Annotated in this window: 221 protein-coding genes, 3 tRNA genes and 1 pseudogene (2 of these 225 cut by a window edge); 122 read left to right on the top strand and 103 right to left on the bottom strand. The window is 66.3% G+C overall.

Annotation, left to right across the window (positions count from 1 at the left end):
• Together K3F48_RS01380 and K3F48_RS01375 are read left to right on the top strand one after the other, a co-directional pair.
• Positions 1-714: the 3' portion of a WYL domain-containing protein gene (locus tag K3F48_RS01380; protein ID WP_222573607.1), read on the top strand. 48 nt of this gene lie to the left of the window's left edge; only the last 714 of its 762 coding nucleotides appear in the window; its start codon lies beyond the left edge, outside the window; its stop codon occupies positions 712-714.
• Positions 711-1,037, top strand: a complete 327-nt coding sequence (locus tag K3F48_RS01375) for a hypothetical protein (protein WP_222573606.1) — start codon at positions 711-713, stop codon at positions 1,035-1,037. The genes K3F48_RS01380 and K3F48_RS01375 overlap by 4 nt, the downstream gene beginning before the upstream one ends.
• A gap of 3 nt (positions 1,038-1,040) precedes the next feature.
• Here K3F48_RS01375 and K3F48_RS01370 read toward each other — a convergent pair whose 3' ends face one another.
• Positions 1,041-1,646, bottom strand: a complete 606-nt coding sequence (locus tag K3F48_RS01370) for an XRE family transcriptional regulator (protein ID WP_222573605.1) — start codon at positions 1,644-1,646, stop codon at positions 1,041-1,043.
• 71 nt (positions 1,647-1,717) lie between these two features.
• Here K3F48_RS01370 and K3F48_RS01365 point away from each other — a divergent pair, with 71 nt between their 5' ends.
• The 3 genes from K3F48_RS01365 (at position 1,718) to K3F48_RS01355 (ending at position 2,780) form a co-directional block, all read left to right on the top strand.
• Complete coding sequence (locus tag K3F48_RS01365) at positions 1,718-1,987, top strand: DNA-binding transcriptional regulator (RefSeq protein WP_222573604.1); 270 nt, start codon at positions 1,718-1,720, stop codon at positions 1,985-1,987.
• Positions 1,988-2,109: 122 nt separating this feature from the next.
• Positions 2,110-2,337: a hypothetical protein gene (locus K3F48_RS01360; protein WP_222573603.1), complete on the top strand. Its 228-nt coding sequence runs from the start codon at positions 2,110-2,112 to the stop codon at positions 2,335-2,337.
• Complete coding sequence (locus K3F48_RS01355; RefSeq protein WP_222573602.1) at positions 2,334-2,780, top strand: hypothetical protein; 447 nt, start codon at positions 2,334-2,336, stop codon at positions 2,778-2,780. The genes K3F48_RS01360 and K3F48_RS01355 overlap by 4 nt, the downstream gene beginning before the upstream one ends.
• Before the next feature lie 14 nt (positions 2,781-2,794).
• On the opposite strand, the gene K3F48_RS01350 is transcribed toward K3F48_RS01355, so the two are convergent.
• Positions 2,795-3,067: a hypothetical protein gene (locus K3F48_RS01350; RefSeq protein WP_222573601.1), complete on the bottom strand. Its 273-nt coding sequence runs from the start codon at positions 3,065-3,067 to the stop codon at positions 2,795-2,797.
• A gap of 248 nt (positions 3,068-3,315) precedes the next feature.
• Between K3F48_RS01350 and K3F48_RS01345 the strand changes: the two genes are divergently transcribed.
• The 9 genes from K3F48_RS01345 to K3F48_RS01305 are packed head-to-tail and all read left to right on the top strand — an operon-like array spanning position 3,316 to position 11,912.
• Positions 3,316-3,660, top strand: a complete 345-nt coding sequence (locus K3F48_RS01345) for a hypothetical protein (RefSeq protein ID WP_222573600.1) — start codon at positions 3,316-3,318, stop codon at positions 3,658-3,660.
• 3 nt (positions 3,661-3,663) lie between these two features.
• Entirely contained in the window at positions 3,664-4,377 is a 714-nt protein-coding gene (locus K3F48_RS01340) for a GcrA family cell cycle regulator (protein WP_222573599.1), read from the top strand.
• Between the two features lie 17 nt (positions 4,378-4,394).
• A complete protein-coding gene (locus K3F48_RS01335; protein WP_222573598.1) occupies positions 4,395-4,580 on the top strand; it encodes a hypothetical protein in 186 nt (61 codons plus the stop codon).
• On the top strand, positions 4,580-5,734 hold the full coding sequence (locus tag K3F48_RS01330) for a CHC2 zinc finger domain-containing protein (protein WP_222573597.1): 1,155 nt from the start codon (positions 4,580-4,582) through the stop codon (positions 5,732-5,734). Before K3F48_RS01335 ends, K3F48_RS01330 begins: the two co-directional genes overlap by 1 nt.
• Position 5,735: 1 nt before the next feature.
• Positions 5,736-5,945 carry a hypothetical protein gene (locus tag K3F48_RS01325; RefSeq protein WP_222573596.1) on the top strand — a complete coding sequence of 70 codons (210 nt, stop codon included), beginning with the start codon at positions 5,736-5,738 and terminating at the stop codon, positions 5,943-5,945.
• A 33-nt stretch (positions 5,946-5,978) separates the two neighbouring features.
• Complete coding sequence (locus K3F48_RS01320) at positions 5,979-6,302, top strand: hypothetical protein (RefSeq protein ID WP_222573595.1); 324 nt, start codon at positions 5,979-5,981, stop codon at positions 6,300-6,302.
• A complete protein-coding gene (locus K3F48_RS01315; protein ID WP_222573594.1) occupies positions 6,299-8,815 on the top strand; it encodes a DNA methyltransferase in 2,517 nt (838 codons plus the stop codon). The genes K3F48_RS01320 and K3F48_RS01315 overlap by 4 nt, the downstream gene beginning before the upstream one ends.
• Positions 8,812-10,539 (top strand): DNA primase family protein, encoded by a 1,728-nt coding sequence (locus tag K3F48_RS01310; protein WP_222573593.1) that lies wholly within the window; start codon positions 8,812-8,814, stop codon positions 10,537-10,539. Before K3F48_RS01315 ends, K3F48_RS01310 begins: the two co-directional genes overlap by 4 nt.
• Entirely contained in the window at positions 10,536-11,912 is a 1,377-nt protein-coding gene (locus K3F48_RS01305) for a DNA translocase FtsK (RefSeq protein ID WP_222573592.1), read from the top strand. Before K3F48_RS01310 ends, K3F48_RS01305 begins: the two co-directional genes overlap by 4 nt.
• Positions 11,913-11,998: 86 nt before the next feature.
• On the opposite strand, the gene K3F48_RS01300 is transcribed toward K3F48_RS01305, so the two are convergent.
• Positions 11,999-12,400 (bottom strand): type II toxin-antitoxin system HicB family antitoxin, encoded by a 402-nt coding sequence (locus tag K3F48_RS01300; protein WP_222573591.1) that lies wholly within the window; start codon positions 12,398-12,400, stop codon positions 11,999-12,001.
• A gap of 30 nt (positions 12,401-12,430) precedes the next feature.
• Positions 12,431-12,640, bottom strand: a complete 210-nt coding sequence (locus tag K3F48_RS01295; protein WP_222573590.1) for a type II toxin-antitoxin system HicA family toxin — start codon at positions 12,638-12,640, stop codon at positions 12,431-12,433.
• 104 nt (positions 12,641-12,744) lie between these two features.
• On the opposite strand from K3F48_RS01295, the gene K3F48_RS01290 reads away from it, so the two are divergent.
• The 34 genes from K3F48_RS01290 to K3F48_RS01125 all read left to right on the top strand — a co-directional run bounded on the left by K3F48_RS01290 (position 12,745) and on the right by K3F48_RS01125 (position 45,591).
• Positions 12,745-14,343 (top strand): DNA cytosine methyltransferase, encoded by a 1,599-nt coding sequence (locus K3F48_RS01290; RefSeq protein ID WP_222573589.1) that lies wholly within the window; start codon positions 12,745-12,747, stop codon positions 14,341-14,343.
• Positions 14,344-14,779: 436 nt separating this feature from the next.
• Positions 14,780-15,727 carry a hypothetical protein gene (locus tag K3F48_RS01285; protein ID WP_222573588.1) on the top strand — a complete coding sequence of 316 codons (948 nt, stop codon included), beginning with the start codon at positions 14,780-14,782 and terminating at the stop codon, positions 15,725-15,727.
• Between the two features lie 74 nt (positions 15,728-15,801).
• The gene (locus K3F48_RS01280; protein WP_222573587.1) at positions 15,802-16,374 is read left to right on the top strand and encodes a hypothetical protein; all 573 of its coding nucleotides are present in this window, start codon (positions 15,802-15,804) and stop codon (positions 16,372-16,374) included.
• Positions 16,375-16,509: 135 nt separating this feature from the next.
• Entirely contained in the window at positions 16,510-17,064 is a 555-nt protein-coding gene (locus K3F48_RS01275) for a hypothetical protein (RefSeq protein ID WP_222573586.1), read from the top strand.
• Positions 17,061-19,103: a terminase gpA endonuclease subunit gene (locus K3F48_RS01270; RefSeq protein WP_222573585.1), complete on the top strand. Its 2,043-nt coding sequence runs from the start codon at positions 17,061-17,063 to the stop codon at positions 19,101-19,103. Before K3F48_RS01275 ends, K3F48_RS01270 begins: the two co-directional genes overlap by 4 nt.
• Before the next feature lie 4 nt (positions 19,104-19,107).
• Positions 19,108-19,338 carry a gpW family protein gene (locus K3F48_RS01265; protein WP_222573584.1) on the top strand — a complete coding sequence of 77 codons (231 nt, stop codon included), beginning with the start codon at positions 19,108-19,110 and terminating at the stop codon, positions 19,336-19,338.
• Between the two features lies 1 nt (position 19,339).
• Positions 19,340-21,013: a phage portal protein gene (locus K3F48_RS01260; protein ID WP_222573583.1), complete on the top strand. Its 1,674-nt coding sequence runs from the start codon at positions 19,340-19,342 to the stop codon at positions 21,011-21,013.
• On the top strand, positions 21,010-22,383 hold the full coding sequence (locus K3F48_RS01255) for a S49 family peptidase (protein WP_222573582.1): 1,374 nt from the start codon (positions 21,010-21,012) through the stop codon (positions 22,381-22,383). Before K3F48_RS01260 ends, K3F48_RS01255 begins: the two co-directional genes overlap by 4 nt.
• A gap of 27 nt (positions 22,384-22,410) precedes the next feature.
• Positions 22,411-23,088, top strand: coding sequence for a head decoration protein (locus tag K3F48_RS01250; protein ID WP_222573581.1), 678 nt, complete (start codon positions 22,411-22,413; stop codon positions 23,086-23,088).
• 73 nt (positions 23,089-23,161) lie between these two features.
• Complete coding sequence (locus tag K3F48_RS01245; protein ID WP_003611077.1) at positions 23,162-24,187, top strand: major capsid protein; 1,026 nt, start codon at positions 23,162-23,164, stop codon at positions 24,185-24,187.
• A gap of 13 nt (positions 24,188-24,200) precedes the next feature.
• Positions 24,201-24,587 (top strand): hypothetical protein, encoded by a 387-nt coding sequence (locus K3F48_RS01240; RefSeq protein ID WP_222573580.1) that lies wholly within the window; start codon positions 24,201-24,203, stop codon positions 24,585-24,587.
• Between the two features lie 10 nt (positions 24,588-24,597).
• Positions 24,598-25,356 carry a hypothetical protein gene (locus K3F48_RS01235; protein WP_222573579.1) on the top strand — a complete coding sequence of 253 codons (759 nt, stop codon included), beginning with the start codon at positions 24,598-24,600 and terminating at the stop codon, positions 25,354-25,356.
• Positions 25,357-25,359: 3 nt separating this feature from the next.
• The gene (locus K3F48_RS01230) at positions 25,360-26,229 is read left to right on the top strand and encodes a phage baseplate assembly protein V (RefSeq protein WP_222573578.1); all 870 of its coding nucleotides are present in this window, start codon (positions 25,360-25,362) and stop codon (positions 26,227-26,229) included.
• Between the two features lie 11 nt (positions 26,230-26,240).
• Positions 26,241-26,477, top strand: a complete 237-nt coding sequence (locus K3F48_RS01225; protein ID WP_222573577.1) for a hypothetical protein — start codon at positions 26,241-26,243, stop codon at positions 26,475-26,477.
• Positions 26,477-26,854 (top strand): GPW/gp25 family protein, encoded by a 378-nt coding sequence (locus tag K3F48_RS01220; protein ID WP_222573576.1) that lies wholly within the window; start codon positions 26,477-26,479, stop codon positions 26,852-26,854. The genes K3F48_RS01225 and K3F48_RS01220 overlap by 1 nt, the downstream gene beginning before the upstream one ends.
• On the top strand, positions 26,851-27,768 hold the full coding sequence (locus K3F48_RS01215; protein ID WP_222573575.1) for a baseplate J/gp47 family protein: 918 nt from the start codon (positions 26,851-26,853) through the stop codon (positions 27,766-27,768). The genes K3F48_RS01220 and K3F48_RS01215 overlap by 4 nt, the downstream gene beginning before the upstream one ends.
• Positions 27,761-28,936, top strand: a complete 1,176-nt coding sequence (locus K3F48_RS01210) for a phage tail protein I (RefSeq protein WP_222573574.1) — start codon at positions 27,761-27,763, stop codon at positions 28,934-28,936. The genes K3F48_RS01215 and K3F48_RS01210 overlap by 8 nt, the downstream gene beginning before the upstream one ends.
• A 1-nt stretch (position 28,937) precedes the next feature.
• The gene (locus K3F48_RS01205; RefSeq protein WP_222573573.1) at positions 28,938-31,214 is read left to right on the top strand and encodes a hypothetical protein; all 2,277 of its coding nucleotides are present in this window, start codon (positions 28,938-28,940) and stop codon (positions 31,212-31,214) included.
• Positions 31,215-31,245: 31 nt separating this feature from the next.
• Entirely contained in the window at positions 31,246-31,452 is a 207-nt protein-coding gene (locus tag K3F48_RS01200; RefSeq protein WP_222573572.1) for a hypothetical protein, read from the top strand.
• Between the two features lie 4 nt (positions 31,453-31,456).
• On the top strand, positions 31,457-33,442 hold the full coding sequence (locus tag K3F48_RS01195; protein ID WP_222573571.1) for a hypothetical protein: 1,986 nt from the start codon (positions 31,457-31,459) through the stop codon (positions 33,440-33,442).
• 4 nt (positions 33,443-33,446) lie between these two features.
• Entirely contained in the window at positions 33,447-33,878 is a 432-nt protein-coding gene (locus K3F48_RS01190; RefSeq protein WP_222573570.1) for a hypothetical protein, read from the top strand.
• On the top strand, positions 33,878-34,069 hold the full coding sequence (locus K3F48_RS01185) for a hypothetical protein (RefSeq protein ID WP_222573569.1): 192 nt from the start codon (positions 33,878-33,880) through the stop codon (positions 34,067-34,069). The genes K3F48_RS01190 and K3F48_RS01185 overlap by 1 nt, the downstream gene beginning before the upstream one ends.
• Positions 34,070-34,166: 97 nt before the next feature.
• Positions 34,167-34,991, top strand: coding sequence for a putative peptidoglycan-binding domain-containing protein (locus K3F48_RS01180; RefSeq protein WP_222573568.1), 825 nt, complete (start codon positions 34,167-34,169; stop codon positions 34,989-34,991).
• A gap of 75 nt (positions 34,992-35,066) precedes the next feature.
• Positions 35,067-35,561, top strand: coding sequence for a hypothetical protein (locus K3F48_RS01175; protein ID WP_222573567.1), 495 nt, complete (start codon positions 35,067-35,069; stop codon positions 35,559-35,561).
• A 50-nt stretch (positions 35,562-35,611) separates the two neighbouring features.
• Complete coding sequence (locus K3F48_RS01170) at positions 35,612-36,217, top strand: hypothetical protein (RefSeq protein ID WP_222573566.1); 606 nt, start codon at positions 35,612-35,614, stop codon at positions 36,215-36,217.
• A gap of 9 nt (positions 36,218-36,226) precedes the next feature.
• Complete coding sequence (locus K3F48_RS01165; RefSeq protein ID WP_222573565.1) at positions 36,227-36,484, top strand: hypothetical protein; 258 nt, start codon at positions 36,227-36,229, stop codon at positions 36,482-36,484.
• 74 nt (positions 36,485-36,558) lie between these two features.
• On the top strand, positions 36,559-38,421 hold the full coding sequence (locus tag K3F48_RS01160) for a hypothetical protein (RefSeq protein ID WP_222573564.1): 1,863 nt from the start codon (positions 36,559-36,561) through the stop codon (positions 38,419-38,421).
• 59 nt (positions 38,422-38,480) lie between these two features.
• The gene (locus tag K3F48_RS01155) at positions 38,481-39,011 is read left to right on the top strand and encodes a phage major tail tube protein (RefSeq protein WP_222573563.1); all 531 of its coding nucleotides are present in this window, start codon (positions 38,481-38,483) and stop codon (positions 39,009-39,011) included.
• 69 nt (positions 39,012-39,080) lie between these two features.
• Positions 39,081-39,452: a hypothetical protein gene (locus K3F48_RS01150; protein WP_222573562.1), complete on the top strand. Its 372-nt coding sequence runs from the start codon at positions 39,081-39,083 to the stop codon at positions 39,450-39,452.
• Positions 39,453-39,553: 101 nt separating this feature from the next.
• Positions 39,554-43,630 (top strand): hypothetical protein, encoded by a 4,077-nt coding sequence (locus K3F48_RS01145; protein ID WP_222573561.1) that lies wholly within the window; start codon positions 39,554-39,556, stop codon positions 43,628-43,630.
• Positions 43,630-44,055, top strand: coding sequence for a phage tail protein (locus tag K3F48_RS01140; RefSeq protein WP_222573560.1), 426 nt, complete (start codon positions 43,630-43,632; stop codon positions 44,053-44,055). Before K3F48_RS01145 ends, K3F48_RS01140 begins: the two co-directional genes overlap by 1 nt.
• Positions 44,052-44,270 (top strand): tail protein X, encoded by a 219-nt coding sequence (locus K3F48_RS01135; RefSeq protein WP_222573559.1) that lies wholly within the window; start codon positions 44,052-44,054, stop codon positions 44,268-44,270. Before K3F48_RS01140 ends, K3F48_RS01135 begins: the two co-directional genes overlap by 4 nt.
• The gene (locus K3F48_RS01130; protein WP_222573558.1) at positions 44,263-45,291 is read left to right on the top strand and encodes a phage late control D family protein; all 1,029 of its coding nucleotides are present in this window, start codon (positions 44,263-44,265) and stop codon (positions 45,289-45,291) included. Before K3F48_RS01135 ends, K3F48_RS01130 begins: the two co-directional genes overlap by 8 nt.
• 90 nt (positions 45,292-45,381) lie before the next feature.
• A complete protein-coding gene (locus K3F48_RS01125) occupies positions 45,382-45,591 on the top strand; it encodes a hypothetical protein (protein ID WP_222573557.1) in 210 nt (69 codons plus the stop codon).
• Positions 45,592-45,983: 392 nt separating this feature from the next.
• Here K3F48_RS01125 and K3F48_RS01120 read toward each other — a convergent pair whose 3' ends face one another.
• The 4 genes from K3F48_RS01120 to K3F48_RS01105 form a co-directional block, all read right to left on the bottom strand.
• Positions 45,984-46,211 carry a hypothetical protein gene (locus tag K3F48_RS01120; RefSeq protein WP_222573556.1) on the bottom strand — a complete coding sequence of 76 codons (228 nt, stop codon included), beginning with the start codon at positions 46,209-46,211 and terminating at the stop codon, positions 45,984-45,986.
• A gap of 655 nt (positions 46,212-46,866) precedes the next feature.
• Positions 46,867-46,956, bottom strand: a tRNA-Ser gene (locus K3F48_RS01115).
• A 96-nt stretch (positions 46,957-47,052) separates the two neighbouring features.
• A complete protein-coding gene (locus tag K3F48_RS01110; RefSeq protein WP_222573555.1) occupies positions 47,053-47,454 on the bottom strand; it encodes a hypothetical protein in 402 nt (133 codons plus the stop codon).
• A gap of 7 nt (positions 47,455-47,461) precedes the next feature.
• On the bottom strand, positions 47,462-47,812 hold the full coding sequence (locus K3F48_RS01105) for a hypothetical protein (RefSeq protein WP_222573554.1): 351 nt from the start codon (positions 47,810-47,812) through the stop codon (positions 47,462-47,464).
• A gap of 343 nt (positions 47,813-48,155) precedes the next feature.
• Between K3F48_RS01105 and K3F48_RS01100 the strand changes: the two genes are divergently transcribed.
• Positions 48,156-49,454 carry an OmpP1/FadL family transporter gene (locus K3F48_RS01100; RefSeq protein WP_370631328.1) on the top strand — a complete coding sequence of 433 codons (1,299 nt, stop codon included), beginning with the start codon at positions 48,156-48,158 and terminating at the stop codon, positions 49,452-49,454.
• 45 nt (positions 49,455-49,499) lie between these two features.
• On the opposite strand, the gene K3F48_RS01095 is transcribed toward K3F48_RS01100, so the two are convergent.
• From K3F48_RS01095 to gltB, 3 genes are all read right to left on the bottom strand, one after another.
• Complete coding sequence (locus tag K3F48_RS01095) at positions 49,500-50,600, bottom strand: Mrp/NBP35 family ATP-binding protein (protein ID WP_222573552.1); 1,101 nt, start codon at positions 50,598-50,600, stop codon at positions 49,500-49,502.
• Between the two features lie 119 nt (positions 50,601-50,719).
• Positions 50,720-51,031 carry a hypothetical protein gene (locus K3F48_RS01090; RefSeq protein ID WP_222573551.1) on the bottom strand — a complete coding sequence of 104 codons (312 nt, stop codon included), beginning with the start codon at positions 51,029-51,031 and terminating at the stop codon, positions 50,720-50,722.
• Positions 51,032-51,287: 256 nt separating this feature from the next.
• Entirely contained in the window at positions 51,288-55,946 is a 4,659-nt protein-coding gene (gene gltB, locus K3F48_RS01085) for a glutamate synthase large subunit (protein ID WP_222573550.1), read from the bottom strand.
• Positions 55,947-56,271: 325 nt separating this feature from the next.
• On the opposite strand from gltB, the gene K3F48_RS01080 reads away from it, so the two are divergent.
• Together K3F48_RS01080 and K3F48_RS01075 are read left to right on the top strand one after the other, a co-directional pair.
• Positions 56,272-56,553 (top strand): type II toxin-antitoxin system RelB/DinJ family antitoxin, encoded by a 282-nt coding sequence (locus tag K3F48_RS01080; protein ID WP_222573549.1) that lies wholly within the window; start codon positions 56,272-56,274, stop codon positions 56,551-56,553.
• Positions 56,531-56,857 carry a type II toxin-antitoxin system YafQ family toxin gene (locus K3F48_RS01075; RefSeq protein WP_255607906.1) on the top strand — a complete coding sequence of 109 codons (327 nt, stop codon included), beginning with the start codon at positions 56,531-56,533 and terminating at the stop codon, positions 56,855-56,857. The genes K3F48_RS01080 and K3F48_RS01075 overlap by 23 nt, the downstream gene beginning before the upstream one ends.
• A gap of 57 nt (positions 56,858-56,914) precedes the next feature.
• On the opposite strand, the gene K3F48_RS01070 is transcribed toward K3F48_RS01075, so the two are convergent.
• Positions 56,915-57,325, bottom strand: a complete 411-nt coding sequence (locus K3F48_RS01070; protein WP_222573548.1) for an NUDIX domain-containing protein — start codon at positions 57,323-57,325, stop codon at positions 56,915-56,917.
• A 97-nt stretch (positions 57,326-57,422) separates the two neighbouring features.
• Between K3F48_RS01070 and K3F48_RS01065 the strand changes: the two genes are divergently transcribed.
• Positions 57,423-57,857, top strand: coding sequence for an HIT family protein (locus tag K3F48_RS01065; RefSeq protein WP_222573547.1), 435 nt, complete (start codon positions 57,423-57,425; stop codon positions 57,855-57,857).
• An 83-nt stretch (positions 57,858-57,940) separates the two neighbouring features.
• On the opposite strand, the gene K3F48_RS01060 is transcribed toward K3F48_RS01065, so the two are convergent.
• The 4 genes from K3F48_RS01060 to K3F48_RS01045 form a co-directional block, all read right to left on the bottom strand.
• Entirely contained in the window at positions 57,941-59,092 is a 1,152-nt protein-coding gene (locus tag K3F48_RS01060; protein WP_222573546.1) for an acyltransferase, read from the bottom strand.
• 219 nt (positions 59,093-59,311) lie between these two features.
• On the bottom strand, positions 59,312-60,364 hold the full coding sequence (locus K3F48_RS01055; protein ID WP_222573545.1) for a MaoC family dehydratase: 1,053 nt from the start codon (positions 60,362-60,364) through the stop codon (positions 59,312-59,314).
• 3 nt (positions 60,365-60,367) lie between these two features.
• Positions 60,368-60,697: a DUF167 family protein gene (locus K3F48_RS01050; RefSeq protein WP_222573544.1), complete on the bottom strand. Its 330-nt coding sequence runs from the start codon at positions 60,695-60,697 to the stop codon at positions 60,368-60,370.
• 1 nt (position 60,698) lies between these two features.
• The gene (locus K3F48_RS01045) at positions 60,699-60,986 is read right to left on the bottom strand and encodes a YggT family protein (protein WP_222573699.1); all 288 of its coding nucleotides are present in this window, start codon (positions 60,984-60,986) and stop codon (positions 60,699-60,701) included.
• A gap of 186 nt (positions 60,987-61,172) precedes the next feature.
• Here K3F48_RS01045 and K3F48_RS01040 point away from each other — a divergent pair, with 186 nt between their 5' ends.
• Genes K3F48_RS01040 through K3F48_RS01030 form a run of 3 tightly spaced genes read left to right on the top strand, consistent with a single transcriptional unit; the run spans position 61,173 to position 63,886 of the window.
• Positions 61,173-61,925 carry a molybdopterin-binding protein gene (locus K3F48_RS01040; protein ID WP_222573543.1) on the top strand — a complete coding sequence of 251 codons (753 nt, stop codon included), beginning with the start codon at positions 61,173-61,175 and terminating at the stop codon, positions 61,923-61,925.
• A 6-nt stretch (positions 61,926-61,931) separates the two neighbouring features.
• The gene (gpt, locus tag K3F48_RS01035) at positions 61,932-62,426 is read left to right on the top strand and encodes a xanthine phosphoribosyltransferase (RefSeq protein ID WP_222573542.1); all 495 of its coding nucleotides are present in this window, start codon (positions 61,932-61,934) and stop codon (positions 62,424-62,426) included.
• Between the two features lie 26 nt (positions 62,427-62,452).
• Entirely contained in the window at positions 62,453-63,886 is a 1,434-nt protein-coding gene (locus tag K3F48_RS01030; RefSeq protein WP_222573541.1) for a hypothetical protein, read from the top strand.
• 42 nt (positions 63,887-63,928) lie between these two features.
• Here the strand turns inward: K3F48_RS01030 and K3F48_RS01025 are convergent, their stop codons facing one another.
• Positions 63,929-65,971: a YgiQ family radical SAM protein gene (locus tag K3F48_RS01025; RefSeq protein WP_222573540.1), complete on the bottom strand. Its 2,043-nt coding sequence runs from the start codon at positions 65,969-65,971 to the stop codon at positions 63,929-63,931.
• A gap of 128 nt (positions 65,972-66,099) precedes the next feature.
• A complete protein-coding gene (locus tag K3F48_RS01020; RefSeq protein WP_222573539.1) occupies positions 66,100-66,693 on the bottom strand; it encodes a DUF2335 domain-containing protein in 594 nt (197 codons plus the stop codon).
• Between the two features lie 587 nt (positions 66,694-67,280).
• On the opposite strand from K3F48_RS01020, the gene K3F48_RS01015 reads away from it, so the two are divergent.
• Both K3F48_RS01015 and K3F48_RS01010 read left to right on the top strand, forming a co-directional pair.
• A tRNA-Leu gene (locus tag K3F48_RS01015) sits at positions 67,281-67,366 on the top strand.
• An 87-nt stretch (positions 67,367-67,453) separates the two neighbouring features.
• A complete protein-coding gene (locus tag K3F48_RS01010) occupies positions 67,454-68,320 on the top strand; it encodes a pirin family protein (RefSeq protein ID WP_222573538.1) in 867 nt (288 codons plus the stop codon).
• Between the two features lie 15 nt (positions 68,321-68,335).
• On the opposite strand, the gene K3F48_RS01005 is transcribed toward K3F48_RS01010, so the two are convergent.
• The 33 genes and pseudogenes from K3F48_RS01005 to K3F48_RS00850 all read right to left on the bottom strand — a co-directional run bounded on the left by K3F48_RS01005 (position 68,336) and on the right by K3F48_RS00850 (position 95,233).
• Positions 68,336-68,734, bottom strand: coding sequence for a hypothetical protein (locus K3F48_RS01005; protein ID WP_222573537.1), 399 nt, complete (start codon positions 68,732-68,734; stop codon positions 68,336-68,338).
• A 60-nt stretch (positions 68,735-68,794) separates the two neighbouring features.
• Positions 68,795-70,177: a sensor histidine kinase gene (locus K3F48_RS01000; protein WP_222573536.1), complete on the bottom strand. Its 1,383-nt coding sequence runs from the start codon at positions 70,175-70,177 to the stop codon at positions 68,795-68,797.
• 9 nt (positions 70,178-70,186) lie between these two features.
• Positions 70,187-70,861, bottom strand: a complete 675-nt coding sequence (locus K3F48_RS00995; protein WP_222573535.1) for a response regulator transcription factor — start codon at positions 70,859-70,861, stop codon at positions 70,187-70,189.
• Positions 70,862-70,892: 31 nt separating this feature from the next.
• On the bottom strand, positions 70,893-71,237 hold the full coding sequence (locus tag K3F48_RS00990; protein WP_370631327.1) for a PepSY domain-containing protein: 345 nt from the start codon (positions 71,235-71,237) through the stop codon (positions 70,893-70,895).
• 79 nt (positions 71,238-71,316) lie between these two features.
• Positions 71,317-71,511, bottom strand: a complete 195-nt coding sequence (locus K3F48_RS00985; RefSeq protein ID WP_222573533.1) for a hypothetical protein — start codon at positions 71,509-71,511, stop codon at positions 71,317-71,319.
• A gap of 73 nt (positions 71,512-71,584) precedes the next feature.
• Complete coding sequence (locus K3F48_RS00980) at positions 71,585-72,409, bottom strand: glycoside hydrolase family 19 protein (protein ID WP_222573532.1); 825 nt, start codon at positions 72,407-72,409, stop codon at positions 71,585-71,587.
• Between the two features lie 18 nt (positions 72,410-72,427).
• On the bottom strand, positions 72,428-74,170 hold the full coding sequence (locus K3F48_RS24760; RefSeq protein WP_222573531.1) for a right-handed parallel beta-helix repeat-containing protein: 1,743 nt from the start codon (positions 74,168-74,170) through the stop codon (positions 72,428-72,430).
• A gap of 323 nt (positions 74,171-74,493) precedes the next feature.
• Positions 74,494-74,682, bottom strand: a complete 189-nt coding sequence (locus K3F48_RS00970) for a hypothetical protein (RefSeq protein ID WP_222573530.1) — start codon at positions 74,680-74,682, stop codon at positions 74,494-74,496.
• Positions 74,683-74,685: 3 nt separating this feature from the next.
• Positions 74,686-76,827 (bottom strand): DUF2793 domain-containing protein, encoded by a 2,142-nt coding sequence (locus tag K3F48_RS00965; protein ID WP_222573529.1) that lies wholly within the window; start codon positions 76,825-76,827, stop codon positions 74,686-74,688.
• Positions 76,828-76,833: 6 nt separating this feature from the next.
• Positions 76,834-80,694 (bottom strand): glycoside hydrolase/phage tail family protein, encoded by a 3,861-nt coding sequence (locus K3F48_RS00960; protein WP_222573528.1) that lies wholly within the window; start codon positions 80,692-80,694, stop codon positions 76,834-76,836.
• 13 nt (positions 80,695-80,707) lie between these two features.
• Entirely contained in the window at positions 80,708-81,139 is a 432-nt protein-coding gene (locus K3F48_RS00955; RefSeq protein ID WP_222573698.1) for an NlpC/P60 family protein, read from the bottom strand.
• An 8-nt stretch (positions 81,140-81,147) separates the two neighbouring features.
• On the bottom strand, positions 81,148-82,038 hold the full coding sequence (locus K3F48_RS00950; RefSeq protein ID WP_222573527.1) for a DUF2163 domain-containing protein: 891 nt from the start codon (positions 82,036-82,038) through the stop codon (positions 81,148-81,150).
• A 16-nt stretch (positions 82,039-82,054) separates the two neighbouring features.
• Entirely contained in the window at positions 82,055-82,696 is a 642-nt protein-coding gene (locus K3F48_RS00945; protein ID WP_222573526.1) for a DUF2460 domain-containing protein, read from the bottom strand.
• A gap of 12 nt (positions 82,697-82,708) precedes the next feature.
• Positions 82,709-83,278: a phage tail tape measure protein gene (locus K3F48_RS00940; protein ID WP_222573525.1), complete on the bottom strand. Its 570-nt coding sequence runs from the start codon at positions 83,276-83,278 to the stop codon at positions 82,709-82,711.
• Positions 83,275-83,478, bottom strand: coding sequence for a rcc01693 family protein (locus K3F48_RS00935; protein WP_255607890.1), 204 nt, complete (start codon positions 83,476-83,478; stop codon positions 83,275-83,277). The genes K3F48_RS00940 and K3F48_RS00935 overlap by 4 nt, the downstream gene beginning before the upstream one ends.
• Positions 83,475-83,825, bottom strand: a complete 351-nt coding sequence (locus tag K3F48_RS00930) for a gene transfer agent family protein (RefSeq protein WP_222573523.1) — start codon at positions 83,823-83,825, stop codon at positions 83,475-83,477. Before K3F48_RS00930 ends, K3F48_RS00935 begins: the two co-directional genes overlap by 4 nt.
• Positions 83,826-83,833: 8 nt before the next feature.
• The gene (locus K3F48_RS00925; RefSeq protein WP_222573522.1) at positions 83,834-84,244 is read right to left on the bottom strand and encodes a phage major tail protein, TP901-1 family; all 411 of its coding nucleotides are present in this window, start codon (positions 84,242-84,244) and stop codon (positions 83,834-83,836) included.
• Between the two features lie 33 nt (positions 84,245-84,277).
• Entirely contained in the window at positions 84,278-84,688 is a 411-nt protein-coding gene (locus K3F48_RS00920) for a DUF3168 domain-containing protein (RefSeq protein WP_222573521.1), read from the bottom strand.
• Between the two features lie 9 nt (positions 84,689-84,697).
• Positions 84,698-85,027, bottom strand: a complete 330-nt coding sequence (locus tag K3F48_RS00915) for a phage head closure protein (RefSeq protein WP_222573520.1) — start codon at positions 85,025-85,027, stop codon at positions 84,698-84,700.
• Positions 85,024-85,605 (bottom strand): head-tail connector protein, encoded by a 582-nt coding sequence (locus tag K3F48_RS00910; RefSeq protein WP_222573519.1) that lies wholly within the window; start codon positions 85,603-85,605, stop codon positions 85,024-85,026. The genes K3F48_RS00915 and K3F48_RS00910 overlap by 4 nt, the downstream gene beginning before the upstream one ends.
• 57 nt (positions 85,606-85,662) lie before the next feature.
• The gene (locus K3F48_RS00905) at positions 85,663-86,892 is read right to left on the bottom strand and encodes a phage major capsid protein (protein ID WP_222573518.1); all 1,230 of its coding nucleotides are present in this window, start codon (positions 86,890-86,892) and stop codon (positions 85,663-85,665) included.
• A 139-nt stretch (positions 86,893-87,031) separates the two neighbouring features.
• Complete coding sequence (locus K3F48_RS00900) at positions 87,032-87,667, bottom strand: HK97 family phage prohead protease (protein ID WP_255607884.1); 636 nt, start codon at positions 87,665-87,667, stop codon at positions 87,032-87,034.
• The gene (locus tag K3F48_RS00895; protein WP_222573517.1) at positions 87,667-87,828 is read right to left on the bottom strand and encodes a hypothetical protein; all 162 of its coding nucleotides are present in this window, start codon (positions 87,826-87,828) and stop codon (positions 87,667-87,669) included. Before K3F48_RS00895 ends, K3F48_RS00900 begins: the two co-directional genes overlap by 1 nt.
• On the bottom strand, positions 87,825-88,013 hold the full coding sequence (locus K3F48_RS00890; RefSeq protein ID WP_222573516.1) for a hypothetical protein: 189 nt from the start codon (positions 88,011-88,013) through the stop codon (positions 87,825-87,827). The genes K3F48_RS00895 and K3F48_RS00890 overlap by 4 nt, the downstream gene beginning before the upstream one ends.
• A 136-nt stretch (positions 88,014-88,149) precedes the next feature.
• Positions 88,150-88,458, bottom strand: a complete 309-nt coding sequence (locus tag K3F48_RS00885) for a hypothetical protein (RefSeq protein WP_222573515.1) — start codon at positions 88,456-88,458, stop codon at positions 88,150-88,152.
• A 123-nt stretch (positions 88,459-88,581) separates the two neighbouring features.
• The gene (locus K3F48_RS00880; RefSeq protein ID WP_222573514.1) at positions 88,582-89,022 is read right to left on the bottom strand and encodes a hypothetical protein; all 441 of its coding nucleotides are present in this window, start codon (positions 89,020-89,022) and stop codon (positions 88,582-88,584) included.
• Positions 88,982-89,590, bottom strand: coding sequence for an RNase A-like domain-containing protein (locus K3F48_RS24085; RefSeq protein ID WP_255607987.1), 609 nt, complete (start codon positions 89,588-89,590; stop codon positions 88,982-88,984). The genes K3F48_RS00880 and K3F48_RS24085 overlap by 41 nt, the downstream gene beginning before the upstream one ends.
• Positions 89,582-90,739 (bottom strand): annotated as a pseudogene (locus tag K3F48_RS00875) (phage portal protein); the annotation flags it as partial. The gene K3F48_RS24085 and the pseudogene K3F48_RS00875, both read right to left, overlap by 9 nt.
• Positions 90,740-91,015: 276 nt before the next feature.
• Complete coding sequence (locus K3F48_RS00870) at positions 91,016-92,344, bottom strand: DNA-packaging protein (RefSeq protein ID WP_255607878.1); 1,329 nt, start codon at positions 92,342-92,344, stop codon at positions 91,016-91,018.
• A complete protein-coding gene (locus K3F48_RS00865) occupies positions 92,298-92,819 on the bottom strand; it encodes a hypothetical protein (RefSeq protein WP_222573512.1) in 522 nt (173 codons plus the stop codon). Before K3F48_RS00865 ends, K3F48_RS00870 begins: the two co-directional genes overlap by 47 nt.
• A 208-nt stretch (positions 92,820-93,027) precedes the next feature.
• On the bottom strand, positions 93,028-93,738 hold the full coding sequence (locus tag K3F48_RS00860) for a GNAT family N-acetyltransferase (RefSeq protein ID WP_222573511.1): 711 nt from the start codon (positions 93,736-93,738) through the stop codon (positions 93,028-93,030).
• 202 nt (positions 93,739-93,940) lie between these two features.
• Complete coding sequence (locus K3F48_RS00855) at positions 93,941-94,318, bottom strand: DUF2335 domain-containing protein (protein ID WP_222573510.1); 378 nt, start codon at positions 94,316-94,318, stop codon at positions 93,941-93,943.
• 417 nt (positions 94,319-94,735) lie between these two features.
• A complete protein-coding gene (locus K3F48_RS00850; RefSeq protein WP_222573509.1) occupies positions 94,736-95,233 on the bottom strand; it encodes a YcgN family cysteine cluster protein in 498 nt (165 codons plus the stop codon).
• A gap of 144 nt (positions 95,234-95,377) precedes the next feature.
• Here K3F48_RS00850 and K3F48_RS00845 point away from each other — a divergent pair, with 144 nt between their 5' ends.
• From K3F48_RS00845 to K3F48_RS00835, 3 genes are read left to right on the top strand one after another with little or no spacing between them, the layout of a single operon-like run.
• The gene (locus K3F48_RS00845; protein ID WP_222573508.1) at positions 95,378-97,600 is read left to right on the top strand and encodes a transglycosylase domain-containing protein; all 2,223 of its coding nucleotides are present in this window, start codon (positions 95,378-95,380) and stop codon (positions 97,598-97,600) included.
• Between the two features lie 16 nt (positions 97,601-97,616).
• The gene (locus tag K3F48_RS00840; RefSeq protein ID WP_222573507.1) at positions 97,617-98,189 is read left to right on the top strand and encodes a DUF1214 domain-containing protein; all 573 of its coding nucleotides are present in this window, start codon (positions 97,617-97,619) and stop codon (positions 98,187-98,189) included.
• Positions 98,186-98,779: a hypothetical protein gene (locus tag K3F48_RS00835; RefSeq protein WP_222573506.1), complete on the top strand. Its 594-nt coding sequence runs from the start codon at positions 98,186-98,188 to the stop codon at positions 98,777-98,779. The genes K3F48_RS00840 and K3F48_RS00835 overlap by 4 nt, the downstream gene beginning before the upstream one ends.
• Positions 98,780-99,007: 228 nt before the next feature.
• Here K3F48_RS00835 and carA read toward each other — a convergent pair whose 3' ends face one another.
• The gene (gene carA / locus K3F48_RS00830; protein ID WP_222573505.1) at positions 99,008-100,210 is read right to left on the bottom strand and encodes a glutamine-hydrolyzing carbamoyl-phosphate synthase small subunit; all 1,203 of its coding nucleotides are present in this window, start codon (positions 100,208-100,210) and stop codon (positions 99,008-99,010) included.
• A gap of 91 nt (positions 100,211-100,301) precedes the next feature.
• Here carA and K3F48_RS00825 point away from each other — a divergent pair, with 91 nt between their 5' ends.
• Positions 100,302-100,751, top strand: coding sequence for a GatB/YqeY domain-containing protein (locus tag K3F48_RS00825; RefSeq protein WP_222573504.1), 450 nt, complete (start codon positions 100,302-100,304; stop codon positions 100,749-100,751).
• Between the two features lie 134 nt (positions 100,752-100,885).
• On the opposite strand, the gene K3F48_RS00820 is transcribed toward K3F48_RS00825, so the two are convergent.
• The 3 genes from K3F48_RS00820 to K3F48_RS00810 all read right to left on the bottom strand — a co-directional run bounded on the left by K3F48_RS00820 (position 100,886) and on the right by K3F48_RS00810 (position 103,725).
• Complete coding sequence (locus K3F48_RS00820) at positions 100,886-101,554, bottom strand: aminotransferase class IV (protein WP_222573503.1); 669 nt, start codon at positions 101,552-101,554, stop codon at positions 100,886-100,888.
• Positions 101,503-102,705, bottom strand: a complete 1,203-nt coding sequence (locus K3F48_RS00815; RefSeq protein WP_222573502.1) for an aminodeoxychorismate synthase component I — start codon at positions 102,703-102,705, stop codon at positions 101,503-101,505. The genes K3F48_RS00820 and K3F48_RS00815 overlap by 52 nt, the downstream gene beginning before the upstream one ends.
• Positions 102,706-102,999: 294 nt before the next feature.
• Positions 103,000-103,725, bottom strand: coding sequence for an imm11 family protein (locus tag K3F48_RS00810; protein ID WP_222573501.1), 726 nt, complete (start codon positions 103,723-103,725; stop codon positions 103,000-103,002).
• A 273-nt stretch (positions 103,726-103,998) separates the two neighbouring features.
• Between K3F48_RS00810 and K3F48_RS00805 the strand changes: the two genes are divergently transcribed.
• From K3F48_RS00805 to K3F48_RS00790, 4 genes are all read left to right on the top strand, one after another.
• Positions 103,999-104,286, top strand: coding sequence for a DUF4160 domain-containing protein (locus K3F48_RS00805; RefSeq protein ID WP_222573500.1), 288 nt, complete (start codon positions 103,999-104,001; stop codon positions 104,284-104,286).
• Complete coding sequence (locus K3F48_RS00800) at positions 104,229-104,660, top strand: DUF2442 domain-containing protein (RefSeq protein ID WP_222573499.1); 432 nt, start codon at positions 104,229-104,231, stop codon at positions 104,658-104,660. The genes K3F48_RS00805 and K3F48_RS00800 overlap by 58 nt, the downstream gene beginning before the upstream one ends.
• A gap of 77 nt (positions 104,661-104,737) precedes the next feature.
• The gene (locus K3F48_RS00795) at positions 104,738-105,643 is read left to right on the top strand and encodes a TIGR00282 family metallophosphoesterase (protein ID WP_222573498.1); all 906 of its coding nucleotides are present in this window, start codon (positions 104,738-104,740) and stop codon (positions 105,641-105,643) included.
• Entirely contained in the window at positions 105,640-106,557 is a 918-nt protein-coding gene (locus K3F48_RS00790) for a neutral zinc metallopeptidase (protein ID WP_222573497.1), read from the top strand. The genes K3F48_RS00795 and K3F48_RS00790 overlap by 4 nt, the downstream gene beginning before the upstream one ends.
• Before the next feature lie 1,053 nt (positions 106,558-107,610).
• On the opposite strand, the gene K3F48_RS00785 is transcribed toward K3F48_RS00790, so the two are convergent.
• Entirely contained in the window at positions 107,611-108,138 is a 528-nt protein-coding gene (locus tag K3F48_RS00785) for a transposase (RefSeq protein WP_222573496.1), read from the bottom strand.
• Between the two features lie 123 nt (positions 108,139-108,261).
• Between K3F48_RS00785 and K3F48_RS00780 the strand changes: the two genes are divergently transcribed.
• A complete protein-coding gene (locus K3F48_RS00780) occupies positions 108,262-109,812 on the top strand; it encodes an NAD(P)H-hydrate dehydratase (protein ID WP_222573495.1) in 1,551 nt (516 codons plus the stop codon).
• 130 nt (positions 109,813-109,942) lie between these two features.
• Complete coding sequence (locus K3F48_RS00775; protein WP_222573494.1) at positions 109,943-110,470, top strand: DUF1269 domain-containing protein; 528 nt, start codon at positions 109,943-109,945, stop codon at positions 110,468-110,470.
• 23 nt (positions 110,471-110,493) lie between these two features.
• Here the strand turns inward: K3F48_RS00775 and K3F48_RS00770 are convergent, their stop codons facing one another.
• Together K3F48_RS00770 and K3F48_RS00765 are read right to left on the bottom strand one after the other, a co-directional pair.
• The gene (locus K3F48_RS00770) at positions 110,494-111,261 is read right to left on the bottom strand and encodes a glycerophosphodiester phosphodiesterase family protein (RefSeq protein ID WP_222573493.1); all 768 of its coding nucleotides are present in this window, start codon (positions 111,259-111,261) and stop codon (positions 110,494-110,496) included.
• Positions 111,262-111,455: 194 nt separating this feature from the next.
• On the bottom strand, positions 111,456-111,944 hold the full coding sequence (locus tag K3F48_RS00765; RefSeq protein ID WP_222573492.1) for a RidA family protein: 489 nt from the start codon (positions 111,942-111,944) through the stop codon (positions 111,456-111,458).
• A 383-nt stretch (positions 111,945-112,327) separates the two neighbouring features.
• On the opposite strand from K3F48_RS00765, the gene K3F48_RS00760 reads away from it, so the two are divergent.
• The 4 genes from K3F48_RS00760 (at position 112,328) to K3F48_RS00745 (ending at position 115,191) form a co-directional block, all read left to right on the top strand.
• Positions 112,328-113,182 (top strand): cell envelope integrity EipB family protein, encoded by an 855-nt coding sequence (locus tag K3F48_RS00760; protein WP_222573491.1) that lies wholly within the window; start codon positions 112,328-112,330, stop codon positions 113,180-113,182.
• A gap of 297 nt (positions 113,183-113,479) precedes the next feature.
• Entirely contained in the window at positions 113,480-114,454 is a 975-nt protein-coding gene (sppA, locus tag K3F48_RS00755; protein ID WP_222573490.1) for a signal peptide peptidase SppA, read from the top strand.
• Positions 114,455-114,461: 7 nt separating this feature from the next.
• Complete coding sequence (ihfB, locus tag K3F48_RS00750; RefSeq protein WP_222573489.1) at positions 114,462-114,782, top strand: integration host factor subunit beta; 321 nt, start codon at positions 114,462-114,464, stop codon at positions 114,780-114,782.
• Positions 114,783-114,831: 49 nt separating this feature from the next.
• Positions 114,832-115,191: a lipopolysaccharide assembly protein LapA domain-containing protein gene (locus K3F48_RS00745; protein ID WP_222573488.1), complete on the top strand. Its 360-nt coding sequence runs from the start codon at positions 114,832-114,834 to the stop codon at positions 115,189-115,191.
• 32 nt (positions 115,192-115,223) lie between these two features.
• Here the strand turns inward: K3F48_RS00745 and cutA are convergent, their stop codons facing one another.
• The 3 genes from cutA to K3F48_RS00730 all read right to left on the bottom strand — a co-directional run bounded on the left by cutA (position 115,224) and on the right by K3F48_RS00730 (position 117,362).
• Complete coding sequence (gene cutA / locus K3F48_RS00740; protein WP_222573487.1) at positions 115,224-115,562, bottom strand: divalent-cation tolerance protein CutA; 339 nt, start codon at positions 115,560-115,562, stop codon at positions 115,224-115,226.
• A gap of 4 nt (positions 115,563-115,566) precedes the next feature.
• A complete protein-coding gene (locus K3F48_RS00735; protein WP_222573486.1) occupies positions 115,567-116,202 on the bottom strand; it encodes a hypothetical protein in 636 nt (211 codons plus the stop codon).
• 131 nt (positions 116,203-116,333) lie between these two features.
• Positions 116,334-117,362, bottom strand: a complete 1,029-nt coding sequence (locus K3F48_RS00730) for a polysaccharide pyruvyl transferase family protein (RefSeq protein WP_222573485.1) — start codon at positions 117,360-117,362, stop codon at positions 116,334-116,336.
• 170 nt (positions 117,363-117,532) lie between these two features.
• On the opposite strand from K3F48_RS00730, the gene K3F48_RS00725 reads away from it, so the two are divergent.
• The 5 genes from K3F48_RS00725 (at position 117,533) to K3F48_RS00705 (ending at position 121,185) form a co-directional block, all read left to right on the top strand.
• Positions 117,533-117,865 carry a Rieske 2Fe-2S domain-containing protein gene (locus K3F48_RS00725; RefSeq protein ID WP_222573484.1) on the top strand — a complete coding sequence of 111 codons (333 nt, stop codon included), beginning with the start codon at positions 117,533-117,535 and terminating at the stop codon, positions 117,863-117,865.
• 90 nt (positions 117,866-117,955) lie between these two features.
• Positions 117,956-118,636: a hypothetical protein gene (locus K3F48_RS00720; RefSeq protein ID WP_222573483.1), complete on the top strand. Its 681-nt coding sequence runs from the start codon at positions 117,956-117,958 to the stop codon at positions 118,634-118,636.
• A gap of 159 nt (positions 118,637-118,795) precedes the next feature.
• On the top strand, positions 118,796-120,601 hold the full coding sequence (gene lepA, locus K3F48_RS00715) for a translation elongation factor 4 (protein ID WP_222573482.1): 1,806 nt from the start codon (positions 118,796-118,798) through the stop codon (positions 120,599-120,601).
• Positions 120,602-120,679: 78 nt separating this feature from the next.
• Positions 120,680-120,934, top strand: coding sequence for a type II toxin-antitoxin system Phd/YefM family antitoxin (locus K3F48_RS00710; RefSeq protein WP_222573481.1), 255 nt, complete (start codon positions 120,680-120,682; stop codon positions 120,932-120,934).
• Positions 120,931-121,185, top strand: coding sequence for a Txe/YoeB family addiction module toxin (locus K3F48_RS00705; RefSeq protein ID WP_222573480.1), 255 nt, complete (start codon positions 120,931-120,933; stop codon positions 121,183-121,185). Before K3F48_RS00710 ends, K3F48_RS00705 begins: the two co-directional genes overlap by 4 nt.
• A 200-nt stretch (positions 121,186-121,385) precedes the next feature.
• Here the strand turns inward: K3F48_RS00705 and K3F48_RS00700 are convergent, their stop codons facing one another.
• From K3F48_RS00700 to K3F48_RS00685, 4 genes are all read right to left on the bottom strand, one after another.
• Complete coding sequence (locus K3F48_RS00700; RefSeq protein ID WP_222573479.1) at positions 121,386-123,683, bottom strand: Tex family protein; 2,298 nt, start codon at positions 123,681-123,683, stop codon at positions 121,386-121,388.
• Between the two features lie 86 nt (positions 123,684-123,769).
• A complete protein-coding gene (locus K3F48_RS00695) occupies positions 123,770-125,368 on the bottom strand; it encodes a hypothetical protein (RefSeq protein WP_222573478.1) in 1,599 nt (532 codons plus the stop codon).
• A gap of 83 nt (positions 125,369-125,451) precedes the next feature.
• Positions 125,452-126,027, bottom strand: coding sequence for a hypothetical protein (locus K3F48_RS00690; RefSeq protein ID WP_255607858.1), 576 nt, complete (start codon positions 126,025-126,027; stop codon positions 125,452-125,454).
• Position 126,028: 1 nt separating this feature from the next.
• A complete protein-coding gene (locus K3F48_RS00685) occupies positions 126,029-128,047 on the bottom strand; it encodes a hypothetical protein (protein ID WP_222573476.1) in 2,019 nt (672 codons plus the stop codon).
• Between the two features lie 706 nt (positions 128,048-128,753).
• Between K3F48_RS00685 and K3F48_RS00680 the strand changes: the two genes are divergently transcribed.
• The 7 genes from K3F48_RS00680 to K3F48_RS00650 all read left to right on the top strand — a co-directional run bounded on the left by K3F48_RS00680 (position 128,754) and on the right by K3F48_RS00650 (position 141,058).
• Entirely contained in the window at positions 128,754-132,035 is a 3,282-nt protein-coding gene (locus K3F48_RS00680) for a helicase-related protein (RefSeq protein ID WP_222573475.1), read from the top strand.
• Positions 132,036-132,358: 323 nt separating this feature from the next.
• Complete coding sequence (locus tag K3F48_RS00675) at positions 132,359-133,765, top strand: mannose-1-phosphate guanylyltransferase/mannose-6-phosphate isomerase (RefSeq protein WP_222573474.1); 1,407 nt, start codon at positions 132,359-132,361, stop codon at positions 133,763-133,765.
• A gap of 362 nt (positions 133,766-134,127) precedes the next feature.
• A complete protein-coding gene (locus tag K3F48_RS00670; protein WP_370631331.1) occupies positions 134,128-134,328 on the top strand; it encodes a hypothetical protein in 201 nt (66 codons plus the stop codon).
• Positions 134,329-135,067: 739 nt separating this feature from the next.
• Entirely contained in the window at positions 135,068-136,708 is a 1,641-nt protein-coding gene (locus K3F48_RS00665; RefSeq protein ID WP_222573472.1) for a DUF563 domain-containing protein, read from the top strand.
• 133 nt (positions 136,709-136,841) lie between these two features.
• Entirely contained in the window at positions 136,842-137,435 is a 594-nt protein-coding gene (locus K3F48_RS00660) for a phosphatase PAP2 family protein (protein WP_222573471.1), read from the top strand.
• 231 nt (positions 137,436-137,666) lie between these two features.
• Positions 137,667-139,943, top strand: a complete 2,277-nt coding sequence (locus K3F48_RS00655; RefSeq protein WP_222573470.1) for a hypothetical protein — start codon at positions 137,667-137,669, stop codon at positions 139,941-139,943.
• Between the two features lie 146 nt (positions 139,944-140,089).
• Positions 140,090-141,058, top strand: coding sequence for an outer-membrane lipoprotein carrier protein LolA (locus K3F48_RS00650; protein ID WP_222573469.1), 969 nt, complete (start codon positions 140,090-140,092; stop codon positions 141,056-141,058).
• A 31-nt stretch (positions 141,059-141,089) separates the two neighbouring features.
• On the opposite strand, the gene K3F48_RS00645 is transcribed toward K3F48_RS00650, so the two are convergent.
• From K3F48_RS00645 to K3F48_RS00635, 3 genes are all read right to left on the bottom strand, one after another.
• Positions 141,090-141,461, bottom strand: coding sequence for a tRNA-binding protein (locus K3F48_RS00645; protein WP_222573468.1), 372 nt, complete (start codon positions 141,459-141,461; stop codon positions 141,090-141,092).
• A 34-nt stretch (positions 141,462-141,495) separates the two neighbouring features.
• The gene (locus K3F48_RS00640; protein WP_222573467.1) at positions 141,496-142,551 is read right to left on the bottom strand and encodes an NAD(P)-dependent alcohol dehydrogenase; all 1,056 of its coding nucleotides are present in this window, start codon (positions 142,549-142,551) and stop codon (positions 141,496-141,498) included.
• Between the two features lie 134 nt (positions 142,552-142,685).
• Positions 142,686-143,603: an AEC family transporter gene (locus K3F48_RS00635; RefSeq protein WP_222573466.1), complete on the bottom strand. Its 918-nt coding sequence runs from the start codon at positions 143,601-143,603 to the stop codon at positions 142,686-142,688.
• Positions 143,604-143,827: 224 nt separating this feature from the next.
• On the opposite strand from K3F48_RS00635, the gene K3F48_RS00630 reads away from it, so the two are divergent.
• Both K3F48_RS00630 and K3F48_RS00625 read left to right on the top strand, forming a co-directional pair.
• On the top strand, positions 143,828-144,769 hold the full coding sequence (locus K3F48_RS00630; protein WP_222573465.1) for an alpha/beta fold hydrolase: 942 nt from the start codon (positions 143,828-143,830) through the stop codon (positions 144,767-144,769).
• Positions 144,769-145,080, top strand: a complete 312-nt coding sequence (locus tag K3F48_RS00625; RefSeq protein WP_222573464.1) for a hypothetical protein — start codon at positions 144,769-144,771, stop codon at positions 145,078-145,080. The genes K3F48_RS00630 and K3F48_RS00625 overlap by 1 nt, the downstream gene beginning before the upstream one ends.
• Before the next feature lie 108 nt (positions 145,081-145,188).
• On the opposite strand, the gene K3F48_RS00620 is transcribed toward K3F48_RS00625, so the two are convergent.
• From K3F48_RS00620 to K3F48_RS00610, 3 genes are read right to left on the bottom strand one after another with little or no spacing between them, the layout of a single operon-like run.
• Positions 145,189-145,926 (bottom strand): energy transducer TonB, encoded by a 738-nt coding sequence (locus K3F48_RS00620; RefSeq protein WP_222573463.1) that lies wholly within the window; start codon positions 145,924-145,926, stop codon positions 145,189-145,191.
• 37 nt (positions 145,927-145,963) lie between these two features.
• Positions 145,964-146,359: a biopolymer transporter ExbD gene (locus K3F48_RS00615; protein WP_222573462.1), complete on the bottom strand. Its 396-nt coding sequence runs from the start codon at positions 146,357-146,359 to the stop codon at positions 145,964-145,966.
• Position 146,360: 1 nt separating this feature from the next.
• A complete protein-coding gene (locus K3F48_RS00610; protein ID WP_222573461.1) occupies positions 146,361-147,035 on the bottom strand; it encodes a MotA/TolQ/ExbB proton channel family protein in 675 nt (224 codons plus the stop codon).
• A gap of 458 nt (positions 147,036-147,493) precedes the next feature.
• On the opposite strand from K3F48_RS00610, the gene rpsO reads away from it, so the two are divergent.
• Together rpsO and pnp are read left to right on the top strand one after the other, a co-directional pair.
• Entirely contained in the window at positions 147,494-147,763 is a 270-nt protein-coding gene (gene rpsO, locus K3F48_RS00605) for a 30S ribosomal protein S15 (protein ID WP_222573460.1), read from the top strand.
• Positions 147,764-148,095: 332 nt separating this feature from the next.
• Positions 148,096-150,240: a polyribonucleotide nucleotidyltransferase gene (gene pnp / locus K3F48_RS00600; RefSeq protein ID WP_222573459.1), complete on the top strand. Its 2,145-nt coding sequence runs from the start codon at positions 148,096-148,098 to the stop codon at positions 150,238-150,240.
• A 313-nt stretch (positions 150,241-150,553) separates the two neighbouring features.
• Here the strand turns inward: pnp and K3F48_RS00595 are convergent, their stop codons facing one another.
• Together K3F48_RS00595 and K3F48_RS00590 are read right to left on the bottom strand one after the other, a co-directional pair.
• Positions 150,554-151,753, bottom strand: a complete 1,200-nt coding sequence (locus tag K3F48_RS00595) for a DUF2325 domain-containing protein (protein WP_222573458.1) — start codon at positions 151,751-151,753, stop codon at positions 150,554-150,556.
• Positions 151,750-152,082 carry an antibiotic biosynthesis monooxygenase gene (locus K3F48_RS00590; protein ID WP_222573457.1) on the bottom strand — a complete coding sequence of 111 codons (333 nt, stop codon included), beginning with the start codon at positions 152,080-152,082 and terminating at the stop codon, positions 151,750-151,752. Before K3F48_RS00590 ends, K3F48_RS00595 begins: the two co-directional genes overlap by 4 nt.
• A 257-nt stretch (positions 152,083-152,339) precedes the next feature.
• Between K3F48_RS00590 and K3F48_RS00585 the strand changes: the two genes are divergently transcribed.
• Positions 152,340-152,603: a hypothetical protein gene (locus tag K3F48_RS00585; protein WP_222573456.1), complete on the top strand. Its 264-nt coding sequence runs from the start codon at positions 152,340-152,342 to the stop codon at positions 152,601-152,603.
• Positions 152,604-152,605: 2 nt separating this feature from the next.
• Here the strand turns inward: K3F48_RS00585 and K3F48_RS00580 are convergent, their stop codons facing one another.
• Together K3F48_RS00580 and K3F48_RS00575 are read right to left on the bottom strand one after the other, a co-directional pair.
• Complete coding sequence (locus tag K3F48_RS00580; RefSeq protein WP_222573455.1) at positions 152,606-153,883, bottom strand: cystathionine gamma-synthase family protein; 1,278 nt, start codon at positions 153,881-153,883, stop codon at positions 152,606-152,608.
• A gap of 86 nt (positions 153,884-153,969) precedes the next feature.
• Positions 153,970-154,557 (bottom strand): TMEM175 family protein, encoded by a 588-nt coding sequence (locus tag K3F48_RS00575; RefSeq protein WP_222573454.1) that lies wholly within the window; start codon positions 154,555-154,557, stop codon positions 153,970-153,972.
• Between the two features lie 220 nt (positions 154,558-154,777).
• Here K3F48_RS00575 and K3F48_RS00570 point away from each other — a divergent pair, with 220 nt between their 5' ends.
• Positions 154,778-155,467 (top strand): alpha/beta hydrolase, encoded by a 690-nt coding sequence (locus K3F48_RS00570; RefSeq protein ID WP_222573453.1) that lies wholly within the window; start codon positions 154,778-154,780, stop codon positions 155,465-155,467.
• Between the two features lie 8 nt (positions 155,468-155,475).
• On the opposite strand, the gene K3F48_RS00565 is transcribed toward K3F48_RS00570, so the two are convergent.
• Positions 155,476-156,210, bottom strand: a complete 735-nt coding sequence (locus tag K3F48_RS00565) for a class I SAM-dependent methyltransferase (RefSeq protein ID WP_222573452.1) — start codon at positions 156,208-156,210, stop codon at positions 155,476-155,478.
• A 71-nt stretch (positions 156,211-156,281) separates the two neighbouring features.
• Between K3F48_RS00565 and gloB the strand changes: the two genes are divergently transcribed.
• The 3 genes from gloB (at position 156,282) to K3F48_RS00550 (ending at position 159,404) form a co-directional block, all read left to right on the top strand.
• Positions 156,282-157,055 (top strand): hydroxyacylglutathione hydrolase, encoded by a 774-nt coding sequence (gloB, locus tag K3F48_RS00560; RefSeq protein ID WP_222573451.1) that lies wholly within the window; start codon positions 156,282-156,284, stop codon positions 157,053-157,055.
• The gene (locus K3F48_RS00555; protein ID WP_222573450.1) at positions 157,052-157,498 is read left to right on the top strand and encodes a cupin domain-containing protein; all 447 of its coding nucleotides are present in this window, start codon (positions 157,052-157,054) and stop codon (positions 157,496-157,498) included. Before gloB ends, K3F48_RS00555 begins: the two co-directional genes overlap by 4 nt.
• A 118-nt stretch (positions 157,499-157,616) precedes the next feature.
• Positions 157,617-159,404 carry a bifunctional diguanylate cyclase/phosphodiesterase gene (locus K3F48_RS00550; RefSeq protein WP_222573449.1) on the top strand — a complete coding sequence of 596 codons (1,788 nt, stop codon included), beginning with the start codon at positions 157,617-157,619 and terminating at the stop codon, positions 159,402-159,404.
• Between the two features lie 64 nt (positions 159,405-159,468).
• Here K3F48_RS00550 and phaR read toward each other — a convergent pair whose 3' ends face one another.
• On the bottom strand, positions 159,469-160,092 hold the full coding sequence (gene phaR / locus K3F48_RS00545; protein WP_222573448.1) for a polyhydroxyalkanoate synthesis repressor PhaR: 624 nt from the start codon (positions 160,090-160,092) through the stop codon (positions 159,469-159,471).
• Positions 160,093-160,381: 289 nt separating this feature from the next.
• Between phaR and K3F48_RS00540 the strand changes: the two genes are divergently transcribed.
• From K3F48_RS00540 to K3F48_RS00530, 3 genes are all read left to right on the top strand, one after another.
• A complete protein-coding gene (locus K3F48_RS00540) occupies positions 160,382-160,636 on the top strand; it encodes a hypothetical protein (protein WP_222573447.1) in 255 nt (84 codons plus the stop codon).
• 286 nt (positions 160,637-160,922) lie between these two features.
• Positions 160,923-161,957, top strand: a complete 1,035-nt coding sequence (locus tag K3F48_RS00535) for a hypothetical protein (protein ID WP_222573446.1) — start codon at positions 160,923-160,925, stop codon at positions 161,955-161,957.
• A complete protein-coding gene (locus tag K3F48_RS00530; RefSeq protein WP_222573445.1) occupies positions 161,954-163,291 on the top strand; it encodes a capsule biosynthesis protein in 1,338 nt (445 codons plus the stop codon). Before K3F48_RS00535 ends, K3F48_RS00530 begins: the two co-directional genes overlap by 4 nt.
• Positions 163,292-163,382: 91 nt before the next feature.
• On the opposite strand, the gene K3F48_RS00525 is transcribed toward K3F48_RS00530, so the two are convergent.
• Positions 163,383-163,613, bottom strand: a complete 231-nt coding sequence (locus tag K3F48_RS00525; protein WP_222573444.1) for a hypothetical protein — start codon at positions 163,611-163,613, stop codon at positions 163,383-163,385.
• Positions 163,614-164,012: 399 nt separating this feature from the next.
• Here K3F48_RS00525 and K3F48_RS00520 point away from each other — a divergent pair, with 399 nt between their 5' ends.
• A complete protein-coding gene (locus tag K3F48_RS00520; RefSeq protein ID WP_222573443.1) occupies positions 164,013-164,570 on the top strand; it encodes a gamma-glutamylcyclotransferase in 558 nt (185 codons plus the stop codon).
• Between the two features lie 9 nt (positions 164,571-164,579).
• Here K3F48_RS00520 and K3F48_RS00515 read toward each other — a convergent pair whose 3' ends face one another.
• From K3F48_RS00515 to purE, 7 genes are all read right to left on the bottom strand, one after another.
• Positions 164,580-164,972: a hypothetical protein gene (locus K3F48_RS00515; RefSeq protein ID WP_222573442.1), complete on the bottom strand. Its 393-nt coding sequence runs from the start codon at positions 164,970-164,972 to the stop codon at positions 164,580-164,582.
• A gap of 292 nt (positions 164,973-165,264) precedes the next feature.
• Positions 165,265-165,855 (bottom strand): peroxiredoxin, encoded by a 591-nt coding sequence (locus K3F48_RS00510; RefSeq protein ID WP_222573441.1) that lies wholly within the window; start codon positions 165,853-165,855, stop codon positions 165,265-165,267.
• Positions 165,856-165,894: 39 nt separating this feature from the next.
• A complete protein-coding gene (locus tag K3F48_RS00505) occupies positions 165,895-166,818 on the bottom strand; it encodes a glycine--tRNA ligase subunit alpha (protein WP_222573440.1) in 924 nt (307 codons plus the stop codon).
• A gap of 128 nt (positions 166,819-166,946) precedes the next feature.
• Entirely contained in the window at positions 166,947-171,263 is a 4,317-nt protein-coding gene (locus tag K3F48_RS00500; RefSeq protein ID WP_222573439.1) for a translocation/assembly module TamB domain-containing protein, read from the bottom strand.
• A 313-nt stretch (positions 171,264-171,576) separates the two neighbouring features.
• Positions 171,577-173,535 carry an autotransporter assembly complex family protein gene (locus tag K3F48_RS00495; RefSeq protein WP_222573438.1) on the bottom strand — a complete coding sequence of 653 codons (1,959 nt, stop codon included), beginning with the start codon at positions 173,533-173,535 and terminating at the stop codon, positions 171,577-171,579.
• A gap of 462 nt (positions 173,536-173,997) precedes the next feature.
• Positions 173,998-175,071: a 5-(carboxyamino)imidazole ribonucleotide synthase gene (locus K3F48_RS00490; protein ID WP_222573437.1), complete on the bottom strand. Its 1,074-nt coding sequence runs from the start codon at positions 175,069-175,071 to the stop codon at positions 173,998-174,000.
• A gap of 8 nt (positions 175,072-175,079) precedes the next feature.
• Positions 175,080-175,544 (bottom strand): 5-(carboxyamino)imidazole ribonucleotide mutase, encoded by a 465-nt coding sequence (gene purE / locus K3F48_RS00485; protein ID WP_222573695.1) that lies wholly within the window; start codon positions 175,542-175,544, stop codon positions 175,080-175,082.
• Between the two features lie 187 nt (positions 175,545-175,731).
• On the opposite strand from purE, the gene K3F48_RS00480 reads away from it, so the two are divergent.
• The 3 genes from K3F48_RS00480 to K3F48_RS00470 all read left to right on the top strand — a co-directional run bounded on the left by K3F48_RS00480 (position 175,732) and on the right by K3F48_RS00470 (position 178,572).
• Positions 175,732-176,985, top strand: a complete 1,254-nt coding sequence (locus K3F48_RS00480; protein WP_222573436.1) for a hypothetical protein — start codon at positions 175,732-175,734, stop codon at positions 176,983-176,985.
• Positions 176,986-177,124: 139 nt separating this feature from the next.
• Positions 177,125-177,901: a hypothetical protein gene (locus K3F48_RS00475; protein ID WP_222573435.1), complete on the top strand. Its 777-nt coding sequence runs from the start codon at positions 177,125-177,127 to the stop codon at positions 177,899-177,901.
• A 209-nt stretch (positions 177,902-178,110) separates the two neighbouring features.
• Entirely contained in the window at positions 178,111-178,572 is a 462-nt protein-coding gene (locus K3F48_RS00470) for an SRPBCC domain-containing protein (RefSeq protein ID WP_222573434.1), read from the top strand.
• Positions 178,573-178,632: 60 nt separating this feature from the next.
• Here K3F48_RS00470 and K3F48_RS00465 read toward each other — a convergent pair whose 3' ends face one another.
• From K3F48_RS00465 to K3F48_RS00450, 4 genes are read right to left on the bottom strand one after another with little or no spacing between them, the layout of a single operon-like run.
• Positions 178,633-180,714, bottom strand: coding sequence for a hypothetical protein (locus K3F48_RS00465; protein WP_222573433.1), 2,082 nt, complete (start codon positions 180,712-180,714; stop codon positions 178,633-178,635).
• Positions 180,711-183,500, bottom strand: a complete 2,790-nt coding sequence (locus K3F48_RS00460; protein WP_222573432.1) for a DUF4159 domain-containing protein — start codon at positions 183,498-183,500, stop codon at positions 180,711-180,713. The genes K3F48_RS00465 and K3F48_RS00460 overlap by 4 nt, the downstream gene beginning before the upstream one ends.
• A complete protein-coding gene (locus tag K3F48_RS00455; RefSeq protein ID WP_222573431.1) occupies positions 183,500-184,423 on the bottom strand; it encodes a DUF58 domain-containing protein in 924 nt (307 codons plus the stop codon). The genes K3F48_RS00460 and K3F48_RS00455 overlap by 1 nt, the downstream gene beginning before the upstream one ends.
• Position 184,424: 1 nt before the next feature.
• On the bottom strand, positions 184,425-185,420 hold the full coding sequence (locus K3F48_RS00450) for a MoxR family ATPase (RefSeq protein ID WP_222573430.1): 996 nt from the start codon (positions 185,418-185,420) through the stop codon (positions 184,425-184,427).
• 192 nt (positions 185,421-185,612) lie between these two features.
• Here K3F48_RS00450 and K3F48_RS00445 point away from each other — a divergent pair, with 192 nt between their 5' ends.
• The 5 genes from K3F48_RS00445 to K3F48_RS00425 all read left to right on the top strand — a co-directional run bounded on the left by K3F48_RS00445 (position 185,613) and on the right by K3F48_RS00425 (position 189,306).
• Positions 185,613-186,137 carry a hypothetical protein gene (locus K3F48_RS00445; protein ID WP_222573429.1) on the top strand — a complete coding sequence of 175 codons (525 nt, stop codon included), beginning with the start codon at positions 185,613-185,615 and terminating at the stop codon, positions 186,135-186,137.
• A 162-nt stretch (positions 186,138-186,299) separates the two neighbouring features.
• Positions 186,300-186,560, top strand: coding sequence for a DUF6111 family protein (locus tag K3F48_RS00440; protein WP_222573428.1), 261 nt, complete (start codon positions 186,300-186,302; stop codon positions 186,558-186,560).
• Between the two features lie 2 nt (positions 186,561-186,562).
• On the top strand, positions 186,563-187,804 hold the full coding sequence (locus tag K3F48_RS00435) for a CCA tRNA nucleotidyltransferase (RefSeq protein WP_222573427.1): 1,242 nt from the start codon (positions 186,563-186,565) through the stop codon (positions 187,802-187,804).
• Between the two features lie 61 nt (positions 187,805-187,865).
• A complete protein-coding gene (locus K3F48_RS00430) occupies positions 187,866-188,123 on the top strand; it encodes a hypothetical protein (RefSeq protein ID WP_222573426.1) in 258 nt (85 codons plus the stop codon).
• Between the two features lie 85 nt (positions 188,124-188,208).
• Positions 188,209-189,306 carry a hypothetical protein gene (locus K3F48_RS00425; RefSeq protein ID WP_222573425.1) on the top strand — a complete coding sequence of 366 codons (1,098 nt, stop codon included), beginning with the start codon at positions 188,209-188,211 and terminating at the stop codon, positions 189,304-189,306.
• A 36-nt stretch (positions 189,307-189,342) separates the two neighbouring features.
• On the opposite strand, the gene K3F48_RS00420 is transcribed toward K3F48_RS00425, so the two are convergent.
• On the bottom strand, positions 189,343-190,137 hold the full coding sequence (locus tag K3F48_RS00420) for an SDR family oxidoreductase (RefSeq protein WP_222573424.1): 795 nt from the start codon (positions 190,135-190,137) through the stop codon (positions 189,343-189,345).
• A gap of 224 nt (positions 190,138-190,361) precedes the next feature.
• On the opposite strand from K3F48_RS00420, the gene K3F48_RS00415 reads away from it, so the two are divergent.
• Both K3F48_RS00415 and K3F48_RS00410 read left to right on the top strand, forming a co-directional pair.
• Entirely contained in the window at positions 190,362-191,666 is a 1,305-nt protein-coding gene (locus K3F48_RS00415; RefSeq protein WP_255607826.1) for a lipoprotein-releasing ABC transporter permease subunit, read from the top strand.
• A gap of 5 nt (positions 191,667-191,671) precedes the next feature.
• Positions 191,672-192,355 carry an ABC transporter ATP-binding protein gene (locus K3F48_RS00410; protein WP_222573422.1) on the top strand — a complete coding sequence of 228 codons (684 nt, stop codon included), beginning with the start codon at positions 191,672-191,674 and terminating at the stop codon, positions 192,353-192,355.
• Positions 192,356-192,437: 82 nt separating this feature from the next.
• Here the strand turns inward: K3F48_RS00410 and K3F48_RS00405 are convergent, their stop codons facing one another.
• Positions 192,438-193,013, bottom strand: a complete 576-nt coding sequence (locus K3F48_RS00405) for a hypothetical protein (RefSeq protein WP_222573421.1) — start codon at positions 193,011-193,013, stop codon at positions 192,438-192,440.
• Between the two features lie 525 nt (positions 193,014-193,538).
• Between K3F48_RS00405 and K3F48_RS00400 the strand changes: the two genes are divergently transcribed.
• The gene (locus K3F48_RS00400) at positions 193,539-194,291 is read left to right on the top strand and encodes an enoyl-CoA hydratase-related protein (RefSeq protein ID WP_222573420.1); all 753 of its coding nucleotides are present in this window, start codon (positions 193,539-193,541) and stop codon (positions 194,289-194,291) included.
• 18 nt (positions 194,292-194,309) lie between these two features.
• On the opposite strand, the gene K3F48_RS00395 is transcribed toward K3F48_RS00400, so the two are convergent.
• The 3 genes from K3F48_RS00395 to K3F48_RS00385 form a co-directional block, all read right to left on the bottom strand.
• Complete coding sequence (locus K3F48_RS00395; protein WP_255607823.1) at positions 194,310-196,604, bottom strand: bifunctional diguanylate cyclase/phosphodiesterase; 2,295 nt, start codon at positions 196,602-196,604, stop codon at positions 194,310-194,312.
• 3 nt (positions 196,605-196,607) lie between these two features.
• Positions 196,608-197,543, bottom strand: coding sequence for a crotonase/enoyl-CoA hydratase family protein (locus tag K3F48_RS00390; protein WP_370631326.1), 936 nt, complete (start codon positions 197,541-197,543; stop codon positions 196,608-196,610).
• A gap of 257 nt (positions 197,544-197,800) precedes the next feature.
• Positions 197,801-199,150, bottom strand: coding sequence for a multicopper oxidase family protein (locus tag K3F48_RS00385; protein ID WP_222573418.1), 1,350 nt, complete (start codon positions 199,148-199,150; stop codon positions 197,801-197,803).
• Positions 199,151-199,422: 272 nt separating this feature from the next.
• Here K3F48_RS00385 and K3F48_RS00380 point away from each other — a divergent pair.
• From K3F48_RS00380 to K3F48_RS00360, 5 genes are all read left to right on the top strand, one after another.
• Positions 199,423-199,507 (top strand) — tRNA-Leu (locus K3F48_RS00380).
• A gap of 63 nt (positions 199,508-199,570) precedes the next feature.
• Positions 199,571-200,962: a trigger factor gene (gene tig / locus K3F48_RS00375; RefSeq protein ID WP_222573417.1), complete on the top strand. Its 1,392-nt coding sequence runs from the start codon at positions 199,571-199,573 to the stop codon at positions 200,960-200,962.
• A 388-nt stretch (positions 200,963-201,350) separates the two neighbouring features.
• Positions 201,351-201,986 carry an ATP-dependent Clp protease proteolytic subunit gene (locus K3F48_RS00370; protein ID WP_222573416.1) on the top strand — a complete coding sequence of 212 codons (636 nt, stop codon included), beginning with the start codon at positions 201,351-201,353 and terminating at the stop codon, positions 201,984-201,986.
• 65 nt (positions 201,987-202,051) lie between these two features.
• Positions 202,052-204,064, top strand: a complete 2,013-nt coding sequence (locus tag K3F48_RS00365; RefSeq protein ID WP_222573415.1) for an acetyl/propionyl/methylcrotonyl-CoA carboxylase subunit alpha — start codon at positions 202,052-202,054, stop codon at positions 204,062-204,064.
• Positions 204,065-204,259: 195 nt separating this feature from the next.
• A complete protein-coding gene (locus K3F48_RS00360) occupies positions 204,260-204,946 on the top strand; it encodes an arylesterase (RefSeq protein WP_255607817.1) in 687 nt (228 codons plus the stop codon).
• A 2-nt stretch (positions 204,947-204,948) separates the two neighbouring features.
• On the opposite strand, the gene K3F48_RS00355 is transcribed toward K3F48_RS00360, so the two are convergent.
• The 5 genes from K3F48_RS00355 to K3F48_RS00335 all read right to left on the bottom strand — a co-directional run bounded on the left by K3F48_RS00355 (position 204,949) and on the right by K3F48_RS00335 (position 209,834).
• A complete protein-coding gene (locus K3F48_RS00355) occupies positions 204,949-205,263 on the bottom strand; it encodes a type II toxin-antitoxin system RelE/ParE family toxin (protein WP_222573414.1) in 315 nt (104 codons plus the stop codon).
• On the bottom strand, positions 205,253-205,525 hold the full coding sequence (locus K3F48_RS00350; protein WP_222573413.1) for a type II toxin-antitoxin system ParD family antitoxin: 273 nt from the start codon (positions 205,523-205,525) through the stop codon (positions 205,253-205,255). The genes K3F48_RS00355 and K3F48_RS00350 overlap by 11 nt, the downstream gene beginning before the upstream one ends.
• Positions 205,526-205,571: 46 nt before the next feature.
• Entirely contained in the window at positions 205,572-206,936 is a 1,365-nt protein-coding gene (locus tag K3F48_RS00345; RefSeq protein WP_222573412.1) for a peptide MFS transporter, read from the bottom strand.
• Positions 206,933-207,682: an acetoacetate decarboxylase gene (locus K3F48_RS00340; protein WP_222573411.1), complete on the bottom strand. Its 750-nt coding sequence runs from the start codon at positions 207,680-207,682 to the stop codon at positions 206,933-206,935. Before K3F48_RS00340 ends, K3F48_RS00345 begins: the two co-directional genes overlap by 4 nt.
• Positions 207,683-207,881: 199 nt before the next feature.
• Positions 207,882-209,834, bottom strand: coding sequence for an acetoacetate--CoA ligase (locus tag K3F48_RS00335; RefSeq protein WP_222573410.1), 1,953 nt, complete (start codon positions 209,832-209,834; stop codon positions 207,882-207,884).
• Positions 209,835-210,157: 323 nt separating this feature from the next.
• Between K3F48_RS00335 and K3F48_RS00330 the strand changes: the two genes are divergently transcribed.
• From K3F48_RS00330 to K3F48_RS00310, 5 genes are all read left to right on the top strand, one after another.
• Positions 210,158-210,307, top strand: a complete 150-nt coding sequence (locus tag K3F48_RS00330; RefSeq protein WP_222573409.1) for a hypothetical protein — start codon at positions 210,158-210,160, stop codon at positions 210,305-210,307.
• Between the two features lie 731 nt (positions 210,308-211,038).
• A complete protein-coding gene (locus K3F48_RS00325) occupies positions 211,039-213,408 on the top strand; it encodes a TonB-dependent receptor domain-containing protein (protein WP_222573408.1) in 2,370 nt (789 codons plus the stop codon).
• Positions 213,409-213,418: 10 nt separating this feature from the next.
• The gene (locus K3F48_RS00320) at positions 213,419-214,426 is read left to right on the top strand and encodes an ABC transporter substrate-binding protein (RefSeq protein ID WP_222573407.1); all 1,008 of its coding nucleotides are present in this window, start codon (positions 213,419-213,421) and stop codon (positions 214,424-214,426) included.
• A complete protein-coding gene (locus tag K3F48_RS00315) occupies positions 214,395-215,429 on the top strand; it encodes an iron ABC transporter permease (RefSeq protein WP_222573406.1) in 1,035 nt (344 codons plus the stop codon). The genes K3F48_RS00320 and K3F48_RS00315 overlap by 32 nt, the downstream gene beginning before the upstream one ends.
• Entirely contained in the window at positions 215,426-216,208 is a 783-nt protein-coding gene (locus K3F48_RS00310; RefSeq protein ID WP_222573405.1) for an ABC transporter ATP-binding protein, read from the top strand. Before K3F48_RS00315 ends, K3F48_RS00310 begins: the two co-directional genes overlap by 4 nt.
• Here the strand turns inward: K3F48_RS00310 and K3F48_RS00305 are convergent.
• The 3 genes from K3F48_RS00305 to K3F48_RS00295 all read right to left on the bottom strand — a co-directional run bounded on the left by K3F48_RS00305 (position 216,133) and on the right by K3F48_RS00295 (position 219,010).
• The gene (locus tag K3F48_RS00305) at positions 216,133-217,272 is read right to left on the bottom strand and encodes an LLM class flavin-dependent oxidoreductase (protein ID WP_255607798.1); all 1,140 of its coding nucleotides are present in this window, start codon (positions 217,270-217,272) and stop codon (positions 216,133-216,135) included. The genes K3F48_RS00310 and K3F48_RS00305 overlap by 76 nt on opposite strands.
• Positions 217,273-217,438: 166 nt before the next feature.
• Positions 217,439-218,161, bottom strand: a complete 723-nt coding sequence (locus tag K3F48_RS00300; protein WP_222573404.1) for an SDR family oxidoreductase — start codon at positions 218,159-218,161, stop codon at positions 217,439-217,441.
• 12 nt (positions 218,162-218,173) lie between these two features.
• A complete protein-coding gene (locus K3F48_RS00295; protein WP_222573403.1) occupies positions 218,174-219,010 on the bottom strand; it encodes an SDR family NAD(P)-dependent oxidoreductase in 837 nt (278 codons plus the stop codon).
• Between the two features lie 98 nt (positions 219,011-219,108).
• On the opposite strand from K3F48_RS00295, the gene K3F48_RS00290 reads away from it, so the two are divergent.
• Positions 219,109-219,963 carry a helix-turn-helix transcriptional regulator gene (locus tag K3F48_RS00290; RefSeq protein ID WP_222573402.1) on the top strand — a complete coding sequence of 285 codons (855 nt, stop codon included), beginning with the start codon at positions 219,109-219,111 and terminating at the stop codon, positions 219,961-219,963.
• A 6-nt stretch (positions 219,964-219,969) separates the two neighbouring features.
• Here the strand turns inward: K3F48_RS00290 and K3F48_RS00285 are convergent, their stop codons facing one another.
• Positions 219,970-220,875 (bottom strand): LysR family transcriptional regulator, encoded by a 906-nt coding sequence (locus K3F48_RS00285; protein ID WP_222573401.1) that lies wholly within the window; start codon positions 220,873-220,875, stop codon positions 219,970-219,972.
• A gap of 100 nt (positions 220,876-220,975) precedes the next feature.
• Here K3F48_RS00285 and K3F48_RS00280 point away from each other — a divergent pair, with 100 nt between their 5' ends.
• The 4 genes from K3F48_RS00280 to K3F48_RS00265 all read left to right on the top strand — a co-directional run.
• Positions 220,976-222,142: an MFS transporter gene (locus tag K3F48_RS00280; protein ID WP_222573400.1), complete on the top strand. Its 1,167-nt coding sequence runs from the start codon at positions 220,976-220,978 to the stop codon at positions 222,140-222,142.
• Between the two features lie 31 nt (positions 222,143-222,173).
• Positions 222,174-223,211, top strand: coding sequence for an aldo/keto reductase (locus K3F48_RS00275; RefSeq protein ID WP_222573399.1), 1,038 nt, complete (start codon positions 222,174-222,176; stop codon positions 223,209-223,211).
• 71 nt (positions 223,212-223,282) lie between these two features.
• Complete coding sequence (locus K3F48_RS00270) at positions 223,283-223,711, top strand: MerR family transcriptional regulator (protein WP_222573398.1); 429 nt, start codon at positions 223,283-223,285, stop codon at positions 223,709-223,711.
• Positions 223,647-224,010: the 5' portion of a carboxymuconolactone decarboxylase family protein gene (locus K3F48_RS00265; protein WP_222573397.1), read on the top strand. 65 nt of this gene lie beyond the right edge of the window; only the first 364 of its 429 coding nucleotides appear in the window; the start codon lies at positions 223,647-223,649; the stop codon falls past the right edge of the window. Before K3F48_RS00270 ends, K3F48_RS00265 begins: the two co-directional genes overlap by 65 nt.

Here is a 224,010-nt window from a genome sequence, read left to right as displayed (position 1 = left end):
ATCGAGAACGGGGAGTTTCTGCGAATCCGTTACCATGGGGGCACTCAGCCTGGCACGGTGAGAGAGATTCGGCCGGCTGCAGTCGACGCCAACTCGTGTCGCGCCTACGATCTGACCGCGTCTTCTGCGCGCATGTTTTTGCTGAAGTATGTCGAGATTGTAGGTTGTGATGAACCAGTAACATATCGCAAAGATAAAATTAAAAGGCGTAGGGTCAGTGACATATTTTCGAATAAGCGCGACGCAAGAAACGTATTTGTAAAGCACACTGACGATTGGGCATTTAATGTAACTACAGTATTTGCCGCTTCACTCGACATAGAACTATCAATTGGCATGTCAAAAGACAAAATGACAAAAAAGAAGCACACATTTCATTTTGTTACCGTTGGAGTGCCACCGGAATATGCGTTCATTCCTGGTGATATTTTCTATTATCCACGCGATGCGGCTAATAAAAACTGGGGCGCTGTTCCATTTATTTGGTCTTTGCAAGTATCAGAGTCCAATACGACATCCGATGATGTCGAATTCACGGCTACCCGCTATCGAAAGGCATCAGTGGACCGGCAACAGATTGGGTTGATACTCGGAGGAGCTGCGTTCGCTCGACTGCTGCAATTCGGACCGACAACAGATGAATGGCCGAATGTTTTTGGAGAATTGCCATCTGAGTTGATCGTCTCTCCGCCAACTCTAGAGGATGCAGAATGAAAAAACTATTGTTAGCGATGATTTTGGCCTTGCTCTTCGCTACTCGTGGTGTAGCAGAAGAGCGAACCCCCGAGATCGGCATGCCGTTCTGCTTTGAAAGGGACACGCTGCAGGAATTCATGATGGCCATGCTGAAGAAAGACACGGCTTGGCTGAACCGATTGAAGGGCTGCGTGGTGCTGAACGGCGGGGTGAGAATCGGCGTCATAGAGGACTTCGAGAGTTCCTCCGAGCTCGGGCATGTCGTCAAGGTGCGCGTTCTCGAGAAGAACGCGGACCTCGTCGGTTATGGTATTTGGTTGAATATGAAAAAGCCGCGCTGATGATCATGATGCGGCGATTGTGCCGAGGTATCGCCATGCGCCAATCAACTCGGTCTCCTCTGGCGGCGCATTGTGGGAATCGAGGCGCCAGGTGCGCTCGGTCTTGCCGCGGCGGAGGATCTTGATCAGTCGCCGACCGTCCGTCGACTGCACGATCGCATATCTGCCGATCAGCGATTGCGGGAGAACAGGCCGTGGATCGTAGAGGATCGTCTCCCCTTCCTGCCAGCGAGGCCATTGCGAGTCGCCGCGCACGATGAGTCCGGCGATCTCGCCGTCGCCCGGCATTTCGATCGTATCGGGCGGCGTGATCTCGGTGGTGTCGCCGATCATCTCGACCGCGGCGCCTGCCCCGACGAGCCCATGGATCGGGATCGAATATTTGCTCGGCTTATGGTGGGCCATCTCGCCCTTGCCGTGAAGCAACCAGTCTAGCGACACGCGGAAAAAACGGGAATAGCGCTTGGCGGAGCGGGCCAGCCCGGCGTTGCCGTTCTCGTGATTGATATAGGTCGAGACGCCGACACCCATAGCCCGGGCGGCGTCGCTGGCGGTTCTGTAGCCCACCGCCAGCCTAGCTTCGCGCAGTCGATCGCTCTCGGTTGTCATGAGATTCTTATATCGCCGCTTGTCACAAGATTTTTGTTGACGCCAATAACAAGATACTTATTATCGACAACATGAATGAGAACGAGCCGCCCAGGATCAAACGCCTTCGCCTCGCCCTGCGCTGGTCGCAGACACGCATGGCCGAATGGCTCGGACTGACGCAGGCGGCTGTTTCGCTGATGGAAAAGGGGCAGGCCGAGTCCGGCCCCGTGTCGAAGCTTTTGGACCTGCTCGCCGCGCACATCGATGCCGATGGCGCCGCTGTCGCGGCGAAGGCGGTCGCCGACCCTTTTTCGAACGAGGCTGCGGAATGGTCCGCGCCGGGACGCTGCGGAAATTGAAGGCCTCCGTGGCCTGGAGTTCGGCGCCGATCATGGACAGCAAATCTTGCAACGCTGATGGGGTGGTCATGACAGTCTCCGTTACGAGCGAGAGCTTTTCGTCTCGCAATGTTCGACAAATCGTGGACGCGCTGAAAAAAACCGGCGTCACCGGGGCGCTCTTTGGGCAAGAGACGGGCGAGCCCTGGATGTTCTACCTCCCCTGCGGGCGGCCGGTCTTCGAGCTCGCCTTAGTGGCGCTCGCCGAGATGGCGGATCGTCTCGAGGCCGCCGGCGGACTCGTGACGGTCGATTGGTCCGATGGCCGGGTCGTCCGCGCGCCAACCCCGACATCGGAGTTCGCAGAATGAGCGAGAGCAAGACACCCCGATGGGACGCGCTCATGGCGCGGATTTATGCGCGCACCTTCGGCCGCGCCGAGCCGGAGGGCATTCTCCCCGGCCACCGCTTCATGCCGCGTGGACCCTATACCGACGCGCAGCGCGAGACGTGGATCGCCGAGATGATGAGCTTTGCTCGTTGCCACACGGTGACGGTGCGGGACGCGGTCGCCTGTTTCGAAGTGCCGGTGCCGGTGTTTCTCGATCATGTGACGAATGAGGAGATTCTCGACCTGCGTTACGACTGCGGCTGTCTGATCGGCGCCGTCATCGAGCGCGCCGGCCGGACCGACAGTGAGGCGTTCGTCGCGCTGCGGCGCGAGCTCGACGAGTTCAGAAAGCGCCTTGCGAGGCTGCCGTCGCGATCCCGCGATGTCGATCCGCCGGCGGACGAAGACGGCGGCGCGGCATGAGGGGCTCGCATCCTTCATCGCGGCGGCTTCGGCTGGGGCGGATTGCGCCAATGATCGATCACCTCGCGGTCGCCGCGCTCGATCTTGTCGAAAAACGCCTTCATGCGCGCCATGCCGCCGGCGTAGCGCATCGGCTTCGCGGCGTCTTCGATGTCTCCGAGAAACGCCTGCCGGCAGGCGGCGAGGTCCTTGTCGCGGCCGGCCTGGGCGAGGCGGGCGGCGAGCATCAGCGACAATTCGGCCAGGCGCGTGATCAGCTTCTCGTTCGGGTCTTCGCTTCTCTTCATGGTTTCCCCCTCTTCGCCGCGTGCTCTTCTCCGCGGCCGAAGGCGCCGATCTCCCAGCGGCGCTCTCTCCCCCTCCCCGGCTCTTGCGCGCCGGGGTCCTTTCTTTTCTCGGAAGCGGCGGCGCGCCGATCCGCCAAGATATGCCGCGCCGCCTTCCGTTCCATGGTGCTTTCCACTCGATCCATGCTCACAGCATGGCACGAAGGGGAAAGCGCGTGTGTCCCAAATTTAGGGATATTTCGTCCCAAATGAGCGCGACGATGGACAGGGCCTATCTGCTCGCCGACCGCTATGTGCGCGAGGAAATGAGCGCCCAGCGCGTCAACAAGCCCGACGCGATCGAGACCGTGGCCGACGCCTGCGGTCTCGCGCCGGGAACGCTGCATAACGTGTTCAAGAGGCGTCTCAAAAATGTCGAGAAGGTCGTTCTCGCGCTCGAGGGATTCTCCGTGCGCCGGCTCGAGCAGCGCGCCGCGCAGCTACGCCGCGATATTGGCGAGATGCGTGAAAGCCGCTTGCTGGTCGATCCGGCTCGGCTGGCTGAGCTGGAGGCTGCGCTCGACGATGTCGAGCGCTGGCTCAAAAAGGGGTGAGCGATGAGCGAAGGGTCTTTGTGGAGACAGGTCCTGGCGCTCGTCGCCGCCGGCCGCAGCAATGCGGAGATACGGGCGGCGCTCGGCGAGCGGGCGGTCGACAAGACGCTGACCTGTTATCTCAGCTCGGCGCGGGCGCAGCGCGGCGAGCGGGCGACGCCGGAATGGCCGGCGGCGCGCGTCGCGGCGGTCGCAAAGCTGTGGGCGGAGGGCTGCACGGCGGCGCAGATCGCCGCCGAGATCGGCGGCGGGCTGACGCGCTCGGCTGTGATCGGAAAGGTGCATCGGCTCGGCTTGCCGGCGCGCACGCGTGGCGCGCGGTCGAGTGCGTGCCCGGCGAAAGTCATCGCGCCGGCGCCGGCGGGCGCGGCGAAGCGGCCGGCGGCAAAGGCGGCGGCGCTCGCCGAGGCGAAGCTCGCGCCGGTTGCGGCGCCGCTGGTCGCGGCGCCTGCGCGAACGATCATCCCGGCGGCTCCGGTCGACGACGGCGAGACGGCGCTGGCCGCGTCGATCCTCGATCTGGTCGAAGGGCAATGCAAATGGCCGCTCGCAAGCGGGTTTTGCGGGCGGCCGAGCGCCGGCGGCAAATCCTATTGCGCGCGGCATGCGGCGCGATCGGTCGCGGCGCGCGGGCCCATGCGTCCGCCGCGTGCGGTCAGAGAGGGACGCAAGAGCGAACGGCGCGGGCGCGTCGAAATGTTCGGGGCGGCGCGGTGAGATTTGGCGCGGTGTTCATGCGTGTGGAGCGGCGCGAATGCCGGTTCGCCGCGTCGATCGCGCGCAACATGCGCGGCGCCGGCTGGGGCTGGCGTCGCATCGGCCGGGCGCTGCGGGTGTCGCCCGCGCGGGCGGAGAGATTGGCGACGAGCGAGATGGCGTTCGCGCGGAGGTGGCGCGACGAGATGCGAGAGGCGGCGTGATGAGGCTCTCCGATGCGCAGATCGCCGATGTGAAGGCCCGGGTCGATCTCGGCGCGCTGGCGCGCGAGCTCGGCGCCGGATTGCGGAAGAGCGGCCGCAAGCTCGTCGGCTCCTGTCCGGTCTGCGGCGGCGGGCGTTCGGCGCAGCGCTTCGAGGTGGCGGGCGAGAGCTGGGTGTGCGCCGTCTGCCAGGATGGCGGCGACGCCATTCGCCTGCTGCAGCGCGCCACCGGCTGCGATTTCCGCGCGGCGGTGGAGCGGCTCGGCGGCGCGCGCGAGATGAGCGACGCCGAGCGCGCGGAGCTCGAGCAGCGCGCGCGGGAGCGGTCGGAAAAGCGCGAGCGCGAGGCGCAGCGCTATCGCGCGCGCGAGATCGCCGCCGTGCGGCGCTTGTGGGAGGGCGCGGCGCGCGCGCCTTTCGAGGTCGTCGCCGCCTATCTGCAATGGAGGCGCTGTCTCGCGCCGGCCTCGGCGATGCTGCGCTTTGCGCCGGAGCTGTGTTTTTTCCACGGCCAGGCGCCAGACGAGCGCGGACCCATGGCGCCGCGCGTCGTGCATCGCGGCCCGGCCATGCTGGCGGCGATCGTCGACAATGCGGGCGATTTCTGCGGGCTGCATATGACCTTTCTGGCGCCCGGCGGCGCCGGCAAGGCGGAGATTTTCGACCCCGAGACCGGCGAGGCGCTCATTGCCAAGAAATGCCGGGGCGCGGTGAAGGGCGGCCATATCGTGCTGCGCGCCGTGGCGGCGCCGCGGCGGCTGTTCATCGGCGAGGGAATCGAGACGGTGCTGTCGGTGGCGACGGCGCTGAAGGCGACGCGGCGGCTGCGCGGCGATGACGCATTCTGGTCGAGCGTCGATCTCGGCAATCTCGGCGGCGCGGCGGCCGAGGCGATCGATCATCCGTTTTTGAAGCATGCGAATGGCCATCGCCAGCGCCTGCCCGGGCCGGAGCCGGATCGCAGCGCGCGGGCGATCGAGCTGCCGGACAGCGTCGAGGAGCTGGTGCTGCTCGGCGACGGCGACAGCGAGCGCGTGCTGACCGAGACGACATTGGAGCGCGCGCGGCGCCGCTATGAGCGGCCGGGGCGCGTGATCCGCATAGCCTGCGCGCCCGAGGGGCGGGATTTCAACAATGTGCTGACGGAGGGGTGACATGGCCGAGGCGCCGGGCTTTCGGCGGGCGGATGGGATTCGCTCGCGCGTCTATCACAAGGTGCTCGAGGGCGGCGAGTGGAAGCTCCTCGAGCGGACGGAGCGGCTGGTGGCGACGCTGCCGCGACAGGACGACGCCGAGACGATGCTCGACCTGTTCGCCAAGCGCTCCGGCGTGGCGGCGGCGGACGGCGCCGATACGGTGGATTGAGTGTGCTCCTCTCCTGTGGATCGGGACATTGCCATGGAAAATGACGATGCGGCGCGGTGCGCGCTGCCGCGGCGGCGGGCGGGCGAAAGCTTCGACTTCGAGTTCCAGGGGACATGCTTCACGGCGACGATCGGACTTTATTCGGATGGGCGCGTCGGCGAGCTGTTCTTGAACGGGCTGAAGCTCGACACGGCGCAGGATGTCTACGCCTGCGATCTCGGCAAGGCGATCTCGATCGCCCTGCAATATGGCGCTCCGCTGGAGGCGCTGGCCCGCACCATGACGCGCGACGGCGCCGGCCGCCCGCGCGGCCTCGCCGGGCATGTGCTGGATTTGATGCGGGAGATGCGGGGATGAGCGGGAGCGACCCCTATCTCGACTTCCTGCGGCGGAAGATACGGCTCGCGCCCAAAACCGGGTTCGAAGTCGACGACGGCGAATTGTCGCCCCTGCTGCTCGGCCATCAGCGCGCGATCGTGCGCTGGGCGGCGCGCGGAGGGCGGCGAGCGATCTTCGCGCGCTTCGGGCTCGGCAAGAGCGTGATGCAGATCGAGCTGCTGCGGCTCGTCACCATGCGCTTCGGCGGGCGCGGATTAATCGTTGCTCCCTATGGCGTCCACGGCGACATCATCCGCGATGCGGAAATGCTCGGCGTCACGATCCGGGCAATCCGGCGCATCGAGGATTGCGAGGACACTGGGCTCTATCTCACCAATTATGAGCCGGTGCGCGACGGCAAGATCGATCCAAACAAGTTCCTCGCAGTCAGCCTCGATGAGGCGAGCGTGCTGCGCTCCTATGGCTCGAAGACGTTTCAGACGTTTCTCGCGCTGTTCTCGTCCGTGCGCTTTCGTTTCGTCGCAACGGCGACGCCCTCGCCCAATCGCTATAAGGAGCTTATCCATTACGCCGGCTTCCTCGGCGTGATGGATACGGGGCAGGCGCTGACGCGCTTCTTCCAGCGCGATTCCACAAAGGCCAATAATCTCACGCTTTATCCGCACAAGGAACGCGAATTCTGGCTGTGGGTCGGCTCCTGGGCCGTGTTTCTCGAGAAGCCGTCCGATCTCGGCTATTCCGACGCTGGCTATGATCTGCCGCCGCTCGATCTCGTCGTGCACGAAGTTTCGACCACGGTCGACGGCTATCGCTTCGAACGCGACGGCCAGGGCCAGCTGCTGGACGAGGCGGGCGGCGATCTCGGCCAGACGGCGCGGGCGCGGCGCGCGAGCCTTCCCGCGCGCATCGCCAAGGTAGCTGAGATCGTCGCCGCTTCGCCGGACGATCATTTTCTGATCTGGCACGATCTCGAAGACGAGCGTCGCGCGATCGAAAAGGCCGTCCCCGGCGTCGTCTCCGTCTATGGGACGCAGGACCTCGACGAGCGACGCGACATCATGCGCGACTTCGCCGACGGCCGTCGCAAGAGGCTCTCCACAAAGCCGATCATCGCCGGCTCGGGGCCGAACTTCCAACGGCACTGCCATCGCGAGATCTTCTGTGGCGTCAGTCACAAATTCAACGACTTTATCCAGGCGCTACATCGCGTCCAGCGCTTCCAGCAGCTGCGGCGTGTGCGCGTCGACGTCATCTTCGCGGACACTGAGCGCCATGTATGGCGCGACCTTCAAGCCAAATGGAACCGTGACACGGAGCTGCGGGAGACCATGACCGAGATCGTCCGGACGTATGGATTGAACGATGTCGAGATGAGCGAGACGCTGGCGCGCACGATCGGCGTCGAGCGTGTCGAAGCCTCCGGAGAAAGCTGGCAGGTCGCCAATAATGACACGGTCGACGAGGCGCGGCGGCTCGAGGATGATAGTCTCGATCTGATCGTCACCTCGATCCCGTTCGCCAATCATTATGAATATACGCCGAGCTACAATGATTTCGGGCATACCGAGGACAATCGACATTTTTGGGAGCAGATGGATTTCTTGACGCCGCAGCTGCGGCGAGCGTTGAAGCCGGGGCGCGTCGCGGCTATTCACGTCAAGGATCGCGTGCTGTTCGGATCGGTCACGGGGGAAGGCGTGCCGACGCTCTCGCCCTTTCATTGCGAGACGATCGAGCATTACCGCCGCCACGGCTTTCAGTATATGGCGCTCATCACCATCGTCACCGATGTGGTGCGCGAGAATAATCAGACCTATCGGCTCGGCTATTCGGAAATGCTGAAGGACGCCACCAAAATGGGCGTCGGCTGTCCGGAATATGTCGTGGTGATGCGCAAGCCGCAGAGCGATCGCGGACGCGGCTATGCCGACGCGCCGGTGACGCGCGGGCGCGAGGATTACAGCCTCGCGCGCTGGCAGGTCGATGCGCATGCGTTCTGGCGGTCATCCGGCGAGCGGCTGGCGACGCCCGAGGAGCTGGCGCGCGTCGAGCCGGGCGCGCTTACGAAGCTGTTCACGCGATGGACGCTCGACGGGCTCTATGATTATGAGGCGCATGTGCGGATCGGCGAGGCGCTGGAGGGTCGCGGCGCCTTGCCCTCGACCTTCATGGCGCTGGCGCCGGGGTCGCGTCATCCGAATGTCTGGCATGATGTGAATCGCATGCGCACGCTGAACGGCGCGCAGAGCGCGAGCGGGCGCGAGCGGCATGTCTGCCCTTTGCAGTTCGACATCGTCGATCGGCTGATCCGACGATATTCGGACGAGGGCGAGCTGGTCTATGACCCGTTTGGAGGGCTGTTCACCGTGCCTTATCGCGCGCTGCATTTGAAGCGGCGCGGGCGCGCTGTCGAATTGTCGTCGACCTATTTTCTCGACGGCGTGAAATATCTGCAGGCGGCGGAGCGGCAGATCGGCGCACCGAGCCTGTTCGATTTGCTGCATGAAATCGAGCCGAGGAGCGCAGCGTGACCGATCCCTACAAACGCATCGCCGATGCGGTCGAGGGCGCGGGCCCGCAGCTCGTGCGCGCCACTCCGCCGGAGCCGGATGACGCGGGCGATGGCGACGCCTGTGACGCGCTGGGGCCGTCCGACCAGGAGGTCGATGGCGTCGATCTGCGTGTCGTCGAGCGCTGCGCGAAGCTCGATCAGAGCGACACCGATAACGGCAAAAGACTGATCGAGCATTTCGGCGCCGATCTCGTCGTGATCGCGCGGGGCGAGGTCGAGGGCGGCGTGTGGCTCGGTTGGGAGGGCCGGCATTGGGACATCTACGGCGGCGTCGCGCGCGCGAACATGATGGCGCAGATGATCGGCGGGCGCATCGGCTTGGAGACGCGCTATCTGCAGCAGACGCCGGCCGAGGCGCGCGTCATCGAGGAAGCCGACAATCTCTCCGCCGACGATGAGAGCGATGGCGCCAAGGCCGTGCGCAGGGCCGCCACGGCGGCGGAGAAGGCGCTGGAGAAGCGGCGGCTGGCGCGCTGGCGCTTCGCCGTGAGCTCGAAAAATTCCGCGCGGCTCGTCTCCATGCTGAAGACGGCGGCGCCGCATCTGCGGCGCGAGCCCGGCGGATTCAACGCCGAGACGATGCTGATCGTGACACAGAATGCGACGCTGCGCGTGATCGTCGAGGATATAGGCGGGAAGAAAGAGGCGCGGCTCGACGTGCGGCGCGGCTTTGCGCGCGAGGATTATGCGACCGGGCTCGTGCCCTGCGATTTCGATCTCGGCGCGACGGCGCCGAAGTGGGACGGCTTTCTGCTGCGCTGCCTGCCGAGCGCCGACATGCGGCGCACGGTGCGGCAATATGCGGGGTTCGGCCTCGTTGGCTTGATGCTGCAAAAGCTGATGTTTCATCATGGCTTCGGCTCCAATGGCAAGAGCGTGTTTCTCGCGGTGATTTCCGGCGTCGTCGGCAAATCCTATGGCGTCTCGCTGCCCAAGGAGACGATTCTCGGACAGGGCGAGCGCGGCGCCGGGCAGGCTTCGCCGGATATCGTGCGGCTGTTCGGCAAGCGCTTCGTGCGGATCGACGAGCTGAAGGAAGATGAATCGCTGCGCGAGGACCTCGTGAAGCGGCTCACCGGCGGCGACGAGATGGCGGTGCGCAATCTCTATGATGGCTATTTCGACTTCGTGAACAGGGCGACGCCGCATATGAGCGGCAATGGCTTCCCCAAGATCGACGGGACCGACAATGGCATCTGGCGGCGCATGCTCGTCGTGCATTGGTCGGTGACGATTCCGCCGGAGGAGGAGAGGGAGTTCGACGGCTTCGTCGCCGAGCTGCTGGAGGAGCGCAGCGGCATTCTGAACTGGCTGCTCGACGGCGTGCTCGATTATCTCGATCATGGGCTGTTCATCGCGCCGGAGATCGCCGCGGCGACCTCGAAATATCAGGAGGAGATGAATCCGATCGGGGAATTCGTCAAGGACTGTGTGGAGGCGCATGAGGGCGAGCGCGTGGCGGCGAGCACGGCGTATCAGGCCTATGTGAGCTGGTCCGCCGCCAACGCCAAGCGGGCGAAGACGCAGACGGCGTTCGGCCGCGAGATGGCGAAGCTGTTTCGTCGCGACAATGACCGGGCGCGCTCCTATCTCGACTGCCGCCTGCATGACGTGCCGGACCGGCCGGAGGAGCCGGCGAAGGCGCGCGCGGCGACGGATTATCCGGAGGGGTATGGGGGATGACATCGTTCGACAAGAATATAGATAGCAATGAAATACTCGTGAAAAAACAAGCTCACGAACTCGAGATGCGCTTAGCTGATTTCGGTATTGTAGCAGAGGTTAGTGATATTTGCGATGGGCCGAGTGTTCAAATATTTTACATTATGTTGGCAAAAGGAGAGAGAGTTTCAAAGGTTATCGCTTTGTCAGATGACATCGCGCTCGTTATGGGGGTGCGAAGTTGCCGTGTGTTCATCGAGCGCGGAAAGGGCATGGTCGCGATTGAGTTATCAAAACTTGAACGCAGATTTTTCGACATCGAGAGTGTAGAGCAGAACATCAAAACTGCTGTAAAGTCGCAAACTTTGCCAATCGCCCTTGGTATGAAAGCCAGCGGCGAAATGGTTGTGGCTGACCTCGCTGGCATGCCTCACTTACTCATTGCCGGGACCACTGGTTCCGGTAAATCAATAGCTCTTCACGCAATAATTGTGTCGTTGATAACTTACAAAGAGCTTGAAAGCCTACGTCTAATGATTATTGACCCGAAGATTGTTGAATTTTCTTCGTATGGTTTGCTACCGCATTTGCTTTGCCCGATAATCACAAGCGTCGAATCCGCCATCAGCAGCCTTCGATGGGCTGTGTCGGAGATGATGAATAGATATCAGAAACTGAATGAGGCTGGTGTTAGGAATATCAACTCGTTCAATATAACAAACTGCAACAAAATGCACCGTATAGTTATAATTATAGACGAATTAGCGGACCTTATGGTTGTTTCTGGAGCCGACGTTGATGATAGTCTAATGAGACTTGCGCAGATGGGTCGCGCTGCTGGAATTCATTTGGTGATTGCAACTCAGAGACCGTCTGTAGATGTAATAACAGGAACTATCAAGGCAAATTTTCCAACTCGTATTTCGTTCCATTTAGCATCAAGCGTCGACAGCCGCACAATCATAGGCCGCAAGGGGGCGGAATGCCTTCTTGGGGCCGGAGATATGTTGTTTTCTGAGCAGGGAAGAGACTATGTGCGAATGCAAGCCCCATTTGTTTCCGAGGGCTATATATTTTCTATTACATCAAAGTTCGAGAGTGTTAAGCACGACGAATTGATGGTTTCACAAAACGTAATTGATATGGATAAAAACACTTGCAGTATAACGACCGCGTTACAATCAATCGTAGACAGCGGTGAAACGTGGTCCGGAACCGCAACTAAACTCTGCGATGAGATAAACAAGCGCGATGGTGTTTTTGTTAATGCTCAACAGATCGGTTTGTTTATCAAAAGGAACCATCGTGCGTTGTTAAACAAAGGGATAGATGTGCGCAGAAGGCATTCAGGTCAACGACATATCCTGATTACGCCAGCTAGGAGCGCAAGGTGAGTAGCTTGCCTCGCGCGCCCACCGTCATCGATCTGTTCTGCGGCGGCGCCGGCGGCTGGTCGCTCGGGCTGCATCGCGCCGGCGCTTCACGCGCCCGCGATTCTGCGCTTGGCCGCTTCGGCCAGAAAAGACGAGCGCGATTGACCGGAGGAAGCGGCCGCCCGATCGATGCGCTCGAGCAGCCCCTCGTCGATCGAGATGTTCACGCGCACGGCGCGCTTCGGCAGCTCCACCTCGATCGCCGCGACAGTGGCCTCCGCGAACCAATCGGCGAGCTCCGGATCGGCGCGCAGCTCTGCGACGCTGCGCAATTGCGGGAGCGGCTCGCCGTCTTCGACCATGCCAGAGACATGCAGGGCCAGCGCCTGGGCGCCCTTGGCCATGGCCTCGTCGATCGAGCGGCCCGTGCTGACGCAGCCGGGGAAATCGGGAAAGGACACGCCGAAGGCGCCGTTTTCCTCGTGAATGAGGGCGATCGCATAGCTCATTTTACACTCCTTTCGGGAGGGCTCGCGCCCTCACCATGTCCAGCCGGCTTGCTTGTAAATCGAGCGGAGCGTTCCGGTCGGAATGTCGCTCGGCCCGGTGTCGACGGTGACGCGGCCGGGACGATCGGGGTGCGTGTATTGCACATGATCGCCGGGACCCTTGCGGGTGATGCGCCAGCCGTCGGCGCGCAGGCGCTTCTCGACATCCTTGCGCTTGTTGCTGTGCTCGCTGCGGCCCATGGTCTCGTCTCCGTTCGATGTGTGTATATTTACACAACGACGGTTTGGCGTCAAGTGGAATTGTGTAGTCGTGTGTATTTTTCTGGCGGTAGGAGGCGGATGTGATGTTCCGCTATTTCTCCGTCTGCTCCGGGATAGAGGCGGCGTCGCTGGCATTCGGCCCGCTCGGCTGGACGGCCGCCGGCTTCGCCGAGATCGCGCCGTTTCCCTCCGCCGTGCTGGCGGCGCGCTTCGGCTCCAATCTGCCGGGCGAGGCGCTGTCGCGCAATGCGCCGCCGAATTTCGGCGACTTCACGACGATCGATCCGCGCGCCGTTGGCCGCGTCGATGTGCTCTGCGGCGGTACGCCGTGCCAAAGTTTCTCCATTGCCGGCCGGCGCGGCTCTCTCGCGGATGCGCGCGGCAATCTCACTCTCGCCTTTGCGGTGCTCGCCCATGAACTCGTCACCCATGCTGGACTTCGAAACGCCATCTGGGAGAACGTCCCCGGCGTCCTCTCCCTCGACGACAACGCATTCGGCTGTTTCCTGGGCGCGCTTGTCGGCGCAGATGATCCCCTGCTACCGGGCGAGCGCCCGCGACGCGGAAAAAGCTCCGCCACATGGCGATGGCGCGAGGCTGGACGAAAGCAGATCCTCGATGACGATGGAGGCGAAAGTGGAGAATGGATGGTTTGGGCCGACGCGCATCTGCCACGATGGCCACGCGCGGGTATGGTTGCCGGGCCTCTCGGCCGGGCGGCATGGCGGGTTCTCGACGCTCAACATTTCGGCGTGCCCCAACGACGCGAGCGCATCGTCCTTATCGGAGATTTTGGAAGCGGGGCCGATCCCGCCGAGGTATTATTTGAGCCCAAAGGCCTGTGCGGGGATATTGCGAAGGGCCGAGGCGCGGGGGAAGGAATTGCCCGCCCTCTTGGCGCGGGCTCTCCGGGCAGTGGCGGATGGCGGGGAGACGCAGACACCGCCGAGAATTTGATTCCGGTTGCGAAGCCGATTTTGAGCGGCGGCCACTCGAATAATCCGATCGACGAAAATCTTATCATCATCGCGCCGGAGATCGCGGACACTCTGACCGCCTATTGGGAGCGCTCCAAGGGCGCGAAAGGCGGCAACGCCGCGGGCCTCATCAACCCGATCATCGAGGCGCCGATCTGCTTCGACACGACGCAGATCACCAGTCCAGATAATCGCTGCAACCCGCAGCCGGGCGGGCCGTCGCATCCGCTCTCGGCGAGCGCGCATCCGCCGGCGGTCGCTTTTGGCATTTCGTCGGATTGTCTTGACCGATCCGGCGAGGGTTCCGGCGGCTCCGCCGGCGAACGCGCCGGGCTCGGCGTCGTCGAGGGCGCTTCGCCGACGCTTCGCGGACGCAGCCGGCCGAACGCCGTCGCCTATGATCTTCGCGGGCGCGAGGGCGGCGCGCAATTCGAAGGCCCGCACGACACCGCCAATCTGCGCGCCGCGAGCGGCGGCTCGTCGCGCTCCTATGTCGCCGAGCATTGGGCTGTGCGGCGATTGACGCCGCGCGAATGCGAGCGGCTGCAGGGCGTGCCGGACGGCTGGACAGCGATCGAGCGCGGCGGCAAGCCGGCGGCGGACGGCCCGCGCTACGCGTCGATCGGCAATAGCTGGCCGGTCCCCGTCTTCGCATGGATCGGCGCACGGCTCGATGCGGCCTTGCGCGCGAGACCTCCATCGTGACGCGCGCGCGCGGGCCGCCGGCGCGGCCGAACCTCGCAGCTCCCTCTCTGCCTGCCTCGCGCCGCCACTCGTGGCGCGAACGCCTTGCTGCGCGCCAGCGAGCCCGTAGCCCGAAGGGTTGGCCGGCGGGAAATCTGCAAGGGTTGCAAGAGTTGCGCAAGAGTTCGGAATAAACCGTCGCAGGTGTTTTTGTGTGATGCAGCAATCAGTTACGAGAGGCTTGCAACAGTTGCAAGAGTTTTCCTCGCGTAATGTATGAAACAATGGGGTGCGGGGAGCATTCGAAAAATGTTTTTCATACGTTATGTGCGTAAAAAACTCATGCAACTCTTGCAATAGATGAAAAATAACAATGAATATATAGGCTTATAATCTGCAATGGTTTTTAACAAACCATTGCACAACACGTGCAACCCTTGCAAAACAGGAACAAAGCATGAGCGGGACAAAGGATCGGCGCGCGGCGGTGGTCGCTCTGGCGCTCGGGTGGGGCGGACAGCAGGGCGTGGCGGCGCGGCCAAAGGCGCGGACGCGGCGCGGGATCGAGGACATGCTCGCCTGGGCCTATCTGCGCGAGCTGCCGAAGCAGCGCGGGCTGGACGCGGGCGCTCCGGCGCCGGCGCGGTCGGGATGGCTGAAGGTCGAGCGCTGGCTCGACGAATTGTCGCTCGCCGGACCCGACGACAATCGCTTCGGCGTGGTGCCGGATCGATGCGGAGGAGCGCCGCACGAGGATGCGCTGCGCGTGCATGAGGCCGTGTGCCGGCTGGACGGGCTCGACATCGGCGTGCCGGAGGATTGGTCGCCCTGCGCCGAGCTCGGCGATCTCGGCGGCCATGGCGCGGCGCTGCCGGGGCTGGCGCTGGCGCGGCTCTGCGTGACCGGAGCGGATGGCGTGCGGCGGCTGCGTCGCTCGGCGCGGGCGCTGGTGTTTCGCCACGCTATCCTCGGCGGCTGTCCGGATTGGGTGATCGATCCGCCGGAGGTGCGGGTGGTGAGCGAATACGGCAAGCCGAAATGGTTCTTGCGCGAGGTGATGTGGTTCGACGGGGTGGATGGGCCGGTCGCGCATGAGGTGGAGGTGGATGGTTGCGACAAATGGGGGCATGCGCGGCCCGGCGCTTATCAGAAGCGCTATCTCGATCCGGACCCGCTGGATGGCGTCGTCGGGCGCGGCGAATACGAGATTTGGCGGGCGGCGCTCGATGTTCTGGTCGAGGATTTGCGGGGGACGCTGATCGATTTCGAGCCTGTGGAGAGCGCGAGGGCGCGGCGGCCATGGATCGAGGCGGAGCCTGCGGCGGCGCGTGTGCTTCGCGATCTGCGCGGCCGCGATTCTGGCGGCATGAGGCGGCGCTTGACACACCGAAGGTGTTTGGTGTAGGTCTTGTCACGGTTCAAAAGAATGAAAAACCCCGCTCTCGCAAGAGGGCGGGGTTTTCCGTTGTGGGGGCGCGCATGCGGCTGCTGGTGACCTTCGACGCTGCGGGGCTGCAGCGGGAGATCGCGGGGCTGGAGGCGGCCGAGGCCGGGCGTCTGCGCACGCGGCTCGCCGGGGCGCTCAACGAGGTGGGCGCGGAAATCCACAAGGCGCTGCTGCCGCCGCTGCGGGCGCAGACGGGCTTGAAGGGCGCGACGGTCGCGCGTGCGGTGCATGACATCGGCGCGGCCGGCGATCGGCTCGCTTTTTCGCTGACGACGCGCGGCGGCGATATCTCGCTGAAATATTTCTCGCCGCGAGAGGCGCAGGGCGGCGTGATCGCGCGGCCGCGGGGCGTGCGGACCTATGTCCAGGGCGCGGTCCTCAAGAGCGGGCGTTCGCCGAACCGCGCCTATGCCGAACGCCTGCATGGGCAGGTGTTCCGCAATGTCGCGGGCGGGAAGTGGCGCGGCCGCATCCGGAAGGTCAAGAGCGGCGTGTTCATCCCGCGCGAGCTGGTGCAGGGCGCTGCGTGCGCGACCTTCGAGCGGATGGTCGCGAGCGACCTCCCCCCCGCGGTCGGCCGGGCGCTGACCCTGGTGACCGCCTGACGGGTCCTTCCCCTCCCCCGCCCCGCCCCACGACCGGGAAAGGCGCGGGGGGTTTCCAGTAATGCTTGTCAAAAATCAGGGCTAACGATGCTAACAGAGGCCCCTAACGGCGCTAACGGCTCGCCGCGGGCGGTCATGTGGACCGTCGCCGAGGTGGCGGCGCGGGACGGCGTGTCGAAGCCGACCGTCTCTGTGCGCGTCAAGCGCTTCGTCGAGCAGCACGGGCTCACGGTCGAGCGCGATGCTCTCGGGCGCGTCGCGCGGCTCAATGTCGCCGAATACGACGCTCTGCGCAGCCGCTACGACGATCCGTCCAAGGCGCAGGCGTCCGCCCGCACGGCGCCGCCGGTCGAGGACAGGGAGACCTATGACGAAGCCCTGCGCCAGAAGACCTGGCACGAGGCCGAGAAGCGTCGCATCGAGCTGGCGCAGATCAAGGGCCAGCTCATCGAGACGGCGGCGGTCGCCGATGGCTATGATCGTGCCGCGCAGAAGATCCTCGATGCTATCGGTCGCCTCGACGAGCATTGCGACGACCTCGCCGCTGTGGTCGGGCGCGAGGGCTCCCGCGGCCTGCAGACGGCGATGAAGAAGCTCGTCGTCGAGCTGCAGCGCGATATCTCCGCCGCCCTGCGCTCCGAGGCGGACACGCTGCGCGCGATGATCACCGAGAACGTCCAGCAGCAATGATGGACCTCGGCGCCGTCGCGGCGACCCTCGACGCCATCGCCCTGCGGGTAGAGCCGATCGATCCGCAGCCGCTCTCGCAATGGATGTCCGAGAACATCGTCCTGGTCGACGGCCCGTCCGCTGGCCGCATGTGGAGTCTCGACGGCGCGCCCTATCTGGCGGAGATCGCCGATTGCCTCGGCGACGACCATCCGTGCAACCTCGTCACGGTGCGCAAATCGCAGCAGACGGGCGCGTCTATTCTCGCGCTCGGCTGGTGCCTCTACATCGCCGACCGCGAGCCGGCGAACACGCTCTACGGCGTGCCGGGCATTGACGCCCTGCGCGATCTCAACAGCGGCAAGCTGCAGCCGCTCATCGATGCCTGGCAGAAGCACACGGGGCGCATCGTGTTCGAGCCGCAGACATCGCGCTCGGGCGCCGGCTCCACGACCTATGAGAAGGTTTTCTCTCGTGGCCGCCTCTGGCTCGGGAACGCCAATTCGGTGATGGACCTCTCGTCGAAGACGGTGAAGAAGGGCGTGAAGGACGAGGTGTCCAAATGGGAGGACATCCCCGGCAAGGGCGATCCGGAAACGCTGTTCTTCGGCCGCTTCACCTCGTTCCGCCGTCGCCGCAATTGGAAGATCCTCGAAATCTCGACGCCGGAGGTGGACAGCGGCGACGAGCTCGGCGAAGCGCATGGCCATTGCCGCATCGATCGATCGTTCAAAAAGTCCGATCAGCGCTTCTGGTTCGTCCCCTGCCCCGATTGCGGCGCTCATTTCGCGCATGAGTGGGGCGGATTCGTCGTCGACGAGGCGCATCCGCACAAGAGCTACTATGTCTGCTCCCATTGCGGCGCGCGGATCGACGATCTCGCCCGCGTGCCGATGATCCGCTCCGGCTGCTGGCGCCCGACGGCCGCCGGCGGTGCGCGCCATCCCGGATTTCACATTGACGCCTTCGTTTCGTTGATGATGTCTTACGAGGCGATCGCCGAGGATCACATCGCCTCGCGCAAGGGAGGCGAGATCGGTCGGAAGGACTTCGCCAATCTGGTTCTCGGCCTGCCGCATCAGTTCAAGGGCGACGCGCCGGACCACAAGCGGCTGATGGAGCGGCGCGAGGATGGCCTCGCCCGCGGCCATGTGCCGCCGCAAGGCCTGCTACGGGTCGCTTCCGCCGACGTGCAGATGCGCGGCATATGGGTGGAGGTGCTCTCCGTAGCGCCGAATCGGCAGAGCTGGGTGGTCGATGCGCTCTATCTCGACGGCTCGACCGAGTCGCCGGAGGGAGAGGCCTTCGATAAGCTCGAGCGGCTGGTGCTAAACCGAGAATTTACAGACGCTTTCGGGCGTGGATGCAAGATCGACGCGCTCGCCGTCGACTCCGGCTATCGCACCCATGTGGTCTACGCCTGGGTGCGCTCCAAGCAGCGCCTGCATCCGGACACGGGACAGGACATGGTGCTCGCCGTGGACGGGCGAGACGGCTGGAGCAAGCCGGCGATCGGCATGCCGACGCCGGTCGACATCGATCTCGCCGGCACGAAGATACGGCAGGGCGTGAAGCTCTGGCCCGTCGGCACATGGCCGCTGAAGGGCGCCTTCTACGCCGATCTGCACAAGCTCGGCGTGAAATCCGGCGCGGCGGCCGACCCGGACGGCTACTGCCACTTCGGAACATGGCTCGACGAGACCTATTTCAAGCAGATCACCGCGGAATATCTCGCCACCGAGTCGTTCCGTGGGCGCACGCGGCGCGTGTGGAAGCCGATCGCCGCCGGCGCCGACAACCATCTGCTCGACTGCCGCATCTACAATCTGGCGCTCGCCGAATATCTCGGCCTGTCGTCGACGACGGCCGATGAATGGGCCGAGCTCGCCCGCCGCCGCGGCCTGCCGCAGGAGGCCATCGCCGAAGGCCTGTTCGCCCCGCGCCGTGACGCCGCGCCGCCGGCGGCTGGCGCGCCGATCATCGTCCCGGCGCCCGCCGCGGAGCCCGAGCCGGAGCCGCGCGACCCCTTCGCGCGCCTCGCGGCACTCAACGATTCGTGAGGCTATGACCGATCTGTCATCCGTCGACAGCGCCACGCTCACGCGATGGCTCGATGAGGCGCGCGCCGCCTATCACCAGCTCTCCATCGGCCGCAGCGTCGTCGAGCTGCGCCACAAGGACAAGACCATCGCCTATCGCCACGCCGACGCCGAGCGCCTCATCGCCTATATCGCGCGCCTCGAGGCGGCCCTCGCCGGCGGCGGCCGGCCGAGCGGAATCGGAGTGATCTTCTGACATGCCCATCGGCTCGGCGATGATCGACTCCGTCGTGAGCGGCGCGCATCAATTCGGCGCGCACGATTCCGGCCCGGGACCGTCGCCTTCGGCCGTCGGCTCGCGGGCATATCGTGCAGCCTCCGGCATGAGCCAGGAGATGGCCGGCTATTGGCCCGCATGGTCATCCGGCGATTCGGCGACGCTGCCGAATATTCGCGTCTCGCTCGATCGCACGCGCGACATCATCCGCAACGACCCGCATGCGGCTGCGGGCGTCATGCGGCTTGTCGACATGCTCGTCGGGTCCGGCTGGCAATGCATGCCGACTCCAGACGCGGCGGCGCTGGGGATTTCTCCGAAGGAAGCGAGAGCGCTCGGCCGTAGCATTCGGTCGGAATGGAAGCTGTTTTCACGTGATCCGCGCAAGTTCTGCGATGCGCGGCGCCGCTTGACGCTCAACGGCCTGCTGCGCCTCGCCGCGCGCACCTTCGTGACCGCGAACGAAGCTTGCGCCGTGCTGAAATATGATCGCAAGCGCGTCGAGCGGAAGGGCGCGCGCTATGCGACATGCCTCGCCCAGGTCGATCCGGATCGGTTGAGCAATCCGAACAATCGGCCAAACACGTTGAGATTGCGCGGCGGCGTCGAGTTCGATGACGATAGCGTGCCGGCGGCCTATCACATCCGCAATGCGCATTATGCGGATTGGTGGGCCGGAACCGAATCGCAGACATGGACCCGCATCGAGCGCGAGACGCCGCACGGGCGCCCCGTCTTCATCCACGCCTTCGAGCCGGAGCGCGAGGATCAGACGCGCGCCATCACGCCATTCGCCTCGCTGATTTCCAGGCTGCGCATGATCGGCAAGCACGCTGATCTCGAGATCGCCAACGCCACGGCGAATGCGCTGTTCGCCGCCTTCGTCGAATCGGACCTTCCAGCCGAGGAGGTGGCGCAGCGGCTCGCGGCCGGAAGCCAGCAGACGTCGCTGCGCGCGTCCTACATCGACAAGATGGTCGATCATTATACGAAGCACCCGGCGACGCTGGGCGGCGTTCGTATTCCCGTGCTCATGCCGGGCAGCAAGGTGAGCATGAACGGCACGTCGCGCGCGACGACGGCCTTTCCCGCTTTCCAGGCGGCATTCCTGCAATCCATCGCCTCGGCGCTCGGCGTCTCTTACGAGCAGCTGGCGATGGATTGGAGCCGCACCAATTATTCCAGCGCGCGTGCGGCCCTCAACGAAGTATGGCGCACCATCAAGCGGCTGCAGGCGGTTTTCGCCGAGCAATATGTGCAGCCGATCTATTTCGCCTTTCTCGAAGAGGCCTTCGACAAGGGCTATGTCGTCGCCCCCGCCGGCGCGCCGGATTTCTGGGACATGCCGGAGGCCTATGTCGCCGCCCGCTGGATCGGCCCGGGCCGCGGCTATGTCGATCCGGTGAAGGAGGCCGAGGCGGCGGCCCTGCGCATGGAAGGCCTCACCTCGAACCTCGAGATCGAGAACGCCGAGCAAGGCCTCGATTGGGAGGAGAACATCGAGCAGATCGCTTTCGAGAACGATGTGCTCGCCGAGCAGGGCCTCACGCGCCTGTCGATGGTCGCCGCCGTGCAGGCCAACAAAGGCGCGAAGCCCGATAGCGAGGAAGCGACGGGACCGGCTGGGCCCAGCGGAGGAGCGGGCGCTGCATGAGACGCAATTTCGCGCAAATCGCGCTCGCAGCCTTCGAGACGCCGCTCCTGCTGCATCCGCGCAAGGCGGAGGTGATCGCCTCAGTGCTCGCCGAGCATATGGACAATGTGACGCCGATGCTAGACGTCACCTTCGCCAAGGCGGAAGCGGAAGCAACGCGGGCCGGCCGAACGCAGATGCTCGACCGCTTCGACGGCGAGCAGCGCGGTCCGCTCGTCAAGAACGCTTATGGCGAGACCTATGTGCAGACGCGCTACCTCTTCAAGGACGGCCTCGCGCTGGTGACCGTCGAAGGATCGCTGGTCAATCGCGGCGCTTGGATCGGCGCGTCGAGCGGGCTCGTGTCCTACGAGGGCGTGATGGCGCAGCTCGCTTCAGCCGCCGCGGATCGAGAAGTCGAGCGCATCATTCTCGATCTCGAGAGCCCCGGCGGTGAGGCGATCGGCGCTTTCGAGATGGCCGATTTCGTCCGTTCCATTTCTGCCGAAAAGCCGATCACCGCGCTGGTGAACGGCATGGCGGCGAGCGCGGCCTATGCAATGGCTTCCAGCGGCACGACCATCATCACGACGCCATCGGGTATTTCCGGATCGATCGGCGTCGTGATGCTGCATCTCGATCAATCGCGAAAACTGGACAAGATGGGCGTCACGCCGACGCTCATTTATGCCGGTGGCCACAAGGTCGACGGCAATCCGTTCGAGCCCCTGCCGGATAATGTGCGCGCCGATCTGCAGGCCGAGGTCGATCAGCTTTATTCGATGTTCGTCGCGACGGTCGCGCTCGGACGTCGCAGCCTCTCCGAGGAGTCCATACGCGCCACAGAGGCGCGCACCTTCATCGGCAAGGACGCTGTCGATGTCGGTCTTGCCGACGACGTCGGCACATTGGGTGATCTTGTTTCCACTCTCGTAGCCGCTGGCCGGGCCGGCCGCACGATCTCGAAAGGACCGACTATGTCGACACCGACGCAGCCCGCCGCGGAAGCGGGAATTTCTCAGGCCGAGCACGAAGCCGCGCTCGCCGCCGCACGGTCCGCTGCGCGCGCGGAAGGCGTGCAGGCCGAGCGCGCGCGCATCGGTGCCATTCTCGGCCATGCGAACGCGCAGGGCCGCGAGAGCCTCGCCCAGCATTTCGCCTTCAAGACCGCTATGCCGGCCGACTCCGCCATCGAGGCCCTTGCGGCCGCGGCGCCGGCCGCCGCGGCCGCGGCGAAAACACATCGTCTCGACAATCTGGCGCCGAATCCGAAGGTCGACGCCGATCTGGAGCCGATCTCTCCGGCGCAGGCCGCCGCCGAAGGGTGGGAATCTGTCGTCAAGCAGCTGAACGCCGAGCAGTCCCGCGGCGCTTCGCGCGGCCGCCACTGATCGCGCAGGAACCTGAGGAACGCCATCATGGGAACGCCGCAGGGAATCACGCTCAACGAGACCGCGCATCCTTTCACCTTCGTCGTTTCGGAGGATTCGGACGGCGCCGGCTATCTCTCGCGCGACGAGGTGATCATCGGCAACAGCCAGACGATCGTCGTCGGCCAGGTGCTGGCGCGCCAGGCCGTGCCGGCCGACGTCACCATCTCCGCGGCCGCCGACGCCGGCAATACCGGCAATGGCGTGCTTACCCTCGCCTCGCCGGGCTGCGACGCCAATGTGATCGGCGGCGATTACCGCGTCGTGTTCCTCGAGGCTGCGACCAATTCCGGCCGCTTCGAAGTGTTCGATCCGCGCGGCGTCGCCATCGGCCAGGGCGCCGTAGGAAGCGCCTTCGCCAAGCAGGTGAAGTTCACCATCGCCGACGGCGCGACGGATTTCGTGGCCGGCGACAGTTTCACCCTCCATGTCGACGAGGGCGACGAGACGAACGAGGTGCATATCGCCTGGGCGCCGGGTCTACGCGCATCCGCCATCGCCGGCTATCCGGCGACGACGGGCGCGTCCACGACGAAGAAGATCACCGTCATCAATGCGCATGCGACCGTGCGGCTCGCCGATCTCACCTTCGGCGGCTCGCCGTCCACCGCGCAGATCGACCAGGCGAAGCGCGAACTCGGCGCCGGCCTCGTCAAGTTCCGCTGACCCTTCCCATCCGCGCCCCGGCGACGCCGGGCCTGCTCTCGGCTGGTCGCCCAGCCCCTGAAAGGACTTTGAAATGCCCATCATGGACGTCTTCCTGGGCGACGCCTTCACCGCTCGCTCGCTGACCACCGCCATCGACCGCTATTCCTATGTGCCCGGCTTCCTCGAGACCATTCCCGGCCTCTTCGAGGACAGGGCAGTGCGCACACCGGAAATCTTCATCGAGGAGCGCGATTTCGCGCCGGCGCTGATCCAGACGAGCCCGCGCGGCGCGCCGCCGCATCAGGAGAGCGGCGACAAGCGCAAGGTGCGCGCCTTCAGCAGCACGCGCATCGCCGATTCGTCGCGCGTCTGGGCGCATGAAATTCAGGGAATCCGGCCCTTCGGCCAGGAAGTCGGCTTGAAGGATCTTCAGATGGAGATCGGCCGCCGACAGATGAAGATCAAGAACAACTTCGCCCTGACCAAGGAGAACATGCGCTTCGGCTGCGTCACCGGCGTCGTCGTCGATGCGGACGGCTCGACCATCTATTCCTGGTTCGACGAGTTCGGCGTGTCGGCGCCGACCGAGACCGTCTTCGATTTCAGCTCTGCGGCGACCGAGGGTGACATCATCAAGGCCTGCAATGCGAAGCGCCGCAGCATGGTGCGTTCGCTGAAGGGTCTCGGCGGCGCCAATGTGACGATCCATGCGCTCTGCGGCGACGACTTCTGGGACGCCTTCGTGACCTCGGCCGAGGTCCGCAAGACCTATCAATATGCGATGGCGGCGAAGGATCTGCAGAACGACGTCGGCGGCGCATGGGAATCTTTCCGCTTCGGCAAGATCATGTGGCACAACTACCGCGGCACGGATGATCAGACGACGCTCGCAGTCGGCGCGAAGAAAGCGAAATTCTTTCCGGCCGGAGCCGGGATTTTCCAGGTCGCGAAGGCTCCGGCGGAGCGTTTCGAATTCGTCAATACGCCCGGCCTGGACGAATATTCCTGGGTGGTGCCGGACAAGGATCGCGACTCCTGGGCGGATGTCGAGGTCTACAGCTATCCGCTGCATGTCTGCACCATGCCGCAGGCGCTCGACGCCGCGAAAATCAACTGACCTCCGGCGCGGGATGTCCCTCTTCCGCGACGCCTTCGCAGCGGCGGACGCCGATTTCGACGACAATTTCGGCGAGCCGCTGCAAATCATTCCGGTCGTCGTGGGCGAATTCCTGCGCAATGCGACGCCGGCGACTCCTCCCCTCGATGTGGTCGGCATTCTCGATCTGCCGACCGACATCCTCGCCGTCGGCCGCGAACGCGACGGCGCTCGCTCGGAAGTGATCGTGCAGACGCCGTTCGCGGAGTTCGCTCTGCAGCACTTCGGCCCCGGCGCGCCGCTTCCGAAGGAAGGCGACGAGATCGTCGCGCCGTCGCGTCCCGGCGCGCCGCGCTATCGAGTCCTATCGGTCAAGCCGGACGGCGTGTCCCGGATCATCTGTCAGCTCGCCGCCCTATGAGGTTCGTTCCATGGTTGGATTGACGTCCTTCGCCGTCGGCCTCGCGGCGACGCGCGCGCTGCGCGGTCGGACCATGGCTGAGAACCGGGTGCACCTCGAGCCCAATGTCGCGATCGCCGTCACCGCGCCGACGCTCTGCGTTTATGTGGCGGGCGGCGAAACGGAGGTCGAGGGCCGCGCGCTGTTGGACGCGAGCGGGAACCGGGTTCGTTTCGAGCTGCTGCTGCCGCCCGTCGTCGTGCTGGCGACGGGCCAGCAAGAAGCGCAACTGGACATGAACGCCTCGGCGGCGCTGGCTTTCGCATTGTTCTGGCGTCAGTGCATGATCGCGCTGCAAGCCGATCAGAACGTCTGGTCCGGGCTCTGGCGCAGCTTCGTCCCGCGCATTCACTCGCTGGTCTCCGGCGCCGACCTGATCGAGCTGGAGAAAGGACAGAAAATCCCGGCGCGCATCGTCGAGCTCGTCATCGAGCCGTTGAGCGAGCCGAGCATCGGCGCCGAGCCGGCGGGCGTATGGGCCGAATTGCTCGCCGCGATGCGCGCCGAAGGCGGCGAGCTATCCGTCCTCGCCGATCTGCTGCAGACAGCGATAACCGGCACGGTCGTGCTCGACGATTGGCGCGCCGATTTCGCGCGTCTCGGTCTGAGCTTCTCTCTCGGCGAGGCGCTCGGCGTTGGGCTGGCGGAACACGGCGCCGGCGCTTTATTGGACGGTCCGGCGATCGTCGAAGAACTCGCCGACCCCACGCTGACCGAACCGCAGAGCTGACGCATGGACCCCGTTCGGGCGATTCGCGAGCTGCAGCAGGCGCTGGCGGGCGCCGTGCAGGAGATCGCGGAGCTGCGCGCCGCGCATGAGCGCACGATCATGCACGGCGTCGTCACCGCGCGCGACAAGGACAAGGGAGTCCGTTTGCAGATCGGCATGGATGCGGACGGCCGGCCGGTGGAAACGGGTTGGCTTCCGGTCTCGCAGACGGCCGGCGCGCGCAAGACATGGTCGCTGCCGAGCGTCGGGCAGCAGCTCACCGCCTTCTGCCCGAGCGGCGACGCTCAGCGCGCCGTGCTCATGCCCTTCACCTGGTCCGACAATAATCCGGCGCCATCGGACGATGTCGACGCCGATGTCGACGTGCGCGGCAAGACGCGCGTGACGCAGAAGGACGGCAGCATCAAGCGCGAGGTCGACGGCGTCACCGAGACGATCTCGAAGCAGAGCCATTCGATGACCGTCCATAAGGACGAACAGAACGCGCCGACGGTCGACGGCAAGCATCCTTGGGGCGGCAACACCGGCGACGCGCTGCACGGCTGGACGATCACGAAGGACGGCGGCCTCGAGGCGAAGGTGAATATGGGCGGCGCGATGCATTTGCTTCACATCCATCCGACCGGCGGGATCAACGTGAGCGCATTCGGCGGCGATCATCAGATGACCATCGGCGAGAGCGGGATCAGGCACAAATCCACATCGCGCGTGACCGTCGAAGCGCCGCAGATCGAGCACAATGGCGCGCTGAAGGTCGCTGGCTCGATCCTCGCCGGCGGCGTCGTGCAGAGCGCGGGGTTCCTGGGCAATTTGCAGGGCTGGTCATTCGGTGGCGGCTTCACTGGCGGCCTGCCAGAAGCGACAAACTGGTGAGTGGCGAGAAAATGGGCACAAACGTCAACCGTCTACTCAGGATGTGCGGCGTCGATAATGTCGATGACGTTTTGTCGTCAGACCCGCTTCCGATATGCGCCAAGGCTGCAGTGGTCGCTGCAAAAAAGGGGGGCGACTATAAGGATATACTGGCGACTATAGAGAAACTCATCCCGGATGGGATCGGGACGCCATGGATGCGCGGGTTTGCGCTCGGAATGGCCTTGGTGATAGCTGGTGACAGCTGATGACCAGCATCGGCATCGACCGTCACACCGGCCAGCCTCTGACCGGCTGGGCGCATGTCGTCCAGTGCCTGCAGGTGATCTTCTCGACGGGCGTCGGCGCGCGCGTCATGCGCCGCACATTCGGCTCCGCCGTTCCCGCGCTGCTCGGCCAGAACTTGGTTCCGGCGACCGTGCTGCGCTTCATGACCGCCTACGCCATCGCGATCGATTTGTGGGAGCCGCGCTTCCGCGTGCGCAGCTTCTCGCTGCCGAGCGATAAGAACAACGCCGAAACCGCTGGGCAAGGCCGGCTCACGATCCAGATCCACGGCGATTACATGCCGAACGCTCTGGAAGGTGATTTCACTGTGGTCGTTCCGAAGACGGTGGACCTGTGAGCCGCTTCCTCGCCTCCTCGCTGGATCTGTCGCTGCTGCCGGCGCCCCAGGTTGTCGAGACGATCGATTACGAAACGATCCGCGACGCGCGGATCGCCGATCTCAGAGCGAAATTCGTCGCGGCGGGCCTCGCCTATAACGTCGGCGCGCTCGAAACCGACCCCGGCGTCGTGCTGGAGGAGGCGGACGCCTATCGCGAGCTGTTGCTGCGCGCGCGCATCAATGACGCGGCGAAGGCGACGATGCTGGCCTTCGCGACCGGCGCCGATCTCGAGCAGCTTGCGGCGCTCTATGGCGTCACCCGCCGCCTCATCGCGGCGGCGACGGCTGACGCGGCCGCGGTCTATGAGACCGACGGCGAGCTGCGACGTCGCGTGCAGATCGCGCCGGAGGCCTTCAGCACATGCGGTTCGGCCGGCTCCTATATCCATCATGCGCTGGAGGCCGCCCCGGAGCTGATCGACGCGCGGCCGATCCTATCGCTGTCATCATCCGGGCAGGCGGGAGTGCGCGTCGTGTGCTTGGCGCGCGACGGCGACGGCGTTCCGAGCGACGCCGCGCTCGCGGCCGTGCGGGCGCGGCTCAATTGCACGGACGTCAAGCCGATGACTGTCCCCGTGGCCATCGCGGGCGCGGCGCCGGTCGCCTATTCGGTCGCTGCGGTTCTGCAAATTCACGCCGGGACCACCGCGGCCCCAATTCGAGTGGCGGCGACCGCCGCGGCGCAGGCGATGATCGCCGCGCGGCGCGGGCTCGGCGTCGACGTGCTTCGCCAGGCATTCGAAGCGGCGCTACGCGTCGCGGGCGTCGAACGCGTCGTTCTGACCGCGCCGCAGGCCGATATCGACATCGCCGACGACCAATGCGCGTTTTGTGTCAGTCTCGACGTTTTGGTCCCGTCCGACGATGACTGATTCGCTGCTGCCCGACCCGACGCCATGGGAACGCGCCGTCGAAGCGACCAGCGCCGCGCGATGGGATCTGCCGGCCGAGACGATCGCGGCGCTGGCGCGCGCGGCGGATTGCCCGCCCGCGCTGATCGGCTATCTCGCCTTTGCGAGATCGGTCGATCTATGGCGCGACGACTGGCCGATCGAGCGCAAGCGCGCCGTCACGCAGCGCGCGCTGCTCGACCAGGGGCTGAAGGGCACGCTGGCGCTGCATGAGCGCTATCTCGGATATGTCGACGCCGAGCTGCTCCACGCCGTCACGCCGCCGGCGCGTTTCGCGCTGGGGCGGCGCCTCACGCCGGCCGAGACGGATGCGATGCTCGCGGGCATGCCGGAAATCCGGATCAAGGTCTACGCCGATGCGCGAGCGCCAGGTCGGCGGATGTTTTTTGGGCAGCACTATTTTTCGTCGGGCGGCGGATGGTCGGCGGCGGGCGGCGACGCTGTGCACGAGAGCAGGGCCACGCTCCTGCGCGATGGCGTCGAGACGCTGTTGCGGATCGCGGATGTGACGCCGGAAGGCGCCGACGCCAGCCTCGGCGCTTTCTCGCGCCTCTATCTACCGCATGCATGGTCGGCCGCACGTGTGCTCGGGCGCGGTCAGCTCCGCCGTCAGCGCTATTGGGGGCGGAGTCGCGCCACGCAATGGGTTGTGTCGTTCGTCGCGACGGGCGACGCGCTGTCGCGCAGCGTCTCGCCTGGGCTGTATCCCGCCGCCGTGTCCCCGCGGCGCGTCATGGCGCCTCATGCGGCGTCGCGTGGCAAGGCGTGGTGGTCGTATCGCTCGACATGGCGGCGCTGGTTCAGGCCGAGCGACGGGCAGGAGCACGTCTATGACAGCCTGCGCCTCTGGGATGAGTCCGTCTCTGTCGCGCGGCGGCGCAAGCGCTCCTTTTGGAGCTTGTCCTGGCGAGGCATGCCGACGCATTCGGCGGTTTTGTCGATCGACGCCTCGCGCCCGGCGAAAAAACGCAAGCGATGGCGCGGCGGCGGTTTCAGCGGATTCTATCGCGCGCATGACGCCCGCGCGCTCGTCGACGCGCTGGAGGCCGTGCGGGCGGCCTCGCTGCCGCACGAAACAATTCTCGTCGATCTGGAAACCGCATTTCAGCGGCGTTTCTACGGAGCATGACATGCGCAAACAGATCAAGTTCGCCGCCAACATGGAGGCGCTGGCCGAGGACGAAAACACGCTGCAGGACTATGTGCAGGAGTATGGCGACAATCTCGTCGCCGACTTTCTGCAGCCGCCGGGCGCGCGTGGATTCGCCGGCCTCGGCGTGACGCGCAAGACGTCGACCGTCGTCAACGTGGCGCCGGGCCGCTACTACGACGGCGCTGGACGCATGTATGGGCTCGATCAGGCGAGCGAGATCGATCTCGCCCCTTATCTCCCATCGGTGAGCGCGCGCATCGTCGCGATAGTTTGCTATGGGCAAGTCAACGACGCTCACTCTGTCGTGCGTGACTTCATCAACCCGGCGACAGAGGAAGCGACCCCGAGGCAGGTCTATCTCGAGAAACAGCGTCAGGTGATGCTGACGGTCGTGGCCGGGACGGAGGCCGCCTCCCCCGTCAATCCGGTCATCGGCTCGACCTATCTCGGCGTCGCCTATGTGCGGCTCACCCCGGCGGGCCTCGCCGCGCAATCCTATATCACCATGATCGCGGCGAACGAGATCGGCAGCCTCGACGACGCTTTCGATCGGGTCGAAACGCTGGAAAGCTGGAAAAAGGCTGTCAATTCTTCGGTCGAGGCGTTGAGGACGGAGATTGCGCGCATCTCTAGCTCCCTCAAAGGGCTGGCCGGCGCCGACGCCATTTTGACAGTGGCGAGGGAAGTGGCGCGGCTGCGCGAGGAAATCGGACTCCCCGACGTCTACACTGCGTCGCACGCCGATGTCTACATGACGGCATCGCAAAGCGACACGGCCAATGTAGCGTGGCTGGCGAAGGTCGAGGAGGGCGTGCGCTTCGCCGACGCCCACAGAAACGAGCAGCAAATCGCGCTGCTGTCCTCGATCGATTCCGCCGTCACCGTCACGCCGGGCGGCTTGATGCTGCCAAAATATTCCGAGGTCGTCTCGCTATCGATCGGCGATCAGGCGCGCGAGCGCGATCTGGATTTGCCGATCGCCCAATATCAGATGACGACGATCACGGGCGATGTGCTCAAGCTGTCCCGCCTGCGCCAGCGTTATGGCGAGGAATTCCTGATCTGCACCAACAACCGCTACTGGCAGACGGGTGAATTCGACCCGGTCAGCGGCGTTTTCCAGAAGGGCGGCGAGACGTTCACGGTGGCGAACGTAAAAGAGGCCGCGCTCAATCACCGCATCATCCGCCTCGAGAGATTTTTCCAGGACGATTGGGGCGAGGAATATTGGGAATTCGGCGCGACGCAAAAAAGCGTCACCGGCAAACTTCTCGCACAGACATGTCTGGCGACAGCGAAGCGTTGGGTGACGGGCTATGATCTCTGGATTACCGATGCGGCGGCGACCGGTGACGTCACGCTGCTCGTGTGCGACGTGCTCGACGGCAAGCCGGATTTGGGCCGCGTCTATTCCTGGGTGACGGTCGCGGCGGCCGATCTCGTCGACAATGGCTGGACGCATTTCCCGCTCGAGCCATTCGTCGTCTTGTCGAAATCGCGTTACGCCATCGTCGTCGTCACGGCCGGCGCTCACACGTTCAAAATCTCGAACAACAATGATTACACCCAGGGGACCCTCTACACTTTTGTCGACGACGCCTTTGCCATCGCGATGCCAGATCGTGATCTCTGCTTCCAGGAGCATGTCGCGAAATTCACGTCGACGAGCACGGTCGTCAATCTGCAGCCGTGGAGCCTCGACGGCGGCATCACGGGCATAGACGTTCTCGCGCCATGTGTGCATGGTGGTGGCGGCGTCGGGCTCGCGTGGCAGTTCAAGGTCAACAACACGTGGTATACGCTCGGCAAGATCAATGGCACGACGCCTTTTATCGGGCTGCCGGCGCTTGTGCAGGCGCGGCTGGCGTTGACGCACACGCATGACTTCGCGCCGGGTATAAAACTCGCGGAGTCGCGCGTCGCGCTCACGCGTCCGCGCACCAATGGCGTGGCGATCTCGCAGGCATGGACGCCGCCTGCGGCGATTACGACAGTGCAGATTACTGTCCTGCTCTCGTCCTATAGCACGACCTATCACACTATTGCGGTGACATTGCTGCATGGCGCCGGATACGCCACCGAGGCCGCGGCGGCGTCGACGTCGATTCGGACGCGTTCCGATGGGCTCAAAGTGCTCACGGTCAATTTTACCGGGCTTCCGAATCTGACGTCCTACAAATGGAAATTTACCTTCTCGACGAGCAACGCGCTGAAGCCGTTCGTCATCGAGGAAGCCGCCGACGTGGCGGTCTGATCGAAATTCGCTCGAGCATGGAGAGGCGAGAATGAAGGATTCAGCGCAGCGCGCCATCGACCCCGCGGCGATTTACAACATCGACATGCGACGGCCGGTCAAGGTCGGCCTGGCGGTCTATCGGCCGGGGGAGGAGCATTTCGTCAGGGGAGACGAGGTGCTCGCCATCATCGCCGCCGCCGGCGCGACGCCGGATTCATCGGAGGGCGTGCTGGTCGCCACGCGCCGCCAAGACTGATCCGATGGCGATCCTCTTCGACAAATCCTATCGACTGCGCGCCAGCGACGCGGCGACGGCGTCCATCTTGAGCGAGCGCCTCAACGCGATCCTGCGCGACATCGATCTGCGGCTCGGCGGCGTCGAGGACACATCGGCGTCGATCGCCGAGCTCGAGGACCAGCTGAAAGGCTATGGGACGGATCGCATCAACGCGGTCCTCACTCCCGTGCTGTCGGCCATTCGCGCGGCGGCCGATCTCGGCGGCATTCTGACGACCGTCTCCTACACCGCGATGGAGTCGGCGGTCGGGCCGAAGGAGATCGTCATCCCGCCGCTGGCGCGGGACGCATTTGCGCCGACGGCCTTCGTCTCGATCGTCTCTGCCGCTGATCCGATGGTCGCCATGCTTGCGCGGCGGCAGGCCTGGGACCGGGCGACTGGCATCCTCGCGGTCGATGTGATCGAGGCGGTCGGCGCAGGCGCGTTCTCCGAATGGATCGTCTCGGCGGCGGCGGCGACGCAGAGCGCTGGACAGATCAGGACGGCGCCTGTCGGCGCGCTGACCGGCGACACCCTCGCCCAGCAGCTCGCGCAGACCGCCGGCGCGCTCGCGGCGCGCCAACCGAGCGCCGCCAATCTGTCGGAGCTGGCCGAATTGGAGCTGCTGGGCGACAGGATCTTGATGACCAGCGACGCCGCCGTGCTCGCTCTGGCGCCGCTCGGCGCGTTCGGTAAAGCTCTGCTTGGCGCTGCAAACGTCACGGCGGCGCGATCGAGCCTCGAGCTCGCGGCTGTGGCCGTATCCGGATCGGCCTCGGACCTGACCAAGGGGACGTTGCCGGCGGCGCGATTGCCGGCGTTGCAAAATCTCTCGCTGCTCGGCGGAGCTGGAGGCGCCGACCTCGGCGTGGCGGGTGACGGTGATTATCGCGTCAAAGTCATCGCAGATGGCTCGACGTGGATCGAGTCGATCCGTGTTCATCGCAAGACCGGCGTGGTGGATTTTCCGCAATCGTTCACTGCGCCCGTGCGGCCCAATATCGTCCAACGCAATTGGGTGACGAGCCAAGCGTGGATCTCCTCATCGAGCGCGGCGGATAACGCATGGCGCAACATGTGCTGGGTCCGAGAGCTGGGCCTTTTCGTTGCAATAGCGTCTTCCGGGACCGGCAACCGGGTCATGACGTCCCCGGACGGCGTCAATTGGACGGCGCGAACGAGCGCCGAAGACAATACATGGCTCGGGCTCTGCTGGTCGCCGGAGGTTAGACTCCTCGTGGCCGTCGCCAGCGACGGAACCAACCGTGTCATGACGTCTCCCGACGGCGTCAATTGGACGGCGCGCGCCGCTCCCGCGGAGAACCAATGGCGCAGCGTCTGTTGGGCGCGAGAGCTGGGCGTGTTCGTCGCCATTTCCATCGACACGACGAGCAATCGCGTGATGACGTCTCCGGACGGCGTCAATTGGACCACTCACAGCGCGCCCAACGGCGCCTGGCGTGAAGTCTGCTGGGCGCCGGAGATTGGTCTGCTCGTCGCGGTCGCGGGGGCCGGCGCCGGCAACCGTGTGATGACCTCGCTCGACGGCATCGTTTGGACCGTGCGGCCAGACACCGGATTGGGAAACAAATGGACCTCGGTTTGTTGGGCGAGAGAGCTCGGACTGCTCGTCGCCGTCGCGGAATGGTACGGCGCCGGCGATGGTGTCATGACCTCGCCCGATGGGGCGCACTGGACCCGTCGCGCGAGCGCCGAAGACAACGCCTGGAGTAGAGTCTGCTGGGCGCCTGAAATCGGCCTGCTCGTGGCCGTGGCCATCGACGGGACCAACCGCGTCATGACGTCTCCCGACGGCGTCATATGGACAGCGCGGCCGGCCGCAGCGGCCAATCAGTGGTATGGCGGCTGCTGGTCGCCGGAGCTCGGGCTCTTCGCGAGCGTGGCGGCGTCGGGCGTCGGCAACCGCGTCATGACGTCTAAATCTGCTTACAGCTACTCATATAGGTGATCCAATGACAGAGGAAATCGCAGTAAACCTGAGACTCCCGGATGTCTATCATCCAGAGCAGGCCGACCATTTGCCGCCGGACCTGATCGGCGCGACGATCCTGGCGATCGGCGCCGCGCCCAGCAGGTGGGGAATCGAGGGCGGCGGACTCGTCATCGAGTATAGACCGAGCGGACGAATGTTTTCGAGGCGAACAATCGTCCTCGGCAACACGGAATTAGGCATGTGGATCGACGCAGCTCACTCTAGTCCACCGGAGAGCGACGACGACGCCGAGGAGTCGGTGGAATTTGATGTCGAGCTATCGAAAGAGGCGCTGGAGCGCGGCGTAAGCGCGCTCGTGGCCGGATTGGGCGGCGGCGCCACGCACGGCCCGTGGGATCATGACCGCATGGTCATGGAAATCTTTGCGGCCATTGTGCGAACGGCCGCGTGATGGCCATCGCAATCGGCAACGCCGTCTATCGCGCCGACTCCGGCGACAACGCCGCGACTGTCCTCGCCATCGAAGAGATCGACGGCGAGACGGTGTATCGCCTCGCTTATGCCGAAGGCGGCGAAGGCTATTGGCCTTCTTCCGCCATCTTCGCCACGCTCGCGGAGCGCGACGCCGCGCTCGGCGGCTGAACGTCCCAAGCCAATCCACATTCGAGATCGACATTTGGCGTTCGCCGACCCGGCGTGCGCTTCCGCGCGCGTGCGCGCATTTTGGGGGAGGTGACCTATGGCCGTCGCGTCGATCGATGCGCGCGCAATCCAGCGCGCGCTCAGAATGCATGGACAGGATATCGCCGTCGACGGCGACATCGGTCCGAAAACGCGCGCGGCGATCTATGCCGCCGTGCAGCGCGAGGTCGGCGCCGCCGCGCATTGGAGCGCCGATCGGCTGATGATCGCGTTCGAGCAGATGATCCTGCGCGACGCGGGGCTCTATGCGGGCTCGATCGACGGAATCGACGGGCCGAAGACGCTCGCGGCGTTGGCGGCGTTGGCGAGCAAGCAGGCGGGCGCGCCGGCGCCGCCGAGCGATTGGGCCGGCGTCATGCGCGCGCTCTGCCCGCATGGCCGCGCCGAGATCGTTGCCGGCGCCGCCGAGGCAATGCCCCGCATAATCGAGATCGCCTCGCTCACGACGCCGCGCCGACAAGCGCATTTCCTCGCGCAGATCGCGCACGAGAGCGCGGGAATGCGGACGACGGTCGAATATGCGAGCGGAGCCGCCTATGAGGGGCGCAAGGACCTCGGCAACACGCAGAGCGGCGATGGCGCGCGCTTCAAAGGGCGCGGGCTGATCCAACTGACGGGCCGCGCGAATTACATGGCCTATGGTTTCGAGCTCGGGCTCGATCTCGTCGGCAAGCCTGAGCTCGCGGCGCGGTTCCCGGCGGCGGCTCTCACGGCCGCGCTCTACTGGCGCAAGCGTGGGATCAATGTCCCGGCCGATCGCGAGGACCTCGAGGCGGTGACGCGCAAGATCAATGGCGGCGTCAACGGACTCGCCGATCGCAGAGTCTATCTCGCCGTCGCCAAACGCGTGATCGGCGCGTGATCTGCTTGCCGCCGTCGGCAAGCCGATCGAACTTCCGCGCCGGGCGGAACCCGGCAATTCCTGAAAGGCTCAGAAATGCGAAACGTTCTCGCTCTCGCGGGCGCGGCGATCTTCGTCGCGTTCATCGCTTACCTGCCCGTCGTCGCCGCGATCAATGTCGCGCTCTTCGCGGCGATGCTCGTCAAGGCTTTCATTCCCGAGCTCGGCGCCGGTTGGCTCGCTGTGCGCGATGCTTTCCGTGCGCCGGCGGCTCGATCTATCGCCCGCATCGCCGCCGTGGCGGTGGCCGTCACTGCCGCTCTGCTCTGCGTCGCCGGCCCGTCCTACGCTCTCGATGTGCCGCTCGACTGCATCCCACTCGGCGGCGATGCGCTGATCCCCGCTCCCGCATGGCTGCCGCCGCCGCTGCAGCCGTTTTGGACGGCGATCGTCACCGTGCCGCTCGCCGGCTGGGTAATGGCGCATGTGCGCGCGTGGCTGCCGAATGATCCGCGCCTCGCCATCGCGCTCGGCGTTCTCGACAAGCTCGTCGGCAATTACGGCTGGGCGCGCAACGCCGCCGGCCGCTGATTTCCCGCGCCGGGGCGGTTCCCCGGCAATCTCTCAAAAATAGGTGCTTTATGAACATTCTCGCCCTCGCGGGCGTGGCGCTCTTTGCCGCGCTCTTTTTGTCCCGTCCAGCGTCGTCCTATTTCGTCGCTGGCGGCGCTGCAGTCGTGTTCGGCCCGGTTGTCGCCGAGCGCCTGGCGCGCGGCGCGATCTCGCTCTTCGGCCATGCATTCCTGCTCGCGACCTCGCAGCCGGCGAAGCCCGTCGCCACGATCGCTCTCGCGGCCAGCATCGCCACGGCCGCCATCACCGGCGCCGTCTCGGCCGGCTATGCGGCCCAGACGCTACCGCGCCAGCCCGGCGACGTCCTCTATCTCCCCACGCTCGCCGTCCGCGCCGATGGCCGCCTGGCGCTCGCCGACGGCGTGACGATCGCCGAGGCTGCGCGCGCCTATGCCGGCCCCGGCGATTATTGGAGCTCCACGTGTCGTGCCGCGCTCCCCGGCTGGCGCTCGCCGGTCGACTGGGAGGGAGTCGACGCGACCGGTCGCCCTCTCTGGCGCGCGACGATCTCCGACCACGCCGTCGTGACGGTCGATGGGCTCGGGCCGGCCGAGGCCGATCCGCTGCGCGCGCTGCTCGCGGCGCTGGCGCCGATCGTCGCCTGCGGAGAGTGAGGGCTGGGCATGCCGATCGACTTCAGCCTTCGGCTCGGCGACCTGCTGCAGGTCGCCGCTATCGCCGCCGGCGGACTCATGGTCTTTGCGACCATGCGCGCCGACCTGAGAATCATCAATGTCCGCCTCGACAAGGCGGACGATGAACTCAAGAAGCAGACGGCGATCCTCGCGCAGCTCTCGGCCGGAGAAGCGCGCATGGACGGCATCGACCGCCGTCTGACTCTCATCGAGGAGTCGCGCGGTCGCGCACAGCTATCGCCCTAGCGTTCGCGTCATCGGCGACTCGCAGCGAAACCGAACCCCGCCAATGGCGGGCTTTTTTTTGGAGACAACTCGCAATGACCTCTCCCGCCTATGGCATTTCGATCACCCGGAACAGCGCGGCGTCGCGTGCAGCGCAGCCTTCCGATCTATCGATCATCGGGCTCGTGCTCCCGTCCGACGATGCGGACGGAAACTTCCTGCCGCTCAACGAGCCGGTCCTTTTCGACTCCGGCGATCAATCCGCTCTCACCAAGCTCGGGACGGGCGATCTCTACAAGGCCGTGGCCGCGATCGACGATCAGCTCGCCGAGCTGCAGACCAGCGCGCGCATCGTCGCCGTGCGCGTGACGAAAGGAGGCATGGATGCGCAGACGATCGCGAATATCGTCGGCGCTCGCAACGGCGGCGGCGCGCGCGGCGGCGTCGGAACCGGCATTTATGCGCTGCTGCGCGCCGGCGCCGAGCTCGGCGTCATCCCGCGGCTGATCGGCGCGCCGGGCTATACCTGGCAGCGCGAGCTGGGCGGCTCGGCAATCATCACCTCCGCCGAAAAATCCGGCGGCAACACCGGCAGTGGCGAGCTGGTGTTGGGAACGCCGCCCTATCGCTATGGCATTACGAGCGGCGTCTATCAAATCCGCTGCACGGGCGGCGCGCGCTCGGCGGCGAGCGCCGCCAAGCTCGGAAATGCCGGCAGCGGACTCATGAGCGCGCTCTCGGTGGACGCGAAGGCGCTGGCGGGGGTCTGGCGCGTCAGTTGCAAAAAGGCGGTGGCCAATGGCGGAGAGTTCAAGGTCGTCGATCCGGCCGGCGTCATCGTCGGCGCCGCCGTCGTCGGAACGCCCTTCCACGGGGCGGTCAATTTCACGATTTCCGACGGCGCGACCGATTTCATCGTCGGCGACGAATTCACCATTACCGTCGACATCGCTGTGCCGGCCAATGGCGGGAAATTTTCCGTCAAGGCGCCGGACGGCTCGCTGCTGCCGGTCGCTTACGTCGGCGTGCCCTACAAAAAGCAGATCGCTTTTACGATCGCCGATGGCGCGACAGATTATGTCGTCGGCGACGGCTTCGATGTGACAGTCTCGGGCGACTTGACCGAACTCAGCAATCCTGTGTGCAGCGCTCTGCCGTCTGTTCTCGATACGCTGCTCGCCCACGCTATTGTCGGCGGTCCCGGAACAGGCGTGAACGACGCGAACGACTGGTTCGAGATGCTCGGTTCCGGGCGCCTGATCCCGATCGACGCATGGACGATCGTGGCCGACGGGAGCGCCACGCGTTACGAGGACGGCGTCGCGCGCGCCCTCGGTCTCGCCGCGCGGGTCGATTTTCAGCGTGGCGGCTATCCATTCTGGTCTTTCTCGGGCCAGCAGGTTCGCGGCATTCTCGGGCTCAAGAACTATTACTCGTTCTCGCTCGTCGACGGCGCGACGCAGGCCCAGGAGCTGCTCGCCAATCACATCGGCGTCATCGTGCGCGGCGAGGTCGGCGTCGAGACGGCGATCGCCAGCAATGGGTTCGTCTTCGCCGGCGTCTGGACAGCGAACGATGACCCGAGCTGGTGGTTTTACAACAAGTCGCGGACTCGCGACTGGATCGATCTGGCGCTGCTCAAATCGATTCGGCTGCGTCTCGGCGTCGACAATGTGACGGCGCACGCTGTGCAGGCCGTGCTCAACGACATGGCGGCGGTCAATATGGAGGCGCTGCGGAACGGCGGCTCGATCGGGTTCAAGGTGGAATTCGCGGCGGGCTCCAACAGCGCCGAAAATCTGGCCCAGGGGCGATTCCGCGTCGCCTATTACGCCGAGACGCCGGCGCCGATCACGCGCGTGGACATCGACGCCTATCCGTTCGCCGAGGCGCTCACAGCCGAACTGTCGACGCTCGTCGCGCAGGCCGCGACCATCCAGGCGCAATACGCGTCCTGATCCAAAGCGCCGAGCGCGGCGCGCGTTCGGCGCTCCACCCCTCACATCGGAGACTCACTATGTCCGGTAGCTTGCTGATCTGGCAGGAGGCCAATCTCTATGCGGGCGACAATGGCCCGAATAACTCGAAGCATCTCAGCTTGACGAACATCAAGATCGTCGCGGCGAAGGAGGTCACGCACACGCATTCGCCTGGCGGCGGCGCTGGGCAGATCAAGCTCGGCATGGGAATTCTCGAGGCGCCCGAGGTTTCCTTCAAGTTGATCGGCATCGATCCGCAGACGATGGGGCTGTTCCGCTTCGGCGACAGCGGCCTGCAATATTACACGCTCTACGGCGTCGTGCGCGACAAGCTCACCGGCGCGGCGATCGAGCGCAAGCTGGTGGTGCGCGGGCGCATCACATCGGTCGAAGAGAGCGAGTTCACGCGCGAGCGGCCGAGCGAGCAGGATCATATGATCAGCGAGATCATGTCATTCTCTCTGATCCACGATCGCCGGGAAATCTGGGGCTATGAGTTCAGCCCGCCGCGTTGGCGCGTCAATGGCGTCGACACGCGCAGCGCCGAAAACGCCATCCTGCGCATCTGACCTGATCTCGGCGCGCCATATGGCGCGCCGTTTCTTTTGCGAGGACATGAGATGACGAGCGAAACAACTATGAGGGAAACAGCGGCCGAGCCGCCGAGCGCACCGCAGTTCGTCGACGCCGCGGCCCGGCGCAAGACGATCGAACTCGACTATCCGGTTGCCTATGAGGGCCGGACCTACACGCGCATCCATCTGCAGCGCATGACGGTGCGGGAGGTCGCTGATTTTATCGAGTCGATCGTCGGCAAGGACGAAATTCGATTCCCGCTGTTTCGCGACGATGACGGCGCGCACATCCCCGATGCAGTGCTCGACGGACTCGATAGCGACGATCGTGACGTGATCGACAAGGCCGCCGTCGATTTTTTGCCCCGCCGGTTCCGGGGCGTGACGGAGATCGCTTCGGAACCGCAGGTTGGCGACACTATCGCGCAATCGTGAAGCGCGAGATCGGGTGGAGCATGGCCGAGATCATGGCCATGCCATGGGATGATTTCATCGCCGAGCTGCGCGAGGCGCTGGCGCTGAGGGGAGAGAAATAAATGGCCGGAACGAGCCTGACTTCGACGCTCAGCGTCAAGCTGATCGACGATGTCTCCAAGCCTGCGCGCACAGTCGCGCAGGCGCTGAAAGACGCCGAGCGCGCCGCCAAGGCCGCCGCCAAAGGCATGGCGGAGACGAAGGCCAGCGACCGCTTCGTGAAATCGCTCGCCGGGCTGAAGCTCTCGGCGAAGGATATCGAGGCGGTCGCGGCGGCGTGGAAGGATTTCGCCAAGGCGCAGGGTCTCGCCGACGACGCCGCCAAATGGACCAAGCAGCAGATCGCCGATGTGCGGGCGTGGGAACGCGCGCAGCTCGCCGCGCTGCGCGAAGTGAAGCGCGAGCAGACCGCGTTTCATCGCGACCTCGCGGCGCAACGCGCCCTCGGCGGCGCCGCCGGCGTCGGCCTCATTCCCGGCATGTCGGCGATCGGCGGTCCGCACGCGCAGAATATCGCCGCCGGCAAGCGCATGATCGAAGGCATGAGCACGGCGGCCGAGGTCCGAGCCGGACTGCTCTCGCCGACAGCGTCGGCGGCGCTCGGCGCGCTCGCCGGCAAGGCCGGGCATGTCATGCCGCTCGCCGGCGGATTCGCCGCCTATGAGGTTTTGCGCAAGGCGACGGAGGCGGCGGCGGAGCGCCAGCATGTCGTCACAGGCGCCAAGCTCGCCGGCATGCGTGAGACGGAGCTGGCGCGGGCCGAGGCGCGGGCGAAGGAGATCGCCGGCGGCGGCCTGACGCTCAGCGGCTCGGAAGTGCTGGAGCTGTTCAAGGAAGGTCGCTCGGCCGTCCAGCACCCGGAGGAGATGTTCGATCTGGTCAAGCCGCTCGCGCAGGCCGCGAGCGTGCTGAAGGGCATGGGCGTCGACAACGCCAACCTCGCCGACATCGTGAAGGGTGCAGAATCGCTCGGCCTGATGAATGATCCGAAGCGGTTCCGCAGCTATCTCGAAGGCCAGGTCAAGGCCATGCAGGTGATGGGAAAGACCATCACCACGGAGCAGGTCTATGAGGCGGCGAAATATTCGAAATCCGCCGGCGCGACGCTGTCCGATGAGTTTTTGAACACGACGCTGCCGTCGCTCATTCAGGAGATGCACGGCTCCAGCGCCGGCGATGCGCTGTCGATGCTGGTCAGGAAGTTACGTGGCGGCCTGCAGCGTAATCATTTGCCGGTGCAACTGCTCAATGAAATGGGCTTGCTCACCGAGCCGAGCAAGATTCGTCGCGCCAAGGGCTCTGACGAGATCATGGGCTACACCGGCAAGGTGAAGGGCGACGATCTGCTCGCCTCCGATCCGGGCCGCTGGTTCAGGGAGGTCTTCAAGCCGGCGGCCGAGCGCCACGGCGACAAGACATTGTCGGAGCAGGTCGCGCTGCTCAATAAGATCCTGCCATCGACGGCGGCGAACCTCGGCCGCATCCTGATCCAGCAGGAGCAGACGCTCGCGGCGCATCGGCAGCTGTATTTGTCGGCTCCGGATCTCGACGAGGCGGTGAAGACGCAGAAGGGCGACCCGAAGGCGGTTCTGAAAGAATTGTCGGCGGCGTTCGACGATCTCGCCGCGGCGGCTTTGCGCTGGGCGCCGATCGCCGGGACGCTGCATCAGCTCGCCGCGTTTTTGCGTGTGCTCGCCGACGATCACAGCGAGTCCAAGATCGAGCGCAAAGCGCATAAATGGTGGCGCGAGCACGGAATCTCTTTGCCCTGGTGGAGCTCTCCGGAGGATGATCGGAAAGCAGAAGACGGGGAGAAGAAGGAGCATGGGAGCGAGCCCGCTGCTCCCACAGAGGGCCACGGCCGCGGCGCTTACATGCGGCGCAGCGGCGCTGATGCGCCCGCCGGCGCGGCGGCGGCGCCGAGCCCCGCCGAAGGCAAGCAGGAGCCGGCGAAGGACGCCAAGGATCAGAAGAGCGAGTCCTCCGACTTCTGGGGCGACTTCTGGAGAAAAGCATGGGACGGCTTCAGCAAGACCTTCGGCGTCTCCGGCGCGCGCGCCGGCACGCTCCCCGAGGGGCTGCGCTTTCGCGTCGAGGATATCCGGCGCATAGAGGCCGCGCGCCCGACGCTGCCGAAGCTCACCGGCAAGCAGATCGCCGCGCTGGCGCGCGATCCGAGCCTCGCAGGACGTTTCTCGCCGAGCGATATTCCCGGCTTCGGCGGCTCACGATCCTGGCGCAACAACAATCCGGGCAATCTGCGCCATGGCGCGTTCGCGGCCGCTCACGGCGCGACGGGCGCGGATGAAAAAGGCTTCGCCGTCTTTCCGGACGAGGCGACGGGCCGCTCGGCGCAGCGCGCGCTGCTGTTCGACAGCCCGCAATATGCCGGGCTCTCGATCCGCGAGGCGCTCGGCAAATATGCGCCGGCATCGGAGAACGACACCGGCGCCTATGTCCGGCGCGTGACGCAGGGGCTTGGCGTCGGGCCCGAGGCGCGGCTCGCCGATCTCGCGCCGGAGCAGCGCGAGAAAATGCTCGACATCCTGCGCGAGCATGAGGGATGGCGCCCGCCGGTCGATGAAAAAGCGATGTCCGGCGCGAAGAAGGAGTCGTCGATCTTCTGGGAGGACTTTTTCAAAAAGGGCGCGGACGGGCTCGAGAAGTTCTTCGGCGTCTCCGGCGCCCATGCCGCCACCCTCCCCGATGGGCTGCGCTTTCGCCCCGGCCATGGCCGCAATGCGCTGCTGCGTCATGCGCATATCGGCGCGGGCGGAATCACCGCGGAGGATATCCGGCGCAGCGAGGCCGCGCGCCCGAAACTTCCCACCGGCAAACAGATCGCCGCGCTGGCGCGCGAGCCGAGCCTCGCTGGCTCTTTCTCGCCGAACGATATTCCCGGCTTCGGCGGCTCGTCGCGCTCCTGGCGCAACAACAATCCGGGCAATCTGCGCCATGGCGCGTTCGCCGCCGCTCACGGCGCGACGGGTGCGGACGAAAAAGGTTTTGCCGTCTTTCCGGACGAGGCGACGGGGCGCGCGGCGCAGCGCAGCCTCTTGTTCGACAGCCCGCAATATGCCGGGCTCTCGATCCGCGAGGCGCTCGGCAAATATGCGCCGGCATCGGAGAACGACACCGGCGCCTATGTCCGGCGCGTGACGCAGGGGCTTGGCGTCGGGCCCGAGGCGCGGCTCGCCGATCTCGCGCCGGAGCAGCGTGAGCATATGCTCGACATCATGCGTGAACATGAGGGCTGGCGCCCGGCCTATCGCGGACGGCTGGCCAGCGATGCGCCGGCGCCGGCGGGGACGCAGCCCGTGCAGGAGGGAACAACGACGATCGTGACCAAGGGCGGGCGCAAGCTCACCGTCGACGCGCGCTATGCCGCGAACTTCAGCGGATTCCTCGACGATTACGAGGCGGCGGGCGGCGTCGTCGGGCCCAACAGCGGCGGGCTCGGCGTGCGGCCGGGCAATGCCTCCTATCATCCGATCGGCCGCGCGATCGACATCAACCAGGTGGGCCGCAACATCCGCGCCGGCGGCGTGACGCTGCCTGTGGAGACGGAGAATCGGCTGGCGGCGAAATGGGGACTGCGCAGCGGCGCCAATTTCCGCAGTCCGGATGCGGGACATTTCGAGGTCAATGACGCGGGCGTCGCGCATGAGGCGCTGAAGGCGAACGGCGTCATCGCCAAGGACGCGCCGGCGCCGGTCCCGCCGCCGCTCGATCAGCGCGGGCTGGCCAATTATCTGTTCGGCAGTCCGAAGACGGCCCGAGAGGCGGCATCGAAGGTGCGCACCTCGGCGCAGATGATGCAAGAGATCATGGCGCCACCGCCGCGCCTGTCGATGCGCGGCGGCGACGGCGACGGGGAGATCGATGGCGCGCTCGGCGACATGCGCGGCGCGAGAGGCGCGTGGGGCTCGCCGATCAAGGCGCGCGCCGACATATCGGAGATACACGCGCTCAATGACGCCTTGCGTGAATCGATCCGGTTGCGCGAGCGCCTGCACAATATCGGCGGCGGCGCCTCATCCGGCGGCCGGGCGACGCAATCCGGCCATGTCTCGATGCAGTCCTTCGACCAAATCCGCCGCGGCGGCTACTCCACCGGCGGCGGGCAAGGTGACTGGTGATGCTCTATCAGCTCGGAATCGTGACATTCGAGGTCACCCCGGTCAATGTCGATAGCGTGCATCGCGAGACGGGTCACGACTTCGCGTCAAAGGCGATCGTCGGCGCCCTGAAGCCGCGCGAGAAGATGGGCGAGGCGGACGATCGCATATTGCTCACAGGGACGCTGTGGCCGCATAAATTCGGCGGAATCGGCACGCTCGACGATCTGCGAGAGATGGCGCGCGGCGGCGAGCTGCAAAAGCTGCTGCGCGGCGATGGCGTCGATATGGGCTGGTATCTGCTCGAGCGGATGGTGGAGACTCACGACTATCTCGACACCGCCGGAATCGGGCGGAAGATAGCCTTCAATTTGTTTTTGACAAAGAGCGATCAACGGCCGTCGCAGCAGGCCGCGCTCACGACGATTTACGGGCTGATCGGATGATCGACATGCTCACCGTCGAGACGGCGCACACGACGCTCGACCTGCTGCTGTGGCGGCGCTATCGCCGCGAGGTGAAGGGCCTCGTGGAGGACACGCTGGCGCGCAATCCAGGCCTCGCCGCGCTCGGCGCCATCCTGCCGATCGGAACCGTCGTGCAGGTGCAGGTCCCGCCGGCGGCCTCGACTGCTGCAGCTGTGACGAGCCTCTATGACTGAAGAGGCCGTCTATTCGATGTCGGTCGACGGAACCGAGGTAACCCGCCGATTCACGCCCTATCTGGAGGCGCTAACGCTGCGTCTCTATGACGGCGGGCAGAGCGACACGCTGGAGATCCTGCTCGACGATAGCCTCGGCCATCTGCGGCTGCCGCGCGTTGGCGCGAGCCTGTCGGCGTCGCTCTCATGGAGCGGCGGCGGCCAGGCGCTGAATTTCACCGGAAAGACCGATGAGCCGCGCAGCCGGGGCGGGCGTAGCGCCGGCCGGCTGCTGGCGCTCACGGCGACGGGGACGGATTTTCTCTCGTCCGTGAAAGAAAAGCAGCAAGGGCACGTCGACGACTCCACTTTCGAGCAGGCGGCGCAGAAGTTCGGAGCGAAGGCCGGCATTGCCGTCAAGATTGATCCGTCGCTCGCCGGCCTTCATCGCGATTGGTGGGGCCTCCAGAACGAATCATTCGCTGCTTGGGGCAAGCGCATCGCCGCTGAAATCGGCGCGACCTTCAAGCTCTACGGCACGCGAGCGGTGTTCGTCCCGCGCAATGGCGGCGCCTCGGTCAGCGGGCGCGCGCTGGCGACGGTGACGGCGGAATGGGGCAGGAACCTCGTCGAATGGGACTTGGCGCCGACGCAGAGCCGCCCGCGATTCGGGAAGGCCGTCGTCGGGCTCTTCAATCCGAAAACTGGCAAATTCGAAAACGTCGAGGTCGGCACAGGAGACGCCTCGGCGCCGGCCGCACATGTCGACGTCCAGCGGGCGCCGAATTACGCCCAGGCGCGCGCCCGCGCCGCCGCCAATGCGCGGGAGATTGCGCGCGGCAAGGGTGGCGGCTGGGTGGTGGTCGACGGCGACCCGGCCGCGCAGCCGCAGGCGCCGCTCGTCGTCGCCGGCGTTCGGCCGGGAATCGATGGAACATACCGCATCGCTTCGGTCACGCACACGCTCACGCGCGCGGCCGGATGGCTGACCGAATGCGATGTCGAAGAGCCGAGTGGGACGGCGGGGGCGGATGAGAGATAGGGCTCGACGTAGCCGCCCGCTCCGATCGCATCGGGGCTCGCCGCCGCCTGTTCCGCGCTGGCGCGCGATAATTGTGTGGAGTCCGGAACGATGGCGAGAGACGAATGGAGGGATCGGCCGGAGACGGCCGAGGCGCGCGGTCTCTACGTCGTCCGGCTGCATCAATCTCTCGATGATTGGCGGACCCGACGGCGCCTGGCGCGCATGGAGAGCTGGCCGCCGCTCGCTCGCCAAATGATCGACATCGAGATCGCGATGCTCGAGCGCGAGCTCGCGGAATGCGTCGGGCGATGGTTTTGACGTAGAGCGGAGATGGTGGCCCGATTGTTGGCGTAAACGTCAACATTTGAGGCAATCAAATGCTCACCAAGCGGCGGGGAAAATCGATCAAGCAAAATGCAGTAAATTCCGACGAAATAATGTCTATCATAAGTATGATCGACTATCTTATATCGGAGGCTCGTGTCATCGATCCAATGGCAGAGTATTTTCTGCGGCTCGCGCGAATATCTTTCCTCGAAAGGGAACAGAAATTCGCCCGCAGGCAGCGCAGGCATTAGGTCGAATGGCCCCGCCGGTCCCGCCGGCGGGGCTTTTCTTTTTTTAGAGCCAGCCGCGCCAGATCGAGGCGGCGACCAGCCCGAGGATTGCGAGACCGAGCGCTGCCTGCGCTGCCCATAGCGTGCGTTGCGTCATGATCCTTCTCCTTCCTTTTCGGCCTCTCCCCATGGCGAGAGCCCGGCGGCGGAGGCCGACATGGCGAGGGCGATGCTGCGCTTGATCGACACGTCTCGCCCATCCTTGGCGAGCGCGAGCCATTCCTGCGCGGTGTTGCGGTTGACGCCGATGCGCTCGACAATGTCGGCCGCAAAACGCGCGCCAACCGCTTCCATCCAGTGCAGAAACTCTTGCGCCGTCATTGCCCTCTCCTTATTTGAAGGACTCGCCGCCCCGAGGGTCAGTCGGGGCGGCGGCCCTCAGATCACCAGTGGTGGATGATGTTCACGAAGAGCATCACCAGGGTGGCGACCTGAAGGAACAAAGCGAAGATTTGCAGCTTCATCTTCGTTCCCTCTGCGTCGGGGCGGGACCATCCCGCCCCCTCAACGCCCTTGCATAATGCACATTATTTGGCATTTAGTCAAGCGAAAACGCAAATAAATTTGCATTTTGGTGGCGGTCGCGCAGCGGATTTGGCTTTGGCCGCGAACAACCGTAGCTTTATGCCAATGACAGCGGCGCTCACTCTTCGCTCATGCCGGTTCGATTCGTTGCGCATCGTCTGCGAACGCTGTGGACGGAAGGGCCAATATCGCCGTGCGTCGCTCATCGAGCGCTTCGGCTCCGATGCCGCTCTTCCCGATGTGCTCAGAGAAGTGGCCGACTGCGATCGGGCGCATGATATGAGCCGCCCTTGCGGGGCCTATTTCGTCGATCTCGCACCGCTTGGCCGCGTTGGACGTTAGCCCAAGCGGTGAACAGATTGTGCCGACTTTCGTGTCTAGGCGAACCGCTTCCGTTCTCGCCTCATGCGCCCTATGCGCGACCGTAAGGACGCGCATAAGTCATTGATTTTGGCGGAAGAGGTGGGATTCGAACCCACGGTGAACTTGCGCCCACGGCGGTTTTCAAGACCGCTGCCTTAAACCACTCGGCCACCCTTCCCCGGCGGCGGGCCGGCGCCCGCAGCCTTGTGTAGGGCCGCGCCGATCATCGCGTCAACCCGAGCGCGGACGCGCCTGTCGCGGAGCGGCCGCGGGGTCAGGAGAACCAGCGCAGAATCGCCGCGCTGAACAGCGCCGTGGCTCCCAATCCGCCGAGCACGGTCAGCCCCGTCCTGTCCGACACGAATCCGCGCTTGCCTAAAAGGAGGCCGGTCAGGCCGATCGACAGCGCCGCGCAAGCGATCTTCACCACCAGCGCATCGAAGGCGAGGCCGCTGATCTGCGGCGTTTCGCCGACCACGAAACAGCTCACGAGGCCAAAGCCGACGCCGCTCGCAATCTGCACGATCCAGGCGACGCTCGTGAACAGATAGGTCTTTCGCGGCCAGGCGGCGTCGTCCGCCCCGCGCAACGCGGCGAGCGGCAGGCCGACCGCCGCCAGAGCGCCGAAATTATGCGCGATCTGGACCAAGGCGTAGAGCGCGTTATCGAGCTGCATGTCGACGCTACTCGACCGACACGGTCACGCAGCTCTTTGCGCCGATCGGCGTGTGGTTCTTGTTGACCGGCGCGACGCAGACCTTCCTGACGCCGGCTTTCAGAGGGCCCAGCGGAAAGCTGCCGACGAGCTTGTGCGCGGTCGCGACCTCGTCGCCATCGACGAAAAGATGCACGTGATGCGCCTTAGTCCCCGCCTTCACTTCATAGTCGACCTTATAGGTCTTGCCGACGGCCAAGGTCTCGCCCTCGGCCGGGGACTTCAGGGTCGCAAGACTCTCCTCGGCGATAGCGGGCCGAGCCCAGAGGATTGCCGCGAGCGTCATGAAAAAAGCCGTTCTCACAAAAGGATGCGCCATCAGACTCTCCGCGTTCCGTCTCCGCCAGACGATTTCTGGAGCATCGGCGAACATGCGCCCACCGCCGGAATTTCACAAGCTCGAGTTTCGCGCGAGCTTCGCGCCTCCGCGCGCGCGAACTGTTGCAAATACGTTACAGAGCGGAAAAATATCGCCTCGATGCGGTCGCCGAGGACTGCCGTCCGCCGACGCCTCTGCTAGTTTGCTGCGGGGATCCGAATCGATGAGCCGCAGACCAGCGAGAGCCGTTGCGCTTCTGATCCTCGAGCTTATGCGCGGCGACGGAACGAAGAGGCGGGGCGACTCGACGATGGCCGGATTTTCTCGACGTGGACTCTTGTCCGTGAGCGCGGCTCTGTGCGCCCTGTGCGCGCCGGCTCTGGCCGCGGACGGCTATTTCCTGATCGGATATGGCGCACGGCAGAAGGCGCTCGGCGGCGCCGGCGTCGCCGATTCGCGCGACGCCATGTCGCTCTCGATCAATCCGGCCGGCCTCGTCGATCTCGAGCGGCAGATGCAGCTCGGCATGACCGCCCTGCTGATCGATCGCGGCTATTCCACCACCGGCCAGCCTCACGTGGTCGCGCCGGGGGACGTGCGCAGCGGCCGTCCGCTGTTCCCCATTCCCAACAACGCCTTTTCGGCGCCGATCGACGCCGATTCCGCCTGGGGCACGGCCTCCTACGCCAATGGCGGCATCAACACGTCCTATGATTTCGGCCATTACCGTCCCCCGCACGGCGGGCCGTACGGCGGCGGCTTCGCCGGGGTCGACCTCGAGCAGATGTTCACCACGGTCGGCTATGCGCGCAAATTCGGGGCGCTGTCGATCGGCGTCGCCCCGACGCTCGCGGTGCAGATGCTCAACGTTCAGGGGCTGAAGAACTTCGGGCCCTATTCCGCCTCCCCCGACCATATTTCCGACAACGGCTATGACTGGTCGGTCGGCGGCGGCATCCGGGCCGGTCTGCAATATCGGGTCACCGAGCAATTTCGTGTCGGCGTCGCGGCCTCGACCCCCATGTATATGACCTCGTTCCGTAAGTTCTCCGGCCTCTTCGCCGATGGCGGACGTTTCGACATTCCGGCGTCCATCATCGCCGGCCTCGCTTATGACGTCACGCCCGACCTCACCGTGATGGCCGACTGGCGGCATATTTTCTACTCGGGCGTGCCGGCGCTCCACAATGCGAGCTTTCCGCTGCGGTTCAACTCGCTCGGCTCGCCGAACAGTCCGGGCTTCGATTGGCAGGACACGAATTCGGCGTCGTTCGGCGTCGAATGGCGCGCGACGCCAGCTCTCGCCCTGCGCGCCGGCTATCATTACGCCACCAATCCCGTGCCGTCGCGCGCCGTCGCCTTCAATGTGCTGTCGCCCGTCGTCAACGCGCATCACGTCAGCGGCGGCTTCAGCTATGCGGTCACCAAGAATTCGACGATCGACTTCGCGGCGGTCTACGCCTTCAAGAACAATGTGAGCGGCCTCGAGGCGCTGCCGCAGTCGGCGCAAAATCCTTTCGGCGCCTATAACCCGAATGCGACGATCAATCTGTGGCTGCGCGGCCTCGAGTTCACGATCGGCTGGACCTATAAGTTCGATCCCGGCGACCACTCCTTCCTTCCGAATCTGCAGCGCCTGTGAAGACAAGCGCTCGCGGACCCCGGGCGGGGCCGCGAGCCTTTCGCCTCAGCCGATGACGATTTTGGGGGGCGCGCGGCGCGTGCGCGTCTCCAGCGCCGCCTTCACCTTTTCGGCGAGCTCGATATAGATCGCCGCGAACTTGCCCTGAGGATCGCTGGCGACGACCGGCGTTCCCGCATCCGATGTCTGGCGGATCGCAAGATCGAGCGGCACCTCGCCGAGGAAGGGCACGCCGAGCGCCTCCGCATCCTGCCGCGCGCCGCCATGGGAGAAGATGTCGGTGCGTCCGCCGCAATGCGGGCACAGGAAATAGCTCATATTCTCGACGATGCCGAGGATCGGCGTCTCGACGCGCTGGAACATGGCGACCCCGCGGCGCGCGTCGATCAGCGCGAGATCCTGCGGCGTCGAGACCACGACGGCGCCGGCGAGCGGCACCTGCTGCGCCATGGTCAGCTGCACGTCGCCGGTGCCGGGCGGCATGTCGACGACGAGCGCGTCGAGCTCGCCCCAGGCCACCTCGCCGAGCAGCTGTCCGAGCGCCTGCACCACCATCGGGCCGCGCCAGATCATCGGCACATCCTCATCCACGAGGAAGCCGATCGACATGACCTTCACGCCATAGGCCTCGAGCGGAACGAGCCTGTTGTCGACGACGTCCGGCTTCTTGCCGCCGAGGCCGAACAGGCGCGGCGCAGAGGGGCCGAATATGTCGGCGTCGAGCAGTCCCACGCGCCAGCCGAGCGCGGCGAGGCCGAGCGCCAGATTTGCGGAGGTTGTCGATTTTCCGACGCCGCCTTTCCCCGAGGACACGGCGACGATGTATTTGATCTTCTCGATCGCGGCGATGGGCCGGCGCTGCGGCGCCTGCCCCGGCGGCGGAGCTGCGGCCGCCGCCGCCGGCGCCTTTTCGGCGGTCAGAGTGACGATCGCCGCCTCGACTCCCGGCACGGTCTTGACCGCGCCTTCGACCGCGACCGCCAGAACCTCGAGCTCCTTGGCGCGCGCCGGATCGCCGGTCAGCGAGATGAAGACCTTTCCGCCCGACACATTGATCCCGCTGACGAGGCCCGCCGCGACGATCGATTTGCCCCCGGGTCCCGAGACGCTCTCCAGCGCCTTCAATATTTCTGCTTCATCGGCCACTGTCTTCGCCCTTCGCACGATCCGCCTCGGACGCCCCGCTCAGGGGGCATCTTTGGAAATCTTCTACGCAATCGGTATGCCGATATTCGACCGACGCGTCCAGGCGGGCAAAGCGAGGCTCAGGCCCTTTGGCGCTGGGCGATGGCGTTGCGGACGAGGCCGACGATCGCGGTGACGATCGCGCCCGAGACACCGCCTCCGACGAGCTGGCCGGCGAAGACGGCGATATCGAAGCCGCCATTGGCCGCCGTTCCGGCGATCGCCGGAATGAGCGAGGAGAGGATCGATCCGCCGCCCGCTCCGCCGACCGCGCCGACGATGGCGTTGGCCGCCGGCCCGAGGTCGAGGCTCTTGGCCGCCTTGCCGACGCCCGCTCCGCCGACCGCGCCGGAGATGAGCTGGATGATGAGATTGATGAACGCCTGCGACATGACCTGCGCCTTTCGTTGCCGGTTGCGACCGGAACGAACTCGGGCGGCGCGATCGGTTTTCAAGACGCACGCACGAGCGCCCGTGCGGCGCTCGCAAAGAAAAAATGTCGAGAGCGAAGCCTGCGCGTTCGCCAGATCCGACTGCAATGAACCGTCTTCGGCGGCGCGAGAGAATGCTCCGAGGCCAGAAGAGCGCAGCGACGGAGCGCTTCTCAGTCGCCGAGCGGCGACGCCTCGGATCGCATTCGCGTCCGCATCACTCTCCCGCCGCCTTCAGCTTCTCGCCCGACTGGCTGCGCGCGCGCATTTCGGTCAGCGCGCGGCGATATTCGACCGGCATGACCTTGCGGAACTTCGGCTTATAGGCCTCCCAATCGTCGAGGATGCGCCGCGCCAGCGTCGAGCCCGTATAGCGCAGATGGTTCGAGATCAGCTGCTTCAGACGCTCGGCGTCGAAGCGCGTCATGTCGCTCATCACATCGACGCGCCCGTGCTGCTCGAGATCGCCGCTCTGATGATAGGCCTGCGTCATCGCGATCTCCTCGTCGCGCACCGGCTCGAGATCGACCATGGAGAGATTGCAGCGCTCGGCGAAGGCGCCGTCCTCGTCGAGCACATAAGCGATGCCGCCCGACATGCCGGCGGCGAAATTGCGCCCCGTCGGCCCGAGCACGACGACGACGCCGCCGGTCATATATTCGCAGCCATGATCGCCGCAGCCTTCGACGACCGCGAGCGCGCCGGAATTGCGCACGGCGAAACGCTCGCCGCCGACCCCGCGGAAATAGGCCTCGCCGGCAATGGCGCCATAGAGCACCGTATTGCCCACGATGATCGATTTCTCCGGAATAATCTGCTTGGCGTCGCGCGAGGGATAGACGATCACCTTGCCGCCCGAGAGGCCCTTGCCGACATAGTCGTTCGCCTCGCCCTCGAGCCGCAGCGTCACGCCGCGCGCGAGAAAGGCGCCGAAGCTCTGTCCCGCCGTGCCGGTCGCGCGAATGTCGATCGTGTCCTCCGGCAGGCCGACATGGCCATAGACGCGCGCCACCTCGCCCGACAGCATCGCGCCGGTGGAACGGTCGACATTGCGGATCGCCGTCTCGATCGACACCTTGGCGCCGCGATCGATCGAGGCGCGCGCCTCGGCGATCAGCCTGTTGTCGAGAACCTTGTCGAGGCCATGATCCTGGAAGGCGCTGTGACGGATGGCGCCGCCCTCGCCCCCCGGCTTGTGGAACAGCTTGGTGAAGTCGAGCCCCTTGGCCTTCCAATGGGCGAGCGCCTTCTCCTTGTCGAGCATCTGCATCTGGCCGGTGAGCTCGTCGAAGCGCCGATAGCCCATCTCCGCCATCAGCTCGCGCACTTCCTCGGCGACGAAGAAGAAGAAGTTGATGACATGCTCGGGCTGGCCGACGAAGCGCTTGCGCAGCACCGGGTCCTGCGTCGCGACGCCCACGGGGCAGGTGTTGAGATGGCATTTGCGCATCATCACGCAGCCTGCGGCGATCAAGGGCGCGGTGGCGAAGCCGAACTCGTCGGCGCCGAGCAGCGCGCCGACGATGACGTCGCGGCCCGTGCGCAGGCCGCCGTCGACCTGCACGGCGATGCGCGAGCGCAGACCGTTCAGCACCAGCGTCTGATGCGTCTCGGCGAGGCCGATCTCCCAGGGGCTGCCGGCGTGCTTGATCGACGTCAGCGGCGAGGCGCCGGTGCCGCCGTCATAGCCGGCGATGGTCACATGATCGGCGCGGCCCTTGGAGACGCCCGCCGCGACCGTGCCGACGCCGACCTCGGAGACGAGCTTCACGGAGACATCGGCGCGCGGGTTGACGTTCTTCAGATCGAAGATCAGCTGCGCCAAATCCTCGATCGAATAAATATCGTGATGCGGCGGCGGCGAGATGAGGCCGACGCCCGGCGTCGAATGGCGCACCTTGGCGATCACCGCATCGACCTTGTCGCCCGGCAATTGTCCGCCTTCGCCGGGCTTCGCGCCCTGCGCCATCTTGATCTGGATCATGTCGGAATTGACGAGATATTCCGCCGTCACGCCGAAGCGGCCGGAAGCCACCTGCTTGATCGCGCTGCGCGCGCTGTCGCCGTTGGGCAGCGGCTTGAAGCGCTCCGGCTCCTCGCCGCCCTCGCCCGTGTTGGACTTGCCGCCGATGCGATTCATCGCGATGGCGAGAGTGGTGTGCGCCTCGCGCGAGATCGAGCCGAAGGACATGGCGCCGGTGGAGAAACGCTTGACGATCTCGCTCGCCGGCTCGACCTCCTCGAGCGGAACCGGAGCGCGCCCGTCCTCCGCCGCCGTCTTGATACGGAACAGGCCGCGGATATTGAGCAGCTTCTCGTCCTGCTCGTTGAGCTCTCTGGCGAAGGCGCGATATTGATCCTGCGCATTGGCGCGCACGGCGTGCTGCAGCAGCGACACGGTCTGCGGCGTCCAGCTGTGCGCCTCGCCACGAATGCGGAAGGCGTAGTCGCCGCCGACATCGAGCGCGTCGCGATAGATCGGCGCGTCGCCGAAAGCGTCCTTGTGTCGACGCACAGTCTCCGACGCGATCTCGTCGAGACCGACGCCTTCGATGCGCGTCGTCGTGCCGGCGAAGAACTCGTCGATGAAGCTCTGCGCGAGGCCGATGGCGTCGAAGATCTGCGCGCCGCAATAGGATTGATAGGTCGAGATGCCCATCTTGGACATGACCTTCAACAGACCCTTGTCGACCGCCTTGATGAAGCGCTTGATCGCCGTCTGGCCGTCGACGTCCGACGGAAACTCGTCGGTCGAAGCTTCGAGCGTCTCGAAGGCGAGATAGGGATTGATCGCCTCGGCGCCGAAGCCGGCGAGCAGCGCGAAATGATGCACCTCGCGCGCCTCCCCGGTCTCGACGACGAGGCCGACCGAGGTGCGCAATCCGCGCCGGATCAGATGATGATGCACGGCCGCCGTCGCCAGCAGCGCGGGAATCGGAATGCGATCCGCCCCGACCATGCGATCGGACAGGATGATGATGTTGTAGCCGCCGTTCACCGCCTTCTCGGCGCGCTCGCCGAGGCGGATCAGCGCCTCGCGCATTCCGGCGGCGCCGGCCTTGGCGTCATAGGTGACGTCGAGCGTCTTGGTGTCGAAACTGTCCTCGACATGGCCGATGCAGCGGATCTTCTCCAAATCCTCATTGGTGAGGATCGGCTGGCGCACCTCGAGGCGCTTCTTCTTCGACGAGCCCTCGTGATCGAGAATATTGGGGCGCGGACCGATGAAGGAGACGAGGCTCATCACCAATTCCTCGCGGATCGGATCGATCGGCGGATTGGTGACCTGGGCGAAATTCTGCTTGAAATAGGTGTAGAGCAGCTTCGGCTTGTCGGAGAGCGCCGAGATCGGCGTATCCGTGCCCATGGAGCCGACCGCCTCTTGCCCGGTCACCGCCATCGGGAACAGCAGCAGGTCGAGCTCCTCCTGCGAATAGCCGAAGGCCTGCTGGCGATCGAGCAGCGAGACGTCGGCGCGCGAGGCGCGCGGCTCGACGGGCTTCAGATCCTCGAGCACGATCTGCGTGCGCTCGAGCCATTGCTTATAGGGGTGAGAGGCGGCGAGCTCCTTCTTCACCTCGTCGTCGGAGACGATGCGTCCCTGCTCGAGATCGACGAGCAGCATCTTGCCCGGCTGCAGCCGCCACTTCTGGACGATCTTCTCCTGCGGAATCGGCAGCACGCCCATTTCCGACGCCATCACCACGAGCCCGTCCTCGGTGACGAGATAGCGCGCCGGGCGCAGACCGTTGCGATCGAGCGTCGCGCCGATCTGGCGGCCGTCGGTGAAGGCCATCGCCGCCGGCCCGTCCCACGGCTCCATCAGCGCCGCATGATATTCGTAGAAGGCCTTGCGGTCCTCGGTCATCAGCGGATTGCCGGACCAGGCTTCCGGGATCAGCATCATCACCGCATGGGCGAGCGAATAGCCGCCCTGCACGAGGAATTCGAGCGCATTGTCGAAGCAAGCCGTATCCGACTGCCCCTCATAGGAGATCGGCCACAGCTTGGCGATGTCGTTGCCGAACAAAGGCGAGGCGACAGACGCCTGCCGCGCCGCCATCCAGTTGATGTTGCCGCGCAACGTGTTGATCTCGCCATTATGCGCGACGAAGCGATAGGGATGCGCGAGGCGCCAGGACGGAAAAGTGTTGGTGGCGAAGCGCTGATGCACCAGCGCGATGGCGCTGACGAAGCGCGGGTCCTTCAAATCGAGGAAATAATGCCCGAGCTGCGAGACCAGCACCATGCCCTTGTAGACGATGGTGCGCGACGAGACCGACACCGAATAATGCTCGCGCGCCACCGCGCCGCGTGCGTAAATCTCGTTCGAGGCGGTCTTGCGCGCGAGATAGAGGCGCCGTTCGAAATCGGCGTCGTCGGTCACCGACGGACCACGGCCGAAAAACACCTGCCCGTGAAAAGGCTCGACCGCCTTCACCGCCGCGCCGAGGTCGCTCGAATCGACCGGCGTGTCGCGCCAGCCGAGCACGACGAGGTCCTGGCTCGCCGCCGCCGCCTCGATCAGCTCCTTCGCCTTGGCGCGCTCGCCCTCGTCGCGGTTGAGGAAGAACTGGCCGATCGCATATTGGCCGGGCTCGGGCAGAGCGAAGCCGAGCTTGGCGCATTCCTCCTCGAAGAAGTCATGCGGAATCTGCACGAGAATGCCGCAGCCGTCGCCGAGCTTGGGATCGGCGCCGACGGCGCCGCGATGGTCGAGATTGAGCAGAATCTGCAGACCCATCTCGACGATGTCGTGGGTCTTGCGATTATGCAGATCGGCGACGAAGCCGACGCCGCAGGAGTCGTGCTCCTTGGACGGATCATAGAGGCCCTGCGCCTTCGGCAGGGCGGGATCGCTGGCGTCGATCGTCATGGCGGCGTCTCCCGGACAAGATCGGGGCCGCTCGGCCGCGTCGCCGCGTCGCGCCCCGTTTTTTCGCGTCGAATTCGTCCGACCGCTCCATCCTGTCCCGGCGCGAGGCAGAATGGTCAGCAAGGCTGACATATCAACGGCCGACATTCTTGCCAGATTTCTGCAGCCGGCACAAGCGATCCGCGGCGGGGCGAAATAGAAAAGCCCCGCCGAGACGGAGCGCCGCCTCCGCCCTTCGGCCTCGGCCGGCGCGGGAAGCGGCCGGCGCGTCTTCTTGAATTTGTATCTCAATTGAGATACGATTTTGACCAACAGGAGTTCGACAATGGCCCCGCACACGTCGATGCTGCATGTCCGGGTGGACGATGAGACCAAGGAGCGGGCGACGGCGGCGCTGAGCGCGATGGGCCTGTCCGTCTCCGACGCTGTGCGCCTGTTCTTGCGCCGTGTGGTGGCGGAACAACGCTTTCCGCTGGAACTCGAGGTTCCGAACGCGAAAACGCGCGCCGCCATGACGGAAGCCGAAGACATCATGACGGCTCGTCGCGCCCGCTTCGCAACCGCCGACGAACTGTTCGCCGATCTTGAAAAAACCCGCGGCGAGTAAACGGGCGTCGCCGCCTCGCACGGTGGATTACGCAAAAACCTTCCTGAAAGATTGGGAGCGGCTGTCGCGTTCCGGTCGGTTCGATATGAACCGCCTCAAAGAGGGCATGCTGCTGCTGATCGCCAATGATGGCCCACTCGGCCCGGAATGGCTCGACCATCCGCTGAAAGGCGAGTGGGGAGGATATCGGGAATGCCACATCGGCGGCGATTTCCTGCTCGTCTACAAGGTGGACGACACTGGCGAACCGGGCATCGTGGTGTTTGTGAGAAGCGGGACGCACGCCGATCTTTTCGACGAATAGGTTGGCGGCGCAGGAGTTGAGAGAAAAGCGCGCCAGCGATTCAAATCACATTCATGCTCACGATAGGAGCGGAGCGAAAAAGTCGAAGGCTTCGCGAAAGATCGGATCCCAGCCGTGGTCCGGCGGCATGTCGAGAGAATGCCAGAAGAACGTGAAAATATGGCCGTGGTCGTCCTGCGTTTCATGCCGCCACGTGTCGGGCAGGCCCGCGGCGCGATAAGTGAAGAAATGCCACGGCTGGCGCTCGGCTCCGATCGCGCAGGTCCCGAGATAGCTCAGGGGCGATGGCGCCGCCAGTCCGCTTTCTTCCCGAAGCTCTCGCTCGGCGGCGCGCTCCGGCGACTCGCAGAGTTCGATCGTCCCCTTCACGAATTGCTTTCCTGCGGTGGGGTGGACGAAAGCGAGAACTTGCAGACCGCCGTCGCTCGTTCTGATGACGATCGGACATGCTTTTTCGACTTTGCGCATCGGACCTCCTCGGCCGATTGCGACAGCGCGCCGGCTGGCGTAAGAACGCGCCGCGCTCTCGCCCTGCGGCGAGAGGCCCGCGAGCGAGGGACCGCCCATGGCCGCAGCTTACGACCCGGAAAATGTGTTCGCCAAGATTTTGCGCGGCGAAATCCCCTCGCACAAGGTCTATGAGGACGACGTCGCTCTGGCCTTCATGGACATCATGCCGCGCGCCGACGGCCATGTGCTGGTCATTCCGAAGGTCCCTGCCCGCAATCTTCTGGACATTGCGCCGGACGCGCTCGCGGCGCTGATCGCCCGCGTGCAGCATGTGGCGAAGGCGGCCGCAGCGGCCTTCGCGGCCGACGGGCTGACGTTGCAGCAGTTCAACGAGAGCGCCGGCGGACAGGTGGTGTTCCACCTGCATTTCCACATTCTGCCCCGCATCGAGGGCGTCGCGCTGCGCCCGCCGGGAACCATGGCCGACAGCGAGAAGCTGAAGGCGCATGCGGAGAAGATCAAGGCCGCGCTCGGCCCCTTCCCCGGCTGAGTCGCGCAGACGCTGCGATGCGAGCCTTTAAGGCTCGCGGTCCAAAGCGCGCCCCCTGGACCGCGAGCCTTTAAGGCTCGCTCTTACTTTCCTTCCAACACGAAGGTCGAGAAGCGCCGGCTGACGCGATGCGCCAGCACCTCCACCGGCGCGAAGGCGACCGCGGCGACCACCGAGACGACCACGGTCGCCGCGGCGATCAGCCACGCCTGCCAGACTTCCGGCGTCTTGCCGCAGAACACGATCAGCCAGGAGGTGAAGGTGATGAGCACGATGTAATGGACGAGATAGAGCGGGAAGGAGATGCGCGCCAGAAACTGCGAGATCGGATGGTCCGAGAGGAAGGCGCGGACCGGCCGCGAGCTCGTGATCAGCACGACGGCGGCGAGCGCGATCACCACCTCCATATGCGAGGTGCGCTTGCCCAGAGTCGCCGCGGCGATGGCGTAGAGAGCGAGGCCGGCGACGATCTTCAGCCCTGCCCGATCGAACACCGCGAGAAAGGCCGCCGTCTTCTCGTCGAGGCCGAGCACGCGCGCACGCCCGATCAGCGCGCCGAACAGAAAGGCCGCGAGATAGGGAAAGGGAATCGCCAGAAAGCAGGCGGCGGCGAGCATGGTGAACTCCGGCTTCTTCATCGCCGGGTGCAAGGCCAGCATCAGGAACAGCGTCAGCGAGCCGATCATCTCCCATTGCATCGTCCACATGAAGGGCAGGATCGGGCCGAGCACGTCCGGCTTGGTGTAGACGTTGCAGCAGGCCCATTTGAGCGCCTGCGCCAGAGTGGGGTCGAGAATATCCTTGGCGAGAAAGCTCGGCGCGAGCTCCGACGCCTCATGGCTGGCGACGAGCCCCATCAACGAGGCGACATAGACGAGCAGCGCCCCGGCGACGATCGGAATGGTGAGGCGCAGATAGCGCCGCAGCGCCGCCGAGACGACATAGGAGGCGCCGCCGCCGGCGTAGAAGGGCGCGGCGAGCGCGGCGCCGGAGACGACGAAGAAGACGCAAATGTCGAGCGGCCCATAGAGCAGGCCCGCGAAGGGGCTGCGGAAGCCCGGATGCGCCTGGCCGAAGATTTCCCAGGTCGAGTGATAGAGCAGCACCGAAAAGGCGCCCCAGCCGCGCACGCCGTCCAGCTCGCCGAGCCGAATGCGCGTCGTCGCTTTCGCCGCCGCGCGCGGCGCCGCGGCGGCGATGACGGGCTCCATGGCGCGATCGAGGACATAAGTCATTTCGGCGTCTCGAAAACTCGGCGGCGCCCGTCGAGGGCCGCCGCTCTTTCTGATATCGCCGAAAGACTAGGTTAGGCTTTTCGCTCGAGCAACGAGAGCGGCGGAACGTGATTACCGAATACGCCTAATTTCATCGTAAACAAAGAGTGACTTGTCTGAGAAAAGCGGCGTCCCCCCTTTCCCGCAGGGCGGGAAAGGGGGGACGCCGAGCGTCATTCGTCAGCGCGGCATCACCGCCCAATAATCGAGATCGAGCAGAACCGCCGGATGCGGCTTGCCGTCGGCGCCGGTGAGCGGGAAATCCGCCGGAGGATGATCCTTGGCCGCGACGAGGCGCAGGCGCAGCGCGCCGATGTCGGAGCGGCCCGGAATCTCGGCCTTGTCCAGCACCTCCGACCACGCGAACACGGTGCCGCCGGCGAACAGCGGATTGACATGGCGCCCGCCGTTGACCGCGGCGATGTGGAAGGCGTTCTCGAGGCCGTTGAAGGAGAGCGCGCGGGCCAGCGAGATCACATGGCCGCCATAGATGATGCGCTTTCCGAACCGGCCCTGCGCCTCGTAATATTGGTTGAAATGCACCTTGGAGTTGTTCTGGTAGAGGCGCGTCGCGAGCTGATGTTCGGCCTCCTCGACAGTCATGCCGTCGATATGATCGATCTTCTCGCCGACCTCATAGTCGCCCCAGAAATAGGGCGAGCCGGCGAGATCCTTGTCATAGGCGGCGACGTCGATCCGCGGGACCGCCTTGCCGAGATCGGCCGGCGCGACGCTTTTCGGCAGCGTCGGCACGACCTCCGGGCCAACCGGCGCATTCTTGTCGCGCTTCTTCACCATCACCCAGCGGGCGTAGTCGAGCACGGTCTCGCCATGCTGATTCTTGCCGGTCGAGCGCACATAGACGACGCCGGTCTCCTTGTTGGAGTTCTCTTTGAGGCCGATCACCTCGGAGGTCGCCGTCAGCGTGTCGCCCGGATAGACCGGCGCGAGGAATTTGAAATCGGCGTAGCCCAGATTGGCGATCGCGTTCAGCGAGACGTCCGGCACAGTCTTGCCGAGCACGAAATGAAAGACGAGGATGTCGTCGATGGGCGCCTCGCGATAGCCGATCGCCGTGGCGAAAGCGGCCGACGACTGCACGGCGAAACGCGGCAGATAGAGCGCCGTATAGAACGCGACGTCGCCCGACGTCACTGTGCGCGGGGCGGCGTGGCGGATCACCTGGCCCAGCGAGAAATCCTCGAAGAAGTTTCCGACCTTCGACTTGCTCATGCCTCAACCATCGTTTTTCGCGCCGGACTTCTCCAGCGCCGCGACCAGGGAAGCGGGATCGCCCGCGATGAACAGCTTCTTGAGCCGCGCCGTATGGCCCGAAGCGATCTGCACCGACCGCTTCGGCGCGCCGAGCGCTGCGGCGATGAGCGCGACCAGCGCCTCATTGGCGCGCCCGTCCTCGGGCGCCGCGCGTACCCTCGCCTTTAGAACGGCGCGGCCGTCGGCGAGCGTCTCGACCCCGGCGAGCGCGTCCCGTCCGCCCTTGGGCGTGAGGCGCACCCAGAGGGCCACCCCTTCCCCTTCGACGCTCCAGGCTTTCGGATCGCTCATATCACCCGGAAACGAGCGCGCCGGCGATCAGATTGCGCAAAAACTGCAGCGCGAGCAGTAGGATGATCGGGGAAATGTCCAATCCTCCGAGGCTCGGCAGCAGATTGCGGAGCGGCCGCAGCACCGGCTCGGTCAGCGCGTTGAGCGCGTTCCACAGCGAATAGACCACCTGCGAGCGGGTGTTCACCACATCGAAGGCGATCAGCCAGGACATGATCGCCATGGCGATGACCACCCACCAATAGAGATCGATGATCGTGAAGAGAAGATTGACCACGGCATATTGCATTTTGCGCATTCCACCGATCGAGCTGGCGACTGTCTAGCCTTCCTGCCGCCCCGCCGCAATCCCCGGGATGGCGGGGACGGATCCGACCGCCGCGCCGCCGGGGCGAGGCGAGGCGGTTGCCGCGCAGCCTGCTGGCGTTCGGCCCCAGCCTGTCCTAATCTTTCCCAAAGACAGCGGAGCGGCCGGATGGAGCAGAACGCCGACATAACCGCCGCCGTGCTCGTCATCGGCGACGAAATCCTCTCTGGCCGCACCCAGGACCAGAACTCTTGCTATATCGCGCGCTATCTCGCCGGGCTCGGCGTCGATCTGCGCGAGATCCGCGTCGTGCCGGACGTCGAGGCGGAGATCGTCGCCGCGCTCGACGCGCTGCGGCACCGCTACACTTATGTCTTCACCACCGGCGGCATCGGCCCGACTCACGACGACATCACCGCCGACGCCGTCGCCAAGGCCTTCGGCGTCGCGATCGGCGAAGACGAGCGGGCGCTCGCCATGTTGCTCGAGCGCATTCCGCTCGCCGAGCTCAATCCGGCGCGCCGGCGCATGGCGCGCATCCCGGCCGGGGCGACGCTGATCGAGAACGCCATCTCCAAGGCGCCCGGCTTCATGATCGGCAATGTTTTCGTCATGGCGGGCGTGCCGGTCATCATGCAGGCCATGCTGGACGCGGCGGCCGAGCATATCGCCAAAGGCGCGAAAGTGCTGGTCGCAACTCTCGACGCCCATGACATTCCGGAGGGTCGCTACGCGGCCGATCTCGAGGCGATCGCCAAGGCGCACGAAAAAGTAACCGTCGGCTCCTATCCCTCCTTCTCGAGCGCCGGCGTGCGCAATCAGATCGTGCTGCGCAGCCGCGACGCCGGCGAGCTCGAGCGGGCGACGCAGGAAGCGCAGGCGCTGATCGCGCGCCTTGCCGGAGACAGAACGCTGATCTGAGGGACCATGACGCCGAGCGACCAAAAGGCCTTTCCCGTCTCCTGGGACGCCTTCCACCGCGATGCGCGCGCGCTCGCCTGGCGCCTGTCGGCGCTCGGCGGCTTCTCGGCGATCGTCGCGGTCACGCGCGGCGGGCTGGTGCCGGCCGGCGTCGTCGCGCGCGAGCTCGGCATCCGCGTCATCGATACGATCTGCGTCGCCAGCTATCATGAGGAGAACCAGCGCGGCGAGGTCGTCGTGCTGAAGCCTCTCTCGGAGACGATCCTCTCTCGTCCGAGCGAGGAGGTGCTGGTCATCGACGATCTCGTCGACACCGGCGCGACGGCCAAGGCTGTGCGCGCCCTGCTGCCCAAGGCGCATTTCGCGACCGTCTACGCCAAGCCGCAGGGGCGGCCGATGGTCGACACTTTCGTCACCGAGGTGTCGCAGGACACCTGGATCTTCTTTCCCTGGGACACGGGGCTCTCGTTTCAGGCGCCGATTTCGAAGAGCGGAGCCTGAGCTCTCGTCGTTCTCGCAGGATTTTCATGCGCGATATTCGTTCCTCCTTCGCCGGCCGTCAGGCAGAGGCCCTGCCGTCGGCGCTCGCCGGCGTCGTGATCGCGCTGCAAGCCTGGCTCGTCCTCGCTCATGTCGCCTGGCGAGACGAAGCTCAGGCCTATCTGCTGGCGACGCAACCGCGCCTTTCCGATCTCTTCGCCTCGTTGCATTACGAAGGCCATCCGGCGCTCTGGCATCTTCTTCTTCGGGGCGCCGCGCTGATCGCGCCATCGCTCGTCGCGCTGAAGCTCGTTCAGCTGCCCATCGCGCTCGCCACGGACTGGATCATCTGGTTCCGCGCGCCTTTCGGCCCCTGGCTGCGGCTCTCGCTGCTGACGAGCTATTTTCTCCTGTTCGAATATGGCGTGATCGCGCGCTCCTACGGGCTCGGCGCGCTGCTGCTGTTCGCCTTTCTGGCGCTGCGCGCGAGCGGGTGGCGCTGGGCGATCCTGGCGCTGATGGCCAATGTCTCGCTGCATCTGATGCTGCTGTCCGGCGTCCTCGTCGCGACGCCCTTCCTCGGCGATCGGCGCGAGACCTGGCCGCGAATCGACGCCCGTTTCATCGCCGGCTTCGCCCTCTGGACGGCGGCCTGCGTCGCGGCGCTCGCGACCATGTGGCCGGCGCCCGACGCCAGGCCGGCAGTCTCGCCGCTTCCCGAAGCGCTGATGAATCTCATGATGGCGCTCCACTGGGCCTCGGCGTCGGTGCTGCCGGGCCTGCGCCTGTGGGGCATCGGCCTCGCCGCGCCGGCGAGCCTGTGGCTCGGCGCCGCCGCCGCCGTGCTCGGCGCCGCGGCGCTCGCCTCGCGTCCGCGCCATGCGGCGATCTGGCTCGGCTTCTACGGCGTCATCCTCTCGCTCTCGACCCTCGTCTATCCGGCCTATGGCCGCCATGTGGGCCTCTGGACGCTATTGCTGGTCGCGCTGCTGTGGATCGCCGCGGAAGACCATGGCGAGAAGCCCGGCCTCGTCGCGCGCGCATGGATCGCCGCGCTGTCCCTCGCCGGGCTGATCTTCTCCGCCGGCGCGCTCACGGCGCCCTTCTCCGGCGGCGACATGGCGGCGCAATGGCTGATCTCCAACCGTCTCGACCGGCGGATGATCGCCGCCTATCCGGGCTGGAACGGCATCGATCTCTCGGCCCGGCTCGACGCGCCCTATTTCAATCTGCAGACTGGCCGCGTGGCAAAATTCGAGACCTGGAACTATCGCGCCGAGCCGCGCGAGGACTCACGCGCGCTCGCCGCTCTCGCGCGCGAGGCGGCAAAGACGCTCGGCGGCGAGCTCCTCATTTATTCCGAAGCCGACAGCGATAGTCTGCGCGCGATCGGCGCCACGCCGCTCGTCGAATTTCCGCGAACGCAGAACGGCGAGCGCAAGGCGTTCTACAAGCTGGCCATTCGAGACGGCGCTTCGTAGCGGCGACCTTCGAGCGCAATGCGACGGCGCCCGGACCAGCGGTCAGCCGACGCCCTTCGTCAGAAACTTGCGCCCGCCGCGCGCAGCCCGCGCAGGATGCTCGACGCGGCGTCCCTCCCCCGCCTTGCCCGCGCCCTTGGGCTGCCAGCCGGGCACCAGCTGATGCTTGCCGGGGCCGATCAGATCGGCGCGGCCCATCGCCTTCAGCGCCTCGCGCAGCATCGGCCAGTTCTCGGGATCATGATAGCGCAGGAACGCCTTGTGCAGCCGGCGCTGGCGCAGGCCCTTCACCGCGTCCACGCGCTCCGACGCGCCGCGCCGCACCGGCTTTAAAGGATCGAAGCCCGAGTGATACATGGCCGTCGACAGCGCCATCGGCGACGGCAGGAAGGTCTGCACCTGATCGGCGCGATATTTGTTGCGCTTCAGCCACAACGCCAAATGCATCATGTCTTCGTCGCTGGTGCCCGGATGCGCGGCGATGAAATAGGGAATGAGGTAATATTCCTTCTTCGCCGCCCGCGCCGCCGCGTCGAACAATTGCTTGAAGCGGTCATAGGAGCCGATGCCCGGCTTCATCATCTTCGACAGCGGTCCGCTCTCGGTGTGCTCGGGCGCGATCTTCAGATAGCCGCCGACATGATGCTCGACCAGCTCGCGAATATAGGCCGGGCTCTTCACGGCGAGATCGTAGCGCACGCCCGAGGCCACCATCACCTTCTTCACGCCCGGAATGGCGCGCGCCTTGCGATAGAGCTGAATCAGGGCGTCATGGCTCGTGTCGAGATTCTTGCAGACATCGGGATAGACGCAGGACGGCCGCCGGCACAGCGCCTCCGTCTCTTTATCCCGGCACGCCAGGCGATACATATTCGCGGTCGGCCCGCCGATATCGGAAATAATGCCGGTAAATCCCTCCGTCTTGTCGCGAATGACCTCGATCTCGCGCAGGATCGACGCTTCGGAGCGCGACTGGATGATGCGCCCCTCGTGCTCGGTGATGGAGCAGAAGGAGCAGCCGCCGAAGCAGCCGCGCATGATCGTCACCGAATGGCGGATCATCTCCCAGGCGGGAATCTTGGCGCCCTCATAGGAGGGATGCGGCGCGCGCGCGAAAGGCAGGTCATAGACGGCGTCCATCTCCGCCATGGTCAGCGGAATGGGCGGCGCGGTCAGCCATACATCCTTGTCGCCATGACGCTGCGTCAGCGGCCGCGCATTGCCCGGATTGCTCTCCTTGTGCAGCACGCGCGACGCGCGCGCATAGCTTTCCACATCGCGCGAAACCTGCTCGCAGGACGGCAGGCGGATGACGATGTCGCCGGCAGCCCGCGTGCGGCCCTCGTCGGGACTGTCCAGATCCTCGGCCGAGGCTTCGGTCCAGCCGTCCGGCGTCCGCTCGCGCAGCAGAGCGAGACCGCGAATATCAAAAAAATCCTGATCGAGTCCGCGCTTGGCGAGCCGATGCGCGACCTCGACCAGCGCGCGCTCGGCGTTGCCATAGAGCAGGAGATCGGCCTTGGCGTCGAGCAGGATCGAGCGCCGCACCTTGTCCGACCAATAATCATAATGGGCGATGCGGCGCAGCGACGCCTCGATCCCGCCGAGCACGATCGGCGCGCCGGGAAAAGCCTCGCGGCAGCGCTGCGCATAGACGATGACGGCGCGATCCGGCCGCTTTCCGCCCTCGCCGCCCGGCGTGTAGGAATCATTGTGGCGCAGGCGACGGTCCGACGTATAGCGGTTGACCATCGAATCCATATTGCCGCTGGTGACGCCGAAGAAGAGATTGGGCTTTCCCAGCGCCTCGAAGGCGGAGGCGTCGCGCCAATCGGGCTGTGCGATGACGCCGACGCGAAAGCCCTGCGCCTCCAGCAGACGCCCGACGATCGCCATGCCGAAGCTCGGATGATCGATATAAGCGTCGCCCGTGACCAGAATCACATCGCAGGAATCCCAGCCGAGCGCCTCCATCTCCGCCCGCGACATGGGCAGAAAAGGCGCGACGCCGAACCGATGCGCCCAATGTTTCCGATAGGAGAACAGGGGCTTGGCGGGTTGCAGGGCGAGGATCGAAGAGGTCATGGAGGTACTAGGCGAGTTTTCCGCGAGCGGTCAATCGCAATATCTGGCAGGACGGCGCCATTGCATGGTCCGCTTGCGGACAGGTACGGCTGGAGCAGCTCTCGCGCCTTCAGGCCGAGTGGGGGCTTCTATCGCACCCTGCTCTTGGCGCCCTTGGCTCGCTTTTTCGAGCGTGTCGCTTTCTTGATCGCGTCGTCGTCTACTGTGGCGATAGAGCTATTGGAGCTAGAGACGTCGCCGATGTTCAGCTGGCCTCGTATGAACATGCCGATCAGAGGAAGGACGACCGCCCCGGCGAGCAAGCCGCCGGTCGCTTCCTTTCCGATCGAGATGAGCCATATTGATCCGGTCAAAACGATGAACGCCAAAACGAAGCCCATCCATTGGCCACGAGAGAAATATTGAGCAGCCCTCACCTCCATCGACTGGCTATGCTTCAGCTCGTCCTCCGCCATTCGGATCACTTTTTGCGCGAACCCCGGCGAAAACCTCTCATATTCCTCGAGGATCGCAGGCGGCGGATATCCGTCGCTCTCCCAAGAGGAAATAGAGGCCTTGATCGCCGTTACGCTGACCTTGCGAACGGTTTCTTTCTTGACCGATTCAGGTAGATCCTTGAATTCTTCGGGCAGTTCGTCTGCGACGAGCCTTTCGACCTCTGGAACGATTTGAGACGGCGCCGGCAGGTGAACCCCGTTATCTTCTTCCAGATGTTCGGTCACGGTCGTCGACGCTCCTGAGCGTGCTGTGGGTCAAGGCGTTGCCCACCGACCGAAACGACGCCGCGACGCTCGAACGATTGCTCGCGGAAAATCCACCAGGGACGGACGGCCCCGCCGAAAAAAGCGTCAGCGGAGACGTGAAGCCGGAAATAAAGCCCTTCAGAAAGGCGCCGGCGAATGGATGTTTATCGTTTTGATCGAAATTACGCATCGAAGGCAGCCCTTTTCTCTGCCGACGACTCGTCGGACTCTTTTTCATAGGACTTGCCTTCCTGACGAGTCAAGGCTCGGCCGCCACTACGCAAAACAGGGTCGAGCCTCGACGCTACTCGACCAAAATTGACGACGCGTGAACGGCCATCCCACAAATCGTGGGGATAATCCACGATTTCAATCGCCCGCCCCGACCTTCGCGCGCCGCGCATTCGAGCCGTGAGAGACAGTTGCTCGGACACGGCCCGGCATCGGCTCATTTCAAAGAGGCCGCTTCGCGAGGTTTGCCGAGAAAAGCACGCTGAGCTATCAGAAGCGAACCGTCAGGACGTCTCGAGGTCGCGATCTCCGAGTGGACTGAAGGAGAAACAAGTGCGGACGTGGCGGAACCGGTAGACGCAAGGGACTTAAAATCCCTCGGGCCATGCCCATGCGGGTTCGATCCCCGCCGTCCGCACCAATTGCGCGAGAGCAACGAAGCCATATCTTCGATTTCTCGCGATCGACGTTCCGACTCCGCGGGCGTGGCCGCAGAAGGAGAACAGCGATGAGAAAAATCCTCGGCGTCTATTCCGCGCCGCGCGCGCATTGGGTCGGCGACGGCTTTCCGGTGCGCTCGCTGATCTCGCCCCACGCCTTCGGCGAGCCGATCAGCCCGTTTCTGCTGCTCGACCACGCCGGTCCGCATGTGTTTGCTCCGGCGACGACGCCGCGCGGCGTCGGCCCGCATCCGCATCGCGGCTTCGAGACCGTGACCATCGTCTATTCGGGCGAGGTCGAGCATCGCGATTCGACCGGCGCCGGCGGCGTCATCGGCCCCGGCGACGTGCAGTGGATGACCGCCGCGGCGGGCGTGCTGCACGACGAGTTCCACTCGCGCGCCTTCACCGCGGCGGGCGGCGCGATGGAGATGGCGCAGCTCTGGATCAATCTGCCGGCCGCGCACAAGAAAGCGGCTCCGCACTACCAAGCCATCCGCGCCGAGGACATTCCGACCGTCGAGCTGCCCAACGGCGCGGGCGCGTTGCGCGTCATCGCCGGCCGCTATGACGGCCGCGACGGACCGGCGCGCAGCTACACGCCGCTCGATGTCTGGGACCTTCGCCTCACGGCCGGCGGCCATGTGGAGCTGGTTTTGCCCGAGGGACATACGCTCGCCGTCGTCGTGCTGGCGGGCGCGATCGAGATCGGCGGCGCCGCGACTGCGCGTGACGATGAGGTGGTCCTGCTCGATCGCACCGGCGGCGGCGTCTCCCTCGCGGCGGCGACGGACGCGAAAGCGCTGATCCTCTCCGGCGCGCCGCTCGGCGAGCCGGTCGCGGCCCATGGCCCATTCGTAATGAACACGCAGGAAGAGCTTCGTCAGGCTTTCGCCGATTTCGAGAGCGGAGGCTTCGGGCGGATGCCCGCGTGACGCTCCGGGGGGCCGTCAGCTCGCGACGCGATAGCTCCCATCCGGCCGCTTGCACGCCTGCCCCTTGGCCTGTTGCGGGCGGCCGTTGATGAACACCTTATGCGTATAGCCGCGGCAGCCGCCGAGCCCGTCCTCCGCCGCCGGCTCGATGAAGCCATAGGCGCCATGCGCGCCGCGCCAGCTCCTGCGCTGGCCGGAGCTCACCGCCTCCTGCTGCGCGGCGATCGCCGTCTCGCGATCGGCCGCGTCGAGCTCGCGGCCGATCGCCGAGCCGATGACGCCCGGCGCGGGCGGCTCCGGCGTCGCGGCGACGGCGACCTTCGCCGATTCGGGGGCGGAGGTGTTGCAGCCGGCGAGCGCCGCCGCGCCGGCGAGAAGGCCGAAAGCCGCCAAACATCTGCCGATCGACCTCATGAACTCCCTCCGCTCTCCCTCGCGCATCCACAGCCCTGATGACGAAATGCGCGCGCCCTGTCAAAGCCCCGGCAGGCGCGCCCGCGCCCGCAAGCCGCCGAGCGGGCTCTCCGAAAGACGCAACGAGCCGCCATAATCGGCGGCGAGCTCGGTGACGATCGACAGGCCGAGGCCGGAGCCCGGCTTGGTCTCGTCGAGACGCTGGCCACGCGCCGCCGCACGCTCGCGCAGATGCGGCGCGAGGCCCGGCCCATCGTCGTCTATGGTCACCACCAGCACGCTGCGCCCCGCTGCGCCGCTCTCCAGCGCAACCTCGAGCCGCACCTCGCGCGCCGCCCATTTCCCGGCGTTGTCGAGCAGATTGCCGACGATCTCCTCGAGATCCTGCCGCTCGCCGAGAAAGCGCGCGCCGGGCGGCGCGGCGCCGGAAAATGCGACGCCGCGCTCGTCATAGATCTTGCCGAAGGTGCGCAGCAACGCCTCGACCACCGGCGCCGCCTCCGTCGTCGCGCCGATGGCGCCGGCGCGCGCCGCCGCTCGCGCCCGCTCGAGATAAAAGGCGATCTGGTCGCGCATGACCTTGGCCTGCTCGCTCACCTTTCCAGCGAGCGGCGAGGGCGCGGCGTCGGCCTCGTTGATGATCACGCTGAGCGGAGTCTTCAGCGCATGGGCGAGATTGCCGACCTGCGTGCGCGAGCGCTCGACGATGTCGCGATTGGCCGCGATCATCAGATTGAGCTCCTCGGCGAGCGGAGCGATCTCGGTCGGATAGGAGCCTTCGATGCGCGCGCGCTCGCCGCGGCGAATGGTCGACAATTCGCCCTGCAAGAGGCGCAGCGGGCGCAGGCCGAAGCGCACCTGAAAGGCGGCCCCGAGCGCCAGCGCGATGGCGAGCAGCGAGAAGGCGACGATCAAAGACCAGCGGAAGCGCGCGATCTGGCTCTCGGTCTCCTCGGTCGTCGCCGCCACCTGCACGAGATAGACGCCGATATCGCCGACGTCGATGACGCGCTCGACGATGCGCAGCGGGCGCCCGTCCGGCCCCTCGGCGACGCCGCGCCGCATCCCGCCGGTCTCGGCCGGAACATGAAGATCGGCGAGTTTTGGGAGGCGCGCCGCGAACAGCGAGCGCGAGGCCTTGATCTCGTGCTTCTCGTCGTCGAGCCTCGTGATCTGCCAATACCAGCCGGAGCGCGCCAGCTCGAATTGCGGATCGCCGAGCTGGCCCGGCCCGGTGCGGCCGTCCTCGCCGGACTCCGAGACATCCGCGACGATGGCGCGCAGATAGACCTCGAGCCGCTGCTCGAACACGTCCTCCGCCGTCGCCCGGTAATATTCGGTGAGCGCGAGCCCCGCGAGCATCAGCACGGCGGAGCTCAGCGCCGCCGCCGTCAGGAACAGGCGCGCCGCGATCGACCGGCCCGGAAAGCGCAGCCAGCGCATCCGCGCGCGTCAGCGTCCGCCGGCTTCGGGCGGCGCCGCCATATAGCCGAGGCCGCGCACGGTCTGGATCACGTCGACGCCGAGCTTCTTGCGCAGGCGCCCGACGAACACCTCGACCGTGTTCGAATCCCGGTCGAAGTCCTGATCGTAGAGATGCTCGACGATCTCGCCGCGCGAGATCACCCGGCCGCTGTGATGCATCAGATAGGCGAGCAGCCGATATTCGTGCGAGGTCAGCTTGACCGCCGTTCCGTCGACGACGACGCGCCCCGCCTTGGTGTCGAGCCGCACCGGGCCGCAGACGATCTCGCTCGTCGCATGGCCGGCGGCGCGGCGCAGCAGCGCGCGCAGGCGGGCGAGCAGCTCCTCCATATGGAAGGGCTTGGCGACATAGTCGTCGGCACCGGCGTCGAACCCCTGCACCTTGTCGCTCCAGCGGTCGCGCGCGGTGAGGATCAGCACCGGCATGGTGCGGCCCGCCTTGCGCCATTGCTCGAGCACGCTGACGCCGTCCTTCTTGGGCAGGCCGATGTCCAGCACCACCGCGTCATAGGGCTCGGTGTCGCCGAGGAAATGCCCCTCCTCGCCGTCGAAGGCGCGGTCGACGGCGTAGCCCGCCTGCTCGAGCGCGGCGCCGAGCTGGCGGTTCAAATCCTTGTCGTCCTCGACAACCAGCAGACGCAACGCCCCCTCCCCCGCTCGAATCGCGTCTTTGTCACCGTGATTTGTGACCAGGATGCGGCTGGCCGTTCGTCGCGTCGAGATAAATCCGCAGGACGCGCCCGTCGCGCCGCAACACGCTGATCTCATAGACGAGCGCTTCGCGGTCGCGGCAGAGCTTCGCCGCGATCGGCTCGGCATGGGCGGCCGAGCTCGCCGCCTGCATCGAGGCGAAAGGGTCGGCGAGACGGCGGTCGGCGATCAGATGGCGCGTCTCCGCCATCGGAAAGCACTGCAGCGCCGCCTCCTCCCCTCGCGCCAGCTCCCCACGGGCGGGAGCGGCGAGGGCGAGCATGGCGGCGATCTTCGGCCAGAACGAGGACGAGGCGCATGTCTTCACGCCTCGCACTATGACGAGAGCCGTCTGAACGATGCGTGAACGCCGGCGACGCGGCCGGAGCCGCGTCGCCTTTTCAGCGTCAGCCGCGCCGTTCCGGCACGACAACGGCGAGAACGCCGCCGATCGCCGCGCCGAGCGTGAGCAGGCTGTCGCCGAGCAGGCCCGGCGCGGCCGAATGCACCAGCGCGGCGACGACGCCGGTTCCCGCCCAGGTGCTCGGCTCGGCCATGCGAGCGGCGAGCCAGCTCCAGGCGGTGGGGAAGGACAAGGCCATATGTTTCATCCTCGCTTGTTTCGCCGGGAGGCCGCCCGGCGCGGCGCGGGTGCCCTCGCCCGCGAAAAGCCGATCATGCGGAGAGCGCGCGTTTGGCGACGGCGAGATAGGATTTGCGATCGGCGAGCCCGTTGACGCCGCCATTGATCTTGCGCGTCACCGCTTCGCAATCGTCACGATCGGCCGGGACATTGATCGCGCGCTTGCGCCAATAGAGCGCCGCCGTGAGAGCCGCCGCCGGGAACTGCGCCGCGAGCTCGGGCTTGCCGACGAGATCGAGACCGAGCTCTAGTCCGTAAGCCATATAATTCGCGCGCCCGGTGAGCTGAATCAGCCCGCGCCCTTTGAAGCGCGCGCCATCGCCGCGCTGCGTGTTGCCGAGGTCCTTGCGCCCCTCATAGGCGGCTCCGCTCGCATATTCGACCGTCGTCCGCATTCCCGCGCTCTCGTGCGCGATCTGCGCGAGAAAATGCGCTTGTCGGCGCGGCGTCGTGAGCGAGGCGATCTCGATCACGCGGGGCGTTGCCTCGGCGGCGCCGGCAACGATCTCGGCGCGGCCATGCGGGCAGAGCGCGCGCATGACGCCGGCCCAATCGCTTTGCGCCGCCGGCGCGCCCGCCTGCTTGCTCGCCCACGCCGCCAGCGCCGCGCTCGTCTTCGGTCCGTCGATCCCGTCGATTGCGCCAGCATAGAGCCCCGCATCGCGCAGCATCATCTGCCCGAACGCGATCATCAGCCGATCGGCGCTCCAATGCGCCGCGGCGCCGACCTCGCGCTGCACGGCGGCATAGATCGCCGCGCGCGTCGTCGGACCGATGTCGCCATCGACCGACAGTGAATAGCCCTTCAACACGAGCGCGCGCTGAATAGCGCGCGCGCCTATCGATGCAATGGTCATTGCGATTTATCCTTCCGCTCAGCCCTGAACGATGTACGATCCGGCGATGTCGAGCGAGCCAGACGCGGGAACTTGCAAGGCAGCCGGAGCGCCGCTCGCCGGCAGCAGCCGCAGCCTGATCCGTTTCTCGCCGCCGATGACATAGCCGATGAGCTGAGAGCCCGAGGTGATTGCGATGTCTCTCCAGTAGAACCTGACCGGGTAAGCGCCGAGCGTGGACGACGCCACGAATGGGAGAGCGTCGACTATCAGCTCGCCGGAGCCCGTGTGCGCCGACCACGAGAGATTGATTTCGAAATTGCAGCGCGAGCCCACACGCTGCCAGCGGCCGGCCTGGGTCGTATAGGTCCCCTCGCCGGCCGTCGCGCCGCCGATGAGCGTCGGCGCGAAAGATCCTTCATTCGGGCTCTCCGGCGGCGGATTGATATTCAGCCATGTCGCCGCGAATGAGCCGATCACCGACACGCCATCGAATATGAGGTATTTGGCGTCTTCGAGCGTGCTGGGGTGTTCGACCGTGCCTATGTTTTTCGCGATCGTGACGCCCGTCCCCGCACGACCGTTGCGGATCGACAGTCCGGAGAAATTGCACTCGTTGTAGGTGGGAGGGGATTCGGGGTTGGGGGAGACGTTCGGCTTCTCGAACAATAGGAAGGTTACGGCGCCTTCGCTATTCGACGGATTCGACGTATTCGACGTCAATTCCATGAACGTCGCGGACAGCATGCCCCCGCGAACGCCCTTGAACCGAATGCCGGTGCCGCAGTCGCGGAAATGATTGCCGCTTCCCGATACGCCCTGGATATTTTGCGCCCAAATTCCAAATGTGCAGTTGCTGATCGTGTTATTCGAGATGACGAGGAAGCGTGCCGTCGACTCCTGATCGATCGCGAGCTTGATGCCTTCCGACGTCGCGTCTCGAATGCTGTTGCCGACGATGCGGTAATCGTAGCAGTCTGTTCCCGCAATGCCGATGCCGCCGCCGGTGACGCTGCACCCGGCGATCTCGGCGCGTTCGTAAATTCCTTGCACCTTGATCCCAGCCGACGCCTCTCTCGGCTCGGCGATGCATCCCGTGACCGAGACGCGCGCGCAGTGCCGCAGATACATCAGATGGATTGTCGACGCGGCGCCGCCGCCATCGGCGAGGTAACAATCGCGGATATTCACTCGGTCGTAGCCTGCGACATGCAAGCTAAACGCGCCGAAGGTGGCGTGCACAAAGTGGCACCGCTCGATCGTGAGCCCGTGCGCGGGGGCCGAGACGCCGGGCTCGGCATTGCGCAGCAATTTGAAGAGATTCGTGAGCGTGCCGTCGTCGTCCTGGACATGGTACCGATTGCCGTCGAAACCAATGTCGAAAAATCCGACGTTGTCGGCGCTCATCGTAGTGTCAGGCCCCGTCTCAGGCAGCTTGACCAACTCATGCGCCTGGTATGTCGGGTGTGCCGAGGTGTCATGGTGCCGCAAGATCGATAGCGTCGGCCCTTGTCCATGCCAATGCACATTGGACTTCTTCACGATCGCCGCCTCGAGGACAATGACGCCAACGGGGAACAGCAGATTGGCGCCGATCTGAGATGCGTAATCCTCGGCCGCTTGCAGCGCGACGGCATTCAGGGCCTCGCCGTCAGCCACCACGCCCATTATTCGGACGTCGAGCCCGTTCGCGCGGAAATAGTCTTCGGAGTATACCACGGTCCCGTCGAGTACAAGATCGTTCATGCTGAGTCCCCTGAGTTGAATTTCGTCGATGACCACGACGTGGGAGATCCTCCCGGCGATTTGCCGAGAAGCTCGAAGTGGCCTCTCCCTGTCGGGAGCGACCATGTTTCATCCGCGCTGATTTCGCCGGATACGACGCCGCGATGCAGATCATCGGGACGCGACGCAGGCCAAAGCGGCGTCCGGAATCGCAGCGATAAATCCGCCGTCGCCTTTCTCAGTCGCGCCCCATTGCAGCAGATGAGCAATGCGAACGCGGAACCACAAAAGTCGACCGGGGCCGGCGGCGTCGACGAGTCGACGAAGACGCGCGTAAACGGCGCCGAGACGCCGCGCATGATTTGTGGAAACGCGATCGATCACGCGATCGCGGCGTCGCGCTCTTCGATCGTCGCGAAGAGCGCGGATCCAGGCCAATACCCCTCGCCGCCTTCGGCGTAAGCGAGGCGATACACCGCGGCGCCGTCGATCTCTTCGATGGCGAGGACAGTCGCGGCGTTGTCGCCGGAGTCGACGCGATAGACCGTATCGTCGATCGAATAGGCCATGCGTCACCTGTAGGAGTAGCTGAAAGCGGATCTGCTCGTCATCGCGCGGTTGCCGGCGCCCGACGCCGCCACGCTCGCGAAGAGCCCGAGCTCCGGCGACCAGCAGGCGCCATACCAGCTGTTGGCCGCGGCGGCCGACCGCGCCGTCCAAGCGACGCCGTCGGGAGAGGTCATGACGCGGTTGGTCCCGTCGATGGCGACGGCCGCGAGCAGGCCGATTTCGGGCGCCCAGGCGACGCTATGCCATGAATTGTCTTCGGCGCTCGTCCGCACCGACCATGTGACGCCGTCCGGCGACGTCATGACGCGATTGCCCGTTCCGGTCCCATTGGCGACGGCCACGAGCAGGCCGAGCTCTCTCGCCCAACAGACCGACGTCCACCTCGTTCCAGTTCCCGTATCGGCGCGAACCGTCCAGCCGACGCCGTCCGGCGAGGTCATGACGCGGGCGCTGGTTCCGCTGTTCGCGACGGCGACGAGGAGGCCGAGCTCTCGTGACCAGCACACGCTCCACCATGCGCCGTTCTGAGCCGTCCAGCTCGTCCATGTGACGCCGTCTGGAGACGTCATCACGCGGTTGCTCGTCGTGTCGCTGGAGACGGCGACGAACACGCCCAGCTCACGCGCCCAACAAACCGCGCGCCACTGATTGGCCGCCGCGGCCGGCCGCGCTGTCCATGCGATGCCGTCGGGAGAGGTCATGACCCGGTTGGTTCCGTCGCTGGCGACGGCCACGAGGAGACCGATCTCCGGCGACCAACAGAGCCCGAGCCACGTATTGTCTTCGGCGCTCGTCCGCACGGTCCAGGCGACGCCGTCCGGGGACGTCATGACCCGGTTGCCGGTCCCGGACGACGCGATCGCGACGAAAACGCCCAGCTCTCGGGCCCAGCAGACGTTGCGCCATGCGTTATCGGCCGCGCTCGCGGAGGACAGCCAGGCATTGCTCGTCACCCAATTGCGCTGTTGCAGATTGGCCTCGACGAGAAGCGCGTCGTTGCGGCGCTCGCAGAGCGCCAGCTCGACAGCGCGCGGACGCCGTTCGAACAGCGAGGGATAGACGCCCGGCTCGAGCTGCGGCCGCAGCACCGTCCCCGTGGAGAACTCGACCCCGGTGAGCGCGCACGCGCTCAGTCCCGCGACGACGAGCCCCGTCGACGGCACGCTCGCGAAGGCGCCCGACGGGCTCGTCTGCCAGATGCGCGCCTGCGCGGTTCCGGCATGGGAGAGAACATAAGCTCCGCCCTCGATCTGCGCAGCATCCACCGGAAGCACGATGGAGCCGGCCGAGATCGTCAGCATCGCGTCGACGCCCGACGAAGACGTCGAATAGGTCGCGCCCGCGGCGCCGGCTCGCAGTCCGTCATGACCGAAGGCGCCGGCGGCGAGCGTCGCCGGCGACGGCAGGCGCCGCGAGTTGATCTTGAAGCTCGCATTGCGCAGCCGATTGCGAAAGCCCGCGAGCGACCCGTCGCCGGAGCCGCTCGGAAAGGCGACGCGGCCCGTCGTCCTGTCGACCTCGAGCGCGGTCCTCCACGACGAGCCGTCCGCCGACACCTTCACGCCCAGATCGTCGCCGCCGATGAGCCCGATCTCCGCGCGTCCCGAAAAGCCGGTCTGAAAGACATGCGACGCCGTGGCGCCGATCGCCTCCTTCTCGAAAGCGACGCGCAGATCGCCCGAGCCGCCCTCCGCAATGGTCTTCGCAGCGAAGAGCGCGGCGTTGGATTTCACCGAGAGTCGATTGACGGAATCGGCCGTCGCGCCGACGCCGAGCAGGCTCAGATTCTGCGCCGAGCCGAGCGCCGAGCCGAGAAGGACCCAAGCGGCGCCGTCGTGGACGACCTGTAGCGCCTCGCCCTGCACATAGGCGAGCCAGCCGGCGCGCGGCGTGAAAAAGCTCCAGGCGCCCGCGAGCCATGCGGCGACCGTCCCGTCCTTATCCAAAAAGGCGCCTGTCGCGCCGGCGCCGACGATATAGCGGTCGCCCTCCACGGGAGAGGACGGCGGTGCCGCCTGGTCGCGCGCGATGACGGAGAGCTGCGCGAGCGTGTCGAGAATCTGCAGCGCTTCATTATGCGTGATGTGTTTTTGCGCCTGCGCCGCGTCGATATGGGGCAAGGACAGCTGAATCGTCTGCGTCATGGCCGGTCACTCGATGGAAACGATCGCCGCGAGCGGGAAGCCGCGTCCCACCCGCGCGCCGATCTGAAAAATCGTCACGTCGAGGCTCGTCTGCGGCGCGCCGAAATCCGCGAGCTCCGCGCTCGACGGATAGAGAATCGCTGTCGCCGCCCCGCCGAGGAGGCGCAGCCCGCCGCCCGGCAGAGCGATCTCGATCTCATAGGCTTCGCTCGACTCGCCGAGCGGAATGTCGATCCCCTCCCAGGCGTCGGCGTCGATGCGTCCGCGCCGCGTGAAGGAGATCGTCACGCCCCCGGCCCCTCGCCGCGCGCGCGCATGGGTCGGCGCGTATGGCTGCAGCGCCTTGCGCGTCGCCGCGACATTCGCCTCGACATAGGTCGGATCGCCATGATCGCGGCCGATCGGTCCGATGCGATAGGTTCGCGGCGAGTCGATCTCGGCGACGTTGCTCGCGAGCGGAACCAGCGCGTCGTCGAGCAGCACCACAGTGGCGCCGGCGTCGACGCTGCGGGACGCGAGCGCATCCTCTCCGCCGATCCCGCGCAGGAGCCGCGACAGCCGATAGGTGTTGCTCGCGACGAGCTCCGCTCGCGTGTAGGCGAAAACCTCCCATGCGCCATCGGCGCCGCGGATCGCCATCGCCGAGCGCAGCGCGAACGCATGCGCATCGCTCACCGAGGCGAGCGCGCCGGAAAAGAGCCGCACCATGACCGAGGCGCCGAGATCGAACCGCCCCGACGGCCCCGGCGCGAGCGCGTCCAGCGTCACGCCGATCGTCGCGCGCTTCTCGATGACGCCCGCCGCTTCGAATGACGAGCCGACCTTGCGCAACAGAGCGAGCGCGCCGGGCCAGGGATCGGCATAGGCCGCGAGATGAGAGAGCGGCGCCGTATCCGTTCGCGCCAGCGCCAGATCGAGCACGACGATGCGCGGCGGTCCGATCACGGCGGGCGCCGCGAGAGCGGGCCGCTCGACCGCCCGCGCGGCGAGGTCGTAGACGCTCGGATCGACCGAGCGCGCCTCCATCGCACGCTCCGCGCCATCAGTCACGCGCGTGATCTGGAACAAGCGTCCCGGCGCCGCCGACAATGCGACGACGTCGCCCGGCTCCAGCGCCGCGAGCCCCGGGCGCAAGGAGAAGCTCGCCGTCTCGCGGCTCGCCCACAGGCTCCGCAGCCGGGCGTCGGCGAGCTTCTGCGCGCAGGAGCGCCCCATCATCACCGCCGCCTGCGTCTCGCTGCGCCGCGACGAATAGCCTTCGAGCCGCCGCGACAGCACGCGGCCCGTGCGGTAATCGAACTCCGAATCGCCGAAGGAGAGCGCGATCTCATGCGGCAGCTCGCTCTCCTGCGCGCGGCGCAGATCGACGAGCCGTCCGTCCTTCTGCGCGACGAGATCATCCGCGCCGATCTCCCGCACCGGCTTTCCCGCCCGCGCGACGAAGCGCAGCGCGCCCGACGACACCACCGTATCGAAGCCGAAGAGATCGGCGAGCGGCTCGATCGCGTCGCGCGGCGACATGGTCGCATCGAGCACATAGCCGTCGACGAAGCCGAATATGTCCGGCCGCGTCGTCGTCAGCTCCGGCTCGACCGCCGGCGCCGCCAGCTCGGCGACGAGGACATCGAGCGGAACGCCGTCGAGCCGCCCGTTCAGCCAATGGCCCGTGTCCCAGTTCGGCGCATCGGCCCAAACATCGCTGCAGGCGGGAAAGGCCGGAAAAGGCCGCGCGTCCCAGCACCAGAGATGGATGCGCGACACATCGACCATGCGCCCGCCATAGACGGGCGACAGAGGATTGCGCGCGTCGCCGCCGGCCGCCGCCGGATCATAATGCGTCAGCATCGCCTCGATGAAGCGCGCCTGCATCAGATCGTCGCGCCCGCCGCGCGAAAAGCAAGGCAGCCCGCCTTCCGATGAATTCATGTCGGGAAACACATTGGGCGCATTGGCGCCGCGATCGACGGCGGGGCAGCCGGTCTCCATGATCCAGATCGGCTTGCCGCGCGGCGTCCAGGCCGTCGGCGAAGCGAGCTCCACGCCGCCGACGCGCTCGACATGCGCATGGCTCCACCAGGCGAGCAGATCCTTTTGCCGAAACATCCACGCCTTGCCGAGAGCGTCGGTTATCGGCAGGCGGTTTTGCGCCGCGCGATCCGCTTCGCTGGCGTAGAACCAGTCGAAGCCTTCGCCAGAAGCAACGCGAGCGGTCAGGTAGTCGACGTCATAGACGCTCGACGCGATATGCGCGTCGAGATGTTCGGCGCCGTCGCGCCAGTCCGACAAGGGCCAATAGACATCGACGCCGACGAAGTCGATCGCCGAGGACGCCCATAGCGGATCGAGCGGAAAGCGCGCCTCGCCGGCCGCCGGGACATGCGCCCCATATTCGGTCCAATCGGCCGAATAAGAGATTTTCGTCGCGGCGCCGACAATCGCGCGCACATCCGCGGCGAGCGCCTGCAGCGCGGCGACCGCCGGATAGGCGCCGCTCGCCGAGCGCACGCGCGTCAGCTCGACCAGCTCCGAGCCGATGAGAAAAGCGTCGACGCCGCCGGCCGCGACGCACAGATTCGCATAATGCAGAATGAAGCCGCGATATTGCGCGAAGAAGGCCGCAACCTGCGTCGCCGCCGCCCCGGTGCCATCGACCGTTCCACCGAGTCCCGGCGCCGGATCGCATGTGATGCGTCCGCGCCAGGGAAACGCCGGCTGCGGCGCAGAGCCCGTATGCGGATCTATGAGCGCATTCTCCGGCGCCACGTCCATCATCACGAATGGATAGAAGGTGACGAACAGCCCCCGCGCGCGCAGATCGGCGATGGCCGCGCGCACCGAGGCGTCGCTCGGCGTGCCGCCATAAGCGGCGCGTCCGTCGATCTGCGACACCAGCCGCGCGCCGTCGCGCCCCACTCCGGCGACCGACCAATCCGGCGGCCAATAGCCGCCGACGATGTAATCGAACTCCCCGATCGTCTTGAATGTCGCGTCGACGCGCGGCGCGATCGTGCAGTGGCCGGCGCGCAGATCGTCGCCGAACCAGGCGACGACCAGAGCGACGCTCTCGAGATTGGGACACAGCGCCTGCAGCGCGTCCATCGACGCCGTCCAATCGCTCGCGGCGGTCAGCTGATGCCGATTTTCGGCGCGCGTCTCGCCCGGCGAAAAAAAGTTCAACTGAAGCGCCGGCAGATAGCCCGCCTCCGTCGCGCCGGGAATGATGTCGACGCCGCGGATCATCGCGCCGACTCCGGCGACGGGCCTGACCACCTCGAAAGTGAGCTGGGGAATGCGATTGCCGAATGCGGCGAGCGACAATTGCTCGAACACGACATAAGCGAGCCCGCGATAGGCCGGCGCATTCTCCGCGCCCTCCTTGGCGACGATCAGTGGATCGGCGAGCTGCTCCTCGTCGCCGAGATAGATTCTCATCGGCAGGCTCGTCATGTCGAGCTCATTGCCGTCGGCGAACACGCGACGCACGAAAGCGATCGGCCCCTCGCAGAGACCGATCGCGAAATTGGCGTAATAGGCATAGGTCACGGTCACGGTCTCGACGCGGCCGCCGCCGCCTTTGCCGCTGTTGCCGGAGCTGTCGACCGACGAGCTCGTCTGCTCGACAAAGCGCGTCGCCCAGATCATCTGCCCGCCGATGCGCGCGCGGCCATAGACGCGCGCAATCGCGGCGCCTTCCGTCGAGGCGATCCCATCCATGGATTTGAGGCGCGGACCCGCCGCATAGCGCGTCGCATTCGGCGACAACGCCGAGCCGACGAGCGCGCCCGCGACCGCGCCCGCGACATTTCCCAAGAGGGACGAGATAGGCGCCGCGAGAGCGCCGACCGATTGCAGCAGCAGCGTCGCCATGATCTCCCCGCGCTCAATCCTCGACGCCCGGAAAAGCGAATGCGCCGACGATGCGTCGCCGCCAAAGCCCGATCGGCGCCTCGGCGACGCAGGCGCCGCCATGGGCGTGAACCATGTGATTCGAGTCCGTCGCAATGCCGAGATGCTTGGCCGGCGCGCCCTCGCGAAAGCGAAACAGCAGCACGTCTCCGGGGCGGAGCCAACGCGCGTCCGCGGCGACGAAATGCCGATGCGCGGCGCTCGCCAATGTCTCGACGCCGAGCGCCTCCGCCCAGTCCGGCGTGTAAGGCGGCGGCGCCTCCGGCTCTGGCCCGATCAGCGCGCGCCATACGCCGCGCACGAGGCCGAGACAATCGCAGCCGACGTGAATGAGCGACGCCTGATGACGATAGGGCGTGCCGATCCAGCGCCGCGCCTCGGCGACGATCTCGGCTCGCGGCAGCATCGGCGCGCTCACCGAAACAAGCTCCCGCCATCCATCGCCGGCGCCGCAGCGCTCGGATAGGCGATGACGAGATCATTGCCCGGCATATGCGGAAATCCTCGAAAATTGACCAGATTGGCGAATTTCGTCCGGCATGTCCCAGCGCTCTTGTCGCAGCCCGCGGCGAGCGTGAATTCATCCCCGGGGGCGATCGCCGCAGCGAGCGGCGCCCAGAGCGCGAGGCTCGCCGTCTCGCCCACGCGGCGATGCGACTTGATCGTCGCGCGCGCGCCCGCATTCGCGCCGGTCGTAAAATGCAAGCGGCCCCCGGTGAAGAAATCCTCGTCGAAATCCTCCGAAAGGCTTGCGACGAAAGAGTCTCCCGACGACGAGAGCGCGGCGCCGGCGCCGCGAAATCCGGAGGCGGTCAAATCGACCTTGCAGCGCGCATCGCCGAGATCGGCGGAGCACACGCGCTGAAACGAATCGCCGCGCGGCTGATCGAAGAGATGCGCGAGCGAGCGCAGCTCCGCCGTGAAGGCGAACTCGCTGCGCCGCACCTCGCCGATCGTCGCGGCGTCGATCAGCAGACGATCATTCACATCGCTCCAGTCGACGAGCCAGATCTCGACCGAAGCGCCGTCATACACTCCATTGACGAGATCGGCCTCCCGAACCCCCTCCGATCTGAGAGCGCCGAGCGCTTCGCCGCTGCCGATGGAAAGGCCGAGGCTCGCCTCGGCCTGCGTCGCCGAAAGCCCCGAATCCGCGCGAAAGACGACGTCGCCGAAGGTGAGGTCGCGGTCATGATCGGTGAATCCCATCACCACGCCGTCCCTGCGCGCGAGACGCCAGCAATTGCACAATGTAGAGACGGGAGCGTCGAGCTTGGCCTGCATCGACGGCGTGACGCTGCGCATGGCGAGCTTCCTTTCGTCAAAGAATGATCTCGATGATCGGAATGCGCGGTATGTCCCCGGCTTCGAAGGACGAAACGTCGATCTCCAGAAAATCCGTGTCGAAGCGCGCCGGAACGTCGAAAAGAAATCCCGCGGTGATCGCGGCGCCGCTGGGCGGAACAGCGGAGGGCGCGAAGGTGACGAGGCCTCTTGTCGCGTCGACGCTGAAATGCACGTCCTTCGTTTTTTCGGCTCCAGCGACAGCGAGACGCACGCTCGTTTCGACGGGCTTGCCGATGAGGCGCGAATAAGGAGCAAAGGCGCCGCCATATGTCTTCGTCAGCTGGAAGCTCGCGGTCTCTCCATCGCCTATGCCGATCGCCTGATCCATCGGCGTCGGAGCGGCGCCGGGCGTGGCGGAGGAATGATCGGCGCGGTCGCGCCAGCGAAATCCATGGAGGCGCCCGCGCCGCTCCTCGAAGAAATCGATGACCGTCGCGAGCTGCGCCAGAGATTTGACGCCATAGCCCGCCTCATAGCGCCGCCGAGAATTCGCCCATCGCGCATTGCGCGCCTCCCGATTGGAGCCGAGCGCGACGATATCGGTGCGCCGCTCGGGTCCGCCGCGTCCATGCAGCGACACATCCAGCGGAAACAGCGCTTCGTGAAATCCCGTCATGTGTCCGCTCGCTCATAGGCTCCGCCGTCCGCGCGTCACCGCGCGCGCGAGCGCCGCCGAAATCTGCGCCTCCGAGCGCCGAAAGCTCTCGACATCCTGCGCGGCGATATTGACCGTGACGGCGACCGGCGCGCGCTCGCCCTGCATCTGCACGCCGAGCTGTCCGTTCGGCCCGCGCGCCAGCGGCATGATGGCCTCGGCGCCGCGCTCGCCCATCAAGCCGGCCGAGCCGTCGGCGCCGAAGAAGGTCGGACTGGCGACGACGCCTCCGTCGGCGAACAGCTTCAACGAGCTTCCCCCGCCGCCGAAAGCTCCCGACAGCAGCGAGCCGAGCCCGCTCGTGAGGCCATCGGCGAGCGAAGCCACCCCCGCTTTCGCGCCGAGCTTCGCCAGCGTCTGCGCAATCGACGCCAGAGTGGCGTCGACGCCCTTGCCCGCAACGATCGCATTGCCGAAACCAGCGGCCAATGTCTTCGACGCCGCCGCCGCGGCCACATCGACCTCCTTCAACAGCTGCGTGGTCTTCTGCAGGTCGAGCGATTGGAACGAAATATCTGCGAGCGGATCGATCGATGTCGTCATCTTCGTTCTCCGTCCGGAAAGGCGCGCATCAGATGGTCGAGCGTGGTGCGCGACGGCGCGCGAGGACGCAGGCCATAGACGCCCTCCGCCGCCGCCGCGAGCTCGCGCGGCGTCATGGACCAAAAGGCGCCGGGCGAAAGCCGCAGAACGCCGAGACCGAACGCCATTGCCCGATCCCAGGGAAAGGGCGGCCGCCTCAACTCGTCACGTCCTGCGGCGCCGGAGGGTTTGCCGCCTCGCTTTCGCCGAATGTCGCGCCGATCAGCGCCGCCGCGATGCGCGCATATTCGCCGAGTCCGCCCTCGACCTTCATCTGCGCGACCTCCTCGTCGGTCGCCGCATGGCCCGCTCCGCGCAGTCCGCAAGCAATGATGCGCAGCAGATCGCGCGCCGAGAGACGGCGCTGCTCGAAACGTTCGGCGAGCGAGACGAGATCGCTCGCGCCGAACGCGCTCTCGAGCTCGGCGAGAGCGCCGAGCGTCAGGCACAAAGTATAGGTCTTGCCGTCGAGCTTCGCCTCGACCTCGCCGCGTCGCGCATTGGCCATGGCGCGCCTCACGCCGATACGAAGGCGAGCGCGCCCGCCGATTCGAGCGCGATGTCGAAGGTGATCTCGGCGCTGTGCTCGCCGCGGTAGTCGAGGCTCACGATCTGGAACACGCCCGAAACCGTTCCGAAAGACGGAACGACGATCTGCCAGCCGCGCAGCGCGCCGTCGAAGAACAGCTGGCGGATGAGAGCGTCCGAATCGGCGTCCTTGAAGATTCCCGCGCCCGCGAGGCTCGCGCGCTTGACGCCGGCGCCCTCCAGCAGCTCCCGCCAGCGCCCCGCCGATTCCGCGTCGGTGACGTCGACGCTGTCGGCGGAAAGCGACAGGCGTCGCGTGCGAAGCCCCGCGACGGAGACGAAATTGCCCGTCCCGTCGTCGAGCTTCAGCAGCAGATCTTTTCCCTTCTGGGCGGACATTGCTTCTGCTCCGATGGTTGTGGCGCTCTCGCGTCAGAGCCGTTCTATGGCTGCGCGAAAGCGCAGATCGACGCGCGCGAAGCGGCCGTTCTGCTCACGGCGCGTCACGCCCGAGAGATAGCGAAGATCGACGAGATGATGGCCGTCGAGAGCAATGGGCGCCTCGTCGAGCAGCTCGACCACGCTCTCGCCTATGTCGAGCGGCTCGCGGCCGCCGCGCTGAGAGGACACCGCCGAGAGCACGAATATGATTTCCGCGCCGGAGGAGTCCGACGTCGACCAGTCGCGCATCTGCGTCTCGGCGAACAGCACATAGGGAGGCTCCGCCGCGCGCGGCGCCTCGTCATAGATTTTTACGCCGCCGAGCGCGGCGACGAGCGCGGAATTGCTCGCGAGGCGGGAAATGATCGCCTTGCGCAAGGCGAGGGGCGGCGAAACGCTCATCTCTCGTCCTCACGTTTCGATGTCTTCGCAGCGGCACAGAAGCCATCTGCGCCGCCCGTCGGGATCATAGACAGAATGAATGAGCAGCTTGCGCGCCCCCAGGACGAGACGCATGCGGCTCGTCACATCATCGCGCCAGCGAATGAGCGCGAGCGAAGCGATCGCCTGCTCCTCGCGCTCGGCCACGAACCGCGCCTCGCCCGCGAGCGGCGTCACTTTCGCCCAGACATCGGCGATCGGCGCATAGCTGCGCGTCATCGACCCGCTGTCGTCCGGCGTGTCTATCGGCGCCTCCAGCGTCACGCGCAGGCGCATCGCCCCGATCGACGCCGCGCTCATGCGAGCCGCTCGCGCCGATAGGGCCGCGCCAGCGCGGCGACCAGCGCCGGCAAGCGCGCCGCCTCCACCGCCTCGTCGCCTCTGTTCTCGCGCCAATGCGCGACGAGCGACAGCAGCGCGCGGCGCAAAGGTTCGGGAGTATGGCTCGCCGCATCGCCATAGCCGGCGACGAGATCGATCTCGACGCCGTCCGCGGCTCGCCCCGGCGCCGGCGGCGCCTCCACGAATGCGATGCGCCCATGTTCCTGCGCCGGCGACGCGCTGTATTCGCCGGCGCCGAGCGTGGTGGCCACGTCACGCGCGTCATAGACGCGGATCGCCGTGACGCCGCGCAATGGCGCGACAGGAACGGCGAGCATGCGCTGTCTCATCGCCGAAGCCGGCCAGGCGTCGAAGGTCATGCGCCAGCTCTGCGTGATGAAGAAGCGTCGCGTGAACGCTTCGAGCGTCAGCCGCGCCGACACGATCAATGCGGCGAGCAGCTCGTCCTCGTCGCTCGAGTCGAGCCGCAGCCAGGCCTTCGCCTCGGCGAGCGAGATCGGCTCCACGGCCGGGCCGGAGAGAAGAGTGAGAATCATGTGGCGATCCGACAATATGAAGAGAGGAGCCGGCCGCGCGCCGCGCGGCCGACAGCGTCAAGCCGTGCCGAACTTGAGCAGCTTGATCGCCTCGAAATCCTGCACGCCGCCGCCGACGCGCTTCGTCGTGTAGAACAGCACATAGGGCTTCGCCGAGTAGGGATCGCGCAGCACGCGCACGCCGAGTCGATCGACCACGAGATAGCCGCGCGCAAAATCGCCGAAGGCGACCGACAGGCTGTCGGCGCCGATTTCGGGCATGTCTTCCGCTTCGACGAGCGGAAAATTGAGAAGAGTCGCCGGCGCGTCGAGGCTCGCCGGCGGCGCCCAGAGATATTCGCCGGTGGTCGACTTGAACTTGCGGATCGTCGATTGCGTCTGCCGATTCATCACGAATTTGCCGTTCTGGCGATAGCCGGCGCGCAGCGCATAGACGAGATTGAACAATGCGTCGGACGGATTGCCCGCGGCGAAGCCGCCGGAGACGCCGGTCGCGACATAGCCGATATTGCCCCAGCTCCAGCCGCTGTCCGCGACCATCGTGTAGGCGAGGAAGCCTTTGGGGCGATCGGTTCCCGAGCCGCTGACGAAGGCGGCGCCTTCCTGCTCGGCGAAAGCGGTCTGCACCTCTTCGGCGATCCATTGCTCGATGTCGACAGCGGCGTCGTCGAGCAGAGTCTGCGTCGCCGCCGGCATGGCGTAGAGCTCCATCGCCGGAAAGGTGAGGTCGACGATCTGCTGATTGGTCGTTTGCGGACGCGCGTCGGTCTCCGCGACCCAGCCGGTCGCCGGTCCCGCGGTCGCGCGCGCCTTGCGCAGCGAATGCGTGGAGATTTCGCGCACGCTGGCGATGGCGCGGATCGGCGAGAGACGCGCGAGACGGCGCAAAATCTCCTGCTCTGCCGGCGTCGGCACGAGATAGCCGCCGTCGGGACCGGAGGTCGTCGACATGGCTTTCGACTCGATCGCCTTGAGGCCCGCGGATTCGCCGGCGCGCATATAGAGCGCGAAAGCCGATTTGTGCTCGCCCGCGGACTCGTCCTCGCGCGGCGCGCCGGAGAGTCGCGGACGCGCCAGATCGAGCGCGACGCGATCGAGGCGGCGCTTCGTCTCATCGATGGCGCGATCGATGCGCAGCAGCTTCTCCTCGGTCACCACATCGGGGCCGAGGCGAGTCTCGATCTGCGCGAGGCGCTCTTCATTCGTATCCTTGAACGCGGCGAAGGCGCAATTGAGGTCGGCGAGGACGTCCTCGCCGGCGAGGGATTTGGTTTCGACAGACGACATTCGAACAGCTTCTTTCTGCTGGAGACGACGCACGACCACTCCGCACAAGCGCGGAGGTCGATCGAGGTGATTGGAAGGTTTGCGAAGCGAGCCTGAAGGCGCGCGGTCCAGAGCGCGCTCGGAGCGCGAAAGCATCACTCTACAAAGGCGCGCCTTCGCTGGCGGAACAATGATCGAGCGCGCGCCGCAGCTTGGTCTCGAAGCCGAGCGCCGCCCTGCGCATGCGCAGCCGCGCGAGCTTCCGGCCGAAGTCGTCCGCCGCATCCGGCGGCGCCGGCGCGCCGATGCGCGCCTGCGGCAGCGCCGGAAAGGTCACGATGGAAATCTCGATGAGATCGATTTCCATCAAGCGCCGCCCGCCATTGCGATCGCTCGACGCGCGCAGCGTGCGAAAGCCGATCGACAGTCCATCGAGCGCGCCGGCGCGGATCAGCGACAGCGCTTCGCGCGCCCGCGTCACGGCGAGGTCCAGACGCCCCTTCACCTTGAGCCCGCGCGCATCCTCGGCGATGTCGGCCCAGACGCCGATCGGCTCCTCGGGCCGATGCTGCCACAGCATTTTTACGCCCGCGGCGCCGCGCCGGCGCAGGCTCGCCGCAAAGGCGCCCGGCGCGACGACATCGCCGCAGCTGTCGCGAAGATCGAACAGGCTCGCATAGCCTGCGAAGACGCCATCGGCGCCGATCGTCGCCATGCGCAACGCGGCGCGCTTCGTCTCCAGCCGAAGCGGCGCGACGGCGCCGGCGCGAACGTCATGCAACGCTCGTCCACTCATCAGGCCTTCTCCCGCGTCGCCGCGCACGGAGCGCGCGGCGTCTCGCGCAGCCGCTCCAGCGTGCGCACGAAAGTCTTGAAGACGATCTCCGCGTCCACACGCGGCGTCTTGCGCGCGGGACGGCGCCTGCCGAAGCGCGGCGGCGAAATGACGAGGCTCATATATCGCTCCCATAACGTCGATTGAAGCGCGCCAGCTCGCGCACGAAGGCGTCGAGCCGGCGCGTCGAGGCGCCGAGCTCGCGCAGCGCGCGCATGGCGAAGGCGGTGGCGGCGCTGGCCCAGAGGAACAGCGCGAGATGGGCGAGATCGCCGCGCTCGATGATGGAGGTGACGATCTCGGTCATGTGGAGGCTTTCGCAATGCGCGCGACATCGCCGAGCGGGCGCGCTGAGGCCGCCCGATCGCGCCGTTCACGACGAGCGATCGATCTCCGCCGCGATAATTTTTAAAGCCCGAGCCGGTTCGCTCGGTGCGCCGGATTCAAGGTCCCGCGAGCTTTTCTTCGATCGCGGCGCGCAGTTTCTCGAAAACATATTCGACCCCTCGCCGCTCGACGTTGGGATCGGTTCCTTCCCAAAATGTGACGAGCGGCTTTCTCGCCATCCACATCTTAGTCAGTCGTTCCGCGGCGCGGTCGCCACGCAGCAATTCGTCGAGGGAAACCTTCATGGTCGAAAGTTCGGCTGCGTCCCAGGGCGACAGCGCTTTCGCTATGACCTGCGCCAGCAAGGCATCCATGTCGATGACCGCGTTCGAGTCTTTATAGTAAAATCCCAGATCGATCGCCAAGCAGACCGACTCGAGCTCTTCTGAGATAGAGGGACTCATGCTTGCATCCTGTCGGTCGAACAGCGGCAATGCGGTGCGGATTGATCCTCTGATCGCCGCGCTCGGATCAACGACGTGGGCGCCTCAGCCGTCCGAATCGCTCGCCGGCGAATCCTCCGCCGGTAGGTTCGCCAGCCGCGCGTCGACAGCGGCGCGGGCCAGTTCGAAGATATATACGATTGCCGGCGTCGTCCCTCCGGCGCCTGTGCTGCCGAAAAAGGCAACTCTCGGCTTCGTGCTCTCCCAAATTTTCGTGAGGTCGGCGGCGGCATGGCTTCCGCTCGCGAGCTCGTCCAAATAGCTTTTCAGAACGACGAGTTCCGAACGACTGCGGTCCCGGATCGCCTCTTCGACGACTTTCTTCGATAGCTTTTCGAATTGCATTGCGATCGGATCAGTCGTGTCCTTGTAATAGAAGCCCATTTCGATCGACAGGCACATCGACTCGAACTCTGAAGGCATCTTGGAGGCCATTAACGATCTCCTAGTCGTAGAATGGGAATGCCGTGAGGATAGAATATCCATTTTTGGACCGCAAGTTACGGACAATTACAACCGCCGCCCCATAAGTGTCCCGGAAAAATATGGACGCCCCAGGGTCCCATGGCCGATATGTATAAGCTTCGCGTCCCGTCGGCGACCCAAAAATCCAATCGATCCGCTTGGGACTTCCTATAGCGCCATCGACCACTGATTCGACGACAGATTGGTTATGTGCGATTACGGAATTGATGAGCTTATTGGCCGCCTCCACGGAAGGAAAGCTTCCTGCTCTGGTATTGCCGTCGCCAACGTAGCGGTTCCCTACGATACTGGAGCGGATTTTGTCTACGAGGTATTCGTCGCTCTTCCCGACATGATCCCGAATGGCATGTCCCCCGAAACGCCCGCCCTCCTCGTCCCGCAGATCGATGAGATCGGCGATCTGAGAGATGAGTCCGCCCGCATCGCTCACGATCGCGCCGATCGTGTTCAGCGCGACATCGACGAGCCCGCTCCCGCCGCCCCCGTTCCCACTCGTCCACTGCCCGCCCTCGGGCGAGCCTGCGGATACGCGCGGCTGATCCGGCGAATATTTCGTGTGGCCGCCCATCGGTCCGTAGCCCGCCGCCTCGCGCTGCTCGTCCACGGTGAGGAAGGCGGCGGCGCCGATGCGGCTCCATTCCTGCGCGCGCTCCTGCGCCAGCGCGTCGATGCGATCGGCGTTGTAGTCGAGGCGAAACGGCGCGAAGCCCGGCTGGCTCCAGGCGGCGAACGCCTTCTGCAGGCGCTGCACCAGCGGGATCACCGTCTGGCGCCAGAAGGCGCGATTGGCCTCCTCGTAATTGCGATAGGTGTTGTCGCCGGGAAGGCCGAGCAGCAATGGCGGCACGCCGAAGGCGAGCGCGATCTCGCGCGCGGCGGCGGCTTTGGTCTCGGAAAAATCCATGTCCTTGGGCGAGAGCGACAAGGTCTTCCAATCGAGCCCGCCCTCGAGCAGCAGCGGACGCCCCGCATTGTCGGCGCCGGAAAAATTCTCCTCCAATTCCTGCTTCAGCCGATCGAATTGCGCATCGGTCAAATGCCCGCCGTCGGGCCCGGCATAGACCAGCGCGCCGGAGGGCCGCGCCGAATTGTCGAGCAGCGCCTTGTTCCAGAAGCTCGCCGCATTATGCGTGTCGAGCGCCGTCTGCGCGGCGGCGAGCGGCGCGAAGCCGTTAATGTCGTCGAGCGGATGGAACAGGCGAATATGCAGGATCGGCTCGACGCCGCGCCGCCGCATCTCGAAGCGCACGCTCTCGCCGGCCGCGGAATAGACATAGGCCGCGGGCCAGCCGTCGCGCCCGGCGACGACGCTCATGCGATCGGGCCGCAGGCAATAGAGCTCGCGCAAGAGCCCGTCGATAAAGACGCCCTCCACATAGGCGTTGCCATAGAGCAGAAGATTGGAGCACAGCGCCTCGATGAAGGAGACGCTGGTGTCGGCGGGATTGGGCCGCTCGATCAGCCGCAGCAGCGGATGCTCGGGATTTTCCGTTCGTCCTTCATAGAGCAGCCAGGGCACCGAGGCGCAGCTCTCCGCGATCATGCGCACGGCGCGATAGCACACGGCGTTGCGCTCATAGCCGGCGCGAGTCAGCGCGACAGTGCTGCGCGCGGTCCAGCGGGGCGCGCCGAGCGAATGCAGCGCCAGCGTCGCGGCGCGCGAATTCTTCCGCTCGGGCGCAAGCGCGCCGAACAGGCGTGAGAGGAAAGAGGGCATGAGATGTCCTGTACGAAATGTCGGGAGCGGAGCATCCGTTCGTCGAAGAAGGGGGCGCTCCCTTCTCCCACTCGTGGGAGAAGGTGGCCCCGCGAAGCGGGGTCGGATGAGGGTCCGCGCCGACATGTCCGCTCATTGAGAAAGTGAAGCGTTGCAGAATCGCACATGCTGCAGGCGCCCTCATCCGACCCTCGCTCACGCGAGGGCCACCTTCTCCCGCGAGCGGGAGAAGGAGCGCGCGTCGAGAGTCGGCAAACGGCGTTGTCGTTGGTTCCCTCACAACCGCCGCATCCGCGGCTCCGCGACGCGCGGCGTCAGCGCCAGCGCGGTGATCGCCCACACCAGCGCGTCGAGCCGATCGGGACTGCGGCCGGACGAGAGGCCGTCGGCGCCGAAATCGCACATTTCGTCCTCGAGAGCCGGAAAGGCGCCGACATGGCGCGCCCTGCCCTGCTCATAGAGCTGCGCCGCCGGCGCCGCGCGCAGATATTTGCCGCGCGTCGCGCGCGCCTCCTTCACCGGCACGCTCGGATCGGCCTCGTGAATGACCGCGCGCACCATCTCGCCGCCCTGATTGACCTCGGCGACGAGCGCATCGGCGGAGAGCTTGTGATAGAGCGCGATCGCCGCGCGCGCCCATTGCGCCGGCCGCGCCGACTCCAGCGTCGCATCCTCGAGCACATGAACGATGTCGCCGGCGATCCCCGCCGCGACAATGCCGCAGCGATCGGCGCGCTTGCCGGAGGACGCCGGCGGATCGACGGCGACGACGATTCGCTGCAGGGGCGGCGCCGAAGCAACCCGCGCGCGCTCCAGCATGTCGCGCGTCCACAGCGCTTCGGCGCGCTGCTCGACGATCTCGCCGTCGAGCTCCTGCCGGCCGAGGCGCGTGCCGGCATATTGCGCGAGCATCGTCTCGAGGAAGGCGGGCGCGAGATTGGCGGCGTTGGCGCGCGTCTTCGCGCGCGTCACGGCGACGCCCGTCTCGTTCATCAATCGCTTGATGATCGGAATGGGACGCGGCGTCGTGGTGACGAGCTGGCGCGGCCAGTCGCCGAGACGAAGCCCGAATTGCAGCATGTCCCAGGTCTCCTCGGCATAGCGCCATTTGGCGAGCTCGTCGCACCAGGCGGCGGAAAATTGCGGGCCGCGCAAGCTCTCCGGATCCTCGGCGGAAAAAGCCTGCGCAATGACGCCATTGTCGAAGGTGAGGCGCCGGCGCGACGATTCCCAGCGCGGCCGCTCATGACGCGAATGCGCGGCGAGAATGCCGGAAACGCCTTCGATCATCACATCGCGCACATCCGCCGCCGTCTCGCCGACGAGCGCGATCGGCGACAGCGGACGAGCCGCGAATTGCGAGCGCCCCTGCGCTATTCCCTTCACCCATTCGGCGCCGGCGCGCGTCTTGCCGGCGCCGCGCCCGCCGAGGATCATCCACACGCGCCAGGGGCGAGCGTTCGGCGCGAGCAGCGGCGGCCATTGATCCTCGCGCGCGCAAAACTCCCAATCGGCGAGCAGCAGCGCGATCTCGCGCGCGGTGAATCCGGCGAGAAGATCATTCAGCCGGCCCGCGGCCGCGAAGGCGCTCGAGCCGGCGAGCAAGCTCCTCGCGGAGTTCGGCCAATTCGCGGGGAGGCTCGTCGGCGGATGCGTCGGCGCCACTCTCGTCCTCCTCTTCGCCGCGCGGAGCGGGACCGGCGTCGCGCGACATTCGCTTCAATTCGGCGAGGCTGCGCACCAGGCTCGCGAGCACGCGCGCGCTCTGCTCGACACTCTTGGGACCGCCTTTTCGCAGCGCGGTTTCGGCGCGGGCGAACTCGCGCTCCACCGCCTCCTCGAATCGCGCGATGAGGCTGCGGGTCGGCTTGCTCGCCGGCTCTCTCGGCTCGCGCTCGGCCACGTGCTTGATCGGCGACTCGCGCAGTGGCCAGCCGTTCTCGACCCGGAAGGCGCGAAAGGCGCGGTCGCTCATGCCGAGCATGTCGCGGAGCTTGCGGACCGGCTCGACGCCGGCGTCATAGAGCAGCTTCGCCTTTTCAATCTCCGCGCTCGACGGCGCAGCGCTGGGACGCGCCATGCGAAAATCTCCGATCGAAATCGACGACGACCGATCGCTCGCAAGCAAGAGCGCGCCCTTCTCCCGCAAGGCGGGAGAAGGCGCCCCCGCGAAGCGGGGTCGGATGAGGGCGTTGCAGGCGAAGGCGGATGTCGATCGAACGACGCTCACGCGCTACGCATACCGCGAGCCCGCGCTATCGCCGATCGCCGCCGTTTCTCGAGCCGCCTCAACCGACGTGGAAGTCCGTGGCGACCAAGGGCAGGCCGAGGCGGGCTGCGACCGCCCGAGAGGCTATGTTGGTCCAGGCGGTGCTGTAGAAGGGGACGGCCCCCAGCGCCCGCACGGCCTGCGCCCAGCCGGCGACCACCGTGGCGGCATGGCCGTCGCGGCGGTGGTCGGGATGGGTTTCGACTCCGGCGCAATGCACCGCATCGGAGATGCGCACGCTGGCGCAGATCGCCACGGCGCGATCGCCCTCGACCACAGCCAGGAAGGGCCGCCTGTGAGGCACGTCCGGCAACCAGTCCGGGAAGAGCGGCCGGAGCAGTTCGGCGTTGCCCTCATGGATGGCGACGGGCGATCGTGGCGGCGGCGGGACCGCATCCGCCCGATAGACCGGCCCGGTCCAGATTTGCGTCACGGGAGCCTTGTGTCCGAGCAGGTCGAGATAGACGGCTTCCCGGCCTGGACGCTCGCTCGGCGCCTCACCCGGCGCCTCGTTCCGACAGAGCTCGCCGAGTCGGGCAACCATGCAGTCTGGCATATCGGCGCGGCAGCGAAACAGCGGCCCGGCTGGCGTCCGCATCAGGTGGAAGCGGGGAGCGGGGCGGGAATCCCATTCATTGCTGCGCAGCAGACGACTGCGGCTGTCGGTGACATAGAGCGTGTCGAGACGGCTGCTCAGCAAGGCCCTCGGGGAGTCTGTGTCGAAAAGCATGGGCCGAGCCTATCGATGCCGCGCCGGAAGGGAGCGCCGCCCCGTCGAGCGCAATAGTGGAACATGCCCCTTGTTTATAGGACCACCGTCTCTCTGTCAAGGAATATTTTCATACGATCTTCCGCCGCCGCGGCCAGCGTTTCGGCCACAGCACGATCGCCAGTCTCACTCGGCTGGCGCGGACGACCACATGACGATGCGACTATTCCTTCTCCCTCTGACGAAGAAATGCGACGATGCCGCCGACGATCGTCGTTCCGCCGATGACGACGGCTGCCCAGTTCGCTTCCTTGTAGATCGCGAAAGCCGCGACACCGAAGGCGCAGACCGCGTACAATCCCGCCAGAAACTGGCCGAGGCGCGTGTCGGCGATCGCCGCGTCCAACTGCTTCTTCTCGCAACTTCGTCGGTGCTCGGCTTCCTTCTCGAACTGGTCGAATAGTCGCTCGGCTCCGCCGGGAAGCAAGTCTTCGAACTCCCGAAGCACGGCGGGCGGCGGCAAGGGGCCGACCCATTTCGCGCTGACGACCTGCGGTTGATTGCCGCTGCTCGAGTCCTGAGGCGCTTGCGGCTCTGACATGGCCGGGCCTCTAGTCGCGCTCCGGCTTGGCGCAGACTCCTTCGTGGGCCTTTTCGATCACGACCGCCATATCGCCTCCGAGACGCAACCAATCGCCCCGCATCGCCTCGACGACGCTGTTCGCTCGCAATGTCCGAAGGAAAGGACGCGCTTTCCCCAGGCTGCTCATCTGCGCGAGGCCGTGTGTGAAACCGTGAGAAACCGAGGAAGAAAAGCGGCCTGCGTAATTCCGATTGGCCATGTTCGCCTCCCTTCCCACCGATAACGCGACTTATAGAACGAGGTTCCTTTCGATCGTCCGAGGCTATCATGATGCCTCGAGGGACGCCAGCCTCGCCGCGCAAGCGCAATTGTGGAGCATGCCCCCTGTTTATAGGACCACAGTCCAGCTGTCAAGGATTATTTTCATACCCCGCATCAAGCCGCCCGCCCCTTCCGCCGCCGCGGCCAGCGCTTCGGCCACAGCACGATGAACTGCGGCAGGTCGTCGGTGTCCACCTCGGATTCCGCCGCCGCGACGCGGCCGCTCACCGAGACGCCGGCCCGATGCACGCTGTCCGGATCGCCGGTCAGCAGCGGATGCCAGTCCGGCAGCGCCTTGCCTTCCGCGCGCAGCCGATAGGCGCAGGTCGGGGGCAGCCAGCGAATGGTCTTCAGCGCCGTGACGCTGAGCCGCACGCAGTCGGGAATCTTGACCTTGCGCTTGGCATAATCCCGGCAGCGCCCGCTCGCGGGATCGAGCAGATCGCAGCCGACGCTGGTGTGGTGAATGGCGCCCGTGTCCTCGTCCTCGAGCTTGACCAGGCAGCAGCGGCCGCAGCCGTCGCACAGCTTCTCCCATTGCGCGCGCGTCAATCGCTCCAGCGGCAATGTCCAGAACGGCTCGCCCGTCCCCTCGTCCTTGCGACTCGTCATTCCCTTACGCTTCGACCCTCGTCCACGGCGCTGCGCGCTCTTATTTCATTCTGCCGGCGCGCGACAGCGAGCCATCGTCAAGACGGCTGCGGAAGTGCTATCATTCGCGCTCCGGCGCCATTCGGTCGGCCAGGGAGCGGCGAATTGCTCGAGCGTATTCGATCCTCGCGCTTATACAAGCGCCTCGCCAGGCTGCTGCTGGATTTCGACGCCTATATCGACTCGAGCCTGTTCGATTCGAGCCGCGGCGCGCGCGAGGCTTACGAGAATTTCTCGGCCTATATGCACCGTTTTCAGGTGCGCGGCCTGCGGCGGATCGCCGTCGAGCTCGGCTGCGAGACGCTGACGCTGACGCTCGGCGGCGCCGTGGCGGCGGCCGCGCTCGCGGTGTCGGCCATGCGCATGACCAGCGACGACTGGCTGAAGAAGCAGGACCTCTCGATCACCTTTCTCGACCGTTACGGCGCCGTGGTCGGCCAGCGCGGCATCAAGCATGACGACGCCGTGCCGCTCGACCAATATCCAGATTATGTCATCAAGGCCGTGCTCGCCACCGAGGACCGGCGCTTCTACGATCATTTCGGCATAGACGCCATCGGCACGCTGCGCGCGGTCACCGTCAACGCCCGCTCGGCCGGCGTCGTGCAGGGCGGCTCGTCGATCACCCAGCAGCTGGCCAAGAACGTCTTTCTCTCCAACGAGCGCACCATCACGCGCAAGATCAACGAGGCGTTCCTCGCGCTCTGGCTCGAGCAGCGCCTCACCAAGCAGGAGATTTTGAAGCTCTATCTCGACCGCGTCTATATGGGCGGCGGCACTTTCGGCATTCAGGCCGCGGCGGAGTTCTACTTCGGCAAATCGATCCGCGACGTCAGCCTCGCCGAGGCGGCCATGCTCGCGGGCCTGTTCAAGGCGCCGGCCAAATATGCGCCGCATGTCAATCTCCCCGCGGCGCGCGCGCGCGCCAATGACGTGCTCGACAATCTCGTCGTCGCCGGCTTCATGACGCAGAGCCAGATCGTCGCCGCGCAGCGCAATCCGGCGACGCCGATCGAGCGCAGCCGCGACCAGAGCGCCGAGTGGTATCTCGACTTCGCCTTCAAGGAGGCGCAGCGGCTCGCCCAATCCGGCAAGCTCGGCGACAATCGCGTGCTCGTCATCCGCACCGCGCTCGACCCGAATATTCAAAAACGCGCCGAAGACGTGGTCGAGGAAAATCTGCGCGAGAGCGGGCGCGCCTATCACGCCAAGCAGAGCGCCTCCGCCTTCATGGACATCGACGGCGCGGTGCGCGCCATCATCGGCGGGCGCGACTATGGCGTCAGCCAGTTCAACCGCGCGACCGACGCGGCGCGCCAGCCGGGCTCCTCGTTCAAGCCTTATGTCTATCTGACCGCGCTGATGACCGGCAAGTTCAAGCCGACGACGATCGTCACCGACCGGCCGACATGCATCGGCAATTATTGCGTCCATAATTACAGCGGCGGCTACGCCGGCTCGCTGCCGCTCTCGCTGGCGCTCGCCAAATCGCTCAACACCATCGCCATTCAATTGTCGATCGCGATCGGCAACGGCGATTCGCACGCCGGCCGCGCCAGGATCATCGACACCTGCCGCAAGCTCGGCATCACCACGCCGCTCGAGGACACGCCCTCGCTGCCGGTCGGCCAGAGCGATGTGATATTGCTCGAGCACGCCGCCGGCTACGCCGCCTTCGCCAATGGCGGCAAGAGGACCACGCCCTATGCCGCGACCGAGATCCGCAACAGCCGCGGCGAATTGCTCTATGAGCATGATCGCGACGCGCCGCCGCAGGAGCAGGTCATCCCCTTCGAGAAGATCGCCGAGCTCGACACGATGATGAAGCGCGTCATCGACGAGGGCACGGGCGGCAGGGCCCAGCTCGGCCCGGGCGTCGACGTGATCGGCAAGACCGGCACCACCAATGGCTACAAGGACGCCTGGTTCTGCGGCTTCACCGGCAATATGGGCGGCTGCGTCTGGTATGGCAACGACGACAATGAGACAATGAACAATATGACCGGCGGCACGCTGCCGGCGAAGACTTGGCACGACATCATGGCCTATGCGCATCAGGGGATCGCCATCAAGCCGATCCGCGGCCTCGCCAATCCAGCGACGCTCGCCGCGCTCGAGGCCTCGCCGCAAAAGACCGCCGAGTTCGGCGCGCCGGCGCGTCCGGCGGCGCTGTCGCGCGGCGCGCTCGACGCGCTCGGCGAGATCGAGCTGAAAATCAAGCTCGACGCCAAGCGCGCCGAGGACAAGCGCACGGAGGACAAGCGCGCCGCCGCGCCCACCGCGTCGACTATCGCGCCGCCGGCGCGGAGCCGCGGCGACAAGCGATGAGCGAAGCGTCCCGTCCATGACCAATTACCTCAAGGCCTTCGCCGCGATGATCGCCGGTCTGCTGATCGGCTTCGCCATGACCGCCGTCTCGCTCGGCCTCGGCCGCGGCTTCGGCGCGCTCGCCGCCGGTCCCTGGACCGCCTGGCCGCGCCACGGCGCCGCCGACATCGATCCTTATGCGCGCGCCATGCTCGCGCGCACGGGCGAGGCGCCGCTCGGCCGCGACCAGGGCCTCGCCTTCATCGCCCGCGCCGATTCGAGCGGCGCGACGTTGGACGGGCGTTGCGCCTATCGCATCACCGACCCGGCGCCCGCCGCCCGCTATTGGACGCTCGCCGTCGCCACGACGAGCGGGACGCTGATCGACAATCCGGCGCGGCGCTACGCCTTCACCTCGGCCGAAATTCTGCGCCGCGAGGGCGGCGGCTTCGCGATCGACGCGGCGGAGGAGGCGCATCCCGGCAATTGGCTGCCGACGCGGCGCGGGCCATTTCTGTTGATCCTGCGCCTCTACGACACCTCGCTCGACACCGAGGTCGCGCCCGATCCTTCGACGTTTCCGAAAATCATCAAGCTCGGCTGCGCATGAAATTCCTCGATCGATTGCTCGATGTCCTGCCCTGGCTGCTGGCGACGGCCTGCGTCGCCGGCTCGGTCCACATCATCTCGGTGCTCTTGATGCCGGAAGTGGCGCCGCGCAGCGCCTTCGCGCGTCTCCTCGCGGCGGCGCGCGCCGCGCCGACGACGCAGACCGGGGTCGCTGTGCTGCCGCCCGCGGCGCCGGGCGCGGAGATCACGCCTTTCGAGGACCCCGCCTTCGCCGAAGGCGTCTGCCTCTTCGATCTCTCCAAAGGCATGATGCGCGTCGTGGCCGACGCCGACCCGGAGGATTATCTCGCCCTCTCCTTCCACGCGCGCACCGGCCGCGTGTTTCACGCGGCGACCGACCGCTCGGCGATCAAGGGCAGGATCGAGGTGATGGTCGGCGACGCCGGCCAGATCGAAGCTCTGGAGAGCCAAGACGAGGAGGCGCCCCCTTCCCAAGTGCGCGTGACCTCGCCGACGAAGCGGGGCTTCGTGCTGATCCGCTCGCTGGCCAAGCGCGCGAGCGACCGCGACCGCGCCGAGCAACGCCTGCGCTTGGTGACCTGCGAGACGGTGGCCGAGCCCGACAGCTGATTGTTGCCTCCGCTCGCGGGAGACGAAGCGAAGACGCTCAGACGCGCTCGCTCTCGGCCCAGGCAATCGGATGAAGGACTATATCCCTGACCTTCGTCCTGAGGAGCCCGCGAAGCGGGCGTCTCGAAGGACGGCAACGGGAAGAAACCTAAAGATTTCGCCCCACGGCCGCCCTTCGAGACGCCGCCTGCGGCGGCTCCTCAGGACGAGGGTTGGGGATCTCATCCTTCATCCGATTCCCCTGCTCTCGGCCTCGTCCATCATCGCCACGAAGCGCGCGAAGAGATAATGGCTGTCCTGCGGGCCGGGCGAGGCCTCGGGGTGGTGCTGCACCGAGAAGGCCGGGCGGTCGGTGAGCGCAATGCCGCAATTGGAGCCGTCGAACAGCGAGCGATGCGTCTCCACCGCATTGGCGGGGAGACTGTCGCGGTCGACTGCAAATCCATGATTCATCGAGACGATCTCGACCTTTCCGGTGGTGAAGTCCTTCACCGGATGATTGGCGCCGTGATGCCCCTGCGGCATTTTCCTCGTCTTCGCGCCGACCGCGAGCGCCATCATCTGATGGCCGAGGCAAATGCCGAACACCGGCGTCTTGCGCGCCAGCAGCTCGCGGATCACCGGCACGGCGTAACGTCCCGTCTCGGCCGGATCGCCGGGGCCGTTGGAGAGGAACACGCCGTCCGGCTGCAGCGCGAAAATCTCATTCGCGGTCGCCGTCGCCGGCGCGACGATCACCTCGCAGCCCGCCTCGGCGAGCAGACGCAGGATATTGCGCTTGACGCCATAATCGACGGCGACGACGCGATGTTTCGCGCCATTGCGCTTGCCATAGCCGGCGCCCGAGCGCCAGACGGTCTCGTCCCAATCATAGCGCTCGGCCGCCGTGACGGACGGCACGAGATCCATCCCGTCTATGCCCGGCCAGGCGGCGGCCTCGGCGCGCAGCTTTTCCAGATCGAAAACGCCGTCCGGCGCATGCGCGATGACGGCGTTCGGCATGCCCTTCTCGCGGATCAGCGTCGTCAGCGCGCGCGTGTCGATCCCGCTGAGCCCGATGATTCCCCGCGCGCAGAGCCATTGCGCGAGCGGACGCAAGGCGCGGTGGTTGGAGGGATCGCCCGCGGGCGCGCCGATGACCACGCCGCGCGCGCCGGCGCAATGGGAGAGGTCGACGGTCTCGACATCCTCGTCATTGACGCCGACATTGCCGATATGGGGGAAGGTGAAGGTGACGATCTGCCCGGCGTAGGACGGATCGGTCAAAATCTCCTGATAGCCGGTCATGGCGGTGTTGAAGCAGACTTCGCCGACGGCCGCGCCAACGGCGCCGAAGCCGAAGCCGAAAATCGCTTCGCCAGTGGACAGAACCAGAACTCCGGTGTGGACCGGCGCGACCCAGCCGGCCGCTTCGTCTTGATCCGAGCTCATCCGCGCTCTATGCCTCTCCCAACAATCGCCGGCCGGGCGCCTCGCGCGCCCGCGGTCTCCCTAGAACATTTCACTGCGAAGTGGAAATACAATGCGCGAACGGTTCACCGCCGACCTCAAGACGGCCATGAAGAGCGGCGACAAGCAGCGGGTGGAGACCATCCGCATGATCACCGCCGGGCTCAAGGACCGCGACATAGAGGCGCGCGCCTCGGGCAAGACGCTGTCGGACGACGATATTCTGGCCCTGCTGCAGAAGATGGCGAAGAGCCGGCAGGAGTCGCTCGACATTTATGAGAAGGCCGGCCGCGCCGACCTCGCCGAAAAAGAGCGCGCCGAGATCGAGGTGATCTCGTCCTATCTGCCGCAGCCGCTCTCCGAGGCCGAGGCCGCGGAAGCGATAAAGGCCGCCATCGCCGAGACCGGCGCCGCCTCGATCAAGGATATGGGCAAGGTGGTGGCCGCGCTCAAGGCCAAATATACCGGCCGCATGGATTTCGGAAAGGCGAGCGCCGCCGTGAAGGCCTCGCTCGCGGGCTGACGCGGCGCCGTCCTTCTCCCGGGCGCGCAAAGCTTGTGGAAAACGAGCGGCGTGCGCCGATGAATTCGAAGCCTCTCGAGAGCGAGCCTCTAAGGCTCGCCCTTTCACCCCTTCAAATCGGCTGACTCACGCCACTAGTCCTCGATCAGCGTCGCGCGCGTCATGCCGCGCAGCGAATTGCCCATGCGGAACTCCGCCTGCGCAAAATCCTCGAGGCGCAGCACGCTCTCGCGCGCCGCGCCGCTGGCGAGGAGATGCGCGCGCAAGGTTCCGGGCAGCAGGCCGCAGGCGAGCGGCGGCGTCAACAGCGCGCCCTCGCGCGCGAGAAACACATTTGTGCGCGCGCCCTCGCACACCTCGTCGCGCTCGTTGAGGAACAGGACCTCGTCCGCGCCGCAGCGCAGCTTCGCCTCGGCCAGCTCGCGCTCGTAAATGTCGCGCCGCGTCGTCTTGTGGCGCAGCATCGGATCGTCGGACGAAAACCGCTCCTGCGCGACGGCCACGCGCCAGAGCATCTCGGGCGGCGTCGCGTCGATCGGCAGCGCGCTCGTCTCGAAGCGCCCGTCGCGCGCGAGCACGAAGCGCACGCGCAGCCGCTCGTCGAGCGGATCGTCGACCGCCTCGCGCAGCGCGGAGAGAAACATCTCGTCCGAATGCGCGAAGCCGAGCGCTCGCGCCGAAGCGCGCAGACGCGCGGCATGCTCGTCGAGGCAATAGAAGCCGCTCCCGGCGGTCCACAGCAGCGTTTCGATCAGGCCGAATTCGTCAGCGCGCCCGTCAGGAATTTCGCCTTGATCAGACATTCCTCATATTCCTCGCGCGCCCGCGAATCGGCCACGACCGCAGAGCCGACATTGCAGACGAGCTCTCCGTCCGGAAACAGCGTGAGCGTGCGGATCGCCACATTGAAGCGGATCGCCCCGTCCGGCGCGATGAGGCCGAGCGAGCCGCAATAGACGCCGCGGGGCGCGCATTCGAGATCGCGGATGATCTCCATCGCGCGGATCTTCGGCGCGCCGGTCACCGAGCCGCACGGGAACAGCCCGGCGAAGAGATCGGCGAGGGTGACGCCCGGGCGCAGCTTCGCTTCGATGCCGGAGGTCATCTGATGCAGCGTCGGATAGGTCTCGACGGTGAAGAGATCGGTGACGCGCACCGAGCCGACCTCGGAGAGCCGCGAGAGATCATTGCGCAGGAGATCGACGATCATCAGATTTTCGGCGCGCGACTTCTCGTCCTGCGTCAGCAGCGCGGCGCGCGCCATGTCCTCGTTCGGCAGATAGCCGCGCCGCGCCGTCCCTTTCATCGGACGCGCGCGAATGACGCCGTCGCAAACGTCGAAAAACACCTCCGGCGACAGCGAGACGATTCTCTCCGCGCCGAGCGCGACGACGCCGCCATAGGCGACCGGCTGGCGCTTGCGCAAGGCGCGATAGAGCGCCGTCGCCTCGCCCTCATAGCGGCCATACAGCGGAAAGGTCAGATTGATCTGATAGACGTCGCCCGCATAGATGAAGTCGCGGCAGGCGTCGAAGCGTTCCTCATATTCGGAAAGGCTCCAGGCCGGCGTCAGCGCGACGTCGATCGTCGGATCGCCGGCCGCGAGCGAGGCGGCGTTGCGCCATTCATATTGGCGCGGCGTGCGGAAGGCGCCGAACAGCAAGAGCGGCGTGCGCGCGCGGGGAACCGGGCCGCCGAGGAATTTTTTCTCCAGCGCATAGCCGAGCTCATAGCCCGCATAGCCGGCGAGATAGAGTCCGCGACGCGAGGCCGCCTCCATGCGCGCGAACGCCGCGGGGACCTGGTCCGGCTCATGCGCGGCGATGATCTCCTCCGGCGCGTCGAACAGCAGCGCCCCGCCCTCGCGGCCATCCTCGAACACCACGAAGGGTCCGTCCGGGGCTTTGCTCGGATCATAAGGCTCGCGCCCACGTATCTCGGCGATATGGAACAAAGCGCGGAACTCCGGTTCGCGGCGAGGGAGCGGATTCGCCCTCCCTTTTCGAGGTCCGGCGTGGGCCGGACGCCGGAACCGCGATCTTATATCAGCCGGGCCTCCGTATGAAGCCGCAAGTCGCGGCGGTCGTGGGTCGATTTGAATTCCGCAGAGCGCCAATCTCCGGCATTCCTGCCGGCTCGCGTTTAGGTCTGTTTCCGACCGGCTGCGGACGTAGTCCGCTTCAAAATGCAAAGCATTTGAAGCGGACGAGGAGATCCGCTGAAGCTGACACAAGTAGAATAAAGGTCATCAAATGCTTCTCATTCGATAATATTTTGGCAACATGAGTTCGGCCCTTGCGAGATCGGCCGCAAGGGTATCGGAAAAACAAATGAGCCATTCTTTGAGACCGCGTTCGCGCCAGAGATGCGCGCCCTTGAACACGGACTGTCGGAGCGCCAATCCGGTGACATTTTTCTGATACCCATGAATAAAAAAATGATTGATCTCCGGGTTATAGTGCGCAAAGGACCGCCTATCGCTGTCATTCGGAGATAAGCTGTCAAGCCAGCGACCAACAACTAGTACGTAATATTGAACTGGATAAACCCTGCCTCTAGGCATCCTGATTTCGAGAGGATAGAACTGGTGCAAGCCGGGCTCGAGGCGATAGATAAGCCTTTTGATTGCCTCATCTACGGCCCACATGCGATTTCCTATAGTAATGATAGAAGCCAATTCCTTGTAACCTTTGTGGGTCTGACGGAACCTGGGCGGCTCATGCTGTTCGATTGGAGTTACTACGACGTCGTCGGGGCTCGGCTGCTTGTGTCCGCATTCATACAAAAATTTTTCGACGACGCAGTACGGGTAAGAACGGCTATAAAATTCTCTTTGAGCTTCTAACATTTGTTCTTGAGAGTATTTAAGTAGTCGATGATGCCAACCATCGCCATAATGATCCACCGGCCCCTCGTTGTCGCCGTATGGCCCATAAGAACCGCCGCTGTGCGGCAGATACATTCCCCAGACCATTGTGTGCCGCCCTCTGATTCAAAGTTGGAAAGTCTGGAACTTAAGGCGAAAAGCGAAACAAGCCTTTAAGAGCCGCTCCGCGCGATCGCGCGGAATGCGTCCGTTTGCGACGCATTTAACACACGAGGTTGAATGTCGCCTATCCAACCGTTTCAGTCGTTGCGGTCGAGGAGGCCGGAGGCTGCTCAGGGTCACGAGCAGAAATTCCGGCCCTGCGCGAACGTTCTTTGCGAAACGGCAACTATTGCCTATTCTAATGCAGTGGGAGTTCCGATGGCGACGATCCGCCGCTTCGCCAACTGCACGATCGCGATCTACGCCGACGATCATCTCCTACCCCATTTTCACATCGAAGGCCGTGGCGTTCGGGCAATCGTCGAGATCGAGACCATGGTGGTGAGGGCGGGCGACGCACGCAGAGCCGCCGAGGCGATGGCATGGGCGGCGGCGAACAAGCGGCTGCTCTGGTCCGCATGGGCCAGGCTCGCGCGGAAGGATCGAGCATGGACGCCGAAGCCCCGAACATCCGCTCTCTTCGCGCCGGCGCCGGCCGCACGCTGATCGTGACGTGGAAAGGCGGCGCCGAGAGCCCGGTGGATATCGGCGCGCACATCGCGCGCTTCACGATCTTCGCGCCGCTGCGCGATGACGCCGCCGCTTTCGCGCAGGTCTCGGTCGGGGAATGGGGATGGAGCGCCCATTGGGCCGGCGAGATGGAAATTTCGTCCGACACGCTCTGGCGGCTGGCGCGCGAGCAGGGCGGCGCATGGCTGCGGGCCTGGCGAGAGGGGCATCGGATGACGCAAGCCGAAGCCACGGCGGCTCTCGGCGTCAGCCCCCGCATGTGGCGCTATTACGAAGCCGGCGAGCATCTTCTTCCGAAAACCGTCCGTCTCGCCTGCGCCGGCTTCGACGCGAAAACCGCGGCGGCGTGAGCGAAAAGCGCGGCCCGCCTCCAAAATTGCCGCCGCCGCCCCGGCGCTATATGACAGGGGAAACAAAGCGAGCCCTCATGACCTATGCCGCCCCCGCGCCCGACGCCGCCGCGACGCGCCTCCTCTTCATCGGCGACGTGGTCGGCCGGGCGGGGCGCAAGGCGATCATGGAGCGCCTGCCGGAGCTGCGGCGGCGTTGGGCGCTCGATTTCATCGTCGTCAATGGCGAGAACGCGGCCGGCGGATTCGGCATAACCGAGGCCATTTGCGACGAGATTCTCGAGGCCGGAGCCGATTGCGTCACCACCGGCAACCATGTCTTCGACCAGCGCGAGGCGATGGTGTTCATCGAGCGCCAGCCGCGGCTGCTGCGCCCGGTGAACTATCCGCCCGGAACGCCGGGACGCGGCGCCAATCTCTACACCGCCGCCAATGGCCGGCAGGTGCTGGTCGTCAATGTCATGGGCCGGGTGTTCATGGATGCGATGGACGATCCGTTCGCGGCGATCGAGCGCGAGGTCGGCGCCTGTCCGCTGGGCATGGCTTGCGACGCCCTCATCGTCGACATACATGCCGAGACGTCCAGCGAGAAAATGGCGATGGGCCATTTCGTCGACGGCCGCGCCTCGCTGGTCGTCGGCACGCATACCCATGTGCCGACCGCCGACGGGCAGATTTTGCCGCAGGGCACGGCCTATATGACCGACGCGGGCATGACCGGCGATTATGATTCGGTCATCGGCATGGACAAGGAGGAGCCGCTGCGCCGCTTCACCCGCAAGACGCCGGGCGCCCGCCTCGAGCCCGCGCAGGGCGAGGCGACGCTGTGCGGCGTCGCGGTGGAGCTCGACGCCGCCGGCCTGGCGCTGCGCATGGCGCCGGTGCGGCTCGGCGGACGGCTGGCGCAGTCCGCGCCCTTCTTCTGGGAGCAGGAATCGGCGTCCGCGCGGACGCTGGAGGCGAGCGGAGCGCCGCAGCGATGAGATGGGAAGATTTTCGCCGGTCTGAGAATATCGAGGATCGCCGCGGTTCCGATTACGCCGAGGGCGGCTCAGGCTCCGGCTTCGGCATGGGCGGCGGCGGGCTCGGCCTCGGCACGATGGTGGTGCTCGGCATCATCGCCTATGCGCTCGGCATCAATCCGGCGGTGCTGATCGGCGGCGCCGAGATGCTCAACAAGATGGGCGGCGGCCAGGTCGCGCAGCAGCGCCAGGACCGCCCCACCCGCCAGGCGCCGACCGGCGCGCCGGCGGATCGGCAGGGCCAGTTCATCGCCGCCGTGCTCGCCGAGAACGAGGACGTCTGGTCGCATGTGCTGCCGGATCAAAAAGGCGTGCGCTTCACGCCGCCGCGCCTCGTGCTGTTCAACGGCGTCACCGGCTCCGCCTGCGGCCGCGCGCAATCGGCGATGGGACCGTTCTACTGTCCGGTCGACCGCAAGATTTATCTCGACACATCGTTCTTCAAGGATATGGACCGGCGCTTCGGCGGCGGCGGCGATTTCGCCTATGCCTATGTGATCTCCCATGAGATGGGCCATCACATCCAGAACGAGCTCGGCCTCTTGCCCAAGGTGCAGCGCGCCCAGCAGATGGCGTCGAGCCGCGCCGAGGCCAACAACATCTCGGTGCGCGCCGAGCTGATGGCCGATTGCCTCGCTGGCGTCTGGGCCGCCAACGCCAATAAAAACTGGCGGATCCTGGAGCCCGGCGACGTGGAGAAGGCGATCCGCACCGCGCAGGCGATCGGCGACGACCGCCTGCAGCGCTCGGCGCAGGGCTATGCGGTCCCCGACAGCTTTACACACGGCTCTTCGGCGCAGCGGGCGGAGTGGCTGCAGAAGGGGCTGCAGTCGGGCCGCATCGACAGCTGCAACACCTTCTCGTCGCAACGCTGACAAGACGGGCGCTTCCCTTCTCCCGCCTTGGCGGGAGAAGGTGGCCCTCGCGTCAGCGAGGGTCGGATGAGGGTCCATTCGAAATTGTCATGAGCCGAGGACCCTCATCCGACCCGACTTCGTCGGGCCACCTTCTCCCACGAGTGGGAGAAGGAACGCGCTGCTTGCAGATCGGAAAACTTAAGACGATAAGCCAATTCATCTACTTAAAGGCCATTTTTAAACATGCCAACGTTCCTCAGAGCGCATTCAGGCAATGAGGTTTCCGGAATCATTTTCTTTAATATAACGATAAACTCATCCAAAAGACGCCCTCCTATAATTTGATGCAATTCAGCACAATTATCCGGTGTTAAGCTTGTGCTCCACAGAGAATGAATCAACGAACCCGACTCATGAGACGGTAATGCAATATATGACCATATTATAATCAGCTGGAATATGCCTATCGATTGCTTCATTACGTTGCAATCAGGCCACTCTTTTATTTCGAACTGTGTATCGCTCAACCCAGCAAATAGAGAGGTAACAAGCATGAAGCGGGACGAATTGAAATCTCCTAGTTCAATATGATTTGCGGCTGGCCTTCCTATTTCATATCGCGACGAAACCAGATTCGGATACCGCCGGGAAAAGATGTGAGTAAAATTTCCACTTTTTACTGATTTAGTTATCTGACGAGGACGCAAAACCTCACCACTATCTAACTCAAGCGTATGCTGAATAACATTATCAGTATTAGATCCATCGGATCTATGCAACGTATATCTTTGCTGCACTATCCCCCTTCCGTGTAACTTGCTTTGCCCAGCTTCAGCTAAGAGTAAGAACGGATCCCGCATTTGTTCAGCAGCCTTGATCGAGATTATGAGATCTCCTGCCCGCGTAGAATTGAACGAAATGAGCGACCTCGCCTTTCCGCCGACTCGAATTGTGACCCGATGCGACCACCGTGATGTCATGATGCGGACACTTCTGCAGATTATGATAGTATTTATAATTGATCAACAAAAAACAACTCAACAAAAAACAACCATGTGTCAATAACCGACTTCAGATCGTCCGCCGCGCCCGCGTCGTCAGCTCCGCCGCGCGCAGCTTTTTCGCCAGCACGGCGAGGTCGCCGGCCGCGCCGAAGGCGGCGCGCGGCGCGATGAGGCCCACGGGCTCGGAGAGGCGCGGGGCGAGGCGCGTGAGCAGCGAATGCGGAGCCGCGCGCAGCACATGAGCTCGCGTGCGCTCGCCGTACTCATGGGCGTCGCGCAATTCGTCGACGAAGCCGCGCTCCGGCGCATGGCCGGCGCGCAGCACGAGAACGTCCGGATAACGCACGCCCGCAAGAGCGCGGGCGAGGCCGGAGCGCGCGTCGACCGCTTCCACGAGCCCACAGCCCGCCTCCTCGGCGAGGACTCCGAGACCCGAATCGGGCGGCCCCGCCAGCACCGCATCGGCCACCAGGCCGGCGACGCAGGCCTCGACCAGCGAGGCGAGCGTGCGCGCGATCGCCTCGCGCTGCGCCCCTTCCCGGGCGCCGGCCGCGGCGCGGGATGCATCGAAGGCGAGGATGACGGCCGAGAGCATGGGCGTTCTTGGTTTGGGCGTTTGTGCTGCAGACTTATTCCACATTCGCGCCCCGCGCGGCAAATTCGCCCGCTTGCGCGAAAGACCGTTGCGGAGAATGGCGCCTTCGGCCACCATTCCGCCATGCCGCATGGCCCCTACCCGCCCGAGCTTCTCACCACCGCGCAAATGGCGCGGGCGGACCGCCTCACCATGGAGAGCGGCGTGGCCGGCATGGCGCTGATGGAGAAGGCCGCCGCGGCCATCGCCGCCGCCGCCACCGCCTTTCTGGTGAAGACCGCCGGGCGCCGGGTGCTGGTGCTGTGCGGGCCGGGCAATAATGGCGGCGACGGCTATGTCGCCGCGCGCATGCTGCGCAGCCAGCGCTTCAAGGTGCGGGTCGCCGCCCTCGTCCCGCCCGAGGCGCTGCGCGGCGACGCGCGCGAGGCGGCGGCGACATGGGACGGCCGCGTCGAGGACGCCGCGAGCTGCGATTTCACCGGCGTCGATCTCGTCATCGACGCCCTGTTCGGCGCCGGCCTCGCGCGCGACATCGACGGGCCGGCCGCGGCGCTGATCGAGCGGCTCAACGCCTGGCGGGCGGAGACCAAGCAGAAGATCATCGCCGTCGATATTCCGTCGGGCGTCGACGGCACCAGCGGCGCCATTCGCGGCGTCGCCGTGCAGGCCGATTCGACCGTCACCTTCTTCCGCCTCAAATGCGGCCATCTGCTGCTGCCGGGCCGGCTGCGCTGCGGAACCATCTCCTGCGCCCATATCGGCATTCGCGCCTCCGTGCTGGAGCGGATCGCGCCGCAGACCTTCGTCAACGAGCCGGACGCCTGGGCGCCGGCGCTGCGCCCGCCACGCGTCGAGGGGCACAAATATGCGCGCGGCCATGCGGTCGTGGTTTCCGGCGGCGCCTCGCACACCGGCGCGGCGCGGCTCGCGGCGACGGCGGCGCTCAGGGCCGGCGCCGGGCTCGTCACCTTGGCGACGCCTCAGGACGCCTTCGCCGTCAATGCGCCCGCCCTCACCTCGGTGATGCTGCGAGTCGCCGACGGGCCGGCCGGGCTCGCCAGCCTGCTCGAGGACAAGCGCAAGAATGTGGTCGCGCTCGGCCCCGCGCTCGGCGTCGGCGAGGATTGCTGCGCTCTGGTCGAGGCCGCGCTCGCCCCCTCCCCCGAGCCCCGCGCGGCGGTGCTCGACGCCGATGCGCTGACCAGCTTCGCACTCGCGCCCGAGCGCCTCGGCCGCGCCATTGCGAGCGCGCCCGGTCCGGTGGTGCTGACGCCGCACGGCGGCGAATTCGCGCGCCTCTTCCACGGCCAGCGCTGGGAGAAGACCATGTCCGGCGCGCCGATCTCCAAGCTCGAGCGCACGCGCGAAGCGGCGCGCGAGATCGGCGCTGTCGTCATTTTCAAAGGGCCGGACACGATCGTCGCCGCAGCGGACGGGCGCGCCTCGATCATGCCGGAGGCCTCGCCCTGGCTCGCCACCGCCGGCTCGGGCGACGTTCTGACGGGAATCGTCGCCGGAATGCTGGCGCAGGGCATGGAGCCCTTCGCCGCCGCGAGCTGCGCCGTCTGGATGCACGCCGCGGCCGCCGAGGCCTTCGGTCCCGGCCTCATCGCCGACGACATCATAAATCATCTGCCCGCCGCTTGGCGAAGGCTCGCCCCGACGCAATCTTAGACCTGCGGCGGCCGAACGAAACCGGCGCGTCCCCGCGACATTCCGCGCGCTTCCCGCCGCGGCGTCGTTCGGGCGACATGTGCATGCGCTTCGCTGAGCGCGCACGTCTTCCGCCAAACAGGAGACCTTCATGTCCGATCTCGTCGTCATCGTCTATCCGACCGAGGCCAAGGCCGAGGACATCAGACAAAAGCTGTTCGATCTGCAGAAGGAATATCTGATCGAGATCACCGACGCCGTGATCGCGGTGAAGGAGCAGAACGGCAGGATCAAGCTGAATCAGCTTCTGAACACCACCGCGGCCGGCGCCGTCAGCGGCACCTTCTGGGGCGCGCTGATCGGGCTCATCTTCCTCAATCCGCTGCTCGGCGCGGCGATCGGCGCGGGCGCCGGCGCGCTCAGCGGCGCGCTCACCGACTATGGCGTCAACGACGAGTTCATGAAGCAATTGTCGGAGACGCTGCAGCCCGGCAACGCCGCTCTGTTCGTGCTGATCCGCAAGCTGACCGCCGACAAGGTGCTGGAGGCGGTGAAGGGAACGGGCGGCGTGGTGCTGAAGACGTCGCTCGACCACAATAAGGAGCAGGCGCTGCGCGACGCGCTCGCGGCGCATGTGGCGACGACGCCGGCGGCGCAGACGTCGGCCTCAGCGCACTGACACAGCGAGCCTGAAGGCGCGAGTCAGGGCGCAAAGCCCTCGAAGACGATCTGATCGGCGAAGGCCCGAGCGGCCTTCGCCTGCGCCGCCGAGCGCACGGTCCAGACCGTGACCGGAAGACCCCGCTCCTCGCGGAAGCGGCGCGGACTCTCATGCGGGAGATCGTGGACGTTCCACGACAGAAAGTCCGGACGCGTGCGCGGGGCGTGAGCGAATTGCGTGAGCTCCCGCCGCTGCGCCGCGGACAGAAAGCTCCACTCCTCCCCCTCATAGGACGCCTCGGCCACCATGCCGAGCGCAACGCCCGAGAGTCCGAAGCCGGCGCCGCTGGCGCGCAGCTCGGCGATCGGATCGGGATCGAAGCTCTCGATGGCGACGAGGCCGCGATAGTCCGAGACGATCTCGGCGACGCTTCGCGCGAGGGCGAGACTGCCGTCGAAGCGACTCTTGATCTCGATGACGAGCGGAACCGCGCCGCCGATCGTCGCGATGAGCTCGCGCAAGGTCGGGACGCCTTCGTCGGTCCCGCGCAGAGCGAGCCGCCGGACCTCGACGAGGCTCAGCGCGCCGAGGCGGCCGACGCCATCGGTCAGACGATCCAGCGTCTCGTCGTGGAACACGACGACCTCGCCGTCCGCCGTCGCCTGCACGTCGCATTCGATGGCGTAGCCCGCGCAGACGGCGGCGCGCGCCGCGGAGAGGGAATTCTCGATGACGCCCCGCGACACGTCGTGCAGCCCGCGATGCGCGATCGGGCGTTCGACGAGCCAGGAGTGACGATCGTCGCGCATGGGCTAGGCGCGCCTTGCGACAAGAGCGCCGAATTCGAAGCGCCCCCTCCCCGACCCTTCCCCGCTGCGCGGGAGAGGGGGAGGATTCGGCGCTTCATCGGCCGGTCGCGAAAGGCCGGCCGCCTCCCTCTCCCGCGAAGCGCGCGAAGCGGGGGAGGGTGAGGGAGGGGGCATTCGCGTCGTGATGTCGGCCGTCACTCGAGAATCTCGAAGGTCGCGTCCACCTCGACCGCCGCGTCGAGCGGCAGCTGCGCGACGCCGACGGCGAAACGCGCATGGCGGCCGTTCTCGCCGAGCACGGTCGCGACGAGATCCGAGGCGCCGTTCAGCACTTGCGGCAGCTGGCCGAAATCGCCGGCGCTGTTGATGAAGCCGCCGAGCCTCAGGCAGCGCAGCCTGCCGAGATCTCCGCCTGCGGCGGCGGCCGCCTGCGCCAGCACATTGAGCGCGGCGATCTTCGCCGCGCCCTGCCCCGCCTCCAGCGAGACGCCCGCGCCGAGCTTGCCCTTATGCGCCGGATCGATCGCGCCGCCCGCGCCGACCGGCAGCTGGCCGGAAACGAACGCCAGATTGCCGGAGCGCGTCCAGGGGACATAATTTGCGACCGGGGCGGCCGGAGTGGGCAGCGTGAGCCCGAGCGCCGCGAGGCGCTCCAGGGGCGTCGATTGCGATGTCGCCGTCATGGTGATTGATCGTCCTTTTCCGCTCAGCGGCGTGCTTCATCGAAAGCGAGCCTGAAGACTCGCGGTCCAGGGCCGCGCTTGGACCGCGAGCCTTCTGGCTCGCTCCTTCAGCCCCTCAAATTTGCTGAATCGCGCCACTAGTCTACCGAAAATTTTTGCCTTCGCTCGGCCCCGACCGTAATTTGGTCAAGGTCGGGAGGCAATCGATGACGGAACGACGACGCCTCGACGGCCCGCTCTCGAGGCCGCGCCGTCCACCAGAAAAAGCGCGCACGCTCGGCGGCGCCTGGGCGTGGTCGTTCGATTCGAAAGCTTTGCCGCCGCCGATGCGACGCGCGAGCGAAACATCATCCTCGAGCTCGAGCAAGGGAGAGATTTTCCGCATGGCCCCAGCACGCATTCTCGGCGCGATCATCGGCTGCGCCTCGATCATCGCGCCCGGCGCGGCGCTTGCGGACGCCGCCGCGGCGGCGGTCGTCGCCCTGCCGCAGCTCGCGCCGCATCGCGCGGTCTATGATCTCTCGCTCGGCCAGGCCTCGGGCGGCAAGGCGCCGTCCTCGGCGCGCGGCCGCATCGCCTTCGACTTCTCCGGCTCGGCCTGCGAAGGCTATGTTCAGAACTTCCGCCAGATCACCGAGCTGCAGCCGTCCGAAGGCCCGGCGCGCCTTTCCGACATGCGCTCCAACACCTTCGAGACCGGCGACGGCAAGGACTTCCGCTTCCGCATCGAGACGCGGCTCGACAATGTCCCGTCCGAGAACATAGACGGCAAGGCCAAGAAGAGCGGCGGCGCGTCGATGTCGGTCGATCTCGCGCAGCCCAAGCATTCCTCGCTCGCGCTCGATGGCGGCGCGCTGTTCCCGACCGAGCATTTGCGCCACATTCTCGCGGCCGCGGGCGGCGGCGAGACGATCCTCGAGGCCAAGGTCTATGACGGCTCCGGCGACGGCGAGAAAATATTCGACACTCTGACCGTCCTCGGCAAGGCGACGAGCGCCGCGGCCGGCGAGAAGGCCGCGCAGATCAAGCCGCTCGAGGGACTGCGCCGCTGGCCGGTGTCGATCTCCTATTTCGAGCCGGGCAAGCGCGACGAGCAGCCCGTCTATGTGCTGTCCTTCGACCTCTATGAAAACGGCATCTCCCGCGCGCTGAAGCTCGATTACGGCGATTTCGTCCTGACCGGCGAGATGACCGAGCTCGCGCTGCTGCCGGCCTCGTCCAGCTGCAACAAGATGTGACGGCGGCGTAGTTTCCGCAGGGCGATCGGGTGAAGGGCTACAACCCCATCGCCCTCATCCTGAGGAGCCCGCGAAGCGGGCGTCTCGAAGGATGGCAACGGGGAGAAACGTTTGATTGCGCCCCGCGGCCGTCCTTCGAGACGCCGCCTGCGGCGGCTCCTCAGGACGAGGAGTGGAGTTTATCCTTCACCCGATCGCCCTGCAGTTTCTCGCGCAGGCGATTCACAGGCGAAGCGAAACGGGTTAGGGTGCGGCGCGCTCCGAGGGAGCGTTCGACGCACTCGCGCAAGGTTCGGCATGTCGCTTTCGCATGATTATCTGATCGACCGGCGCCGGCTGCGGCGCAAGCTGTCGCTCTGGCGCACCCTCGCCATTTCGGCCGCCGCCGCCGCGGCGCTCGCCTTGTTCGCCCGTTATGGCGACGGCGCTCTGGGGCCGGCGGCCAAGCTCTCTCCCCATATCGCGCGGCTCTCCGTCAGCGGCATCATCACCGGCGACAAGGAGACGCTCGACCTCGTCAAATCCATCGGCGATTCGCATGCGAGCGCCGTGCTGCTGGCGATCGACAGCCCCGGCGGCACCACCACCGGCGCCGAGAGGCTGCACGACGCCCTGCGGCGGCTCGCCGACAAGAAGCCGGTCGTCGCCGTCGTCGGCACGCTCGCGGCCTCCGGCGGCTATATCGCCGCCATCGCCGCAGACGAGATCGTCGCTCATGGCAATTCGCTGGTCGGCTCGATCGGCGTGCTGTTCCAATTCCCCAATGTCGGCAAGCTGCTCGACACCGTCGGCGTGCAGATGGAGACGGTGAAGTCCTCGCCGCTGAAGGCCGCGCCCAACGGCTTCGAGCCGACCAGCGAGGAGGCGCGCGCGGCGATCGCGGCGCTGGTCGCCGATTCCTACGACTGGTTCAAGGGGCTGGTGAAGGAGCGCCGCAGGCTCGACGACGACGAGCTCGCCAAAGTGGCCGACGGACGCGTCTTCACCGGCCGCCAGGGCCTTCCGCTGAAGCTGGTCGACCGCCTCGGCGGCGAGCGCGAGGCGATCGAATGGCTGGAGACCGAGAAGGGCGTGGCCAAGCGCCTGCCGGTCGTCGACTGGAAGAAAAAGAGCACGATCGAGCGATTCGGCCTCGTCGATTCGGCCGCCGGCCTCGCTCGGGCGCTGGGGCTCGACGCGCTCGCGCAGACGCTGCAGCGCGTCGGCGCCGTCGCGGAGCGCGGCCTGCTTGACGGTGTTGTCGCGATTTGGCAGGCTCCCACTCCCGACTGAAGAGTGGATGTGGCGCGCATCGGTCCATCTGGAACATCACATGATCAAGTCCGAATTGATCCAACGTATCGCTTCCCGCAACGGCCACCTCTATCAGCGCGACGTCGAGACGATCGTCACGACGATCCTCGATGAAATCGCCTTGGCGCTCGCGCGCGGCGACCGGGTCGAGCTGCGCGGCTTCGGGGCCTTCTCGGTCAAGCGCCGCGAGGCGCGCACCGGCCGCAATCCCCGCACCGGCGAGCAGGTCGAGGTGGAGGAGAAATCCGTGCCCTTCTTCAAGACGGGCAAGGAAATGCGCGAAAGGCTGAACGAGGGCGCCAGCTGACCGCCGGCCTGAAACGAGCGAAAACGCGGCGCGCAACGGGTAAGGTGAGATGAAATCGATTCTACGCATCATCGTCTTCGCGCCCCTCGCGCTGCTGTTCCTGTTCTTCGCAATGGCCAACCGCGCGCCGGTGCAGGTCTTCATCGACCCGCTCCCCGGCGGCGACGCCACGGGCCCCTCCTTCGAAGCGCCGCTCTATCTCGTGGTGCTGGCCTCGATCGCGCTCGGCGTGCTGGCGGGCGGCCTGTCGTCCTGGGTGGCGCATGGGCGCTACCGCCGCGCCGCGCGGACGGCGCGCGCCGACGCCAAAGTCGCGCGGACCGAGGCCGAACAGCTGCGCGGCCAAGCGCTCGCGAGCCTCTCGCCCGATCCGGCCTCCGGCGGACGCGCGCTGCGCCGCAACGGCTGACGGAAGATCGAGCCTTCAGGCTCGCACGATCCCTACGGCCGGCCTCGCGTCGTCGCCTGCGCCGCCCATGCGAGGTAAGCAGGATCGCCGCCGGCGATGTCGAAGCGCAGGATCTCTGGAACCTCGTAAGGGTGCAGCGCGCGAATCGCGGCGGCGAGCGCGTCGTAGTCGGAGATTCGAGCCTTCAGCTGCACCTGCAGCTCCGGCTCGTCGCGCAGCTCGCCCTCCCACTCATAGAGGCTGCGGATCGGAGCGATCTGCACACAGGCGGCGAGCCTCGATGCGAGCGCCGCGCGCGCGATCTCTTTTGCGCAGGCTTCGCTGCCGACCGTCGTGACGACGACGCAGAAGGCGGCTGCGTCTTCGCTCATCGGCTCAGCGCCCGTCGGCGCTGCGGCAACGGTCCCTCACCATGCCGGTCCGCAACCATTTTTTCGCGGGATCGATCGGCGTCTGCACATCCTTGACGATATCCTGCCAGGAGACCGGCTTCACCGCATAATTGATATGCGCATATCGGCCTCCCTCGCGCAGCGCCAAGGTCGCCTTGCCGTCGAGATAGTAAAATTCGTTCATCCAAGGCGTCTCGTCCGCCGTCACCCGGCTGAACCCCTTGTCGGGCCGACCGAGCATGTTCTGCTCGCTTTTCGAGGAATATTTGTCGTCGACCTTCTTGCCGCCGCCCGATGCGACATGGATGAGCTCGCCCTCGACGCTGGTGAAGTTCGTCGCGCCGACCTCGCCATGGCCGAACCAATATTCGATTTCCAGCCGAACGCGAAAATATCCCCTGCCCTCCAGAGTCATGAAATCGCCGTCGCGAAGCAGCAGCCATTTGCCGCTCACCGCGCCTTTGAAATAGGGAGAATATTGTCCGTCGACGAGGATGACGGGATGCTCCTCGCTCCGCGCGGCGAGCGGAACGGGGCTATTCGCCGGACATGGCTCGTTCGTCGCGCCGATCGCGGGCCCGCCGCACAGGATGAGACCCATGAGCAGACAACGGCCCATACGCCGCGCGCGTTCCGTGGTCGCCCTTTCGCCCGCCGCGTCCGAGGCGCCGCCGCGCCTCGGCGCGCAAATCGACCCGGCGAGCAGCCTCGCAATCTCCTGTGTGCGCATCATCGGCTCCGGACCACGGGTCAGGCTCGCGTTTCCGCCTCCGCCGGCGCCGGCGCGCGAGCTTCGGTCTCGGCAGGAGCCGCCTGCGGCTGCGCGGCTTCGACGGGCGCCGGGGCCTGCGGCGGCTGCTGAACCGCGTCGCGAGCGTCGCTCGTCACATGCGGAGCAGCGATGCCGAGTTGCGGGAACGCCGCCGCGAGGCGCGACGACGTGTATTTGATATAGTCGTCGTACATCCTCGCCTTGATGGACTGGTCGCAGGCGAGGTCGGCCTCGGTCACCTTGTCCGGGTCGACGAGCTTGACGCCGATCTTCTCCACGCAGACCGACTTGTCTTTCTCGTTTTTGATGCAGACCGTCGGAATGCCGAGCGCATAGGCGAGATGCGCGCCGTGAATGCGCATCGAATAGATTTCCTTGCAGCGCAGGTAGAACTGCGTCATGTCCTTCAAAACACGGGAGTAGACAATGTCGTACCCCGGCAGATTCGCCTCGGCCCACACATAGTCGATGATTTCGTTGCAGATGATGACGACGTCCTCTTTCGGCCATCGCTTGATCAGGTTCATCTGCTTTTCAGGGAAGGTGTCGACCTGCAGAATGACGCCGATCTTGTCGCCTCGGGTGGGCGAAGCGTCGACCGAGAAGATCGACGGGCAGCAATAAACCACCGCATCGGTGCGTCTGCGCGCGCGCTTCCAGGCGAAATTGTCACGCCCGATGAAGCCGACGGCGTTGGCGAGCGCCAGATCCCGGCTGGGGTTGTCCTCATAGTTCATGCCGACGCCGCAATAGAAGATCGGCTTCTTATTCTGAATGACGAATTCTTCGAGGCCCCGCATCTGCCGGCCGCTCCAGATCGGCGTTCCCGCGATCACGACGAGGTCGATGCGAATGCCGAGATCGGCCTTCCACGCATCCTTTTCGCTGCGGCTGTAGACGAAAGCGTTATGTCCCGGGACAACCGTATCGAAGACTCGCTTGGTGCCGAAGAACGCGATGTCGTCGCCAATGCTCACGTGGGTGGTTGTCTTATATAGGATATTCACTTTTGTTCGCCTCCAGGACAATTCGGACCGAGCGCCACACAGCAGGTTCCCCCAGGGAAGGAGCTACGTCCGTCCTATTACGAGAGCGTGCTGAATTCAACCGAGCCGGGCCGCGCGGAAAGCTTCGGTCCGACATTTGCGTCGAAATCCGCGATTGGGAGGTTTCGGACATGTTCCAGAGAGTGTGCAAGGACGACACGATCTTCGAGGGCGGGATGCGGCTCGTCATCGCGGACCAGCATGTGATCATCCTGGCCTGGCCCCTCGGCGGCGAGATCAAGGCCTTTCAAGGCGTATGCCCGCACACCAGCTACCCGCTGGAGGAGGCGGAGTTCGATGGCGAGGTGCTGACCTGCCCGCTCCACGCCTGGACCTGGAACCTCAACACCGGCGCCCCCATCCAACCGCAGGAGAGCGCCCTCGCCCAATATCCGGTCAAGGTCGAGGATGGCGTCGTCTATATAGACACTGAAGGGGTGACGCCTCTGCTCGCGCCGCGCTGACGGCGCCGCAAAAGATTTCGCTTTTGCCGAATCGTGAAAATTCTTATGGTCCGGGTCGGATGCGTCTCTAGGTCACATGAGAGGTAGGAGATGATTCTGTCCGACGAGACCCCCGCCCCGGTCGCCGAAGAGACGACGGGCGGCGTGGACGGGGCCGGCCTGGAGGCGCAGCTGAAGGAAGCCGCCGCCGACCGCGACCGCCACATCGCCGACAAGTCGAAGCTTGTCGCAAAGGCGAGCGCCCTCGCCAAGGAGCTCGACGCCGCCCGGGCCGAGCTCGCTTCGGCGACCAGCGAGCGGGACGGCCTGCGCGGCGAGCTCGCCGCCGTCTCCGGCCAGCGGGACAGCCTGCGCAGCGAGCGCGACGCGGCCGCGGCGCAGCGCGAAACGGCGCTCGCCGAACGCGACCGTCTCGCCGCCGAGGCGGCCGCGGCGACGCGGGAGATTCAACGGTTGAACGAGCGGCTCGCAGCTCTCCCCAAGCCCGATCCGGCCGTCGTCTTCGCCGATCTCGCGGCCGAGAAGACCAAGGCGCTGGTCGCCTGGACGCGCTCGAAAATTCCCGCCGACAGCCCCCATCTGGCCAAATTCGACCGCACGGTCGAGACGCTCACAAAGGGCGGCTGCATCGCCGTGAAGACGACGCGCGACGTCTATCGCTGGAGCGCGCCCCGCGCCGTCGAAGCCTATGCCTGGGCCAAGCCGCGCGCGCTGGAGCTGCTCGCCAAGGCCAAGACCGCGCTCGACGACAAGACGGAGAAGAAGGGCTGAAGACGAGCGCGCGCGGCGGTCAGTTCACCGAAACGTCGCGCAGCTCGCCCTTGGTCATGGCCGCCCTGCGGATCGAAAACGGGGCCGCAGGGGAGCAGAGGCGCCGCAGCGCCTGTCAAATCGCTTCCCTTCCCTGCCCCGCGCTGCTATCCCGCCGCCATGACGACGCGCAAGATAGACACTATCCGCAATTTCTCCATTGTCGCGCATATCGACCACGGCAAGTCCACGCTCGCCGACCGCCTGATCCAGGCGACCGGCACGGTCGCCGCGCGCGACATGGTGGAGCAGGTGCTCGATTCGATGGATATCGAGCGTGAGCGCGGCATCACGATCAAGGCGCAGACCGTGCGGCTCGACTATAAGGCCAAGGACGGCAAGGATTACGTCCTCAATCTGATGGACACGCCCGGCCATGTCGACTTCGCCTATGAGGTCTCGCGCTCGCTGAAGGCCTGCGAGGGCTCGCTGCTCGTCGTCGACGCGAGCCAGGGCGTCGAGGCGCAGACGCTCGCCAATGTCTATCAGGCGCTCGACGCCGGCCATGAGATCGTGCCGGTGTTGAACAAGATCGATCTGCCGGCGGCCGAGCCCGACCGCATCCGGCAACAGATCGAGGATGTGATCGGCCTCGACGCCTCCGAGGCGGTGCTGATCTCGGCCAAGACCGGCATCGGCATTCCCGATGTGCTGGAGGCGATCGTCACCCGGCTGCCGCCGCCGCAGGGCGATGAGGAGGCGCCGCTGAAGGCGATGCTGGTCGACAGCTGGTACGACGCCTATCTCGGCGTCGTGGTGCTGGTGCGAGTCATCGATGGGCGCATGCGCAAGGGCCAGAAGATTCTCATGATGGGAACGAGCGCCCATTATGAGGTCGACAAGATCGGCGTGTTCAAGCCGAAGATGCTCGACGTCGCCTCGCTCGGTCCCGGCGAGGTCGGCTTCATCACCGCGCAGATCAAGCAGGTGGCCGACACGCGCGTCGGCGACACCATCACCGAGGATAAGAAGCCGTGCGATGCGCCGCTGCCGGGCTTCAAGCCGGCGCAGCCGGTGGTGTTCTGCGGCCTGTTCCCGGTCGACGCCGCCGAATTCGAGGATTTGCGCGCGGCGATCGGCAAGCTGCGTTTGAACGATGCGAGCTTTTCCTACGAGATGGAGACCTCCGCCGCGCTCGGCTTCGGCTTCCGCTGCGGATTCTTGGGGCTCCTGCATCTCGAGATCATCCAGGAGCGCCTGCATCGCGAGTTCAATCTCGACCTCATCGCGACGGCGCCCTCTGTCGTCTATAAGATCAAGCTGACCAATGGCGACGAGATCGAGCTGCACAATCCGGCCGACATGCCGGATGTGGTGAAGATCGACGAGATTCAGGAGCCCTGGATCCGCGCGACGATCATGACGCCGGACGATTATCTCGGCGCCGTGCTGAAGCTCTGCCAGGACCGGCGCGGCGTGCAGGCGGATTTGAACTATGTCGGCAAGCGCGCGATGGCGGTCTATGACCTGCCGCTGAACGAAGTGGTGTTCGACTTCTACGATCGCCTGAAGTCGATCTCCAAGGGCTACGCCAGCTTCGATTATCACATCACCGATTATCGCGCCGGCGATCTCGTGAAGATGAGCATTCTCGTCAACAGCGAGCCAGTGGACGCGCTGTCGATGCTGGTGCATCGAACGCGCGCGGATTCGCGCGGCCGGCAGATGTGCGAGAAGCTCAAGGAGCTGATCCCGCCGCACATGTTCCAGGTGCCGATCCAGGCAGCGCTGGGCGGCAAGATCATCGCGCGCGAGACGGTGCGCGCCTTCCGCAAGGACGTGACCGCGAAATGCTATGGCGGCGACGCGACCCGCAAGCGCAAGCTGCTCGAGAAGCAGAAGGAAGGCAAGAAGAAGATGCGCCAGTTCGGCCGCGTGGAGATCCCGCAGGAGGCGTTTATCGCGGCGCTGAAGATGGAGGATTGAGGCGCCTCCCGAGGACGATTTTTTGAAGCTCTTGTGAGCGCCTTGCAAAGGTACGCATTCACGTACATATTCTTTCCCATGCGCACCACCTCCTACAGCGACCTCCGTAAGAACCTCGCCGCGACGCTCGACCGCGTGACCGAGGATCACGAGCCCGTGGTGATCACGCGCGACCGCGGCAAGCCGGCGGCCGTGCTGATCTCGCTCGAGGATTTCGCCTCTTATGAGGAGACCGCGCATCTTCTGAAAAGCCCACGCAACGCCGAGCGGCTGCGGGCGGCGATCGATTCGCTCGACGCGGGCGAAGGCATAGAGCGCAAGCTCGACGAATGAAGCTCGTCTTCGCCGAGCAGGCCTGGGAGGATTACCTCTATTGGCAGGCGCAGGACGCGAAGATTCTGGAACGCGTCAACCAGCTCATCGAGGAATCTCTGCGCACGCCCTTCTCCGGGACAGGCAAGCCGGAGCCGTTGCGGGGCGATTTGCGCGGCTGGTGGTCGCGGCGCATCACGCTGGAGCACAGGCTCGTCTATCGCGTCGAAGGCGAAAGCCTGTTGATCGCACAATGCCGCTATCATTACTGAATCCGACTCTCGACGCGCGCTCCTTCTCCCGCGCGCGGGAGAAGGTGGCCCCGCGAAGCGGGGTTGGATGAGGGTCCTCGCTGATTAACCGTTTCAAACTCGAGGCGAAGCGCTGCTCGACTCGGAGAACCGCGGCGGCCCTCATCCGACCCGGCTTCGCCGGGCCACCTTCTCCCACGAGTGGGAGAAGGAGCGCAGCGTCACCGCTTCTGCGGCGTGCGCATCGCGGCGAGCAGCGCTTCGCCCAAAGCGCCGGCGCCCTTTTGCTGCTCCGGCGGCGCACGGCGCATCGGCGCGCCGCTGTTGCGCTCGCGGCCTTCCGCCTGCCGTTGCCCCGGCGCATCGTCGAGGCGCATGGTGAGCGAGACGCGCTTGCGCGGAACATCCACCTCCAGCACTTTCACCTTGACGATGTCGCCGGGCTTGGCCACCGCGCGCGGATCCTTGACGAAAGTCTTGGACATCGCCGAAATATGCACCAGCCCGTCCTGGTGCACGCCGACGTCGACGAAGGCGCCGAAGGCCGCGACATTGGTGACGACGCCCTCGAGCACCATGCCGGGCTGCAGATCGGATATCTTCTCGACGCCCTCCTGGAAGGTCGCGGTCTTGAAGGCGGGGCGCGGATCGCGGCCGGGCTTTTCCAGCTCGGCGAAAATATCGGTGACGGTCGGCAGGCCGAAGCTCTCGTCAACAAAACTCTGCGGCTTCATCTTGCGCAGCTCGGCGGCATTGCCGATGAGCTGCTTGATGTCGCTCTTGGCCGCCGCGAGAATGCGCCGCACCACCGGATAGGATTCCGGATGCACGCCGGAGCGGTCGAGCGGATCGTCGCCGTCGATGATGCGCAGAAAGCCGGCGCTCTGCTCGAACGCCTTGGGCCCGAGCCGCGACACCTCCTTCAGCGACGCGCGCGTGCGGAACGGCCCATGCGCATCGCGATGCGCGACGATATTGCCGGCGAGCGTCTCGCCGAGGCCGGACACGCGCGCGAGCAGAGGCGCGGAAGCCGTGTTGACATCGACGCCGACGGCGTTCACGCAATCCTCGACGACGGCGTCGAGCGAGCGCGACAGCTTCAGCTCCGAGATGTCGTGCTGATACTGGCCGACGCCGATCGATTTCGGATCGATCTTCACGAGCTCGGCGAGCGGGTCCTGCAGGCGCCGCGCGATCGAGGCGGCGCCGCGCAATGTCACGTCGAGACCGGGCAATTCGCGCGAGGCGTATTCCGACGCGGAATAAACGGAGGCGCCCGCCTCCGACACGACGATCCTGGTGAGCTTCAGCTCGGGGAATTTGGAGATGAGATCGCCGGCGAGCTTGTCGGTCTCGCGCGAGGCGGTGCCATTGCCGATGGCGATCAGCTCGACCCTGTGCTCGCGCGCCAGCTTGGCGAGGACGGACAGCGATTCGTCCCAGCGGCGTTGCGGCTCGTGCGGATAGATCGCCGTCGTCGCGACGATCTTTCCGGTGCGGTCGACCACCGCCACTTTGACGCCGGTGCGAAAGCCCGGATCGAGGCCGAGCGTCGCGCGCGCGCCCGCGGGCGCGGCGAGCAACAGATCGCGTAAGTTCGCGGCGAAGACGCGGATCGCCTCGTCCTCGGCGAGGCGCCACAGGCGCTGGCGCAGATCGACGGAGAGATGCAATTCGATCTTGGTGCGCCAGGCCCAGCGCACCGTATCGAGCAGCCAGCGATCGCCCGGCCGGCCGCGATCGGCGATGGCGAAGCGCTGCGCGATGCGGCCCTCATAGCCGCCGCCGTCCTCATTGGGCGCCGCGATCATCTCGAGATCGAGCACCTCCTCCTTCTCGCCGCGGAACATCGCCAATATGCGATGCGACGGCAGCTTGGTCAGCGGCTCGGAGAAGTCGAAATAATCGGAGAATTTGGCGCCCGCGGCGGCTTTGCCGTCGCGCACCCTGGATTTCAGCACGCCCTGCGACCAGAAGGATTCGCGCAAGGCGCCGATGAGATCGGCGTTCTCGGCGAAACGCTCGACGAGAATGGCGCGCGCGCCCTCGAGCGCGGCGTTCGCGTCGGCCACATTCTTATCGGCGTTCACGAAGGCTGAAGCCTGCGCCTTGGGCTCGCGCTCGGGATGGCCGAGCAGCGCTTCCGCGAGCGGGGCGAGGCCGGCCTCTATGGCGATCTGCGCCTTGGTGCGGCGCTTGGGCTTATAGGGAAGATAGATGTCCTCGAGGCGCGCCTTGTTGTCGGCCTGCATGATCGTGGCGCGCAGCGCGTCGTCGAGCTTGCCCTGCGTCTCGATCGACTCCAGGATCGCCTTGCGGCGCTCCTCCAGCTCACGCAGATAGCGCAGCCGTTCCTCGAGCTGGCGCAGCTGCGCGTCGTCGAGCTGGCCGGTCGCCTCCTTGCGATAGCGGGCGATGAAGGGAACCGTCGAGCCCTGGTCGAGCAATTGCACCGCGGCTTCCACTTGCCACTGCTTGGCCGCGAGCTCCTCGCTCAGCCGCTCGACGATGGATGCCATCTGCGACGCCTCTCCTTGTTGACGACGGAGGCTTTTTGCCAAGGCGCGGCGACGGAGTCAAAGCGGCCCGCCGATTCGCGCACAGATCATTTTTCGTCCTCGGGCAGAAGCGGATGATCCGGCCAGCATTTCCGGTCTTCGCGCGTCTTCGGCTCGCCGTTCTGCGGACGCATCAGCCAGGAGGGAACCGCTTCGGCATGCGCGAGATAATTGCCGAACGGCGCCGTCGGCTCGTTCTTGCGCCACGACGTGAGCAAATCGCAGTCGCTGACGTCGAACCGGCCGCCCATCACGGCCGTCTTCAATTCGATGAGCGGCGTCGCGGCGGAGATCAGCACGATCGTCGAAATCGCCGAGGCGAAGCGGCCATTGTCGCGCGGCGTCAGCACGGCGATCCGGGCGAAGACGACAGAGAGCAGGAACAGCGGCGCGATCGACGCGCGCATCATGAAATCATTGTAGAGACCGATGCTGTAGAGGGGAATGATCGCGAGCAGGATCAGCGCCAGCGCGACGAGCCGGCGCTCGCAGGGCTCGACCATTCTCCAGGCGTAGAGCACGATCGCCGCCTGCGGAATTTCGAACATCATATGCAGAACATAGCGCGTGAAAAAGCCGTCGCGCAGGACGAGCCATTCCTTCTCCACCGCGCCATTGTCGATCGTCAGATAAAGCGCAATCGGCAGGAATGCGAGGCTGCTTCCGATCGCGACGAGATTTTCACGACGAGAGAGATGGCGCGGAAAGCGCTCCATCGCAAGATAAGCGAGGACAGGCGCGGCGCCCATCATGGCGAGAGGAGACCACAGCAACATTGCCGCAAAGGCGACGGGCAGGATGGCAAAAGGCGCGGCGCCCCGCGCATGGAGCAGCGCGAGCAGCGCGAACCACCAGCCCGGCGCCGAGTGATTGATCGCCCAGAACAGCAGCGCGACATGACTGGTGTACTGCATGTGCAGCGCAGAGAAATACCGTCCCCACCACTCCATGTGCGGAAACGGCATGACCGGCGCGCCGCGCATCCATTCGATCGCCTCGGCGATGAGTAGCGGCAGGATGTCCAGGCCGGCGAAGCCAATGAAAACGAGCAGCAGCGCCGCGTTGCGACATCTGCCGAATTCCCCTGCGATCTTGGTGACGAAATAGCAGGTCACGCCGATGATGGTCGCGTTCTGGAGCAAAAGCGCGACATGCGCCGCAAGCAGCCCCGCGATGCGGCCGACGAGGCTCGGAACCAGATAGGCGCCGAGCGGCGCGCGCAGCATGTAATCGGCTCCGCCCTCGCGATAGAGCGCATTCGCGCCGGCACGCACGAGATCGGCGAGCACGGCGTCCCGGACGAGCCAGTCCCGCGACGCATAGAAGAAATGCCCCTCGCCGCCCAGCGCGCACAGCGCGAGCCCGAATGCGAGGCAAGCGGCGAGCCGGCCGAGAGCGGCCGGCTGCGCCGAGAATGGCGTCGCGCGCCGCGCGCGCCACGCCACGACGACGGCGCCCGCGCAGCCGCCCCAGACGAGCGCCGCCACGGGCCATCCGAACACCGCCGCGAGGATGGCGTTCGGCAGAATGAACAACAGCAGGACGAAAAAGACGAGATCGCCGTCGCTCGGATGGAGATCGGAGACGAGCCGGCGCGCGCGCAGGGACGAGGCCGGCGCCGAGCCGGAATCGACAATGGACATCATTCCTCCCAGCATGAGGCGAAGGCCCCGTCTCCGCTCACTCTCCCGCGCGGCGGGGGAGGGCCGGACAGAGGGGGCGCCGATTTTCAATCCTTGCCTCCGACGAAGCGCGGATCGCCTTTGAAGAGGCTCGACATGACGCGCGCCGTTCCCATGAAGGCGCGGCCCTGCGCGGTGAGGCGCCAGCCCGCTTCGCCATGCTCGAGATTGCCGGAGAGCTCCTGCTCCTTCAGCCGGCGATCGATCTGCGCCCAATCATCGACATAGACGCGGCGAAAGGTCTCGCGCGCCTCGGCCGCGGTGAGCGGATGGTCGGCGGCGTCGAATCGCGACAGCATGAACACGGAAATGGATCGGTCCACTGTCACCGGCCCGACCACGAACGCCGCGGTCAGCAAGGATGTCGCGACAATGGCGGCGCCGATCGAATCGGCGCCGTCCAGAGAGACGCGCCGGACGAGGCGCGACGGCAGCGCGAGGAACATCGCGATCAGCAGCACGAAGACGAGAGCGAGCGCGCCGACGCCGCGGTAGAACATCACGCCCGGACCGAGAATCGCCGTCGCGCATTGCATCAGCGCGACGAACAGGACCGCGCCGAGCGCGGTCGCCGACACATAAGAGAGAATGAGCGCTGCGGCGCGAGCGAGCATCGGGCGCATGTCAGTTGCTCTCCGCATGGCGAGGCGCGTTCAGCAGATAGATGCGAAAATTGGCGTTCGAATAGTCGGCTCGCGCAGAGGCGGTCCACGCCTGCGGCGCCGCGAACACCGCATCCCGCGAGGAGACGATCAGCGCCGCTATGGCGAAGCGTCCGGCGCGGCGGCGCACATCGTCCAGAGAGAGCGTCGTCTCGGAGAAGATCGGCGACAGATAGTCCATTCGCTCCTCGATCTCCGCCGGCCGCGCGCCGAAGAGGAGCGCATTGTGCCGATCCGCGACGGCGACGGGAAAGCGCCCATAGAGGCCATAGCCATATTCTCGCGAGCGGCTCGGCGTCGGCTGCACGACGGCGCCGCTCGGAAGACGCGCGTCGAGCCAGCTCCAGGCCGCCATCTGGTCGGCGAGCGTGTCGCGCATATGCGCGTGCGGAAAGAAGAAGCGCAATTGCAGCGTCGCGACGACGAGCGCCGCATAGCCGAAAGCCAGTCCGACGCTCGCGGCGTAGCGCAAGCGGCCCGAAGCCAGCAAGCCCTGGCGCATCGCGGCGGCGGTCCAGATCAGCGCGGCGAATTGCGCGAACAGCATCACGCGCCAGCCGAGATCGTTCATCACGATCTGCGAGCACAACAGCGAGCCGATGAGAAGGGAGGCGGCGGCGAGACAGACGATCGCCATCCCCAATTCGTTCGCGAGCCCGCGCCGTCCCGCGCTGCGCCAAAAGATGTATGCGCCGAGCGCGAACACGCCGAAGTCGATGAGATAGAACATCGGCATGACGAGTCCGCGATAGAACGCGCCCGCCTGCGCCGATTCGGCGACGATGTCGATCCATTCCGGACCGCGCAGCCGCAGAGCCAGCGGGCTCTTCCCCTCGCCGCCGAAGCGCGGCAGCAGCGTCGCGAGCCAGGGCGCCGCGAGCGCCAGAGCGCCGAGCCCGGCGACGCAGAGCTGCGTCGCAATGTCGAAGCGGCGGCGCCACAGCAGCGCCGCGAGCCAGAAGCCGGCGCCGAGCGTCGCCGGCATCGCCACATAAGCGGATTGGCCCACCATCGAGGCGAAGGCGACCGCCGCGAGCAGCACACGGCGCCGAGTATCGCGCCAGCTCTCGCCCGGCGCGGTCAGCGCGATGAAGCCGACGAGCGCGGCGCAGAGCGCCGACACGTGATGCGGCACCCACATCACGCTGTTGAACCAGGAGGTGACCTGCTCGTCCCAATCGACGAAATGCAGGAAGACGAAGTCGGCGTCGCGACCGCCGCCGAAATAGAGGATCGTCAGCGGAACGATATCGAGCCCGGTGGCGAGCAGCAGCGCCAGCAGCGGCCAATTCGCCGGCTTCCTCTCCTCGCCGGCGTCGTTCTGGCCCGCCGCCGCGTCGGCGCCGCTGCGCCGCAGCGCCGTGCACGCGAGCGCGAAGAGAGCGAAGCCCATCAGCGGCGCGCAGGCATAGGCCGCATGGCGCGCGGCGATCCCGAGCGGCCCGCCGAGCATCGCCGCGACCGCCGGCAGAGTATAGAAGAGATAGTAATAGGACATGGCCCGACCGGGATCATAGTAGGTCGGGTTCCACGGCGGCGAGCCGGCTTCCGCGAGCGACCAGGTCGTCGCCGCATGCTTCACATAATCCACGGCGAGCAGCGAGTGCTGCAAACTGCCGACGCCGGGCATGTCGATGACGATGAGGATCGACGCCACGATCCAGATCGACGCCGCCGCGATCCATCCGCCCTGCAGCGACGACGGCCGCGCGCGCAGCAGCGCCGGCGCGCCGAGCGCCGCCAGCGAGAGAGCGGCGAGCGCCATCGCGCGCGGACCGAGGCGGCCGGCGAGATCGAGCGCGACCGGAAGGCAGCCGAAGCCGCAGACCAACGCGAGTCCTGCGCGCTCCAGCCGCGCGCCCTCCGCAAAGCCGGGGAAGCGCAGACGATCGGCGACGGCGGCGCCGGCCGCCGCCACGATCGCGAGCAAGAGAACGAAAGCTGCGAGAGCCGCGCAAAATTCCGTCGCTGCGATGGTCATGCGCGCCCCGAGCGTCTCCGAAAGCTGAAATCGCCGCCACTATGCCCATGGGCGGGTTAAGCCTGTGCTTAAACGCAATTCGATTTGACCGGCGAGCGAACGCCGGGCGCGTTAACCCTGTTCGCGGCGCGAAGCGCGGGGAGCGCGACGAGCGCGGCCTCATGCGCGGCGGCGGCGGCCGTGCCGAAACCGCACGGCTTCGTTGAGAACCGAGCGGCGTTCGGCCGTCGGCCCCTCCCCGCGCCCCCTATATCTTGTGATCGACTGGCTCGGCGGCGCCAGATCGCGCGCGAACCAAAGGCCAACATCGCGCGAATAGCGATTCGTCCATGCTGCGTTCGCGCTTTCGCCGATCCGTTAATGCGCCGTCGCGCCGAGGCGGCCGAAAACGAGCTCCCGGCCAATTGACAAACCGCATTCGGCGAGTCCGCGCGCAAGGCGCGCCCGACACGCGGCGCGGCGCCGAGCACCACAAGATGCAGATAGAAAAGCGCGCAACCATCCCATATCTTGTCAGAACGAAGAATGATTCGCGTCGAGTCAGCGATTCGGCCGCGATTCGTTCGCGCCCCGTTCGAGATATGAATCGGCGCCCGGGGCGCCGCGCCGTTTCGGGACAGCGGGATTTTGCCGCCACGGCCCCGCTTTCGTCCCCGGCCATCGGAAAAGCTCGCATCGCGACGCGAGCTGAAATAAATTGCCCGGCATGAGCCCAACGCTCGTCGCCCATCGAAGCGCGCCCTGCGGCTTTCGCGCGCGCACAGCCGGCGTCGCGGCCCTGCTGGGTCCGACCAACACCGGCAAGACTCATCACGCCATCGAGCGCATGCTCTCCTATTCGAGCGGCATGATCGGCCTGCCGTTGCGGCTGCTCGCGCGCGAGGTGTATCAGCGCGTCGCCGAACGCATCGGCGCGGACAATGTGGCGCTCGTCACCGGCGAGGAAAAGATCAAGCCGCGCGCGCCGAGCTATTGGATCTCCACCGTCGAGGCGATGCCGCGCGATCTCGACGTCGACTTCGTCGCCATCGATGAAATCCAGCTCGCCGCCGACCTCGACCGCGGCCATGTGTTCACCGATCGCCTGCTGTATTGGCGGGGACGGCAGGAGACGCTGCTGATCGGCGCGCAGACCATGCGTCCGCTGGTCGAGCGGCTGCTGCCGGGCGTTCCGATCTTCACGCGCCCGCGCTTGTCGCGTCTCGGCTTCGTCGGCGCGCGCAAGCTCGCGCGGCTGCCGCCGCGCAGCGCCATCGTCGCCTTCTCGGCCGAGGACGTCTATGCGATCGCCGAATGGATCAAGCGCCAGCGCGGCGGCGCGGCGGTGGTGCTCGGCGCGCTGTCGCCGCGCACGCGCAATGCGCAGGTCGATCTCTATCAGAACGGCGACGTCGACTACATCGTCGCCACCGATGCGATCGGCATGGGCCTCAATCTCGACGTCGACACGATCGCCTTCGCCGCCGACCGCAAGTTCGACGGCCTGCGTCATCGGCGGCTGACGCCGGCCGAATTCGGCCAGATCGCCGGACGCGCCGGACGCCATATGAACGACGGCGCCTTCGGAACGACGGGCCGCTGTCCGCCATTCGACGAGGATTTGATCGAGGACCTCGAGAGTCATCGCTTCGATCCGGTCACGCTGCTGCAATGGCGCAACGCCGATCTCGACTTCGACTCGATCGAGGCGCTGGCCTGCTCTCTGGAGCGCGCGCCGCCGGAGGATTGCCTCGTCCGCGCCGGCGCCGGCGAGGATCAGATGGTGCTGGAGGCCGCGGCGCGCGACGACTCCGTGCGGCGCAATGCGAAAACCCGCGCAGATATTATGAGACTCTGGGACGTCTGCCAGATTCCCGATTATCGCAAGACCTCGCCCTCCGCCCATGCCGAGCTCGCCCTCGCCGTCTACGGCTTCGTGGTCCGCCGCGGCCGCATTCCAGGCGATTGGTTCGCAAAGCAAATCGCCGGGATCGACCGCATCGACGGGGACATCCACACGCTCTCCGCGCGGCTCGCGCAGGTGCGGACCTGGACCTTCATCGCCAATCGTTCCGGCTGGCTCGACAATGCGGAGCATTGGCAGAGCGTCGCGCGTCAGGTAGAGGACAGTCTGTCCGACGCGCTCCACGAGCGCCTCACCCAGCGTTTCGTGGATCGCCGCACCAGCGTGCTGATGCGTCGCCTGAGAGAGAATGCAATGCTCGAAGCCGAAATCACGACAGCCGGCGACGTCTTGGTCGAAGGTCAACATGTCGGTCAGCTCCAGGGATTTCGTTTCACCGCCGATCCGCTGGCGACGGGCGAAGCGGCGAAGGCGCTGAACGCCGCCGCGCAGAAGGCGCTGTCCGGCGAGATCGAGGCGCGCGCGACGCGCGTCTTCGACGCTGTGGACGACGCCTTCCTGCTCGGCAATGACGGAACCATCCGCTGGCTCGGCGAGCCGGTCGGCAAGATCGTCCCCGGCCCCAGCGCGCTGAAGCCCGCCGTGCGGCTGCTCGCCGACGAGCAGCTGACCGGCGCCGCGCTCGACAAGGCGCAGCACCGGCTCGACCTGTGGCTCGCGAGCCATGTGAAGAAGCTGCTCGGCGCGCTCGAGGAGCTCGAATCCGGCGACGGGCTCGAGGGCGTGACGCGCGGCGTCGCCTTTCAGCTCGCCGAGGAGCTCGGCGTGTTGGAGCGCAGCCGCGTGGCGCGCGACATCAAGAGCTTCTCGCAGGACGACCGCGCCGCCCTGCGCAAGAAGGGCGTGCGCTTCGGCGCCTATCACCTCTATCTGCCGGCGCTGCTGAAGCCGGCGCCGCGCGCGCTCGCCGCCCTGCTCTGGGGCTTGAAGCACGGCGGGCTGGAAAATCTCAAGGGCCTCGACGAGGTGCCGCATCTCGCCGCCTCGGGCCGCACCTCCTTCGCCGCCGACCCCGACATCTCCAAGGGATTCTACCGCGCCGCGGGCTTTCGCGTGTGCGGCGAGCGGGTCGTGCGCGTCGACATTCTGGAGCGGCTCGCCGATCTCATTCGTCCGGCGAGCTCCTATCGGCCCGGCGTCACGCCCGGCGAGCCGCCGGCCGGCGCCGCCGATGGCGAGGGCTTCGTCGTCACTGTGGCGATGACCTCACTCACCGGCTGCGCGGGCGAAGCCTTCGCCTCTATTCTCCGCTCGCTCGGCTATCAGTCGAGCCAGCGCCCCGGTCCGGCAATCACGGTCCCGCTGCTCGCGGCGGCCTCCACCGAGCCGCTGACGCCCGCCGCCGCGTCGGCCGGCGACCCGGATTCGGCGCCCGAAGCCGCGCCGACCGCCGAGGCCGAACCGGCCGAAACGGAGAACGCGCCCGAGCCGGCGGAGGCCGCCGTCGCGGAGCTCGCGAGCACAGAGGCGGCAACGGCGGAACTCGCGGCGGAGGAGATCGCGATCGAGGAGATTGCGGCCGCAGACGCCGCCGTCCTCGAGGCGGAGCCTCCGCCGGCCGAGCCGTCCGCCGAAGTCCGGGCCCATGCCGAAGTCCAGGACGAGGCCGAAGTCCAGGACGAGGCCGAAGCCGAGGGTCCGGCGGAGCCCGAGGCCCCTACCCTCATCGACGTATGGACTCTGCAGCGCCACGCCCATGCCGGCCCGCGCCGTCGCCCCCATGGCGGGCCTGCGCCCGGGCGCGGCGACGCCGCTGCCGCCGCCAAAGAGGGACGTCCCGCTCGCGAGCGCTCCGGCGGTCCCCGACGCGGTCATGCCGGCGACGGACGCGAGACGGAGCAGCGGCGCGAGGCCGCCGGCGAGCACAGGCCGCGTGGCGACGCCGCTCGCAAGGAAGCCGGCGTGCGTGGCGGCGGCAAGCCCCGCCCGGACCATCGCCCGCCGCGCGAGGACGATCGCCGCAGGCATGGCGGCGGCTACTCCACGCAGGAACGGCGCGAGAAGGAGCGCCTGCCCGATCCGGATTCGCCCTTCGCCAAGCTGCTCGCGCTCAAAGCCGAATTGGAGAAGAAGGGCAAGAGCTGAAATCCCGGTCGCCGCTCCGCATCGCGGCGCTGAGCCCCTTCGCTCAGCGAAGCGGGCGTCTCGACAGCCATGGCGAGAAGCCGGGATATCGGCCCGCGGCCGTCCTTCGAGACCCGGTTGCCCTGCCGCCGAATCGCGCCAACTTGCCAAGCTCGCCCGACTCGGCCTATTTCTGGCGCAGTCTCGTGTGACAGAGGCGCGCCATGCGCGCCATGCGCCGGCCGGCTCTGCCGCGCCCGCAGGACGACCCGACATCTTTTGGGCCGCGTCCAGCCCTTTGCGCTTGCGCGTTCGACGAACCGCCCTCGACCGAAAGGCGAGCAATGACGAAGATACTTCCCGTGATCATGTGCGGAGGGGCCGGCACCAGAGTTTGGCCGGAATCGCGCGAAACCCTTCCCAAGCAGTTCATTCCCCTGGTCGGCGACCGATCGACCTTCCAGACCACCATGGAGACGCTGAACGATCCGGCTTTCGAGAAGCCGATCATCGTCTCCAACATCGATTATCGCTTTCTGCTCGCCGATCAGCTGCGCGAGATCGGCGCCGAGGCGGACATTGTCCTCGAGCCGATGCGCCGCGATTCGGCGGCGGCGGTGGCGGTCGCCGCCGGTCTCGCCGCTCGGCGCTCTCCGCAGACGATCGTCGTGGTGCTGGCGGCCGATCATGTGGTGCGCGACCGCGCCGGCCTCGTCGAATTGTGCAAGACCGCGGCGTCGGTCGCCAGCGACGGCTATATCGTCACGCTCGGCGTCAAGCCGGACAATCCCGCCACGGGCTACGGTTATATCCGGCCCGGCGAAAGGATCGCCGGCGAGGTGATGAAGCTCGACGCCTTCGTCGAGAAGCCCGATCAGGACACGGCGCAGGCCTATGTCGACGCCGGCTATCTCTGGAACAGCGGCAATTTCATTTTCCGCGCCGATGTGATGCAAACGGAGATCGCGCATTTCGAGCCGACCATCTCCGACGCAGCCGAACGCGCGATCGACTGCGCGCGCCGCGATCTCGATTTCCTCGTGCTGAACGGCGAAGCCTTCGCGCGCGCGCCGAAGACGTCGATCGATTACGCCGTGATGGAGAAAACGAGCAAGGCGGCGGTGATTCCGGCCGACATCGGCTGGTCCGACGTCGGCAATTGGCGCGCCGTGTGGGAGCTGTCGGAGCGCGACGAGCAAGGCAATTCGGTGCGCGGCAACGGCCTCATCCGCGACGCGCGCAATGTCCATGTGCGTTCGGACGACACGCTGACGACCGTCGTCGGCGTCGACGATGTGATCGTCGTGACGACGCAGGACGCGGTGCTGGTGCTGAGCCATGAGCACGGCGACAACGTCAAGCAGCTCGTCGATCAATTGAAGCGCGAGAACCGCCGCGAAGCCGGCGAGCACAAGCGCATCTTCCGTCCCTGGGGCTATTACCAATCCGTCGATTCGGGGCAGCGCTACCAGGTCAAGCGCATCGTCGTGAAGCCCGGCGCGCGGCTGTCGCTGCAAAAGCATTTTCATCGCGCCGAGCATTGGATCGTGGTGAAAGGCACGGCCGAGGTCGGACGCGACAAGGAGACTCATCTCGTCCATGAGAACGAGTCGATTTATCTCCCCATCGGCTGCGTGCATCGCCTCGGCAATCCCGGCAGGATCGACCTCGAGCTGATCGAGGTGCAGACAGGCTCCTATCTCGGCGAGGACGACATCGTCCGCCTGGAGGACGCGTACAACCGCGGGTGAGCGCGCGCGATCTCACAGTGTCTCAGCCGCGTAAACGCGCCTCTCCGAGGCGCGAAAGATATGTTGCGCGCGCGTGCAGACCGACGAGGAGTCTCGGTCGCTTCGTCCGGGACTTTCGGGATGAGATCCAACCGAAGCGACATATGCGCGTCCCGATTTTCGACCAGACATAGCTGTGCTCGTGTCGAATCGCGACGTCATGTTGTCAAAGCGGCACGTGGCTTGAACCCGAGCGTCGAGCCGATGGCCTTTCGTTCCATTTCGAGACGAAGCCGGCTCCTCACGAATCGTCGTCCGCTGCGGCCGGCGGTGAGAGCGGCTCGAAAAGGGATATTATGGACAGGCGCATCAAATTGACCGACGTGGATCGACCGAACGAGCCTTTGGAAGTGGAGATCGAGCGCGTCACGGAGACGATATTGCGGGTGCTCGTGCCGAACACGATCGTGCGCTTCGACATGCGCCGCGCGCGCGAGGATGCGCCATTCGAGGGCGCGCTCGGCGGCCGCTATTTCATGTTCGATCCGAACGAGGCGAAAAAGAAAAAGCCGCCGCGAAAATAGACCCGGCCGCGCCACTTTCTCGAATTGGCACAGCTCGACGGCGACGCCGTGCCAGGATCGCACAAAATGCGCATGAGCCGGCGAGCATGACAAGCGCTCGCCTCTGTCGTGACTACTCGCATGGCGGAGCAGTCGAGACACGGATCGCGCAACCGTCTTCCCGCTAGTGGACGCGCGCCAACGACACGACGGATCGAGTGCGAGACGCTCGGAATGGGTGGAAGCGATGTGCGGTATCTGGAGAGAGTAAGCATCCGCTCCCGCCGTCGCCCGATCGCCCCGTCGACTTCAGTTTGCGGTTTGCTCCCGGGGACGATCTGCGGTAACAGGCGAAGCCGTTGCTTTTCAACTGCGTGAGAGGAGCCGCCCGCTTCCGAGCATCGGCCGCTCGCAGCCGAGCCACTGTGGCGACCGCGCGCCCGATCGGCGGCGCCGGTCTGTCATCGGCGCCGTCGACCTCTGTTCTTCGACCTTGTCCCCCGCCCTCGACTGCGGCGAAGCGATAATAGAAGAGAAATTGAAACCAGTCGCGGCGTACATGACTCCGCAGATAGATATGAGTTGCAACTCTGTCAGAGTCGATGCTTGCGCTCGCTCGGGTCCATATTGACGATCCGACATGGATCCGGAAGATCGATCGCTCGGCGCGAGGACTCCAGGTTTTTCGGCGCATCCAAAATCGGCTCCAGTCCCATGTATCGAGCAAGACGGTAGGCGAATGAAAAAAACGATACTCGTGATGATCGATCCTGGACCGAGGGAAATCGAGGCGCTGTTGACACGCATCGGATGCAGCCTTCGACCGCCGGATCATGAGCTCGCGCCCTCTGGAGACTCGACTGCGGCCGCAGATGGAACAGCCGATTGCGAATGGATATTTGTCACGGATGCATCTGCCGAGACGGCCTGGAGCCTGATCGAGCGCCAGCATGCGAAAGGCGCCCGCCGTCTCTTTCACATCCACGAAACAGCGTCGAGCGAGCCGCTCCTCCCGCCTGCCGGCCTCGTCGATAAATTCGCATCGATCGGAGTGAATATTCTCGGAACGCGCGGCCGATGGTATTCGGTGACGTCATACACTGCCGCAGCCGTCGACTCATCCCGGGAAGACCCCTGTCGGATCATGCACGCGCTGCACGATGGAGCGACGACTTTTGCAAAAGTGATCGAATATACGAGCCTCAAAGCGCGTCTCGAGTGGTCGGGGATCGTCTCCAGGTCCCAACTCATGCCAAAGCCGAAGGATTATGATGCAGTCAAGAGTTATGAACAGCTCAGTGAGCAGATCAGATATTTGAGGAGCCGCGAAGAGGCCTTTTTTCCGGCGCGGAAGATAGCTGTAAACCCCATTCAACTATACCTGCGCGAGGAAGAGTTCGGGCGCGCGACAAAAGCTGTGCAATTCGTTCAAAACAACAATAAGCGGACGAATCTGGCCAGGCCTCGCTTCGATGCACATTTCGCCGAAAAGGTCATCGGCTTTCCGGGAAGAGGCATGATCATCGGAGCCGACGGCGGGATATTGTCCGGCGGACGAACCGCATTTTTTCGTTCCGTCTATACGCCGGCGTTGAGGATATCCAGACCTGTCTTCTGGTCATTCAACATCTTGCACCGAGTATACCATCATTGGCTCGTCAATTGCCTCTCCAGTCTCGCCGCCTTGGAGCAAATGGGCCTCGAAAACGAGCTGCCGATCGTCATGCCGAAGCTTTCGAGCTGGCAGAAAGAATCACTGTCGGCAATGGGCGTTTCGAGTGAACAAATCATCGAAGTCGGAAACGAGCCCATCCTATTGGAAAAAGTCTTCTGGTCGGATTTTTGCTCGGCCAACGATTTGCAGTGGGTGCATCCGGCCGGCCATGCATTCGTTCGGCGACGAGCCCTGGCCGCTGTCCAGGCGAGTCACGGCTCGAGCGAGACCGGCCAGCCGCACGAAAAACTCTATATCTCCCGCCTCGACACCAAAAAGCGCTGGCTCGTCAACGAGAGGGCTCTGGCCGACGCGCTCGAGAAAGAGGGCTACGTCGTCGTTGTCGGAAGCGAGCTCAGTTTTCTGGATCAAGTGAGATTGTGTCACAATGCGAAGGCGATCGTCGCCCTGCATGGGGCGGGACTCACGAATGGCCTGTTCTGTCGGCCGCACACGAAGGTGCTGGAGATTTTTCCCGAAAACTTCTTCCATGCGGGGCCTGTCAGGGCCTGCCAGATGGCGGGCTCGAGGCAGGGTTTCATGTTGGGCAGAAACCTGCGCGTCAACGAGAAGAACTTCCAGGACTTGGATTGGGAAGTCGATGTCGCCGAGGTTTTGAAAAATGCGCAGCACTTGATCGACACGCCGTACGAGCAAACTTGGGCCGATCCGTTTTGCGCGCGCTAACGGCAGCGTCGCTATATACGCCGCATCGAGTCGAAGAGCGTGACAACGCCATGACAATCTTCGCCGCCCTTGTCATGCAAGTCGAGACGAAACGTCACGAAAGCGCAGCATCGCGCGCCTATTTCTTCGTCTCATGCAGATCGTCTCCAATCCATACCTTGCGCTCGACCGCATCGGCCTCCGGGAGACGGCGGCGCGCTTTCGCAAGCGCTTGCAGCAAGCCGATCTCGCCGGCGTGCATGTTGTCTCGCGCTCGGCGCGTCCGGCGCTCGGCCGCGGTCTCGCGATCGTCATCAGCAAGCTCGGCAATGGCTGGATCTATCCGATCCTCGCCGCGGTGATCTTCTATTGGTTCGGACGCTCCGCGCTTCCGGTCGTCGCGCTCGCCGGCGTCAACGCGGCCGTTCTGCATCTTCTCTTTCCCATCATCAAGCGGCGCATCGGCCGGCAGCGCCCGTTCCGTGTCGATCCGCGGCTCACGTCGCTGCTGCGCATTCTCGACGAGCATTCCTTTCCGAGCGGCCATATGATGACGCTCTCCGGCGTGCTGGCCCCGATCGTCATCGCCTGGCCCTCGGCCGCCTATTCGGCGGCCGCCCTCGTGCTGTCCATGGCCTGGTCGCGCATCGCCACTGCGCATCATTATCCGAGCGACGTGCTCGGCGGCTTCGCGCTCGGCGCCGCAATGGGCTATCCCCTCTCCGCCTGCGCGCTCGCTTTTCTGTAAACGACGGCGAAGCGGCTGCAAATTCAGGCGCAGCGACTCCGCGACGCATCCGATTGGATCGGAAGCAGCTCATTTGAATTCTGACCGCTCGAACGATGTCGTTCGCGCGCAAAGCGGCTCGAAGCGCGGCCTTTGCCGTGGCATCCGCACGCGAGGCGAGTTCAAGCTCTCGCCGCTCTATGATAAGCCTCGAGTCCAGCCTCATCGTTCATGCGCGAAGGAGCGGGATTCATGGCGGACGCCGACTCGACGCTTACCGAGGCGGAAGACATTGCGCCCGCCGCGGCGACGCCGATCGCGGAACCGGATCCGAGCCTCTTCCGACGCGCGCTCGCGCGCCTGCTCCCGATTCTCGCCGCGCCGCCCGCGCTCGACATCGGCCGCATCGCGGCGCTCACCGTGGTTCCGGTCTTCTGCTGGGTGTTCTACACGACCTCGAGCGGCATGATCGACATCATGCGGCGAGACTCCGGCGATCTCGTCGGCGTCATCGGCTCGATGATCGGCACGACGGCGATTCTCACCATGCTGGCGGCGACCTCCTGGTCGCTCGGCGCCGATCTCGGCGCGATCATCGCGCGACGCCGGTTCCTCGGCGAGCGCATCGTCGTCAAGACCGTCGTCACCGCAGCCGTGTTCCTGTTCGTCTTTCCGATCTCGGCGTTTTTTTCCTTCACCTATTACTACACCAACATCTTCAATCTCTCCTCCAGGAAGCTCGTCGCCGAGACGCAGCCGATGGAGCTCGCGGCCGATGTGCTGCTGCCCGTCTCCAAGTCGATCGCCAGCGAATATGACGCGCAGACCGCGCGCATGGAGGCGACGCCGGGGCTGCGCGCCTATCTCGACGGGCTCGACGCGCTGCTGCAGACCGCCAATGTCGCCTCGATGCGCCTCGACGAAGGCTTGCAGAAGAGCCGCGAGGGACGCCAGCGCATCGCCCGCGAGGCGGCGCGGCGAAAAGCCGCCGAACTCGAGGACGCGCAAGCCGCCGCGCGCCGCATCGCGGAGATCGGCGCCCGCATCGCGGCGCTGAGCCAGACTGTCGCCGATCTCGATCCCATCATCAAATCGAAAGAGGAGGAGATCGTCGCGCTCACCTCCACCGCGCGACAGGAGGAGCAGCTGGCGGCGGACGCCGCGAAGGGGCTCGACGGGCTCGGCGCCGCCTGCGGCCCCAATTGCGAATCGCATCGCGCCAAGGCCAAGGCGGCGCAAAAGCGCATCGGCGCACTGCGCGAGACGCTCGTCGCGCCGACCGAGCACAAGAGCGAAGCGCTGCGCCAGCGCGACGCCCTCGCCGCGGAGATCGTCATGCTGCGCCAGAAGGCGGAGAGCGCGAGCGACGCCGCGCCGGCGCCCTCGCCCGCCGCCGCGGAGGAGGAGCCGCGCGACGTCGCTGGCGCCGCCCGGCGGCTCGCCGCGCTGCGCGATCAGATCCGCGCCGATCCGAGCTGGGCCAAAATCCGTCAGGCGAAGACGCCCTGTGGGGAGATCGTCGGCGCCATGCGGCAGGCGGGCCTCGCCAATCCCGCCGTGCCGGCGGATTTCTCCTGCGAGCCGGAGGGGGCCGAGGCCCACGACCTGCTCACCGCGCGCGACGAGGCGATCGCCGGCCGCTCCGCCTTCGACCAGAAATGCGCGCTCGACGGCGCCATTCGCGGCGAGCTCGGCGCGCTGTCCGCGCGCATCCGCACCGCCGTCGCGGCGGGAAAATCGGCCGCATCCGCCGGCTTCGACGACGCCAAGCGGCGCGTCGACGATTGCGTCGTCGCGGCCAAGGCGGCGGGCCTGCCGGAGGCCGAAGTGCAGGCGTTTCTCAAGCGCAGCGACACATTCCTGCGCACCCGCAGCATGGATCGCAATCGCTTCGAGCTCGCGCGCGAAGCCTTCCTCTCGATGACGCCCGACGCCACAATGGCGCTCGGCGTCGCTATTGCGCAAGACGCCTTCATGTTCGTGATGAAGCTGCTCGCGGAGATCTTCAAGGGCCGCGAGCGCCGCGCGCGGCCGCCGGCGCCCGTGTTTCCCGCGCTCGACGTCGCCGATGGCGAGGACGACGACAGCGACGTGCGCGTCATGAAAGCGCTGCTGCGCCTCTCGCGCCCGCTGCCCGGCGAGCGCAGCGCTTTCGACGGAGGCTCGAGCGGCGTCGCCGAGCTGCCCGTCGATGCGCGCAGCAATCTCATCGGCCTGCTCAACCGGCTGGTGCGGGAGGACGTCGCCCATCTCGACCGCAAGGGAGTCTATAATCTCGACAACCGCACTCTGGCCGAGGTGGAGGCGCGGCTCGCGCTCGCGCTGCAGCGCGCTTCACGCGGGGGCGCGGCCTCCGCGCGCATGGAGGCGCTCGCCGCCGAGCTCGCCGCACGGGACGGCGCGCGCAGCGGCTGGCGCCGCCGCCGCAGCGCGCTCGACCGTTATCTGACGCCCCGCTTCCCCGCGCCGGCGGAGGAGGACGGAAACGAAGACGCAAACGCCGAGGCGCGCGCGCGAGGCTTCGGCTGATCCGCGGCGGCCGGTTCCGCTGTTCCTGGCCGAACCGGCGCGAATCGCCGACACTGACGATCCAAGATCGGCCATAAGGTCGTGCTAGCGATTCGTTCGCGGGGCGCCCGAGGGGCGCGCCCGATCCGTTCGGAGCCCAGACACTCGTGAAATCCCCTCTCCTCGCCGCCGCATTGTCGCTCGCCCTCGCGCCGTGGTTCGCAGCGCCGGCCGGGGCCGAGCTGTTCCAGCCATGGCCCACGGCCGCCCCCGCCAAGCCGGCTCCCAAATCGCCCGTGCGCGCCGCGAAGCCCGCGCCCGCGAAGCCGGAGCCGGCGAAGGCCGCAAAGCCTGCGGCCAAGCCCGCGCCCGCCAAGACGACAGCAGTGAAGACGACGGCGGTGAAGACGACGGCGGCCAAGGCCGCGCATGAGAAGGAGCCGGCAAAACCCAAGGCCGACGCCGCCAAGCCGGGGGAAGCCAAGGCCCCGATCGAAGGCAAAGCCGCCGCCACCGCCAAGGCCGCATCCGAGCCCGCCAAAGCGGCGGCTGCGGCGACAGGCGCGGCCGCAGCCGCTGCGGCGGCGGCCGCGGCGACGCCGCCCAAGCCGCTCGACCGCGCCGAGGCGATCCAGCGGGCCGAGGCCTCGCTCAACGCCTCGCCGGTGATGACCGCCGATTTCGTCCAGATCGGCGGCGACGGCCGGCGCGCCGAGGGCAAGCTGTTCATCCATAAGGTCGGGCGCATGCGCTTCGAATATGCGCAGCCGGCGACGATGGAGGTGGTCTCCGACGGCGTCACCGTCGCGGTGCGCGACCGCAAGCTCAACACCCAGGATCTCTATTTCATCGCGCAGACGCCGCTCAAATTCCTGCTCAATGAGAAGATCGACCTCGAGAAGGATGTGAAGCTCCTCGATGTCGTCACCGACGACGCCGGAACGGCGATCAGCATAGAGGACAAGGCGACGCTCGGCGGCACGTCGAAGATCAAGCTCTTGTTCGACTCGAAGACGTTTCAGCTCAAGCAATGGCAGGTCACCGACCCGCAGGGCTACGAGACGCTGGTGTCGCTGTTCAACATCGACCGTGACAGCTCGCCCGATCCGAAGCTGTTCAAGGTCGCCAAAGAGTGAGGCGCGCCGCGAGCGAAGCCGAACGGCGCCGTCAAAAGAGACGCGCGCCGTTCGGCGCCGGATGATCGGGCGCGAACAGAATGACGTCGCCGTTCTCGTCCGGAAAGCCGAGGGTCAAAACCTCCGACATGAATTTGCCGATCTGACGCGGAGGAAAATTCACCACGGCCGCGACCTGCCGCCCGACCAGCGTCGCGATGTCGTAGCGCCGCGTGATCTGCGCGCTCGAACGCTTGACGCCGACGCCCGGACCAAAATCGATCTCCAATTTGTAGGCGGGCTTGCGCGCTTCGGGAAAAGGCTGCGCGGCGATGATCGTGCCGATGCGGATATCGACGGCGAGAAAGGCGTCGAAACCGATCTGGGGCGCCGCCGGCGCGGATGAGTCGTGCAGAAGATGCATCAGGTCCTCGCAAATTCGCGCCGTCGCCGACCGCTCAGGCCGCTTTCAGCGTCGCCATATCGATGACGAAGCGATATTTCACATCACTCTTCAACATGCGGGCGTAGGCGGTCTCGATCTCCTGCATGGCGATCGTCTCGATGTCGGCGACGATGCCGCGCTCGGCGCAGAAGTCGAGCATCTCCTGCGTCTCCTTTATGCCGCCGATCAGCGAGCCGGCGATCTGGCGCCGCTTGAAGATGAGGCCGCCCGCCGACGGCGAGGGATGCGGCGTCGCCGGCACGCCGACGAGCGCCAGAGCGCCATCGCGCTTCAGCAGATTGACATAAGCGTCGAGGTCATGGGCGGCGGCGACGGTGTCGAGGATGAAGTCGAGGCGTCCCGCCCGCGCCGCCATCGCCGCCGGATCGGTCGACACGACCACCTCATCGGCGCCGAGCGCGAGCGCCGACTCGCGCTTGCCCGGCGAGGTGGTGAAGGCGACCACATGCGCGCCGAGCGCATGGGCGAGCTTGACGCCCATATGGCCGAGCCCGCCGACGCCGACGATCCCGACGGATTTTCCAGGGCCGGCGCCCCAATGCTTCAGCGGCGACCAGGTGGTGATCCCGGCGCAGAGCAGCGGCGCGACGCCGGCGAGCTGCGTGTCGGAATGGCGAATCGCCAGCACGAAATGCTCGTCGACGACGATTTTTTCCGAATAGCCGCCGTATGTATTCTCGCCCGAGCCGTCGAGCGGCCCATTATAGGTGGCGGTGAAACCGTGCTCGCAATATTGCTCGAGCCCCTCGTCGCAAGAAAGGCAGCGCCGACAGCTGTCGACCATGCAGCCGACGGCGGCGAGATCGCCGACGGAAAATTTCGTGACCTGCGAGCCGACCGCCGTCACGCGGCCGACGATCTCATGGCCCGGCACGCAAGGATAGCGCGTGCCCGGCCATTCGCTGCGCGCCGTGTGCAGATCGGAATGGCAGACGCCGCAATAGAGAATGTCGATCGCGACGTCGCTCGCGCCCGGCGCGCGGCGCTCGATGGCGATCGGGCCGAAAAGCGCCTCGGCGGATTGGACGGCAAAAGCTCTGGTGGACATGGGGCTCGCCTCATTCTCGAAAACCCTGCAATATCACGAACCGGCGACCCGGGGCTATGGCGACGCAGAAGCCGAATGTTTCGAGGGCGAGCCCGAAGGCTCGCGGTCCGAGAGCTCGCGGCGAACGACGCGGGCTATCCGCCGGCGAGCGCCAGAGCGAGCGGCATGGTGAGGGCGGCGAGCAAGGTCTGGGCGCTGATGATTCCCGCCGCCACGCGGTGATCGCCGCCGAGAAGCCGCGCCATAATGTAGGTCGACGGCGTGCAAGGCAGCGCGCTGAACAACACCATGCCGCCCAATGTCGAGGCGTCGAGGCCGACCGACGTCCCGATCTGATAGGCGAAGAAGGGCAGAGCAATCAGCTTGACCGCGGAGGATTGCAGCACCTGCCCATAGGCGATGCGCACGGCGCCGGGCTCGAGGCCGGCGCCGACGGAGAGAAGCCCGAGCGGCAGCGAGGCGGAGCTCAATATAGTCAGCGTATCCATTGCGACGGTGGGCAGAGGAAGTCCGGAGACGTTCGCCAGCGCCCCGGCGAACACGGATGCGACCACAGGATTGCCGGCAACGGCCCGCGCGAAGCTGCGCGAATCGGTGCGCTTCTGCTCGCCATAGAGGGCGAGGATCAGGATCGAGCCGATGTTGAACAGAGGCAGAGCGACGGCGATGGCGATCGAGGTCGCCATCAACCCCGGCCGGCCGAACACGGCCGTGGCCGCGGCCACGCCGACATAAGTGTTGGGCCGCAGCGCGCCCTGCAGCACGGAGGAAAAGGTCGGGCCCGCTTGCGGCTTCATGAAGCGCGCGGCGAACACCAGCGCCGCGCCCACCGCAGCAGCGCCGAGCACGGTGGCGGCGATGGCGCGCAACGGCAGATCGCCGAGCGAGGCCCGTGCGATCTGGCTGAACATCAGCGCCGGGAACAGGCAGAAATAGTTGAGCCGCTCGCAAGGGAGCCAGAACTCTTCCGGAACGAGACGTCGCGAACGGAGCACGAAGCCCAGAAAGATCAGAAAGAAAATCGGCGCGAGCGCCGTGAGCACGGCTGACACGGGGAACGACTCTCCTCACGTCTCGGACGAATTCGCCGAATTCGGCGCCAACAAACGCAGCTTTTATCTTAGTCGCGAGAAAGGCGCCGTTCAATAAGAACGTTTTTCTCAGTATTGACGAAGAACGAGAGTTTTTATCGCGCGCGGATTCCACGCCGAGCATGGCCTGGCAATTATCGTGAATCCATTCGATGATGGGCTGGATCGATCACGGAGCTGACGGCATGTATGTCGAGATCGGGGGCATTCGACAGTGGATCGAGTTCGCCGAGCCGAGCGGGGAGCGTCCGACATTGCTCTACCTCCACGGCGGGCCGGGCGCCTCCTCGCGTCCCGCGGCGACGGCCTGGCGAAGCTGGGAGGAGCATTTCACCGTCGTCCATTGGGATCAGCGCGGCGCCGGCCGCACCTTCGGCGAGAATGGCGAAGCGGGATGCGGCGCCCTCACCATCGATCGCATGGTCGAGGACGGACTCGAGGTCGTCGCGTTTCTGCGCGGCCGGCTGCGATGCGACAAGATCGTTCTGATGGGGCACTCCTGGGGCTCGGTGCTCGCCATTCACATGATCAAGCGCCGCGCGGACCTGTTCTCGGCCTATGTCGGAACCGGGCAGGTGGTGAGCCCGCGCGAGAACGAGGAATGCAATTACCGGCGGCAACTCGCGCAGGCGCAGCGGAGCCAGAACGCGGAGGCGCTGCGCGCGCTCGTCGAGCTGGGGCCGCCGCCTTATCGCGACAGCGCCGCAATCGGGAAACTTCGCGAATTGGCCGACCGGCTGGCCGACGGCGACGGCGACAGCGTCGCTCCCATGCCGCGCCCGCTCAATCCGCAATTCACCGCGGCGGATCGCGAGACGCTGATGCTGAGCGTTCAATTTTCGCGCCGGCAGCTCTTCGCCGATTTGATGGACCTCGATCTGCCGTCGCTCGGGCCGCGCTTCGATATTCCGATCTTCTTCTTCGAAGGAATGGAGGATCAACAGACGTCGGCGGAGCTGGCGGAGGCCTATTTCAACGAGATTTCCGCGCCGCATAAAGAATTCGTGCGCTTCGAAGGATGCCATCACTTCGTCGTCTTCAACAGGCCGGACGATTTTTTGCGCGAGCTCGTCGCGCGCGTTCTCCCCTGGGTCCGATCGCGGAACGCGGAGTTGGAGCACGAATAATGGCGTTGTCCGATGACGATTCGATCGAGCGGCCGGCTTTGCGCGTCATCGATCGAAGCCTGCCGAAAAGCGAGTGGACCCATGCCGGACATTTCGCAGCGGCGCTGTGGCCGCTGCGAAACAGACGCGATCTGACGACGCCGGATGAAATCACAAACCTCATCACGCGTTACAATGAGGCGACGAGCACGGCCGACACGGATGCCGGCGGATATCATCATACGATCCGCTCGCGTCCCTGCGCGCCGCGGCAAGCCATTTGCGCGATCATGCGCCCGACGCGCCGCTTCATGCAGCGCTTTCGTCCCTGATGTCCTCGCCGCTCGGCCATCCCGACTGGTTTTGACCGTCCGGCCGCCGGCGAGCTCGGCTGCGCCGTTCCCTGACGGCGTCGCGCCGGAGTCTGACGCCCGACAGACTCACCAGAACGCGCCGTTGATGGGCACGACCAGCTCGCGGCCTTCATAGCCGCGAGGCGGCGGCGGCCAGACCGCGCGGACCACCCCTTCCAGAACGGCCTTGTCGAGAACGGCGAAACCGCTCGATCGGATAATCGAGGGATCCCAGACCTTGCCGTCGCGATAATGCACGCGGACGAGAACCCGTCCGGTCAGCTTCAGGCCACGCGCCTCTTTGGGATAGACGGAGGCCGATCGCAGCGCGGCGTTCAAACGCTCGACGAACTCGGTCAGCTGCGCGGCGTCGCCATTGGCGTTCGGCGGCGCGGGCCGGCTGAGCCCGACGGCGGCCTGCCGGCGCGGCAGCAGCGACAAATCCGGCAGCGGCGCCGGCGGGAGATCGCGCACATATCGACGCGGCGCAACCGGCGGGCTGGGCGCCTCCTTGGCGGGAAGATCGGAGCGTGGGACGGTCGGCTCCTCGCTGGGCGGTTCCGGCGGCGGGGACGAGGCGTCGGGCGTCGGCGCCGGCTCGGACGCCGATGCGCCCGAGGGCTGCTCAGGCTCCTGCGGCGGCGGCTCGGGCGTCGGCAGCGTGGTGAGGTCGAGTTGAATCGGACCAAAGCTCTGATCGGCCACGGGCGCGGACGAATGCCTCGTCAGCCAGAGGGCGGCGGCGATCAAAAGCGCGGCTTCGGCGAGCAGCGCGATCACCGCCGCGCCGAAGGTGCCGCGCCATTGCGCGACGAACGCGGACATCCGCGATGACGAGATCGGGATCGTCACGGGTCGACTCTCAGCGTTCGGCCTTGGTCGCGGCGAGGCCGATCTGCTTGACCCCGGCCCTTCGGCAGGCGTCGATCACGCTCATCAATTGCTGAACCGAGGCCGACGCCGCGCCGGCGATGGTCACAGCCTTTTTGGCCGCCTCGCCGACGGAGAGCCGCCGGGTCAGCTCCTCGAGCGTGATCGGCAGGTCCTCGACGATCACGCCGCCATCCTGCTGTAAGGTCACGATGACGCTCGGCGGCGGCATCTGCTCGGCCGTGCCGCTCTGCGGCAACTGGCTCGCCACGCCGGTCGCGGGGATCATGCGCAAGGTGATCATCACGAAGAAGACCAGCAGAAAGAACATGATGTCGATCATCGGCACGATCTCTATGCGCGCCTTGCGGGTTTCGAAATAGCGCATCTCACTCCCCTGCGGCGGCGATCGGCCGAAACGGCGGCGCCTCGCAGGCGGCGCTTTCATCGACGATGGTCATCCGGTTCACCAGCACCATTTTCAGCGTCTCGAGCTGATGGACATGAAGCCGCACGCGGGTCTGCACGCTATTGAAGAAAAAGACGCCGACAATGGCGATGAGAAGCCCGGCCGCGGTCGCGATCAAAGCCTCCGCGACGCCGGCGGTGATGTCGGTCGGGGAGGAGCCGGGCTTGCCCAGAACCTGAAACGAATTGAACATGCCGATAATGGTTCCCAGCAGGCCGAGCAGCGGCGCCAAGGTCACGATCGTGTCGAGAAGCCACAGCGAGCGGTCGATGGCGGGGACCTCCTGAAGGATCGCCTCTTCGATGCGGGCCTGAAGCAGCGTCCGATCCCGCAGGTCCGGCGTCTCGCGAGCCGCGCGCAGAATTCGCGTGATCGACCCTTCGCGCAGCCGGTCGATTTCCTCGCCGACCGCTGCCCGGTCGAGGGGATCGAGCGGAGAGAGACGCGTTATGACCGCACGGCAACGCCGCACCATTCCCGCCAGACACCAGCTCCGCTCGAAGCTGACCGTGAGCGCGAGCAGCAACATCAACGGCATCAGATAAAGAATGCCGCCAGAGCCGGCCGCGAGCTCGATGATCCGATCCACCGACATTCACCCCTCCCCAAGACATGTTGCTGCATTCCCGCGCACACACCGAGCCGCACCTCCGTTTATATAGACATACCGTTATATAGACATGCATAGATACAAATTAGCAATAATTTTGCGTATATTGAACATATTCCAGCAATACGTATCAAACTGATGACGCAATTCTTAATGTCTACATTTTAATACTATAACTTTTGTGACATGAGGCCATCGAGGATGGTGAGAGACTGGCTGCGGCGCGCCAGCGCGAAGCCGGAAATGCAGTCTCGCGCGGAGGCGCCGCTCGAGACGGCGGGCCGACCGCGCTCTCTATCCTTCCCGTTTGTTTCTGCTATAAGCGCCTCGCACGCTCGGTTTTCCGGGCGGCTCCACCCGAGGCGACCCTGCTGGACGACATCCCGGCCCGGCCGCAAAGCGCGGATCGAACCCACGAACCTCTCGAGAAAAGGACCCTGCCGATGTCGATCACGGCCGAGCGCAAGCAGGCGCTCATCAAGGAATATGCGACCAAGACGGACGACACGGGCTCGCCCGAGGTGCAGGTGGCGATCCTCACCGAGCGCATCGTCAATCTGACCGAGCATTTCAAGACCCATGTGAAGGACAATCACTCCCGCAGAGGTCTGCTCAAGCTCGTGTCACAGCGTCGCCAGCTGCTCGATTATGTGAAGAAGCGGGACGAGCCCCGCTACAAGAGCCTCATCGAGCGTCTCGGCATCCGCCGCTGACACTCGGCCCGCGAGCGGGCCTATCGGAATTGCGAGATCGCGGCGCGCCGCGATTTCGCGTATGAGAGACAAAGGCCACCGAGACGATTCGTCGGCCTTCCGCATCGGATGCGCTCCGATGCTCGTCGGCGGACGGCATGGGCCGTCGCGCCGAGCCTCGGCAGATCGTCATGGCAGGATCGCCGGACGCTGCGGCGAGGACTTTTTCGAAGCGTTCGCGGCTTCGCGTCTTTGAAAAGCCCGCCCCGCAGCTTCTCGCCGTCTTGCCCATGACGCCTCGCCCGTCAAAAGAACGCGCGCCCTGCGCGTCATGAGAGAAAGACGAAAGACACATGTTCCAGATCCATCGTGAAGAGCTCGACTGGGCCGGCCGCACGCTCGTGCTGGAGACCGGCAAGATCGCGCGCCAGGCCGACGGCGCCGTCTTCGCCAGCTGGGGCGAGACCACCGTGCTCGCCACCGTCGTCTCCGCCAAGGCGCCCAAGCCCGGCCAGGACTTCTTCCCGCTGACCGTCAATTATCAAGAGAAGGCCTTCGCCGCCGGCCGCATTCCGGGCGGCTATTTCAAGCGCGAGGGCCGTCCGAGCGAGCGCGAGACGCTGGTGTCGCGGCTCATCGATCGCCCGATCCGCCCGCTCTTCCCCGACGGCTATCGCAATGACACGCAGGTCATCGTCACCGTGCTCAGCCATGATCTCGAGAATGATCCGGACATTCTCGCCATGGTCGCGGCCTCGGCGGCGCTGACGCTCTCGGGCATTCCCTTCATGGGCCCGATCGGCGGCGCGCGCGTCGGCTATATCAACGGCCAGCTGAAGCTCAATCCAACCATCGAGGAGATGAAGCTCTCGGCGCTCGATCTCGTCGTCGCCGGCACCTCGGACGCGGTGCTGATGGTCGAGTCGGAGGCGCAGGAGCTCTCCGAGCAGCTGATGCTCGAGGCGGTGATGACCGGGCATCGCGGCTTCCAGCCGGTGATCGACGCAATCATCCGCCTCGCCGAGCGCGCCGCCAAGGACCCGCGCGATCTCGACATCGCCGACAAGTCCGAGGTCGCGGCGGCGGTGGCGGCGATCGCCGAGGCCGAGCTGCGTCAGGCCTATAAGATCACCGTGAAGCAGGACCGCTACGCCGCTGTCGACGCTGTGAAGGCGAAAGTCACGGCCGCGCTCTTCCCCGAAGGCGGCGAGGCGACGTTCTCGAAGGAGCATGTCGCGGAGGCCTTCCACGACCTTCAGGCCAAGGTGGTGCGCTGGAACATTCTCGACGACGGCATTCGCATCGACGGCCGCGACGTGAAGACCGTGCGCCCGATCGTCGCCGAGGTCGGCGTGCTGCCGCGCGCCCATGGCTCGGCGCTGTTCACGCGCGGCGAGACGCAGGCGCTGGTGGTGGCGACGCTCGGCACCGGCGAGGACGAGCAATTCGTCGATTCGCTCGAAGGGACCTATAAGGAGCGCTTCCTGCTCCACTACAACTTCCCTCCCTATTCGGTCGGCGAGACCGGCCGCATGGGCTCGCCGGGCCGCCGCGAGATCGGCCATGGCAAGCTGGCTTGGCGCGCCATTCGTCCGATGCTGCCGGCGGCCGCGGAGTTCCCCTACACGCTGCGCGTCGTCTCGGAGATCACCGAGTCCAACGGCTCCTCGTCGATGGCGACCGTGTGCGGCTCCTCGCTGGCGCTGATGGACGCGGGCGTGCCGCTGAAGAAGCCGACCGCCGGCATCGCCATGGGCCTCATCCTCGAGGGCGAGCGCTTCGCCGTGCTGTCGGACATTCTCGGCGACGAGGATCATCTCGGCGACATGGACTTCAAGGTGGCGGGCACCTCCGACGGCGTGACCTCGCTGCAGATGGACATCAAGATCGCCGGCATCACCGAGGAGATCATGCGCGTCGCCCTGGCGCAGGCGCGTGACGGCCGTCTGCATATTCTCGGCGAGATGGCCAAGGCGCTCACCACCTCGCGCGCCGAGCTCGGCGAGTTCGCGCCGCGCATCGAGACGCTGAAGATCGCCACCGACAAGATCCGCGAAGTGATCGGCACCGGCGGCAAGGTCATTCGCGAGATCGTCGAGAAGACCGGCGCCAAGGTGAATATCGAGGACGACGGCACGGTGAAGGTCGCCTCCTCCGACGCCAATTCGATCAAGGCGGCGATCAATTGGATCAAGTCGATCGCTTCCGATCCGGAGGTCGGCCAGATCTACGAGGGCACGGTGGTGAAGACCGCCGATTTCGGCGCCTTCGTCAATTTCTTCGGCGCCAAGGACGGCCTCGTCCACATTTCGCAGCTCGCCAAGCAGCGCGTGAACAAGACCACCGATGTGGTGAAGGAAGGCGACAAGGTGAAGGTGAAGCTGCTCGGCTTCGACGATCGCGGCAAGGTGCGCCTGTCGATGCGCGTCGTCGACCAGCAGACCGGCGAGGACCTCGAGGCCAAGGAAAAGGCCGAGGCCGCCGCCGCGAACGAGTAATCCGGCATCTCTCAGAAAAGGGCGCTCCCTTCTCCCGCAAGGCGGGAGAAGGTGGCCCTCGCGTCAGCGAGGGACGGATGAGGGCCCTGCCGGAGAGGGCGGAACAAATCACGATCCTTCAGAATTCGCTGACGCTCGAGACCACGCGCCGAGTCGGCTGGCCCCTCATCCGACCTCGCTTCGCGAGGCCACCTTCTCCCACGAGTGGGAGAAGGACGCGCGTCGAGAATTCTGTAAACGAGACGAGACTCCCTCACCCTGAGGAGCCCGCGAAGCGGGCGTCTCGAAGGGTGCGCCGCCCCCGAGCGTCGTCTCAGGACGACGCAGCCGTCTCCGCGCGACCGAGCTCGCTGATCGCCCGCTCGAACGCCGAAGCGCTGGCGCTGCGCAGCGGGCAATAGGGAATCCCCCGGCTCTCGCAGAGGCTCTTCACCGCATCGACGGCGCGATGGCTGACGCAATCGACCGGGAAGAACACCGCGTCGGCGCGCCGCACCAGCTCGCTCAGCATGGCGCGGCTGTCCTCCATGCCGCCGTCGTGATGAATGAGCGAGCCGTTGCGCTGCTCGACGATCTGCTGCAGACGCCCCACCGTGCGCGGACGGCCGCCGACATAGAGCAGGCAGCGCCCGCACAGATCCATCGGCTCGTCTTGCGGCTTTACGACGATCTCGGACGGCGGCGGCGGCGCAACCGGCGCCGGCGCATCGACGCGCGAGCGCCGCGTCAAAAGCCGTTCCAGACGCTGCTCCAGCCGCGCGCGGTCGTCGCGCAAAATGGCGTTCTCACGCAGAGCCTCGTCGAGCTCGGCGCGCCGATTGCTCGTCGCCTCGCGCCGCAGCCGCTCGCATTCCGCCTCGAGCGGCGCCAGCTCTCGCAGAGCGGCGGAGAGCCGCGCGATCTCGCCGCGCTGGCGCGCGATCTCCTCGTTGCGCTCGGCGACGAGCGAGACGAAGCGCCGCGCGATTTCCGCCTTCTCGCGCCTGAGCTCGGCGATCTCGCGCGCCTCGCCCCGATGCGCCGCGCCGCAGATATGCGACATCATGTGAATATCGCCGAAAATGCGCGTGTCGACGCCGGCGGGCAGGCGCGGATGGCCGATCAGCGCCCAATAGGCGCCGGGCACGAAGCCATTGTCGACGGCCTTCTCCCAATAGTCGAGAAACGCCTCCTCGCCGTCGAGCGCCTTGGCCTTGCGGATCGCGCCTTCATATTTTGCGTCGAGATGCTTCTGCACGGCGCGCGAGACGGCGCTGTCCTCGCTCATCGCCTCCACGAAAAGTCCGTGGATGTGATAATCGTTGTAGCGCTGCTCGTCGGCGAGAAAGCGCGTGCGCCGCGCGATCTTGCGCAGTTCCGCGATGGTCAGGCAGGTGCCGATGATCGAGCAATGCGACGCGCCGATGATCTCCCAGATGCGCCGCCTGACGCCGGGCTCGCCGCGCGACACGCGCGGCGGCTGCGAGAGCCTTTCGAGCACGCTCGACGAAACGAGCTGCAGCGCGTCGCTCATTTCGCAGCCTCCGCAATGGCCGGCTGGTCGAGCACGCTCTCGAAGCCTTCGAACTCCGGATGGCCGATATAGAGCGGCTTGTTCTTGCCCGCGTCCTTATGCGCGTCGCGAAACTGCTGCGACGTCGTCCAGGCGAGAAACGCCGCCTTGGTCTCCCATATCGTGTGCGAGGCATAGAGCGTGTGATCCTCGCGCTCGGGACCTCTCAGCAGATGAAAGGACACGAAACCCTCCATCTCGTCGAGCCGCGAGCGCCGCGCCGCCCAGACGGCCTCGAAGGCCTCTTCTTCACCTTTGATGATCTTGAAACGGTTCATGGCGATGAACATGGCGATCTCCTAGCGTCGTCGCGCGCGCCCAGCGGACGAAACATCTTTGCATGAGCTTCGCGCAGCCCCGCGTGACGATCAAGACCGCCGTTCGCTTCACATGCTGCAAGATTTCCAAACGAGCCGGCCGTCCGAGAAGGGTGGGCCGCTGCCGCTGGAGCCGAGTTGGCAAGGCTTCCAAACTGCGCGCCGCGATATTGCCCGAAAGCGGCGAATTATCGATGCTCGTGTCAAATCCTGCACGAGGAGCGCGTCGCATGTGCGATATCGCCGACGAGAAACAGAAGATCGACGCCTTGCTCGAGGACGCCGCGCGTGAGAAGCCGATGCGCGATTGCGCCGACGAGCGCGTGTTGACGGAGCTCGCGCTCTGGGCGCTGCGCAAGCATTACGAGCACTCCTGTCCGGACGAATGTCTGCGCCGCCGCTGCGCGGAATTCGCCGAGCGTCTGCTGCGCCGTCGCGCGGTCGAGCGTTGGCGCAGCGCCTCGGCGGAGCGGCGCCGGCGCAAAAGCGCCTGACCTCACTCGAACGCCTGCGCGATGTCCGCAATGAGATCGTCGGGATCCTCGATGCCGATCGACATGCGGATGAGCGACGGCGTGATGCCGATCTCGCGCCGCGCCTCTTCTGTAAGGCCGGAGTGCACGGTCGTCGTCGGATGGCAGATCAGCGATTCCGTGCCGCCGAGGCTCACCGCCAGCTTGAACAGCTGCAGCCTGTTCAAAAAGGCGAAAGCCTCCGCCTCGCCGCCGACGACGTCGAAGGAGAAGGTCGAGCCCGCGGAGCCCGACTGGCGCGCCATCAGCGCGCGCGCCGGATGATCCTGCGGCAGCAGCGGCGGATAATGCACGCGCGCGACCTTCGGATGCGCGGCGAGACATTCGGCGACGATCGCCGCGCTGCCGGCGGCGCGACGCATGCGCAGCGACAGGGTCTCGAGCGAGCGGACCAGCATCCAGCAGGAATGCGGATCGAGCTGCGTGCCGATGGCGCTGCGCATCACGCGGATCGGCTTCATCTCCGCCGCGCCGCCGAGCACGGCGCCGCCGATGAGATCGCTGTGGCCGCCGACATATTTGGTCAGCGAATAGAGCGAGAGATCGGCGCCGAGCGTCAGCGGCGACTGGAACACGGGACCGAGCAGCGTGTTGTCGCAGCACAGGATCGGCCGACGGCCCTGTCGTGCGCCGATCTCCTCGGCGATGGCGCGCATCATGGCGATGTCGACGAGGCTGTTCATCGGATTGGACGGCGTCTCGACGAAGATCATCGCGACCGGACCCATGGCCATGGCGCGCTCGGCGGCGACGCGGACCCCATCGACGTCGAGGCCATCCGTGAAGCCGACGCTGCGAATGCCGAAGGGCGCGAGCGTGCGGCCGATCAGCACCTCCGTGCCGCCATAGAGCGGACGGCTGTGCAGGATCACATCGCCCGGCTTCACATGCGCGAGAATGGTCGTGGTGATGGCGGCCATGCCGGAGGAGAAGGCGAGCCCCGCTTCCGCCTTCTCATAGATGGCGAGGCGATCCTCGAGAATTTCGAGATTGGGATGGTTGAAGCGCGAATAGACGAGGCCCGGATGGGTGTCGCCGGTCAGCGCGGCGCGTCCCGCCATTTGATCGAAGAAGTCCCGCCCCTCCTCCGCCGAGCGGAACACGAAGGTCGAGGTGAGGAAGATCGGCGGCTTGACCGAGCCTTCCGACAAAGCGGGATCATAGCCATAGCCGAGCATCAGCGTCTCGGGCTTCAGCGCATGGTCGCCGATGCTGGTCTTGTGGTAGCGCTCGCCGCTCATTTGCGTTCCTTTCGGAGAATGGGCGTCCGCAGTCTGCGCAGCGCCGCATTAACAAAGAAGGCGGAGCGCCCGACGCGCGGCGCCGCTCACGCTCGCGGACCATTCGACAGCATAGACTCGATCCGCTTGTCGGGCACGATCCACATCAGCGCCACGAGCACATAGATCGCATGTGCGATCCAGGGCGCGACGAAAGCGCAGCCGATGGAGACGAGATAGAGCAGAGGCGAGATCACGCCCTTCACGTCGCGGCCGAGCGCCGTCGCCAGCTCGCCGTCGCATCCTTGCGCATGAACGATCGCCGTCTGCAGAAGCTTATAGGCGATCGCCGGCATCAACAGGATGACGCCATAGAAAGCAGTGGGCGTCGCGGCGTAATGATTGTCGCCCATCCAGGCCGTGGCGAAGGGGATGAGCGACATCCAGAACAGGAGATGCATGTTCGCCCACAGGATCGCCGCGGTCACGCGCTTGCAGGCGTGCATCAGATGATGGTGATTGTTCCAATAGATCGCCACATAGATGAAGCTCAGCAGATAGCTCAGGAAGATCGGCGTGAGCGCGGCGAGCGCGGAAAAGTCGTCGCCATGCGGCGCCTTCAGCTCGAGCGCCATGATGGTGATGATGATGGCGACGACGCCGTCGCTGAATGCGGTCAATCTCTCGGGACGCATCGATGACTCTCCTTCCGCCGCCGCTTCGCGCGATGTTCGCCGATTCCGCGCGACCGCGACAGGGGCGACGCGCGACAGCCACGCTTTAGCTCTGGAATTTGCCCTCGCGAGGGGCGATCGAGGCGGGTGAGGCGCTTGCAAAGGGCGCGAGTCTTGCTCTATCTCGGCGATGTCGGTCGCGACGGCCGCCGCCGCCGTCCGGAACGAGCGAGACGAGGACATGACGCAACTCGACGGCCCCCGCATTCAGCCCCGGTCCGGCAAGGCCGAGCAGCTCGTCGTGTTCCTGCACGGCTATGGCGCCGACGGCAACGACCTCATCGAGATCGGCCGGCAGTGGCGCTCCTTTCTGCCGCAGGCGGCCTTCGTCTCGCCCCATGCGCCGGAGCGCTGCGCGCTGTCGCCCGCCGGCCGGCAATGGTTTCCGCTCACCATGCGCGACCCCGGCGAGCGCTGGCGCGGCGTCGTGGCGACGCGGCCGCTGCTCACGGAGTTTCTCACGCAGGAACTGGCCCGGCACGAGCTCGACGCGAGCCGTCTGGCGCTGGTCGGCTTCAGCCAGGGAACCATGCTGGCGCTGCATGTCGGACTGCGCCTCGCGCGGCCGCCGGCCGCCATCCTCGGCTATTCCGGCGTGCTGGTCGCCGGAAGCGAGCCGCCGGACATCGCCCCGCAATTGGGGACCAAGCCGCCGCCGATCCTGCTCGTCCATGGCGAGGAGGATGATCTGATCCCGGCCGACGCGCTGCTGCTCTCGGCCAATGCGCTGGGCAAGGCCGAGATTCCGACGCAATGGCATTTGTCGCCCGGGCTCGGCCACGGCATCGACAATGGCGGACTGCTGCACGGCGGCCTGTTCCTCGCCCGCAGCTTCGGCCTGCCAGTCGATTTCGGCAAAGGCGCGCGCTAGCTTCGTCATCAGCCGGCGCCGACTCCGGCAGGCGCCAGCACCTCGATCGGCGCCACGGCCCGGCGCACGGCGCGGCGCTGGCTCGCCGGCCGGTAGAGCTGCTTGGTCGCCTCGACCACATGCACGCCCGCCCCCGGCAGCGAGAAGCGCCCGGCGATGCGCTCGAAGGCCGGCGCCGAGCGCAGCAGCGTGGCGCGGCCGAAGGGCGGCACATAGAGCGCCTCGCCCCAGAAGACGGGCAGGAACAAGGTCTCCTGCAGCAGCGCCTGCAATTGCCCGCGCGAATAGGGATGGCCATGGCCGAAAGGCGTCGTGTCGACCCGCGCCCACAGGCCCGAGCGGCTCGGCACGATGATCACGACGCGGCCGCCGGGCGCCAGAATGCGCCAGATCTCCTCGAGAATGTCGCGCGGATTCTCCCCCACCTCCAGCGCATGCACGACGAGAATGCGGTCGATGCTGGCGTCTGGCAGCGGCATCATCGACACTTCGACCAGCGCCGAGGCGGAGCGGCCGCCCGGCGGCCAGTGCACCACCCCCTGCGCCGCGGGCATGAAGGCCATCACGCGCTGCGCGCGCGCCTGGAAATCGACGAGATAAGGCGTCGCATAGCCGACGCCGAGCACTCGGAGCGCCGCATGGTCCTCCCATTGCGCGCGCACCATGCGCCCGACAAGTCGCCGCGCGACCTGGCCCAGAGGCGAAGCATAAAAATTGCGCAGGTCGACGACGTCGAGGGCCATATCTGATATTTGGCAATATCCGCGAAGCGGCGCAAGGCGCGCCGCGCTCGAGATCGCTGCGAGGAAGCCGCATGGGCGTCGATGTTCGGCAATTCATCTGCCTCACGGATAATTTCGGCCTGCTGCTGCGCGACGAGGCGACGGGCGCCGTCGCCTCCATCGACGCGCCGGACGCCGAGGCCATCGCCGCCGAGCTCTCCCGTCTCGGCTGGACGCTCACCGACATTCTGCTGACGCATCACCACGCCGATCACATCCAGGGCGTCGCGGGCCTGAAAGCGCTCTTTCCGAAGGCGCGCGTCGTCGGCCCGCGCAAGGAGCTCGGCCGGATCGGCGGCGTCGATCTTCCGGTCGGCGACGGCGATGTGGCGACTGTCGGCGCCGCGCGAGCGCGCGTCGTCGAGGCGCCCGGCCATACGACCGGGCACATCCTCTATCATTTCGCGGACGACGACATTCTCTTCGTCGGCGACGTGCTGTTCTCCTTGGGATGCGGCCGCGTGTTCGAGACGCCGATGGAGGTGATGCACGCCTCGCTGGCGAAGATCGCGGCGCTGCCGCCGCAGACGCGCGTCTATTGCGGGCACGAGTATACCCAGGCCAACGCCCGCTTCGCGCTGACTGTCGATCCGGCCAATCCGCGCCTCCTCGAGCGCGCCCGCGAGGTCGAGGCGCTGCGCCGCGCCGGCGCAGCGACCTTGCCGACGACGATCGCGCAGGAGCTCGCCACCAATCCCTTCCTGCGCGCCGACGACCCCGGACTGCGACGCGCGACGGGACTGGAGAACGCGCCGCCCGAGCGTGTCTTCGCGACGATCCGCGAGCAAAAGAACGCCTTCCGATGACCAGTCCGCTTTCCGGCCTCTCGGCCGCCGAGATCGTGCGCCTGCTCGAGCTGTCGCCCCATCCCGAAGGCGGCTTCTATCGCGAGACGTTTCGCGACCCGCGCGCGAGCGAGGGCCGCGCCGCCTCGACGGCGATCTATTTTCTGCTCGGCGCCGGCGAGGTCTCGGCCTGGCACCGCGTCGACGCCGCGGAGATCTGGCACTATTACGCCGGCGCGCCGCTCGCGCTCGATATCGCCGCCGAGGGCGAAGCCGCGCGGCGCAGCCTGCTCGGGCCGCAGCTCGCGCAAGACCAGCGCCCGCAGATCGTCGTGCCTGCCGGCGCCTGGCAGAGCGCCGCCAGCCTCGGCGCCTGGACCCTGGTCGGCTGCACCGTCGCGCCGGGCTTCGAATTCTCCGCCTTCGAGCTCGCCGCCCCGGGCTGGACGCCGCCCGAGGCCTAGAGCGCTTTCCGATCGCAATTCGAAGCTGATGCTGAGCTGCGATCGCCGCAACGGCGCGTTTACTTTCGGGCGCCATAATCCGCGGCGTGGTTCGAATTCTGTTTGCCCGGGACAGACGATGCAGTTGCGACACCTCGCCGACAAGGCGGCTTCCGCAGGGCTCGAAGCGAGAGAGCCCTGCCCTGTCTCGAAATCCGACGTCTCTTCCCCTGCCGGTCCCGATCCCTTCGTCGTGCTGCCCTCGATCGGCGCCGTGCTCTATGATTGGGACATAGCGACGGATCGGCTGCTCTGGAGCGACAATCTCGCCGAGATCCTGGGCGCCGTCGCCCGCGGCGATCTTTCGACCGGCCGCGCCTATGGCGAGCGGCTCGGCGCCGAGAGCGCCGGCTCGCGCTATGAGTCCGTCTTCAGTTCGACCGCCAAGGACGATGGCGCGGGCGTGCCCTACCGCGCCGTCTATGCGCTCGTTCCGGCCCGGGAGACCGGCGGCGGCCCGCTGATGTGGGTCGAGGATTGCGGCCGCTGGTTCGCCGGCCGCGACGGCCGCCCGCACCGCGCCCACGGCCTCGTGCGCGTCATCGCCGAGCGCAGCGAGCTCGAGGGCGAGCTGAAGCGGCGCGCGCAGATCGACGCGCTGACCGGCACGGTCACCCGCGTCCAGCTGGCCGACCACGCCCAGCGCCTGCTCGGCCAGCCGGAGAAGTCGCGCAAGCCCTTCGCCGTGCTGCTGGTCGCCATCGAGAATCTGTTCGCGCTCAATCGCACCTATGGCTATGACGCGGGCGACGAGATCATCGTCCGCCTCGCCGCACGGCTGCGCGCCAATCTGCGCGTCAACGACCTCGTCTCCCGCTACGCCGGCAATAAATTCGCCGTGCTGCTCGACAATTGCGAGGTCGAGCAGGCGAAGGCCACCGGCCTGCGCCTCGTCGATGTGATCGGCCAGGCGCCGTTCGAGACCGAGGCGGGCGCCATTCCGGCGACGGCGCGCATCGGCGCCGTGGTCGCGCCGCGCGACGGCCGCACGCCGGAAGTTCTGTTTCAGCACGCCGAGGAAGCGCTCGACGCCGCCCGCCAGCGCAATGGCGCGCGCTTTGTCGCCTACGCCTCCTCGCTCGACCGCGACATCGGCCGCCTGCACGCGCTCCATGTCGCCGACAGCGTCGTCTCCGCGCTCAACGAGCGCCGGGTGGAGTTGGCCTTCCAGCCCATCGTCTCGGCGAAGACCGGCGAAACCGCCTTCTACGAGGCGCTGCTGCGCGTGCGCCTCGCCGATGGATCGATCGTCGCCCCGGGAGACATCCTGCCCGTCGCCGAGAAATCCGGCCTGGTGCGGCTGCTCGACCAGCGCGTGCTCGAGCTCGCTCTGGCGCGGCTCGCCGAGGACCCGAATCTGCGCGTCTCGGTCAATGCGTCGATCGCCACGCTGCACGATCCCGAATGGCCGGCGTGGCTGAAGAGCGCCACCAGCGTCTATCCCGGCGTCGCCCGGCGTCTGACCATCGAGATCACCGAAAGCACGATGATCGAGGATTTCGAGACGACGCGCCGGCTGATCGCCGCCTGCAAGGAGCTCGGCATCAAGCTGGCGATGGATGATTTCGGCGCCGGCCACACCTCGTTCCGCAATCTGCGCCAGCTCGAGTTCGATCTCGTAAAAATCGACGGCGCCTTCGTGCGCAACATCGGCAAATCGGCGGACGACCGCTTCTTCGTGCGCACGCTGACCGATCTCGCCAAGCATCTCGGGCTCGAGATCGTCGCCGAATGGGTCGAGGACGAGGCGACGGCGGCGCTGCTGCGCGAGTGGGGCGTCGATTATTTTCAGGGCTCCTATTTCGGCGCGGCCGAAGTCGCGCCGGCGCCCTTCTCGCCCCCCGCAGCCGCGGCGGCGAGCGCGTGAGCCGGCTGCCTGCGGACGCGCCGCTCGCGAGCTAATCTTCAGGCTCGCTGTCGAGCCCGCCCGCTCAGCCGGCGCTCTTGCCCGACAGCTGATCGATTCGCTTGTTCAGCTCGTCGAGCTGGCGCTTCATGTCGTCGAGATCGGCGCGCGGCGCGGCGTCCGCCGCGACAGGCTCGGGCGCAGCCGCGGCCGCGGCCGCCTCGCCCGGCACGCCGAAGGGGTTGAACATGGCCAGCGCCTGACGGAACACCGCCATATTCTTGCGCGCCTGCTCCTCCAGCGACTGGAACGCCTGGCGCGTCGGCTCGCCGAAGGGCGCGCCCTCCAGCGCCTGGGAGACCTGATCGCGGAACTTCTGCTGGTCGCGGGTCAGACGGTCGATGCTGAACTCGAGATAGCTCGGCACCAGCATCTGCATCGAATCGCCGTAGAAGCGGATCAGCTGGCGCAGGAAGGCGATCGGCAGCAGGCTCTGCCCGTCCTTGCTCTCCTGCTCGAAAATGATCTGGGTGAGGACCGGGCGCGTGATGTCCTCGCCGGTCTTGGCGTCGCAGACGACGAAATCCTCGCCGCGCTTGACCATTGCGGCGAGATCCTCGAGCGTCACATAAGTGCTCGTGCCGGTGTCGTAGAGACGCCGGTTGGCGTATTTCTTGATCGTCGTCGGCTTTTTCTCGGTCGCTGCCATCGGGTCGTCGCCTCCTCGACGCGGCGCCTCGCGCGACGCCGGCCCATCCGCGCGCTCGCGCGTCACGGGCCCTCTTCCATCTTTCGCCGTTCGCAGCAAAGCATCCTCTCGATCCGCCCGGCCGGCCGAATTTCGCCAGTGGCGAAACGAACGATAATCGCAGTCGGGCGTCTCCGGCAATATCCACGTGGAAAATTGGTTTTTCCTGCGGGTCTCGACCTCGGCTATGATAGGCTTCGCCGCTGCTTCGCCAGAGCGTGGCGAAGAGGCAATGGGAGAGAGACCGCTCATGCCGTTCTCGAGACTCGCCTTCGTCATCGCCGCGGGCCTTCTCGCCGGCGCCTGCAACACGACCTCGGACCTCGAGCGCAGATCCGCCGACGAGGCGCGCTGCCGCTCCTACGGCTTCAAGCCGGGCGCCGAAGGCTTCGCCAAATGCCTGCTTCAGCTCGATCTCGACCGCTCGGCCGACCGGCGCGCGCGTTACGACTATCCTTATGTGCAGGGGCCGAGGGGCTGGGGCTGGAATCGCGGCTGGTGGTGACGGCTCGCCGGCCGCAGCCGCCGGGCATGGCGGAGAGCGGGCGAAATCGTGGCATATCCACGGCGCCGCGACTGCGAGCATTTCCCTAGTGGACACGATCATGTAGAGAGTGAGTCGCCATGCGGCGCTCCGGCGCTTCGGGCGGAGCGCCCGGCTCGCCGCGTGTCTCCTGAACAAATCTCGGGACGAGAGACAGGGGCGGCCAGCGCCCTCGCCTCCGGAGCCGCGCCCATGACGGATGCGCGGCGGGCGCAGGAATTGGACGAACGCGAGCGAGACAGGGCTCATGTTGTTCAACATCGAAGCCGACCGAGGCAATCGCATCGTCGGCTATGTCGCTCCCGACGAATTCACCAAATCGCCGACCCTGCGCGTGACCAGCAATGGCGTGGAGGTGGCGCAGTTCGTATGCAAGGACGAGCGGCCCGCCCTCGTCGCCGCCGGCCGGCATGCGACCGGCTGCTGCGGCTTCACGATCGACGCCTCGATCGTGCCCGATATCGCGAACAACGACACTCTGGAGCTGACCGACGTCGACACGGGGATCGTGATCTACCGACGTCGCAAGAAGTCGCAGGTGCTCGACCAGAGCGTCTTCCGGCTCGAGACGCATTTGTTCCCGCTCTGGCGCCTCGACGAGCAGGTCGAGCACAAGTTTCAGTACTTCCACAAGGGCGTCGAGCGCCACGGCCGCGAGACGGCCATGCAGGTGTTCAATCTCACCAACGCCTCCTCGCTCTATCTGAGCGGGCGTCTCGCCTTCTCGGCCTATCAGTCCTTCCTGCACGACCGCTTCAAATGCGTCGCGCTGCTGCACGACCCTTATGTCGAGCTGGCCGAGCGCCTGCTGACCTTGAAGCATGTCGCCAAATTCGGCGACGATCTGCTCGGTCCGCGCGACATGCTCTCCTTCAACGCCGCGATCGAATTCGCGCAGCAGATCGACGACGACGACCGGCGTCTGCGGCGCGCGTTCGACCAGATGCAGAAGAATGTGATCGCGCTCCTCGCCAATCCGCTGACGCGCCAGCTCGCGTCCGAAGATATCGACGATCCGCCGCCGCGAACCGGCGTCGCCAAGGCGCTCGCCGCTCTCGCCACCTTCGCCGTCGTCGGGGTGCGCGATCGCTCCGACGCCTTTCTCGAAGCGGTCGAGGCGCTGCTGAAAATTCCGCCCGGCGCGCTGTCGCCGCTTCCCCGCTTCGCCGCTGTCGAGGAGCTCGGGGCGCGGCTGCGCCACATGCCCGAGGTCGAGCTTCTGCTCGAGGACGATCTCGAGATCTATTACACGGCCAAGGCGGCGATCGAGGAGGCCACTTGACGAGCGATGTGAAGGAACGTGTGACGACGGTCGAGGCCGAGCCCCTCATGGACGAGAGCCTGGACGCGGCGTCATCGAATGGAGCGCGGCCCTCGACGCTCGCCCGGCTGGCACGCTCGTTCGGCGCCGCGCCGGTCGCGGCGCGCATCGTCGTCGAGCGGATCGAGAGGGTCGCCGTCGAGGCGGACCGCGCCTTCCGCTGGCGCGATCGCATCCCGCCGACCTATGCCACATTCCTGCTCTTCGTCATCGCGCCGAGCATCGCCGCGGCCCTCTATTTCGCGTTCATCGCATCCGACCAATACACCGTCGAAACGCGCTTCGCAGTGCGCGCGCTCAACTCGCTCAATCCTCCCGCCTCCGGCCTGGGGACCGGGAGCGGGGCCGTTACGGCGGCCGCCAGCATGCCGGGCGGCGTGAGCATCTCCGCCTCGACACAGAACTCCTATGTGGTCACGAGCTACATCCGCAGCCGCGCCATCCTCGACGATCTCGCTCCGAAGGTCCCGCTGCGGGAGATTTTCCGACGTCCGGAGGCCGATTTCTGGGCGCGCCTGCGCAACGCCGCCTCGATCGAGCAGCTCGTCGACTATTGGATGTCGATGGTCGAGACCGACGTCGACGCCGCATCGGGAGTGGTCACGGTCAAAGCGCGCGCCTTTCGTCGGGAGGACGCGCTGACGCTGGGCCGCGCGGTGATTTCCGCGAGCGAAGATCTCGTGAACCGCATTTCCGACCGCGCGCGCCGGGACGCGACCGCCATGGCCGAGAAGGACGTGCGGCGCGCCTTCGTCGCGGTGCAAGCGGCGCTCGCCGACCTCAACACGTTCCGCGACCAGTTCGGCATGATCGATCCGGGCTCGAAGAGCACCGAGATCGGCGCGCTTCTGGCTCCGCTCATGAGCGACAAGATCCGCCTCGAGAACGAGATGTTCGTCGCCTCGCGCGAATTGGCGAATGACGCGCCGACGGTGCGCGTGCTGCGCGAGCAGATCGAGTCGGCGGACAGGCAGATCAAGGAGCTGCAATCCAGGCTGACGAGCACCGAGAACAAGAGCGCGCTCTCGGGCTCGCTCACGAAATTCGAGGAGCTGGAGCTGCAGCGGCAGATTGCGGAGCAGCTCTATGCGCTCGCGCGAACCGAGCTCGACCGCGCCCAGCAGCGAGCCAATCGGCAGACCCTCTATCTGACCGTGTTCGTCCCGCCGGCGATGCCGGAAGCCTCGCGCTTTCCGCACCGGCTCAGCTCGTCCGTGCTGATCCTGATCGGACTGGGCGTGCTGTGGACGATTGTCGTGATGATCTTCGCCTCGATCGAGGACCACAGGCTCTAGGAGCGCTTTCGAACGGAATCGTTCGAGCGATCGGAGTTCGCGCCGGACAAGAAACGAGAGCTTTTCTGATCCACCCGGATCGCCGCCGACGTCAGTCGGACGACGCTCTCGCAGCGCCGGCGACGAACATCCAGCCGCAGAGCGCGACCGCCGCCCAGATCGCCAGCAGTCGCTGGCCGGCGAGCGCATCGAGCGCCAGAATGCCGACGATGGCCGCAATGAGCGCGACAGCCGCGAGCAGGCTCACGCGAGGCGGCGCAGCCACGCGGTCGTCCTGTCCGCGCGCGGCGGTCCGATCCGAAAGCTCTTCGAACGGCGACATGAGAACTCCCCTCCGGCGGGCCGTACGGGCGTGGACGCCGCCGTCGGGACAATGTCACGGTTGGCTTCGAGGTTCCATGGAGATCGCCATTTCGTGAATTTTTCCTTGCGGAGCCGCGGAGGCGCGCGCCTCGAGGGCCGAGGCGGCCCCTCGTCGTCAGCGGCAGGAAGAACGGCCGGCCGCCCCCTTGTCGCTGTTGGTCGGGGCGAGCGCGCCGCCGGATCCGATGGGCGCGGCGACATGACGTGAGGCGCGAGGCGCGGCGCGCGAACAGCAGGAATTCCATTTTTTTGCCGGATATGCGCGCATATTACGCTTTACGCGGCGATGAAATGCGGCAAGCTTGGGAACGGGCGGCGCCGAATCGACAGAGAAAACGCCGCAAGGCCGGAAAGGAAAATGGCGACGACGGGCGACGACTTCTGGGTTTTCGGCTATGGATCGCTGATGTGGCGGCCGGGCTTCGAGTTCATCGAGAAGGCCGAGGCCCGGGTGCATGGCTACCATCGTTCCTTGTGCGTGTTCTCGCATGTCCATCGCGGCACGCCCGAGCGTCCGGGCCTCGTGCTCGGCCTCGATTATGGCGGCTCCTGTCAAGGCGTCGCCTTTCGCGTCCCCGCCGCCGCCAGGACCGAGACTCTCGCCTATCTGCGCGCGCGCGAGCTGGTCACCTCCGTCTATGTGGAGCGCACGGTCGGCCTGCGCTTTGCCGGCGGCGTCGCGGCGCGCGCCCTGACCTTTGTCGTCGACCGCGCGCATGAGCAATATGCGGGGCGCCTGCCGGTCGAGGAAATGGCGCGGCTCGTCGCCCATGGCGTCGGCGCCTCCGGCGCCAATCCCGATTATGTGCGCAACACCTTTGAGCATTTGCAGCAGCTCGACGTGCATGACGCGGCCCTCGCCGAGATCGTCCGCCGCCTCGCGGCGCCCGCCGAGACGCAGAGGCGCAGCGCCTGATTTCAATCGTCAGCTGAGCAGCGCGCGGGCGAAGCGGCGCGTCAAATCGCGATCGCCGGCGCAAAAGCGCACATGCCATTCGGTGACGCCGAGCCGGCGCGCATCCGCCTTCAGGCGCCGCCCCGCCGCCGTCGCCAGAGCGTCGGACGCGAAAACGCATGCCGGCCGGCGGGACGCGCCGTCGCGGACCACGCCGATCACCGCGGCGTCGGCGAAAGCGGCGATGAGCGCCGCCTCTTCCGCCGAGAAGATCGAGCAGACGTAGAGCCGCCCGCAGGAGGCCCGCCAGGAGTAGAAGCGCTCGCCGAGCGCGCCGGCGCCCAGCGACGCCAGCTCCCGCCCGCGGCATGAGGGCGCTGAAAAAGCGCCGGAGGAAAAGGAGTCATTGTCGATCACCTGCATGATCAACCTCACGAAAATACGGCAGGGCCGAATTCGGCCATGAACAGGATTAGAACATAAACAGAACACCGTCAAGGCCGCGACAACACGGCAATCGGGTGAAGGATAAAATCCCCAACCCTCGTCCTGAGGAGCCGCCGTAGGCGGCGTCTCGAAGGACGGCCACGAGGCGCAATCAAAGGTTTCTCCCCATTTCCGTCCTTCGAGACGCCCGCTTCGCGGGCTCCTCAGGACGAGGGTGATGGGGCTATAGTCCTTCACCCGCTTGCCCTGCCGCGACAATGCGGCCGCTTCATCCCGCGCTCTCCGACAAAGTCCGGCGCGAGCGCGAAAGCCATTCGATCACCTCGGCGGCGTTCCGATCCGGCGGGAAAACCGGGTAGAACACATGCTCGATCGAGCCATTGTCGATCGCCAGCGTGAAACGCTTCAGCAGCGTGGCTCCGTCCGCTTCGAATGTCGGGAAATTCAGCGCGCGCGTCAGCTCCAGACGCTCGTCCGACAGGAGGGCGAAGGGCAGATGCAGGCGCTCCGCCGCTTCGCGCTGATAGCCCGTGTCTTGGACGGACAATCCGAAAATGCGCGTCACGCCCAATGCGCGAAGCGCGGCGGCGTGATCGCGGAAGCCGCAGGATTGCGGCGTGCAGCCCCGGGCGCCCGGGATCATGTCCCAGCCCTCGGGATTCGCCACGCCGGGCCGTCCCGTTCGCGGATAGGCGTAGACAATGACGAGACCGCGCTCAGCGGAGAGATCGACCATCTCGCCATCGGTGGCGCGCAAGCCGATCGCCGGCATCCGCGCGCCCTCGAGATGGCGTGCGGCGCCATCGTCGACCGGCGCCGGGATCGTCGACCAATCGGGCGCGTCCATCGCATTCGTCATGATCGACCTTCGCAATTCTCTCGAGCGCGTCCGTCGCGCTCAGCCGGCGCCGCCGCCTTCCGTCCGCAGCCAGGCGGCGCCGCAGGCCCGCGCCAGCTCGCGCACGCGCAGAATATAGCTCTGCCGCTCGGTCACCGAGATGACGCCGCGCGCGTCGAGCAGATTGAAGGCGTGGCTCGCCTTCACGCATTGGTCATAGGCCGGCAGCGCCATCAGATGACGGCTCTCCGCGCCCTTGTCGCCGAAGTCGAGCAGCGCCCGGCATTCGGCCTCGGCGGCGCGGAAATCGGAGAACAGCTTGGCCGTGTCGGCGGCCTCGAAATTATGCCGCGAATATTCCTGCTCGGCCTGGCGGAACACGTCGCCGTAAGTGACCTTGTCCGCGCCTTCGCCGCCGTTGAAATTCAAATCCATGATGGCGTCGACGCCCTGCAGATAGCAGGCGAGGCGCTCCAGCCCATAGGTCAGCTCGCCGGAGACCGGCGCGCAATCGAAGCCCGCGACCTGCTGAAAGTAAGTGAATTGCGAGATCTCCATGCCGTCGCACCAGCATTCCCAGCCGAGCCCCCAGGCGCCGAGCGTCGGGCTCTCCCAATCGTCCTCGACGAAGCGGATGTCGTGCAGCTTGGCGTCGACGCCGATCGCGGCGAGCGAGGCGAGATAGAGCGTCTGCAAATCGGGCGGCGAGGGTTTTAGAATCACCTGATATTGATAAAAATGCTGCAGCCGGTTGGGATTCTCGCCATAGCGCCCGTCCTTCGGCCGCCGGCTCGGCTGCACATAGGCCGCCTTCCAGGGCCTTGGCCCGAGCGCGCGCAGAGTCGTGGCCGGATGAAACGTGCCGGCGCCCATCTCCATGTCATAGGGCTGCAGAATGACGCAGCCCTGCTCCGCCCAGAAATTCTGCAGCGTGAGGATGAGCCCCTGGAAGGAGTTCTTGGGCGAGAGGCGGGCGGCGGTCATGCGTCGTGTCCTTCATTTGCGGAACGCATGGGCGCGTCCCTTCTCCCGCCCTGCGGGAGAAGGAAGCGCGCGTCGTGAGTCCCGCTCAGAATTTTCTCGCGCAGGATTAGGCGCCCTGTCCCGCGCGGTCAATACTCCCATTCCACGCCGACGCCCACCGAGCTCTTGCCATCGACCCGCGTCTCGCCTTTCAGCCGCACATTCTTGGTCACATCGACGCCGACGCTGACCGCGGTCTGCTCCGGCTTCATGCCGGTGCGCACGCCGACGCTGATATTGTCGGAAATATAGCGCGAGGCGCCGACCTTCGGCCCGCCGGCGCCGCCGGCCTCGAGGTCGAGCGTGTCGACGCCGAGCGCGCGGCGCATCTTCTCGAAGGCGTCGACGCCGGTCCCCGAGCCGGAGAATTGCGCGAGCGCGGCGGCGAGCTGCACAGCCTGGAACGGCGACAATGATCCCGACCCCTTGGCGAACAGCAGGCGCGACAGCACTTCGTCCTGCGGCAGCGACGGCGTCGAGGCGAAGGTGAAGCTCGGCAGCGCCGCCGGACCGGAGACGGCGATCGTCGCGGTCACGTCGGCCGCCGTCGTCTCGGCGGAGAAATCGAGCTGCGGAACGAGGCCGCCGGCGAAGGTCAGCCGGCCGCGCGAAATGTCGATTCGCTGCGTCAGCAATTGCAGCCGCCCGCGGCGCAGCTCGAAGGCCCCATTGGCGACGGGCTTCTGCAGCGTGCCGGCCAGCTTGAGCTCGCCGCCGAATTCCGCGTCGATGCCGCGGCCGCGCACGAAGATGCGGTTGGGCGCGGCGATGGCGAGATCGATCGCCGCATCGAAGGAGGTCTTCTTGCCCGCCTTCTCCTTGGCCTTGCGCTCGAGCGCGATCATCCGCCGCGCGAACTCGCCCGGCGAGATATGCGTCGCGCCGGGCGGCGCGATTGCCGAAGCCGGCAGGCGGTCGGGAACATTGACCTCCATGCTGGAGAGGCTCACGCGCCCGGCGATGCGCGGCGCGCGCGCGAGGGCGCCGCCGATGTCGAGATCGAGATCGGAGGTCGCGGTCACGAGATCGCTGGCGACGAGCTGCGCATTGCGCGCGGTGACATGGATCGCGCCGGGAAAGCCGGTCTCCGGCGCCACGGCGATATGGCCGGCGACCGTGATGCGGCCGCCGTTGCGCGTCTGCGCCGTCATCTGCGCGATGGTCAGCTCGCGGCCCTTGCCCTCGAGGCGCGCGTCGATGTGATCGAGAGTGACGCCATTGAGCGGATCGGCGAAGGCGCCGTCGCGCAGAGTGACGGCGCCGGCGAGCTGCGGCGCCGACGCCGCGCCGGAAACGCGCAGATCGATATTGGACTTGCCGCGCAGGGTCTGCCCGCCGGCCGCGAGCGCCGTGTCGGCGAGCTTGGCGTCGACCGCCCCTTTGACGGCGAGATCGAGCACGCCCGTCGCCGAGAGCGGCGCCGATCCGGCGACGGCGATTCGTCCGGCCGAGCCGAGCGCGATATCGGCGTCGAGCGTCGTGCGCGCGCCGGCCAGCGCGCCATGGGCGGAGATATCGATCGGCGGCAGGCCGTTCGTCCGCGTCTGCGGCGCGGAGAGCTTGGCGAGCTTGATCTTCCACTCGCCGCTCGGCGCGGCGGCCGGCCCTTCCATGCGCGCGTCGGCGTCGAGCGCGCCGTCGAGCGCGAGGCTCGAATCGGCCATTGCGGCGATGGCCAAAGGCAGGCCGCGCACCTCCGCGACGAGACCCAGCCGCTCGCCGATGCGTCCATTGAGCCGCAGCCGGCCGGCGCCCGCCGCCAGGGCAAAATCCTTCAGCTCGACGACGCCCTTGTCGAGCGTGATGGTCGTCGGGCTCGCGAGCGCGATCTTCCTGCCGCCGCGCTCGATCGAGAGCGCGCGCAGATCAAAGCGCAGGGGCTCGCCCGGCGTCAGCACGCCGCGAGCGGCGAGCCCGGCGCCCATCGCCTCGGCGGAGAGATCGAGCGCGCTGCCGCCCTCCGCCGGGGCCGCGCGCAGCCGCGCCCTGGCGATGGCCTGCCCGCCGGCGCGGACGTCGTCGACCGCCACATCGCCGACGAGCGCCGGCCGGCGCAGCAGGTCGCGCCCGCCGATCTTGGCGGAGAGCCGCTCGATCGAGGCGTCGGCGGCGCGAATGCGCGCGCCCTCGGCGTCGATGCGGATATTCTGCCCGCCATCGGCGCCGTCGAGCGCGATGTCGGCGTCGAGCGAGCCGGCGAGCTTTTGCAGCGCAAAGGCGGAGAAATCGTCGAGATCGGGCGCGGCGAGCGTCAGGCGCCCGCTGGCGAGGCCGGCGGCGTCGAGCGCGAGCGCGCCCTTCAGCGCGGCGCGGCCGACGGACACATCGACAGCCTCCACCTTCCAGCCCGCGCCGGCTTTCGCCACATGGGCGCCGCCGCGCGCGGCGTTTCCGTCGATGGTCCCTTGCAGCGAGGCGACGAGATCGAGCGCGCCGACGAGATCATGCGCGTCGGCGCGCAAGGACAATTTCGGAATCGCGCGGCCGGCGGCGCGCACGTCGGTCAGCGCCGCCTCGAGGCGCGCGTCGGGCTTTTGCAGCGAGCCGAGGATCTTCGCCTCGACGTCGGCGCGCCCGGAGAGGCGCGCATCGGCGGAATGCAGATCGGGGAGCGCGATCGTCGCGACGATGTCGGAGGCGTCGCGCGTCGCCGCGCCGTCCACCGTCACATGCAAATGATCGGCGCCGAGCGCGAGCCGATCGAAGCGCAGGCCGCCGCCGGGGGTGACGCCGGCCGAGCCGCCGAGCGCGACGCGCCGGCCGAGCAATCCGTCCACAGCCGCCACGCCGGTCGCCGGCGAGACGATCGCGCCGTCGAGAACGGCCGTCAGCGTCTCGTCCTTCGGGGCGCCCGTCAGCGCGGCGGAAAGCGATAGCGCGCCGCGCAGATCGCGGCCGGCGAGGCGCGCGAAACGCGCGAGGCTCGGCGCCGTGAGGCTCGCCTTGCCGTCGACGAGCGAGGGTCCGACGCGACCGGCGAAGGCCGCTTCGCCGGCGCCGATGGCGAGCTTGGCGACGTCGATCTCGGCGTCGCCGGCGCGATTGGCGCGGCCGCGCAGGATGAAGGAAAATGTCTCGCCGATCGCCTCCGCCAAGCCGCGATCGGCGAAGGCGAGGCCGGAGCCCTGCGCCGCGCCGGACATATCGAAGCGGTCGGCGCCGTCCTTCGCGGCGGCGAGGTCGAGCGAGCCGTCGCTGCGGCCGATGCGGCCGAAGGGCGCGCGCGCATCCTCGACGAGCCAGCGGACCGCCGCGGTCGGATGCGACAGGCTGCCGGCGAGACGCACCGAGGCGTCGAGCGTCTTGGCGCGCAATTGCGCCTGTTCGGAAGCCGGCAGCCCTTGCGCCGTCAGCTCCGCGGCGAGCGCGCCATCGGCCCCGACCCGGCCCGTCGCCGCGACGCGCAAGGCCGAAGCGGCGAGCGTCATGCGCTCGACGCCGAGCGCGCCGTCATCGGCGAAAGTCGCCGCGCCCTCGAGCCGGGTCGCGCCGGAAAAGAGGACAGCGACCGATTTCGGCAACAGCGGCGCGATCCGCGCCGAAAGGTCGAGGTCGAGCCGCCGCGCGGCGCCGGCGCGCGAAAGATGCGCGGCGCCATTGGCGTCGATCTCGCCCGCTGTGGCGGCGAGCCGCGCGGAGAGATCGTCGAGCGTCCCCTCGCCCGTCAGCGCCACATCGAGCGCCGGCAGATCCGGGATCTGCGCGAGGCGCACGATCATCCCGCCCTCCGGCTCCTGCGCGGTGAGCGAGAAGCGCAGCTTGTTGGAGGAAGGCGTCAGCTCGCCCTTGGCGACGATCTCGCCGGGCGCGTCGAGGCGCTTGATCTCGAGCGCGACATGGCCCGCATCGCTGCGCAGCGCGGCGTCGCCGGTCGCCGAAAAAACGGCGGCGGCGCCGAGAACCGGCTCGGCGAGCGCGATCTCGCCGAGCGCGAGGCGCCCGAGCCTCACGCGCACCGGAAGATGGGGAACGGAAAATCCGCCGCCGCTCTTTGCGGCGGCCGCCGGCGCAGGGCCAGGCACAGGACTTGGCGCAGGACTTGGCGCCGGCCGGCGCGCGACGGCGATGCGGCCGATCTCGAAGCGCTCGACATTCGCCTCGAGCGCGAACAAGGCGAGCGGCGACCAGGCGAGCGCCACATGATCGATGGTCAGCCAGACGCCCTCGGCGTCGGCGATGGAGACGTCGCGCAGCAGCGGCCGCGCGGACAAGGGATCCTCGAAGGCGCCGATCTCGATCTTCATTCCCGGAGAGGAGGCGGCGCGCGAGACGAGATCGGCGAGGAAGCTGCGGCCCTCGCGCATGTTCCAGCGCGCGCCGACCACCGTGGCGAGGCCGAGCAGCACGAGCGCGCCGAGGAAAATGCGCAGGAAGCGGCGCGGGCGCCTGACGGGAGCGTCGGTCATCGGGCGCGACTCCTTCTCCCGCAAGGAGAAGGCGGCCTCGCGAAGCGAGGTCGGATGAGGGGGGCCGCGCGCGAAGAACAGCGACGGGGAAGCCCCTCACCCGGCCGCTCCGCGGCCACCCTCTCCCTATGGGCTAAGGGAGTCACATATTTCCAGGAAGCCGTCATGGCCGGGCTCGTCCCGGCCATGACTCCGCTGTGCATTACAAGATGTGTGCATGCGGTAGCCCTATGGGAGAGGGTTACACGCGAACCTGCGGGCGTAGTCGAAATGCGTGGGAGAAAGAAAGAGAAGGCTCTCGCAGCAAGCGCCATCAGAACGACTCCCCGACGCCGATGAAGATCGCGAATTTATTCTCGTCCGGCCGGCGGCCGATCGGCGTCGCCACATCGAGCCGGACCGGCCCGATCGCCGTGTAATAGCGCAGGCCCAGGCCGACGGCGGAGCGCATCTCCGATTGGAAGTCCGGATAGGGCGAGGCGAAGGCGGCGCCGATGTCGTAGAACGGCACGACGCCGATCTCCGGCGTGATCTTGATGCGCGCCTCGAGCGACGCCTCCAGCAGGCTACGCCCGCCGACCGGAAAGCCGAAGCCCTCATCCGGGCTCAAGGAGCGATAGCGATAGCCGCGCACCGAGCCGCCGCCGCCGGCGAAGAAGCGATGGCTCGCCGGAATATCCGCAATGCCGGCGCCGACGATGGAGCCGGCGGCGACGCGGCCGGCGAGCACATAGAAGCCGTCCTCGTCGAAGGCGTGATAGCCGGAGACCTGCGCCTTCGACTGCAGCATCCCGACGCTGTCGGACAAGGTCTTCACATAAGGCGTGACGCTGACGATGGCGCGCAGGCCCGAGGTCGGCGCCAGCAGATTATTCGTGCCGTCATAGCTGCCCGACAGCGGGAAGCCGAGCAGCGAATAATCATGCGGGCCGAAGGCGTCATAGGTGTGCCCGCGCTCGAGCTCGACGCCCGCCTGCACCGAGGCGACGTCGCTGAAGCGATGGCGCGCGGACAGTGTGAGATTTCCGAAATAGGCGCGATAATCGTCGACCTTCTCGCGCACCGCGGTTCCGTCGACGAGCAGATCGTCGCGCGCGCCGAGCAGCGCCGGGGCGATAAAGCTCGCCTTCGCGCGCCCGACGACATCGTTGAGCCGGACCGAAGAGAGGCCGTTATAGCCGGGCGAGGAGCCGAATGGCGCGAGCCCGCCTTCGAGATCGACGCGCAGCCGCTCGGCGCCGCCGAATAGATTGCGGTCCATCCAATAGCCGCGCAGGCCCGGCCCGTCGACATTGGAGAAGATGAGATCGGCTCCGATCGCATGGCGCTTGCGCTCGGCCGTCTCCACCGTGATCGGCAGATTGCCATTGGCGTCGAGCGCCGCGCCGTCCTCGACCTTCACCGAGCCGATCGCCTCTATGCGCGCCACCGATTTGCGCAGCTCGGCGAGCTTTTGCGGCGAATAATCCTCGCCCTCGTCGAGATAGATGAAGGAGCGGATCACATCCGGGTCGACGCCGGGAGAGCCCTTCAGGCTCGCCGCGCCGATGCCGGCGCGCGGCCCCGGATCGACGGCCACCGTCACATCCATCGCCTTCTCGCGATGATCGACGACCGGCTTCACCTCCACGATTTTGGCGAGCGGATGCGAATGAGCGCGCAATTCGTCGATCCACGCCGCCTGCATCGTTTGCAGCGCCGCGGCGCGGGCGGGCGAATCGGCGTCGGGCTCATAGACCTTGCGCGGCAGCAGCGCCTCGTCGATCGGCGCGCGCGCGCGGGCGTCCTGAATTGCGACCTTGCGCAGATGGAACTGCTCGCCGAGCGCGACCTCGATGCGAATCGGCGCCGGCGACTGGCCGCGCAACCGCTCGGCGGCGAGAGCGGCCGCATCGGCGCCGTGGCCGTCCGGCTGCACGGCGACGCCGACGACGCTCGCTTTCACCTCGGCGTCGTAATAGCCATTGGCCCACAGCGCCTCGACGAGATGCGGCAGATCGGCGACGACGCGACGCGCGAGGCCGGCGCCCGCCGCGGGCGGCTGCTGGCGCAGGCGCCAGGCGCTGGACGAATCCTGCAGCACGCGCTCGAGCTGCGGCTGATCGTCGAGCCCGACGAATTCGATGCGATAGGGCAGCGCCTCCTGGCTCGGCGCAGGCAATTCCTCCTCCGCGCCGAACAGGCCGAAGACATCGAAAGCGCGCGCCGGCGCAATCGCCCCGGAGAGCGCCGCCAGCGCCATCGCGCCGAGGAAACGAACGACCAATTTCACGCGGACAGGCTCGCTACGACTTTTTCACAAACTTGGACTTCACCTTTGATAGCGGCCAATCGTTAATCTTAACAGTCCGATTATGGTTAAGGAAAAGCTGCGGTGTCCACGCCCCGCCGCCTCCCTCTCCCGCGAAGCGGGCTGAGGGAGTCACACATTTCCAGGAGGCCGTCATGGCCGGGCCCGCCCCGGCCATCCACGCCGCGACGCCGAGGTTTCTCGCAATTTCAGCCACGGCGTCGACGTTGCGGCGGCGATAGCCTCGGCGGCTTGGCGTAAGGTGTGAAATCCGACAGATCGCGGCTGCTTTCCCGGCATGTCTCCGCGGCATGGCGTGGATGGCCGGGACAAGCCCGGCCATGACGGCGCTGCGCATTTCGAGATGTGTGCATGCGGCAGCGCGAAACGGGGGAAGGGTGAGGGAGGGGCCTTCATGCCTTCAATTCGGATGACGCGAGACCACTAGCTCGGGATCACCCGCGTCACATGGCCCATCTTGCGGCCGGGACGCGTCTCCTTCTTGCCGTAGAGATGCAGGCAGGCGCCCTCCTCGCCCAAAATCTCGCGCCAGCGATCCGCCTCATCGCCGATGAGATTGCGCATCTCGACGCGCGCGCCATGGCGGCGGGTCGAGCCGAGGGGCAGGCCCGCCACCGCGCGCGCATGCTGCTCGAATTGCGAGGTGACGGCGCCGTCGAGCGTCCAATGTCCGGAATTATGCACGCGCGGCGCGATCTCGTTGACGACGAGCCGCTCGCCGCCCGCTTCCTCGACGACGAACATCTCCACCGCGATGACGCCGACATAATCGGCCGCCTCGGCGATACGCCGCGCAATCGCCACCGCCTGCTCGGCCGTGCCCAGCGCAATGCGCGCCGGCGCGACGGTCAGCGCGAGAATATGATTCTCATGCACATTCTCGCAGAGGTCATAGGCGCGAAACTCTCCGTCCGCCCCGCGCGCGGCGACCACCGAGACTTCTTTCGCGAAGGGCACGAAGCCCTCCAGAATGCAAGGCGCGCCGAGCAGCGCGCGGGCGCCGGCGACATCGGCGGCGTCGCGCAGCGTCTTCTGGCCCTTGCCGTCATAGCCGAAGCGCCGCGTCTTCAGGATCGACGGCAGGCCGAGCGCGGCCGCCGCGCGCGCGAGGCCGGCCTCGTCCGCAACATCGGCGAAGGGCGCGGTCTCGACGCCGAGGCTGCGCACGAACTCCTTCTCGACGAGGCGGTCCTGCGTCAGCGCCAGAGCGCGGGGATTGGGCCGCACCGGCGCATGGGCGTCGAGAAAGGCGGCCGTGGCGGACGGCACATTCTCGAATTCATAAGTGACGACGTCCACCGCCGCGGCAAAGGCGGCGAGCGCCGCCTCGTCGGCATAATCGGCGATGGTGCGCGCCGCGCAGACCTCGAAGGCCGGATCATCCGCGACGGGCGAGAACACATGCGATCTGAGCCCCAGCCTCGCGCCGGCGCAGGCGAGCATGCGGGCGAGCTGGCCGCCGCCCAGAATTCCGATGGTCGATCCGGGTTTCAGCATAGGCGTCGTCAGGCGTCGTCCGAGGGCGCCGCGGCGACCTGCTCGGTCTGGCGCTTGCGCCAGTGCGCGAGGCGCGCGCCGAGCTCGGCGTCGGAGCGCGCGAGAATGGCGGCGGCGAGCAGCGCCGCATTGATCGCCCCGGCCTTGCCGATGGCCAGCGTGCCGACCGGCACGCCGCCCGGCATCTGCACGATGGAGAGCAGCGAATCCATGCCCGACAGCGCCGCCGTCTCGATCGGCACGCCGAGCACGGGCAGAAGCGTGAAGGCGGAGGTCATGCCCGGCAGATGCGCGGCGCCGCCGGCCCCGGCGACGATCACCTCGAAGCCCTCGGCCTCGGCGCCCTTGGCGAAGGCGACCAGCCGGTCGGGCGTGCGATGGGCGGAGACGACGCGCGCCTCATAGCCGACGCCGAGCTGGTCGAGCGTCTCGGCTGCATGCCGCATGGTCGCCCAGTCGGACTGGGACCCCATGATGATCGCGACAGGCTTCTTCGACTTCGCCACGGCGCATCCGGCGGGCTGGAGTGGATGAAGCACAGCCCCTTAGCCGAACCGGCGGCGCGGCGCAAGGAGCCCCCGCGGCGCGAGCTCGACCGGAGGCCTGACGCGGGATCGCTTTCCTGGTAGCTTGCGCGACTTGCAGCGGCGAGTGCGGCCGATGAAGTCGAGCAATATCGTTTTCGTCCACGGCCTCATGGGATGGGGGCCGAATGATCTCGGCGGGCTTCCCTATTGGGGCGACGCGCCGGCGCAGTTTTCTCCCCGCTTCCGGACCCATCTCGCCAAATGCGGCCCGCTCGACTCGGTCCACGACTGCGCCTGCGAGCTTTTCGCTCAGATCGCCGGCGCGCGCATCGATTATGGCGAGAGCCATAGCGCGCAGGCCGGCCATGCGCGTTTCTCCCGCGATTATTCCGGACGCGGCTTCGTCGCGGACTGGTCGACCGAACAGCCGGTCATTCTGATCGGCCACAGCGCCGGCGCCCAGACCTGCCGGATGCTGCAGAATCTGCTGGCGCAGGATTTCTGGGGGCTGGGCTCGAGCGCCGATTGGGTGGAGGCGATCATCGCCATCGCGGCCCCGCTCAACGGCTCGACTCTCGCCTATCGATTTTGCGACGAAGAGCTGGGGAGGCCGAAAATGCTGCCGAGCGCGCTCGTCGCCGGCGGACTCGCCGTCGTATCGGCCCTGTCCCGTGTCGGCGCGTCGCGACTCTATGACTTGCATCTCGATCATTGGGCGCGCGAGGACGACGGCGGCGAAATGTTCGCGCGGCGTCTGGACGCCACGCGATTCGTCGAGAGCGGCGACAATCTCGGCTTCGACGTCACGCTGCAGGGCGCCGCGCGCCTCAACCAATCGATGGGGACATTCGCGAACTGCCTCTATCTTTCTCTGGTGTCCGCCGCGACGCGCGAGGGAAGCTTTCTGGGGCTGCCCTTCCTGCGCAAGACGCATCGGCCGCATCGCTCCATGGAGCTGACGATGCGGGACTCCGCCTTCTACATCGCCACCCGGCCCGAATTCGCCGTCGCGCCCACGCCGGACTGGGGCGGCGGCGAGCTGACCATGGAGCTCTGGCGCGAGAATGACGGCGTGGTGAACACGATATCGCAGCGCTATCCTTTCATCGGGCGCGCGCATCCCGTCGGCGGCGAGGGAATTTTCGGCTTCGAGGATCGTCTCGAGCCGGGGAAATGGCGCTATCAGCGCCTCGACGACATCTTCGGCCGGGCCTTCGACCACAATGACGCGACGCATGGCGCGCGCATGAAGCCGCTCGAAAAGGGCCGCCGCGAGCTTCAGCGGGACCTCTACCGAAAGCTCGCGCATCTCCTCGAGACGCTCGATGCGGGTCGAGGAGCAGAGCGGGAGACGAGCGGCGGCGAGAACCTCTACCTCAAAGGCTGACGATAAGGGCGAGCGGGGCGCTGGAGCGGTTTCCGCTCCAACGCCGGCGCGCGGCCTTTGCGTCCAAAGCTCGCCGCAATGTTGCTCGAAGCTCGAGCCGGTGAGAAAACGCAGGATGTGAACGATTATGGAGCCGAAGATGAGCATGACCGGCCGGCGGCCGAAATCCACGATTCTGCTGGCGGCGCTCGCCGCGGCCGCGACGACGCTCGCCACGCCGGCGGCGGCGGAGTTCTTCTTCCGGCCTTTCCTCGGCTTTTCCTCGCATCGCATCGAAGAGCCGGTGCTGGAAGTCTCGCCGCGAGAGGTGGTGGATCTGCTGGCGCGGCGCGGATTTCGGCTGGCGCGGCCGCCGCTCTATGAGGACGATGTGATCGTCGCCATCGGCGTGGACGCGCGCGGCGACCATGTGCGCTTCGTGCTCGACTCCGAGGACGGCGAAATTTTGGAGCGTCGCCGCCTCGATAGGGGCGCGCCCCCCGCCCCGGCGCGAATCGCGCCGCGCATGAGCGGCGTCGAGACGGTGAAGCGCCCTGCCCCGCCGCGCGTCGTGGCGCGGCCCGAGCCGCCGGCGCCCCGCGCCGCGGCCGCGCAGCCCGCGCCCGTCCGCCCCGCCGCGCCGCATGTCGCGCCGTCCAAGGCGATGAAGACGCCCGCCGCTCCGGCCGCCGCGGTCCCTCCGGCGCCCGCCGCCGAGCCGCCTGCGAAAGCGCCGCCCGCCGCCGTGACGGCCGCGCCGACGCCTCGCGACCCCGCTCCTGCTGCGCCCGCCCCTGCCGCGCCCGCTCCTGCCGCCTCCGCTCCTGCCGCCTCCGCTCCTGCCGCCTCCGCTCCTGCCGGCTTGGCGCCTGCGCCGAAGCCCGTGGCCGCCGATGCGCCGGCGCACGCCACGGAGTGGAAAGCGCCGCGCGACTAGAGCGTTATCCGATCCGAACGGATCGGATAACGCTCTAGGATTCTTTAGTTTGAGCGAATTCTGATCGATCGAACGATTCCGTTCGATCGGAAAGCGCTCTAGCGGCCGAGAAGCGAGCCTTCAGGCTCGCTTCTCGAAACAACGAAAGACGTCCGGCGCCTGCGCTGGCGCGGTTGTTGCTTTGTATTCTGAAACAGGAGCAAGGCGCCGTGACCGAGACGCGAAGCATCACCACCGACAAGGAACTCGACCATCCCGTCGACGCCGTCTGGCGCGCCATGACCGATTCGGAATGGCTCGCCGTCTGGTTCTTTCCCAACGACATCAAGCCTGTCGAGAAGCACTCCTTCACCATCTGGAGCCGGCCGATCGAGCGCTGGGACGGCGAGTTCCAGTGCAAGGTGCTCGCCGTCGAGCCGGGCAAGATGCTGCAATTCAGCTGGAAGGGCGGCCACGAAGAGCTGAAGGGTTTCGGCCATTACATGGATGTGGTGGTGACCTGGACGATCGCGGAGCTGCCCGGCGGCCACACGCATTTCCACTTCGTCCAGGAGGGCATCGACGCCGGCCCGGCGGCCGACGTGCTCTATGACATCATGTTGAAGGGCGCCGACAGCGTGCTGCGCAGCCTGGCGAAGCGCCTGCCGGATTTGCTCGAGCACGACGCGTGAGACCAGCGGCGCGTTCCTTCTCCCGCATGCGGGAGAAGGGAGAACGGCGAGCATCCGCCTCTACCGTCGCCCTTCCCACGCCCAAGCGGCGACGATGGCGCCCAGCAGCGCGGCGAGGCCCAAAAACCCCAGCGCCAGCGGAGCGACCTCGACGCCGCGCAGCGCGCTCGCCTGCGTGCGCTTCACGCCGAGATAATCCACGCCGCCGAACACCGAGGCTTCGCGCAGCTCCACGATGCGCGGCAGCGTGATCGCGCCGCTGGCGGCGCGCGCGAGGCGGCGCACGGTTCCGCCCGTCGCCTCGGCCAGAGGGCGCAGCTTCTCGAGCGTCGACGCCACCTCGCGGAACTCACGCGGATTTTCCGGCCCCACATTGACGAGCGCCTTCAGCTCGCCGCTCTCGAAACGATAGAGCCCCATCTCCTGCGCGGCATGATGCGCGCGCGAGAGGCCGGGCGCCGCCGGCGCGAGCGCGATCTGCGATCGCGCGCCGGAGGGCGCGGTCATCGTCGCCGGCGCGTCGCTCTCCGTCAGGCTCTGGCGCTCGATCAGAATGTCATGGCCATGCGTGCTCGCCCGCAGCGCCTCCTCCTCGAGGTCGGGCTCCTTCATCAGCCAATGGGCGAGGCGGCGCGTGAGGTCGACATGCGGCCCGCCGCCTTCGAAGCCGCGCGCCCACAGCCACATCTGATCGGTGAGCAGAGCGGCGACGCGCCCCTTGCCCTCGCGCGCGAGCACCAGGAGCGGCCGCTCATTGACGCCGGCGAGCAGCGAATTGCCCTTCACCACATCGGCCTCGACCAGGCGGAACCATTCGCCCCAGCTCGGCGGATCGGACCCCGCCCCCTCGAGCCCGCGCGTGACCGGATGCTTCTCGCCATCGGCGGTGACATGGGCGCGAAAGGCGCGCTCGACCAGCGCGCCGTCGGGCCGCGCCGGAATAATGCTCTCCAGCGGCGAGTAATAGAGCCCCTGCACAGTGGCGAAATCCGGCCCCGTGGCGACGAGGAAGGCGCCGCCGTTCTCGACATAGCGCAGGATGTTGTCGAAATAGACCGAGGGCAGGATCGTCTGGTTCGAGTAGCGGTCGAAGATGATGAGGTCGAATTCGTTGATCTTGCGGCCGAAGAGATCCGCGGTCGGAAAGGCGATCAGCGACAATTCATGCGGCGGCGTGCCGTCGAGCTTCTCGGGCGGACGCAGAATGGTGAAATGCACCAGCTCGACATTTGCGTCGGAGCGCAACAGATTGCGCCAGCTGCGCTCGCCCGGATGCGGCTCGCCGGAGACCAGCAGGACCTTGAGCTTGTCGCGCACGCCCTCGATGGCGACGACGGCCTTGTTGTTGACGGCGGTCAATTCGCCCGGCAGCGTCGCGGCTTCGAGCTCGACGACATTCTGTCCGCCATGCTCAACGCGCACGGGAATGTCGACCGTCTCGCCGGCGCGCGCGACGACGCGCGGCAAAGGCTCGCCGTCGCGGCGCATCTCGATGACGAGAGGCTCTCTCCCGCCGATATTGCTGTCGACGACGCGCGCGCGAATGATCTGGTCCTTGCCGACGATGCCGAAGCGCGGCGCCTCGATCAGCTCGAGGCGCCGGTCGCGCTCGCCCTCATGGCCGGTGACGAGCGCATGCACTGGCGCGACGAATCCGAGCGCCGCGGCGCTCGCGGGAATGTCGTGAACGATTCCGTCCGTCACCAATATCGCGGCGCCGACGCGCTCGCGCGGAACATCCTTCATCCCGTCTTCGAGCGCCTGGAACAGCCGCGTGCCATCGCTGTCGCCGCCGTGACGGGCGCTGTCGATGAAGCGCGGCTCCACGTCGCCGAGCGCGGCGAAGGCGCGCTCCAGCGCCTCGCGCGCGGCGTCGGTCTGCGCCTGCCGCTCGCCGAAGGATTGGCTTTCGCTGCGGTCGAGCACCACGGGAACGATGGTCTTCGACGGCTCGCGCTGCTCGCGCACCAGCGAGGGATCGCAGAGCGCCAGCAGCACGAGCGCGAAGGCGCAGAGGCGCAGAACCGCTCCACGTCCGCCGGCGCGCAGCGAGAGAATAGCCAGCGCGATGGCGACGGCGCCGAGCGCGGCGAGCGCCGGCCAGGGCAATAGCGGCGTGAAGGCGAGGGACAGCTCATTCATTGGCCGAGCCGCTCCAGCAGGTCGCGGACATGCACTTGATCGGATTTGTAATTGCCGGTCAGCGTGTACATCACCAGATTGACGCCGCCGCGGATGGCGAGCTCGCGCTGGCGCGCGCCGCCGGGCGTGAGCGTGTAGAGCGGCCGCCCGTCGGGTCCGGCGGCCCAGGCGCCGGCGAGATCATTGGAGGTGATGACCACCGGCGACACGCTGTCGGTGGCGCGCACCGGCCGGCCCGGATCATCCTTGCGCTCGGGCGGCAGCGCCTCCACCCAGGTCTTGCCGTTGACCGTGCGGCCATAAAAACCGTCGAGCAGATAGAAGGTCTTGGTGATGACATGGTCGCGCGGCACCACCTCGAGCTCCGGGATGTCGAGATTGCGCGTCAGCTCGCGCAGCCATTTGGTCTCCGCCGTCGGCGGCCCGTCCGGATGCGCGACCAGCGCGTCGCGCGTGTCGAAGACGATGGTGCCGCCCTGCTTCAGATAGAGGCCGACCTTGGACATCGCCTGGCTCGAAGGCAAAGCCGCGGTCGCCACGATCGGCCAGTAGAGCATCGGATAGAAAGCGAGCTCGTCGCGCGCCGGATCGACGCCGACAGGCTGGCCGGGCGTGTAGGACGTGCGCTGCGACAGAGCGCGCGACAGCGCTTCGAGCCCGAGACGGCTCGTTTCGTCGACGCGGGCGTCGCCGGTGACGACATAAGCGAGACGCGAAACAAGCGCCGCGTCGCGGTCGCGCTGCGAGAGCGCCGCCGCGGCCTTCGGCGCATCCTTGGCCTCTGCGCGCGGCGCCGCGACGCCGATGAGCGCGAGCAGCAGGACCACAGCCGTCGCGGCGCCGACGCGAAAGGCGCCGGCGCGCGCGAGCAGAATCGCCCAATCGGCGAGGAGGCCGAGGAAGACGAGCGCGAGCAGCGCCGGGCGCAGATCGATCGGCGCGTCTCCCTCTAGAGTGGAAACCGGAAGCCCGAGCGTGGAATAATCGAGCCGGCGCAATTCATCGCCGGGACGCAGCGACTGCAAGGCGACCGGCGCATCGGCCGGGCCGTAAAAGCCCGGCGGGTGATCGCGATCGGCGGGACCGTCGAAATCGCCGGGAATGGGCCGCGCCATCGGCGGCGGCGGCCGCATCACGCCGCGACCGTCGAGCGCGACCAGCGGCGCGAGAGCTGTGTCCGGCGCCGCTCCGCCTGCTTCCCGATGCGCCGCCGATGCGCCGCTCTCGGCGGCGATCCGGCGCAGCATGTCGACGAAGAGTCCGGAGATCGGCAGATCGGACCAGGTGGCGTCGGCGCTGACATGAAACAGCACGATCAGCCCCTTGCCGCGCCGCTCGGCGGTGACGAGCGGCGTGCCGTCGGTCAGCGTCGCCCAGGTCTTGGCCGGCAGGCCGGGCTCGGGCTCGGCCAGCACCTGCCGCGTCACCGTCACCTCCTCCGGCGCCGGCAAGCCGAAGAAGGGGCTCCCCGACTCGAAGGGCGCGAGCGTCTTGGGGCTGTCCCAGGACATGGCCCCGCCGAGCACGCGGCCGTTGCGCCGCAGCCGCACCGGAGTCAGCTCGTCGGCGCCATTGGCGAGGCGCGGGCCGGCGAAGCGCAGCAGCACGCCGCCCTCCTCGACGAAACGGGTCAGCGCGTCCAATTCCTCGCCCGGCACGACGCCGATATCGGCGAGCGCGATCATGTCGGGATGGTCGGCGACGAGGCCGAGCAGCGGCTCGGCGATTCCGGGCTTGGGGATGCGCACCTCGGCGAAGGGCGCGAAGGCCTTGGCGAGATAATATTGCGGCGCGAGCAGCGGCTGGGCGAGATCGACGCTGGTTCCGCTCAGCACGGCGACGCGCCGCACCTTGGAGCGGCCGTCGAGCAGCGCCACCGCGCCGGCCGAGGGCTCGCCCTCGAGCCGCAGCAGAACGACGTCATTGCGCAATTCGATCGGCAGATCGAAGCGCGCCGTCGCTCTATTGTCGCCGTCGAAAGAGAAAGGCGCCTGCGCGATGACGCGCCCCTGCGCGTCGAAGGCGGAGACGCGGCCGGAGGAAGCGGCGTCGCTCGCGGCGCGGATCGCCTCGACCTCGAGCGCGCCGGCGCGATTGGACGGCGCGACCAACGCCCGGGCGATCCGCGAATCGGCGAGGATGCGCACATCGGCGCCGGCGTTCTTCGCCGCGACGAGGGCGTCGGCGAAAGCGTGCGCGCCCCCCTGCTCCAGCCCGTCGCCGATCCACACCACGCGCGCGCCCTTATGGGCGGCGACGAAGGACGCGAGCCGCGCGGCGGCGGCGGCGCGATCGGGAATATAGGGCTTGGGCGCGAGCGCGCGCAGGCGCTCGTCGATCTTGCCGCCGTCGTCGAGAACCGGCTCGGAATCGGCCTCGGACATGGGCAGCACGGCCACGGCGGCGCCGTTGCGCGCGGCCTCCAGCGCCAGCGTGCGCGCCGCCTCGATGCGGCGATCGAAATCGGGCGCCGCCGGCCAGCCGTCGTCGATGGCGAGGAGCAGCGGCGCGCGCGAGAACGGCGTCGACGCCGTCGGCGCCAAGGTCGGCCCGGCCATGGCGAAGATCGCGCAGGCGGCGATCGCGAGGCGCAGCAGCAGCAGCCAGAGCGGCGTGCGCGCCGGCGTCTCCTCGCGGCGCAGCAGATCGAACAGCAGCCGGACCGGCGGAAACACGATTTCGCGCGGACGCGGCGGGGAGACCCGGAGCAGCAGATAAATGGCCGGCAGCGCGACGAGGCCGACGAGGGCGATCGGCGCGGCGAAGGAGAGCGCGAGCGGCCCCATCAGACGCGCTCCAGCCCGGAGGCGAGCGCGAAGCTCAAAGTCAGCGCCGCCTCGGCCGCCGGCCGGTCGGTGCGGTGGAGATGCAGCGAGAAGCGGGCGCCGGCGGCGGCGCGGACGATCTCGTCACGATGGCGGGCGAGGCGCTCGGCATAGGCTTCGCGCCAGGCCTGCGCGCGGCCGGCGCGCAGAGTGGCGCGGCTGTCGGTGTCCAGAAACAGGGTCTCGCCCTCGAAGGGAAAGCTCTCCTCGACCGGATCGGCGATCATCAGCAGCGCGCCGGCGGCGCCATTGGCGGCGATCCGGCCGAGACGATCGGCGAGCTCGGCCGGATCGCAGAGGAAATCAGAAAAAAGCAGGACCTTGGCGCCGGCGGGAAGAGGCGCGGCCGGCGGCAGCTCGGCGCGGGCCGATTCGCCGGCCGAGGCCAGCGCCTGGGCCAGACGCTCGATGATGTCGCGCGTCGACATCGCATGGGTGAGGCCGGCGAGGCCCACCCGCTCGCCGCCGCGCATCAGCACATCGGCGAGGGCGAGGCCGAGCGTCAGCGCGCGGTCGAGCTTGGGCTCCAGCGCCAGCGAGGAGACGAAAGCCATGGAGGGCGAGCAATCCATCCACAGGAAATAGGAATGCGCCGCCTCCCATTCGCGCTCGCGCACGAACAGCCGATCATCGCGCGCCGAGCGCCGCCAGTCGATGCGATGCGCCGGCTCGCCGGCGCCGAAGGGGCGGAACTGCCAGAAATTCTCGCCCATGCCGGCCCGCCGGCGCCCATGCGCGCCATGGACGACGCTGGCGGCGACCTCGCGGGCGCGGATGACGATATCGGGCAGGCGGCCGGCGAGATCGGCGGCGTCGATGGCCCGCGCGCTCGCGGCGAGACGCGCGCCGGGCTCCAGCGCCCTGGTGACGACGGCGGGCGCCACCTCAGCCGATCCTCTCGACCAGCTTTTGGATCAGCTCGACGATGCTGCGCCCTTGAGCGCGCGCGGCGAAGGTCAGCGCCATGCGATGGCGTAGCGCCGGCGCCGCCAGCGCCGCCACATCGTCGAGCGAGGGCGAGAGCCGCCCAGAGACGAGCGCGCGGGCGCGCGTCGCCAGCATCAGGGCCTGGGCCGCGCGGGGACCGGGGCCCCAGGCGACATGGGCGGCGATTTCCGGGTTTCCGTCGCCCGGCCGCGCGGCGCGGACGAGATCGAGAATGGCGTCGACCACGCGGTCGCCGACCGGCAATTGCCGCACCAGCCGCTGCGCCGCGATCAGCTCCTCGGCCGAGAGCGCGCGCCGCGCCTCGACCACGCGGTCGCCGGTGGTCTCGAGCAGAATGCGCCGCTCGCTGGCGCGGTCGGGATAATCGACGTCGATCTGCAACAGGAAGCGGTCGAGCTGCGCCTCGGGCAGCGGATAGGTGCCCTCCTGCTCCAGCGGATTCTGCGTCGCCAGCACATGGAAGGGGCGCGGCAGATCATGGCGCTCGCCGGCGACGCTGACATGATATTCCTGCATCGCCTGCAGCAGCGCCGATTGCGTGCGCGGCGAGGCGCGGTTGATCTCGTCGGCCATCAGCAATTGCGCGAAGACCGGGCCTTTGACGAAGCGGAAGGCGCGCTTCTTGTCGGCGGTCTCCTCCAGCACCTCGGAGCCGAGAATATCGGCCGGCAGCAAGTCCGGCGTGAACTGGACGCGGCGCTCGTCGAGGCCGAGCACTTTTCCCAGCGTCTCGACCAGCTTGGTCTTGGCGAGGCCGGGCACGCCGACCAGCAATCCATGGCCGCCGGCGAGCAAAGTGACGAGCGCCTGCTCGACCGCCTCCTCCTGTCCGAAGATGACCGTGGACACGGCCTCGCGGGCGCGGCCGATCTGCTCGAGCGCGCGCTCGGCGGCGGCGGCGACGGATGTCGTCGCCAGTTCTTGCTCGGTCATGGACGGCTCTCCGCTAGCGACGGCGGCTGCGTCGCAACTGGTCCTAGAATAAGCTCCAGGGAGCGCTTGTCGACTTAAACGATAATTAATCCGGCTTGCCCCTGCGACAAAGCTGGCCTATCGACTCAAAGCGTTTCCACTGCTGCACGTCCGGCGAGGCCGGAGCGTCCCTCGTTAGCGGGGCCAAACAATATGTCCGCAAATCGGCTCGATCTGACGAGCACTTATATCGATCTGAGCTTCGAAGGATTCGTCGACATCTCACGAGATGACGACACCGTGATCTACCGCTTTTCGGGCTTCGTGATCAGATTTGTCACGACATCGACAAACGCTATAAAGTATATTAAATTGGACATGTTTTCGATTGGCATAGCACATGCGCAACCGGAGAAGAGCTTACGAGGGTATGTGACAATCTGCTCCACCCTGAATGCGGAAAACCCTCGGCAAATTCTTCCGAATATCGAGTTTCGGCTTCCTTCTGAGGCCGTTATCGAATGCGACTATGTGTGTTTCAGCGTGCGGGGAGAAATAACCACCAAATTCGTCGAAAAAGCCGGCGGTCTCCCAGATGAGGTTTCGGGTCGCGCGATCTGGCCCATTACCGCACCCGGCAATCGTTGGATCGAGAATCCGGACGCGCGCCGCCCGGAGATTCGCTACAAGCGGCCGGCGGACCCGAGCGATCCCTGTGCTCCAGAGTGGATTCGCTAGAGCGCTATCCGATCGGATCGGAAAGCGCTCTAGCCAACGCCTGCGTCGGTCCGTCCACGTGATTCATCATCCGCGGATCCGCCGCAGATCTCTCTCGACCATGCTATGTTGCCCGGCAGGACGCGAGAGCAGAAGGCCAGTCGCGAGAAAGAGGCGCATCGAATGTGGCGGGTCATCCTCCAACCTCTGCTGCTGTTCGTCACCCCCTTCGTCCTCTACGCGCTCTATCTTTTGGCGCGCCGGCGCTTTCCCTTCGTCGCCGAGCTGTGGACGCGCAGCGTGGTCTCGACGCTCACCATCGCCGGCCTCGCCGCCGCGGTCGCCGGCTTCATCGCGCTCGGCGTGCTGACGACGCGCAACCAGGGGGCCTATGTGCCCGCCCATATCGAGGACGGCCGGCTGGCGCCCGGCCGTTTCCAATAGCCGTGCCGCTGCGCCTGCTCGCCGATCCGAAGATCGGGCGCCTGTTCGCCGCGCTCGCCGCGACCGGCGGCGAGACGCGCATCGTCGGCGGCGCCGTGCGCGATTCGCTGATGGGCCGCCGCCCGCACGAGGTCGACCTCGCCACCACCGCCCTCCCCGAGGCGGTGATGGCCGCCGCCGCCGCGGCCGGCCTCAAATGCGCGCCGACCGGCATAGAGCACGGCACCGTCACCATCGTCGTCGAAGGCACGCCCTTCGAGGTCACGACCTTGCGCGAGGACGTCGAGACCTTCGGCCGCCACGCCAAGGTGCGCTTCGGCGATGATTTCGAGGCCGACGCGCTGCGCCGCGACTTCACCATCAACGCGCTGTCGCTGTCGCAGGACGGAACGCTGCACGACTACGCCGGCGGGCTCGCCGATCTCGAGGCGCGGCATATCCGTTTCATCGGCGATCCGGCGACGCGCATCGCCGAGGATCATCTGCGCGTGCTGCGCTTCTTTCGCTTCCACGCCTCCTTCGGCGCAGGCGCGCTCGATCCCGCCGGCCTCCACGCCGCGATCCTCGCGCGCCATTCGTTGCAAAAGCTCTCCGCCGAGCGCCTGCGCGCGGAAACTCTCAAGCTGCTGGCCGCGCGCGGCGCCGTCGCCGTAGCGCGCGAAGTGTCGCAGGCGGGGATTTTCGAGATCGTCGCCGGCGCGACCTTTCCGGCGCGGCTCGAGCGGCTCGCCGCGATCGAGGACGCCCTCGGCCGCTTCGTCGATCCGCTGCTGCGGCTGATCGCGCTCGCCGTGACGGTCGAGGAGGACGCCGACCGTCTGCGCGAGCGGCTGCGCCTCTCCAATATCGAGCACAAGCGCGCGGCCGGCACCGCCCGCCTGCTCGTGGAGCTGCATGGCGCGCGCGAGGCGCCGAGCGAGCCGGAGCTGACGCGGCTGCTCTATGTGCATGGGCGCGCCAGCGCGCGCGACGCCGTGGCCCTCGTCCATGCCGAGAGCCGCGCACCGGCCGGCGACGAAGGCTGGCTGCGCGCCGCGCGCTTCGTCGCCGAGACGCCCTCGCCCGATTTTCCGGTCAAGGCCGCCGATCTGATGGCGCGCGGCCTCGCCCCCGGCCGCGCGCTCGGCGCCATGCTGAAGGAATTGCAGGCCAAATGGATCCGCGCCGGCTTCCCCAAGGACCCGGCGATCGTCACGCGGCTCGTCGAGGAGGCGACGACGAGCCGCGATTCGGCCGGCGAGTGACTCCCCTTCCCGCGCTTTGCGCGCTATCATCGGACGACCGTCCGAGCGCGGGAGTAGCGTCATGAGCCTAGTGACCAGGCAGCCGAGGGATGTGGCGCGGCGGCTGGCCGAGCGCGCCCGCGCCATTCGCAGCGGCGCGCGCGCCGACGGCTGGCGGCGCGAGACCTTCACGCTGGAGCGCGGCGAGGCGCGCGCCAAGGCGCGCGAATGGTTCGACCTCTACCCCAAGGCCGCCTATATGACCGAGATCGAGTTCTGGCGCGAGCTCGACGACGGCCGCATCGAGTTCACGATCAGGCGGCTGCCGAGCGCGGATTGAGCATACTCGATGCCCGCTCCTTTCCGCGGCCTCCCCACTTGAAAAGAGTTCGTTTTGAAAAGAGTTCGTTCGGAAGGTCCAGACGATGCTATACGGATTTCTCGCTCTGCTCATTCCGGCACTGATCGCAATTTTGGGATTTTTGTACGATTTTCCGAACCAGCGTTGGGCGATACGCTGGAAAAGCATACCCTTATCAATTTGTGGCAAAAGGCGTTCAATACCTCTTCCGGAAAGAATGCCTTGGCCCGTGTACGTCGCGATGGCATTGGTCGCTGTGGCGTTGATATTTTCAATTGAAAAGCTCGTAAGTGACGATAGTGACGCGCGCGCAAGTCGGGAAGCACAAACCGCACTATCCACTCATCTTGATAAACTCAAAGAGGTAAGCTCCAACGCATACAATGCGCTCGAATATGCGAGACGAGAGATAGCAGAACTACGCTCGGACAACGACCGACTGAGAGAAGCTCTGTTGAAGGCCGAGGGACGCCTCCGACGCATGATCGACAGCTCAGCCCATCCGACTGTGACCTTGATAAGCTATTTCCAGCTACAGCCCCTCGAGGAACGGGCCCATACCAACGAAATTCGCCTAAGCGAATTCGATAAAATGATGCGACGTATCGATCGTGAGATAACCAACTCGCCTAACCACGACGAACTTCTCACAAAAGAATGCGCTTTGATCCCACTGCTAGAAGGGCATGATACGCTTAAATGGTTAAATAATTTCCTCGAAAAAACTCTGTATCCAGAGGAATTCTCGCTAGAGATCGGCTTCGCCGGAAAATCAAATATCACCGACATCGACAAGAGAGGCGTTGGATTTGACACCTACGCGAGCTTGATGCCTGATTGGTCGACTCGCTGGAGTTTATTCTATAATAATCTCAGAAAGATATTCGTGTTGCAGATGGATCACCATCTCGACTCGAAAGAGTTTTATGTTGCAAACAAGGGCGTCAAGCTGCAGCAGCTTGCCAGCTCGATGATGATGATCCGCAACACTTCCGACACTAGTGCGTTGATGCGTGGCTTAATCGAGGCAATTTGGTTCAAGACGCCAACAGGAGAACATTATGGCTTGAGGGTGGAAGCCTTGCCAGAAGCCGACTCGAGCTGGCCGCAGTTTACCCGATTCGGGCCGACGCCGACTCTCCTGGAAAATACCTCGTGCTAATTTGACTGCTTCTTCAGCCCGCGATGAATCCGTCCGTCAATCCGGCAGCACGTCCGGCGTTTCCCAGGCGAGATGCTGCCCGGCGTCCACCGCGATCATCTGCCCGGTCACGCTCTTCGCCTCGGCGAGAAACACAACAGCGTCCACCACGCCCGCGACATCGGCCGCATGCTTCAGCGGCACGCCGCGCGCTTCGGCTTCAAAACCCTTCTGGCCATGCACGGCGTTGGGGAACACAGGCCCCGGCCCCACGGCGTTGACGCGAATGCGCGGCGCGAAGCTCTGCGCCATGGTGCGCGTCGCCGTCCACAGAGCGGATTTGGCCAGCGTGTAGGTGAAATAGCGCGGGGTCGGACGGAACACGCGCTGATCGAGAAGATTGACGATCGCGCCGTCGACGCCTTCGGGCAGGCGCGCCGCCATGTCGCGCGCGAGCAGGAGCGGCGCGCGCAGATCGACCGCGAGCTGACGGTCGAAGGTCTCGACCGAAAAATCCTCGGCCGAATCGAGCTCGAACAGCGAGGCGTTGTTGACGAGCAGAGTGATCGGCCCGAACTGCCGCGCCGCGAATTCGACCAGCGCCTCGGTCTCGCGCGCGACGGAGAGATCGGCGGCGGCGACGGCGGCGCGCCCGCCCCGGGCGCGGATCGCCTGCGCCGCCAGCTCCGCCTCCTCGGCCGAGCGATGCGAGGCGTGCAGCACGACGGGCCGGCCCTGCTGCGCGAGCCGCGCTGCGATGGCGAGCCCGATGCGCCGCGCCGCGCCGGTCACCAGAGCGGGCCCGAGGCCGGCGCCGCCCGCGCTCGAAGTCTCTTCGCGTTTCGTGCTCACGAGCGGGACGTGTCACAGCCCGCCGGCGAGGTCAATCGCGCGGCGCCGGCGGAAAAGCGCGTGCGTCGCCCCCACCCCGCCGTCCTGTCGCCATGATTGCGCCGCTGTCCTCGATGAGGACGCTGAACCGCGCCCGATTCGGCGGCAAAAATCCAGTGGAGGCGCGCCGCTCCGCCTCGAGCGCGCGCTTGAACCGCTTCGGACTGGACGGCACAATGGAAGCAATGAGCGAATCTTCCCTGTCCACGGCGGCCGAGGCCGCGCCGCCGCCGTCTCGCGCGCGAATCTTCGCGCCCTTCGAATGGGTCGTCGCCCTGCGCTATGTGCGCGCGCGCCGCGCCAATGGCGTCGTCTCGGTCATCGCCGGCTTCTCCTTCCTCGGCATCACGCTCGGGGTCGCGACGCTGATCGTCGTGATGTCGGTGATGAACGGCTTCCACAAGGAGCTGATGGACAAGATCGTCGGCATCGACGGCCACGCCTTCGTGCAGGCGGCCGAGCGGCCGCTGACCGATTGGGCGCAGGTGACCGCTCAGATGCAGCGCCTGCCGGGCGCCAAGCTGGTCATTCCGATGGTCGAGGGCGCGGCCGGAATCTCCTCGCCCTATGGCCAATCCGGCGCGCTGGTGCGCGGCATGCGCGAGCAGGACATTCTGCGCCTGCCGGGCATGGCCGGCAATGTGAAGGACGGAACGCTCGACGGCTTCGACGCGGCCGGCGGCGTCGCCATCGGCCAGCGCCTCGCCGAGACGCTCGGCATTCGCGTCGGCGATTCGATCAGCCTGCTGATCGCCAAGGGCGCCTCGACTCCCTTCGGCGTGGCGCCGCGCATAAAGGCCTATCCGGTGGTGGCGGTCTTCCAGATCGGCATGTCGGAATATGATCGCGTGTTCGTCTATATGCCGCTCGCCGAATCGCAATTGTTCTTCAATCGCGAGAACGAGGTGACGGTGATCGAGGCGTTTCTGGACGATCCCGAGGCCGTCGACAAGCTGCGCTCCGATGTCGAAGCGACGATCGAGAGACCGCTGATCCTCACCGACTGGCGCCAGCGCAACAAGACGTTTTTCGAGGCGCTGCAGGTCGAGAAAAATGTCCTGTTCATCATACTGACGCTCATCGTCCTGGTCGCCGCCTTCAACATCATCTCTGGGCTCACTATGCTGACGAAGGACAAGATCTCGGATATTGCGATCCTGCGCACCATGGGCGCGACGCGCGGCTCGGTGCTGCGCATCTTCCTCATCATCGGCGCCTCGATCGGGATCGCCGGCGACATCGCCGGCTTTCTGCTCGGCCTCGGGCTCGCCACCAATCTCGACGCGATCCGCCTCGCGCTCAACAAATTGATGCACGCCAATCTGTTTCCGGCCGAGCTCTATTTCCTGTCGCGTCTGCCGTCGATCGTCGATCCGCGCGAAGTGACTTTGGTGGTGACGATGACTCTGGTCCTCGCCATTCTCGCCTCCGTCTATCCCGCGTGGAAGGCGGCGAGCCTCGATCCGATCGACGCGCTGCGGCACGAGTGAGGGACATGACCGCTCCCGTTCTCGTGCTCGCGGGCGTCGCCCGCCATTATCGCGAAGGCGCGACGCGCCTCGACATTCTGACCGGCGTCGATCTCGCGCTCGCGCCCGGCGAGACAGTGGCGCTGGTCGCGCCCTCCGGCGCCGGCAAATCCACGCTGCTGCATATCGCCGGCTTGCTCGAGCGGCCCGACGCCGGCGAAATCTATGTGGCGGGCGGCGCGACCTCGCAAATGTCCGACAATGATCGCACGGCCCTGCGCCGCATGGCGATCGGCTTCGTCTACCAGTTCCATCGTCTGCTGCCGGAGTTCACGGCGCTCGAGAATGTCGCGCTGCCGCAGACGATCGGCGGGCTCGACCGGCGCGAGGCGGAGCGCCGCGCGTTGGAGCTGCTCGACTATCTGCGTCTCGGCCAGCGCGCGCGCCATCTGCCCTCGGAGCTCTCGGGCGGCGAGCAGCAGCGCGTCGCCATCGCCCGCGCCGTCGCCAACGCCCCGCATGTGCTGCTCGCCGACGAGCCGACCGGCAATCTCGATCCACGCACGGCGGAGCATGTGTTCGCGACGCTGATGTCGCTCGCGCGCAACACCGGCCTCGCGGCGCTGATCGCGACCCATAATCTCGACCTCGCCGATCAGATGGACCGGCGCGTCACGCTGGTCGACGGGCGCATCGTCGAGCTCGACTGAGCCGAGGCGAGCCCGCAGGCTCGCGGTCCGGGTCGGCGATGGCGGCGGCCGCGCAATTGCGGCCGCCCCTCTCGGATCGGCCTCACGCCGCCTTCTTTTTCTTGTTCTTGTCGATGAAGGCGTTCTTATACCAGAGGCCGAAGCCGGCGAGACCGAACAAGGCGAAGAAGGCCGCGATGAAGATGTCCCTGTCGGCGGTGGTGCCGACCGAGAAGGGGAAGCGCGACACATATTCGCGGCCGTCGTCCGCCTTGGCGGTCACGAGGCCGATGAACTTGCCCTTCTTGGCGAAGTCATATTCGAAGTTCAGCGTGCCGGTCCGATATTTCTTCGGCGGGACATGGACCTCCGTGTTCTGTTCGAGATTCTCGGCGTCGTCCTTCTGACCCACGTCGCGCAGGATGCGGATCTCCAGCGTCATGTCGCGCAGCTCGTCCTGCACCGCATCGAGCACGATGATGGTCGGCCCGACGTCCGGAATGTCGTCGCAGAACTGCTCGCGCGACTTCAGCGGCTGATAGCCGGTGAAGTTCATCGTGTCCGGCCCGATCTTCATGATGCATTGGCCGCCGTCGATGCTGACGCCGCCATGGGCCTGCGCCTGTGAGACGAGGCCGGTCGTCGCCAGCGCGGCCGCGACGAGAAATCTCGAAATCATCGCTTCTCTCCCCATCTTCGTTTCCCGCCGCTTCATTGGCGAGCGTCGGTCGGTCGTCTAGCAGCGTCATCCGGTCCGAATGGATCGGATCACGCTCTAGCATTCTTTCGTTTGAGCGAATTCTGATCGATCGAACGATGCCGTTGGATCGGAAAGCGCTCCAATCAAAATCCCGCATCGGCGGCGAGCGTCGCCGCCGGGAGACCGGCGGCAAGCGCCGCCGCATCTGCTATTAGCACATGATCTCATCGACATAGGGACAGTTCTTTCCGCGCGGGGGAAGAGTGCGCGGGCGCGGCCGCGCCCGCCTGTACGGCTCCAACTCGCTCGGGTGGGTCGAGAAGCGGCTGGAGTGCCGATATGCGGCTAAATGCCGCAGCCCTGCTAGCGTCTCGATCTGGCTGGAGTACGTACGTATTTTTTCCCTCTTGATATTAACCTTAACGAAACTTTGTTGCGAAAAGTCTTTAAAATTTTAAGTATTCTGTTAACGATTATTGCACCTTCCCTTCGAGGAGACGAAGCATGAATGCGGTAGTTTCGAAGATCGACATGTCCACCGTTGTCGCTGACGAAACTTATGTTTCCCCTGCTGTCTTGCCGGACGAACTGGGATTCGTATCGCAGCGGCGCGCGCTGACGCTTCACCGTTTCGACGATTTGGATACGCTGCTCCTGAGCAAGCTCGAGCCGGGCTTCGACGGAGACAGCATCGAAGGGCTGAGCCTATTGCTCGAGCACATTTCGACAGATCGACTGCGCGGGCTCAAATACCTCGTGTACGACTTTGCTCATCGCAGCGATTGCGAGCCGGCGGCGGCGGACGGATTCGACGATCTGGCGTCGGCCAATGCGCGCCTCATTCTGGACGCGCCGGTCATATCGATCGCATGGGCCAGATCCTATCTGAAAGGAGTGGATCTCGACTTCGCCCTCTCCTGCTCCATGATCGTCGCCGATCGGGACGCCCGCTTCTGCTTCGAGGCGGATTTGACCTCGGCCGTAGGAGTCTATGGCGCGCTCGCGCAAAAGCTCGGCTTCATGAAAGCCGAGCGGCTGATGGAAAATGGCGAGGTGCTGACCGCTGTGCAGATGCAGGAGCTCGGTCTCGTCAAGCATATCGTCGAGAGCGACCAGGGCGTCGGCGGAGCCGCGAGCTATGTGCGCCAGTGCGGCCGGCGCCATAATGCGTCCTACAGCATGTTCCGGGCGCAGCGCATCACGGCGCCGCCGGTCCGCCGGCAGAGCGCCGCCGCCAGCGCGAGCCGGCGCGTCTGACGAGCGCGCGCGGGCGCCTCAGGCGACGACCTTGAGGAGACTGTCCGCGCGTTTGCCGGCCAGCAGCACGTCGAGCTCCTCCCGGGGCTTCGGCGTGCTGAACAAGAAGCCTTGAATGAGGTGGACGTTCTTGGCGCGCAGCAGCGCGAGCTGCTCGCGCGTCTCCACGCCTTCGGCGACCAGTTCGACGCCGAGCTCCTCGGTCAGCTGCGCGACCGCGCCGACGATCGCCTGCGCCTTCGTCGAATGCGACAATTGCAGCACGAAGGAGCGGTCGAGCTTGATCTTGTCGACCGGAAAGCTGTTGAGATAGGCGAGGCTGCTGAAGCCCGTTCCGAAATCGTCGAGCGAGAGGCGGACGCCGAGCGCGCGCAGGCCCGCGATCTTGGCGGCGGCGTCCTCCGTGTCCTGCATTAGCGTCGACTCGGTGATCTCCACCTCGAGCCGGCTCGGATCGAGCGATGCGGCCGAAAGCGCCGCCTCCACGCGCGCGACGAGATCGGGCTGCTGGAACTGCTTGCAGGAGAAATTGACGGCGATCCGCGACAGGGCGGGCCAGCGGCGCGCGTCGCGGCAGGCGTTGCGCAGCACCCATTCGCCGAGCTCGACGATGATGCCCGTCTCTTCCGCGATCGGGATGAAGGTCCCCGGCGAGACGGCGCCGAGCTGCGGATGGCGCCAGCGCGCCAGCGCCTCGCAGGAGGCGACCGACTGGTCGCGGGCGTCGAAGATCGGCTGGTAGTGAATGTCGAGCGCGTCGGTTCGGAGCGCCTCGCGCAGATCGCGCTCGATGCGCCGCTTGCGCAGCAGCGCATCCTCCATCGCGGTGTCGAACCATTGCGCCCGCCGCCGGCCGGCGGCTTTCGAATGATACATGGCGAGGTCGCCGCATTTCAGCAGCCCCTCGACCGTCGTCGCGTCGCGCGGCGCCACGCAGAGGCCGACGCTGGCGCCGATGACGATCGTGTGGCCCTCGATCGTGTAGGGACGGCCGATCGTCTCGATGACGCGCTGCGCGAGCGCGTCCGCCGGCGGCATGTCCGCGGTCGCATGCATCAGCACGCAAAACTCGTCGCCGCCGAAGCGGGCGACCATGTCGACCGTGCGCACGCACTCGCGCAGCCGGTCGGCGACGGCGCGCAGCAGCAGGTCGCCGATCGAATGGCCGAGCGTGTCGTTGACCTCCTTGAACTGGTCGAGATCGATGCTCAGCAGAGCGAGGCGGAGGCCGCGCTTCTGGATGTGGCGCAGATCGCGCTCCAGCCGCTGCTGGAACTGGAACCGGTTGGCGAGGTTCGTCAGCGTGTCGAAATGGGCGATCCGCTCGATCTCGCGCGCCGCGCGGCGCCGCTCGGTCACGTCCTCGATCACGGTGACGAAGGCGCCATTGTCGGCCGGCTCGCAGCGGAAGTCGTAGATGCGGTCGCCGAGCTCGCGCGAGAACAGGCTGGTCTTGGGCAGCGCCGCATGGGATTCCCACTGCTCGACGAAGGCGCGGCGGTCCTCCTGCGGCAAGTCCGTCGCTTGCGCGATCCGCGCCGCGAGCACGCGCAGCTGCTGCGGCGGCTCGTCCTCGCCGAGGCTGAAAAATTCTCCGAGGCGATGATTGACGACGGTCAGCGAGCCGTCGGCGTTGCCCATGCACAGGCCGTGGCTCATGCTGTTCAACGCCGATTTGAAGCGCCTGCGCTGCATGTTCGCGTCACGGCCATTGCGCAGCGCAGCCTCGAGATTGGCGTGCAGGAACTTGGTCGTCGATTTGACGGAGACGAAGAACAGAAGCAAAATCGCGGTGAGGCCCCAATACCACTTGTTGTAATAGAACAGGCAGGTGATGGCGAGCGGCATCAGCGTGCCGATGGCCTGGCCGAACACGATCCGCGGACTTCCCGAATTGCGCGCGGCCAATGCGCCGGCGCAAGCCGTCATGATGACGATCCCGTAATAGACCGTCATATCGTCGTGGTGCTGATGAAAGAGCACGGCGGCGGTGACGCCGACCGCGGTCATGAAGCCGATGCCGCCGATCGCGTAGCGAAATTCCCATTTGGCCGCGTCGCGACGTCGCTCCTCGACCGGGGTCCGCTCATGGGTGATCAGGACGTGGAGCCGGCAGACCGCCGCCGCGAGCATCAACGCCAAGAGATAGGCGTAGACGTCGTCCCATGTCGCAAAGAGCGCGATGGTCGGAACGAGCAGGCCGCCGAACACGCCGGCCAGGAACGATCCCGGCGTCCCGAGCAACGTCTCGACGAGATCGGCGTAGATCTCCGATTCGATCTCGTCGCGTGCTTCGGGCTTGGCGTCCGACATAGATCACCCGTTCGTGAGCGCTCCGCGTTCCCCTGCCGGCGACTTGTCCGGCTCCTGCGTCCCGCCGCGGTCCGACATCCGCTTCTGCGCGGCGACGAGGCGTTCCATATGCCGCAGGTCGGGCTCCGTGATCGAGCAGGAGCAATCGGTCCAGAGCTCGGTGATGCGAATGAGCTCCTCGTTGGAAACCGGAAAGCAGATCCGCCTCGTTTCGGCGAGGGCGAGGCGGCGGCGCCAACGCTCTTCGCCGCCGTCCATGATCCAACACAAGGCCTGCTCGCGCAAGGTCGAGTCCGGCACGAGAAGATCGATGGCGCCGAACGCATGCATTTCGTCCCCGCTATAGACCTTCCCCTCGGAAATGATCTCGTGGGCGCGCGCGGATCCGAGCCGCCGCGTCAGCAGCGTCACCGCCCCCATTCCCGGAAAAGTGTTGAACGCGACCTCCGGGACGCCCAGCTTCGAATGAGTCTCGGCGATGAGGAAGTCGGCCGTCAGCGCCGCCTCGAAGCCGCCTGCGAGGCACTGGCCGTGAATGGCCGAGACCGTGACGATCGGAAGCCCGAAGCTCGTGGCGAGGCCATAGATCACATCGATGCAGGCATAGGCGTAATGGAGCAGAGTCTCGCGGTCGCGCCTGCGGATCGAAGCCGAGAAGGTCGCGAGATCGCCGCCGAGGCTGAACACGCCGGGCTTGTTGGAGGCATGGACGAAATAGCGGATCGGCCAGCGGGATCGCGCCGCCTCGGACGCGAATAGCAGGCGCAGGGATTCGCGCACGTCCGCCATGTCGGTCAGCGTCTGCAGATTGTAATATGGCGGCGAGGACGCCTTATAGCTCATCCAGACGGATTGAGACGCCGAGTCATAATCGAGGTCGAGATGCTCGAACGTCCAGTTCGGAAACTGCGACGGTTTTCTCGGGCTATACGTCAACACGCTTATCGGCATGACCGCTCACGAGTTGCTGAGGTGGCTGTCGCAATCGGCGCGACCGCAGGACTCTTCGTCGACACGAGTTGGCGCTCCGATGAATTACAGACCGAGGGTTATTATATTGTTACGCAATTCCTTCGATCCTCGCCTTCGTCGAACAGGGCGAGACCCTGGCGTCGAGGATCGTACGACATGATGCAACCCGCAGTCTATTTTTGCAACACAACTCAATTTTTACACGTTTCCGTGCCGCATCCCCCTCACTCGACCTCGAACCAAGCGGCGAGGCCCGCGGCTTCGTGCTCCAATATGTCGTCGTGAACCGCCCATTTGCCCGGACTGTCGGCGACGAAGGCGATGCGCTTGGTCTTGCCGGGCGGCACGACCACGCCATTGCGCCAATAAGGCTCCCATCCGTCGTCGAGATCGTGCAGGAGCCGCACGGCATGGCCGTGCACATGCATGACCACGGCCGACTCGGCGCGGTTGACGAAGCCGAAGGTGATCGGCGTCCCCCGCTTCACCTTCAGCAGCGCCGCCCCCTCATAGGCCTTGCTCGGCGCGCCATTGATCGACCAGCGCGCCCCCGGCGCCTTCGGCGGCTCCAGCACGAGGTCGAGCTTCTTGGACGCCTCGAGCCGGATCTCGGCCGGCAGCAGCGGGTTGAGCGGCGCCGCGACGATCGGCGGGCGCGCGGGCGCCGCGGGACCCTTGGCGACGAATGTGACGAGCTCGCGGTCCGGCTCGGCGAGGCTGCGCAGAATCAGCGCGGCGCGGGCGCCTTCCGTGCGGGGAAGGTCGAACATCACCTCGAAGCGCGCGCCGGGCGCGACCGGAATCGTGCGCCGCACCGGCTCGAAAGCGTCGCAGGGCTGGCTGTCGACCGCGACCACGAAGGGCTGCGCAGTGTCGAAAGCGATGAACATGATGCGGGCGTTGGCGAGATTGGCGAGACGCAGCCGCACGCGCGCGCCGGGCGCGAACTCCCGCACCGATGGCGCGGGCTTGCCGTCGACGGCGACGATCGGGCCGATCCGCCCTGCCCCCGCCGCCGCCGCATGGGCGTCGAAATCGCCCTCGATGCGCCCGTCCTTGTCGAGGCGCCAGTCGTCGAGCGCCATCACGAGATCGACATCCGCCGCGAGCGGCTCTGGCTCGTCGACGACGAGCAGCCCCTTGAGGCCCCGCGCCATCAGCTCGGGCGTCGCGCCGAACACGGACGGCCGGTAGCAGAAGAGGCCCGCATCCGTCGCCTTGCGGCGATATTCGAGCGCGCCCCCGGTCGCGACCGCGGCCTGCACGAGCGGCGCGACGCCGTCCATGGCGTTGTCGCCGCGCATGCCGTGCCAGTGCAGGCTCAGCGGCTTCTCTACCTTGTTGACCAGCTCGACCGCCAGCTCCTGGCCCTGGCGCAGGCGCAGCAGCGGCCCGGGCGACCAGCCGCCGAAGCCCCAGATTTCCGTCGGCGCGGCCGGCTCCGGCAGCAGCCGCAACAGGCCGGTCCGCGCTTCGAGGACCCGCTGCCCCGGCGCCTCGGCGCGCGCGTCGAGCGAGACGAGAGTCGCGGCGACCCCGCCGATGAAGGATCGGCGCGAGCAGACGGGCGGCATGGAGCGTCCTTACTTTAAAGGTTCGATGCGCGACTATTGCCGACGCGCCGGGTTCCATCAACAGCGGGGTCCTCGCGCTCGCGACATTTTCTTTAGCGGCGGCGACGCGCCGTGCTATAGAGCGCCCGCCGCGAGCCGCGGACGGGAGCGCGCGACGCTCCCGCCGCCGGCGGCTGTCTCGAAGATCGCCCGATGCGGGCGCGAGGCGTGGATCTCTGAAGCGATTCGGCCCTTCGCGCGGCGCGTGCGAGGGGCGCGGGCGCATTGGGGCCGCGGGCGTGGCGGAACTGGTAGACGCGCCGGATTTAGGTTCCGGTGACGCAAGTCGTGGGGGTTCGACTCCCTCCGCCCGCACCAGCGCCCATCTTATTGGATTTCCCGGCGAGGCCGGCTGGTCGAGGTTCGAGAAGGCGAAGCAAGATGGAAGTGACGCAGACCCTGTCGCAGGGCTTGAAACATGAATTTCGGGTGGTGCTGCCGGTCGGCGAGCTCGCCGCCAAGCTCGACGCCCAGCTCTCGGAGCTGCGCAACAAGGCGCAGATCAAGGGCTTTCGTCCCGGCAAGGCGCCGACCTCCTATCTCAAGAAGCTCTACGGCAAGGGCATCATGAGCGAGGTCCTGCAGGAGGCCGTCAACGAGGCCAATCGCCGGATCGTCGAGGACCACAACCTGCGCGTCGCGCTGGAGCCCAAGCTCGACCTGCCCGTCGACCAGACGCTGATCGAGAAGGTGCTCGAGGCCGAGGGCGACTTCGCCTATTCCGTCGCCTTCGAGGTGCTGCCGAGCTTCGAGATCGGCACATTCGACGATATTTCGGTCGAGCGCCCCGTCGTCGCAGTGAGCGACGAGGACGTCGCCAAATCGATCGAGCAGCTCGCCGAGCGCATCCGCGAATATGAGGCAAAGACCAGCGACGAGGCCGAGACCGGCGACGAGGCGAAGGCCGCCAAGGGCGACCGAGTCACCATCGACTTCACCGGCAAGCTCGACGGCGAGCCCTTCGAGGGCGGGACCGGCGGCGACATCGACCTGGTGCTCGGCTCCGGCTCGTTCATTCCTGGCTTCGAGGAGCAGCTCGAGGGCGCGGGCGCCGGCGATCAGCGTGTCGTCAAGGTCAAGTTCCCGGACGATTATTCGGCCTCCAATCTCGCCGGCAAGGACGCCGAGTTCGACGTGACGGTGAAGGCGATCGCGACGCCGAAGGAGCTGCCGATCGACGACGCCTTCGCCGGCAAATACGGCTTCGAGAATCTCGCCGCTCTGCAGACGGCGGTGCGCGCCAATATCGAGGCGGATTTCGACAAGGCCTCGCGCGCCAAGCTGAAGCGCTCGCTGCTCGACGCGCTCGACAAGCGCTTCTCCTTCGATCTGCCGGAAGGTCTCGTCGAGCAGGAGTTCACGACGATCTGGGGGCAGCTCGACGCCGAGCGCCAGCGCAGCGGCAAGAGCTTCGAGGACGAGGGCACGACCGAGGAATCGGCTCGCGGGGAGTATCGCCGCATCGCCGAGCGCCGAGTGCGGCTCGGCCTGGTGCTCGCCGAAATCGGCCAGAAGGCCGGCGTCACGGTCGAGGACAAGGACGTGACCGACGCGCTGGTCGAGCGCGTGCGCATGTTCCCGGGCCGCGAGAAGGAGGTCTGGGATTTTTATCGCAACAATCCGCAGGCCCTCGCCCAGATTCGCGCCCCTCTCTATGAGGAGCGCGTGGTCGACCATCTGGTGACCAAGATCGGCGTCACCGAGAAGACGGTGACCCGCGAGGAGCTGATGGCCGAGGACGAGGACGACGAGCTGGCGCGTCCGGCGGTGTGACGCGGACGAGCGGATGGGTGCGAATCCTTCTCCCACTCGTGGGAGAAGGTGGCCACGCCACAGGGCGTCCGAAAGGACGCCCGTCGCGAGCGCCGGGCTATGGCGGGGTCGGATAAGGGTCCGCGCCGAAAATCCGTTCAAACTCAATCTTCAGCGTCACGTCACGGGGCAATCCGCAGGCGCCCTCATCCGCCCCTCGCTGACGCGAGGGCCACCTTCTCCCACAAGTGGGAGAAGGGACGCGCGTCGAGAGTCGGCAAAAAAGGTCTTCGGGGCTCGACCTCCCTCCCCCTCCTTCCGTGGTTTGCCGCTGGACGCGCTGCGGCAATGTGCTACCAACAGCCCAAAGGCGGACGCCGCCGGGCAAGTCGAGGAAGGCACGAGACAGATGCGTGATCCCATAGAGGTCTACAATCAATATCTGATCCCCCAGGTGATCGAGAACACGAGCCGCGGCGAGCGTGGCTTCGACATCTATTCGCGCCTGCTGCGCGAGCGAATCATCTTTTTGACCGGTCCCGTCGAGGACCATATGGCCTCGGTGATCATCGCCCAGCTGCTGTTCCTCGAGGCCGAGAATCCCAAGCGCGAGATTTTCCTCTACATCAACTCGCCGGGCGGCGTGGTCACCTCGGGCCTCGCCATTTACGACACGATGCAGTACATCCGTCCCAAGGTCGCGACGCTCTGCATCGGCCAGGCGGCGTCCATGGGCTCGCTGCTGCTGGCGGCGGGCGAGGCCGGGCAGCGCTTCGCTCTGCCCAACGCCCGCATCATGGTGCATCAGCCCTCCGGCGGCTTCCAGGGCCAAGCGTCCGACATCCTGCGCCACGCCGAGGACATCATGAAGATCAAGAAGCGCTTGAACGACATCTATGTCCATCATACGGGCAATGACTACGACACGATCGAGAAGACGCTCGATCGCGATCACTTCATGTCGGCGGAAGAAGCACAGGCCTTCGGCATCGTGGATCATGTTCAGCTGAACCGTCCCGAAGAGCAGTCGGAAACCAAGAACTAAGAAAAGACCCGCGCGCGCCCCCCGGCGAACGGGGCGGCGCGCCGTCGGTTCGTATCGGGGCGCGCATGTTTCGTAAGATCCTCATCGCCAATCGCGGCGAAATCGCTTGTCGCATCATCAAGACGGCCCGGCGCATGGGCATCGCCACCGTCGCGGTCTATTCGGACGCGGACGCGGACGCGCTGCATGTGGAGATGGCCGACGAGGCCATTCATCTCGGGCCCCCGCCCGCCGCGCAATCCTATCTGCTCATCGACAAGATCATCGCCGCCTGCAAGGAGACCGGCGCCGAGGCCGTTCATCCGGGCTATGGCTTCCTCTCCGAGCGCGCCGCCTTCGCCACCGCGCTGAAAGAGGCGGGGATCGTCTTCATCGGCCCCAATCCGCGCGCCATAGAGGCGATGGGCGACAAGATCGAATCGAAGAAATTCGCCTCCGCCGCCAAGGTCAATGTGGTTCCGGGCTATCTCGGCGTCATCGAGAACGGCGAGGAGGCCGTGCGCATCGCCGATGAGATCGGCTATCCGGTCATGCTGAAGGCCTCGGCCGGCGGCGGCGGCAAGGGCATGCGCGTCGCCTACAAGGCCGACGAAGTCATCGAGGGATTTACACGCGCGCGCTCGGAGGCGGCGTCCTCCTTCGGCGACGATCGCGTCTTCATCGAAAAATTCATCGTCAATCCGCGCCACATCGAAATTCAGGTGCTGGGCGACAAGCACGGCAATGTCATTCACCTCAATGAACGCGAGTGCTCGATCCAGCGCCGCAATCAGAAGGTGATCGAGGAAGCCCCCTCCCCGCTGCTCGACGAGGAGACGCGCGCCGCCATGGGCGCGCAGGCCGTCGCCCTCGCCAAGGCGGTCGACTATGATTCGGCCGGCACGGTCGAGTTCGTCGCGGGACAGGACAAGAGCTTCTACTTCCTCGAGATGAACACGCGCCTGCAGGTCGAGCATCCGGTGACCGAGCTCATCACCGGCGTCGATCTCGTCGAGCAGATGATTCGCGTCGCCGCCGGCGAGCCTTTGTCGCTGCGGCAGGAGAAGGTGACGATCAACGGCTGGGCGGTCGAGAGCCGCATCTATGCGGAAGATCCGACCCGCAACTTCCTGCCCTCGATCGGCCGCCTGGTGAAATATCGTCCGCCCGAGGAGAAGCGCGACGGCGCCATTACCGTGCGCAACGACACGGGCGTCGCCGAGGGCCGCGAGATCTCGATCCATTACGATCCGATGATCGCCAAGCTGGTTACGCATGGCCCCGACCGCCTCACGGCGATCGATGCGCAGGGAAGCGCGCTCGACCGTTTCGTCATCGACGGCATTCGCCACAACATCCCCTTCCTCGCCTCGCTGATGCAGCATGAGCGCTGGCGCGACGGACGGCTCTCCACCGGCTTCATCGCCGAGGAATATGCGGGCGGCTTCGCGGCGCCCGAGCCCGACGGCGAGCTTGCCCATGTGCTCGCCACCGTGGCGGCGCTGGTCGATCACATCGGCAATCAGCGCAAGCGGCAGATCAGCGGCCAGCTCGCCCATGGGCGGCCGTTCGAATTCGAGAGCAGCCGCGTCTGCGTGCTCGGCGACCGGCATGTCCCGGTGACGCTCGACACGCAGGGCGAGGCGCTGATCGTGCGCTTCGACGGCGAGGACGCTCGCACCCGCCGCATCTCCTCGCCTTGGCGGCCGGGCGAGCCGGTGCTCGAGGGCGCGATCGACGGCGCCAGCGTCTATGTTCAGGTGCGGCCGATCCTCAACGGCTTTCAGCTCGCCCATCAGGGCGTCGCGGTCGACGCGCGCGTCTTCACCAAGCGCGAGGCCGAGCTGCATGCGCTGATGCCGAAGAAGACCAATGTCGGCGCCTCCAAGCATCTGCTCTGCCCCATGCCCGGCCTCGTCAAGACCATCGATGTGGTCGAAGGCCAGGAGGTGAAGGCGGGCGAGGCCTTGTGCATGGTGGAGGCGATGAAGATGGAGAATGTGCTGCGCGCCGAGCGCGACGTCACCATCAAGAAGATCGCCGCCAAGCCCGGCGACAGCCTGGCCGTCGATGCGGTGATCATGGAATTCGCGGAGTAGCGCGCGCCCCCTCCCTCACCCTCCCCCGCTTCGCGGGAAAGGGAAGCGGCCGCCGTTCGCGAGCGTCTCGACGGAGCCTCTCCCGCACGAAAATCCGAAAGCCCGGCGAATGCGCCGGGCTTTTTTCACGTCGAATAGACGCCTCGCGCCTAGCGTGCCCCTCGAGATTTTTCATCGGTTCATTCGAGGCGAGCCATGATGCGCGACGCGAAGCTTCAACGCCGCCGATTCTCGGCGGCTCTCCTTCTCCTCTCCGCCCTGCCCTTCTCCACCGCCGCGTCGGGCCAGAGCGCGCCACTGCGCCTCGTCATCCTCGGCGACAGCCTGAGCTCGGGGCTCGGCGTTCCCGAAGGCTATGGCTTCGCGCCCGTTCTCGCCCGGCGCCTGCGCGCCGACGGCTATCGCAATGTAGAGGTCTTCAACGGCTCCATGCCCGGCGACACCACCTCGGACGCCGCCACCCGCATCGCCGCCGATCCGCGCGGCTATTCCGCCGATGTCGCCATCGTCGAGCTCGGCGGCAACGATATGCTGACGGCGACCGACCCTTCCGTGGTCGAGCGCAATCTGAACTGGATCATCGACGGCTATCGGCGAGAAGGAACGCGCGTCGTCATCGGCGGCATGCTGTCCAAGCCCGAGCTCGGCTTCGTCTACAACGTCACCTTCGACAAGCTCTACCCCAAGCTCGCGGCGCGCTGGGGCGCGTCTCTCTATCCGTTTTTCCTGCAAGGCGCGTTCGGCAATCCGGCGCTGATGCAGGAGGATGGCGTCCACCCCAACGCCGCCGGCGTGCAGCGCATCGTCGCCGGCATAGCGCCGCTCGTCGAGCGCAATCTCGATGCGGCGAGCGCGCGGCGCATGCGCTCCGCGGCGAGGTGAAGCTATGGCTCGCTCCGGCCGACCAGAGCTTCATAGTCCCGCCCGCCGTAGAATATCCGTGCGATGCGGACGTGGTGATCGTCGAACGTGAAAGCGATGACGACGCGACGCTCGAACCCGATGACTCGCAGCCCGGGCCGAATATCGTCGCGCTTCGTTCGGCGTTCTGGGAATTCTGCGAATCCTTCGCAATAGGCACGGATGCGCCGAATGTAGTCGATCGCGACGATGGGCGCGCCTCTCTGGTCCCGGATATCGCGATAGAGCTTCGCCAAATCGCGCTCGGCCGCCGCGCGAAAAACGACCTTACGCGCCACGCGCCGCGGCCTTCATATCGGCCGCGAATTCCGCTTCGAGCCGGTCGAACACATCCTCGGCCGGAATATCGGGGCCCCGCTCGTCGAAGGCGTCATTGATGGCTCGGGCGAGTTGCGCTGCGCGGGCGGATCGCTCCGCCTCTCGAGCCTCCAGCAGACGCAGCCCGGCGCGCAAGACTTCGTCTGCGTCGTGAAAGCGCCCGCTTCTCACCTGCGCTTCCACGAATTGTTCGAAATGCCGTCCCAGGCTGTAGTCGGGCATGGATCGTTCTCCCTTGGTTCCTTGCTACACCACCACGACCGATATGTCATGAGCCCCGCTCCGCGATAAGCAAACGCAAGCTTGGCCGCAGCAGCTCGATCGCCGCGCCTGCCGCGAGCGCGACCGCCGCGACGAGCGCGAAGAACGCCGCGGGAGACAGGTTCGACCAGAAGCCGCCGAGCCAGCCCGCGGCGAGGCCGCCGAGAAAGACGCTGGTGAGCCACACGCCCATCAAAGAGGCGCGCTCCGGCGCGAGGCGCGAGACCAGCGACAGAGCGATCGGCCAGAAATGCAATTCGCCGATGGTGAGCAGCGCGAAATAGGCGAACAGCCAGAGCGCGGACGTCTTGCCGCCGGCGTTGCTCCAGGCGGCGAAAGCCAGAGTGACGTAAGAGAGCGCGAGGCAGAGGCAGCCGAGCGACATTTTGCGAAGGGTCGACGGCTCCCTCCCCGCCGGCGCCAGCCGGCCCCAATAGGCGACGAGCGGCGGCGTGAACAGGAAAATCATCAGCGGATTGACCGCCTGGAACCAGGTGACCGGGATGTCGCCGCGCCAGAACAGCAGATCGACGCCGCGATCGGCGAAGCTCTCGACGAACAGTGCGATCGTATTGCCCTGCTGCTCATAGGCGGCGAAGAACAGGGCGGAGGGCGGGAACAGCAGCAGCAGGCCCGTCATCTCGCGCGCGAGATCATGCGTCGGCGCGACATCGCGGCGCGTCTCGCGCGGCGGATCGGGCGGCAGCCGCCACAGGCCGGCGACATAAATGGCGAGGCCGATCGACATGCCGACCCCGGCGCTGGCGAAGCCGTAATGCCAGCCGACGCGCTCGCCGAGCGTCCCGGCGACGAGCGGCGAGAAGAAGGCGCCGATATTGACGCCCACATAGAAAATCGAATAGGCGCGGTCGCGCCGCGCGTCGCCCGGCGCATAGAGGCCGCCGACCTGCGTGACGATATTCGGCTTGAACGCGCCATTGCCGAGAACGAGCAGCGCCAGCGCGATCAGGAAGAAGGCGTCGAAGGCCATCAGAAAATGGCCGGCGGCCATCAGCGCCCCGCCGAGCACGACGGTGCGGCGGCGGCCGAGCCGCTGATCGGCGAGCATGCCGCCGAGGATCGGCGTCAGATAGACGAAGCCGGTGTAGAGCCCGTAGATTTGCGAGGCGAAGGGCTGAGCCTCGAGCGGGCCGGACAGAGCCTCGAGCAGGCGCTTCAGCGCGGCGAGGCCGAGCACGTCGCCGGCGCGCGCGGGATCGAACAGATGATCGACCATATAGAGGACGAGGAGAGCGCGCATTCCGTAATAGGAAAAGCGCTCCCACATCTCGGCCGCGAACAGAATCGTCAGCCCGCTCGGATGGCCGAGCCATTCGGCCGGGCGGCGACGATCGGCGATCGTCTCCCTCATGCGCCGTCCGGCGCGAGATAATCGAACGCCACCTCGCCGAGCGCCAGAGTGAGATCGGCGGAAAAATGCACGGCGGAGATCACCTCGCGCACCGGCAGCCGCGCCACGTCGCAGGCGACATGCGAATAAAGGTCGATCGCCGCGGGCGAGGCCCAGGCGCCTTTCATCACAATGTCGGTCATGTGATAGCGCACGAGCTCCAGCACGCGCGGCGAGCCGTCGACATGCGGAATGATCTTCAAGAGAAAATTCGGCTGCGCCAGCGATTGCGCGATCGGCGCCGCGTCGAGGATGCGATGCTTGTAGCCGATCGAGGCCGAGACGCAGAGCGCCTGACCATAGCGCAGAGTGCAGACGATCACATCGCCGTCATGCTGGATCTTGGGCGAGGCGAGCTTCTTCGGGAAGCCCCACAGCTCGCGCCCGCCGGCGATGGGCGCGTCGTCGTCGAGATACATGGCGTGGACATAAGCGCCCTTCTCGCCCTTGTAGCGCACCGGGATCACCTGTCCGGTCTCGGTGTAGTCGCCGAAGCCGGTCGAATCCGGCATGCGGATGAACTCATATTTGACGATCGGCTCGTCGATCTCGAGCGGCTCCGGCACCACGGCCTCGAGCGCCGCGCGATCGGTGCGATAGGTGATGACGATGAACTCGCGATCGTAGAAGCGATAGGGCCCGCGCGGATAGGCGGGATTGGTGAGCGGCATGGCGAAGGCGGTGTTGCGCACGGCTTCGATCTTCATAGCGTCGGCTCCGAATAGAGGCGAAACGAAGAGATAGAGCGTAATTTCGACGGAACCGCCCGCCTCCACCCTCCCCTCGCGGGGGAGGGTCGGCCTGCGAAGCAGGGCGGGGTGGGGTGATCCCCCGAATATTCGACGCGGACCCCACCCCGCGCCTACGACGCGACCCTCCCCCTGGAGGGGAGGGTGGGCACGCCGCTCACTTCGCCGAGAGCTGCGGAAGATTTGCGAAAAACTCCAGGCACTCCGCATTGGACAGCGCGCCGACATTCTTCACCGGCCGCCCGTGCACGATCTCCTTCACCGCGAGCTCGACCAGCTTGCCCGAGCGCGTATGCGGCAGGTCCGGCGCCTCGATGATCACCGACGGCACATGGCGCGGCGACGCCTTCTCGAACAATTCGCGCTTGATCCGCGCCGTCAGCGCGTCATCGAGACAAGCGCCCTCGCGCGTCTTCACGAACAGCACGATGCGCGTCGTGCCGTCCCATTCCTGATCGATGGCGAGAGATTCCAAAATCTCCGGCAGGCGCTCGACGATGTTGTAGATGTCCGCCGTGCCGATGCGCACGCCCTGCGGATTGAGCGTGGCGTCCGAGCGGCCGTGGATGAGGAAGCCCTTGTGCTCGGTCTCGGTGGCGAAATCGCCATGGCGCCAGACGCCGGGATGCTCGGCGAAATAGGCCTTGCGATATTTCTCGCCGTCGGCGTCGTTCCAGAAATAGATCGGCATCGACGGAAACGGCTGCGTGCAGACGAGCTCGCCCTCATGGCCGATGACGCGCTTGCCCTCGTCGTCCCAGACCTGCACGGCCATGCCGAGGCCGGCGCATTGAATCTCGCCGCGATAGACCGGCGTCCAGGGATTGCCGCCGACGAAGCAGGAGACGATATCGGTGCCGCCGCTGATCGAAGCGAGCTGCACATCCGCCTTCACGTCGCGATAGACATAATCGAAGCTGTCCGGCAGCAGCGGCGAGCCCGTCGAGGCGATCGTTCGCACAGTGGAGAGGTCGTGGCTCTCGCGCGGCGTCAGCCCGCTCTTCTCGATCTGCTTCAGATAGCCGGCCGACGTGCCGAAGAAGGTCGCCTTCTCCTTGGCGACGAAATCGAGCAGCAGCGCGCCATCCTTGCCGGCGTTGAAGAAGCCGTCATAGAGCAGCAGCGTCGCCTCGCTGGCGAGGCCGCTCGCCAGCCAGTTCCACATCATCCAGCCGGTCGAGGTCGCATAGAAAAAGCGATCGCCGGGCTTGATGTCGCTCTGCAGCCGATGCTCCTTCAAATGCTGCAGCAGCGTGCCGCCGGCGCCATGCACGATGCATTTCGGCGCGCCGGTCGTGCCGGATGAGAACATGATGTAGAGCGGATGATCGAAGGGCAGGCGCTCATAACGCATCGGCGCGCCGTCATGCGCGGCGACAGCCTGCTGCCAGAGCTGCGCATGGGCTAGCCCGTCGAGCGAAGGCGCGGCGCTCGTATACGGCACGAGCAGGATCTTCTGCACGCTCGGCAGCTGGCCGGCGATCTCGCGGAGATTGTCGGCGCGATCGAGCGTCTTGCCCTTGTAGAAATAGCCGTCGACCGCGATGAGGATGCGCGGCGCGATCTGGCCGAAGCGGTCGAGCACGCTCTGCACGCCGAACTCCGGCGCGCAGGAGGACCATACAGCGCCGAGCGAAGAAGCGGCGAGCATGCCGATGATCGCCTCCGGCCCATTGTGGATATAGGCGGCGACGCGGTCGCCGGGCTCGACGCCCTGCGCACGGAAGAAGGCCGCGAGCGCGCCCGCCTGGCGCAGGATCTCGCCGAAGGAGAGCCGCCGCTCGATCTTATCCTCGCCCCAGAAGACGATCGCCTCGGCGTCCGCGCGCGGGCGCAGCAGATTCTCGGCGAAATTGAGCCGCGCGTCGGGGAACCAGCGCGCGCCCGGCATCTTGTCGGCGTCGATCAGCACGCGCTCGCCCTTTTGGCCGACGACGCCGCAAAAATCCCACAGCGCCGACCAGAACCGCGGCGCATTGTCGAGGCTCCAGCGATAGAGCCCGTCATAGTCGAAGCTCTCGGCGAAGGCGCGCGTCGCCTCGATGGACTGAGCGAAGCGCGTGAGCGTGGCCTTGTTGCGGCGATCGAGATCGGGCTTCCAGATCGGCATTCAATTGTCCTTCCGGCGCGGCGTGGGGGGTTCTCTCATAGAAGCTCCGAAATCCGCGCGATAGGGGGACCGGGCCGGGCAATCGGGCGAAGGAGAAAATCCCTGACCCTCGCTCCGAGGAGCCGCCGAGCGGCGTCTCGAAGGGCGGTCGCGGGCCGAAATCATAGGCCAGCATATTTTGGGCCGCCCCGAAGCGGCGGACAAGCTCTGCTTTCGGGCTCCGGCGCCGCGATCTTGGGCGTCGGCTGCAGATTATTCGGCTTTTGTTCATCTCTGGCGGAGCATTCTCGCATTTGTCGATCCAATCTCGCCAGGAGATGACAATGACGAAGAAATTGATTGCCGCTCTCGCCCTCGGCTTTGCCGTGGCCATGGCCCCCCTCGCCGCCTCGGCCCATCCGCGGGCCTATCGGCATCATCACGGCCATCATCACCATCACCATCACCATCACCATCATCATCATCATCGCTGATCGAAACGCCCGCGCCGCAGTCGCCGCGACGGGTTTCGATGAGATGCGAGCCTGAAGGCTCGCGGTCCGGACACGCGCCCTCGGACCGCGAGCCTTCAGGCTCGCACGCGCTCGCATGCGCTCGAGCGCATGTCTCGCTGGCCAACGGCCGGGGAGAGCGGGTGAATGCGAGAAGCGACGTATCACCCTCGCCTTCAGGGGCTAAGAGCCTGACCTGAAATTCGTGGTCGAGTCGGATCAAACAGTTACGTTGCCGCGCGAAGGTAGCGACTGAAGGGCAAGCTGAACGATAAATCTCCTGCTTCTCTGCGGTTCTTGCTGCCGCGACGGCGGCCTTCAAGGCGGCTCGGCGAGTTCCAACTATCTGACCTCATTGAGCGTCGAATTTTGAGTCAGGCTCTAAGAGAGTCACCACACATTTCCAGGAGGCAGTCATGGCCGGGCTCGTCCGGCTCGTCCCGGCCATCCACGCCGCGACGCCGAGGTTTCTCGCACCTCATGTGCGGCGTCGACGCCGCGGCGACGGTCTACAGGACGACCAGCGTTCGCAGAGCGAGCCTGAAGGCTCGCGGTCCACGCAAGGCTCTGCGTCACGACCGGCGCTTCCATTGCAATAGATTCGATCGACAGCCGCCGTTTCGAGCAAGCCGCCGCCATTGCGGCCGAACTGCCGTCATTCTGAGCAACATGTTGCAATTGCATCACATTTTAAAAAATTGAGCGACTCGGCCGTGGACAAGCCCGAGGCATTCTATATATCGTCATTATATGGCGAATGCGGCGCCGACGCTTGGACATGGCTGGTCATGGGCACAAATCAGAAGACGCATTGCTCTGAGAGGAGCAAAATATATGGCGTATCCTTCCTGGCTCTTCTCGGAGCCGCCTCCCCTGCCTGCGGCCAGGAAGCTCTGCCGGCGATCGATATCGGGGTCGCAACGCCGCGCGCCGACCGAGCGAAAAGCGCGGACGATCGCTTTCGATCCGCGCATCCCGGCGATGCGCTGAGCGATCCGGCGACCGACAATGCGCCCACTCCCAAGAGCTCGGTGACGCGCGCCGGCATAGAGATTCTCGGCGGGCCGGCGCAGGCGAGCGCCTACAAGGCGCTCGATCTCCTGCCGAGCGTGATCGAGGATTCGGCCGATCCTTATGGCCTCTCCTTCAATCGCAGCATCACCGTGCGCGGCGTGTCGGACTTCTTCCTGTCGCGCACCATCAACGGATTGCCGATCCAGGGCATCGTCGGCGGCGCCGATCTGTTCGATCTCGACGACATCGGCCGCATCGATCTCTATCGCGGAAGCGTTCCCGCCAATCAGGGGCTCGGCTTCTCCAACGCCGCGGGCGTGCTCGATCTCAATATCCTTCCGCCCAAGGAGAAGTTGAGCGGAATGATCTCGCAGGGCGTGGGCTCCAATGGTTTTCACCGCACTTTCGCGCGCATCGACTCCGGACGTCTGCCGACCGGAACCTCCTTCTTCATCTCCGACTCCATGTCCGACGCCGACAAATGGAAAGGCGAAGGCGACGCGCGGCGCAAGAACGTCGCCTTCGGCCTCACGCAAACGCTCGGCGATAAGCTCGAGGTTTCCGTCTATGGCGTCCACAATGATCAGAAGGCGAACGCCTATCGCCCGCTGACCTTCGCGCAGACGCAAAATCTCGGCGCGACGGCCTTTCTCGACTACAACACGGGCATCACGGGAAAATCGAGCGTCGATGCGAATTATTACGCCTTCAATCAAACGCGCTATGTGACCAACGCCATCTTCGCGGAGATCGCCTATCGGATCGACCCCACACAGTCGATCATTGCGAAGCCCTATTACTGGCGCAATTCGGGCTATCAGCAGACGGCGGCCGGGGCGAACGTCCGCTTGTGGCCGATCAGCAATTACAATCTCGGCGGCACGATCGAATATCGCAAGCATCTGCCGTGGGACGCCGATGTCCTGCTCGGCTTCTGGGCGCAGTCGACCGAGCCGGAGCCGCCGCCCTTGCATCAGAAGCTCTATGCGGCGACGGCGCTCGGCGCGCTGAGCTTCTCGCGCTGGTCCACGCTGGCGACGAGCGACACGCACAAGCTCTTCAGTCCCTATACGCAATATACGCAGACGTTTGGCCCAACGACCGTCTCCGGCGGCCTGCGCCTCCACATAGAGAGCACGCCCAACCTGCAATATTTCAACACGGCGGGCTTGCCCGACGTCGGCTATGCGGATGTCTGGAGCCTCAATCCGGCGCCGAACCCGAACGCCCGCGCGCCGGAGATGACCTATTACGAATGGCTGCCCAATCTCGGCGTGCGCCATCGCCTCTCCGAGGAATGGAGCGCCAGCGCCAGCTATTCCCGCAAGGTCGGCCGGCCGGACTGGGGGCCTCAGGCGAGCTCCTTCCTCGGCGCCGAGGCGGCCTTTCTCGCGAAGGGAATCAATCTCGCGACGCTCATGGGACGGATCCGGCCCGAGACCGTCGACGCGGTCGATGTCGGCCTGCGCTATCAGACCGGCGATCTGACGATCGCGCCGACCTTCTTCGGCTTCTGGACGCACAAGAAGGAAGTGCTGGTCTATGATCCTGACGTCGGACAGAGCTATTATCAGAGCAATGCCGCGACGGTCGGCCGCGGCTTCGAGCTCGAGACGAGCTGGAAGGCGACCGATTGGCTGACGCTGACCGGCAGCGCCACGATCGCCGCCGAAACCTATGTCGCCGATATCGCCGCCGGCGCGACGTCGACGATGCGGATCGGCGGCAAGCAGACGCCCTACACGCCGCGCTATTCGGCCAAGCTCGCCGCGACCTATCATCGCGACGGCTTCTCGATCACGCCGATCCTCCGCTACAACAGCAAGCGTTATGGCCTCGCGGACAATTCGCAATCCGTCAGCCCTTTCGCCATCGTCGACATCAACGCCTCCTATGAGTTCGGCTCCAGGCTCGGCCTGACGCCGATGACGCTCTCGGCGGGCATGACCAATCTCTTCGATCATCGCTACATCAGCGCGATCTCCGTCACCGAGACCAATCTCAACAGCACCTCCTATTATGTCGGCGCGCCGCGAACGATCTTCGCCGGCCTGTCGGCCTCCTTCTGAGGCCCGCCCCATGTCTTCGATCGCCCGGCTCGCCTGCATCGCTCTGGCGCTGCTCCTTGCGGCGGCGCCCGTCGAATGCCGGACGATCGTCGACATGGACGGGCGCAGCGTCACGCTGCCCGACAAGATCTCGCGCATCGTGACCATCGGTCCCGTTCCGGTGCTCAACGGCTTTCTCTTCGCCTTCGGGCGCCAGCAGTCGATCGTGAACGGGTTGCCGCGCGAGCTGGCGCGCAATCGCCAATTCGTGTTCGCTCCGGAACTCGCGAGCCGGCCCGTCGTGCAGAGCTCGGCGAGCGGTCTCGCAGTCGAGGATATCGTCGCGTTGCGGCCGGACCTCGTGCTGACGATGGACCGCGCCGCGACCGACAAGCTCGCCGGTCTCGGGCTGCCCGTCGTGATGCTGAAATGGCGGGAGCCGCACGATATCGAGACGCTGATGGCGCTGCTCGGCGATGTCCTCGAGGAACGACAGGTCGCCGCGGATTATGCGCGCTATTTCGAGGCCGTGCTCACGCGGATCGAAACGACGCTCGGAGCGGTCGATGAGACGAAGCGCCCGCGCGTGCTCTATGTGAATTATCGGCGCCTCACACAGCCGCACCGGATCGCCGAATGGTGGATCGCGCGCGCGGGCGGCCGCAGCGTCACCGACGACGGCCGCGAGCAGGAGAGCGTCACCTTCTCGCTCGAGCAGCTGATCGCCTGGAATCCGGAGGTGATTATCGTCGCGGATCGCGGCGAGGTCGAAATGGCGATGGCCGAGCCGCGGCTGCGCGGCGTCGCGGCCGTGCGCGACAAGCGCGTGCATGTCGCGCCGGCCGGCGCGCATCTTTGGGCCAATCGCACGATCGAGCAGCCGCTCACAATCCTCTGGGCGGCCTCGACCCTCCATCCGGAAAAATTCTCGCGCGGACAGCTCGAAAGCGAGATGCGGTCCTTCTACGAACGCTTCTTCCACATGTCTCTTGTCCGAGAGCAGCTCGATGAAATTCTGGCGGGCTCCTCCGGCCGCTGACGCCGAAACACACGGGCTGCTGCTCGCGCTCGTCGCGGCGCTCGTCGCGCTCGCCCTCGCCTCGCTGGCGATCGGGCGCTATCCATTATCGCTGGAGACGATCGCCGACATTCTGCTCGGCCGCGACATCGACGCGCCGGGACGCGCGACCGCCGAGACGATCCTGTTCCTGGTGCGGCTTCCGCGCATCGCCACCGCGATCATGATCGGCGCCGGCCTCTCTCTCGCGGGCGCCGCCTATCAGACAGTGTTCCGCAATCCGATGGCCTCCCCTGCCCTGCTCGGCGTCTCCGCCGGCGCGGGCTTCGGCGCGTCGCTCGCATTGCTGTTGCATCTTCCGACGCTCGCCGTGGAAGCCGCCGCCTTTTGCGGAGGCCTCGCCGCCGTCGCCGCCTCCTATCTCGCGGCGCGCAGCACGCGGAGCCATTCGCTCTTGACCCTCGTGCTTTGCGGAATGGTGATGTCGGCGCTGTTTCAAGCGCTCATCTCCCTCGTCAAATATGTCGCCGATCCCGTCGACACGCTCGCGACCATCACCTTCTGGCTGATGGGCAGCCTCGCCAAGGCCAATGCCGCCGATGCGGCGACGGCGGCCGCGCCCACCGTTCTCGGCGGCGCCATATTGTTCGCGCTGCGCTGGCGCATCGCTCTGCTCGCGCTCGGCGATCACGAGGCGGCGGCGCTCGGCGCCGATGTGGCGCGGCTGCGCGCCATGGTGATCCTCTGCGCGACGGCGATGACGGCGGCGACCGTCTGCGTCGCCGGCATCGTCGGATGGGTCGGATTGCTCGTGCCGCATATCGCGCGCATGTTGTTCGGCATGGAGCCCGGCCGCGCCATGATCGCGACCGCGACAATGGGCGCGCTGTTCGTGCTCGGCGTCGATGATGTCGCGCGCTCGGCCTCGATCATCGAGATTCCGCTCGGCGTCATGACCGCGGTGATCGGCGCGCCCTTCTTCCTCTTTCTCGTGACGCGGGCGCGCGGCGAGCAATGGTCGTGACCCGAGCGATCGAGATCGACAATCTCTGCTTCCGCCGCGCGGAGCGGCTCGTGCTCGATTCCGTCTCCTTCGCGCTCGACGCCGGCGAATTGCTCGTGCTGCTCGGCCCCAATGGCGCCGGCAAGAGCACGCTGGTTCACTGCCTGCTCGGACTCGCCGCGCCCGAGCGCGGCCATGTCCGCGCGCTCGGCGACGATCTGCGCAGCCTCACGCGACGCGAAATCGCCAAGCGCATCGCCTATGTGCCGCAGTCGGGGCACAGCGCTTTCGCCTTCACTCTGGAGCAGATGGTGCTGATGGGCCGCTCCGCGCATATCGACGGCGCCGGATCGCCATCTGCGGAAGATCGCGACATTGCGCGGCGCGCCATGATCGACGCCGGCGTCGATCATCTGCGAAAGAAAGCCTTCACGCAGATTTCCGGCGGCGAGCGGCAGCTCGCGCTGATCGCGCGCGCGCTCGCGCAGGATGCGCCGATCATCGTGATGGACGAGCCGACATCGAGTCTCGATCTCGGCAATCAAGGCCGCGTGCTCGATCTGATGCGCAAGCTCGCGGCGAATGGAAAAAGCGTGATCATGACCACGCATCTGCCCGATCAAGCCTTCAATCTGAAGGCGCGCGTCGCGCTTCTGCGCGACGGCCGCATGATCGCCGAAGGGCCGGCCGAGGCGATCTGTGATCTGTCCGCGATGAGCCGGCTCTATGCCGCGCCGCTGCGGCGGCTCACGGACGATGGCGCGAAAGGCGTCGTCGCCTTCGTCCCCGATCTCTCCTGAAGCCCGGCCTCGACGAGCGGCCGCGCCTCGCGCGCGAGCAGGGCGAGCGATTTTTGGAGCAGAGGCAAAGGCAGAAAGCCGAAGAAGGCGCTCAGCGCATTGACATAAGTGACGCCGAGCTCGTCATGCAGAGCGAGAAAAGCGCGCGCGCAAGTCTGCGGCGAGCCGGCGATGACCATGTCGCGATAGAAATTCTCGGGCTCGAGATCGGCCTCGGCGACGACGCCCTTGCGATTGAACAGGCCGAAGCCGCGAAGCCGCGCCGTCAGCCTTTCGATCGTCGGCCACAGCTCTTCCCGCGCGCTGTCGTCGGTCTCGCTGACATAAACGAAACGGCCGAAAGGCGCGCGCGCGGGATCGCCGCCCGCCTCGACATAGGCCTTCAGCAGCCGCCGCTGATTGGCCATGCTGGTGATGCCGTGGAGAATGAGCGAATGCCCCTCGCGCGCCGCCCAGGCCGCCGTCTCATCCGTATAGGTGCCCATGAAGATCGGCGGATGCGGACGCTGCACGGGCTTCGGCTCGATCGATTGCAGGCTTTCGCCGAAAGCGATTTTCTCATCGCTCCAGGCGCGCCGGATGAGCGCGAGATTGTCGTGGAACAGCGTGTTCACATTCTCGGCGGGAACCCCATAGGCCTCGAGATAGCGCCCATTGCCGCCGCGCGAAATTCCGAAATCGACGCGGCCGTCCGACAGAACGTCGAGCGTCGCGATCTCCTCGGCGAGGCGGATCGGATGATGCAGCGCCAGCAGCAACACCGAAAAGCCGACGCGCAGGCGCTTGGTGCGCGCGAGAATGGCGGCGGCGAGGGCGATCGGAGAATGGCAGCGCCGCCCTTCCACCTCGATGATGCTGCCCTGAAAATGCTCCTCGTTGATCCAGATCGCGTCGAAGCCGAGCGCCTCGACCGTTTCGGCGAGATCGAGCAATTGCGAGGTGGACACGGATTCCAATCCGCCGCCGCAGCCGGAAAGGCCGATCCGGAAAATCTCACGCGGCCGGAGCGACACAGTCGCATGTGCGAGCGTGTCGTCGACGCTCTCGATAGCCGGACCTCTCAACCGATCGCCTCCCAATGACATATATTTGGAATATATATCGCTCGAGGCCTGCTCACAAGAGCATCGTCGGCGTCCGAGGCCGATCGGGTGGAGGACAAAATTCCCGACTCTTCGTCCTGAGCCGCCATAGGCGGCGTCTCGAAGGACGGCCCCGGCGCGACATCCTTTATTGGCCGACGCCAGGCCCGAGGCGCAGCCCGCCGTCGCAAACGATCACTGCTCCGGTCATGAAGCTGTTGGCGATGAGGAAGGCGATGGTCTCCGCGATATCGTCCGCGCGTCCGATCCGGCCGACCGGCGCCATGGCCGCATAGTCCGCGAAGGCGGACTCCTTCACCTCATCTGCGAGGACGTCCCACCACGGGGTGTCGATCACGCCCGGCGAGACGCCATTGACGCGCAGCGGCTTCAGCTCGGCGGCGAGGATCGGCGCCAGAGCGGCGACGGCCGCATTGGCGGCGCCGATGCCGGCCGGCATGGCGGCATGTGCCGTCACAGCCGCGACGAAGGTCATGCTGCCGTCCTCGGCGAGGAACGGCAGCGCCGCCTGCGCCGTCGCGAAATGCGCGAAGACTTTTTCCTCGAAGCCCCGCCGCACTTCGGCGAGATCGACCGAGGCGAAGGGACCGACGCCCTTGGCGGAGCCGAGCGCCAGCACGAGATGGTCGAAGGCGCCGAGCGCGGCGAATGCGCTCTTCGCGCTCGCGGGATCGGCGGCGTCGAGGACGATCGCGCGGGCGCGGCCGCCGAGCTCGCGCGAAGCCGCGTCGAGCCGTTCCCGCGAGCGGCCGGCGATCGTGACGTCATGGTCGGCGTAGAGAAGCGTCCTGGCCGTCGCGAGGCCGACGCCGGAGGAGCCGCCGACGATGACCGTATGCGGAATGGACATGATCGGGTCCTTTCAGGATCGCTGTCGGGGAGTGGCGGGACCGAGGCCGACGAGCTCGCGGCTGAGCGCCGCGAGGCGCGCGCGGGCGTCGGCGTCATAGGCTTGGGGCTCGGCGCGCGCGAGCCGGAGGCCGTCGAAGTAGAGCCCGGTCCGGCCGGCGAGCTCCGGCGCCGTCGCGAGTCTCAGAATGGCGCCCGCCCCCTCTTCCACGCTGCCGACTGGCGCAATCCCGTCGCCGCGCACCAGAGCGGTGTCCATATAGGTGGCGGGATGCAGCGCATTGACGGTGACGCCGCCGCCGGAGAGCTCCTCGGCGAGATCGAAGGTGAACAGGATCTGCGCCAGCTTGCTCTGGCGATAGGCTCGGCGGCCGCTATAGCCGCGCGTCAGCATCACATCGGCAAAATCGATCGCCTGCTGTCCGATGGACGAGACATTGACGATCCGGCCCTTCGCCTCGAGGATGAGCGGCAGCAGAAGACGGGTCAGACAAAATCCAGCGAGATAATTGACGGCGAACCGCAGCTCATGGCCGTCGCGGCTGGTCTCGCGCATATCGGAGCGACCGGCGCCGATGCCGGCGTTGTTGATCAGAATGTCGATGCGCCGGCGATCGCGCCGCACCGCATCGGCCAGCGCGCGCACCTCCAGCAGCGAGGCGAAGTCGGCGAGATAGACGGCGGCTTTTCCGCCGGCCGCCTCGATCGCGGTCTCGAGGCTCGCGGCGCGCGCCGCATCGCGGCCGTGGATCAGCACCTCGGCGCCTGCGGCCCCCAGGCGCTCGGCCACGCGCCGACCGACGCCGTCGGTCGATCCGGTGATCAGAACGGTCGTTTCTCTCACATCCATGCTTGCGCGTCCTTCGGCTGCTCTCGCTGTCGAAGGCGAGCCTCGCAGGATCAGAGACAGGCAAACAGGACTGGCGTTATTCTGGTATTGGCAACACTATGCCGAGCGTCATGGATGAGCGCCTCGACACCCGCCGCCGCGAGCTCGCGGCTTTTTTGCGCAGCCGGCGCGAGCGGCTGTCGCCGGAGGATGTCGGCCTGCCGCCGGGATTTAGGCGGCGCACGCCGGGCCTTCGCCGCGAGGAGGTCGCGCTGCTCGCGGGCGTCGGCTCCACCTGGTATACATGGCTCGAGCAGGGACGCGACGTCCGCCCCTCGGCCGAAGTGCTGTCGACGATCGCCACGGCGCTGAGGCTCGATCCGGCGGAGCGCCGGCACCTCTTTCTCTCGAGCAATCGACCGGCGCCCGAGGTCCGCCGCTCGGGGCCGGAAGTCGTTCCCGAGCCGATCTTGCGCATGCTCGACAGCATGGCCGGCCAGCCCGCCTATGTGCTCGGCCGCCGCTGGGACATTCTCGCCTGGAACCGGGCCGCCGTCGCCGTCTTCGGAGACTATGGGCGGCTAGAGGGCGACGCGCGCAACATCATGCATATGATCTTCGCCGACGAGGAGCATCGCCGCAAGGTGGCGGATTGGGATGTGCTGGCGCCGGCATCGCTCGCCATGTTCCGGGCCGACAGCGTGCGCTATGCCGCGGACCCGGATTTCGAACGTCTGATCGAGGTCCTCAGCGCAAAGAGCGCCGAGTTCCGGGCCTGGTGGCCGAAGCACGACGTCCGACGGCCACTCGGCGGCGTGAAGCGCATCGACCATCCGAAGGCCGAGCGCATGGCGTTCGAATACACGCGCCTCGCCGTCGTCGATCCGCCGGACATGACGCTCGTGGTCTATACGCCGCTCGCGGACGAGCAGACTGCGGCGAAGCTCGCGCGCCTGATCGAGGCTTGCGCCTGATCGATCTCAAGACACCTTTCCGCGCTCCGCCAGGAAATCGAGCAGCGCGCGGATGCGCGAGGGCAAAGGTCCGCCCTGGCCGATATGGATGGCGTGAAAGGCTTCGCGATCGCCGGGATCGAGGTGGGCGAGCACGGGCGCGAGACGGCCGGCGGCGACATCCTCGCGCACGGTGAAGCCGGCGAGACGGGCGAGCCCGGCGCCGCCGAGCGCCAGACGACGCAGAGCTTCGCCGTCGCTGGCCTGCACCCGGCCGACGACGGGAACGACGACCGTTTCGCCACCCTTTTTCAACGGCCAGCCGTCGACGGCGCGGACATAGCCGAAGCCGAGGCGGTTGTGGCTGTCGAGATCCTCGATGGTCTTCGGCTCGCCGAAGCGGGCGAGATAGGACGGCGCGGCGACGATCGCCATCGCGCTGTCGCCGAGCTTGCGGGCGACGAGGCTCGAGCTCTTCAACGGGCCGGCGCGCACCGCCACATCGGTGCGTTCGGCCAGAAGATCGACGACTTGATCGGTCTGCACGAGATCGAGCGTGACGCCGGGGCAGCGCTCCAGGAACTCCGGTAGAATCGGCGCGAGGATATGGGTGGCGTAGGACGCGCTGGTGTTGAGCCGGATGCGGCCGACCGGCTGCTCGCCAGCGCCGGCATTGCGCTCGGCGTCCTCGATATCCGCCAGAATGCGGGTCGCCCGTTCATAGAAGGCGCAGCCCTCCGGCGTGAGCCGGAAGGCGCGCGTGGAGCGGTTGACGAGGCGCGCGCCGAGCCGCGCCTCGAGCCGCGCGACAAGCTTGCTGACTGCCGAGGGGGTCATGCGGCGGACGCGGGCGGCGGCCGAGAAGCCTCCTTGCTCGACCACGAGGGCGAAAACCTCCATCTCCCCGGAACGATTGATCTCGGTTCGCGCCATTGTCGCTCAATTCACAAATGATGTTCCAATCGGCATTCTATATCACCTGAAGCCGAACATCTATCTGTTGTCCCGACACTCACTTTTCGCGGGATAGATCATGCCATTGGCGCTTTATGCACTGACGGCCGGAGCCTTCGGCATCGGCGTCACCGAATTCGTCATCATGGGACTTCTGTTGGAGGTCGGCGCCGATTTCGGCGTGACGATCGCGGCGGCCGGCCTGCTGATCTCCGGCTACGCGCTCGGAGTGGTCGTCGGCGCCCCGACCTTGACCGTTCTGACGGCGCGCTGGCCGCGCAAGAGCGTGCTCATCGTCCTCATGGCAATCTTCGTGGCCGGGAACGCCGCCTGCGCGATCGCCCCGAGCTATGCGCTCCTCATGGCGGCGCGCGTCCTGACCGCCTTCGCGCATGGCACGTTCTTCGGCGTCGGATCGGTGGTGGCGACCGGCCTCGTGCCGCCGGATCGCAAGGCGTCCGCCATTGCGGTGATGTTCACCGGACTGACGGTCGCCACCGTCCTCGGCGTGCCGCTCGGCACGCTCATCGGCCAGCATCTGGGGTGGCGCGCCACCTTCTGGGCGGTGGCGTCGGTCGGGCTGATCGCCCTGGCGATCATCGCCGTCCTCGTGCCCAAAGACGACCAGCCTGCCGATGCCGGCGACTGGCGAGCCGATCTCGACGCCATTTTACGTTTGCCCGTGCTTCTCGGCCTTGCGACGACGGTTCTCGGCTATGCCGGCGTCTTCGCCGTGTTCACCTATATCGCGCCGATGCTGACGCGGATCAGCGGCTTCCCGGAAGCCGCCGTGTCGCCGATCCTCCTCGTTTTCGGCGGCGGGCTCGTGGCCGGCAATCTCCTCGGCGGCAGGCTGGCGGACCGCCGACTCGTTCCGACTGTCTTTGCGACGCTCATCGCGCTTGCCCTCGTGCTGGTCCTGATGACGCCCGGCCTGCATTCACCCATCACCGCCGTTGTGCTCGTCGGCCTCCTCGGCGCTGCGGCGTTCGCGACCGTCGCGCCGTTGCAGATGTTGGTGCTGTCGCAGACGGAAGGCGCCGGCCAGAGCCTCGCCTCCTCGTTCAACATCGCCGCCTTCAACCTCGGCAACGCCATCGGCGCCTGGGCGGGCGGCCTCGTCATCGATCACGGCCCGGGCCTCGCGGCCGTGCCGCTGTCGGCCGCGCTCTTCCCGCTCGCGGCGATTGTCGTCGCCGGGCTCGCGGTCAACGAGGACCGCGCCGTGAAGCGCGTCGCCTGCTGAAGCCACCACCCACTCCACGAAAGGACATCCCATGGAAACGCGCTTTCTCGGCCGCTCGGGACTGAAGGTCCCGGTCTTGAGCTTCGGCGCCGCCACCTTCGGCGGCACGGGCCCGCTGTTCGGCAATTGGGGCACGAGCGACGCCATCGAGGCGCGCCGCCTCGTCGACATCTGCCTCGAGGCCGGCGTCAATTTGTTCGACACGGCCGACGTCTATTCGAATGGCGCATCCGAAGAGGTGCTCGGCGCGGCGATCGAGGGCCGGCGGGACTCTGTGCTGATCTCGACCAAGACCGGCCTGCCGATGGGCGACGGGCCAAACGACGCCGGCACGTCGCGGCTTCGCCTGACCCGCTCGGTCGAGGCGGCGCTGACGCGGCTCGGCACGGATTATATCGATCTCCTGCAACTCCACGCCTTCGATGCCGCGACGCCGGTCGAGGAAGTGCTGGCGACGCTCGACGCGCTGGTTCGCGCCGGCAAGGTCCGCTATGTCGGCGTCTCGAATTTCGCGGGCTGGCAGATCATGAAGTCGCTCGCCATCGCCGACGCCCACGGCTGGCCGCGCTATGTCGCCCATCAGGTCTATTATTCGCTCGTCGGCCGCGACTATGAATGGGACCTCCTGCCGCTCGGCGCCGATCAGGGTGTCGGCGCCCTCGTCTGGAGCCCGCTCGGCTGGGGCCGGCTGACCGGCAAGATCCGGCGTGGCGCGCCCCTGCCCGAAGGAAGCCGGTTGCATGAGACGGCTCAATTCGGACCGCCGGTCGACGAGGAACGCCTCTATCGAGTCATCGACGTTCTCGACGAGCTGGCCGAAGAGACCGGCAAGGCCGTGCCGCAGATCGCGCTCAACTGGCTGATCCATCGTCCGACGGTCGCATCCGTCATCATCGGCGCGCGCGACGAAGCTCAGCTCCGGCAGAACCTCGGCGCCATCGGCTGGGCGCTCACGCGAGAGCAGATCGCCCGGCTCGACGCGGCGAGCGCCGTCATGCCGCCCTACCCGCATTTCCCCTATCGAATCCAGGAAGGCTTCGCACGTCGCAATCCGCCGATCATCGGCTGACGGAGGCGCGCTTGACTTAGAGCGCGCTCCAACCCGTAGCTTCCCGCGCGTCGTGACGAAACAGGTTGCTCATGAAGATCGGCGAGCTGGCCGAGCGCTCGGGACTCTCCGCCCATACGATCCGCTATTACGAGCGGATCGGGCTGCTTCCCTTCGCCGACCGGGATCGATCGGGCCAAAGGGACTATGACGCATCGATCCTGATCTGGATCGAATTTCTCGATCGCCTGAAGACGACGGGAATGCCGATCCGGGACATGCTGCGCTATGCGGCCCTGCGGGAGCGCGGCGTCGGCACGGAAGTCGAACGCCGTGAGCTGCTGGAACGGCATCGTGAGCGCGTTCGCGCGCGTGTAGCCGACCTCCAAGCCTGTCTTCTCGTCCTCGACACGAAAATCGCCGGATATGCCGGCGAGCGACAGAGGATGCCAAAGGATGACGCAACAGCACCCGAACGGCGGCGAAAGCCGGCTGGAGCGCGGAAAGCGCGCGCTCGCTGACATCGACGGCGAGGCCGGCGCGAAGGTGATCGCCGCGCTCGCCGACATTGCTCCCGACTTCGCGACCTATCTGCTCGAATTTCCCTTCGGCGACATCTACAGCCGCCCCGGCCTCGATCTCAAAGCGCGGGAAATCGCCACCATCGCGGCGCTGACGGCGCTCGGCAACGCCGCCCCGCAACTGAAGGTCCATATCGGAGCCGGCTTGAACGTCGGTCTGTCCCGCGAGGAGATCACCGAAGTCATCATGCAGATGGCCGTCTATGCGGGCTTTCCGGCGGCGCTCAACGGTCTGTTCG

The sequence above is a fragment of the Methylosinus sp. Sm6 genome (genome assembly GCF_019802345.1).
In the GTDB taxonomy this organism is placed as follows: Bacteria; Pseudomonadota; Alphaproteobacteria; order Rhizobiales; family Beijerinckiaceae; genus Methylosinus.
Note: the sequence above shows the minus strand (reverse complement) of the source record. Positions and strands in the feature narration are given on the sequence as shown.

Bases quoted from the DNA above. Each gene is read 5' to 3' on its own strand.
- K3F48_RS01280 (WP_222573587.1), top strand. From the start codon at position 15,802: ATGCGGCTGCTGGTGACCTTCGACGCTGCGGGGCTGCAGCGGGAGATC.
- K3F48_RS24085 (WP_255607987.1), bottom strand. From the start codon at position 89,590: ATGGGCGGCCACACGAAATATTCGCCGGATCAGCCGCGCGTATCCGCA.
- K3F48_RS01005 (WP_222573537.1), bottom strand. From the start codon at position 68,734: ATGAGGTCGATCGGCAGATGTTTGGCGGCTTTCGGCCTTCTCGCCGGC.
- K3F48_RS00410 (WP_222573422.1), top strand. From the start codon at position 191,672: ATGACCGCTCCCGTTCTCGTGCTCGCGGGCGTCGCCCGCCATTATCGC.
- K3F48_RS00510 (WP_222573441.1), bottom strand. From the start codon at position 165,855: ATGACGAATGCGATGGACGCGCCCGATTGGTCGACGATCCCGGCGCCG.
- K3F48_RS00445 (WP_222573429.1), top strand. From the start codon at position 185,613: ATGTCCGCAAATCGGCTCGATCTGACGAGCACTTATATCGATCTGAGC.
- K3F48_RS00920 (WP_222573521.1), bottom strand. From the start codon at position 84,688: ATGAGCGTTTCGCCGCCCCTCGCCTTGCGCAAGGCGATCATTTCCCGC.
- K3F48_RS00625 (WP_222573464.1), top strand. From the start codon at position 144,769: ATGGCGTTGTCCGATGACGATTCGATCGAGCGGCCGGCTTTGCGCGTC.
- K3F48_RS00720 (WP_222573483.1), top strand. From the start codon at position 117,956: ATGATTCTGTCCGACGAGACCCCCGCCCCGGTCGCCGAAGAGACGACG.
- K3F48_RS00275 (WP_222573399.1), top strand. From the start codon at position 222,174: ATGGAAACGCGCTTTCTCGGCCGCTCGGGACTGAAGGTCCCGGTCTTG.
- K3F48_RS00655 (WP_222573470.1), top strand. From the start codon at position 137,667: ATGGCGGACGCCGACTCGACGCTTACCGAGGCGGAAGACATTGCGCCC.
- K3F48_RS01010 (WP_222573538.1), top strand. From the start codon at position 67,454: ATGAGAAAAATCCTCGGCGTCTATTCCGCGCCGCGCGCGCATTGGGTC.
- K3F48_RS00565 (WP_222573452.1), bottom strand. From the start codon at position 156,210: ATGGCCCTCGACGTCGTCGACCTGCGCAATTTTTATGCTTCGCCTCTG.
- sppA (WP_222573490.1), top strand. From the start codon at position 113,480: ATGTCGCTTTCGCATGATTATCTGATCGACCGGCGCCGGCTGCGGCGC.
- K3F48_RS00280 (WP_222573400.1), top strand. From the start codon at position 220,976: ATGCCATTGGCGCTTTATGCACTGACGGCCGGAGCCTTCGGCATCGGC.
- K3F48_RS01060 (WP_222573546.1), bottom strand. From the start codon at position 59,092: ATGACTTATGTCCTCGATCGCGCCATGGAGCCCGTCATCGCCGCCGCG.
- K3F48_RS00395 (WP_255607823.1), bottom strand. From the start codon at position 196,604: ATGTCGGACGCCAAGCCCGAAGCACGCGACGAGATCGAATCGGAGATC.
- K3F48_RS00440 (WP_222573428.1), top strand. From the start codon at position 186,300: ATGTGGCGGGTCATCCTCCAACCTCTGCTGCTGTTCGTCACCCCCTTC.
- K3F48_RS00980 (WP_222573532.1), bottom strand. From the start codon at position 72,409: ATGACCATTGCATCGATAGGCGCGCGCGCTATTCAGCGCGCGCTCGTG.
- K3F48_RS00270 (WP_222573398.1), top strand. From the start codon at position 223,283: ATGAAGATCGGCGAGCTGGCCGAGCGCTCGGGACTCTCCGCCCATACG.
- K3F48_RS00905 (WP_222573518.1), bottom strand. From the start codon at position 86,892: ATGTCGTCTGTCGAAACCAAATCCCTCGCCGGCGAGGACGTCCTCGCC.
- K3F48_RS00850 (WP_222573509.1), bottom strand. From the start codon at position 95,233: ATGACGAGTCGCAAGGACGAGGGGACGGGCGAGCCGTTCTGGACATTG.
- K3F48_RS01265 (WP_222573584.1), top strand. From the start codon at position 19,108: ATGACCGATCTGTCATCCGTCGACAGCGCCACGCTCACGCGATGGCTC.
- K3F48_RS00660 (WP_222573471.1), top strand. From the start codon at position 136,842: ATGCAGATCGTCTCCAATCCATACCTTGCGCTCGACCGCATCGGCCTC.
- K3F48_RS01000 (WP_222573536.1), bottom strand. From the start codon at position 70,177: ATGCGCTGGCTGCGCTTTCCGGGCCGGTCGATCGCGGCGCGCCTGTTC.
- lepA (WP_222573482.1), top strand. From the start codon at position 118,796: ATGACGACGCGCAAGATAGACACTATCCGCAATTTCTCCATTGTCGCG.
- K3F48_RS01285 (WP_222573588.1), top strand. From the start codon at position 14,780: ATGAGCGGGACAAAGGATCGGCGCGCGGCGGTGGTCGCTCTGGCGCTC.
- K3F48_RS01175 (WP_222573567.1), top strand. From the start codon at position 35,067: ATGCGAAACGTTCTCGCTCTCGCGGGCGCGGCGATCTTCGTCGCGTTC.
- K3F48_RS01160 (WP_222573564.1), top strand. From the start codon at position 36,559: ATGACCTCTCCCGCCTATGGCATTTCGATCACCCGGAACAGCGCGGCG.
- K3F48_RS01245 (WP_003611077.1), top strand. From the start codon at position 23,162: ATGCCCATCATGGACGTCTTCCTGGGCGACGCCTTCACCGCTCGCTCG.
- K3F48_RS00775 (WP_222573494.1), top strand. From the start codon at position 109,943: ATGTCCGATCTCGTCGTCATCGTCTATCCGACCGAGGCCAAGGCCGAG.
- K3F48_RS00315 (WP_222573406.1), top strand. From the start codon at position 214,395: ATGAAATTCTGGCGGGCTCCTCCGGCCGCTGACGCCGAAACACACGGG.
- gltB (WP_222573550.1), bottom strand. From the start codon at position 55,946: ATGACGATCGACGCCAGCGATCCCGCCCTGCCGAAGGCGCAGGGCCTC.
- K3F48_RS00515 (WP_222573442.1), bottom strand. From the start codon at position 164,972: ATGCAGGTGATCGACAATGACTCCTTTTCCTCCGGCGCTTTTTCAGCG.
- K3F48_RS01045 (WP_222573699.1), bottom strand. From the start codon at position 60,986: ATGCAATATGCCGTGGTCAATCTTCTCTTCACGATCATCGATCTCTAT.
- K3F48_RS00550 (WP_222573449.1), top strand. From the start codon at position 157,617: ATGCAGTTGCGACACCTCGCCGACAAGGCGGCTTCCGCAGGGCTCGAA.
- K3F48_RS00475 (WP_222573435.1), top strand. From the start codon at position 177,125: ATGAGCATGACCGGCCGGCGGCCGAAATCCACGATTCTGCTGGCGGCG.
- ihfB (WP_222573489.1), top strand. From the start codon at position 114,462: ATGTGGCGCGCATCGGTCCATCTGGAACATCACATGATCAAGTCCGAA.
- K3F48_RS00360 (WP_255607817.1), top strand. From the start codon at position 204,260: ATGATGCGCGACGCGAAGCTTCAACGCCGCCGATTCTCGGCGGCTCTC.
- K3F48_RS00580 (WP_222573455.1), bottom strand. From the start codon at position 153,883: ATGAGCGGCGAGCGCTACCACAAGACCAGCATCGGCGACCATGCGCTG.
- K3F48_RS00760 (WP_222573491.1), top strand. From the start codon at position 112,328: ATGGCCCCAGCACGCATTCTCGGCGCGATCATCGGCTGCGCCTCGATC.
- K3F48_RS00940 (WP_222573525.1), bottom strand. From the start codon at position 83,278: ATGACGACATCGATCGATCCGCTCGCAGATATTTCGTTCCAATCGCTC.
- cutA (WP_222573487.1), bottom strand. From the start codon at position 115,562: ATGAGCGAAGACGCAGCCGCCTTCTGCGTCGTCGTCACGACGGTCGGC.
- K3F48_RS00805 (WP_222573500.1), top strand. From the start codon at position 103,999: ATGGCGACGATCCGCCGCTTCGCCAACTGCACGATCGCGATCTACGCC.
- K3F48_RS01170 (WP_222573566.1), top strand. From the start codon at position 35,612: ATGAACATTCTCGCCCTCGCGGGCGTGGCGCTCTTTGCCGCGCTCTTT.
- pnp (WP_222573459.1), top strand. From the start codon at position 148,096: ATGTTCCAGATCCATCGTGAAGAGCTCGACTGGGCCGGCCGCACGCTC.
- K3F48_RS00810 (WP_222573501.1), bottom strand. From the start codon at position 103,725: ATGGTCTGGGGAATGTATCTGCCGCACAGCGGCGGTTCTTATGGGCCA.
- K3F48_RS00765 (WP_222573492.1), bottom strand. From the start codon at position 111,944: ATGACGGCGACATCGCAATCGACGCCCCTGGAGCGCCTCGCGGCGCTC.
- K3F48_RS01150 (WP_222573562.1), top strand. From the start codon at position 39,081: ATGAGGGAAACAGCGGCCGAGCCGCCGAGCGCACCGCAGTTCGTCGAC.
- K3F48_RS00985 (WP_222573533.1), bottom strand. From the start codon at position 71,511: ATGGCCTTGTCCTTCCCCACCGCCTGGAGCTGGCTCGCCGCTCGCATG.
- K3F48_RS00900 (WP_255607884.1), bottom strand. From the start codon at position 87,667: ATGAGTGGACGAGCGTTGCATGACGTTCGCGCCGGCGCCGTCGCGCCG.
- K3F48_RS00330 (WP_222573409.1), top strand. From the start codon at position 210,158: ATGACGAAGAAATTGATTGCCGCTCTCGCCCTCGGCTTTGCCGTGGCC.
- K3F48_RS01335 (WP_222573598.1), top strand. From the start codon at position 4,395: ATGCGTGTGGAGCGGCGCGAATGCCGGTTCGCCGCGTCGATCGCGCGC.
- K3F48_RS01110 (WP_222573555.1), bottom strand. From the start codon at position 47,454: ATGCAGCTCGATAACGCGCTCTACGCCTTGGTCCAGATCGCGCATAAT.
- K3F48_RS00610 (WP_222573461.1), bottom strand. From the start codon at position 147,035: ATGTCGGTGGATCGGATCATCGAGCTCGCGGCCGGCTCTGGCGGCATT.
- K3F48_RS00415 (WP_255607826.1), top strand. From the start codon at position 190,362: ATGAGCGAATCTTCCCTGTCCACGGCGGCCGAGGCCGCGCCGCCGCCG.
- K3F48_RS00320 (WP_222573407.1), top strand. From the start codon at position 213,419: ATGTCTTCGATCGCCCGGCTCGCCTGCATCGCTCTGGCGCTGCTCCTT.
- K3F48_RS00855 (WP_222573510.1), bottom strand. From the start codon at position 94,318: ATGTCAGAGCCGCAAGCGCCTCAGGACTCGAGCAGCGGCAATCAACCG.
- K3F48_RS00585 (WP_222573456.1), top strand. From the start codon at position 152,340: ATGTGCGATATCGCCGACGAGAAACAGAAGATCGACGCCTTGCTCGAG.
- gloB (WP_222573451.1), top strand. From the start codon at position 156,282: ATGGGCGTCGATGTTCGGCAATTCATCTGCCTCACGGATAATTTCGGC.
- K3F48_RS01375 (WP_222573606.1), top strand. From the start codon at position 711: ATGAAAAAACTATTGTTAGCGATGATTTTGGCCTTGCTCTTCGCTACT.
- K3F48_RS00930 (WP_222573523.1), bottom strand. From the start codon at position 83,825: ATGGCCAATGCGCGACGCGGCGAGGTCGAGGCGAAGCTCGACGGCAAG.
- K3F48_RS00535 (WP_222573446.1), top strand. From the start codon at position 160,923: ATGTTGTTCAACATCGAAGCCGACCGAGGCAATCGCATCGTCGGCTAT.
- gpt (WP_222573542.1), top strand. From the start codon at position 61,932: ATGACGCCGAGCGACCAAAAGGCCTTTCCCGTCTCCTGGGACGCCTTC.
- K3F48_RS00705 (WP_222573480.1), top strand. From the start codon at position 120,931: ATGAAGCTCGTCTTCGCCGAGCAGGCCTGGGAGGATTACCTCTATTGG.
- K3F48_RS01365 (WP_222573604.1), top strand. From the start codon at position 1,718: ATGAATGAGAACGAGCCGCCCAGGATCAAACGCCTTCGCCTCGCCCTG.
- K3F48_RS00925 (WP_222573522.1), bottom strand. From the start codon at position 84,244: ATGTCCGCCCAGAAGGGAAAAGATCTGCTGCTGAAGCTCGACGACGGG.
- K3F48_RS01305 (WP_222573592.1), top strand. From the start codon at position 10,536: ATGACATCGTTCGACAAGAATATAGATAGCAATGAAATACTCGTGAAA.
- K3F48_RS00630 (WP_222573465.1), top strand. From the start codon at position 143,828: ATGTATGTCGAGATCGGGGGCATTCGACAGTGGATCGAGTTCGCCGAG.
- K3F48_RS00295 (WP_222573403.1), bottom strand. From the start codon at position 219,010: ATGGATGTGAGAGAAACGACCGTTCTGATCACCGGATCGACCGACGGC.
- K3F48_RS01120 (WP_222573556.1), bottom strand. From the start codon at position 46,211: ATGACGGCGCAAGAGTTTCTGCACTGGATGGAAGCGGTTGGCGCGCGT.
- K3F48_RS00370 (WP_222573416.1), top strand. From the start codon at position 201,351: ATGCGTGATCCCATAGAGGTCTACAATCAATATCTGATCCCCCAGGTG.
- K3F48_RS00335 (WP_222573410.1), bottom strand. From the start codon at position 209,834: ATGCCGATCTGGAAGCCCGATCTCGATCGCCGCAACAAGGCCACGCTC.
- K3F48_RS00895 (WP_222573517.1), bottom strand. From the start codon at position 87,828: ATGAGCCTCGTCATTTCGCCGCCGCGCTTCGGCAGGCGCCGTCCCGCG.
- K3F48_RS00675 (WP_222573474.1), top strand. From the start codon at position 132,359: ATGACGAAGATACTTCCCGTGATCATGTGCGGAGGGGCCGGCACCAGA.
- K3F48_RS00505 (WP_222573440.1), bottom strand. From the start codon at position 166,818: ATGACCGCCGCCCGCCTCTCGCCCAAGAACTCCTTCCAGGGGCTCATC.
- K3F48_RS00570 (WP_222573453.1), top strand. From the start codon at position 154,778: ATGACGCAACTCGACGGCCCCCGCATTCAGCCCCGGTCCGGCAAGGCC.
- K3F48_RS00400 (WP_222573420.1), top strand. From the start codon at position 193,539: ATGAATGCGGTAGTTTCGAAGATCGACATGTCCACCGTTGTCGCTGAC.
- K3F48_RS00450 (WP_222573430.1), bottom strand. From the start codon at position 185,420: ATGACCGAGCAAGAACTGGCGACGACATCCGTCGCCGCCGCCGCCGAG.
- K3F48_RS00615 (WP_222573462.1), bottom strand. From the start codon at position 146,359: ATGCGCTATTTCGAAACCCGCAAGGCGCGCATAGAGATCGTGCCGATG.
- K3F48_RS00385 (WP_222573418.1), bottom strand. From the start codon at position 199,150: ATGCCGCCCGTCTGCTCGCGCCGATCCTTCATCGGCGGGGTCGCCGCG.
- K3F48_RS01030 (WP_222573541.1), top strand. From the start codon at position 62,453: ATGCGCGATATTCGTTCCTCCTTCGCCGGCCGTCAGGCAGAGGCCCTG.
- K3F48_RS00835 (WP_222573506.1), top strand. From the start codon at position 98,186: ATGAAATTCCTCGATCGATTGCTCGATGTCCTGCCCTGGCTGCTGGCG.
- purE (WP_222573695.1), bottom strand. From the start codon at position 175,544: ATGGGGTCCCAGTCCGACTGGGCGACCATGCGGCATGCAGCCGAGACG.
- K3F48_RS00500 (WP_222573439.1), bottom strand. From the start codon at position 171,263: ATGACCGACGCTCCCGTCAGGCGCCCGCGCCGCTTCCTGCGCATTTTC.
- tig (WP_222573417.1), top strand. From the start codon at position 199,571: ATGGAAGTGACGCAGACCCTGTCGCAGGGCTTGAAACATGAATTTCGG.
- K3F48_RS01195 (WP_222573571.1), top strand. From the start codon at position 31,457: ATGGCGATCCTCTTCGACAAATCCTATCGACTGCGCGCCAGCGACGCG.
- K3F48_RS00640 (WP_222573467.1), bottom strand. From the start codon at position 142,551: ATGTCCACCAGAGCTTTTGCCGTCCAATCCGCCGAGGCGCTTTTCGGC.
- K3F48_RS00915 (WP_222573520.1), bottom strand. From the start codon at position 85,027: ATGAGCGCGGCGTCGATCGGGGCGATGCGCCTGCGCGTGACGCTGGAG.
- K3F48_RS00710 (WP_222573481.1), top strand. From the start codon at position 120,680: ATGCGCACCACCTCCTACAGCGACCTCCGTAAGAACCTCGCCGCGACG.
- K3F48_RS01225 (WP_222573577.1), top strand. From the start codon at position 26,241: ATGGGCACAAACGTCAACCGTCTACTCAGGATGTGCGGCGTCGATAAT.
- K3F48_RS01220 (WP_222573576.1), top strand. From the start codon at position 26,477: ATGACCAGCATCGGCATCGACCGTCACACCGGCCAGCCTCTGACCGGC.
- K3F48_RS00860 (WP_222573511.1), bottom strand. From the start codon at position 93,738: ATGCTTTTCGACACAGACTCCCCGAGGGCCTTGCTGAGCAGCCGTCTC.
- rpsO (WP_222573460.1), top strand. From the start codon at position 147,494: ATGTCGATCACGGCCGAGCGCAAGCAGGCGCTCATCAAGGAATATGCG.
- K3F48_RS01145 (WP_222573561.1), top strand. From the start codon at position 39,554: ATGGCCGGAACGAGCCTGACTTCGACGCTCAGCGTCAAGCTGATCGAC.
- K3F48_RS00800 (WP_222573499.1), top strand. From the start codon at position 104,229: ATGGACGCCGAAGCCCCGAACATCCGCTCTCTTCGCGCCGGCGCCGGC.
- K3F48_RS00525 (WP_222573444.1), bottom strand. From the start codon at position 163,613: ATGTCGCCGTTCGAAGAGCTTTCGGATCGGACCGCCGCGCGCGGACAG.
- K3F48_RS00945 (WP_222573526.1), bottom strand. From the start codon at position 82,696: ATGACGGGATTTCACGAAGCGCTGTTTCCGCTGGATGTGTCGCTGCAT.
- K3F48_RS01205 (WP_222573573.1), top strand. From the start codon at position 28,938: ATGCGCAAACAGATCAAGTTCGCCGCCAACATGGAGGCGCTGGCCGAG.
- K3F48_RS00490 (WP_222573437.1), bottom strand. From the start codon at position 175,071: ATGCTGAAACCCGGATCGACCATCGGAATTCTGGGCGGCGGCCAGCTC.
- K3F48_RS00735 (WP_222573486.1), bottom strand. From the start codon at position 116,202: ATGGGCCGTTGTCTGCTCATGGGTCTCATCCTGTGCGGCGGGCCCGCG.
- K3F48_RS01355 (WP_222573602.1), top strand. From the start codon at position 2,334: ATGAGCGAGAGCAAGACACCCCGATGGGACGCGCTCATGGCGCGGATT.
- K3F48_RS01295 (WP_222573590.1), bottom strand. From the start codon at position 12,640: ATGGGCCGCAGCGAGCACAGCAACAAGCGCAAGGATGTCGAGAAGCGC.
- K3F48_RS00290 (WP_222573402.1), top strand. From the start codon at position 219,109: ATGCCGAGCGTCATGGATGAGCGCCTCGACACCCGCCGCCGCGAGCTC.
- K3F48_RS01090 (WP_222573551.1), bottom strand. From the start codon at position 51,031: ATGTCGCAGGCGTTCATCAATCTCATCATCCAGCTCATCTCCGGCGCG.
- K3F48_RS00300 (WP_222573404.1), bottom strand. From the start codon at position 218,161: ATGTCCATTCCGCATACGGTCATCGTCGGCGGCTCCTCCGGCGTCGGC.
- K3F48_RS00350 (WP_222573413.1), bottom strand. From the start codon at position 205,525: ATGCCCGACTACAGCCTGGGACGGCATTTCGAACAATTCGTGGAAGCG.
- K3F48_RS01330 (WP_222573597.1), top strand. From the start codon at position 4,580: ATGAGGCTCTCCGATGCGCAGATCGCCGATGTGAAGGCCCGGGTCGAT.
- K3F48_RS00405 (WP_222573421.1), bottom strand. From the start codon at position 193,013: ATGATTTCGAGATTTCTCGTCGCGGCCGCGCTGGCGACGACCGGCCTC.
- K3F48_RS00575 (WP_222573454.1), bottom strand. From the start codon at position 154,557: ATGCGTCCCGAGAGATTGACCGCATTCAGCGACGGCGTCGTCGCCATC.
- K3F48_RS00725 (WP_222573484.1), top strand. From the start codon at position 117,533: ATGTTCCAGAGAGTGTGCAAGGACGACACGATCTTCGAGGGCGGGATG.
- carA (WP_222573505.1), bottom strand. From the start codon at position 100,210: ATGAGCTCGGATCAAGACGAAGCGGCCGGCTGGGTCGCGCCGGTCCAC.
- K3F48_RS01275 (WP_222573586.1), top strand. From the start codon at position 16,510: ATGTGGACCGTCGCCGAGGTGGCGGCGCGGGACGGCGTGTCGAAGCCG.
- K3F48_RS00365 (WP_222573415.1), top strand. From the start codon at position 202,052: ATGTTTCGTAAGATCCTCATCGCCAATCGCGGCGAAATCGCTTGTCGC.
- K3F48_RS01230 (WP_222573578.1), top strand. From the start codon at position 25,360: ATGGACCCCGTTCGGGCGATTCGCGAGCTGCAGCAGGCGCTGGCGGGC.
- K3F48_RS01300 (WP_222573591.1), bottom strand. From the start codon at position 12,400: ATGAGCTATGCGATCGCCCTCATTCACGAGGAAAACGGCGCCTTCGGC.
- K3F48_RS01040 (WP_222573543.1), top strand. From the start codon at position 61,173: ATGGAGCAGAACGCCGACATAACCGCCGCCGTGCTCGTCATCGGCGAC.
- K3F48_RS01325 (WP_222573596.1), top strand. From the start codon at position 5,736: ATGGCCGAGGCGCCGGGCTTTCGGCGGGCGGATGGGATTCGCTCGCGC.
- K3F48_RS01370 (WP_222573605.1), bottom strand. From the start codon at position 1,646: ATGACAACCGAGAGCGATCGACTGCGCGAAGCTAGGCTGGCGGTGGGC.
- K3F48_RS00840 (WP_222573507.1), top strand. From the start codon at position 97,617: ATGACCAATTACCTCAAGGCCTTCGCCGCGATGATCGCCGGTCTGCTG.
- K3F48_RS01235 (WP_222573579.1), top strand. From the start codon at position 24,598: ATGGTTGGATTGACGTCCTTCGCCGTCGGCCTCGCGGCGACGCGCGCG.
- K3F48_RS00520 (WP_222573443.1), top strand. From the start codon at position 164,013: ATGGCGACGACGGGCGACGACTTCTGGGTTTTCGGCTATGGATCGCTG.
- K3F48_RS00285 (WP_222573401.1), bottom strand. From the start codon at position 220,875: ATGGCGCGAACCGAGATCAATCGTTCCGGGGAGATGGAGGTTTTCGCC.
- K3F48_RS00695 (WP_222573478.1), bottom strand. From the start codon at position 125,368: ATGATGTCCATTGTCGATTCCGGCTCGGCGCCGGCCTCGTCCCTGCGC.
- K3F48_RS01080 (WP_222573549.1), top strand. From the start codon at position 56,272: ATGGCCCCGCACACGTCGATGCTGCATGTCCGGGTGGACGATGAGACC.
- K3F48_RS00880 (WP_222573514.1), bottom strand. From the start codon at position 89,022: ATGGATATTCTATCCTCACGGCATTCCCATTCTACGACTAGGAGATCG.
- K3F48_RS01025 (WP_222573540.1), bottom strand. From the start codon at position 65,971: ATGACCTCTTCGATCCTCGCCCTGCAACCCGCCAAGCCCCTGTTCTCC.
- K3F48_RS00480 (WP_222573436.1), top strand. From the start codon at position 175,732: ATGAAGTCGAGCAATATCGTTTTCGTCCACGGCCTCATGGGATGGGGG.
- K3F48_RS00955 (WP_222573698.1), bottom strand. From the start codon at position 81,139: ATGCTGCCGCGAGCCGAGATCGTCGCCGAGGCGCGGCGCTGGATCGGC.
- K3F48_RS00430 (WP_222573426.1), top strand. From the start codon at position 187,866: ATGAGCCTAGTGACCAGGCAGCCGAGGGATGTGGCGCGGCGGCTGGCC.
- K3F48_RS01180 (WP_222573568.1), top strand. From the start codon at position 34,167: ATGGCCGTCGCGTCGATCGATGCGCGCGCAATCCAGCGCGCGCTCAGA.
- K3F48_RS00950 (WP_222573527.1), bottom strand. From the start codon at position 82,038: ATGCGCAGCGTCACGCCGTCGATGCAGGCCAAGCTCGACGCTCCCGTC.
- K3F48_RS00425 (WP_222573425.1), top strand. From the start codon at position 188,209: ATGCTATACGGATTTCTCGCTCTGCTCATTCCGGCACTGATCGCAATT.
- K3F48_RS00965 (WP_222573529.1), bottom strand. From the start codon at position 76,827: ATGACGCAGACGATTCAGCTGTCCTTGCCCCATATCGACGCGGCGCAG.
- K3F48_RS01210 (WP_222573574.1), top strand. From the start codon at position 27,761: ATGACTGATTCGCTGCTGCCCGACCCGACGCCATGGGAACGCGCCGTC.
- K3F48_RS01345 (WP_222573600.1), top strand. From the start codon at position 3,316: ATGAGCGCGACGATGGACAGGGCCTATCTGCTCGCCGACCGCTATGTG.
- K3F48_RS01105 (WP_222573554.1), bottom strand. From the start codon at position 47,812: ATGGCGCATCCTTTTGTGAGAACGGCTTTTTTCATGACGCTCGCGGCA.
- K3F48_RS00680 (WP_222573475.1), top strand. From the start codon at position 128,754: ATGAGCCCAACGCTCGTCGCCCATCGAAGCGCGCCCTGCGGCTTTCGC.
- K3F48_RS00795 (WP_222573498.1), top strand. From the start codon at position 104,738: ATGACCTATGCCGCCCCCGCGCCCGACGCCGCCGCGACGCGCCTCCTC.
- K3F48_RS01055 (WP_222573545.1), bottom strand. From the start codon at position 60,364: ATGAGCAAGTCGAAGGTCGGAAACTTCTTCGAGGATTTCTCGCTGGGC.
- K3F48_RS00555 (WP_222573450.1), top strand. From the start codon at position 157,052: ATGACCAGTCCGCTTTCCGGCCTCTCGGCCGCCGAGATCGTGCGCCTG.
- K3F48_RS00700 (WP_222573479.1), bottom strand. From the start codon at position 123,683: ATGGCATCCATCGTCGAGCGGCTGAGCGAGGAGCTCGCGGCCAAGCAG.
- K3F48_RS01260 (WP_222573583.1), top strand. From the start codon at position 19,340: ATGCCCATCGGCTCGGCGATGATCGACTCCGTCGTGAGCGGCGCGCAT.
- K3F48_RS00820 (WP_222573503.1), bottom strand. From the start codon at position 101,554: ATGTCTGATCAAGGCGAAATTCCTGACGGGCGCGCTGACGAATTCGGC.
- K3F48_RS00780 (WP_222573495.1), top strand. From the start codon at position 108,262: ATGCCGCATGGCCCCTACCCGCCCGAGCTTCTCACCACCGCGCAAATG.
- K3F48_RS00465 (WP_222573433.1), bottom strand. From the start codon at position 180,714: ATGAATGAGCTGTCCCTCGCCTTCACGCCGCTATTGCCCTGGCCGGCG.
- K3F48_RS00460 (WP_222573432.1), bottom strand. From the start codon at position 183,500: ATGGGGCCGCTCGCGCTCTCCTTCGCCGCGCCGATCGCCCTCGTCGGC.
- K3F48_RS00595 (WP_222573458.1), bottom strand. From the start codon at position 151,753: ATGAGCGACGCGCTGCAGCTCGTTTCGTCGAGCGTGCTCGAAAGGCTC.
- K3F48_RS01240 (WP_222573580.1), top strand. From the start codon at position 24,201: ATGTCCCTCTTCCGCGACGCCTTCGCAGCGGCGGACGCCGATTTCGAC.
- K3F48_RS00665 (WP_222573472.1), top strand. From the start codon at position 135,068: ATGATCGATCCTGGACCGAGGGAAATCGAGGCGCTGTTGACACGCATC.
- K3F48_RS00890 (WP_222573516.1), bottom strand. From the start codon at position 88,013: ATGACCGAGATCGTCACCTCCATCATCGAGCGCGGCGATCTCGCCCAT.
- K3F48_RS01270 (WP_222573585.1), top strand. From the start codon at position 17,061: ATGATGGACCTCGGCGCCGTCGCGGCGACCCTCGACGCCATCGCCCTG.
- K3F48_RS01185 (WP_222573569.1), top strand. From the start codon at position 33,878: ATGGCCATCGCAATCGGCAACGCCGTCTATCGCGCCGACTCCGGCGAC.
- K3F48_RS00645 (WP_222573468.1), bottom strand. From the start codon at position 141,461: ATGCATCTTCTGCACGACTCATCCGCGCCGGCGGCGCCCCAGATCGGT.
- K3F48_RS00865 (WP_222573512.1), bottom strand. From the start codon at position 92,819: ATGGCGCGTCCCAGCGCTGCGCCGTCGAGCGCGGAGATTGAAAAGGCG.
- K3F48_RS01200 (WP_222573572.1), top strand. From the start codon at position 31,246: ATGAAGGATTCAGCGCAGCGCGCCATCGACCCCGCGGCGATTTACAAC.
- K3F48_RS01130 (WP_222573558.1), top strand. From the start codon at position 44,263: ATGACTGAAGAGGCCGTCTATTCGATGTCGGTCGACGGAACCGAGGTA.
- K3F48_RS00970 (WP_222573530.1), bottom strand. From the start codon at position 74,682: ATGGCCTATTCGATCGACGATACGGTCTATCGCGTCGACTCCGGCGAC.
- K3F48_RS01125 (WP_222573557.1), top strand. From the start codon at position 45,382: ATGGCGAGAGACGAATGGAGGGATCGGCCGGAGACGGCCGAGGCGCGC.
- K3F48_RS00540 (WP_222573447.1), top strand. From the start codon at position 160,382: ATGCCGTTCTCGAGACTCGCCTTCGTCATCGCCGCGGGCCTTCTCGCC.
- K3F48_RS00960 (WP_222573528.1), bottom strand. From the start codon at position 80,694: ATGGCGACGCTGCTGCTGCAATCGGTCGGCGCTCTCGCGGCGCCTATC.
- K3F48_RS00685 (WP_222573476.1), bottom strand. From the start codon at position 128,047: ATGACCATCGCAGCGACGGAATTTTGCGCGGCTCTCGCAGCTTTCGTT.
- K3F48_RS00690 (WP_255607858.1), bottom strand. From the start codon at position 126,027: ATGCGCCCGATGCTCGCTCGCGCCGCAGCGCTCATTCTCTCTTATGTG.
- K3F48_RS00340 (WP_222573411.1), bottom strand. From the start codon at position 207,682: ATGAAGATCGAAGCCGTGCGCAACACCGCCTTCGCCATGCCGCTCACC.
- K3F48_RS01165 (WP_222573565.1), top strand. From the start codon at position 36,227: ATGCCGATCGACTTCAGCCTTCGGCTCGGCGACCTGCTGCAGGTCGCC.
- K3F48_RS00745 (WP_222573488.1), top strand. From the start codon at position 114,832: ATGAAATCGATTCTACGCATCATCGTCTTCGCGCCCCTCGCGCTGCTG.
- K3F48_RS00785 (WP_222573496.1), bottom strand. From the start codon at position 108,138: ATGCTCTCGGCCGTCATCCTCGCCTTCGATGCATCCCGCGCCGCGGCC.
- K3F48_RS01135 (WP_222573559.1), top strand. From the start codon at position 44,052: ATGATCGACATGCTCACCGTCGAGACGGCGCACACGACGCTCGACCTG.
- K3F48_RS01190 (WP_222573570.1), top strand. From the start codon at position 33,447: ATGACAGAGGAAATCGCAGTAAACCTGAGACTCCCGGATGTCTATCAT.
- K3F48_RS00590 (WP_222573457.1), bottom strand. From the start codon at position 152,082: ATGTTCATCGCCATGAACCGTTTCAAGATCATCAAAGGTGAAGAAGAG.
- K3F48_RS00790 (WP_222573497.1), top strand. From the start codon at position 105,640: ATGAGATGGGAAGATTTTCGCCGGTCTGAGAATATCGAGGATCGCCGC.
- K3F48_RS01070 (WP_222573548.1), bottom strand. From the start codon at position 57,325: ATGCGCAAAGTCGAAAAAGCATGTCCGATCGTCATCAGAACGAGCGAC.
- K3F48_RS01290 (WP_222573589.1), top strand. From the start codon at position 12,745: ATGTTCCGCTATTTCTCCGTCTGCTCCGGGATAGAGGCGGCGTCGCTG.
- K3F48_RS01350 (WP_222573601.1), bottom strand. From the start codon at position 3,067: ATGAAGAGAAGCGAAGACCCGAACGAGAAGCTGATCACGCGCCTGGCC.
- K3F48_RS00620 (WP_222573463.1), bottom strand. From the start codon at position 145,926: ATGTCCGCGTTCGTCGCGCAATGGCGCGGCACCTTCGGCGCGGCGGTG.
- K3F48_RS01320 (WP_222573595.1), top strand. From the start codon at position 5,979: ATGGAAAATGACGATGCGGCGCGGTGCGCGCTGCCGCGGCGGCGGGCG.
- K3F48_RS01155 (WP_222573563.1), top strand. From the start codon at position 38,481: ATGTCCGGTAGCTTGCTGATCTGGCAGGAGGCCAATCTCTATGCGGGC.
- K3F48_RS00345 (WP_222573412.1), bottom strand. From the start codon at position 206,936: ATGAGGGAGACGATCGCCGATCGTCGCCGCCCGGCCGAATGGCTCGGC.
- K3F48_RS01340 (WP_222573599.1), top strand. From the start codon at position 3,664: ATGAGCGAAGGGTCTTTGTGGAGACAGGTCCTGGCGCTCGTCGCCGCC.
- K3F48_RS01140 (WP_222573560.1), top strand. From the start codon at position 43,630: ATGCTCTATCAGCTCGGAATCGTGACATTCGAGGTCACCCCGGTCAAT.
- K3F48_RS01250 (WP_222573581.1), top strand. From the start codon at position 22,411: ATGGGAACGCCGCAGGGAATCACGCTCAACGAGACCGCGCATCCTTTC.
- K3F48_RS01255 (WP_222573582.1), top strand. From the start codon at position 21,010: ATGAGACGCAATTTCGCGCAAATCGCGCTCGCAGCCTTCGAGACGCCG.
- K3F48_RS00910 (WP_222573519.1), bottom strand. From the start codon at position 85,605: ATGATTCTCACTCTTCTCTCCGGCCCGGCCGTGGAGCCGATCTCGCTC.
- K3F48_RS00825 (WP_222573504.1), top strand. From the start codon at position 100,302: ATGCGCGAACGGTTCACCGCCGACCTCAAGACGGCCATGAAGAGCGGC.
- K3F48_RS01050 (WP_222573544.1), bottom strand. From the start codon at position 60,697: ATGAGCGATCCGAAAGCCTGGAGCGTCGAAGGGGAAGGGGTGGCCCTC.
- K3F48_RS01065 (WP_222573547.1), top strand. From the start codon at position 57,423: ATGGCCGCAGCTTACGACCCGGAAAATGTGTTCGCCAAGATTTTGCGC.
- phaR (WP_222573448.1), bottom strand. From the start codon at position 160,092: ATGGCAGCGACCGAGAAAAAGCCGACGACGATCAAGAAATACGCCAAC.
- K3F48_RS01315 (WP_222573594.1), top strand. From the start codon at position 6,299: ATGAGCGGGAGCGACCCCTATCTCGACTTCCTGCGGCGGAAGATACGG.
- K3F48_RS00770 (WP_222573493.1), bottom strand. From the start codon at position 111,261: ATGCGCGACGATCGTCACTCCTGGCTCGTCGAACGCCCGATCGCGCAT.